The sequence below is a fragment of the Pseudomonas marginalis genome, from assembly GCF_024169655.1.
In the GTDB taxonomy this organism is placed as follows: domain Bacteria; phylum Pseudomonadota; class Gammaproteobacteria; order Pseudomonadales; family Pseudomonadaceae; genus Aquipseudomonas; species Aquipseudomonas paraveronii.
On the sequence record NZ_JALJWV010000001.1, the window covers coordinates 4882462 to 5113147 of the forward strand.

208 protein-coding genes, 3 tRNA genes and 3 pseudogenes (2 of these 214 running past the window's edge) are annotated in these 230686 nt (G+C 61.1%); 99 read left to right on the top strand and 115 right to left on the bottom strand.

What is annotated here, in order from left to right:
• The 4 genes from J2Y83_RS22425 to J2Y83_RS22440 form a co-directional block, all read right to left on the bottom strand.
• Positions 1–1181, bottom strand: the 5' portion of a protein-coding gene (locus J2Y83_RS22425) for a D-mannose isomerase (RefSeq protein ID WP_253398391.1). The gene continues 79 nt to the left of window position 1, outside the view; only the first 1181 of its 1260 coding nucleotides appear in the window; it begins with the start codon at positions 1179–1181; the stop codon falls past the left edge of the window.
• A 113-nt stretch (positions 1182–1294) separates the two neighbouring features.
• On the bottom strand, positions 1295–2140 hold the full coding sequence (locus J2Y83_RS22430; RefSeq protein ID WP_253398393.1) for an ATPase: 846 nt from the start codon (positions 2138–2140) through the stop codon (positions 1295–1297).
• Between the two features lie 126 nt (positions 2141–2266).
• Positions 2267–3265 (bottom strand): NAD-dependent epimerase/dehydratase family protein, encoded by a 999-nt coding sequence (locus tag J2Y83_RS22435; protein ID WP_253398395.1) that lies wholly within the window; start codon positions 3263–3265, stop codon positions 2267–2269.
• A gap of 52 nt (positions 3266–3317) precedes the next feature.
• On the bottom strand, positions 3318–4211 hold the full coding sequence (locus tag J2Y83_RS22440; protein WP_253398396.1) for a LysR family transcriptional regulator ArgP: 894 nt from the start codon (positions 4209–4211) through the stop codon (positions 3318–3320).
• A gap of 100 nt (positions 4212–4311) precedes the next feature.
• Here J2Y83_RS22440 and J2Y83_RS22445 point away from each other — a divergent pair, with 100 nt between their 5' ends.
• From J2Y83_RS22445 to J2Y83_RS22465, 5 genes are all read left to right on the top strand, one after another.
• On the top strand, positions 4312–4914 hold the full coding sequence (locus tag J2Y83_RS22445; protein WP_253398398.1) for a LysE/ArgO family amino acid transporter: 603 nt from the start codon (positions 4312–4314) through the stop codon (positions 4912–4914).
• A 175-nt stretch (positions 4915–5089) separates the two neighbouring features.
• Complete coding sequence (locus tag J2Y83_RS22450) at positions 5090–5686, top strand: superoxide dismutase (RefSeq protein ID WP_017847176.1); 597 nt, start codon at positions 5090–5092, stop codon at positions 5684–5686.
• Between the two features lie 127 nt (positions 5687–5813).
• Positions 5814–6026, top strand: a complete 213-nt coding sequence (locus J2Y83_RS22455) for a hypothetical protein (RefSeq protein WP_253398400.1) — start codon at positions 5814–5816, stop codon at positions 6024–6026.
• Between the two features lie 187 nt (positions 6027–6213).
• The gene (locus J2Y83_RS22460; RefSeq protein WP_253398407.1) at positions 6214–8265 is read left to right on the top strand and encodes a putative bifunctional diguanylate cyclase/phosphodiesterase; all 2052 of its coding nucleotides are present in this window, start codon (positions 6214–6216) and stop codon (positions 8263–8265) included.
• 127 nt (positions 8266–8392) lie between these two features.
• Complete coding sequence (locus tag J2Y83_RS22465) at positions 8393–9736, top strand: imelysin family protein (RefSeq protein WP_253398409.1); 1344 nt, start codon at positions 8393–8395, stop codon at positions 9734–9736.
• Positions 9737–9812: 76 nt separating this feature from the next.
• Here J2Y83_RS22465 and J2Y83_RS22470 read toward each other — a convergent pair whose 3' ends face one another.
• A complete protein-coding gene (locus J2Y83_RS22470) occupies positions 9813–14027 on the bottom strand; it encodes a dermonecrotic toxin domain-containing protein (RefSeq protein ID WP_253398411.1) in 4215 nt (1404 codons plus the stop codon).
• Between the two features lie 157 nt (positions 14028–14184).
• Between J2Y83_RS22470 and J2Y83_RS22475 the strand changes: the two genes are divergently transcribed.
• Positions 14185–15639, top strand: a complete 1455-nt coding sequence (locus tag J2Y83_RS22475) for a TrkH family potassium uptake protein (protein ID WP_253400434.1) — start codon at positions 14185–14187, stop codon at positions 15637–15639.
• Here the strand turns inward: J2Y83_RS22475 and J2Y83_RS22480 are convergent.
• A complete protein-coding gene (locus J2Y83_RS22480; RefSeq protein WP_253398413.1) occupies positions 15596–16654 on the bottom strand; it encodes an AraC family transcriptional regulator in 1059 nt (352 codons plus the stop codon). The two genes, J2Y83_RS22475 and J2Y83_RS22480, sit on opposite strands and share 44 nt — an antisense overlap.
• 160 nt (positions 16655–16814) lie before the next feature.
• Here J2Y83_RS22480 and J2Y83_RS22485 point away from each other — a divergent pair, with 160 nt between their 5' ends.
• The 4 genes from J2Y83_RS22485 (at position 16815) to J2Y83_RS22495 (ending at position 18973) form a co-directional block, all read left to right on the top strand.
• Positions 16815–17126, top strand: a complete 312-nt coding sequence (locus J2Y83_RS22485) for an Mpo1-like protein (protein ID WP_247403333.1) — start codon at positions 16815–16817, stop codon at positions 17124–17126.
• A gap of 161 nt (positions 17127–17287) precedes the next feature.
• A complete protein-coding gene (locus tag J2Y83_RS29640; RefSeq protein WP_301295040.1) occupies positions 17288–17416 on the top strand; it encodes a hypothetical protein in 129 nt (42 codons plus the stop codon).
• A 74-nt stretch (positions 17417–17490) separates the two neighbouring features.
• Entirely contained in the window at positions 17491–17673 is a 183-nt protein-coding gene (locus J2Y83_RS22490; protein WP_247403331.1) for a hypothetical protein, read from the top strand.
• 103 nt (positions 17674–17776) lie between these two features.
• Complete coding sequence (locus J2Y83_RS22495; protein WP_253398415.1) at positions 17777–18973, top strand: MFS transporter; 1197 nt, start codon at positions 17777–17779, stop codon at positions 18971–18973.
• Here J2Y83_RS22495 and arfB read toward each other — a convergent pair.
• Together arfB and J2Y83_RS22505 are read right to left on the bottom strand one after the other, a co-directional pair.
• Positions 18970–19383: an alternative ribosome rescue aminoacyl-tRNA hydrolase ArfB gene (gene arfB / locus J2Y83_RS22500; protein WP_010566190.1), complete on the bottom strand. Its 414-nt coding sequence runs from the start codon at positions 19381–19383 to the stop codon at positions 18970–18972. The two genes, J2Y83_RS22495 and arfB, sit on opposite strands and share 4 nt — an antisense overlap.
• Before the next feature lie 110 nt (positions 19384–19493).
• Complete coding sequence (locus J2Y83_RS22505; protein WP_253398417.1) at positions 19494–20915, bottom strand: amino acid permease; 1422 nt, start codon at positions 20913–20915, stop codon at positions 19494–19496.
• A gap of 646 nt (positions 20916–21561) precedes the next feature.
• On the opposite strand from J2Y83_RS22505, the gene J2Y83_RS22510 reads away from it, so the two are divergent.
• Together J2Y83_RS22510 and J2Y83_RS22515 are read left to right on the top strand one after the other, a co-directional pair.
• Entirely contained in the window at positions 21562–21699 is a 138-nt protein-coding gene (locus tag J2Y83_RS22510) for a hypothetical protein (RefSeq protein WP_003175756.1), read from the top strand.
• A gap of 73 nt (positions 21700–21772) precedes the next feature.
• Entirely contained in the window at positions 21773–22732 is a 960-nt protein-coding gene (locus tag J2Y83_RS22515; protein WP_253398419.1) for a leucyl aminopeptidase, read from the top strand.
• 57 nt (positions 22733–22789) lie between these two features.
• Here J2Y83_RS22515 and rluB read toward each other — a convergent pair whose 3' ends face one another.
• From rluB to J2Y83_RS22540, 5 genes are all read right to left on the bottom strand, one after another.
• Positions 22790–24034, bottom strand: coding sequence for a 23S rRNA pseudouridine(2605) synthase RluB (gene rluB / locus J2Y83_RS22520; protein WP_253398421.1), 1245 nt, complete (start codon positions 24032–24034; stop codon positions 22790–22792).
• A gap of 290 nt (positions 24035–24324) precedes the next feature.
• Positions 24325–25251, bottom strand: a complete 927-nt coding sequence (gene scpB, locus J2Y83_RS22525; protein ID WP_253398423.1) for an SMC-Scp complex subunit ScpB — start codon at positions 25249–25251, stop codon at positions 24325–24327.
• A gap of 12 nt (positions 25252–25263) precedes the next feature.
• Positions 25264–25962 carry a segregation and condensation protein A gene (locus J2Y83_RS22530; protein WP_173390412.1) on the bottom strand — a complete coding sequence of 233 codons (699 nt, stop codon included), beginning with the start codon at positions 25960–25962 and terminating at the stop codon, positions 25264–25266.
• Between the two features lie 120 nt (positions 25963–26082).
• Positions 26083–26712, bottom strand: a complete 630-nt coding sequence (locus tag J2Y83_RS22535) for an L-threonylcarbamoyladenylate synthase (RefSeq protein ID WP_017847159.1) — start codon at positions 26710–26712, stop codon at positions 26083–26085.
• 13 nt (positions 26713–26725) lie between these two features.
• Positions 26726–27589: a PHP domain-containing protein gene (locus J2Y83_RS22540; RefSeq protein WP_247406132.1), complete on the bottom strand. Its 864-nt coding sequence runs from the start codon at positions 27587–27589 to the stop codon at positions 26726–26728.
• 87 nt (positions 27590–27676) lie between these two features.
• Here J2Y83_RS22540 and J2Y83_RS22545 point away from each other — a divergent pair, with 87 nt between their 5' ends.
• The 7 genes from J2Y83_RS22545 to J2Y83_RS22575 all read left to right on the top strand — a co-directional run bounded on the left by J2Y83_RS22545 (position 27677) and on the right by J2Y83_RS22575 (position 33208).
• Positions 27677–28273 carry a septation protein A gene (locus J2Y83_RS22545; protein WP_253398425.1) on the top strand — a complete coding sequence of 199 codons (597 nt, stop codon included), beginning with the start codon at positions 27677–27679 and terminating at the stop codon, positions 28271–28273.
• Position 28274: 1 nt separating this feature from the next.
• Positions 28275–28574 (top strand): YciI family protein, encoded by a 300-nt coding sequence (locus tag J2Y83_RS22550; protein WP_247406136.1) that lies wholly within the window; start codon positions 28275–28277, stop codon positions 28572–28574.
• 106 nt (positions 28575–28680) lie between these two features.
• Positions 28681–29088, top strand: coding sequence for a translation initiation factor 2 (locus J2Y83_RS22555; RefSeq protein WP_247406139.1), 408 nt, complete (start codon positions 28681–28683; stop codon positions 29086–29088).
• A 7-nt stretch (positions 29089–29095) separates the two neighbouring features.
• A complete protein-coding gene (locus J2Y83_RS22560) occupies positions 29096–29773 on the top strand; it encodes a response regulator transcription factor (protein WP_169883602.1) in 678 nt (225 codons plus the stop codon).
• 169 nt (positions 29774–29942) lie between these two features.
• A complete protein-coding gene (locus J2Y83_RS22565; RefSeq protein WP_253398427.1) occupies positions 29943–30407 on the top strand; it encodes a Spy/CpxP family protein refolding chaperone in 465 nt (154 codons plus the stop codon).
• A 67-nt stretch (positions 30408–30474) separates the two neighbouring features.
• Entirely contained in the window at positions 30475–31818 is a 1344-nt protein-coding gene (locus J2Y83_RS22570; RefSeq protein ID WP_253398429.1) for a sensor histidine kinase, read from the top strand.
• 40 nt (positions 31819–31858) lie between these two features.
• On the top strand, positions 31859–33208 hold the full coding sequence (locus J2Y83_RS22575) for a CoA transferase (protein WP_253398431.1): 1350 nt from the start codon (positions 31859–31861) through the stop codon (positions 33206–33208).
• Positions 33209–33267: 59 nt separating this feature from the next.
• On the opposite strand, the gene arcD (J2Y83_RS22580) is transcribed toward J2Y83_RS22575, so the two are convergent.
• Positions 33268–34695 carry an arginine-ornithine antiporter gene (gene arcD, locus J2Y83_RS22580; RefSeq protein WP_253398433.1) on the bottom strand — a complete coding sequence of 476 codons (1428 nt, stop codon included), beginning with the start codon at positions 34693–34695 and terminating at the stop codon, positions 33268–33270.
• Between the two features lie 448 nt (positions 34696–35143).
• Between arcD (J2Y83_RS22580) and arcD (J2Y83_RS22585) the strand changes: the two genes are divergently transcribed.
• The 12 genes from arcD (J2Y83_RS22585) (at position 35144) to J2Y83_RS22640 (ending at position 49466) form a co-directional block, all read left to right on the top strand.
• On the top strand, positions 35144–36571 hold the full coding sequence (arcD, locus tag J2Y83_RS22585; protein WP_253398435.1) for an arginine-ornithine antiporter: 1428 nt from the start codon (positions 35144–35146) through the stop codon (positions 36569–36571).
• 24 nt (positions 36572–36595) lie between these two features.
• The gene (gene arcA, locus J2Y83_RS22590) at positions 36596–37852 is read left to right on the top strand and encodes an arginine deiminase (RefSeq protein ID WP_253398437.1); all 1257 of its coding nucleotides are present in this window, start codon (positions 36596–36598) and stop codon (positions 37850–37852) included.
• Positions 37853–37921: 69 nt separating this feature from the next.
• Positions 37922–38932, top strand: a complete 1011-nt coding sequence (locus tag J2Y83_RS22595) for an ornithine carbamoyltransferase (protein ID WP_253398439.1) — start codon at positions 37922–37924, stop codon at positions 38930–38932.
• A gap of 175 nt (positions 38933–39107) precedes the next feature.
• The gene (arcC, locus tag J2Y83_RS22600) at positions 39108–40037 is read left to right on the top strand and encodes a carbamate kinase (RefSeq protein WP_253398441.1); all 930 of its coding nucleotides are present in this window, start codon (positions 39108–39110) and stop codon (positions 40035–40037) included.
• Positions 40038–40055: 18 nt separating this feature from the next.
• Entirely contained in the window at positions 40056–40418 is a 363-nt protein-coding gene (locus tag J2Y83_RS22605; RefSeq protein WP_253398443.1) for a DUF5064 family protein, read from the top strand.
• A 104-nt stretch (positions 40419–40522) separates the two neighbouring features.
• Positions 40523–42031 (top strand): sigma-54-dependent transcriptional regulator, encoded by a 1509-nt coding sequence (locus J2Y83_RS22610; protein WP_253398446.1) that lies wholly within the window; start codon positions 40523–40525, stop codon positions 42029–42031.
• Between the two features lie 311 nt (positions 42032–42342).
• Positions 42343–42726: a glycine cleavage system protein GcvH gene (gene gcvH, locus J2Y83_RS22615; protein WP_253398448.1), complete on the top strand. Its 384-nt coding sequence runs from the start codon at positions 42343–42345 to the stop codon at positions 42724–42726.
• A gap of 10 nt (positions 42727–42736) precedes the next feature.
• Entirely contained in the window at positions 42737–45577 is a 2841-nt protein-coding gene (gene gcvP / locus J2Y83_RS22620; protein ID WP_253398450.1) for an aminomethyl-transferring glycine dehydrogenase, read from the top strand.
• 150 nt (positions 45578–45727) lie between these two features.
• Positions 45728–47104 (top strand): L-serine ammonia-lyase, encoded by a 1377-nt coding sequence (locus tag J2Y83_RS22625; RefSeq protein WP_253398452.1) that lies wholly within the window; start codon positions 45728–45730, stop codon positions 47102–47104.
• Positions 47105–47143: 39 nt separating this feature from the next.
• Entirely contained in the window at positions 47144–48268 is a 1125-nt protein-coding gene (gcvT, locus tag J2Y83_RS22630) for a glycine cleavage system aminomethyltransferase GcvT (RefSeq protein WP_253398454.1), read from the top strand.
• A gap of 388 nt (positions 48269–48656) precedes the next feature.
• Positions 48657–48872 carry a cold-shock protein gene (locus J2Y83_RS22635; protein ID WP_017847139.1) on the top strand — a complete coding sequence of 72 codons (216 nt, stop codon included), beginning with the start codon at positions 48657–48659 and terminating at the stop codon, positions 48870–48872.
• Positions 48873–48977: 105 nt separating this feature from the next.
• Positions 48978–49466, top strand: coding sequence for an RDD family protein (locus J2Y83_RS22640; RefSeq protein WP_253398456.1), 489 nt, complete (start codon positions 48978–48980; stop codon positions 49464–49466).
• A gap of 125 nt (positions 49467–49591) precedes the next feature.
• On the opposite strand, the gene nadA is transcribed toward J2Y83_RS22640, so the two are convergent.
• Together nadA and J2Y83_RS22650 are read right to left on the bottom strand one after the other, a co-directional pair.
• Entirely contained in the window at positions 49592–50650 is a 1059-nt protein-coding gene (nadA, locus tag J2Y83_RS22645; protein ID WP_247400491.1) for a quinolinate synthase NadA, read from the bottom strand.
• Positions 50651–50840: 190 nt separating this feature from the next.
• Positions 50841–50984 (bottom strand): annotated as a pseudogene (locus tag J2Y83_RS22650) (lactate dehydrogenase); the annotation flags it as partial.
• 451 nt (positions 50985–51435) lie between these two features.
• Between J2Y83_RS22650 and J2Y83_RS22655 the strand changes: the two are divergent.
• A complete protein-coding gene (locus J2Y83_RS22655; protein ID WP_253398458.1) occupies positions 51436–51624 on the top strand; it encodes a hypothetical protein in 189 nt (62 codons plus the stop codon).
• Between the two features lie 177 nt (positions 51625–51801).
• Here the strand turns inward: J2Y83_RS22655 and J2Y83_RS22660 are convergent.
• The 18 genes from J2Y83_RS22660 to J2Y83_RS22745 all read right to left on the bottom strand — a co-directional run bounded on the left by J2Y83_RS22660 (position 51802) and on the right by J2Y83_RS22745 (position 65554).
• Positions 51802–51877: transfer RNA gene (locus tag J2Y83_RS22660), tRNA-Lys, on the bottom strand.
• Positions 51878–51940: 63 nt separating this feature from the next.
• A complete protein-coding gene (gene queC, locus J2Y83_RS22665) occupies positions 51941–52615 on the bottom strand; it encodes a 7-cyano-7-deazaguanine synthase QueC (RefSeq protein ID WP_253400435.1) in 675 nt (224 codons plus the stop codon).
• A gap of 16 nt (positions 52616–52631) precedes the next feature.
• Positions 52632–53279, bottom strand: a complete 648-nt coding sequence (queE, locus tag J2Y83_RS22670) for a 7-carboxy-7-deazaguanine synthase QueE (RefSeq protein ID WP_017847133.1) — start codon at positions 53277–53279, stop codon at positions 52632–52634.
• Between the two features lie 164 nt (positions 53280–53443).
• A complete protein-coding gene (gene ybgF, locus J2Y83_RS22675; protein ID WP_046490075.1) occupies positions 53444–54268 on the bottom strand; it encodes a tol-pal system protein YbgF in 825 nt (274 codons plus the stop codon).
• Positions 54269–54274: 6 nt separating this feature from the next.
• Complete coding sequence (pal, locus tag J2Y83_RS22680; protein ID WP_003209827.1) at positions 54275–54775, bottom strand: peptidoglycan-associated lipoprotein Pal; 501 nt, start codon at positions 54773–54775, stop codon at positions 54275–54277.
• Between the two features lie 52 nt (positions 54776–54827).
• Complete coding sequence (tolB, locus tag J2Y83_RS22685) at positions 54828–56108, bottom strand: Tol-Pal system beta propeller repeat protein TolB (protein ID WP_174555573.1); 1281 nt, start codon at positions 56106–56108, stop codon at positions 54828–54830.
• A gap of 17 nt (positions 56109–56125) precedes the next feature.
• Positions 56126–57199, bottom strand: coding sequence for a cell envelope integrity protein TolA (gene tolA / locus J2Y83_RS22690; protein WP_017847130.1), 1074 nt, complete (start codon positions 57197–57199; stop codon positions 56126–56128).
• Complete coding sequence (gene tolR, locus J2Y83_RS22695) at positions 57199–57651, bottom strand: protein TolR (protein ID WP_161630238.1); 453 nt, start codon at positions 57649–57651, stop codon at positions 57199–57201. Before tolR ends, tolA begins: the two co-directional genes overlap by 1 nt.
• Positions 57652–57674: 23 nt before the next feature.
• Positions 57675–58370, bottom strand: coding sequence for a protein TolQ (tolQ, locus tag J2Y83_RS22700; RefSeq protein ID WP_017847129.1), 696 nt, complete (start codon positions 58368–58370; stop codon positions 57675–57677).
• A 1-nt stretch (position 58371) separates the two neighbouring features.
• Entirely contained in the window at positions 58372–58827 is a 456-nt protein-coding gene (gene ybgC / locus J2Y83_RS22705) for a tol-pal system-associated acyl-CoA thioesterase (protein ID WP_247400512.1), read from the bottom strand.
• 139 nt (positions 58828–58966) lie between these two features.
• Positions 58967–60025 (bottom strand): Holliday junction branch migration DNA helicase RuvB, encoded by a 1059-nt coding sequence (ruvB, locus tag J2Y83_RS22710; RefSeq protein WP_024077146.1) that lies wholly within the window; start codon positions 60023–60025, stop codon positions 58967–58969.
• Positions 60026–60637 (bottom strand): Holliday junction branch migration protein RuvA, encoded by a 612-nt coding sequence (ruvA, locus tag J2Y83_RS22715; protein WP_253398460.1) that lies wholly within the window; start codon positions 60635–60637, stop codon positions 60026–60028.
• 67 nt (positions 60638–60704) lie between these two features.
• Entirely contained in the window at positions 60705–61229 is a 525-nt protein-coding gene (gene ruvC / locus J2Y83_RS22720) for a crossover junction endodeoxyribonuclease RuvC (protein WP_247400516.1), read from the bottom strand.
• 157 nt (positions 61230–61386) lie between these two features.
• The gene (locus J2Y83_RS22725) at positions 61387–62133 is read right to left on the bottom strand and encodes a YebC/PmpR family DNA-binding transcriptional regulator (protein WP_253398462.1); all 747 of its coding nucleotides are present in this window, start codon (positions 62131–62133) and stop codon (positions 61387–61389) included.
• 135 nt (positions 62134–62268) lie between these two features.
• A complete protein-coding gene (gene aspS, locus J2Y83_RS22730; RefSeq protein WP_253398463.1) occupies positions 62269–64044 on the bottom strand; it encodes an aspartate--tRNA ligase in 1776 nt (591 codons plus the stop codon).
• 109 nt (positions 64045–64153) lie between these two features.
• On the bottom strand, positions 64154–64375 hold the full coding sequence (locus tag J2Y83_RS22735) for an FmdB family zinc ribbon protein (RefSeq protein WP_100938824.1): 222 nt from the start codon (positions 64373–64375) through the stop codon (positions 64154–64156).
• Positions 64376–64557: 182 nt separating this feature from the next.
• Positions 64558–64899: a ribbon-helix-helix domain-containing protein gene (locus J2Y83_RS22740; protein WP_247401619.1), complete on the bottom strand. Its 342-nt coding sequence runs from the start codon at positions 64897–64899 to the stop codon at positions 64558–64560.
• 181 nt (positions 64900–65080) lie between these two features.
• On the bottom strand, positions 65081–65554 hold the full coding sequence (locus J2Y83_RS22745; protein ID WP_104902566.1) for a Dps family protein: 474 nt from the start codon (positions 65552–65554) through the stop codon (positions 65081–65083).
• A 427-nt stretch (positions 65555–65981) separates the two neighbouring features.
• Here J2Y83_RS22745 and J2Y83_RS29645 point away from each other — a divergent pair, with 427 nt between their 5' ends.
• Entirely contained in the window at positions 65982–66584 is a 603-nt protein-coding gene (locus J2Y83_RS29645; protein ID WP_276194623.1) for a cold-shock protein, read from the top strand.
• 70 nt (positions 66585–66654) lie between these two features.
• Here the strand turns inward: J2Y83_RS29645 and J2Y83_RS22755 are convergent, their stop codons facing one another.
• Complete coding sequence (locus tag J2Y83_RS22755) at positions 66655–66861, bottom strand: SlyX family protein (protein WP_017847119.1); 207 nt, start codon at positions 66859–66861, stop codon at positions 66655–66657.
• A gap of 3 nt (positions 66862–66864) precedes the next feature.
• On the bottom strand, positions 66865–67290 hold the full coding sequence (locus J2Y83_RS22760; protein WP_253398465.1) for an HIT domain-containing protein: 426 nt from the start codon (positions 67288–67290) through the stop codon (positions 66865–66867).
• Between the two features lie 743 nt (positions 67291–68033).
• On the opposite strand from J2Y83_RS22760, the gene J2Y83_RS22765 reads away from it, so the two are divergent.
• A complete protein-coding gene (locus J2Y83_RS22765) occupies positions 68034–69332 on the top strand; it encodes an OprD family porin (RefSeq protein WP_253398467.1) in 1299 nt (432 codons plus the stop codon).
• 191 nt (positions 69333–69523) lie between these two features.
• Here J2Y83_RS22765 and J2Y83_RS22770 read toward each other — a convergent pair whose 3' ends face one another.
• A complete protein-coding gene (locus J2Y83_RS22770) occupies positions 69524–70366 on the bottom strand; it encodes a mechanosensitive ion channel family protein (protein ID WP_253398469.1) in 843 nt (280 codons plus the stop codon).
• A gap of 135 nt (positions 70367–70501) precedes the next feature.
• On the bottom strand, positions 70502–70987 hold the full coding sequence (locus J2Y83_RS22775; RefSeq protein ID WP_247401629.1) for a YajQ family cyclic di-GMP-binding protein: 486 nt from the start codon (positions 70985–70987) through the stop codon (positions 70502–70504).
• Between the two features lie 123 nt (positions 70988–71110).
• On the opposite strand from J2Y83_RS22775, the gene J2Y83_RS22780 reads away from it, so the two are divergent.
• The 3 genes from J2Y83_RS22780 to J2Y83_RS22790 are packed head-to-tail and all read left to right on the top strand — an operon-like array spanning position 71111 to position 74692.
• Positions 71111–72028 carry a putative 2-dehydropantoate 2-reductase gene (locus tag J2Y83_RS22780; RefSeq protein WP_253398471.1) on the top strand — a complete coding sequence of 306 codons (918 nt, stop codon included), beginning with the start codon at positions 71111–71113 and terminating at the stop codon, positions 72026–72028.
• A 46-nt stretch (positions 72029–72074) separates the two neighbouring features.
• The gene (locus tag J2Y83_RS22785; RefSeq protein WP_253398473.1) at positions 72075–74111 is read left to right on the top strand and encodes a sensor histidine kinase; all 2037 of its coding nucleotides are present in this window, start codon (positions 72075–72077) and stop codon (positions 74109–74111) included.
• A 2-nt stretch (positions 74112–74113) separates the two neighbouring features.
• Positions 74114–74692 carry a cob(I)yrinic acid a,c-diamide adenosyltransferase gene (locus J2Y83_RS22790; RefSeq protein ID WP_253398475.1) on the top strand — a complete coding sequence of 193 codons (579 nt, stop codon included), beginning with the start codon at positions 74114–74116 and terminating at the stop codon, positions 74690–74692.
• A gap of 115 nt (positions 74693–74807) precedes the next feature.
• On the opposite strand, the gene J2Y83_RS22795 is transcribed toward J2Y83_RS22790, so the two are convergent.
• The 3 genes from J2Y83_RS22795 to secA all read right to left on the bottom strand — a co-directional run bounded on the left by J2Y83_RS22795 (position 74808) and on the right by secA (position 79849).
• Positions 74808–75752 (bottom strand): Nudix family hydrolase, encoded by a 945-nt coding sequence (locus J2Y83_RS22795; RefSeq protein ID WP_253398477.1) that lies wholly within the window; start codon positions 75750–75752, stop codon positions 74808–74810.
• A gap of 19 nt (positions 75753–75771) precedes the next feature.
• Positions 75772–76989: a bifunctional glutamate N-acetyltransferase/amino-acid acetyltransferase ArgJ gene (gene argJ / locus J2Y83_RS22800; protein WP_253398479.1), complete on the bottom strand. Its 1218-nt coding sequence runs from the start codon at positions 76987–76989 to the stop codon at positions 75772–75774.
• A 124-nt stretch (positions 76990–77113) separates the two neighbouring features.
• Complete coding sequence (gene secA, locus J2Y83_RS22805; RefSeq protein ID WP_253398481.1) at positions 77114–79849, bottom strand: preprotein translocase subunit SecA; 2736 nt, start codon at positions 79847–79849, stop codon at positions 77114–77116.
• Positions 79850–80143: 294 nt separating this feature from the next.
• Between secA and J2Y83_RS22810 the strand changes: the two genes are divergently transcribed.
• Positions 80144–80599: a DUF721 domain-containing protein gene (locus J2Y83_RS22810; RefSeq protein WP_017847108.1), complete on the top strand. Its 456-nt coding sequence runs from the start codon at positions 80144–80146 to the stop codon at positions 80597–80599.
• A 4-nt stretch (positions 80600–80603) separates the two neighbouring features.
• Here J2Y83_RS22810 and J2Y83_RS22815 read toward each other — a convergent pair whose 3' ends face one another.
• Positions 80604–82082 carry a helicase HerA-like domain-containing protein gene (locus J2Y83_RS22815; RefSeq protein ID WP_247399675.1) on the bottom strand — a complete coding sequence of 493 codons (1479 nt, stop codon included), beginning with the start codon at positions 82080–82082 and terminating at the stop codon, positions 80604–80606.
• 264 nt (positions 82083–82346) lie between these two features.
• On the opposite strand from J2Y83_RS22815, the pseudogene J2Y83_RS29925 reads away from it, so the two are divergent.
• Together J2Y83_RS29925 and J2Y83_RS29705 are read left to right on the top strand one after the other, a co-directional pair.
• Positions 82347–82820, top strand: a pseudogene (locus J2Y83_RS29925) (HAMP domain-containing protein); the annotation flags it as partial.
• Positions 82813–82933, top strand: a pseudogene (locus tag J2Y83_RS29705) (TIGR00374 family protein); the annotation flags it as partial. The pseudogenes J2Y83_RS29925 and J2Y83_RS29705, both read left to right, overlap by 8 nt.
• A gap of 234 nt (positions 82934–83167) precedes the next feature.
• On the opposite strand, the gene purU reads toward J2Y83_RS29705, so the two are convergent.
• On the bottom strand, positions 83168–84016 hold the full coding sequence (gene purU / locus J2Y83_RS22825) for a formyltetrahydrofolate deformylase (RefSeq protein WP_247399654.1): 849 nt from the start codon (positions 84014–84016) through the stop codon (positions 83168–83170).
• A 345-nt stretch (positions 84017–84361) separates the two neighbouring features.
• Here purU and mvaT point away from each other — a divergent pair, with 345 nt between their 5' ends.
• Positions 84362–84736: a histone-like nucleoid-structuring protein MvaT gene (mvaT, locus tag J2Y83_RS22830; protein WP_005790963.1), complete on the top strand. Its 375-nt coding sequence runs from the start codon at positions 84362–84364 to the stop codon at positions 84734–84736.
• Positions 84737–84825: 89 nt separating this feature from the next.
• Here the strand turns inward: mvaT and sbcB are convergent, their stop codons facing one another.
• Complete coding sequence (gene sbcB / locus J2Y83_RS22835) at positions 84826–86253, bottom strand: exodeoxyribonuclease I (RefSeq protein ID WP_253398489.1); 1428 nt, start codon at positions 86251–86253, stop codon at positions 84826–84828.
• Between the two features lie 167 nt (positions 86254–86420).
• Here sbcB and J2Y83_RS22840 point away from each other — a divergent pair, with 167 nt between their 5' ends.
• From J2Y83_RS22840 to J2Y83_RS22865, 6 genes are read left to right on the top strand one after another with little or no spacing between them, the layout of a single operon-like run.
• Positions 86421–87113, top strand: a complete 693-nt coding sequence (locus tag J2Y83_RS22840; RefSeq protein WP_253398491.1) for an RDD family protein — start codon at positions 86421–86423, stop codon at positions 87111–87113.
• Positions 87110–88090, top strand: a complete 981-nt coding sequence (locus tag J2Y83_RS22845; protein WP_253398493.1) for a stage II sporulation protein M — start codon at positions 87110–87112, stop codon at positions 88088–88090. The genes J2Y83_RS22840 and J2Y83_RS22845 overlap by 4 nt, the downstream gene beginning before the upstream one ends.
• Positions 88077–89606, top strand: a complete 1530-nt coding sequence (locus J2Y83_RS22850; RefSeq protein WP_253398494.1) for a DUF4129 domain-containing protein — start codon at positions 88077–88079, stop codon at positions 89604–89606. Before J2Y83_RS22845 ends, J2Y83_RS22850 begins: the two co-directional genes overlap by 14 nt.
• Complete coding sequence (locus J2Y83_RS22855; protein ID WP_253398496.1) at positions 89603–90760, top strand: DUF4350 domain-containing protein; 1158 nt, start codon at positions 89603–89605, stop codon at positions 90758–90760. Before J2Y83_RS22850 ends, J2Y83_RS22855 begins: the two co-directional genes overlap by 4 nt.
• Complete coding sequence (locus J2Y83_RS22860; RefSeq protein WP_247399667.1) at positions 90757–91752, top strand: AAA family ATPase; 996 nt, start codon at positions 90757–90759, stop codon at positions 91750–91752. The genes J2Y83_RS22855 and J2Y83_RS22860 overlap by 4 nt, the downstream gene beginning before the upstream one ends.
• Positions 91753–91759: 7 nt before the next feature.
• Complete coding sequence (locus J2Y83_RS22865) at positions 91760–93091, top strand: DUF58 domain-containing protein (RefSeq protein ID WP_253398499.1); 1332 nt, start codon at positions 91760–91762, stop codon at positions 93089–93091.
• Between the two features lie 58 nt (positions 93092–93149).
• Here J2Y83_RS22865 and J2Y83_RS22870 read toward each other — a convergent pair whose 3' ends face one another.
• Positions 93150–93509: a PilZ domain-containing protein gene (locus tag J2Y83_RS22870; RefSeq protein ID WP_253400436.1), complete on the bottom strand. Its 360-nt coding sequence runs from the start codon at positions 93507–93509 to the stop codon at positions 93150–93152.
• 227 nt (positions 93510–93736) lie between these two features.
• Positions 93737–94111, bottom strand: a complete 375-nt coding sequence (locus J2Y83_RS22875; RefSeq protein ID WP_247399671.1) for a tetratricopeptide repeat protein — start codon at positions 94109–94111, stop codon at positions 93737–93739.
• A 172-nt stretch (positions 94112–94283) separates the two neighbouring features.
• Here J2Y83_RS22875 and pyk point away from each other — a divergent pair, with 172 nt between their 5' ends.
• Positions 94284–95735, top strand: a complete 1452-nt coding sequence (gene pyk / locus J2Y83_RS22880; RefSeq protein WP_253398501.1) for a pyruvate kinase — start codon at positions 94284–94286, stop codon at positions 95733–95735.
• 92 nt (positions 95736–95827) lie between these two features.
• Here pyk and J2Y83_RS22885 read toward each other — a convergent pair whose 3' ends face one another.
• Positions 95828–96772: an iron-sulfur-binding ferredoxin reductase gene (locus J2Y83_RS22885; RefSeq protein ID WP_253398503.1), complete on the bottom strand. Its 945-nt coding sequence runs from the start codon at positions 96770–96772 to the stop codon at positions 95828–95830.
• A gap of 218 nt (positions 96773–96990) precedes the next feature.
• Between J2Y83_RS22885 and J2Y83_RS22890 the strand changes: the two genes are divergently transcribed.
• From J2Y83_RS22890 to J2Y83_RS22905, 4 genes are all read left to right on the top strand, one after another.
• Complete coding sequence (locus J2Y83_RS22890; protein WP_253398505.1) at positions 96991–98514, top strand: fumarate hydratase; 1524 nt, start codon at positions 96991–96993, stop codon at positions 98512–98514.
• 105 nt (positions 98515–98619) lie between these two features.
• On the top strand, positions 98620–100386 hold the full coding sequence (locus J2Y83_RS22895) for an ATP-binding protein (RefSeq protein WP_253398507.1): 1767 nt from the start codon (positions 98620–98622) through the stop codon (positions 100384–100386).
• Positions 100380–101705 carry a sigma-54-dependent transcriptional regulator gene (locus J2Y83_RS22900; RefSeq protein ID WP_253398515.1) on the top strand — a complete coding sequence of 442 codons (1326 nt, stop codon included), beginning with the start codon at positions 100380–100382 and terminating at the stop codon, positions 101703–101705. Before J2Y83_RS22895 ends, J2Y83_RS22900 begins: the two co-directional genes overlap by 7 nt.
• A 216-nt stretch (positions 101706–101921) precedes the next feature.
• Positions 101922–103241, top strand: coding sequence for an MFS transporter (locus J2Y83_RS22905; protein WP_253398517.1), 1320 nt, complete (start codon positions 101922–101924; stop codon positions 103239–103241).
• Positions 103242–103296: 55 nt separating this feature from the next.
• Here the strand turns inward: J2Y83_RS22905 and J2Y83_RS22910 are convergent, their stop codons facing one another.
• Positions 103297–104052 carry a COG4705 family protein gene (locus J2Y83_RS22910; protein WP_253398519.1) on the bottom strand — a complete coding sequence of 252 codons (756 nt, stop codon included), beginning with the start codon at positions 104050–104052 and terminating at the stop codon, positions 103297–103299.
• A 193-nt stretch (positions 104053–104245) separates the two neighbouring features.
• Here J2Y83_RS22910 and J2Y83_RS22915 point away from each other — a divergent pair, with 193 nt between their 5' ends.
• The gene (locus J2Y83_RS22915) at positions 104246–104878 is read left to right on the top strand and encodes a flavin reductase family protein (RefSeq protein ID WP_253398521.1); all 633 of its coding nucleotides are present in this window, start codon (positions 104246–104248) and stop codon (positions 104876–104878) included.
• 107 nt (positions 104879–104985) lie between these two features.
• Here the strand turns inward: J2Y83_RS22915 and J2Y83_RS22920 are convergent, their stop codons facing one another.
• Positions 104986–105264 carry a hypothetical protein gene (locus tag J2Y83_RS22920; RefSeq protein WP_253398523.1) on the bottom strand — a complete coding sequence of 93 codons (279 nt, stop codon included), beginning with the start codon at positions 105262–105264 and terminating at the stop codon, positions 104986–104988.
• An 8-nt stretch (positions 105265–105272) separates the two neighbouring features.
• A complete protein-coding gene (locus J2Y83_RS22925; RefSeq protein WP_253398525.1) occupies positions 105273–105614 on the bottom strand; it encodes an antibiotic biosynthesis monooxygenase family protein in 342 nt (113 codons plus the stop codon).
• A gap of 327 nt (positions 105615–105941) precedes the next feature.
• Here J2Y83_RS22925 and J2Y83_RS22930 point away from each other — a divergent pair, with 327 nt between their 5' ends.
• Positions 105942–106871 (top strand): AraC family transcriptional regulator, encoded by a 930-nt coding sequence (locus J2Y83_RS22930; protein WP_253398527.1) that lies wholly within the window; start codon positions 105942–105944, stop codon positions 106869–106871.
• 130 nt (positions 106872–107001) lie between these two features.
• Here the strand turns inward: J2Y83_RS22930 and J2Y83_RS22935 are convergent, their stop codons facing one another.
• The 4 genes from J2Y83_RS22935 to edd form a co-directional block, all read right to left on the bottom strand.
• Positions 107002–108429, bottom strand: coding sequence for an ATP-binding protein (locus J2Y83_RS22935; RefSeq protein WP_162231530.1), 1428 nt, complete (start codon positions 108427–108429; stop codon positions 107002–107004).
• A gap of 31 nt (positions 108430–108460) precedes the next feature.
• Entirely contained in the window at positions 108461–109195 is a 735-nt protein-coding gene (locus J2Y83_RS22940; RefSeq protein WP_253398529.1) for a response regulator, read from the bottom strand.
• 123 nt (positions 109196–109318) lie between these two features.
• Entirely contained in the window at positions 109319–110278 is a 960-nt protein-coding gene (locus J2Y83_RS22945) for a glucokinase (RefSeq protein WP_253398531.1), read from the bottom strand.
• Positions 110275–112101: a phosphogluconate dehydratase gene (edd, locus tag J2Y83_RS22950; RefSeq protein ID WP_247406374.1), complete on the bottom strand. Its 1827-nt coding sequence runs from the start codon at positions 112099–112101 to the stop codon at positions 110275–110277. The genes J2Y83_RS22945 and edd overlap by 4 nt, the downstream gene beginning before the upstream one ends.
• Before the next feature lie 221 nt (positions 112102–112322).
• On the opposite strand from edd, the gene gap reads away from it, so the two are divergent.
• The 7 genes from gap (at position 112323) to J2Y83_RS22985 (ending at position 121288) form a co-directional block, all read left to right on the top strand.
• A complete protein-coding gene (gap, locus tag J2Y83_RS22955; protein ID WP_253398534.1) occupies positions 112323–113324 on the top strand; it encodes a type I glyceraldehyde-3-phosphate dehydrogenase in 1002 nt (333 codons plus the stop codon).
• Between the two features lie 199 nt (positions 113325–113523).
• Positions 113524–114042, top strand: coding sequence for an RNA polymerase sigma factor (locus tag J2Y83_RS22960; protein ID WP_253398536.1), 519 nt, complete (start codon positions 113524–113526; stop codon positions 114040–114042).
• A 74-nt stretch (positions 114043–114116) separates the two neighbouring features.
• On the top strand, positions 114117–115085 hold the full coding sequence (locus J2Y83_RS22965) for a FecR family protein (RefSeq protein WP_253398539.1): 969 nt from the start codon (positions 114117–114119) through the stop codon (positions 115083–115085).
• A gap of 116 nt (positions 115086–115201) precedes the next feature.
• The gene (locus tag J2Y83_RS22970; protein ID WP_253398541.1) at positions 115202–117763 is read left to right on the top strand and encodes a TonB-dependent receptor; all 2562 of its coding nucleotides are present in this window, start codon (positions 115202–115204) and stop codon (positions 117761–117763) included.
• Between the two features lie 141 nt (positions 117764–117904).
• Positions 117905–118513 (top strand): biliverdin-producing heme oxygenase, encoded by a 609-nt coding sequence (locus tag J2Y83_RS22975; protein WP_253398543.1) that lies wholly within the window; start codon positions 117905–117907, stop codon positions 118511–118513.
• A 99-nt stretch (positions 118514–118612) separates the two neighbouring features.
• Positions 118613–119014 carry a YbaN family protein gene (locus J2Y83_RS22980; protein ID WP_253398545.1) on the top strand — a complete coding sequence of 134 codons (402 nt, stop codon included), beginning with the start codon at positions 118613–118615 and terminating at the stop codon, positions 119012–119014.
• Positions 119015–119149: 135 nt separating this feature from the next.
• Positions 119150–121288 (top strand): methyl-accepting chemotaxis protein, encoded by a 2139-nt coding sequence (locus J2Y83_RS22985; protein WP_253398547.1) that lies wholly within the window; start codon positions 119150–119152, stop codon positions 121286–121288.
• Positions 121289–121379: 91 nt separating this feature from the next.
• On the opposite strand, the gene J2Y83_RS22990 is transcribed toward J2Y83_RS22985, so the two are convergent.
• Positions 121380–121943 (bottom strand): NAD(P)H nitroreductase, encoded by a 564-nt coding sequence (locus J2Y83_RS22990; RefSeq protein ID WP_253398549.1) that lies wholly within the window; start codon positions 121941–121943, stop codon positions 121380–121382.
• A 140-nt stretch (positions 121944–122083) separates the two neighbouring features.
• On the opposite strand from J2Y83_RS22990, the gene J2Y83_RS22995 reads away from it, so the two are divergent.
• From J2Y83_RS22995 to J2Y83_RS23005, 3 genes are read left to right on the top strand one after another with little or no spacing between them, the layout of a single operon-like run.
• Positions 122084–123511, top strand: coding sequence for a di-heme oxidoreductase family protein (locus J2Y83_RS22995; protein WP_253398551.1), 1428 nt, complete (start codon positions 122084–122086; stop codon positions 123509–123511).
• 31 nt (positions 123512–123542) lie between these two features.
• Positions 123543–124607 (top strand): imelysin family protein, encoded by a 1065-nt coding sequence (locus J2Y83_RS23000; protein ID WP_253398553.1) that lies wholly within the window; start codon positions 123543–123545, stop codon positions 124605–124607.
• A gap of 2 nt (positions 124608–124609) precedes the next feature.
• Entirely contained in the window at positions 124610–125707 is a 1098-nt protein-coding gene (locus tag J2Y83_RS23005) for a DUF1513 domain-containing protein (protein WP_253400437.1), read from the top strand.
• A gap of 105 nt (positions 125708–125812) precedes the next feature.
• Here the strand turns inward: J2Y83_RS23005 and J2Y83_RS23010 are convergent, their stop codons facing one another.
• The 5 genes from J2Y83_RS23010 to colR form a co-directional block, all read right to left on the bottom strand.
• Complete coding sequence (locus tag J2Y83_RS23010) at positions 125813–126040, bottom strand: hypothetical protein (protein ID WP_247399746.1); 228 nt, start codon at positions 126038–126040, stop codon at positions 125813–125815.
• Positions 126037–126756, bottom strand: coding sequence for a lipopolysaccharide kinase InaA family protein (locus tag J2Y83_RS23015; RefSeq protein WP_253398555.1), 720 nt, complete (start codon positions 126754–126756; stop codon positions 126037–126039). The genes J2Y83_RS23010 and J2Y83_RS23015 overlap by 4 nt, the downstream gene beginning before the upstream one ends.
• A 4-nt stretch (positions 126757–126760) precedes the next feature.
• Positions 126761–127441: a class I SAM-dependent methyltransferase gene (locus tag J2Y83_RS23020; RefSeq protein WP_247399742.1), complete on the bottom strand. Its 681-nt coding sequence runs from the start codon at positions 127439–127441 to the stop codon at positions 126761–126763.
• Positions 127442–127628: 187 nt separating this feature from the next.
• Positions 127629–128909 carry a sensor histidine kinase gene (locus tag J2Y83_RS23025; RefSeq protein WP_253398557.1) on the bottom strand — a complete coding sequence of 427 codons (1281 nt, stop codon included), beginning with the start codon at positions 128907–128909 and terminating at the stop codon, positions 127629–127631.
• Positions 128899–129582, bottom strand: a complete 684-nt coding sequence (colR, locus tag J2Y83_RS23030) for a two-component system response regulator ColR (RefSeq protein ID WP_016975511.1) — start codon at positions 129580–129582, stop codon at positions 128899–128901. The genes J2Y83_RS23025 and colR overlap by 11 nt, the downstream gene beginning before the upstream one ends.
• Before the next feature lie 204 nt (positions 129583–129786).
• Between colR and J2Y83_RS23035 the strand changes: the two genes are divergently transcribed.
• Complete coding sequence (locus J2Y83_RS23035; protein ID WP_253398559.1) at positions 129787–131736, top strand: LTA synthase family protein; 1950 nt, start codon at positions 129787–129789, stop codon at positions 131734–131736.
• 50 nt (positions 131737–131786) lie between these two features.
• A complete protein-coding gene (locus J2Y83_RS23040; protein ID WP_253398562.1) occupies positions 131787–132524 on the top strand; it encodes a phosphatase PAP2 family protein in 738 nt (245 codons plus the stop codon).
• A gap of 105 nt (positions 132525–132629) precedes the next feature.
• Here J2Y83_RS23040 and groL read toward each other — a convergent pair whose 3' ends face one another.
• The 5 genes from groL to J2Y83_RS23065 all read right to left on the bottom strand — a co-directional run bounded on the left by groL (position 132630) and on the right by J2Y83_RS23065 (position 137254).
• The gene (groL, locus tag J2Y83_RS23045; RefSeq protein WP_253398564.1) at positions 132630–134276 is read right to left on the bottom strand and encodes a chaperonin GroEL; all 1647 of its coding nucleotides are present in this window, start codon (positions 134274–134276) and stop codon (positions 132630–132632) included.
• Positions 134277–134326: 50 nt separating this feature from the next.
• Complete coding sequence (locus J2Y83_RS23050) at positions 134327–134623, bottom strand: co-chaperone GroES (protein WP_017846112.1); 297 nt, start codon at positions 134621–134623, stop codon at positions 134327–134329.
• A gap of 246 nt (positions 134624–134869) precedes the next feature.
• Positions 134870–135346 carry an FxsA family protein gene (locus tag J2Y83_RS23055; protein WP_017846113.1) on the bottom strand — a complete coding sequence of 159 codons (477 nt, stop codon included), beginning with the start codon at positions 135344–135346 and terminating at the stop codon, positions 134870–134872.
• A gap of 67 nt (positions 135347–135413) precedes the next feature.
• A complete protein-coding gene (locus tag J2Y83_RS23060; RefSeq protein WP_253398566.1) occupies positions 135414–136145 on the bottom strand; it encodes a HugZ family protein in 732 nt (243 codons plus the stop codon).
• A 101-nt stretch (positions 136146–136246) separates the two neighbouring features.
• Positions 136247–137254, bottom strand: coding sequence for a DUF481 domain-containing protein (locus J2Y83_RS23065; protein WP_247399708.1), 1008 nt, complete (start codon positions 137252–137254; stop codon positions 136247–136249).
• Positions 137255–137446: 192 nt separating this feature from the next.
• Between J2Y83_RS23065 and J2Y83_RS23070 the strand changes: the two genes are divergently transcribed.
• The 4 genes from J2Y83_RS23070 to J2Y83_RS23085 all read left to right on the top strand — a co-directional run bounded on the left by J2Y83_RS23070 (position 137447) and on the right by J2Y83_RS23085 (position 142235).
• Positions 137447–137761: an MGMT family protein gene (locus J2Y83_RS23070; RefSeq protein WP_253400438.1), complete on the top strand. Its 315-nt coding sequence runs from the start codon at positions 137447–137449 to the stop codon at positions 137759–137761.
• A 43-nt stretch (positions 137762–137804) separates the two neighbouring features.
• Positions 137805–139337, top strand: coding sequence for an AmpG family muropeptide MFS transporter (locus J2Y83_RS23075; protein WP_247396826.1), 1533 nt, complete (start codon positions 137805–137807; stop codon positions 139335–139337).
• Between the two features lie 208 nt (positions 139338–139545).
• The gene (locus J2Y83_RS23080; RefSeq protein WP_253398568.1) at positions 139546–141261 is read left to right on the top strand and encodes a proline--tRNA ligase; all 1716 of its coding nucleotides are present in this window, start codon (positions 139546–139548) and stop codon (positions 141259–141261) included.
• Between the two features lie 20 nt (positions 141262–141281).
• The gene (locus J2Y83_RS23085; protein ID WP_253398570.1) at positions 141282–142235 is read left to right on the top strand and encodes a hypothetical protein; all 954 of its coding nucleotides are present in this window, start codon (positions 141282–141284) and stop codon (positions 142233–142235) included.
• A gap of 70 nt (positions 142236–142305) precedes the next feature.
• Here J2Y83_RS23085 and dinB read toward each other — a convergent pair whose 3' ends face one another.
• Positions 142306–143364 (bottom strand): DNA polymerase IV, encoded by a 1059-nt coding sequence (dinB, locus tag J2Y83_RS23090; RefSeq protein ID WP_253398577.1) that lies wholly within the window; start codon positions 143362–143364, stop codon positions 142306–142308.
• Between the two features lie 283 nt (positions 143365–143647).
• Between dinB and J2Y83_RS23095 the strand changes: the two genes are divergently transcribed.
• The 7 genes from J2Y83_RS23095 to J2Y83_RS23125 all read left to right on the top strand — a co-directional run bounded on the left by J2Y83_RS23095 (position 143648) and on the right by J2Y83_RS23125 (position 153368).
• Positions 143648–143724: transfer RNA gene (locus J2Y83_RS23095), tRNA-Met, on the top strand.
• 287 nt (positions 143725–144011) lie between these two features.
• The gene (locus tag J2Y83_RS23100; RefSeq protein ID WP_253398579.1) at positions 144012–145055 is read left to right on the top strand and encodes an HlyD family secretion protein; all 1044 of its coding nucleotides are present in this window, start codon (positions 144012–144014) and stop codon (positions 145053–145055) included.
• A 2-nt stretch (positions 145056–145057) separates the two neighbouring features.
• The gene (gene rbbA / locus J2Y83_RS23105) at positions 145058–147799 is read left to right on the top strand and encodes a ribosome-associated ATPase/putative transporter RbbA (RefSeq protein ID WP_253398581.1); all 2742 of its coding nucleotides are present in this window, start codon (positions 145058–145060) and stop codon (positions 147797–147799) included.
• A gap of 1 nt (position 147800) precedes the next feature.
• Positions 147801–148925 (top strand): ABC transporter permease, encoded by a 1125-nt coding sequence (locus tag J2Y83_RS23110; RefSeq protein ID WP_253398583.1) that lies wholly within the window; start codon positions 147801–147803, stop codon positions 148923–148925.
• Positions 148926–149100: 175 nt separating this feature from the next.
• Positions 149101–149177: transfer RNA gene (locus J2Y83_RS23115), tRNA-Met, on the top strand.
• A 268-nt stretch (positions 149178–149445) separates the two neighbouring features.
• Complete coding sequence (gene mprF / locus J2Y83_RS23120) at positions 149446–152088, top strand: bifunctional lysylphosphatidylglycerol flippase/synthetase MprF (protein ID WP_253398584.1); 2643 nt, start codon at positions 149446–149448, stop codon at positions 152086–152088.
• A complete protein-coding gene (locus J2Y83_RS23125; protein ID WP_253398586.1) occupies positions 152088–153368 on the top strand; it encodes a virulence factor family protein in 1281 nt (426 codons plus the stop codon). The genes mprF and J2Y83_RS23125 overlap by 1 nt, the downstream gene beginning before the upstream one ends.
• A gap of 118 nt (positions 153369–153486) precedes the next feature.
• On the opposite strand, the gene recJ is transcribed toward J2Y83_RS23125, so the two are convergent.
• Both recJ and J2Y83_RS23135 read right to left on the bottom strand, forming a co-directional pair.
• The gene (gene recJ / locus J2Y83_RS23130) at positions 153487–155196 is read right to left on the bottom strand and encodes a single-stranded-DNA-specific exonuclease RecJ (protein WP_253398588.1); all 1710 of its coding nucleotides are present in this window, start codon (positions 155194–155196) and stop codon (positions 153487–153489) included.
• A 57-nt stretch (positions 155197–155253) separates the two neighbouring features.
• Positions 155254–155796 (bottom strand): YaeQ family protein, encoded by a 543-nt coding sequence (locus tag J2Y83_RS23135; protein WP_247396803.1) that lies wholly within the window; start codon positions 155794–155796, stop codon positions 155254–155256.
• A 148-nt stretch (positions 155797–155944) separates the two neighbouring features.
• On the opposite strand from J2Y83_RS23135, the gene J2Y83_RS23140 reads away from it, so the two are divergent.
• Positions 155945–157144, top strand: coding sequence for a CaiB/BaiF CoA transferase family protein (locus tag J2Y83_RS23140; protein ID WP_253398596.1), 1200 nt, complete (start codon positions 155945–155947; stop codon positions 157142–157144).
• Between the two features lie 16 nt (positions 157145–157160).
• Entirely contained in the window at positions 157161–158030 is an 870-nt protein-coding gene (locus J2Y83_RS23145) for a TIGR02285 family protein (protein ID WP_253398598.1), read from the top strand.
• Positions 158031–158200: 170 nt separating this feature from the next.
• Here the strand turns inward: J2Y83_RS23145 and J2Y83_RS23150 are convergent, their stop codons facing one another.
• Positions 158201–158485 carry a DUF3509 domain-containing protein gene (locus J2Y83_RS23150; protein ID WP_247396797.1) on the bottom strand — a complete coding sequence of 95 codons (285 nt, stop codon included), beginning with the start codon at positions 158483–158485 and terminating at the stop codon, positions 158201–158203.
• A gap of 313 nt (positions 158486–158798) precedes the next feature.
• Between J2Y83_RS23150 and J2Y83_RS23155 the strand changes: the two genes are divergently transcribed.
• Positions 158799–159020 (top strand): hypothetical protein, encoded by a 222-nt coding sequence (locus J2Y83_RS23155; RefSeq protein WP_253400439.1) that lies wholly within the window; start codon positions 158799–158801, stop codon positions 159018–159020.
• Between the two features lie 95 nt (positions 159021–159115).
• Here the strand turns inward: J2Y83_RS23155 and thrC are convergent, their stop codons facing one another.
• The 9 genes from thrC to ffh form a co-directional block, all read right to left on the bottom strand.
• Positions 159116–160525, bottom strand: a complete 1410-nt coding sequence (gene thrC, locus J2Y83_RS23160) for a threonine synthase (RefSeq protein WP_253398599.1) — start codon at positions 160523–160525, stop codon at positions 159116–159118.
• A 67-nt stretch (positions 160526–160592) separates the two neighbouring features.
• Complete coding sequence (locus J2Y83_RS23165) at positions 160593–161897, bottom strand: homoserine dehydrogenase (RefSeq protein WP_247396790.1); 1305 nt, start codon at positions 161895–161897, stop codon at positions 160593–160595.
• 129 nt (positions 161898–162026) lie between these two features.
• Entirely contained in the window at positions 162027–162758 is a 732-nt protein-coding gene (locus J2Y83_RS23170; RefSeq protein ID WP_010207987.1) for a thioredoxin fold domain-containing protein, read from the bottom strand.
• 156 nt (positions 162759–162914) lie between these two features.
• Positions 162915–163811 (bottom strand): site-specific tyrosine recombinase XerD, encoded by an 897-nt coding sequence (gene xerD, locus J2Y83_RS23175; protein WP_253398601.1) that lies wholly within the window; start codon positions 163809–163811, stop codon positions 162915–162917.
• Between the two features lie 223 nt (positions 163812–164034).
• The gene (gene rplS / locus J2Y83_RS23180) at positions 164035–164385 is read right to left on the bottom strand and encodes a 50S ribosomal protein L19 (protein WP_054593850.1); all 351 of its coding nucleotides are present in this window, start codon (positions 164383–164385) and stop codon (positions 164035–164037) included.
• A 45-nt stretch (positions 164386–164430) separates the two neighbouring features.
• Positions 164431–165204 carry a tRNA (guanosine(37)-N1)-methyltransferase TrmD gene (gene trmD, locus J2Y83_RS23185; protein ID WP_024077235.1) on the bottom strand — a complete coding sequence of 258 codons (774 nt, stop codon included), beginning with the start codon at positions 165202–165204 and terminating at the stop codon, positions 164431–164433.
• On the bottom strand, positions 165186–165722 hold the full coding sequence (rimM, locus tag J2Y83_RS23190; protein ID WP_253398603.1) for a ribosome maturation factor RimM: 537 nt from the start codon (positions 165720–165722) through the stop codon (positions 165186–165188). The genes trmD and rimM overlap by 19 nt, the downstream gene beginning before the upstream one ends.
• A gap of 5 nt (positions 165723–165727) precedes the next feature.
• Positions 165728–165979 carry a 30S ribosomal protein S16 gene (gene rpsP, locus J2Y83_RS23195; protein WP_003175899.1) on the bottom strand — a complete coding sequence of 84 codons (252 nt, stop codon included), beginning with the start codon at positions 165977–165979 and terminating at the stop codon, positions 165728–165730.
• A gap of 251 nt (positions 165980–166230) precedes the next feature.
• Positions 166231–167607 carry a signal recognition particle protein gene (ffh, locus tag J2Y83_RS23200; RefSeq protein ID WP_253398610.1) on the bottom strand — a complete coding sequence of 459 codons (1377 nt, stop codon included), beginning with the start codon at positions 167605–167607 and terminating at the stop codon, positions 166231–166233.
• Positions 167608–167826: 219 nt separating this feature from the next.
• Here ffh and J2Y83_RS23205 point away from each other — a divergent pair, with 219 nt between their 5' ends.
• The 3 genes from J2Y83_RS23205 to J2Y83_RS23215 all read left to right on the top strand — a co-directional run bounded on the left by J2Y83_RS23205 (position 167827) and on the right by J2Y83_RS23215 (position 171471).
• Positions 167827–168639 (top strand): cytochrome C assembly family protein, encoded by an 813-nt coding sequence (locus tag J2Y83_RS23205; RefSeq protein WP_253398618.1) that lies wholly within the window; start codon positions 167827–167829, stop codon positions 168637–168639.
• Positions 168640–168651: 12 nt separating this feature from the next.
• Positions 168652–169890 (top strand): transporter associated domain-containing protein, encoded by a 1239-nt coding sequence (locus tag J2Y83_RS23210; protein WP_253398625.1) that lies wholly within the window; start codon positions 168652–168654, stop codon positions 169888–169890.
• A gap of 270 nt (positions 169891–170160) precedes the next feature.
• A complete protein-coding gene (locus J2Y83_RS23215; RefSeq protein ID WP_253398627.1) occupies positions 170161–171471 on the top strand; it encodes an MFS transporter in 1311 nt (436 codons plus the stop codon).
• Between the two features lie 96 nt (positions 171472–171567).
• Here J2Y83_RS23215 and purT read toward each other — a convergent pair whose 3' ends face one another.
• The 5 genes from purT to J2Y83_RS23240 form a co-directional block, all read right to left on the bottom strand.
• Positions 171568–172749: a formate-dependent phosphoribosylglycinamide formyltransferase gene (gene purT / locus J2Y83_RS23220; protein ID WP_253398629.1), complete on the bottom strand. Its 1182-nt coding sequence runs from the start codon at positions 172747–172749 to the stop codon at positions 171568–171570.
• Between the two features lie 69 nt (positions 172750–172818).
• Entirely contained in the window at positions 172819–173286 is a 468-nt protein-coding gene (locus J2Y83_RS23225) for a VUT family protein (RefSeq protein WP_253398631.1), read from the bottom strand.
• A 309-nt stretch (positions 173287–173595) separates the two neighbouring features.
• The gene (locus J2Y83_RS23230; RefSeq protein ID WP_253398633.1) at positions 173596–173811 is read right to left on the bottom strand and encodes a DUF1289 domain-containing protein; all 216 of its coding nucleotides are present in this window, start codon (positions 173809–173811) and stop codon (positions 173596–173598) included.
• A complete protein-coding gene (locus tag J2Y83_RS23235; RefSeq protein WP_253398635.1) occupies positions 173808–174332 on the bottom strand; it encodes a gamma carbonic anhydrase family protein in 525 nt (174 codons plus the stop codon). The genes J2Y83_RS23230 and J2Y83_RS23235 overlap by 4 nt, the downstream gene beginning before the upstream one ends.
• A 35-nt stretch (positions 174333–174367) precedes the next feature.
• Positions 174368–174970 carry a CoA pyrophosphatase gene (locus tag J2Y83_RS23240; protein WP_253398643.1) on the bottom strand — a complete coding sequence of 201 codons (603 nt, stop codon included), beginning with the start codon at positions 174968–174970 and terminating at the stop codon, positions 174368–174370.
• Between the two features lie 146 nt (positions 174971–175116).
• On the opposite strand from J2Y83_RS23240, the gene J2Y83_RS23245 reads away from it, so the two are divergent.
• From J2Y83_RS23245 to nagE, 7 genes are all read left to right on the top strand, one after another.
• A complete protein-coding gene (locus J2Y83_RS23245; RefSeq protein WP_253398645.1) occupies positions 175117–175665 on the top strand; it encodes an NUDIX hydrolase in 549 nt (182 codons plus the stop codon).
• A 37-nt stretch (positions 175666–175702) separates the two neighbouring features.
• Positions 175703–176206: a L,D-transpeptidase family protein gene (locus tag J2Y83_RS23250; RefSeq protein WP_253398647.1), complete on the top strand. Its 504-nt coding sequence runs from the start codon at positions 175703–175705 to the stop codon at positions 176204–176206.
• A 262-nt stretch (positions 176207–176468) separates the two neighbouring features.
• Entirely contained in the window at positions 176469–177200 is a 732-nt protein-coding gene (locus J2Y83_RS23255; protein WP_247405475.1) for a GntR family transcriptional regulator, read from the top strand.
• A 36-nt stretch (positions 177201–177236) separates the two neighbouring features.
• Positions 177237–178343, top strand: coding sequence for an N-acetylglucosamine-6-phosphate deacetylase (nagA, locus tag J2Y83_RS23260; RefSeq protein ID WP_253398656.1), 1107 nt, complete (start codon positions 177237–177239; stop codon positions 178341–178343).
• Positions 178336–179346, top strand: a complete 1011-nt coding sequence (locus J2Y83_RS23265) for an SIS domain-containing protein (RefSeq protein ID WP_253400440.1) — start codon at positions 178336–178338, stop codon at positions 179344–179346. Before nagA ends, J2Y83_RS23265 begins: the two co-directional genes overlap by 8 nt.
• 36 nt (positions 179347–179382) lie before the next feature.
• Positions 179383–181893 (top strand): phosphoenolpyruvate--protein phosphotransferase, encoded by a 2511-nt coding sequence (gene ptsP / locus J2Y83_RS23270; protein WP_253398658.1) that lies wholly within the window; start codon positions 179383–179385, stop codon positions 181891–181893.
• Positions 181894–181919: 26 nt separating this feature from the next.
• Positions 181920–183626 carry an N-acetylglucosamine-specific PTS transporter subunit IIBC gene (gene nagE, locus J2Y83_RS23275; protein WP_253398660.1) on the top strand — a complete coding sequence of 569 codons (1707 nt, stop codon included), beginning with the start codon at positions 181920–181922 and terminating at the stop codon, positions 183624–183626.
• Between the two features lie 182 nt (positions 183627–183808).
• Here nagE and J2Y83_RS23280 read toward each other — a convergent pair whose 3' ends face one another.
• Positions 183809–184120 (bottom strand): NGG1p interacting factor NIF3, encoded by a 312-nt coding sequence (locus J2Y83_RS23280; protein ID WP_253398662.1) that lies wholly within the window; start codon positions 184118–184120, stop codon positions 183809–183811.
• Between the two features lie 4 nt (positions 184121–184124).
• Positions 184125–188021 (bottom strand): phosphoribosylformylglycinamidine synthase, encoded by a 3897-nt coding sequence (gene purL, locus J2Y83_RS23285; RefSeq protein ID WP_253398664.1) that lies wholly within the window; start codon positions 188019–188021, stop codon positions 184125–184127.
• 286 nt (positions 188022–188307) lie between these two features.
• On the opposite strand from purL, the gene mltF reads away from it, so the two are divergent.
• Positions 188308–189768: a membrane-bound lytic murein transglycosylase MltF gene (mltF, locus tag J2Y83_RS23290; RefSeq protein ID WP_253398671.1), complete on the top strand. Its 1461-nt coding sequence runs from the start codon at positions 188308–188310 to the stop codon at positions 189766–189768.
• A 225-nt stretch (positions 189769–189993) separates the two neighbouring features.
• Here the strand turns inward: mltF and J2Y83_RS23295 are convergent, their stop codons facing one another.
• The 5 genes from J2Y83_RS23295 to treP form a co-directional block, all read right to left on the bottom strand.
• A complete protein-coding gene (locus tag J2Y83_RS23295; RefSeq protein ID WP_253398673.1) occupies positions 189994–190290 on the bottom strand; it encodes a PTS transporter subunit EIIB in 297 nt (98 codons plus the stop codon).
• 2 nt (positions 190291–190292) lie between these two features.
• Positions 190293–192824 (bottom strand): phosphoenolpyruvate--protein phosphotransferase, encoded by a 2532-nt coding sequence (ptsP, locus tag J2Y83_RS23300; protein ID WP_253398675.1) that lies wholly within the window; start codon positions 192822–192824, stop codon positions 190293–190295.
• A 122-nt stretch (positions 192825–192946) separates the two neighbouring features.
• Positions 192947–194167, bottom strand: a complete 1221-nt coding sequence (locus J2Y83_RS23305; protein WP_253398677.1) for a maltoporin — start codon at positions 194165–194167, stop codon at positions 192947–192949.
• Between the two features lie 110 nt (positions 194168–194277).
• Positions 194278–195924, bottom strand: coding sequence for an alpha,alpha-phosphotrehalase (treC, locus tag J2Y83_RS23310; protein WP_253398679.1), 1647 nt, complete (start codon positions 195922–195924; stop codon positions 194278–194280).
• Between the two features lie 118 nt (positions 195925–196042).
• The gene (treP, locus tag J2Y83_RS23315; protein ID WP_253398687.1) at positions 196043–197485 is read right to left on the bottom strand and encodes a PTS system trehalose-specific EIIBC component; all 1443 of its coding nucleotides are present in this window, start codon (positions 197483–197485) and stop codon (positions 196043–196045) included.
• A gap of 238 nt (positions 197486–197723) precedes the next feature.
• On the opposite strand from treP, the gene treR reads away from it, so the two are divergent.
• The 3 genes from treR (at position 197724) to J2Y83_RS23330 (ending at position 200500) form a co-directional block, all read left to right on the top strand.
• Positions 197724–198428: a trehalose operon repressor gene (treR, locus tag J2Y83_RS23320; RefSeq protein WP_253398689.1), complete on the top strand. Its 705-nt coding sequence runs from the start codon at positions 197724–197726 to the stop codon at positions 198426–198428.
• Between the two features lie 282 nt (positions 198429–198710).
• The gene (locus J2Y83_RS23325; RefSeq protein WP_253398691.1) at positions 198711–199742 is read left to right on the top strand and encodes a hypothetical protein; all 1032 of its coding nucleotides are present in this window, start codon (positions 198711–198713) and stop codon (positions 199740–199742) included.
• Positions 199721–200500: a hypothetical protein gene (locus tag J2Y83_RS23330; protein ID WP_253398693.1), complete on the top strand. Its 780-nt coding sequence runs from the start codon at positions 199721–199723 to the stop codon at positions 200498–200500. The genes J2Y83_RS23325 and J2Y83_RS23330 overlap by 22 nt, the downstream gene beginning before the upstream one ends.
• A 149-nt stretch (positions 200501–200649) precedes the next feature.
• Here the strand turns inward: J2Y83_RS23330 and guaA are convergent, their stop codons facing one another.
• From guaA to J2Y83_RS23350, 4 genes are all read right to left on the bottom strand, one after another.
• On the bottom strand, positions 200650–202227 hold the full coding sequence (guaA, locus tag J2Y83_RS23335; RefSeq protein ID WP_253398695.1) for a glutamine-hydrolyzing GMP synthase: 1578 nt from the start codon (positions 202225–202227) through the stop codon (positions 200650–200652).
• A gap of 82 nt (positions 202228–202309) precedes the next feature.
• Positions 202310–203779 carry an IMP dehydrogenase gene (gene guaB / locus J2Y83_RS23340; protein WP_247402674.1) on the bottom strand — a complete coding sequence of 490 codons (1470 nt, stop codon included), beginning with the start codon at positions 203777–203779 and terminating at the stop codon, positions 202310–202312.
• Positions 203780–204019: 240 nt separating this feature from the next.
• Entirely contained in the window at positions 204020–204568 is a 549-nt protein-coding gene (locus J2Y83_RS23345; RefSeq protein WP_253398697.1) for a sugar ABC transporter ATPase, read from the bottom strand.
• A gap of 136 nt (positions 204569–204704) precedes the next feature.
• A complete protein-coding gene (locus J2Y83_RS23350; protein WP_253398699.1) occupies positions 204705–205472 on the bottom strand; it encodes a sulfite exporter TauE/SafE family protein in 768 nt (255 codons plus the stop codon).
• Positions 205473–205571: 99 nt separating this feature from the next.
• On the opposite strand from J2Y83_RS23350, the gene J2Y83_RS23355 reads away from it, so the two are divergent.
• From J2Y83_RS23355 to leuA, 4 genes are all read left to right on the top strand, one after another.
• Positions 205572–206462 (top strand): LysR family transcriptional regulator, encoded by an 891-nt coding sequence (locus J2Y83_RS23355; protein WP_253398701.1) that lies wholly within the window; start codon positions 205572–205574, stop codon positions 206460–206462.
• Positions 206463–206492: 30 nt separating this feature from the next.
• A complete protein-coding gene (xseA, locus tag J2Y83_RS23360) occupies positions 206493–207872 on the top strand; it encodes an exodeoxyribonuclease VII large subunit (protein WP_253398703.1) in 1380 nt (459 codons plus the stop codon).
• Positions 207873–207875: 3 nt separating this feature from the next.
• On the top strand, positions 207876–208697 hold the full coding sequence (locus J2Y83_RS23365) for a M23 family metallopeptidase (RefSeq protein WP_253398705.1): 822 nt from the start codon (positions 207876–207878) through the stop codon (positions 208695–208697).
• Positions 208698–209020: 323 nt separating this feature from the next.
• Complete coding sequence (gene leuA, locus J2Y83_RS23370) at positions 209021–210700, top strand: 2-isopropylmalate synthase (protein ID WP_253398707.1); 1680 nt, start codon at positions 209021–209023, stop codon at positions 210698–210700.
• 180 nt (positions 210701–210880) lie between these two features.
• Here leuA and J2Y83_RS23375 read toward each other — a convergent pair whose 3' ends face one another.
• From J2Y83_RS23375 to trmJ, 21 genes are all read right to left on the bottom strand, one after another.
• Positions 210881–211672 carry an amidohydrolase gene (locus J2Y83_RS23375; RefSeq protein WP_253398709.1) on the bottom strand — a complete coding sequence of 264 codons (792 nt, stop codon included), beginning with the start codon at positions 211670–211672 and terminating at the stop codon, positions 210881–210883.
• The gene (locus J2Y83_RS23380; RefSeq protein WP_253398716.1) at positions 211660–212808 is read right to left on the bottom strand and encodes a pyridoxal phosphate-dependent aminotransferase; all 1149 of its coding nucleotides are present in this window, start codon (positions 212806–212808) and stop codon (positions 211660–211662) included. Before J2Y83_RS23380 ends, J2Y83_RS23375 begins: the two co-directional genes overlap by 13 nt.
• 114 nt (positions 212809–212922) lie before the next feature.
• On the bottom strand, positions 212923–214392 hold the full coding sequence (gene der, locus J2Y83_RS23385; protein ID WP_017846171.1) for a ribosome biogenesis GTPase Der: 1470 nt from the start codon (positions 214390–214392) through the stop codon (positions 212923–212925).
• Positions 214393–214651: 259 nt separating this feature from the next.
• Positions 214652–215803, bottom strand: coding sequence for an outer membrane protein assembly factor BamB (gene bamB, locus J2Y83_RS23390; RefSeq protein WP_017846172.1), 1152 nt, complete (start codon positions 215801–215803; stop codon positions 214652–214654).
• The gene (locus tag J2Y83_RS23395; RefSeq protein WP_253398718.1) at positions 215796–216437 is read right to left on the bottom strand and encodes a YfgM family protein; all 642 of its coding nucleotides are present in this window, start codon (positions 216435–216437) and stop codon (positions 215796–215798) included. The genes bamB and J2Y83_RS23395 overlap by 8 nt, the downstream gene beginning before the upstream one ends.
• Positions 216438–216478: 41 nt before the next feature.
• Positions 216479–217768, bottom strand: a complete 1290-nt coding sequence (gene hisS / locus J2Y83_RS23400) for a histidine--tRNA ligase (RefSeq protein WP_253398720.1) — start codon at positions 217766–217768, stop codon at positions 216479–216481.
• A 23-nt stretch (positions 217769–217791) separates the two neighbouring features.
• Positions 217792–218901: a flavodoxin-dependent (E)-4-hydroxy-3-methylbut-2-enyl-diphosphate synthase gene (gene ispG / locus J2Y83_RS23405; RefSeq protein WP_253398722.1), complete on the bottom strand. Its 1110-nt coding sequence runs from the start codon at positions 218899–218901 to the stop codon at positions 217792–217794.
• Between the two features lie 2 nt (positions 218902–218903).
• Complete coding sequence (locus J2Y83_RS23410) at positions 218904–219911, bottom strand: RodZ domain-containing protein (RefSeq protein WP_253398724.1); 1008 nt, start codon at positions 219909–219911, stop codon at positions 218904–218906.
• Positions 219911–220669 carry a type IV pilus biogenesis/stability protein PilW gene (gene pilW, locus J2Y83_RS23415; RefSeq protein ID WP_253398726.1) on the bottom strand — a complete coding sequence of 253 codons (759 nt, stop codon included), beginning with the start codon at positions 220667–220669 and terminating at the stop codon, positions 219911–219913. The genes J2Y83_RS23410 and pilW overlap by 1 nt, the downstream gene beginning before the upstream one ends.
• Before the next feature lie 12 nt (positions 220670–220681).
• Entirely contained in the window at positions 220682–221830 is a 1149-nt protein-coding gene (rlmN, locus tag J2Y83_RS23420; protein WP_253398728.1) for a 23S rRNA (adenine(2503)-C(2))-methyltransferase RlmN, read from the bottom strand.
• A 28-nt stretch (positions 221831–221858) separates the two neighbouring features.
• On the bottom strand, positions 221859–222284 hold the full coding sequence (ndk, locus tag J2Y83_RS23425; RefSeq protein ID WP_017846179.1) for a nucleoside-diphosphate kinase: 426 nt from the start codon (positions 222282–222284) through the stop codon (positions 221859–221861).
• A 91-nt stretch (positions 222285–222375) separates the two neighbouring features.
• A complete protein-coding gene (iscX, locus tag J2Y83_RS23430) occupies positions 222376–222576 on the bottom strand; it encodes a Fe-S cluster assembly protein IscX (protein ID WP_017846180.1) in 201 nt (66 codons plus the stop codon).
• Between the two features lie 14 nt (positions 222577–222590).
• Complete coding sequence (gene fdx, locus J2Y83_RS23435; RefSeq protein ID WP_104904502.1) at positions 222591–222932, bottom strand: ISC system 2Fe-2S type ferredoxin; 342 nt, start codon at positions 222930–222932, stop codon at positions 222591–222593.
• 3 nt (positions 222933–222935) lie between these two features.
• Positions 222936–224798, bottom strand: a complete 1863-nt coding sequence (gene hscA, locus J2Y83_RS23440) for a Fe-S protein assembly chaperone HscA (RefSeq protein WP_253398730.1) — start codon at positions 224796–224798, stop codon at positions 222936–222938.
• Positions 224799–224849: 51 nt separating this feature from the next.
• Positions 224850–225371, bottom strand: a complete 522-nt coding sequence (hscB, locus tag J2Y83_RS23445; RefSeq protein ID WP_247399830.1) for a co-chaperone HscB — start codon at positions 225369–225371, stop codon at positions 224850–224852.
• 8 nt (positions 225372–225379) lie between these two features.
• Positions 225380–225703, bottom strand: coding sequence for an iron-sulfur cluster assembly protein IscA (gene iscA, locus J2Y83_RS23450; RefSeq protein WP_010565230.1), 324 nt, complete (start codon positions 225701–225703; stop codon positions 225380–225382).
• A gap of 28 nt (positions 225704–225731) precedes the next feature.
• Complete coding sequence (gene iscU / locus J2Y83_RS23455; RefSeq protein WP_010565229.1) at positions 225732–226118, bottom strand: Fe-S cluster assembly scaffold IscU; 387 nt, start codon at positions 226116–226118, stop codon at positions 225732–225734.
• A 99-nt stretch (positions 226119–226217) separates the two neighbouring features.
• A complete protein-coding gene (locus tag J2Y83_RS23460) occupies positions 226218–227432 on the bottom strand; it encodes an IscS subfamily cysteine desulfurase (RefSeq protein WP_253398732.1) in 1215 nt (404 codons plus the stop codon).
• A gap of 50 nt (positions 227433–227482) precedes the next feature.
• Complete coding sequence (gene iscR, locus J2Y83_RS23465; RefSeq protein WP_003194020.1) at positions 227483–227974, bottom strand: Fe-S cluster assembly transcriptional regulator IscR; 492 nt, start codon at positions 227972–227974, stop codon at positions 227483–227485.
• Positions 227975–228276: 302 nt separating this feature from the next.
• Entirely contained in the window at positions 228277–229059 is a 783-nt protein-coding gene (cysE, locus tag J2Y83_RS23470) for a serine O-acetyltransferase (protein WP_247399826.1), read from the bottom strand.
• Positions 229060–229061: 2 nt separating this feature from the next.
• Positions 229062–229832, bottom strand: coding sequence for a tRNA (cytosine(32)/uridine(32)-2'-O)-methyltransferase TrmJ (gene trmJ, locus J2Y83_RS23475; RefSeq protein ID WP_003210307.1), 771 nt, complete (start codon positions 229830–229832; stop codon positions 229062–229064).
• 145 nt (positions 229833–229977) lie between these two features.
• On the opposite strand from trmJ, the gene suhB reads away from it, so the two are divergent.
• Positions 229978–230686 carry the 5' portion of a type III secretion system regulator SuhB gene (gene suhB, locus J2Y83_RS23480; protein WP_010565225.1) on the top strand. Its footprint extends 107 nt past the window's final position, so only the first 709 of its 816 coding nucleotides appear in the window; it begins with the start codon at positions 229978–229980; its stop codon lies off the right edge, out of view.

A 230686-nucleotide genomic window follows, 5' to 3' on the forward strand; every position in this document is an offset into this window, starting at 1 on the left:
GCTTGCCAGGCGTGGTACAGGTCCGGTTTGCCGCCCCAGATCTTGCTGCTGGGTTGGTTCTGCGGGCTGAGTTCGTGGTGCCAACTGCCGTGGATGCGGTCGATGAAATGGGCGTCGCAAAACTCCCAAAAACGCCGATACCAGGTTTCGTAATGTGGATCGAAGGTGCGTTTCAACAGGGCCTGCGCGGCGGCGCTGGCTTCGGCGTGGGTCCAGTGCAGGCGTTCACGCACCACTGGGCGCTGGTTCCAGTCCAGGGTGTAAACGATGCCGGGCGCGCCATCCACGGCCCAGGCGTAGTCACAGGCGCTGGCGAACAGGCCCTTGGCGTCGGTCACCAGCCAGTCTGGCGTGGCCAGCCCGGCTTGCAGGCGTGCAGCCTCCAGGTGCAACACCAACCGCGCCCACTCGAAACCGTGGCCTGGGGTCACGCCATAGGGGCGGAAGCCGTCGGCGGGGTTGTCTTCGTTGTAACCGCGCAAGGGTGTCCACTGGGCGTCGAAGTGCTCGATCACCATGAACCGGTTGCTGGCGGCGTGGGTGTGGATCACACGCTCGACGATGCGCAGCGCGCGGTCCAGCCAGCGCGTGTCGGCGGTGACGTCAGCCAGGGCAAGGAACGCTTCCGTCGCGTGCATGTTGCTGTTGGCGCCGCGATAGGCTTCGACGCCGCTCCAGTCTTGGGCAAAGGATTCGAGCATGACGCCCTCCTCCTCGCTCCAGAAAAACTGCTCGATGATCTGGATCGCGTCGTTCAACAGGGCTTGTGCGCCGGGGGCGCCAGCGACCACCGCAGAACTGGCGGCCAGGGCGACAAAGGCGTGCAGGTAGGCAGCCTTGCCGGTATTGCCATCCACAGCGTGGGGCGCGGCGAACCAGCCACCGTGCGTGTTATCGCGTAGCGGGCCGCTGAGGGCGGCAACCCCGTGCTCGACCCGCTCGGCATACCCCGGCAGCCCCATCGCGTGGGCCATGGCGAAGCTATGGGTCATGCGCGCGGTGTTCATGGTTTCGGCAATGGCATTGGCCGGCAACTGGCCGTTATCGTCCAGATTGCCGAAACCGTCGGCCAGGCGCGAGGCCTTGGCGAATGACAGCAGGCGCTGGCCTTCGCTGGCGAGCCAGGCATGGTGGGCAGGTGCGTTCAGCCAACTGCCGGCAGGCAGTGGTTGGGTGGTCATGGCAGGCCCTTATTATTGTTGGGGGGATGACCGGAGTCTAAACAAGGGCGGCGCGAGGGCATGTAACGAAGGACAAGGGAAATGTCACCAGATGGTGACATTTCCCAAGACCTTTACTGACCGATCGGCGTGGCTGCGGCCGGCGAATTGAGGCGCTGGTTCAGGTTCTGCACCTGACTCTGCAAGGTGGTGATATTGCGGGTGGTCTGAATGCGGAACACGTCGAACTCTTTATTGGTCGGTGCGTCGCTATTGGCCGGCTGGTTGTCCTGCGCGCTCTTTAGCACCACCATGTCTTGTTCAAGACGGGCGATGGCGGCGCTCGGGCTGCCCTGTTTCTTCAGGGCAGCCACGTCAGCGACCAGATCCCTGATCTCGCTATCGCGCTTGGCGGCCTCCCCTTGCGCCGCCTTGAGGCCGGCCACAGCGTCGGTCAACGCTTGCACCTGGCCTTGCAACTTGGCGTTGGCGTTGGACAGGTCAGTGGTGCCGGCGGTCATTTGGGCCAGGCGCTTGTCCAGCTCGGTGGCCTGGCCGGCCACACCGACTTGCTGCTTGCCCTGCTCCAGCAACTGGGTTTCCAACTGCCTGATCTGCAGTTTCAGCGCTTCGCTGCCGTTGTTCACGCTGGCTTCACTGGCGACGAACTTGCCGGAAATATCCTGCAGGCGCCCTGCCGCTTCTTCGCTGATGCGCGCAAAACTTTCCTGGGTGGCAACCAGTTGCTGGCCCATCAGCGAAATCTGCTGGAAGCTCCACCAGGCCAGGCCGGCAAAGGCGATCAGCAGCGCGCCGACCAAGGCCCACAACGGGCCGGTACTGGCGCTTTTGACCTTGACCACGGGAGTGTTGCGCGAGCGCACGGAGGTGGCGGCGGTCGGCACGAAATCATCATCGTCCAAGGTGTCGGCCCGCAGGCTGGGAACATTGTCGAAATCGTCGTTGGCATCGTTGCGCATGAATCAACCCTGAATCGTGAAATGGCTACCTGGAAAGCCGGGCGACGGGAGTATAAACCGCTGTCCCGCCGCACTGATCGACCCGGAACGCTGAATTCGGTTCCCGATGTGTTGCCGCTTGTGAGCTTACTTCAGCCCCGGTTCCTGAGCTTTCCACCAGTGGCAGAACTCGTCGAGCGCGGTCCACAGGCTGACCTTGGGCTCATAGTCGAGATAATGCCTCGCGCGACTGATGTCGAGGGTGAAATCTTTGTTCATCACCTGCATGCCCAGACGCGACAACGCCGGTTCCGGGCGCCCGGGCCACAGCGCGCAGAATGCCTCGTTCAACGCCGCGACGCTGTAGGACAAACCGTAGGACCGATACCGCGTGACCTGAGGCAAATCCATCTGGCGCATCACGTAGTTCACCACATCCCACACCGGCACCGGGGTGCCGTTACTGATGTTGTAGGCTTTGCCCAACGCCGAGCCGGTGGCGAGCAAACTGCTGAGCAGCGCTTCATTAAGGTTGTGTACGCTGGTGAAATCGACCTTGTTCAGGCCGTCGCCGACGATGGCCAAGCGGTTCTTGCGCTGCATTTTCAGCAGGCGCGGGAAGATGCTCATGTCACCGGCGCCGGTGACAAAACGCGGACGCAGGGCCAGGACTTCGAGGCCGAATTCCTGGGCACCGAAGACCTTTTGCTCGGCCAGGTACTTGGTGGCGGCATAGGGATGCTTGAAGCGCTTGGGCACTTGGTCCTCGGTCAGCCCCAGGTGGTCGCGCCCGTCGAAGTAGATCGACGGCGAGGACAAGTGAACCAGGCGCCCAACCCGTTGCTTGAGGCAGGCTTCGACGACGTTTTCGGTCACCAGCACATTGCCTTGATGGAAATCCTGATAGCGCCCCCACAGCCCGACGGCGCCGGCGCAATGCACCACGGCTTCGACGTCGCGGCACAGTTCGCGCACCAGGTCGGCATCATTCAAATCACCCTGGATAAACTCGGCACCGCGCCGTACCAGGTGTTCCACACCCTCGGCGCGCCGCCCGTTGACCCGCACGTCCAGGCCCTGCTCCAGGGCGAAACGCGCAAAGCGCCCGCCGATGAAGCCGCTTGCGCCGGTGACCAGAATCTTCATGTGTTACTCCGTGTTCTTTCGTTTTTCATCGCTGTTGCCTTGACGCCCGCCATCAGTCCAACGGCACCAACCATTGACCACAGGCCTGAGCCAGATGGTCAGTCAACAAACCCAACAGTTGCCCGCCACTGCGCCAATGATGCCAGTACAGCGGCACATCGATGGGCTTATCTGGCAATAACTCGACCAATATGCCCCTTTGCAATTGGTCGCCGACCTGCAGTTCAGGCACCAGGCCCCAACCGAGTCCGGCTTCCGCCAAGCGGATAAACCCTTCGGACGAGGGGCACAAATGGTGCTCGAAACCGCCGTCCACCCCGAGCGCGGCCAGGTAGCGGTGTTGCAGGAAATCGTCCGGGCCAAATACCAAGGCCGGCGTGCGCGCCAGTTGATCGGCGCGCACACCGCTGGGGAAGTGCCGGGCGATAAACGCCGGGCTCGCCAGCGCCCGATAGCGCATCGCGCCCAGCAACAGGCTGCGCGCACCGGCCACCGGGCGTTCACTGGCGCAGATACAGGCCGCCACTTCACCGGCACGCATGCGCTTGAGGCCGACCGTCTGGTCTTCCACCACCAGGTCCAGCAGCAAATGCTGCTCGGCGCAAAAGTCGCTGACGGCCTCGGCCCACCATGTGGCGAGGCTGTCGGCATTCAACGCGATGCGCAGGCGTTCGGGCATGCCTTCTTCATCCAGCGCCGGCACCTGGCTTTGCAAGTCGCGCTCCAGCAGCCGTACCTGTTGCACATGGTTGAGCAGCCGCCGGCCGATATCGGTGGGCGTCGGCGGTGTGGCCCGCACCAGCACCGGCTGGCCGATCCGAGCCTCCAGCAGCTTGATACGCTGGGAGATCGCCGATTGCGACAACCCCAGCACCTGGGCGCCGCGCTCGAAGCCGGCTTGTTCCACCACCGCCGCCAGGGCGGAGAGCAATTTATAGTCGAACATCAGTTTCTCTAATGGGCGATCAGCAATATTTGTTTTTCTTATACAGCCATGCCAGGGAAGATAGCCAGCATCGTTTCGGCCTGAGCAAGGATCTTCAACTATGTGGCAAAGCTATCTGAACGGCCTACTGGTCGCCTTGGGGCTGATCATGGCCATCGGCTCGCAGAATGCCTTTGTGCTGGCGCAAAGCCTGCGTCGTGAACACCACCTGCCGGTGGCGGCCCTGTGTGTCGTCTGCGATGCGCTGCTGGTGGCCGCCGGGGTATTCGGACTGGCGACGGTACTGGCGCAAAGCCCGATTCTGCTGGGGATTGCCCGCTGGGGCGGCGCCGCGTTCCTGCTGTGGTACGGCGCCTGCGCGCTGCGGCGGGCCTGTTCGAAACAGAGCCTGGACCAGGGCGACACCCTCAAGGTGCGCTCATTGCGCGCCGTGTTGCTCAGCGCGTTGGCGGTCACGCTGCTCAACCCCCACGTTTACTTGGACACGGTGCTGCTGATTGGCTCGCTGGGCGCCCAACAGACCGAACCCGGCGCCTACGTGGCCGGCGCGGCCAGCGCTTCGTTCCTGTGGTTCGCCACGCTGGCGCTGGGCGCCGCCTGGCTGGCCCCGTGGCTGGCACGTCCGGCGACATGGCGTCTACTCGACCTTTTGGTGGCGGCAATGATGTTCAGCGTGGCTTATCAATTGATCAGCGCCCGATAGATATTCCAAAACGCTCTGGAACCTCTATCCCACACAGTTGTTGCGTGGTTTTGCCACACCCCGGGTGCTATGATCCGGACCCTGCGCCGCAAAGAGTACAAACTCCCCGGCGCTGGTTTGGCCGCCCGTGATCGGCCTTGCGCTCACCGCAACTGACCTGATTAGGAGAATCATCATGGCTTTCGAATTGCCGCCGCTGCCCTACGCACACGATGCCCTGCAGCCGCACATTTCCAAGGAAACCTTGGAATACCACCACGACAAGCATCACAACACCTACGTCGTGAACCTGAACAACCTGGTGCCTGGCACCGAGTTCGAAGGCAAGACCCTGGAAGAAATCGTCAAATCTTCTTCGGGCGGTATCTTCAACAACGCCGCTCAGGTCTGGAACCACACCTTCTACTGGAACTGCCTGGCGCCAAACGCCGGCGGTCAACCAACCGGCGCGCTGGCTGAAGCCATCAACGCTGCGTTCGGTTCGTTCGACAAGTTCAAAGAAGAATTCACCAAGACGTCCGTCGGCACCTTCGGTTCCGGTTGGGGCTGGCTGGTGAAAAAGGCTGACGGTTCCCTGGCCCTGGCCAGCACCATCGGCGCCGGCAACCCGCTGACCAGCGGCGACACCCCGCTGCTGACCTGCGACGTCTGGGAACACGCTTACTACATCGACTACCGCAACGCCCGTCCAAAGTATGTGGAAGCGTTCTGGAACCTGGTCAACTGGAAGTTCGTGGCTGAGCAGTTCGAAGGCAAGGCCTTCACTGCCTAAGCACCCCTTGCAGTAAAAAGAGCCCGGCGATTGCCGGGCTTTTTTGTGCGCGATGGAACCGAGCGGCCGGCACCCGCCACCCAGGCGGGGGAGGAATTCGCCTCTCACACCTGTCAGAGAAATAATCATGTCGATTGGAGCACTCGCAGCACTGCCTGTAGTCGGTGAAGTGGCCAAGGCCGCTGGAGACATCACCAAAGCGGTCGCACCGCTCGTTCAACCCTTCGCCGATGTGCTGGCCAAAGCCCTGGGGGACACCCTGGAATCTCAAAACAAACCCGTGGACTTTTCGAGCGCACAGGAGACTGCTAAACGCAAAGTGAACCTCGCAAGCGCCTAGTCATGGCACCACTGAACCGAGCAGGCGGACACAAATCCGCCTCGTCTCGCCTTGCTCCCGCGCCCATGTAACCCTTCCTCCCATATTCAAACCCGTGTTTGCCCTAATGTTCCTTTGACTGCCATCACCAGATTGCCAATACTCATGGCATATTGAAGGCCACCCGCATGAGACAAGGAATGCCCCTTTGAAGCTGGAACTCAAAAACAGCTTGTCGGTGAAGTTGCTACGGGTTGTGCTGCTGTCGGCATTGATCGTGGGCGTGGCGCTGAGCGTGGCGCAGATCGTTTTCGATGCCTACAAGACGCGCCAGGCCGTGGCCGATGATGCCCAGCGCATCCTCGACATGTTCCGCGACCCCTCGACCCAGGCCGTCTACAGCCTGGACCGCGAGATGGGCATGCAAGTGATCGAAGGTCTGTTTCAGGACAGCGCAGTGCGCATGGCCTCCATCGGCCATCCCAACGAAACCATGCTCGCGGAAAGAAGCCGCGCCTTGCAACAATCCTCCAGCCGCTGGTTGACCGACCTGATTCTCGGCCAGGAACGCACGTTCACCACCGCCCTGGTCGGCAAAGGCCCCTATAGCGAATATTACGGCGACCTGAGCATCACCCTTGATACGGCCACCTACGGCAAGAGTTTTATTGTCAGCTCGGTGATCATCTTTATTTCCGGCGTGCTGCGCGCGTTGGCCATGGGCCTGGTGCTGTACCTGGTGTATCACTGGCTGCTGACCAAGCCGCTGTCGCGGATTATCGAGCACCTGACGTCGATCAACCCCGACCGCCCCAGCGAACACAAGATCCCCCAGATCAAGGGCCACGAGCGCAATGAACTGGGGCTGTGGATCAATACGGCCAACCAGTTGCTCGAGTCCATCGAACGCAACACCCACCTGCGCCACGAGGCGGAATCCAGCCTGCTGCGCATGGCCCAGTACGATTTTCTCACCGGCCTGCCGAACCGCCAGAAACTGCAGGAGCAACTGGACAAGATCCTGATCGACGCCGGCCGCCGGCAACGTCGCGTGGCGGTGTTGTGCGTGGGCCTGGATGACTTCAAAAGCGTCAACGAGCAGTTCACCTACCAGGCCGGTGACAAACTGCTGCTGGCCCTGGCCGATCGTCTGCGCGCCCACAGCGGCCGCCTCGGCGCCCTCGCCCGCCTCGGCGGCGACCAGTTCGCCCTGGTGCAGGCCGACATCGACCAACCCTACGAAGCCGCCGAGCTGGCGCAAAGCATCCTCGATGATCTGGAAGCGGAGTTTGCCCTCGACAGTGAGCAGATCCGCCTGCGCGCCACCATCGGCATTACCTTGTTCCCGGAAGATGGCGACAGCACCGAAAAACTGCTGCAAAAAGCCGAACAGACCATGACGCTGGCCAAGAGCCGCTCGCGCAACCGTTACCAGTTCTATATCGCCAGCGTCGACAGCGAAATGCGCCGACGCCGCGAACTGGAAAAAGACCTGCGCGACGCCTTGAGCCGCAACCAGTTTTACCTGGTGTACCAGCCGCAGATCAGCTACCGCGACCACCGTGTGGTCGGCGTCGAGGCGCTGATCCGTTGGCAGCACCCGGAACACGGCCTGGTACCGCCAGACTTGTTTATCCCCCTGGCGGAGCAGAACGGCACCATCATTGCGATTGGTGAATGGGTGCTCGACCAGGCCTGCCGCCAATTGCGCGAATGGCATGACCAGGGCTTCACCGACTTGCGCATGGCCGTCAACCTGTCCACCGTGCAACTGCACCACACCGAATTGCCGCGGGTGGTGAATAACCTGATGCAGATCTATCGCTTGCCGCCGCGCAGCCTGGAACTGGAAGTGACCGAGACCGGCCTGATGGAAGACATCAGCACCGCCGCCCAGCACCTGCTGAGCCTGCGCCGCTCCGGGGCACTGATCGCCATCGATGACTTCGGCACCGGCTATTCATCGCTGAGCTATCTGAAAAGCCTGCCGCTGGACAAGATCAAGATCGACAAGAGCTTCGTACAAGATCTGCTCGACGATGACGACGACGCCACCATCGTGCGCGCGATTATCCAATTGGGTAAAAGCCTGGGCATGCAGGTGATCGCCGAAGGCGTGGAAACCGCGGAACAGGAGGCTTACATCATCTCCGAAGGCTGCCATGAAGGTCAGGGCTACCACTACAGCAAACCGTTGCCGGCACGGGAGTTGGCGGCGTATTTGAAGCAGGCCGAGCGCAATAACGCGGCGATTATCTGAAACGATAAAACGAGACTTCATATTTACCGCGCATTACCCCTTTACACAGAATGCAAATCCTTCGCATTATGTTGCAGTTTTGCGCGCGCCCACGCGCCCCATCAACAACCGAAGCAGGATGTTCACCATGATTCGTATGCCCCTGGCCACCGCCAGTCTGTTGGCCATTGCCATTTCTCTCGCCGGTTGCGGCGAAGGTAAAGACAAGGCCGCCGCGCCCCAGGCGCCGACCCCGGCCACCAGCACTGCCGCTCCAGCGGCTGCCACTTCCGCCGGTCAGGTCGACGAAGCCGCCGCGAAAGCCGTGGTCGCGCATTACGCTGACATGGTGTTCGCGGTGTACAGCGATGCCGAATCCACAGCGAAAACCCTGCAAACTGCGGTCGACACCTTCCTCGCCAATCCGAACGACGAGACCCTCAAAGCCGCCCGTACCGCCTGGGTCGCCGCCCGCGTGCCGTACCTGCAGAGCGAAGTGTTCCGCTTCGGCAACACCATCATCGACGACTGGGAAGGCCAAGTGAACGCCTGGCCCCTGGACGAAGGCCTGATCGACTACACCGACAAATCCTACGAACACGCCCTGGGTAACCCAGGCGCCACGGCCAACATCATCGCCAACACCGAGATCCAGGTCGGCGAAGACAAGGTCGACGTCAAGGACATCACCCCGGAAAAACTCGCCAGCCTCAATGAGCTGGGCGGTTCCGAAGCCAACGTCGCCACCGGCTACCACGCCATCGAGTTCCTGCTGTGGGGCCAGGACCTGAACGGCACCGGCCCGGGCGCCGGCAACCGTCCTGCGTCGGACTACCTGACCGGCGACGGTGCCACCGGTGGCCACAACGAGCGCCGCCGCACTTATCTGCGCGCCGTGACTCAATTGCTGGTCAGCGACCTGGAAGAAATGGTCGGCAACTGGAAACCCAACGTCGAAGACAACTACCGCGCCACCCTGGAGGCCGAACCGGCCACCGACGGCCTGCGCAAAATGCTGTTCGGCATGGGCAGCCTGTCCCTCGGCGAACTGGCCGGTGAGCGCATGAAGGTTTCCCTGGAAGCCAACTCGCCGGAAGACGAGCAGGATTGCTTCAGCGACAACACCCATAACTCGCACTTCTACGACGCCAAGGGCATCCGCAACGTCTACCTGGGCGAATACACCCGCGTTGACGGCAACAAAATGACCGGTGCAAGCCTGTCGTCCCTGGTGGCCAAGGCCGACCCGGCTGCCGACGCCGCGTTGAAAGCGGACCTGGCGGCGACCGAAGCGAAGATCCAGGTCATGGTTGACCACGCCAACAAGGGTGAGCACTACGACCAACTGATCGCCGCGGGTAACGACGCGGGCAACCAGATCGTGCGCGATGCCATCGCCGCACTGGTCAAGCAGACCGGCTCGATCGAAACGGCTGCCGGCAAGCTGGGGATCAGCGACCTGAACCCGGATAACGCCGATCACGAGTTCTGATCACGGCCGAGATCCTAAGCGTCATCCAGAATGCCCCGACCTGCTCGGGGCATTTTTACATCGGCAGTCGAAGGCATCACACCCGAATGATAAAAATCTGCGGCGACGCGGCGGGCGTCGTCAATTGAATGCCGCCCATCAACGGCACAAGGTTATGACTGGCCTCAGCCTGCGTGACCAGTCTGCGCGTCGGCTCATCCATCAAGCTCTGGTAGGGCGTAACCTGGGCGTCTGCGGCGATTCGATCCCCCACCACACGGCGCAATCGCAGCCAGTACAGCCTGACATCTCCAGGGCGCCTGAACAGCAACTCTCCGGGAAAGTCATAACCGCTCAGGACACCGTAGCGACAGCGGGTTACCACCTCACTCATCAAGGTTCTCAAGCGGCCGCCGGCGCCAGGCGGGAGCGCATTGAACAGCGACACCACGACGGGCTCCTGACGAAAGTCCAGACGGCGATAATGCCCCGGCGCATTCGGTAGCTGCCAACTGCCGTCGCTGAGTGTGCGGGTGGGTGGAAGTAACGAAAACGGATCGGCCAGTCCTGCGTATGTCATGGTCCGCCAAAACTGCCAGTCGTGCAGGGTGCGTATCAGCGAATGCTGGCCCACTTGGGTCAGGCCTCTCGGGTTGGCCCGATTGAACAGGGCCTGGGCGAGCTCCGCCTGACTGCGGGTGGTCAGCAGCGCGTAGGCCTCGCGCACATACATCGAGAGCGGTTTTTTCAAGGCAACCTCACTGGCGATCACCCACAGCCCGTCCCCGGTGGCGAACTTCACCTGTCGGGGCTGATTGTAGATGCCCGAACGCAGCAGGTTTTCCAGGTCCATGAAGTACGTGGCCGGTCGTGCAGGGTCGCGAATGAATACGTCATTGGGAGCCGCTGTATCCCGGGGCAAAATCGCGAAATAGCGCTGGTCCATCTTGATGTACTCTTGCCCCAGCCACTGCGGATCGCCTGCAATCCGCCGATAGATGCCGCGTGTCGCATCCACCACCTCAAGCTCGGCCTCGTCGAGGGTTCTGCCCCATTCAATGAATCGTTCGTTTGCAGGCCGCACGACGGGCGCCTCGGGGGCCGGGGTGCGGGGCGGCGCCAGTGGCGGTTCGACGGGCGCTGGCGGCCGGGTGATCACTGCGGGCACGTCCGGCAGATCGATGCCGTCCAGACGCAACTGAAACCGCAGGAGCGGCACGTTCAGATAGGGCTCAAAGGCCGCCGTGGAGAGCCTCAACCGCATGTTTTCGACCAGCGCCAGCCGGTATTCGATTTCGCGCCCCGCCGGGAAGTTGAACGACTCAAACACCCGCCTGGCCTGCACGTCATCCAGGCGCGGGTAGAGGTCCCTGAGGACGCGCTCCGGCGAGTTGCCCCCCTTGAGTCCGCCGACCGGATGAGAACCTATTTCCCACTGCCCCGCCGCACTTTGCCGGATCGGCGCGTAGTGGTATTGCGTCAGCTTGCGTGCGTCCCTGAGCCGCCAGGCGGCTTTGTCGCCGTCATCGAGGAGCGAATACCAACGCCCGCCGTCATTGAGGAAGTAGTGCTCGGCGCCCGCCGCGTTCGAGGCCGAGTGATACACGCCCTTGCCTTCCCATCCGGCCAACGGCAGCACGCCGTCGGGCTTTTTCCCCAGCGCCATCTCCGCCGGCAACGCCCTTGGCCTGGCGCCCGCCACGGGCGCACCGGCCCCGACCGCGCCGTCCACCAGCGCCCCGACCAGCTCGCCCAGCGACCGCACGAAATACTGCGCAGCGCCGGCACGGTCGCCAAGGTCCAACGCCTCGACGGCGTTGAACACCGAAAACAGGCTGCGCGCCAGGCCGATCGGCAACATGATCCTGACCGGCAGCACCATGGACAGAACGTCGAAGACCAGAGTCGCCACGCTCAGGCCGGTTTCGACGTTGACTTGCTGGGTACTCCTCGATTGCGCGGCGGCGTCGTTGATCACGAAGTTCGCTTCAACCTCGTAGGCCTCCTCGAAAAGGTCGTCGGCAATCCGGCTCATGCTCACCATCGACACGTCGCCGCGCCCCCTGAGCACGGCGCGGACCTGGGCTTCGAAGGCCCGCTCCACGCGCCCCAGCAGGTAGGCGCGCCAACTGCTGTTCATGACGAAGTCGGTCATCAGGCGGTCTTTGGCGTACTCGTGGAACACGCGACCGTCGGGCGCCTGGGGGGTGTACACCACGATCGAGCCGACCCCGGCGGAGGCCGAGGCGAACAGCAGTACCCCACGCACGCGCTGACCGCGCAGTTTCAAGTGCTGCACCAGAATCCGGTGGCCTTCGACACGCGCGCGCCGATCACTGTCGACGGGGGCGTCAAGCACCGCCTGCACCCAATTGAAGCCTCGGTTCAGACGGTCCGGGAGAAAGTCGCCGTTGATCTTGGCCTCGATGGCGTCGAGTCGCAGTTGCAGACGCATGACCTGAGCGTAGGTCTGCTTCAGTGCGAGCGCGCCGGGCGAGGTGATGAGGCGGTCTTTCAGAAAGGTGTCGTAGCTTTGTCCGACATTGACCGCGCGCACCAGGTCCTTGACCTGTTGCAGGGTCAGCCCGTCATAGGCCGGGGCCGGCGTCAGATCTTCCGGCAGCAAGGCTTCATCAGGCTGTTTGCGCGTGTTTTCACTCAGCCTGGAAAAGTGCGTGAAGTTAAAATCCAGCCCGCCGACATTCTCCAGCGCCAGTTCGCTCAGCGTGCGGCTTCGATGCCGGAACAACGGCGTGCCGGGCTCGCGCGGCGCCGGAGCAGGCGCGCCCGGAACCACGACAGTCGCAGGAACGAACGGCTCTTTGGTATGCACGCGGACCGTGTCGGGGTCGATGTCCAGTGCATAGTCAGCCTTGAGGCGGATGCGCAGCTGTTCGTTGGCGTATGCCAGCAGCGCCGGTTTATCGCTGAATTGCGCCAACGACGGCAACCCCTCGGCGTCCGGCAGGCTCGCCAGCAGGTCGCAGTAGTCCGTCATCGCGACCCGCCACGCGTCTTTATCGGCAAGGGAGGCATCATGCAGAAAGGTCCTGATCTGCGCCTGCCCGCGCTTGATCTCGCGCCCCCATAACACCCCGCTGGCACTGAAGAGCCGACCGGGGTCCGTCACCCGGTCCAGCACCTGCGGCAACTCGGCCATCTCGATGGGGTCGACCGGTGACGAGTAGTGGGAAAGGGTTGAGGTGAAGTTGTCGAGCATCAACCGGCATTGCGCCTCGACGCTAGCCTCGAACGGCGAACCGAGCTGTTCATGGTAGACCACCTGCCCCGTGGCCTTGAGCTGACGATGCAGGGCCAAGCCTTGCGCCTGGTCGGCCACGGCCAGGCCATCGAGCACCGCGGCGAATTCGACGGGGTGGTTCAAACGCCGGTGCAACTCCTGATCCAGGCTGGCCAGGGAGTCAAACGCTTCAAGGCCGGAGTCCGGCAGAAACAGCAATACCGTGCCGACGTTCATGCTCGGGTCCACGGGCCGCACCCGGGCCGGCGTGATCTCCTCCTGCGCCCTCACCACGGCTTGTTCCGGGTCTCTGGCGGTCAGCACAAAGGCGCCGCGCAAGGTCAGATCCGCCGCGCCGGTCGCGCCCTTGAGGGCTACCTCGTAGACACATGGCCGGTCGGCGCGCAGTGCTTGTCGTGCCTGGGCTTGCGGGTGACGCAGCACCAGGGCGAACAGGTCCTGGTCGGCGGGGCTGAGCAGGCGATCGGCAGCGAGTAGCGCCACTTCGGCTTTCAGCAGTTCGATACGGGTGTACACCAACCATTGTTTCTGCGTGCGCGCATCCGTCAGGCTGCGCGCACGCGTCCAGAAGGCTTGCACAAAAGCGCTGTAATAAGCGGTCAGCCCAGCGGCCAGGCGGTCGAGGAATTTATCCAGCCCGGCCGGGGTGATACCGCTCAAGGGCAGCAACGCTTCGCCAGTCGCCGGCAGCCGCAGCAGAGTCGCCATGCGCTTCGCATAACTCGCAGGCTGGCCAGCGACGATACGTTGCACCACCGCCTCGAACAACGTGGGCAGCAACTCGGTCTCGGTGGACGGTAGCGCTGCCGAGGTCGCTGGCGGGATGGTCGTCGCGGGCAGTCGGATGAAGGCCTGACGCACATCGAGGCTGGGCGTCACGGTCGGGAATGCTTGCTCGAACTCATGCTGCACGAACGAATGGAACGTCGGTGGTGACTGAAACTGCTCGGCGATCTGGCGATCGAGCGCCATTAACTGTTCGCGCAACGCGACCTGTTGCGGTGCGTCCTTGACACTTGGCGGTGCAGATAACAATGAATCAGACGGCATGGTGGCCTCTCGAATAGGAAACAGACCGGCCCATCGTGCCGTAGCGCCCCCTGAACCATGCGCTACATAGCTACGCGCCGCAGATCGGCGCCCAAGGTTTACATGCCCGGCACCCCAGGTAGAATGGCGCCTTTCCCCTGTGACCCGAGCAGACTTCATGGCGTTGCCGACCCTTCGCATCATTGGTTTCATCATCGGCATCTTCCTGATCACCCTCGCGATCGCCATGGTCGTGCCCATGGCCATCCTGGTGCTCTTCGAACGCACCAGCGACCTGCCGTCGTTCCTGTGGGCCAGCCTGATGACCTTTATCGCCGGCCTGGCCCTGGTGATTCCGGGTCGCCCGGAACATATCCACCTGCGCCCCCGGGACATGTACCTGCTGACGGTGAGCAGTTGGGTGGTGGTGTGCATCTTCGCCGCGCTGCCGTTTTTCCTGACCCAGAACATCAGCTACACCGACTCGTTTTTTGAAAGCATGTCTGGCATCACCGCCACCGGTTCCACGGTGTTGAGCGGGCTGGACACCCTGTCGCCCGGCATTTTGATGTGGCGTTCGCTGCTGCACTGGCTCGGCGGTATCGGTTTTATCGGCATGGCGGTGGCGATCCTGCCGCTGCTGCGCATTGGTGGCATGCGCCTGTTCCAGACCGAGTCCTCGGACCGTTCGGAAAAGGTCATGCCGCGCTCGCACATGGTGGCGCGGCTGATCGTGGCGGCGTATGTGGGCATCACCATCCTCGGCAGCCTGGCGTTCTGGTGGGCCGGGATGGGCTTGTTCGATGCGATCAACCATGCGATGTCGGCGATTTCCACCGGTGGGTTTTCCACCTCCGATGAGTCCCTGGCGCACTGGAAACAACCGGCGGTGCATTGGGTGGCGGTGGTGGTGATGATCCTCGGCAGCCTGCCGTTCACCCTGTATGTCGCCACCTTGCGCGGCAACCGTCGGGCGTTGATCAAGGATCAGCAGGTGCAGGGTTTGCTCGCATTACTGCTGGTGACCTGGCTGGTACTCGGCACCTGGTATTGGTGGACCACCAACCTGCATTGGCTGGATGCGCTGCGCCATGTGGCGCTGAACGTGACGTCGGTGGTGACGACGACCGGTTTTGCACTTGGGGACTACAGCCTGTGGGGCAACTTCTCACTGATGCTGTTTTTCTACCTGGGCTTTATCGGCGGTTGCTCGGGTTCAACGGCCGGCGGGATCAAGATCTTCCGCTTCCAGGTCGCCTATATCCTGCTCAAGGCCAACTTGAACCAACTGATTCACCCGCGCGCGGTGATCAAGCAGAAGTACAACGGCCACCGCCTCGACGAAGAGATCGTGCGTTCGATCCTGACGTTCTCGTTTTTCTTCGCCATCACCATCAGCATGATCGCGCTGGCCTTGTCGCTGCTCGGCCTGGACTGGATGACCGCGCTGACCGGCGCCGCCAGCACGGTGTCCGGTGTCGGCCCGGGCCTGGGCGAAACCATCGGCCCGGCCGGCAACTTCGCCAGCCTGCCGGATGCGGCCAAGTGGATTCTGTCGCTGGGCATGCTGCTGGGCCGGCTGGAAATCATTACAGTCTTTGTTCTGTGCATCCCGGCGTTCTGGCGTCACTGACCGTCGACACCTCCAGCAACCGCGCGCGGTACTCGCCGGGCGTGGCATCGAACCAGCGGCGGAAGGCGCGGAAGAAGTTGCTCGGGTCGGCAAAGCCCAACAGGTAGGCGATCTCCAGCAGGCTCATGCCCGGCTGCGCCAGGTATTGCTCGGCCAGTTCGCGACGGGTGTCGTCCAGCAGCGTCTGGAAACTGGTGCCCTCTTCCTGCAGACGCCGCTGCAAGGTGCGCTGAGACAGGTGCAGGGTCTGGGCCACCACTTCACGCTTGGGTTCGCCTTGGGGCAACAGGCGGCACAGCACCTGCCGCGCCTTGTGGGTCACGCGGTTTTCGGAGAAGCGCGCCAGGTATTCACCGGCAAACCGATCGTGCAACAGCGCCATCGCCTCGTTGGCCGTGGGCAGCGGCGCATCCATATCGGCGCGCTCGAAAATCAGTGCGTCATACACCGCGTTGAATTCCAACGGCGCATGAAACGCATGTTTGTAGGGCGCGAGGTCGACGGGTTGCTCACCTTGCAGCAGCACCTTACGCGGATGCAGGGTACGCCCGGTCAACCAACCACACAGCGCCAGCGCGCAGGCCAGCGAGGCTTCGGCGCTCTGCCGGGTGGGCGGCAGGTGATCGCCATGCACCGTCAGAATCAGCGCATAGCCTTCGGGTAATAGTCGGAAACTCAGGTCAGCGCTTTCGGCGATGATCCGCTGGTAGCGCACCAGCCGCATAAAACCTTCCGCCAATGTGTTGCTGGACATCAGCGCATAACCGGCCACATGAAACGATGCCGGGCGCACCACTTTGCCCATGTTCAGGCCAATCGCGGGGTTGCCCGACAGTTCCACGGCGCGTTGCCAGAGCCGAGTCATGGAGTCTTGCGGAAAACGGGCATCGGGATCGTCGAGGGCGGCATAGTCCAGACCCAGTTGTTTGAACAACACCTGGCAATCCAGACCGTCCATTTCCAGTGACTTGACTATCCCCATCACCCAGCTTGCAGAAGTTGTTCGTTCGCTCATGGCGTCTTCTTAATAAAGCAGGCTGAAACAGCAGCCAGAAAGCCAAGGATACTAAAGTGGCATCTAATGTCACTGGCTGTTACCACTGATCACTCTAGACTCAAATAAGCTCCCCGCCGAACAACTGTTCGACGGCATAACAATCAAAGGGCCAGCTGCCGTGGAAAACATCAAGCGATTCAATAGCTTCGCCGAGTTTTACCCGTACTACCTGAAGGAACATGGCAACAGCACCTGCCGGCGCCTGCACTTTATCGGCACCACGCTGGTGATTGGGCTTTTGGCGTATGCCCTGGGCAAAGGCGCTCTCGGCCTGCTGCTCGCGGTGCCCATCGCCGGCTACGGCTTTGCCTGGGTGGGTCACTTCTTCTTCGAAAAGAACCGCCCGGCGACCTTTCAGCATCCGTTCTACAGCCTGCTGGGGGATTTCGTGATGTACCGCGACATGATCCTGGGGAAGGTGCCGTTCTAGCGGTGTGACGTCTTGTCACTTGCGCTTGAACGCTGAAGGTTTGTCCATTCGTCGATATAAAAGTCTTTTTGTCATTTACAGTGCTGTATCCTGCCAAGGCTTTTTGAGAGCGCGGAATCACCTGCGATTGAAAAAAACAGACTTTGCAAGGAGCGACGACGATGCACGAGATACCTAATCTCCCCTTCCCAAGCCTGCACCCAACAGAGCAGCACGCACCGCAGCAGGCCAGCGCCAAGCAGCCTGAGGCCAAAGAAGCAAAACCAGTCGACCGCAAAAGCCAGGACTGACGCCGTAGCAGACCGTGTGGAAAGCGCAGCTTTGAGCGCTTTCCACACTGCCTGAATTTGCCGAGATACCCGCCATGACCGATAACCACCCCGATCGCCCCGACACCGCCGTACTCGACACTGCCCTGCAGATGGTCGACGTTTGGAACCGCCTCAGCGCGGACAAACAAGCCATCCTGCTCAAGCGCTTCGGCACCCAGGAAAACGCCTTGGCCGCCCTGGTCACCACGCAATTGCTCGCCCCTGCCCGGTCCTGACGCCGTTTAGATTGGCGCGTTGGTTTTTTACTGCCCTGCGCGGGCCAAAGCATCGGTATGATTAGCAGCCTATCTTTACCTGCTGCGACAGTGGACCCTTCCCATGCCAGATACACAGCGCCCCATGGCGGTCACGCTGCAAGTTGTTTCCATCGTGCTGTTCACCTTTATCGGCTACCTGAATATCGGCATTCCCCTGGCCGTGTTGCCGGGCTATGTCCACAGTGAACTGGGCTTTGGCGCGGTGATCGCCGGGCTGGTGATCAGTGTGCAATACCTGGCCACCCTGCTGAGCCGCCCGTATGCCGGGCGCATCATCGATAACCTGGGCAGCAAGCGCGCCGTGCTGATCGGCCTGGCGGGCTGCGGCCTGAGCGGGGTGTTCATGTTGCTCGCGGCGTGGTTTTCCAGCCTGCCGGCGCTGAGCCTGGGCAGCCTGCTCATCGGTCGCCTGGTGCTCGGCAGTGCTGAAAGCCTGGTGGGGTCCGGCGCCATCGGCTGGGGCATTGGCCGGGTGGGTGCGGCGAATACGGCGAAGGTCATTTCGTGGAACGGCATCGCCAGCTACGGCGCCCTGGCAGTCGGCGCGCCGTTGGGGGTGCTGCTGGTCAGTCACCTCGGTTTGTGGAGCATGGGCGTGAGTATCCTGCTGCTGGCGGCGGTGGGCCTGCTGCTGGCGTGGCGTAAAGAGCCGGCACCGATTGTTGCCGGGGTGCGCCTGCCCTTCATGAACGTGCTGGGCCGGGTACTGCCCCATGGTTGCGCACTGGCGCTGGGCTCCATCGGTTTTGGCACCATCGCCACCTTCATCACTCTGTACTACACCACCCAGCATTGGGATAACGCGGTGTGGGCACTGAGCCTGTTCGGCGCCAGTTTTATCGGCGCGCGCCTGCTGTTTGGCAATTTGATCAACCGTATCGGCGGCTTTCGCGTGGCCATTGCCTGCCTGTCGGTGGAGGTGCTTGGCCTGCTGTTGCTGTGGCTGGCGCCGGATGCCCAGTTGGCACTGGCGGGCGCGGCGTTGAGCGGCTTTGGCTTTTCCCTGGTGTTTCCGGCGCTGGGGGTAGAGGCGGTCAATCTGGTGCCTGCATCCAGCCGGGGTTCGGCGGTGGGGGCGTACTCGCTGTTTATCGACTTGTCGCTGGGGATCACCGGCCCGCTGGCCGGGGCCGTGGCGGCCGGCTTTGGCTTTGCGTCGATTTTCCTGTTCGCCGCCCTCGCCGCCTTGGGCGGGTTGCTGCTGAGTGTCTACCTGTACCGGCAAGCGCCCAAGGCCCGCAAGGCGCGCGACGCCTAGAAGTCGACCTTGCCGCGCCCGGCCTTGATGCTGCCGCGCTTGGTCTTGGATTCCAGGCGGCGTTTCTTCGAGCCCAGGGTCGGTTTGGTCGGACGGCGTTTCTTCTCCACCTTGGTGGCGCTGAGGATCAGCTCGACCAAGCGTTCCAGCGCATCGGCGCGGTTCTGTTCCTGGGTGCGGTATTGCTGGGCCTTGAGCACCAGCACGCCTTCGCTGGTGATCCGACTGTCGCGCAGCGCCAGCAAACGCTCCTTGTAGAATTCCGGCAACGACGAGGCCGGAATATCAAAGCGCAGATGCACCGCGCTCGACACCTTGTTGACGTTCTGCCCGCCGGCGCCCTGGGCGCGAATGGCGGTCAGCTCGATCTCGGTGTCGGGCAGGTGCACGTTGTTGGAAATCACCAGCATGAGCAACGGGTTCCTCTAAGGGGAGCCCAAGGATACGCGAATGCGCCCCGCCCATCCCTTCAAACAACAAACCCGGCACAGGGCCGGGTTTGCTCGACAGCATCGAACGGTTACTCCACCGCCGGCACTACCGTCGCCGGGCGCTGATCCGCATTGCGCTTGTTCTTGATCCAGTAACACAACCCCATGAACGCCACCCACACCGGGATCGCATACACCGAGACCTGAATCCCCGGGATCATCAACATGATCACCAGGATAAACGCCACGAACGCCAGGCACAGGTAATTGCCATACGGATACCACAGCGCCTTGAACAACGGCACCTGGCCGGTGCGGTTCATGTGCTGGCGGAACTTGAAGTGGGAGAAGCTGATCATCGCCCAGTTGATCACCAGCGTAGCCACCACGAGCGACATCAACAGTTCCAGTGCATGTTGCGGGATCAGGTAATTCATCAGCACCGCCACCAGGGTGATCGCCGCCGAGGCGAGGATCGAACGCACCGGCACGCCGCGTTTGTCGATCTTCGCCAACGCCCGCGGCGCGTCGCCCTGCTCGGCCATGCCCAGCAGCATGCGGCTGTTGCAGTAGGTGCCGCTGTTGTACACCGACAGCGCGGCGGTCAGTACCACAAAGTTGAGGATATGCGCGGCGGTGTTGCTGCCGAGCATCGAGAACACCTGCACGAACGGGCTACCGCTGTAGGCATCGCCGGATGCGTTGAGGGAGACCAACAGGCTGTCCCACGGCGTCAGCGACAACAGCACCACCAGGGCGCCGATGTAGAAGATCAGGATGCGGTAGATCACCTGGTTGATCGCCTTGGGGATCACGGTGCGTGGCTGGTCGGCTTCGGCCGCGGTAAAGCCGAGCATTTCCAGGCCGCCGAAGGAGAACATGATGAGCGCCATGGCCATCACCAACCCGCCCACGCCGTGGGGGAAGAAGCCGCCGTGTGCCCACAGGTTGCTCACCGAGGCTTGTGGGCCGCCGCTGCCGCTGACCAGCAGGTAGCTGCCCAGGGCGATCATGCCGACGATGGCCACCACCTTGATGATGGCAAACCAGAATTCGGCCTCGCCGAAGACTTTGACGTTGGCCAGGTTGATCAGGTTGATCAACACGAAAAACGCCGCCGCCGACACCCAGGTCGGGATCTCCGGCCACCAGTAATGCACGTATTTGCCGACAGCCGTCAGCTCCGACATACCCACCAGGATGTACAGAATCCAGCAGTTCCAGCCCGACAGGAAGCCAGCGAAACCGCCCCAGTATTTGTGGGCAAAGTGACTGAAGGAACCGGCCACCGGCTCTTCGACGATCATTTCGCCGAGCTGGCGCATGATCATGAAGGCGATAAAGCCGCAGATGGCATAGCCCAGGATCATCGACGGGCCGGCGGATTTGAGCACCCCGGCCGAGCCCAGGAACAGGCCGGTGCCGATGGCGCCACCGAGGGCGATCAACTGGATATGACGGTTTTTCAGGCCACGTTTCAGTTCGCCTGAAGAGGAATCGGGTCCACTCATGAAAAGGCTCTCACGCAAGGTTTGATGATGTTGAATGCAGGTTGCTGCCTTGATGTGCGACTCAAGCAGCGCCGCTCAAACCCCAGCGCAGGCACCAGGAATACAGCGTCGTTCTAACGGTCATGCGTCACCTGTTTGTTTTTATCTGTGACGAAATCGAACCCGTCTGGCTCGTGGCCAGGCGGAGTGATCAGGGTGGATAAACCCTGAGGTCTTGGCCTTTTGCGTGGTTACGCAAGGGGGTCACAGTAAAACGCGGCGCATTGTACACCGCTCGACCGCTTGCGGACGGCCCTGACAAGCATCCGCGACAATCTGTCAGGTATTCCTTACAGCGCGGTGCCGGCCCGATACCGCAGGCCTTTTGCGTAAATCAATCGTTACAGCGCGGAAAATCGGCGTTACACCCAGCCAGTATCTGTCAGCTCACAAAAATTGGCGGTAGGACATATCCGAACACTCGCCTGCCCCAGTGCGCTGTTTTGCATGGGGAAAAAATCGCGCACCAAAACAGAACAAAAAATCCAAATGAGACCGTGTCAATAAATTTTTTGCATTCCGAAACACTCTCACCTAGGTTCTTTCACTTGCCCAGCGAAGCCCGCGGGCAAGCCGTTCTCAAACAACGTCCTCTAGGAGATACACCATGCAAGCACTGGAAAACGACCTGGAAACCGAACTGCAACTCGACGATTGGTTTGAAGCGCCGACCCATGAGGCCGCCGTTGAAATGATGCAAGCCGATGCCGTCGTGCCCTTTGGCACGGCGATGTGGCCTTTCTAATCCCCGGCAGGCATCCGGCAGGTGCAGTGCGCTGCACCTGCCCCCTTACCCAAGGCACAGAAGGACACTCGTCATGGACAAGGCCCGCGCCGTCGAACACTTTCTCTACTACCTCGCCCACCACCCGGCCCTCAGCGGCTTGAGCTGTCCGACCGTGCTGTTGGGCCATACCGAACGCTACGAGGCCATTGCCCAGGCGATCACCCACAGCAGTGCCGCGCGCTTCAACCTCCAGGTGCAGCGCCTGGACCTGGCCCCCAGCGCCGCCCTGGCCGAGGCCATCGACAGCTGCGACCTGTACCTGTTTTTCTACGACGCCTCGACCCTGCCCAACCCCCGCGCCGAAGGCCCGGACTTTATCCACGCCTTGCACGGCGTAATGGCCGAGCACTGGAAGAAATCCCTGCTGTTCAAGGACTACGGCGACTATTTCTACGACACCTTCAGCGTCGAGCCACAACGCATCGCCGACCTCAACGCCACGCTGATCCGGCGCATGTCCCAGGCCACGCTGCTGAGCTTCACCGACCGGCACGGCTCACGCCTGCAAGCGCCGCTGAGCAGCATCAGGAAGTGGACCAATATCAACGGCATCGGCAACCACGACCTGGCCCCCGGCGAGATCGCCACCCACAGCGAGGCCATCAGTGGCCAGGTGCGGTTTGTCGGCACCTTCCTCAGCACCATCCCCTTCGCGCGCAAATATGGCGTGCTGCAATCACCGCTGGAGCTGTGGATCGAAAACTCGACCATCTGCAGCGTCGCCAGTGAAATCCCCGGGCTGGCGGACGACTTCAACAAGTACCTGAACGCCAACCCATCGAACCGCCGCGTGGAGGAACTGGGGATCGGTACCAATGAAGGGGTCAAGGCTCTGTATGCGCGCAACGCCGGGTTCGAAGAACGCCACTGCGGCTTGCACCTTGGGTTGGGTGGCGGGCAGAAAGGCAGCCATCATCTGGATTTGATCTTCGCCAGCGGGGTGTTGGCGCTGGATGACAAGCCGGTGTTCGATGGCACCTTTGCGTTCTGATCAAATCCAAAAAAAAAACGCCAACCCGAGGGTTGGCGTTTTTATGCAGCGCTTACATCACTGCGGCTTCTTGCGACCAAAACCCGGGCGCTGACCGGAACCGGCCGGTGCGCCACGGCGCTTGCCCGACGGCTCGTCCGCCACCAGTTTCAGGCCTGGGCGCTTTTTCGGCGCAGGCTTGGCTGGGCGCTTGGTGCTGGCGTTGTCGGCCGGGCGATCAGAGGGAGCACCACGACCGGCTTCACCACGATTACCACGACCGCCGCTTGGCGCTTCACCACGGCCGGCAGGGCGCGGCGTGCGGGGCGCACGTTCGCCTTCCTGACGCGATGGCGCGGTTGGACGACGCTCACCTTCAATGTGCGGCTCACGGGAAATACGCCCGCCGGTAGCCGGTGCATTCAGGGCCGGGCGCAGGGTGCGAGCCACGCGTTCGGTGCGCGCAACCGGGCGCGACGATTTACGCTGCATACGGTCGAGCTTGTCTTTGCTCTTGGCGTTCATCTGCGGCATCGCGACTGGCGTCAGGCCGACTTCGGCACTGAGGATATCGACTTCGTACTGGCTCATTTCACGCCAGCGGCCCATCGGCAGGTCGGAGTTCAAGAACACCGGGCCGAAACGCACGCGCTTCAGGCGGCTGACCACCAGGCCCTGGGATTCCCACAGGCGACGTACTTCACGGTTACGGCCTTCCATCACCACGCAGTGATACCAGTGGTTGAAACCTTCACCGCCTGGAGCCTGCTTGATGTCGGTGAACTTGGCCGGGCCATCTTCCAGCACGACGCCGGCCTTGAGGCGCGCGATCATCTCGTCATCGACTTCGCCACGCACACGCACGGCGTATTCGCGGTCCATCTCGTAGGAGGGGTGCATCAGGCGGTTGGCCAGCTCACCGTCGGTGGTGAACATCAGCAAGCCGGTGGTGTTGATGTCGAGACGACCGATGTTGATCCAGCGGCCTTCTTTTGGCTTAGGCATCTTGTCGAACACGGTCGGACGGCCTTCCGGGTCGTCACGGGTGCAGATTTCGCCATCGGGCTTGTTGTACATGATCACGCGGCGCACCGATTCGGCGGCCTCTTCACGCTTGATGACCTTGCCATCAATGGTGATTGCATCGTGCAGGTCGACGCGCTGGCCGAGGGTGGCCTCGACGCCGTTGACCTTGATGCGCTTCTGGGTGATCCAGGCTTCGACGTCGCGGCGCGAGCCCACGCCGATACGCGCCAGCACCTTTTGCAGTTTTTCGCCTGCAGGGCCGATTTCCTGGCTGTCGTTCTGGTCTTTGTCGTTCATCTTAAGCACCTCCCGGTGGGTCGATTCAGGCGTGGCCTGAAGAGTGTTGAAAGCGGGGCTTTGGGCGAATACATCGCCAAAGGGTCGCGAATCATACGCGCATGGCGCGCGCTGCGCATCAGAGACTAGTCGATAAGTGCCGAGTCAGCGGCTTTTCCGCCGACCGGTGGCGCCCACCGGCTGTAGGAGCGAGCTTGCTCGCGAAAATCGTCAACGATAACGCGGGGAATCTGGTTGTCTGCGGTGTTCTTGGGTTTTTCGCGAGCAAGCTCGCTCCTACAAGGTGGGCGTCAGTCGTCGAACTGGCGGCGCTCGGCCTCGATGGCTTCGGCCAGGGCGCGGGCTTCGTCTTCTTCGTCGCTCAGCGGTGGTTGTTCGAGGGCGGCGACGGCAGCCAGGAGTTTTTCGCGGGCTTGGGCGACGCCGAGAATGTCTTCCTCAGGTTCCGCTTCGGGCTCTGGCTCGACTTCAACATTCACCTGGCTTTCGGGCTCGGCCGCGCCATCACGCAGCAAGTCATCGAAGTCGGTCTTGATGCCCTGCTCCATGTCGTCCAATTCCAGCAGCAAGGTGTGGAAACTGGTTTCGTCCTTCGGCTCTTCCGGCTCGGCGGTGGCGTCGGCCAGTTCCTGCAGGCTCGCCGGGACCGGGGCGTCGTCGAAGTCGAGTACCGGCTCGGTTTCCATCTCGCGCAATTCGGCCAGCGGTGGCAGGTCGTCGAGGTTTTTCAGGTTGAAGTGGTCGAGGAACACCTTGGTGGTAGCGAACATCGCCGGTTTGCCGGGCACGTCGCGGTAACCGACGATACGAATCCACTCGCGCTCCAGCAACGTCTTGACGATATGGCTGTTGACGGCCACGCCGCGCACGTCCTCGATTTCGCCGCGGGTGATCGGCTGGCGATAGGCGATCAGCGCCATGGTTTCCAGCATCGCCCGTGAGTAACGCTGCGGGCGTTCTTCCCACAAGCGGCCGACCCACGGGGAAAATTTCTCACGGATCTGCAGGCGATAACCCGACGCCACTTCGCGCAGCTCAAAGGCGCGGCCGTCGCAGGACTTGCGCAGGATCTCCAGGGCTTTCTTGAAGACCGGCGGTTCAGGGCGTTCGGCCTCTTCAAAGAGTTCGAACAGGCGCTCCAAAGATTGCGGCTTACCCGAGGCCAGAAGAAAGGCCTCCAGCAGCGGGGCCAGTTCGCGGGGTTCAGTCAGATTCATCGATTCAGCTCGTTATTCGGCTCGCGCCCGCACGTGGATAGCCGCAAAAGGCTCATTCTGGACCAGCTCGACCAAGGACTCCTTGACCAGCTCGAGGATCGCCATAAAGGTCACCACCACCCCCAGGCGCCCTTCTTCGGCGGTGAACAGCTCGACAAACGGCACAAAACCGCCGCCCTTGAGGCGTTCGAGCACATCGCTCATGCGCTCGCGGGTGGACAATGCCTCGCGGCTGACCTGGTGGTGTTCAAACATGTCGCCACGGCGCAGCACCTCGGCCATGGACATCAGCAACTCTTCCAGACTCACGTCCGGCAACAGCTTGCGCGCCCGGGCTTCCGGCGCATCGAGCTTGGGCACCACCACATCGCGGCCCACGCGGCTGAGGCCGTCGATGCCTTCGGCGGCGGCCTTGAAGCGTTCGTACTCCTGCAGGCGTCGGATCAGTTCGGCGCGCGGGTCGTCCTCTTCGGCCTCGACCGTCTCCGAGCGCGGCAACAGCATGCGCGACTTGATCTCGGCGAGCATCGCGGCCATCACCAGGTACTCGGCGGCCAGTTCCAGGCGCACCGACTGCATCAGCTCGACATAGCCCATGTACTGGCGGGTGATTTCCGCCACCGGGATGTCGAGGATGTTGATGTTCTGCTTGCGGATCAAATACAGCAGCAAATCCAGCGGGCCTTCGAAGGCATCGAGGAACACTTCCAGGGCATCCGGCGGGATGTACAGGTCCAGCGGCATTTCCATGACCGCCTGGCCATACACCATGGCAAACGGCAGTTCCTGCTGGGCGCCGGCCTGGCTGTCGACGGTTTCCACGGCCGACATTCAGGCCTCGGCCATAAACGGCGCGGGGTCGCCGCAGCCGACACGGATCACTTCGGGGTCGCCGTCGGCCAGGTTGATCACGGTGGACGCCTTGCCGCCGCCGAAACCGCCGTCGATGATCAGGTCGACGTGTTTTTCCAGCAGTTGGCGCATTTCGTAGGGGTCTTCCAGCGGTTCGGTGGCGCCGGGCATGATCAACGACACGCTCATCAGCGGCTCGCCCAACTCGGCCAGCAGCGCCAGGGCGATCGGGTGTTCCGGCACGCGCAGGCCGATGGTGCGCTTCTTCGGATGCAGCAGCAGGCGCGGCACTTCGCGGGTGGCGTTGAGAATAAAGGTGTACGGCCCCGGCGTGTGGGCCTTGAGCAGGCGGAAGGTGCCGGTGTCGACCTTGGCGAACAGGCCCAATTGGGACAGGTCGCTGCAGATCAGCGCGAAGTTGTGCTTGTCGTCCAACTGACGCAGGCGTCTGACACGCTCAACCGCGTTTTTGTCGCCGATCTGACAACCGATGGCGTAGGACGAATCAGTTGGATAGATCACCACGCCACCGGCGCGAATGATCTCCACGGCCTGTTTGATCAGCCGTGGCTGAGGGTTTTCCGGATGAATCTGGAAGAATTGACTCACGTGCTCTACCTGTTCAGACGGTGGCAATAATGGGGTCATGCTTGAATCGCCCCCACAAGAGCGGCAAGTCTTCCGGGACCGGGCGATATTCGCCGATCTCGGACCAGCCGCCTGGGCCATGAAAGTCACTGCCGGCGCTGACCAGCAGACCAAATTCGCGGGCAAGAATCGCCAGGCTGCCAACCTGTTCGGCGGGTTGATGCCCGTTGACCACTTCAATTGCGTGGCCGCCCGCACCAATATAGTCGCCAATCAGCTTGCGACGCTTGCTGCGGGTGAAATCGTAATGCCAGGGATGTGCCAGGCTGACCCAGGCCCCGGAGGCCCGCAGGGTCTCGACGGTGTCGTCCAAGGTCGGCCAATGCTGCTTGACGTCGCCCAGTTTGCCGGCGCCCAGCCATTTGCGAAAGGCTTCGGCGCGGTCCCGGACAAACCCTTCACGCACCATCCAATCGGCGAAATGCGGCCGGGCCGGTGCGTTGCCGCTGTCGCCCAGTTCCTGCTGGATGGCCCGGGCGCCATCGAGGGCGTTGGGCATACCTTTAAGGCCGAGCTTGCGGCTTATTTCTTCGGAACGCAGCCAGCGGCCAGCGTGCAATTGAGCGATGGCCTCCACCAGCGCGGGGGCTTTTTGGTCAAAACCGTAGCCGAGCACATGAATGGTGGCGCCGCCCCAGGTGCAGGACAATTCCACGCCGTTGACCAGTTGCATGCCCAGCGCCTGGGCGGCTTCGCGGGCCTCGTCGAGGCCTTCGAGGGTATCGTGGTCGGTCAACGACAGGACTCGCACGCCTTTTTCAAACGCACGCGCAACCAATACCGCAGGCGCCAGGGCGCCATCGGAGGCCGTGCTGTGGCAGTGCAAATCAACATTCACGGAAGTGTGTAACCTCAAGTCAGGTGGCGCTTTCGCTACCAAGGATGTTTGTTATTATGCCGCCACATCCAGCTTCTGGCTCTTACTGTGAAACAATTCATCGACTTCATCCCGCTGTTGCTGTTTTTCATCGTTTACAAACTCGACCCCAGGGTCATCGATCTCGCCGGCCATGAACTGACCTTCGGAGGCATCTACAGCGCCACCGCCGTGCTGATCATCAGCTCCATCGTGGTCTACGGCGCCATCTTCATCTCCCAGCGCAAACTCGAAAAAAGCCAATGGCTGACCCTGGTCGCCTGCCTGGTCTTCGGCAGCCTGACCCTGGCCTTCCACAGCGAAACCTTCCTTAAATGGAAAGCCCCGGTGGTGAACTGGCTGTTCGCCCTGGCGTTTATCGGTAGCCACTTCGTTGGCGATCGCCTGTTGATCAAGCGCATCATGGGCCATGCCCTGACCCTGCCGGAACCGGTGTGGACACGCCTGAACGTGGCCTGGATCGTGTTTTTCCTGTTCTGCGGCGGCGCCAACCTGTTCGTGGCCTTCACCTTCCAGGACTACTGGGTCGACTTCAAGGTGTTCGGCAGCCTGGGCATGACCGTATTGTTCCTGGTCGGCCAGGGCATCTACCTGTCGCGCCACCTGCATGAAACCGACTCCACTACGCCGAAAACCGAGGACTGACATGCTCTACGCCATCATTGCCACCGACGTTGCCAACTCGCTGGAAAAACGCCTGTCCGTGCGCCCGGCCCACGTCGAGCGCCTGAAAGTGCTGCAGGCCGAAGGCCGCATCGTGTTGGCCGGCCCGCACCCGGCGATCGACAGCAACGACCCGGGCGCCGCCGGTTTCACCGGTAGCCTGATCGTTGCCGAGTTCGCGTCCCTGGCCGATGCCCAAGCCTGGGCCAAGGCTGACCCGTATGTGGCGGCCGGCGTCTACGCGGATGTAGTGATCAAACCGTTCAAGCAAGTCCTGCCTTGACCCCGGTCGCGCCGAACCAATTCGGTTCGGCGCACTCCTAATTGCTCATTATTCTGGGTAACCTGCCGACAACGTTCTGAATATTCGTGTGGAATCAGGAGTTCCGATGCGCTTACGTCAGTTGTGTCTGTTGGCAGTGTTAATGATCGGGGCTACGGCCCACGCTGAAGAAACCTCGAACACCGGCAGTTCTACGCCCCTGTCCTTGAGTGCCGGCAGCCAGATCACCGAATTGCAGCAACGCTTGAAAGAAAGCGAACGGCTGCGTGAAGAACTGAGCAAGCAACTGCAAACCACGGATGCTGCCCGGGAAAGCGCCCAACTGAGTCGCTTGCGCCAAGAGAATCAACGCCTGGCCCAGCAACTCAAAGAGACACAGGGCGGCGGCTTGACCCGATGGCTGACCGAGCAACAGCAGTGGTTTGTCACCGGCGCAGCCGTCGCACTGATCGCGTTGCTGTGCGGGATCTTCGCCAGTGGTGGGCACCGTCGCCGTCGACAATGGCTAAATTGAGTGAGTCATGAGCGAGCTGTTACTGATAGATGATGACCAGGAGCTCTGCGAGCTGCTGACCAGTTGGTTGAGCCAGGAAGGCTTCCAGGTGCGCGCCTGCCACGACGGTTTGAGCGCCCGCAAAGCCTTGGCCGACAGCGCCCCGGCGGCCGTGGTGCTCGACGTGATGCTGCCCGACGGCAGTGGTCTGGAGCTGCTCAAGCAATTGCGCAACGACCATCCGGAGCTGCCGGTGCTGATGCTGTCGGCCCGGGGCGAGCCGCTGGACCGTATCCTCGGCCTGGAACTGGGCGCCGACGACTACCTGGCCAAGCCCTGTGACCCACGGGAGCTGACTGCCCGCCTGCGCGCAGTGTTGCGCCGCAGCCACCCGGCCGCCGTGTCGACCCAACTGGAACTGGGCGACCTGTGCTTCAGCCCGGTGCGCGGCGTGGTCAGCATCGACAATCAGGAATTCACCCTCACCGTTTCCGAAAGCCGCCTGCTCGAAGCCTTGCTGCGTCAGCCCGGCGAACCGCTGGATAAACAGGAACTGGCGCAGATTGCCCTCGGCCGCAAGCTGACCCTCTATGATCGCAGCCTCGACATGCACGTCAGCAACCTGCGCAAAAAGATCGGCCCGCACCCGGATGGCCGGCCACGGATCGTGGCGTTGCGCAGCCGCGGCTACTACTACAGCCTATGAGCCCAGCAACACTCTGATCCCACATTTGATCTGCTCGGCCCCCAGGGTTTTGTCAGCTTCCAGCAAAACCCTCTTTACCCAAGCTTTACCCACACCTGACCGCCGCTGACCTTGATCTCCGTAATCTACTCACATCCGGACTCACCGGAATAGAGACAGGAGAATCACCATGCGCAAGACCCTAATCGCCCTGATGTTCGCCGCAGCCCTGCCCACCGTGGCCATGGCAGCAATGCCTGAAGGCCCAGGCCCGATGGGCGGCCCTGAAGGCCACATGATGGGTGGCCCAGGCTTTGACGGTGAACACGGTCCGCGTGGCAAAGGTGGCCCGTTCAGCCAGCTGGATTTGAGCAAGGAACAACGCCAGCAGATCGGCAAGCTGATGGGCGACCAATGGCACGCTCGCAAAGACCTGGTCAAAAAGTACCTGGACAAACTCCCGGCCGCTGACCAGAAAGCCATGCAGGATGAAATCGCCGCCGGCAGGCAGAAAACCCAGGCCGACGTCCGTGCCGTGCTCAAGCCCGACCAGCAGAAGAAATTCGACGAGATCATCAAGAAGCAAGAACAACGCCGCGCCGAGTGGAAGGAATTCCAGGCATGGAAAGCGCAGCAGCCGCAAAAAGCGCAATAATGTTCTAGCTTCACTGCCCCAGCCCAGCGGTTCGCGCCGCTGGGCTTTTCCTGTTTGAGGGTTTCCTGTGCGTTCATTGTTCTGGCGTATCCTGGCCAGTTTCTGGCTGGCCATCGCCTTGGTTGCCGGGCTGTCGATCCTGCTTGGGCATATGCTCAACCAGGACGCCTGGATTCTCAGCCGCCATCCCGGCCTCAATAACCTGGCCCAAGAGTGGACCCAACTCTACGAAGCCCAGGGCGAAGACGCCGCGCAGGACTTGCTGCAACAGCGCAAGCGCCAGTACCACATTGACGTGCAAGTACTCAACGAAAGCGGCGAGCCCGTGGTACGCGGCACCTTTCCGCGCCGCGCCGCCGCCTTCGAAGCCCGGCAGAACGACAGCAAGGACGGCCACCTGCCCTGGCGGCGCCTGACCGCCGAGTACACCAGCGAGAAAACCGGCGACACCTACCTGCTGATCTACCGCATCCCCCATCCGGAACTGGACGCCTGGCACCGCAGCAGCCTGGCGTGGCCGTTGAGCGCATTGGCGATTGCCCTGGTGGTGCTGACCCTGTTCAGCCTGCTGGTGACGCTGTCCATCACCCGCCCTTTGAGCCGTCTGCGCGGCGCGGTGCATGACCTCGGGCAGGCCACCTACCAGCAGAACAGCCTGGCGCAACTGGCCAACCGCCGCGATGAGTTCGGCGTCCTCGCCAACGACTTCAACCGCATGGGCGCGCGCCTGCAGAGCCTGATCGGCAGCCAGCGCCAGTTGCTGCGGGACGTGTCCCACGAACTGCGCTCGCCCCTGGCCCGCCTGCGTATCGCCCTGGCCCTGGCCGAACGTGCCGGCCCCGAGGAGCGCGAAAAACTCTGGCCACGCCTGACCCGCGAGTGTGACCGCCTGGAAGCGCTGATCAGCGAAATCCTGGTGCTGGCCCGGGTCGATGCCGACAACGCCAGCGCCGAAGAGGTGGACCTCATCGCGCTGCTCAAGACCCTGCAAAAGGACGCCCAACTCAGCGCGCCGGACCAGGTGGTACAACTGAACACCGATCCCGACCTGCGCCTCAAAGGCTGGCCGACCATGATCGAACGCGCCGTGGATAACCTGCTGCGCAATGCCCAGCGCTTCAACCCGCCAGGCCAACCGATCGAATTGCAGGCGCGCCGCCTGGGCGAACGCATTCTGATCAGCGTGCGCGATCACGGCCCCGGCGTCGAGGCCGAGCACCTGAGCCAGTTGGGCGAGCCGTTCTACCGCGCGCCCGGCCAAACGGCGCAGGGCCACGGCCTGGGCCTGGCGATTGCACGGCGCGCAGCGGAACGCCATGGCGGCAACCTGATCCTGACCAATCATCCCGACGGTGGTTTCAGCGCCAGCATCGACCTGCCATTGACGCCGGGGGTTGTCACACCGGTGTGATGATCTTCTATAGTGGCCCTTCTCTTATGGAGGGCCTTCGATGACTGACCTGCTGACGCCGATCCAAGCCGCACTCGATCTACCGCGCACCCCGCTGACCTCGACCGGGGCCGGCGCCCTGCCGTCGATCTTCGCCGTGAGCGACCTGGCCTGCGCCAGCATCGGCGCCGCCGGCCAGGCGGTTGCCCAACTCATCCTGCAACAGACCGGGCGCTTGCCCAGCGTGAGCGTGGACCGACGCCTCGCCTCGTTCTGGTTCTCTTCTTCGATCCGCCCCACAGGCTGGCAAGTACCGCCACTGTGGGACCCGGTGGCCGGCGACTATGCCAGCGCCGACGGCTGGATTCGCTTGCACACCAACGCGCCCCATCACCGTGCGGCTGCCGAGCGGGTGCTGGGCCACGTCGCTGACCGTGCCGAGATGGCGAGCAAGGTCGCCGCGTGGAACGCTGCCGAGCTGGAGCAGGCGATTGTCGATGCCGGCGGTTGTGCCGCGCAGATGCGGTCGTGGCAGGCCTGGCAGCAACATCCCCAAGGCTTGGCGGTGAATGCCGAGCACCTGGTTCAGCGCCAAACTTTTGAACCCGCTGCCAACAGGCCCTGGCGCGGCGCGGCGGCCCGCCCGCTGGCCGGCCTCAAAGTGCTGGACCTGACCCGCGTGCTGGCCGGCCCCGTGGCCAGTCGTTTTCTCGCCGGGCTAGGCGCGGACGTGTTGCGCATCGACTCGCCGACCTGGAACGAGCCGGGCGTGGTGCCGGAAATGACCCTGGGCAAACGCTGTGCGCGCCTGGACCTGAAAACCGCCACAGACCGCCAGGTTTTCGAAGGGTTGCTCAAAGACACCGACATCCTGTTCCACGGTTACCGCGCCGATGCCCTCGAGCAATTGGGCTACACCGCCAGCGCATTGCAACAGCTCGCCCCCGGCCTGATCGACGTGAGCCTCAACGCCTATGGCTGGAGTGGCCCGTGGCGCAACCGCCGGGGCTTCGACAGCCTGGTGCAGATGAGCTGCGGCATCGCCGACGCGGGCATGGCATGGAAACACACGGATAAACCTGTGCCGCTGCCATTGCAGGCGCTGGATCACGCCACCGGCTACTTGATGGCGGCCAGCGCGATCCAGGCCCTGCGCGAGCGCTTGGCGTCCGACCGTGGCGGCTCGGCGCGATTATCGTTGGCGCGCACGGCAAAATGCTTGATGGAGGCCGGGCCGGTTCCGGAGCAACCGCCATTGCGGGCCGAAGCCCTCGAAGATCAGGGGCTGGTGGTGGAGCAAACCGCCTGGGGACCGGCGCACCGATTGCTCGCGCCGCTGACCATCAGCGGCACACCGTTGCAGTGGGATTTGCCGGCAGGGGAATTGGGGTCGCACCGGCCTCGCTGGTGACCTGAGACCGCCATCGCGGGCGTGCCCGCGATGAGGCCCACACGATCAAGCCACCCTGCTCATAACGACAACACTCCGCTATACAGCCCATACGCCGCCAACCCCGCGCCCGCCATCACACAGGCGAAAATGCCTTTTTCCACATGGGTAAACAACGGCTGGCCCTGCTCGCGCTTGGCCAGGGCAAACAACACCACGCCCGGCGCATACAGCAACGCCGACAGCAGCAGGTACTTCAGCCCACCGGCGTAGAGCAGCCACACCGCGTAGCTCAGTGCAATCAGGCCCACCAGCAGATCTTTCAGGCGCTGGCGCTGGGCGCCTTCGTAGGTTTCTCCGCGCCCGCTCAACAACACCGCGTAGGCCGCCGACCACAGGTAAGGCACCAGGATCATGGACGAGGCCAGGTAAATCAGGGTGGTGTAGGTGCTTTCGGAAAACAGCGTGATGACCAGGAATATCTGGATCATCACATTCGTCAGCCACAGGGCGTTGATCGGCACCTGGTTGGCGTTTTCCTTTTTCAGGAAGGCCGGCATGGTCTTGTCATGGGCCGTGGCGTAGAGAATTTCCGCGCAGAGCAGCGCCCATGACAGCAACGCGCCCAGCAGCGATACCGCCAAACCGATGCTGATCAACAGCGCGCCCCACGGCCCGACGATGTGCTCCAGCACGCCGGCCAGGGACGGATTCTGCAATTTCGCCAGTTCCGGCTGGCTCATGATGCCCAGGGAGAGCAGGTTCACCAGCACCAGCAGCGCCAGCACGCCGAGAAACCCGATCACCGTGGCCCGGCCCACATCCGAACGTTTCTCCGCCCGTGCCGAATACACGCTGGCGCCCTCGATGCCAATAAACACGAACACCGTGACCAGCATCATATTGCGCACCTGGTCCACCACACTGCCGAATTGCGGCTTGCCCAAGCCCCATATGTCAGCCGTGAAGATATCCGCCTTGAATGCCACGCCGGCGATGACCACGAACATCAGCAACGGTACGAGCTTGGCCACGGTGGTGATCTGGTTGATGAACGCCGCCTCCTTGATCCCGCGCATCACCAGGAAATGCACGGCCCACAGCAACAACGAGGCGCAGCCGATGGCCACTGGCGTATTGCCCTCGCCGAACACCGGAAAAAAGTAGCCAAGGGTGCTGAACAGCAACACGAAGTAGCCGACATTGCCCATCCACGCACTGATCCAGTAACCCCAGGCGGACGAGAAGCCCATGTAGTCGCCGAAACCGGCCTTGGCGTAGGCATACACCCCGGAATCCAGCTCGGGCTTGCGGTTGGCCAGGGTCTGGAACACAAACGCCAGGGTCAGCATACCCACGGCTGTAATCGCCCAGCCGATCAATACCGCGCCGACTTCGGCGCGCGCGGCCATATTTTGTGGCAAGGAAAAAATCCCCCCGCCGATCATGGAGCCCACCACCAGGGCGATCAAGGCGCTGAGTCGAAGCTTTTCAGACGATTGCGACATGAACTCTCCAGAGTCAAAAACAAATGAGCGAACGACTGTGTACTCAACTAATTTGCACGAGAGCTCCCGCGTTTATCAGGTATCGCGAACAAAACGCGGGTTCTAATAACCCAAAGGCATGTCAATAACTAGAGTTTAGGCAAATTTATAAATTAAATAAGTATTGAATTTTACGAACATCAGCGGTTTGCCGAGTCACCCCGGAAAAAGTTTGCACATTCACAGAAAGGGGCTAGCTTAAATCGTCTCTGCAATCAGCAAACCTTAACAATAAAAGCGCATAAAGGCTCTGCCACGAGGGTCTGCGCCAGGCTATTGCGCCCGCACTGTTTTCGGCCTAAGTCATTAATTCACAATGGAATGTGCCAATGATGTGATCTAAGTCAGTTGCTTGAATAGCACGCAGAATTATTCTGTGCTCTCTCTTCTCCTGCATTGGAGTTATGCAATGTCTGAATCTCCCGGAAAACTTCGACTTGGTGCACTGGTTGCACTTGTCGTGGGCTCAATGATTGGCGGCGGGATCTTCTCTCTGCCGCAAAACATGGCAGCCAGCGCCGATGTCGGTGCCGTTCTGATCGGTTGGGTGATTACCGCTGTAGGTATGTTGACCCTGGCGTTTGTGTTCCAGACCCTGGCCAACCGCAAACCCGACCTCGACGGCGGCGTATACGCCTATGCCAAGGCCGGTTTCGGCGACTACATGGGCTTCTCCTCTGCCTGGGGTTACTGGATCAGCGCCTGGCTGGGCAACGTCGGTTACTTCGTACTCTTGTTCAGCACCCTCGGCTACTTCTTCCCGATCTTTGGCGAGGGCAACACCCCGGCCGCAGTGATTGGCGCCTCGGTGCTGCTGTGGGCCGTGCATTTCCTGGTACTGCGCGGGATCAAGGAAGCGGCGTTCATCAACCTCGTGACCACCGTCGCCAAGGTCGTGCCGCTGGTGCTGTTCGTGCTGATTGCGGTGTTTGCATTCAAGCTGGACATCTTCACCGCTGACATCTGGGGCCTGAAAAACCCCGACCTGGGCAGCGTGATGAACCAGGTGCGCAACATGATGCTGGTCACCGTATGGGTGTTCATCGGCATCGAAGGCGCGAGCATCTTCTCGGCGCGGGCCGAAAAACGCAGCGACGTGGGCAAGGCCACCGTGATCGGTTTTATCACCGTGCTGCTGTTCCTGATGCTGGTCAACGTGCTGTCCCTGGGCATCATGACCCAACCGGAACTGGCCAAGCTGCAGAACCCGTCGATGGCGGCCGTGCTGGAGCACGTCGTGGGCCACTGGGGCGCCGTGTTGATCAGCGTCGGCCTGGTCATCTCGCTGCTCGGCGCGCTGCTGTCGTGGGTGTTGCTGTGCGCGGAGATCATGTTCGCCGCCGCCAAGGACCACACCATGCCGGAGTTCCTGCGCCGCGAAAACGCCAACCACGTGCCGGCCAATGCCCTGTGGCTGACCAACGCACTGGTCCAGGTGTTCCTGGTGATTACCCTGTTTTCCGCCAGCACGTACCTGTCGCTGATCTACCTCGCCACCTCGATGATCCTGGTGCCTTACCTGTGGTCGGCAGCTTATGCGCTGCTGCTGGCGGTACGTGGCGAGACCTACGAAAACGCCCCGGCCGAGCGCAGAAAGGACCTGATCATCGGCGCGATCGCGCTGATCTACGCGGTCTGGCTGCTCTACGCCGGCGGCACCAAATACCTGCTGCTCTCCGCCCTGCTCTATGCCCCTGGCGCGATCCTGTTCGCCAAGGCCAAGCATGAACTGGGCAAACCGATTTTCACCAACGTCGAGAAGCTGATTTTCGCCGCAGTGGTTGTTGGCGCCCTGGTGGCTGCCTATGGCCTCTACGCCGGCTTCCTGACTATGTAATTATTGTTCACTGGAGGATCTGTAATGACCACGGAAAAAGTGAAGTACGGCGTACATTCCGAAGCCGGCAAACTGCGCAAAGTCATGGTGTGCTCCCCAGGTTTGGCCCACCAGCGGCTGACCCCCAACAACTGCGATGAACTGCTGTTCGATGACGTGCTGTGGGTGGCCCAGGCCAAGCGCGACCATTTCGACTTTGTCACCAAGATGCGCGAGCGGGACATTGATGTGCTGGAAATGCACAACCTGCTGACCGATATCGTCGCCATGCCCGAAGCCCTGGACTGGATTCTGGAACGCAAGATCACCGCCAATACAGTGGGTCTGGGCCTGGTCGATGAAGTCAGCTCCTGGCTGCGCAGTCTGGAGCCGCGCAAAACCGCCGAGTTCCTGATTGGTGGCGTATCGGCCGATGACCTGCCGAGCAGCTTCGGCGGCAAGACCATCGAGATGTTCCGCGATTTCCTCGGCCACTCCAGCTTCATTCTGCCGCCGCTGCCCAACACCCAGTTCACCCGCGACACCACTTGCTGGATCTACGGTGGCGTGACGCTGAACCCGATGTACTGGCCGGCGCGACGTCAGGAAACCCTGCTGGCCAGCGCCATCTACAAATTCCACCCCGAGTTTACCAACGCGGACTTCCAGATCTGGTACGGCGACCCTGACCTGGAACACGGTGCCGCCACGCTGGAAGGCGGTGACGTCATGCCAATTGGCAATGGCGTCGTGTTGATCGGCATGGGCGAGCGCTCGTCCCACCAGGCCATCGGCCAGTTGGCGCGCAACCTGTTCAAAAACAAAGCAGTGGAACGGGTGATCGTTGCCGGCCTGCCAAAATCCCGCGCGGCGATGCACCTGGACACCGTGTTCAGCTTCTGTGACCGCGATCTGGTCACCATCTTCCCTGAAGTGGTCAACCAGATCGTCGCCTTCACCCTGCGCCCCGACGAAAGCAAGCCGCACGGCATCGATATCCAACGGGAGAAAACCAACTTCCTCGATACCGTGGCCGCAGCGCTCAACCTCAAGGCCTTGCGCGTCGTCGAAACCGGCGGCAACAGCTTCGCCGCCGAGCGCGAGCAGTGGGATGACGGCAACAACGTGGTGGCCCTGGAGCCTGGCGTGGTGATCGGCTACGACCGCAACACTTCCACCAACACCCTGCTGCGCAAGGCCGGCGTGGAAGTCATCACCATCAGCGCCGGTGAACTCGGCCGTGGCCGTGGCGGCGGCCACTGCATGACCTGCCCGATCATCCGCGACCCTATCGATTATTAATTTTCCAGCCTTGGCCGCCGCTCACAAGGCGTCGGCCAAGGGGATAACCTAAACAGAAGGAGATCCACCATGGCTTTCAACATGCGCAACCGCAGCCTGCTCTCGCTGATGCACCACACCACTCGCGAGCTCAACTACCTGCTGGACCTGTCCCGCGACCTCAAACGCGCCAAATACACCGGCACCGAGCGTCCGCACTTGCAGGGCAAGAACATTGCGCTGATCTTCGAAAAAACCTCGACCCGCACCCGTTGCGCATTCGAAGTAGCGGCCCACGACCAGGGCGCCCACGTCACCTATATCGACCCGGTGTCGTCGCAGATCGGCCACAAAGAAAGCATGAAAGACACCGCCCGCGTCCTCGGCCGGATGTTCGATGCCATTGAATACCGTGGCTTCGCGCAGGAAATCGTCGAAGAGCTGGCCAAGTTCGCCGGTGTGCCGGTGTTCAACGGCCTGACCGCCGAATTCCACCCGACCCAAATGATCGCCGACACCCTGACCATGCGCGAACACTGCGACAAGCCGCTGCATGACATCAGCTACGCCTACCTGGGCGACGCCCGCTACAACATGGGCAACTCGCTGCTGATGATCGGCGCCAAGCTGGGCATGGACGTGCGCATCGGCGCGCCGAAAGCCCTGTGGCCACACGAAGATTTCATCAAGCAGTGCCAGGCCTTTGCCGAGGAAAGCGGCGCGCGCATCACCATCACCGAAGACCCTGTCGCGGCGGTGAAAGGCGTGGACTTCATCCACACCGATATCTGGGTGTCCATGGGCGAGCCGGTGGAAGCGTGGGACGAGCGTATCGAGCAACTGCTGCCGTACCAGGTCAACGCCAAGATGATGAAAGCCTCGGGCAACCCTCGGGTGAAGTTCATGCACTGCCTGCCGGCCTTCCATAACAGCGAAACCAAGGTTGGCAAGGACATCGCCGCGCGTTATCCGAACCTGGCCAATGGCGTGGAAGTGACCGAAGAGGTGTTTGAATCCCCGGCCAACATCGCCTTTGAGCAAGCGGAAAACCGCATGCACACCATCAAGGCGATCCTGGTATCGACGTTGGCGGATATCTAAACGATCCACTGTCGAAACACGGTCAAATGTGGGAGGGGCGGTGCGACGATTCGACTTGCCCCCGATAGCGGTGTATCAGTCGACACAAGTATTGAATGTTAGCCCGCCATCGGGAGCACGCTCCCTCCCACACTTAGTCCTGTGTTCACACGCTGAACTCTAGAAGGATTGCATTATGCGTATCGTCGTTGCTCTGGGCGGTAACGCCCTACTCCGCCGTGGTGAACCCATGACAGCGGACAACCAACGCGCCAATATCCGAATCGCCACCGAACAGATTGCCAAGATCCATTCCGGCAACGAGCTGGTGATCGCCCACGGTAACGGCCCGCAAGTCGGCCTGCTGTCGTTGCAGGCGGCGGCCTACACCAGCGTCTCGCCGTACCCGCTGGACGTGCTCGGCGCGGAAACCGAAGGCATGATCGGTTACATCATCGAACAGGAACTGGGCAACCTGCTGGACTTCGAAGTCCCGTTTGCCACCCTGCTCACCCAGGTTGAAGTGGACGCCAACGACCCGGCCTTCAAGAAACCCAGCAAACCGATCGGCCCGGTGTACTCCCAGGCCGAAGCCGAGAAACTCGCGGCTGAAAAAGGCTGGACCATCGCCCCGGATGGCGATAAATACCGTCGCGTCGTCGCCAGCCCGCGGCCGAAACGCATCTTCGAAATTCGCCCGATCCAATGGCTGCTGGAAAAAGGCAGCATCGTGATCTGCGCCGGCGGTGGCGGTATCCCGACGATGTATGGCGAAGACGGCAAGCTCAAGGGCATCGAGGCCGTGATCGACAAGGACCTGTGCTCATCGCTGCTGGCTTCGCAACTGGAAGCTGATTTGCTGGTGATTGCCACCGACGTCAATGCCGCCTTTATCGACTTCGGCAAGCCGACCCAGAAGGCCATCGGCCAGGCCCACCCGGATGAAATGGAAAGGCTTGGTTTCGCCGCCGGTTCCATGGGGCCGAAAGTGCAAGCAGCCTGCGAGTTCGCGCGTCAGACTGGCAAAACCGCAGTGATCGGTTCACTCTCCGACATCGAAGCCATCGTCCAGGGCCTGGCAGGCACCCGTATCAGCACGGCGACCCCAGGCATCCGTTATCTGTGAAGTAGAGGAAAAACGCCTATGGCTACCTTTGAACCCGGGCATTTGCACATCGAACGCCACGCGCTGAACGACGCCGACTACAGCTACAACCTGCACATCGACTATGAAGTCAGCCAGCACCCCAATGAAGGCCAGGGGATGCTGTTCACGCTGCATGGCTCGGTGCAGGACAAGGACCTCAAGGAAGAGTTCTTCCTGCCCAAGGACCAGGCATTCGACTTTGCCCGGCATGCGATGAATATCGCGCAGAAGTATGGGATGCCGAAGATCGCGACGCTCAACGGCGACATGCACAAGCAGTACGACTTGATGTTCGAGGACGTGCGGCATCAGTTGAATGTGAAACCGGGCGATCCGGTCAAACCCGAACACCTCGCATAACACGATCCAAATGAGGGAGGGGCTTGCTCCCTCCCCCATTTTTGATCTCCCCCCCTGTCTGGCATACTTGCCGCCTCTCGCTCCCCAGAATTGTCAGCCGCCCCATGCGTATCCACGTCAGCTTCATCGACCGCGTCGGCATTACCCAGGAAGTCCTGGCCTTGCTCGGTGGGCGCAATCTCAACCTGGACGCGGTAGAAATGGTGCCGCCGAATGTCTACATCGACGCGCCGACCCTGAGCGCCGAAGTCCTCGAAGAGCTGCGGGACGCGCTGTTCAGCGTCAACGGCGTGCAGACGGTGACGGTGGTGGACATCCTCCCCGGCCAACGCCGCCACCTGCAACTCGACGCCCTGCTCGCGGCCATGACCGACCCGGTGCTGGCCCTGGACAGCGCGGGTAAGATCCTGCTGGCCAACCCGGCGTTGATCGCCCTGTACGGTCGCGAGCCGGCCGGGGAAAGCATCAGCGAACTGTTCAACGATCCGGCCTTGCTCGACACCTTGCTGGAGCAAGGCTTTCGCTTGCCGCTGCGCGAGATCAGCGTCAACGGCCAGACCTTGCTGCTGGAGGCCACGCCGATCACCGATGCCGGTGCCCTGCTCAGCCTCTACCAGCCCAACCGCATCGGCGAACAGTTGTCGGCCCTGCACCATGACCATGCCGAAGGCTTCGATGCGCTGCTCGGCGATTCGCCGGCTATTCGCACCCTCAAGGCGCGTGCGCAGCGTGTCGCTGTGCTCGACGCACCGCTGTTGATCCAGGGCGAGACCGGCACCGGCAAAGAACTGGTGGCGCGAGCCTGCCACGCCATCAGCGCGCGCTGCAGTGCGCCGTTCCTGGCGTTGAACTGTGCGGCGCTACCGGAAAACCTCGCCGAAAGCGAACTGTTCGGCTACGCCCCCGGCGCCTTCACCGGGGCCCAGCGCGGCGGCAAGCCGGGGCTGATGGAACTGGCCAACCAGGGCACGGTGTTTCTCGATGAGATCGGCGAAATGTCGCCGTACCTGCAGGCCAAGCTGCTGCGTTTTCTCAATGACGGTAGTTTTCGCCGGGTAGGCGGCGACCGTGAAGTGAAGGTGAACGTGCGTATCCTCAGCGCCACCCACCGCGACCTGGAAAAGATGGTCGCCGAGGGCACCTTTCGCGAAGACCTGTTCTATCGCCTCAACGTCCTCAATGTCGAAGTGCCGCCCCTGCGCGAGCGAGGCCAGGACATTCTGCTGCTGGCGCGCTACTTCATGCAGCAGGCCTGCGCGCAGATCCAGCGCCCGATCTGCCGCCTGGCGCCGGGCACTTACCCGGCATTGCTGGGCAACCGCTGGCCGGGCAATGTGCGACAGTTGCAGAACGTGATCTTCCGCGCCGCCGCCATCTGCGAAAGCAGCCTGGTGGACATCGGCGACCTGGACATCGCCGGCACCTCGGTCGCACGCCAGAGCGACAGCGAAATCGACAGCCTGGAGCAGGCCGTGGAAGACTTCGAACGCAGCCTGCTGGAGAAGCTCTACACCAGCTACCCCTCGACCCGCCAGTTGGCGAGCCGCCTGCACACCTCCCACACCGCTATCGCCCATCGCCTGCGCAAATACGGCATCCCCAACAAACCCTGATCTGGGCGCCTACAGGGCTCGCATTCCAAATCGGGTCTGAGAACGACATCAACTGTACTGAAAGCGCTACAGCGTAACGATATCGCTACAACCCTGTTTTTTGCGCGCCATGCAAGGCTTTGATCCACATAGGCTTTTTTTCTTGCGGCGAAGTGTAGCGAAATCGCTACAGCCTCAGCCGGCAACGCATTCGTCATTTTTATCAAGTCATTGATTTATAAGTAATTAATGACATTGGCCGCGATATTGCTAAGTAACTCCCCATTATTCCAATCCCGTCCACCAGACGAATCTGGCCCCGAGGAGTTTCCATGAGCGAGTTGCGTTTCACTGAAGATCACGAATGGCTGCGCGCCGAAGCTGACGGCAGCGTCACCGTGGGTATCACCGCGTTCGCGCAAAACGCGCTGGGTGATGTGGTTTTCGTGCAACTGCCGGAGTTGCAGGCCTACGACAAGGGCGCCGAAGCGTCCACCGTGGAATCAGTCAAAGCCGCCAGTGGCGTGTACATGCCGTTGGACGGTGAAGTCCTCGAAGTGAACGCCGAGCTGGAGGGCCGCCCGGAACTGGTCAACGAAGACCCGATGGGCGAAGGCTGGTTCTTCCGCTTTAAACCCGCCGATGCCGATGCAGTGGCTACGCTGTTGGATCAGGATGCGTATGACCGCCTGATCAAAGCCAACGCACAAGCCTGAGGAGCGCGCCATGACGATCAACTTGAGCACCGCCAACGAATTCATCGCCCGCCACATCGGCCCGCGCCAGGAAGATGAGCTGCAGATGCTCGCCAGCCTGGGCTTTGATTCCCTGGAAGGCCTGAGCGCCAGTGTGATCCCGGAAAGCATCAAGGGCACCAGCGTGCTCGGCCTGGAAGATGGCTTGAGCGAAGCCGAGGCCCTGGCCAGGATCAAGGCCATCGCCAGCCAGAACCAACTGTTCAAGACCTACATCGGCCAGGGCTACTACAACTGCCATACGCCGTCGCCGATCCTGCGCAACCTCTTGGAAAACCCGGCCTGGTACACCGCCTACACCCCGTACCAACCGGAGATTTCCCAGGGTCGCCTGGAAGCGCTGTTGAACTTCCAGACCCTGATCAGCGACCTCACCGGCCTGCCGATTGCCAACGCTTCACTGCTTGACGAAGCCACCGCCGCCGCCGAAGCCATGACCTTCTGCAAACGCCTGAGCAAGAACAAAAGCAGCAATGCCTTCTTCGCTTCGATCCACAGCCACCCGCAAACCCTCGACGTGCTACGCACCCGTGCCGAGCCGCTGGGCATCGACGTGGTGGTGGGCGATGAACGCGAACTGAGCGATGTCAGCCCGTTCTTCGGCGCCCTGTTGCAATACCCGGCCAGCAATGGCGACGTGTTTGATTATCGCGAACTGACCGAACGCTTCCACGCCGCCAATGCTCTGGTGGCCGTGGCCGCCGACCTGCTGGCCCTGACCTTGCTGACCCCACCGGGTGAGTTCGGCGCCGACGTGGCCATCGGCAGCGCCCAACGCTTCGGCGTCCCGCTGGGCTTTGGCGGCCCGCACGCGGCGTATTTCTCCACCAAGGATGCGTTCAAGCGCGACATGCCGGGCCGTCTGGTCGGGGTTTCGGTCGACCGCTTCGGCAAGCCGGCCCTGCGCCTGGCCATGCAGACCCGCGAGCAACATATCCGCCGCGAGAAAGCCACCAGCAACATCTGCACCGCCCAGGTCCTGCTCGCCAACATCGCCAGCATGTACGCCGTGTACCACGGCCCGAAAGGCCTGACCCAGATCGCCCAGCGCATTCACCAGTTGACCGCGATCCTGGCCAACGGCTTGCGCGCCCTGGGCCTGAAGGTCGAGCAAGAACACTTCTTCGACACCCTGACCCTCAACACCGGCGCGCGCACCGCCGCCCTGCACGACCAGGCCCGCGCCCAGCGCATCAACCTGCGTGTGGTGGACGGTGAGCGTCTCGGCCTGTCGGTCGACGAAACCACCACCCAGGCCGATATCGAAACCTTGTGGGCACTCTTCGCCGACGGTAAAGCCCTGCCGGACTTCGCCGCCAAGGTCGAAGGCAGCCTGCCGGCCGCGCTGCTGCGTCAGTCGCCGATCCTCAGCCACCCGGTGTTCAACCGTTATCACTCCGAAACCGAGCTGATGCGCTACCTGCGCAAGCTGGCCGACAAGGACCTGGCGCTGGACCGCACCATGATCCCGCTGGGCTCCTGCACCATGAAGCTCAACGCCGCCAGCGAAATGATCCCGGTGACCTGGGCCGAGTTCGGCGCCCTGCACCCGTTCGCCCCAGCCGAACAAAGCGCCGGCTACCTGCAACTGACCACCGAGCTGGAAGCCATGCTCTGCGCGGCCACCGGCTACGATGCCATCTCGCTGCAACCGAACGCCGGTTCCCAGGGCGAATACGCGGGCCTCTTGGCGATTCGTGCCTATCACCAGAGCCGTGGCGATGAGCGCCGCGACATCTGCCTGATCCCGTCATCGGCCCACGGCACCAACCCGGCCACCGCCCACATGGCCGGCATGCGCGTGGTCGTGACCGCCTGCGACAGCCGCGGCAACGTCGACATCGAAGACCTGCGCGCCAAAGCCATCGAGCACCGCGACCACCTCGCCGCGCTGATGATCACCTACCCGTCGACCCACGGCGTGTTCGAAGAAGGTATCCGCGAGATCTGCGGGATCATTCACGACAACGGCGGCCAGGTGTACATCGACGGCGCCAACATGAACGCCATGGTCGGCCTGTGCGCGCCGGGCAAGTTCGGCGGCGACGTGTCCCACCTGAACCTGCACAAGACCTTCTGCATCCCCCACGGCGGTGGCGGCCCGGGCGTTGGCCCGATCGGCGTCAAATCGCACCTGAGCCCATTCCTGCCCGGCCACGCGGCCATGGCACGCAAGGAAGGCGCGGTGTGCGCGGCGCCGTTCGGCAGCGCAAGCATCCTGCCGATCACCTGGATGTACATCAGCATGATGGGCGGCGCAGGCCTCAAGCGCGCTTCGCAGTTGGCGATCCTGAATGCCAACTACATTTCCCGTCGCCTGGAAGAGCACTACCCGGTGCTCTACACCGGCAGCAACGGCCTGGTGGCGCATGAATGCATCCTCGACCTGCGCCCGTTGAAAGACAGCAGCGGCATCAGCGTAGATGACGTGGCCAAGCGCCTGATCGACTTCGGTTTCCACGCGCCGACCATGTCGTTCCCGGTGGCCGGCACCTTGATGATCGAGCCGACCGAAAGCGAATCCAAGGAAGAACTGGACCGCTTCTGCGACGCGATGATCGCCATCCGCGAAGAAATCCGCGCAGTCGAAAACGGCACCTTGGACAAGGACGACAACCCCCTGAAAAACGCCCCGCACACAGCCGCGGAACTGGTGGGCGAATGGAGCCACCCTTACAGCCGTGAACAAGCGGTGTACCCGGTGGCGTCGTTGATCGACGGCAAGTACTGGCCGCCGGTTGGCCGGGTCGACAACGTGTTCGGCGATCGCAACCTCGTGTGCGCCTGCCCTTCGATCGAGAGCTACGCATAACCCGATCAAAAATGTGGGAGGGGGCTTGCCCCCGATAGCGGTGGATCAGTTATCTATTGATCGACTGACACACCGCCATCGGGGGCAAGCCCCCCTCCCACACTTTGATCGGGTACACCCGACACCTAATAAGAAACCGGAGAACAACTCATGTCGTTAAGCGTGTTCGACCTGTTCAAGATTGGCATCGGCCCCTCCAGCTCCCACACCGTCGGCCCGATGCGCGCCGCCGCCCGCTTTGTCGAGGGGTTGCGCCGTGACGACCTGCTGAGCGCCACCACCTGCGTCAAGGTGGAACTCTATGGCTCACTCGGCGCCACCGGCAAAGGCCACGGCAGCGACAAGGCCGTGCTGCTCGGCCTGGAAGGCGAACACCCGGACACCGTGAACACAGAAACCATCGCCGCACGCCTGGCACAGATGCGCAGCGACGGCCGCTTGAACCTGCTCGGCGAACACAGCATTGCGTTCAACGAGAAAGAACACCTGGCGATGATTCGCAAACCCCTCGCCTATCACCCCAACGGCATGATCTTTCGCGCCTTTGACGCCGCCGGTATCCAGATCCGCAGCCGCGAGTACTACTCGGTGGGCGGCGGTTTTGTGGTGGATGAAGACGCCGCCGGCGCCGACCGGATCGTCGAAGACGCCACCCCCCTGACCTTCCCGTTCAAGAGCGCCAAGGACTTGCTCGGTCATTGCGCCACCTACGGGCTGTCCATCAGCCAGGTGATGCTGACCAATGAAAGTGCCTGGCGCCCCGAAGCCGAAACCCGCAACGGCCTGCTGAAGATCTGGCAGGTGATGCAGGACTGTGTGGACGCCGGCTGTCGCAATGAAGGGATCTTGCCGGGCGGCTTGAAGGTCAAGCGTCGTGCCGCCGCCCTGCATCGCCAGCTATGCAAGAACCCGGAGTCAGCCCTGCGCGACCCGTTGTCGGTACTCGATTGGGTCAACCTGTACGCGCTGGCGGTCAACGAAGAAAACGCCAATGGCGGGCGCGTGGTTACGGCGCCCACCAACGGTGCCGCCGGGATTGTGCCGGCGGTGCTGCATTACTACATGCGCTTCATCCCCGGCGCGAATGAAGACGGCGTGGTGCGCTTTCTGCTCACCGCCGCCGCCATCGGGATTCTGTACAAGGAAAACGCATCAATCTCCGGCGCCGAAGTCGGCTGCCAGGGTGAAGTCGGCGTGGCCTGCTCGATGGCCGCCGGTGCGCTGTGCGAAGTGTTGGGCGGCAGCGTGTCCCAGGTGGAAAACGCCGCCGAGATCGGCATGGAACACAACCTCGGCCTGACGTGCGACCCGATTGGCGGCCTGGTGCAAGTGCCGTGCATTGAGCGCAATGCCATGGGCTCGGTCAAAGCCATCAATGCAGTGCGCATGGCCTTGCGCGGTGATGGGCAGCATTTTGTGTCGCTCGACAAGGTCATCCGCACCATGCGCCAGACCGGCGCCGATATGAAAAGCAAATACAAGGAAACCGCCCGTGGCGGTTTGGCGGTCAACATTATCGAGTGCTGACGCTTAGACACGCGTCCGCACGTTTTTCAGGAGCTGAATATGTCCACCGAAACCCTGTTGAAAACCCCATTGCACGCGCTGCACATCGAACTCGGCGCGCGCATGGTGCCCTTCGCCGGCTACGACATGCCGGTGCAATACCCGCTGGGCGTGATGAAAGAACACCTGCACACCCGTGATCAGGCCGGGCTGTTCGACGTGTCCCACATGGGCCAGATCCGCCTGACCGGCGCCAATGCCGCCAAGGCCCTGGAAACCCTGGTGCCGGTGGATATCATCGACCTGCCGGTCGGCATGCAGCGCTACGCCATGTTCACCAATGACCAGGGCGGCATTCTCGACGACCTGATGGTGGCCAACCTGGGTAACGACGAACTGTTCCTGGTGGTCAACGCGGCCTGCAAGGACCAGGACCTGGCGCACCTGCGCGCCAAAATTGGCGACCAGTGCACCATCGAGCCGTTGTTCGAAGAACGCGCCCTGCTCGCCCTGCAAGGCCCTGCAGCCGTGAAAGTACTGGCGCGCCTGGCCCCTGAAGTGACCAAGATGACCTTCATGCAATTCGCGTCCCTGCGCCTGCTGGGTGTGGACTGCTACGTCAGCCGCTCCGGCTACACCGGTGAAGACGGCTTTGAAATCTCGGTGCCCGCCGCCCACGCCGAAAGCCTGGCCCGCAGCCTGCTGGCCGAGACCGAAGTCCAGGCCATTGGCCTGGGCGCCCGCGACTCGCTGCGCCTGGAAGCCGGCCTGTGCCTGTACGGCCACGATATGAACACCGACACCACCCCGATCGAAGCCAGCCTGCTGTGGGCGATCTCCAAGGCCCGTCGCGCTGACGGCGCACGTGCCGGCGGCTTTCCCGGCGCAGACCGGATCTTTACCCAGCAGCAAGCCGGTGTAAGCCGCAAACGTGTCGGCCTGCTGCCTCAAGAGCGCACGCCAGTGCGTGAAGGTGCGGAAATCGTCGACGAACACGGCACCGTGATCGGCAGCGTCTGCAGCGGCGGCTTTGGCCCAAGCCTCGGCGGCCCATTGGCGATGGCCTACCTGAACAGCGCGTTCACCGCGCTGGATACCGAAGTGTCTGCACTGGTGCGTGGGAAAAAGGTGCCTCTACGTGTAAGTAAAATGCCATTTGTGCCGCAACGTTACTACCGCGGCTGATTGACTGTTCCTATAAGTAACGCGGTCGCAATAACGCGCACTAAACTGTAACGCGACCGCCATAAAACAGTGCATTTCCGATAGTCATTGTTATAGGTATCAACCTATAACAAGTGACTAATTCTATCGAATAAGTCGGTACATGAGTATTCAACGAAATGTCATGAGGCCTAGCAAAAGCTGGGCTTTTTGCAGGGCTTGTTTTTTCTGCATTAGTTGTCGTAGAGTTTGTCCACTGTGTTTGCATGGGTCGCTTGAAACCTGACCTGGGCAGTAGCCAAAGTTTGCTACAACCCGTTCGACGTCTCTTACTTTCCTGCAACCCAGCCCAGTACTCTTTCATGCGAAAGGGACTGTCATTCATTTTTAGCGTCAAGGAAATAAGAAAATGTCGGATAAACGTCAGAGCGGTACCGTCAAGTGGTTCAACGACGAAAAAGGGTTTGGTTTTATCACTCCAGAAAGCGGTCCGGATCTGTTCGTGCATTTCCGCGCTATTCAGGGCAACGGCTTCAAGAGCCTGAAAGAAGGCCAGAAAGTGTCTTTCGTCGCCGTGCAAGGCCAGAAAGGCATGCAGGCTGACGAAGTGATCGCCGAAGGCTGATCCCTCCTGCGACAAAAAGCCCCTGATGGTGACATCAGGGGCTTTTTTATGGGCGCGGTAAGGGCATTGCGCCGTAAAATGCTTTTTTTCTTCAGAGAGCCGGCCATGTCCAAACCCCTGCTGAGCCCCCAAGGCGAATTTCCCGCCGTTGGCCTGGGCCGTCGTCTGGCAGCGATGTTCTATGACTTCCTCCTCTGCACTGCGCTGCTGATTGTCACGGCCTTTATCTACAAGCTGGTGTGGATCGCGTTCGTGGGCGAAGCCAAAATGCGTACCCTCACCGAATCCGGCACGCTGGACGGCGACCCGTTGCTGTCGACGATTCTGTTCTTCGTGCTGTTTGGCTTCTTCGCCAAGTTCTGGACCCATTCCGGGCAGACCCTGGGCATGCAGGTGTGGGGCGTGCGCGTACAGAACGCCGACGGCTCGCGGATCAGCCTGTGGCAGGCGCTGTTGCGCTTTGTGGTGTCGATCGCATCGTGGTTGTGCGTGGGGCTGGGGTTTATCTGGTCGCTGTTCGACAAGCAGAAACGCAGCTGGCATGACATCTACTCGGACACGCAGTTGGTACGGATTCCGAAGCAAAAAAAATAACGCCCTGCTGGTGCGGATCAAAATGTGGGAGGGGGCTTGCTCCCGATAGTGGAGTGTCAGTCACCAGATACATCGACTGATTTACCGCTATCGGGGGCAAGCCCCCTCCCACATGTTCGACCGGGTCAGGCGTTGCCGGCCAGCTTCAGGCGCGCCGCTTGGGTGAAGTCGAGCATGCGCTTGAGCGGGCGCACAGCCTGCGGGATCACCGAAGGCTCGACGAAGATCTCGTTACTGCCCTCACGCAGGCACTGCAGCGTGCGCTCCAACGTATTCATCGCCATCCACGGGCAGTGCGCGCAACTGCGGCACGCCGCGCCGTTGCCGGCGGTAGGCGCTTCGATGAAGACCTTGTCCGGGCACAGCTGCTGCATCTTGTAGAAAATGCCGCGATCGGTGGCGACGATGAACGTTTTGTTCGGTAAACGCTGAGCAGCGGCAATCAGTTGGCTGGTGGACCCCACCGCATCCGCCAGCTCGATCACCGACGTCGGGGATTCCGGGTGGACCAGGATCGCCGCATCCGGGTACAGCGCCTTCATGTCTTCCAACTGCTTGGATTTGAACTCTTCGTGGACGATGCAGGCACCGTCCCACAGCAGCATGTCGGCACCGGTCTGGCGCTGAATGTAAGTGCCCAGGTGTTTGTCCGGCCCCCAGATAATGGTCTCGCCGTTGTCCATCAGGCTTTCGACGATTTCCAGTGCGCAACTGGAGGTCACCACCCAATCCGCCCGCGCCTTGACCGCCGCCGAGGTGTTGGCATACACCACCACGGTGCGCTCAGGGTGCTGATCGCAGAACGCCGAAAACTCATCCACCGGGCAGCCAAGGTCGAGGGAGCACGTAGCTTCCAGGGTCGGCATCAGGATGCGTTTTTCGGGGGTGAGAATTTTGGCGGTCTCGCCCATGAAACGCACGCCGGCGACCAGTACGGTCTTGGCCGGGTGGGCGGCGCCGAAGCGCGCCATTTCGAGGGAATCGGAGACACAGCCGCCGGTTTCTTCGGCCAGGGCCTGAATCACCGGGTCGCAATAGAAGTGGGCGACCAGCACCGCGTCCTGAGCCTTCAGCTCGGCGGCGATGGCAGTACGCAGGCTGGCCTCTTCCTCGGCGCTGAGGGCCTTGGGCTGCTTGGCGTCGAGGTGGGCTTGAACCAGAAGGCGTTCGGAAATTTGCGTCATGTTCGCAAGACCTGCAGGCGCCGTTGCGCGAAAGTCGAGTGTACCACCGGCTCTGGAGCCCTTCGGGCGCCGCCGGACGAAGTGATGTGTCATCAAGCACGGGTTAAGGTGAAGCTGCGCAAGGCTACAGAATATCGAATGGATTCAAAAGCCTAATCTGGCATGGCGCGACGCATCTGGCCATCACCTACTTCTGCGTGTGGGTATTCTGGGAAGCCGACTGTGTGACCGAAGCACGGGTCAATTGGCCGTCTTTATAGGCAAAGCTCGCGGTGCTGCTGGCCCTGTCCTGTACTTGCACATACAGGTAATTCTGCAATTCGCGACTGCCATCAGTTGATGATCTTGCTGACGGCGTCCTGGCTGCTATTTTCCCAGGCCCGCACACTTTCCCGACCCGGCATCTGCCCGTCTCGAGAGTAGATATCAACGACATCGGCAGCCGGATTACCGAGGCTGACCACCGACGCAGGTCGAACCGGCGAGACATTGACAGTGTTCGCCGAAATGGCGAGCGGTGTGGCTGCAGCGCGAACAATGAGGGGATTGCTAGGGATGATCGGAGTTAGCGTAGTCGTGACTGTCCGTGTCTTAAAAGCTTAGCAGCCTCCAATCTAGCCAAGATACGCGCGATTGACAGCATTAAAGCCGAAATAAGTGGCAAAGAGCCATATCAAAAAACTGCCTCTTTGCCGCATCGCGCAGACTCAGGAGCTGTAAGTCAACGCAACACATACCGCGCGATCGCTCGTAGGAATATGTACAGAACGTGCCGGCATTATCGAATGCCCTACCACAGCAAAAGCAGTGCGGTGCGTAAGGAAATCGCTGGTGGGGGGAGGTACGCGTGCATCGCCCAGGAAGAAACCAAGCGCTTTGTGCTGCTGCAAAAGCCCTACGCCACTGAGACGTTGGCCTTACTCCTGCAAAAGGTCGTCAAAGGCCGGCTGGGCCGCTCGCTGGGAGAGGAATAGGTCGAAGCGACCTCAGCGCCAGCACGCACGCAGGCGGAAGCTGAGCCGCGTTTGAGCATCGGAAGGCGGATAGCGTGCGGTGGAACATGCCACGTTGCGCGATCTTTTCACAAGGCAAAAAAAAACCCGGAAATCCTCACTTGCGTGGGCCTTCCGGATTTTCTAAACCGCCAAAAATGGTGGGTCGTGTGGGATTCGAACCTACGACCAATTGGTTAAAAGCCAACTGCTCTACCAACTGAGCTAACGACCCGCTGTGTTGTGGCGCGTATAATACTGATTTCTAAGGATTATTCAACACCTTATTTGAAATAAATCAGAAATAACGCGTTGGGTCCGTAATTCCGGCCGCTTGGAAGCCTTCTGCGCGCAGTCGGCAGCTGTCGCATTTCCCACAAGCGCGGCCGTCATCGTCTGCTTGATAGCAGGAAACAGTCAGCGAGTAATCGACGCCAAGTCCTACGCCAGCCTTCACGATATCGGCCTTGCTGAGGTTCTGCAGCGGCGCCAGGATACGGAAGCCCTGCCCCTCTACGCCGGCCTTGGTCGCCAGGTTGGCCATACGCTCGAACGACTCGACGAACTCTGGGCGGCAGTCCGGGTAGCCGGAATAATCCACCGCGTTAACGCCGATAAAGATATCGCGGGCATTCAGCACTTCTGCCCAGCCGAGGGCCAGGGACAGGAACACGGTGTTGCGCGCCGGTACATAGGTGATCGGGATGCCTTCGCTGGGCGCTTCCGGCACGTCGATGCTGCTGTCGGTGAGGGCCGAGCCGCCGATGCCGTTGAGGTTCAGACCAATGACCTTGTGCTCGGCCACCCCCATTTCGCGGGCGATGCGGGCAGCGGCGTTCAGCTCGGCGCGATGGCGCTGGCCGTAGTCAAAGCTCATGGTGTAGCAGGTATAGCCTTCAGCCTGCGCCATGGCCACCACCGTGGCGGAGTCGAGGCCACCGGACAGCAGGATTACTGCGCGTTTTTGATCAATCGGTTGGTCGGTCATTTCAGCGTCCTGGCTCGTCGTTCCAAAGGTATTTATGCAGCTGCAGTTGCAGACGGACCGGCAGGTTATCAGCCACCACCCAGTCGGCCAGGTCGCGTGCGTTCAGGTCGTGATGGCTTGGCGAGAACAGCACCTCGCCCGCGCGGCGGTCCAAACCATACTGAATCAGCTTGGAGCTCGCCCAGTCGTAATCGTCGCGCGAACAGATCACGAACTTGACCTGATCGTTGGCTGTCAGCAGGTCCAGGTTCTCGTAGAGGTTGCGATGCGCCTCTTTGGAGCCCGGGGTCTTGAGGTCGACCACTCGGCTCACACGTGGGTCCACAGCGGAAATATCCAGGGCGCCGCTGGTTTCCAGGGACACCTCGTAACCAGCGTCACACAGCTGCTTGAGCAAGGGAATGGCGTTGGGTTGCGCCAACGGCTCGCCGCCTGTCACGCAGACGTAGCGCGGCCGGTAACCGGCAACCTGCTCCAGGATGTCTTCAAGGGTGCGCACGGTGCCGCCACTGAAGGCGTAGGCGCTGTCACAGTACTGGCAACGCAGAGGGCAACCGGTCAGGCGCACAAACACTGTGGGCAGGCCGGCCGTTCGCGTTTCACCCTGTAACGAGTAAAAAACTTCGGTAATGCGTAATGTGTCTTGCATAGTCGCCACGGGCGTAACAGCTAAACAGGCTGTCCGCCTCCGTCAGGCACTTCAAGGAATTGCGCCAACGCGTCAACCCCAGGAAGCGTGTTTCATAAAAGGGCGTGGATTCTAACGAAAAAACCCGCGCCAGGCGCGGGTTTCTTCTAAACGGACTGTATCGCTTACAGGCGCTGCAGGTCGCGTTGAGCCAACTGCGCAGCGGAAGTCCCCGGATACTGGGCAACGACCTGCTGCAGAATGCCTTTGACCTTGTCGGTGTGACCCAGGCGGCGTTCTACGTCAGCGAGTTTGTACAGTGAATCCGGCACCTTAGCGTGCTTGGGGTACAGCTGGCTGACCTTGGCAAATGCCTGGCCTGCCCCCTGCAAATCACCCTTTGCCAGGTTTACCTCACCCAGCCAGTACTGGGCGTTGCCCGCATACTGACTGTTTGGGTAACGACCGAGGAATGCGGTAAAAGCCTTGCTGGCCTTATCGAAATCCTTGGCTTTGATCAGGTCAAAGGCTGCGTCGTAATACAGTTTTTCCTTCGCCGGATCACCCGGTTCACTGCTGGCAGCAGGGGCTGCGGCCCCTGCTGCTGCTCCACCGGCGGCGGCACTTGGCGCGCCACCGGCAGAAGAATTATCAGGAGTAGCGGCAGGTGTAACGCCGGCTCCTATACGTCGATCAAGATCCTGGTATCGCTCCAGGCCTTCTTGCTTCAGCTGGTTCACTTGATTCTGCAGAACTTCAATGGCGCCTTGTTGCTGCGACAATTGATCCTGCATGCGTTGCAGCTGGTTGAACAGTTCGCCCTGTGCCGAGGGAGCGGACGTAGCCGCCCCCCCAGCATAGGCGCCGTTCGTGCCATAACCCGCTGGCGGATAACTGCTCCCGCTATTGTTATAGCCTGAGTTGCTATCTTCCACAGGAACCGCAGCCCACACCGCAAGCGGCGCGAGGCTGAGAGCCAATACAGTTAGAGCACGACGGCACGTTCGCATGACGAATTACTTACGCAGTTCGACGCGACGGTTTTGAGCCCAGGACTGCTCGTCGTGGCCAGTAGCAACTGGACGCTCTTTACCGTAGGAAACCAGTTCCAGTTGGCCTGGAGCAACACCTTGCAGTACCAGGTAGCGCTGAACGGCTTTCGCACGACGCTCGCCCAGTGCCATGTTGTACTCGCGAGTACCACGTTCGTCAGTGTTACCTTCCAGAACAACGCGAGCGCCGTTAGCTTTCAGGTCTTTCGCGTGAACGTCCAGAGCGCGCATGGCTTCTGGTTTCAGGTCCGAACTGTCGTATTCGAAGTAGAAAGTGGTGATTGCGCGCAGAGCAGCTTCTTCGCTCAGGGAGCCGTCAACTGCACCAGTGTTAGCGCCGTAACCAGCGTTTGGATCAACAGCTGCGCCTTCACCGGCATTGTCGCCGCCTTTAGACGAGCAACCAACGGCTACGGACAGAGCCAGAGCCAGAGCAGCAAACTTACCAAACTTCAGCATTTCCATCGTGAAACTCCTAATGAACCCCAGTGTGTTAAGCAAATCATGTAGCGCCGCGTCAGTTCAGGTAAGGGGACCAGGATGGTTCTCTGACTTCGCCTTGTGCGGTAGGAAGCGGGAGCCTTACGCGTCCATTAATGGACACGAGCATCAAGACTCCCCGGCCCTGCTGGCGGGTGGCGTAGATTACCATGGTGCCGTTGGGCGCAACAGTGGCTGACTCATCAAGGTTGGTATCTGTAAGGATTTTTACGGTTCCGCGCTGCAAATCCTGGGCCGCAACCCGGAAATTAGTGAAACCATCCTGACGGTGAATCATCACCAACGTCTTTTCATCAGCCGAAAGCTTAGGGTTGGCGTTGTAGTTACCAATAAAGGTCACGCGTTCCGCGCCACCGCCACCCACGCTCGTTTTATAAATTTGAGGCTTGCCGCCACGGTCGGAAGTGAAATAGATGGTCGAACCATCTTTACCCCAGAACGGTTCGGTGTTGATACCAGGACCGCTGGTCACGCGGCTGATCTGGCGCGAAGCCATGTTCATCACGTAGATATCCGGGTTGCCGTCTTTGGACAGCACGAATGCCAGGCGCGAACCATCCGGCGACCAGGCTGGCGCACCGTTGAGGCCTTCGAAGTTGGTGATCTGCTCACGACGGCCAGTATCGATGTGCTGGACGAAGATGCGCGGACGTCTCTGTTCAAAGGACACGTAGGCAATGCGCTTGCCGTCCGGCGCGAAGCGCGGCGACAGGATTGGCTCACGCGATTGCAGCAAGGTCACCGCCCGCGCGCCATCATAGTCGGAACGCTGCAGCGTGTAGCGCGTGTTATCTACGGAGAAACGCTCAGCCGTTACATAAAGCAGACGCGTCGAGAAAGCACCCTTGATACCGGTGAGTTTTTCAAACGACTGATCCGAGATGTAGTGGGCCATGTCTCGCAATTGCTCGGCGGTGCCCGATACGCTGCCGGTCAAGACCTGCTGCTCGGTCGCCACGTTGAACAAGGTGTACTGGATCTGCAGGCGACCGCCGGCCGGCACGATGCTGCCGACCATCAGGTACTGGGCGCCTACGGCTTTCCAGTCACGGAAGATGACTTCGCTGGCCTGGGTCGGCTGGCTGATCATGTTGCCTTTCGGAATCGGCGCGTAATAACCGGAGTTGCGCAGGTCGTCGCTGACGATCTGGGCCATGTCGTCCGGCAGCACGCTGCCGCCCTGCCAGCCGAACGGTACAACAGCGATCGGGGTGGCCCGATCGCTACCGCTGGTGACCAGGATGTTCTTTTCATCCGCCGCCGCTATCCCTGCCATACAGCAAATAACGACAAGCATTCCTCGAAGAAGGTTTCTCACAAGGCTAAATCCTCAGGTGTGAATGTCATCTTGAATGAACGATAGGGAGCGAAGTCGCTTGGTTTCATTCCCTGCATCTCGGTCAACCGGCCAATATTCTTGACCGCCGCGACCGCCGAACTGTCGAACGAACCGTCACCACTGGACTTGGCCACGCTGACCGAGGTCACCGTACCGTCCGGCAACATGCCGATCTGCAGCACTACTGTCATGCCTTTGCGTGCCGAAGGTGGACGCGTCCAACCTTCTGCTGCCCGCGCCCGAATCAGGTCGTCGAAACTGCCCGCGACTTCATCGCCACGCTCATCGGCCAAGGCTTGCTGACGCTGCGGCGTGTCGGAGAGCAAATCTGCCAAGGCCTGGGCCTTTTTCTCTTCGGCGGATTTACGCGCTGCTTCCTGGGCCTTTTTCTTGGTGGCATCGGCGGCAGCTTTCTTCTTCGCGTCGTCGGCGATTTTCTTTTTCGCCTCGTCTGCTTCAGCTTTTTTCTTGGCGTCTTCGGCGGCTTTCTTCTTCGCGTCTTCGACTATCTTTTTCTTGGCGTCTTCAGCGGCCTTTTTCTTGGCCTCTTCTTCGGCAGCTTTTTTGGCTTCTTCTTCAGATTTCTTCTTGGCTATATCAGCCAATTGTTTCTCTTCGGCTTTTTTAGCTTCGGCAGCTTTCTCGGCTTTCTTGGCTTCATCAGCCTTTTTCGCCTCGTCAGCCTTCTTCGCTTCGTCAGCCTTTTTCGATTCCTCGGCCTTTTGAGCCGCCTCTTCTTTCTTTTGTTCCGCAGCAGCCTTCACCGCTTCCTGCTCGACCTTCTTCTGTTCCATCTGCTCGACTTCAGTCTGGCGCGCAGCCGACTTCTGGGCCTCACCCGCAATCTTCTGATTGGTCTGGGTGGTGGCCTGACTTTTCGATTTCAGCTGATACAGGGTCGCCTGCACGATCGGCTTGGCTGGCGGCAGGTCCGGGGTCATGGCAAAGCTGACGAACAGCATGCCAAACACCAGGACGTGCAGGGCAATTGCCCAGACGCTAGGCCAGAAGTAGCTTTCCGAGGCGGACGGCTCTCGCTGTTGGTGCATCAGGGCGCCTCGGTAATCAAGCCAACGTTACCGACGCCGGCCTTCTGCAGCCCGCCCATGGCGCCCATGACGGAGCCATAGTCGACGACTTTATCGCCGCGAATGAACACCTGGGTGTGCTTGCCGCCCTCGTTGCCGGACCGGATGATCTTGGTCACGGCGTCGGTCATCTGCGGCAAGGTCATGGCCTTGTCCTGCTGTTTCTGGGTGTCGACTTCGCTGCCAAGGTTCCAGTAATAGGTCTTGTCAGCCTTGATCGAAATGGTCAGGACCTGAGTGTTGTTGTCTTGCGGCAAGGCTTCGCTGGAAACCTTGGGCAGATCAACCTTCACGCCCTGATTGAGCATCGGCGCGGTCACCATGAAGATCACCAGCAGCACCAGCATCACGTCGATGTAAGGCACTACGTTCATCTCGGCGACCGGCTTGCGCTTTTTGCGAGCTCGAGCGATTAAAGCCATTGGGAATTACCTGCTTATTCTTCGCTGGTGTGCACTTTACGGTGCAGGATCGCCTGGAATTCGTCGGCGAAGGTGTAGTAACGGCTGATCAAGGTTTCACCGCGCGCGGCGAAGCGGTTGTAGGCGATTACCGCCGGGATCGCAGCGAACAGGCCGATCGCGGTGGCGACCAGGGCTTCGGCGATACCCGGGGCCACGGTGGCCAGGGTCGCTTGTTGGGCCTGGGCCAGGCCGCGGAAGGAGTTCATGATCCCCCACACGGTACCGAACAGGCCGATGTACGGGCTGACAGAACCCACGGTGGCGAGGAACGGCAGGCTCTGCTCCAGCTTCTCTTCTTCGCGGGAGATGGCCACACGCATGGCACGGGCCACGCCTTCCATGACCGCTTCCGGGTCGACGCCCGGCTGCTGGCGCAGGCGGGAAAATTCCTTGAAGCCGGCACGGAAGATCTGCTCGACGCCCGAATCCGGGTCAGGGTTGCTGCCAGCCTGGCGATACAGTTTGGACAGGTCGATACCCGACCAGAAGCGCTCTTCGAAGCTCTCCAGGGCTCGTCGACCGGCACGCAGCAGGTTGCTGCGCTGAAAAATCATGACCCAGGATGTAACCGATGCGGCTAACAGGATCAGCATCACCAGTTGAACCACGACACTGGCATTACTGACCAGGCTCCACATGGAGGAATGGTCGACGACGGTAGGTTCCACGCTAAATCTCCTGCTTTGATTGTTTACCCGCGCCGCTCACGGCAGCAAAGGCCGCACGTAGAGTTTCGGGAATGGCCCGAGGTTTCAAACTATTGGTGCGCACACACGCCACCAGGAACTGCCCCTCACAGAGCAGCGTTGCATCCGTAGCCCGCCTGACCTGCTGTTTAAAGCGCAGGCTGACCCGGTTCAATTCGATTACTTCAGCGCTGACCAGCAGCTCATCGTCCAATCGCGCGGGTGCGTAATAACGCGCCTCGCTGGAATGCACGACAAACAACAGGTCCTCTCCTGCCAGCTGGGATTGGGCAAAGCCCAACTCCCGTAGCCGCTCGGTTCGAGCCCGCTCCATGAACTTGAGGTAGTTGACGTAATACACGATGCCGCCAGCATCGGTGTCCTCGTAATAAACGCGACAGCGATGTGCGAACGACTGATCCCCATTTTGCGCGCGCATACTCTAGTGCTTACTCCTCAGGTTGCCAATCCGCTCAGGCAACTGTTTTTTCATTCGCTGAAACATTTTCACTGACTGAATGACGACGCCAGCCACTAGGACAGCACAAACCTCGAATAAATCGACGAACAAAGCGCTTTTAATCGTCCACTGCATCGAGGAATTCGTCTACTACAGGCATCTCGCCCAATCGTGACGGAATGTTTAGCCCAAAGTGCAAATAGGCATGCCGGGTAACCACCCTGCCCCGCGGCGTGCGCATGATGTAGCCCTGCTGGATCAGGTACGGTTCCAGCACATCCTCAATGGTATGGCGCTCTTCACTGATGGCGGCCGCCAGGCTGTCCACGCCCACCGGGCCACCGTCGAACTTCTCGATCATGGTCAGGAGTAGCCGTCGATCCTGGTGATCGAAGCCGTGCTCATCCACGTCCAGCAGGTTCAACGCCAGGTCGGCCACAGGCTTGGTGATATGCCCCTTGGCCCGCACTTCGGCAAAATCGCGCACGCGTCGCAGCAAACGGTTGGCGATCCGTGGCGTGCCCCGCGCCCGACGGGCGATTTCAAACGCGCCTTCGGGGTCCAGGGGCAGGCCGAGAATGCCGGCCGAACGGCTGACGATGGTCGCCAGGTCTGCGGTGCTATAGAACTCTAGACGTTGGACGATGCCGAAACGGTCTCGCAACGGGTTGGTCAGCATGCCCGCGCGCGTGGTCGCGCCCACCAGGGTGAACGGCGGCAGGTCGAGCTTGATCGAGCGGGCCGCGGGGCCTTCACCGATCATGATGTCGAGCTGGAAGTCTTCCATCGCCGGGTACAGCACTTCCTCGACGATGGGCGACAGCCGGTGGATTTCGTCGATGAACAGCACGTCGTGCGGTTCGAGGTTGGTCAGCAGCGCCGCCAGGTCGCCCGGACGCTCCAGCACCGGGCCGGAGGTGGACTTGATCGACACCCCCATTTCCTGGGCGATGATGTTGGCCAGGGTGGTTTTACCCAACCCCGGCGGGCCGAAGATCAAGGTGTGATCCAGGGATTCACTGCGCCCACGCGCAGCCTGGATGAACAACTCCATCTGCTCGCGCACCGTGGGCTGGCCGATGTAGTCGGCCAGGCTCAGGGGGCGGATGGCGCGATCCTGGATTTCTTCACGGTCACGGGGGCCGGTGGCCGCGATCAGACGATCAGCTTCAATCACTTAAATCATTCCCTTCAGGGCTCGGCGGATCATGTCTTCGCTGCTCAGGTTCTTGTCCTTGATGGCCGACACCGCTTTGCTGGCTTCCTGCGGCTTGTAGCCCAGGGAGATCAGCGCGCTGACCGCATCGCTTTCGGCACTGGCCACCTGGCCCGCCGGCTGGTTCGGCTGGTTCGGCACCAGGGCGAACATGCTCGGGGCGACTTCCCAGGCCTTGAAACGGTCCTTGAGCTCCACCAGCAGGCGTTCGGCGGTTTTCTTGCCGACCCCCGGCACCTTGGTCAGCGCCGAGGTGTCCTGGGCCGAAACAGCGCGCACCAGTTCGTCCACTTCCAGGCTCGACATCAGCGCCAGGGCCAGTTTCGGCCCTACGCCATTGAGGCGAATCAATTCGCGGAAGAAGTCGCGGTCACGCTTGCCAATGAAGCCATAGAGCAGTTGCGCATCTTCGCGCACCACAAGGTGAGTATGCAGGGTCAATGGCTCGCCAACCGACGGAAGGCGATACAGGGTGGTCATGGGCACTTCCAGCTCATACCCCAGCCCGTTGACATCCAGAATCAGGTGCGGCGGCTGTTTCTCAGCCAGGGTGCCGCGCAAGCGTCCAATCACGGTTCAAATCCTTAAGGCTTGGGGTCAGATCGAGGCCTGACCGGAAATAACGATTGCGCCGATGCTATCAGAGACGTAGCCGCCCGCCACGACTGCGTGCCGCCCCCAGGCCGTGAGGCAGCAGGCTGGAACGGGTGTGCGCGTGGCAAATGGCGATGGCCAGGGCGTCGGAGGCGTCGATCTGCGGCTTGGCGGTGAGCTTGAGCATGTGCATGACCATCATCTGCACCTGTTCTTTATTGGCCGCACCGGTGCCGACCACAGCCTGCTTGACCTGGGTGGCGGTGTACTCGGCGATTTCCATGGCCTCTTCGGCACCGGCCACGATGGCGGCGCCACGGGCCTGACCGAGCTTGAGGGCCGAGTCGGCGTTTTTCGCCATGAACACCTTTTCGATCCCCATGGTCACCGGCTTGTAGGTCTGGATCACTTCACGCACACCGCGATAGACGATCTGCAGGCGCTCGGCCAACTCGCCCGAGCCAGTGCGGATGCAGCCCGAGGCAACATACACGCAGCCGCGCGGGGTGTGTTGCACCACGCCAAAGCCGGTGATGCGCGAACCGGGGTCGATACCTAGGATTAAAGTCATAACGCCTGCAGGTCGGGTAAACACAATTTTTGATACAGGGAAGATCCAATGTGGGAGGGGGCTTGCTCCCGATGGCAGTGGTTCAGTCGATTTATAAATGACTGACACACCACCATCGGCAGCAAGCCCCCTCTCACATGTTGATCCACATCGCCCTTCAGCCCAGTTGCTCGGCTACCGACTCTGGAATGTCAGCATTAGAGTAGACGTTCTGCACGTCATCCAGGTCCTCAAGCATATCCAGCATCTTCAGCACTTTCTGCGCGCCGTCCAGGTCCAGTTCGGCGCTGGTGGTCGGCAGCATCACGATTTCCGCGTCGGTGCCTTTGAAACCGGCGGTTTCCAGCGCGTTACGCACCGCATAGAACCCGGCGAACGAGGTGAACACGTCGATGGAGCCATCTTCATTGGTCACCACGTCGTCAGCATCCGCTTCCATCGCGGCTTCCATCAACGCGTCTTCATCCACATCCGGCGCAAAGGAAATCTGGCCCTTGCGCTCGAACAGGTAGGCCACCGAGCCATCCGTGCCAAGGTTGCCACCGCACTTGCTGAACGCGTGGCGCACGGCCGCGGCGGTACGGTTGCGGTTATCGGTCATGCACTCGACCATCACCGCCACGCCGCCCGGGCCGTAGCCTTCGTAGGTCAGCTCGACCATGTCGTCGGTATCGGCCGCACCGGCGCCACGGGCCACGGCGCGGTCGATGATGTCGCGACTCATGTTGGCGCCGAGGGCCTTGTCCAGCGCCAGGCGCAGACGCGGGTTGGAGCCCGGATCACCGCCACCCTGGCGGGCGGCGACGGTCAGTTCGCGAATCCACTTGGTGAAAATCTTGCCTTTCTTGGCATCCTGACGCTCTTTGCGGTGCTTGATGTTCGCCCACTTGGAATGGCCAGCCATAACACAACTCCGAAATTCTCTAGAAACCTTATCAACCCCGCCCCAGGCGGGATACAACCCTTGTAACGCAAAGGCGCATCCGAAGATGCGCCTTTTTGACTGCGTAAAACCTTATCGCGCTTTCACGCAGCGGCCTTACTCAGCCTTCGGCGCCTCGCGCAGGCGGATATGCAGCTCGCGCAGTGCCTTGGCATCCACGACACCCGGGGCCTGGGTCATGACGTCCGCAGCGCTCTGGGTTTTCGGGAAGGCAATCACTTCACGGATCGACTGGGCGCCGGTCATCAGCATCACCAGACGGTCCAGGCCGAAGGCCAGGCCGCCGTGGGGCGGTGCGCCGTATTTCAGGGCGTCGAGCAGGAAGCCGAATTTCTCTTCCTGTTCGGCTTCGTTGATGCCCAGCAGACGGAATACCGCTTGCTGCATTTCCTTGCGGTGGATACGGATCGAACCGCCACCCAGCTCAGTGCCGTTCAAGACCATGTCGTAGGCGCGGGACAGCGCGCCCGCCGGGTTGGCTTCGAGCTCTTCTGGCGAGCACTTCGGCGCGGTGAACGGGTGGTGCAAGGCGCTGAAGCTGCCGTCGTCGTTCTCTTCGAACATCGGGAAGTCGACGACCCACATCGGTGCCCACTTGCAGGTCAGCAGTTCCAGGTCGTGGCCCAGCTTGATCCGCAGCGCGCCCAGGGCTTCGCTGACGATCTTGGCCTTGTCGGCGCCGAAGAACACGATGTCACCGTCGACCGCGCCCACGCGATCGAGGATCACATTGAGGTTGGCTTCCGGGATGTTTTTCACGATCGGCGACTGCAGGCCTTCAACGCCCTTGGCGCGCTCGTTGACCTTGATGTACGCCAGGCCCTTGGCACCGTAGATGCCGACGAACTTGGTGTAATCGTCGATCTGCTTGCGCGGCATACTCGCGCCGCCAGGCACGCGCAGGGCTGCGATGCGGCATTTCGGGTCGTTGGCCGGGCCGCTGAACACCTTGAAGTCGACATCCTTGAGCTGGTCGGCCACGTCCACCAGTTCCAGCGGGTTACGCAGGTCTGGCTTGTCGGAACCGTAGCGGCGCATGGCTTCTTCAAAGGTCATGTGCGGGAATTCGCCGAATTCCAGGTCCAGCACTTCCTTGAACAGGTTGCGGATCATTTGTTCGGTGATGCCCATGATCTCTTTTTCATCGAGGAAGCTGGTCTCGATGTCGATCTGGGTGAATTCAGGCTGGCGATCAGCACGCAGGTCTTCATCACGGAAGCACTTGGCGATCTGGTAGTAACGGTCGAAGCCGGCCACCATCAGCAGTTGCTTGAACAGCTGCGGCGATTGCGGCAGGGCGAAGAAACTGCCGGCGTGGGTACGGCTCGGCACCAGATAGTCACGCGCGCCTTCCGGAGTGGCACGGGTGAGGATCGGGGTTTCGACGTCGAGGAAGCCGTTTTCATCGAGGAAGCGGCGGATGCTGGTGGTCATGCGCGAACGCAGACGCAGCTTCTCGGCCATTTCCGGGCGACGCAGGTCCAGGAAGCGATAGCGCAGGCGGGTTTCTTCGCCAACATCGGAGTATTCGTTCAGTGGGAACGGCGGGGTTTCCGACTCGTTCAGCACTTCAAGCTCGTAGCCCAGCACTTCGATCGCGCCAGAAGCCATGTTCGGGTTCACCGCACCGGCCGGACGCAGGCGTACCTTGCCGGTGATCTTCACCACGTATTCGCTGCGCACGCGGTCGGCGGCGGCGAAGCTCTCGGCGCGGTCCGGGTCGAACACCACCTGGGCCAGACCATCACGATCACGGATATCGAGGAAGATCACCCCGCCGTGGTCGCGGCGACGGTGAACCCATCCGCAAAGGGTGATTTCCTGACCTTCCAGGGTCTCGTTCAGTTGGCCGCAATAATGGCTGCGCATCATGGTAGTGGTTTCACTTCTCGTAATTCGAAATTCGGTGGCAGGCTTGGCCTCAGTCACCGCACATAAGTCAGGGGACGGATAATGCAGGAGCCTGCGCGTAGAGTTCAACTCAGTCTGCTTTGTCGCCGCCCGCCAGATTCTTCTTCGAGCCGGTCTTGAAGTCGGTCTCGTACCAGCCGCTGCCGCTCAGGCGGAAGCCCGGCATGGACAACATCTTTTTAAGCTGCGGCGCCTGGCAGGCTGGGCAATCGACCAGCGGCGCGTCGCTGATCTTCTGGATGGCTTCCAACTGATGACCACAGGAAGCGCATTGATAGTCGTACATGGGCATGGAGATGTCTCGGCGATCAGATCGTTACTGTGCCGCGCCTGCCTCCGGACAGAGGGCACTGCGCAGAAAGCGCTGGCAGCAGCAAAGCGCGGGATTATATCTGGTAAATCGAGGCAGCGCAGCCGGCTTTCTGCCCGAGGCCCGGCCCGCGTGCACGTTGGGCCGGCCCCGGAACCTCCGGATTACTCAGGGTTTGACAGGCAAGCACGGCCTTTCAATACGTGAACCACGCACACCACTCGGACCAGCCCGCTGAAGTTCTTCACGCCGCCATAGCGCAAATGCACTTCCCGATCGACATAAGACAACAACGCACTGACTGAACAGGCATTGAGCCTGGCTATTTCCGTGAGGATATTCCAGTAGATCTGTTCCAGCCGCAGGCAAGTGGAAAACCCATTGAGCCTTACCGATCGGGACAGCGGCCGCGCCAGCCCCATATCGAACCCTTTGACAAAGGGATCGACGTTTATCTTTTGAAAACCACAGGTCTCCATCACTCTACTACCCACTCCACGTGACATACAACCGACACTCCATTGCCAAACAGCGGTCCATGGGTTTCTCCCATTGGACGGTGGGCCTATCAAACAGCAGGAGGACGGGGGCAGCCAGAAGACGGGGAGTTGATAGTCGTAGGACAACGCCAGGAAACACGGAGAAACAAGCGAGCGGCGCCAGGACGGCGCCACCCGGGGTCGACGTCTACTTGCTTTCGAGCAGGGAACGCAGCATCCACGCGGTTTTTTCGTGAACTTGCATACGCTGGGTCAACAGGTCGGCCGTCGGTTCATCGCTGACCTTATCGAGCAGTGGAAAAATGCCGCGCGCGGTGCGCGTAACCGCCTCCTGGCCCGCCACCAACTGTTTGATCATCTCTTCAGCGCTGGGCACGCCCTCTTCTTCCTTGATCGAAGACAGACGCGCATAGATCGAATAGGCACCCGGCGCCGGGAAGCCCAGGGCACGAATTCGCTCGGCTATCAGGTCCACCGCCAGCGCCAGTTCGTTGTACTGCTCTTCGAACATCAAGTGCAGCGTGCGAAACATGGGGCCCGTGACGTTCCAGTGGAAATTGTGGGTCTTCAGGTACAGCACATAGGTATCGGAAAGCAGACGCGAAAGCCCGTCGACGATGGATTTGCGATCTTCTTCACTGATACCGATATCGATTGCCATGTTTATCCCCTTCAATTGAACAGCATTCATTGATCAGGTGCCGGACCACTCTAGCAAGAGTACTCACCGTGTGCAGCCCGACGCACCGAGGCGACGTGCGGCAAATCGCCCTGCTTGGCCTTGCTGGCCCGCGACGGTGAAGGCTTTGGGCGCTATAGGAAGTTTCCCGACAGCAGGCAAAACGCCTGCAACTGTCTAGGACAAGCGTTTGACGCAGAAATGCCCTGCCCCCTTGCAACGCCCGGAAATGCTTGATTTGAGTAGGCACAGCCTTTGCTGTTAAATAGGCAGCGTGTCGCTGTCGTTATTTTCTTCGGCCAGCGCATAGGCTGATACCCGCGCACGTGCTCAACGCCTCCCATTGTTCAGAAGCGAACCGTGCCAGTCAGCTCTTCCTTGTGATCCGTCTTAACGTGAGTTAATCAAAATGTTGAAAATCGTCCACCTGCTAACGGGCGTTGCAGCTTTGCTGCTGTCCTTTATCCCGAGCCTGCAGCCTGAAAGCCTGCCTTACCTGCAACAACATGACGCTCTGTACCTGGCCTTGTTCGGCCTTCTCAACCTGACGCTGGCGCCAGTGATTCCTTACTGGAACAAAGGCACGCGTCATCAACTGCAAAACCTGGTCAGTGCGCTGCTGGTGCTGACTGTTGTCGTACAAACCCTCACCCTCCTGGCGCCCATGCCTGAAGTCGGCGGCCACCCGGCCATCCTGCTCAGCCTGGTGATTGCGCTGGTCGCCATCGTTCTTCACCTGGCCATCAGCTTCTACCGTTCGTCCCCTACGGCCGCGTCGCAAAACTACGACATGACCAATCGGGATACCGGGACCGTCAAGTGGTTCAACACGTCCAAAGGCTTCGGCTTTATTTCCCGCGATTCGGGCGACGATATCTTCGTCCACTTCCGGGCCATCCGTGGCGAAGGCCATCGCGTTCTGGTCGAAGGCCAGCGTGTGGAATTCTCCGTCATGAACCGCGACAAAGGCCTGCAAGCCGAAGACGTGATCGCCGCCTTGCCGCGTCGCTGATTCCAGGCTAAGCAGTAAAAAAAACCGCGATCCGGCGCAGGCTGGATCGCGGTTTTTTATGGCGCGGCTATTAATAGTGAGGCGGCGGCGCTTCTTCTTCGGACGACTCGAACTGGCCGCCCATTTCTTCCTGACGCTTGAGCAGCGCAGTCATCTGCAGTTGCAGGCGTTCGACCGCCCGCTGCTGGGTGACCAGGATATCGTTGAGGGTTTCGATGGTGTCGTCCTGAAAGGCCAGGCGGCTTTCCAGGTCGGTCACGCGGTCTTGCAGATCCATGGTTCAGTCCTGGGTAAAGATGAAGTCGGCAGGCAACAGCTCGCGCAACCGCGCACGAATGGCAGCCACTTGTTCTTCCGTATACGACCGCGCCGGGTGCTTGCCCCAAACTGGCGCAGGCCAGGCAATGTCGTCGCGTTTGCGCACGATCACATGCACATGCAACTGGCTGACAACATTCCCCAGCGCGCCGATGTTCATCTTGTCGGCCACTAAGCCTTCGCTCAGCAATTGCGCCAAGGCCGTGGTTTCTTCCCACAGCTTCTGTTGATCTGCGACACCCAGTTGAAACACTTCGCTGATACCGTTGATACGCGGCACCAGAATGTACCAGGGGTAATTCGAGTCATTGGACAGCAGCAGGCGGCACAACGGGAAGTCCCCGATGGCCAGTGTGTCTTGTTGCAGGCGTTGATCTAAGGCGAACACCGCGGGCACTCCGTTCGGCAGGTCAGATTCTGGAGCCCAGCATACCTTCGAACGCTTGCGGCTTCACTTCGAATGCAGAAGCCAACGCACATCCCGATAAAAAACCTGCCCCCTTTCGAGGCAGGCGGATAATTGAGCTACGCTAACTCGGGCCTCACCGGGATGCACCAAAATGACCCACCCGTGCATCAAAGAGATCCGCCAAGTACCCACCCATGAGGGTGAATCGGTAACGTTTCTCTCTGGCACGGGATTCATGCACCACCGGAGCAAGAGAATGCATGGCCGTCAAGAGCAAACAAAACGGCGTAAAAAGCCCGTGCTTATAGGTTTTTTACAGCGCAGCAAGGCTTTTCACGAAAAAATGACATTCAGTTACCGGTTTGGGCGCGCTTGTTGCATTCACACCCACATCGTCGGCAACGGCACCCTTCAGGAAGCGGGTGTTTCGCGATAAGAACAGCAGCGAGTCAATGCGGAACAAGGACGCATTCAAACTATGAAAGGGGTTTGAAAAGAGCATTGAAGTTGTCAGTCCGGTTGCATTCGGACTGTGGATTTGCGACACGGATCTAGCAATTTACGACAGCCTCGTAAAGAAGCTGAAAGGAAAGATGGGTAAGTATCGTCATTAGAGTCAGCGTGATATAACTTTACGCGGACACAAAAAAAGAAAGAGCCGCCCAGATAAAAATACAGGTGGGACGGCAGTACTCTTCCTAAAACCAAAGGAGCAAATCACGATGCGCGTGATGAAGTGGAGCATGATCGCCCTGGCTGTTTCAGCAGGCACCTCGCAGTTCGCAATGGCGTCTGCCCAAGACGATGCCAAGGGCTTCGTTGAAGACAGCACTTTCAGTATCAATACCCGTGCGCTGTATTTCAGCCGCGACAAACGCAACAATGACTCCGGCCAAAGCCGCAGCGAAGAAACCGGTCTTGGTTTCAACGGTCTGTACCAATCGGGCTTTACCCAAGGCACCATCGGTGTCGGCGTCGACGCCATCGGCCTGCTGGGCCTCAAGCTCGATAGCGGCAAGGGCCGTGCTGGCACTGGTCTGTTCCCAACAGGTTCGGATGGTCGTTCGCAAGACGACTACTCCAAAGGCGGCGCCGCAGTTAAATTCCGCGTCTCCAATACCGTGCTGAAAGCCGGCGATCAATACACCACAGCGCCTGTATTCGCCTCTGATGACAGCCGCTTGCTGCCTGAGTTGCCGCAAGGTATCTCGATCACCAGCAACGAGATCAAAGACCTGAAGCTTGAAGCCGGTCACTTCACCTCGATCGTCGCTCAAGACCATACCTACAAGGACAGTATCTCCAGCTCCGAGCCGATTACCGGCCGTGGCCTGCGTGATGCCAACTTCCTGGGCGGTGTTTACGCCTGGACGCCAGAGTTCACTACCAGCCTCTACTACTCGAAAGTAGAAGACTACTGGAAGAAACTTTACGCCAACGTGAACTGGACCCACGCGCTGAGCGCTGATCAGTCCCTGGCCGTAGACTTCAACATCTACAGCACCAAAAGCGACGGTGCCGGTCTGCAACGCGCAGAAAAAGACAACACCACCAAGCTGGATAACCGTGCCTACAGCCTGCAAGGCGCTTACACCTACCAGGCTCACACCTTTACCCTCGCTTACCAGAAAGTTAGCGGTGACGGTGACTACGGTTACGGCGTAGACGGCGGCGGCACGATTTTCCTGGCCAACTCCATCGCCCGTTCCGACTTCAACGCTGAAGACGAGAAATCCTGGCAAGCTCGCTACGACCTGAACATGGCCACCTTCGGCGTGCCAGGCCTGAGCTTCATGACTCGTTACGTCAACGGTAGCGGCGCCAACACTGGCACCACGTCGAACGGCAAAGAGTGGGAACGCGACATCGAAGCCAAATACGTGATCCAGAGCGGCCCAGCAAAAGACCTGAGCCTGCGCGTCCGTCAAGCCACCTATCGTTCGTCTGACGGCGTGTACTACGGTTCGTCGTCTATCGACGAACTGCGTCTGATCGCGCAATACCCGCTGAACATCTTGTAATTGCCCGTTCGATTACAACGATGACTTAAGGCTTCGGCCTTAAATGAAAAGCCGCTCCCTTGCATGCAAGGGAGCGGCTTTTTTATTGCAGTATTATTTCAGCAGCAAAATATCTAGCAAGCTAACTAACGAGATTAACGCTCGCGCACTTAACCTGACCTGTCAGCCAAGTTAAGTGCAAATGCCTTTCATTACTTCGCCGCTGTTTCCTGCATCACGCGAATAACCCGCTGCGGAAATGGAATATCGATCCCCGCCGCTTTCAAACGATCACGTGCCAGTTCATTGAACATGAACATCACGTCCCAATAATCCGCCGTCTGGGTCCAGCACCGCAAAGACACCGTGATCGAACTATCGCCCAAGGTCGAAACCACGGCCACTGCCGCCGGATCAGCCAATACACGCGGGTCTTTCGCCAGTTCCAGCAACACTTCGCGGGCTTTCTGCAGGTCGGCCTCGTAGTCCACCCCCACATCGAACACCACCTTGCGGGTCGGCTGACGGTTGGTGTTGGTGATGAGCCCGTTAGACAGGCTGCCATTAGGGATGATCACGGTCTTGTTGTCACCGGTGCGCAGCACGGTGTGGAAGATCTGGATGCTGTCGACGGTGCCGGACGTGCCCTGGGCTTCGATCCAGTCACCAATACGGAACGGGCGGAACAACAGAATCAGCACGCCGCCGGCGAAGTTCGCCAGGCTGCCTTGCAGTGCCAGGCCGATGGCCAGGGTGGCGGCACCGATCGCGGCCACGAACGAGGTGGTGGCTACACCGATCATGGAGGCCACGTTGACCACCAGCATGACCTTGAGCGCAATGTTCGCCAGGCTGGTAATGAAGTGTTGCAGCGCCAGGTCGGCGTTACGCAGGGCCAGCAAACGTCCCACACGGTGGGTCAATACGTTGATCAGCCACCAACCGATGGCCAGGGTGACCACTGCCAGCAAAAACCGGCTGCCGTATTCCATGATCATCGGCAACCACGATTCTGAGGTCTTGATCAGGTGATCCACTTCAGCGTTCAAATCCATCTACATGCTCCTGTTTACCGGGTGTGCGGCGTTATTGAGTGCCCATTACGCAATTGAGCCCGGAAGGGCTCAATGTGAGGCGCGGTTTCTGGGGCGTGGGACGTCAAAAACGTCCTCAGGTTCCCCAAAATGCCATCAGTCGCGGAAGTTATTGAACTGCAGCGGCATGTCGAAGGTCTTGGCGCGCAGGGACGCGATGGCCTCTTGCAGGTCATCACGCTTCTTGCCGGTGACGCGCACCTGTTCACCCTGGATGGCGGCCTGGACTTTCAGCTTGGCATCCTTGATATGGGCCACGATCTTCTTCGCCAGCTCCTTGTCGATGCCTTCCTTGAGGACGGCCTCCTGCTTCATCAACTTGCCGGAAGCGTAGGCGTCCTTGACTTCAAGGCACTGTGCGTCGATCTTGCGCTTGACCAGGGCCAGCTTGAGGATCTCGATCATCGCTTCCAGTTGGAAATCGGCTTCAGCGGTCAGGTTGACGGTCAGTTCCTTTTCCTTGAATTCGAAACTGCCCTTGCCTTTCAAGTCATAGCGACGGTCCAGCTCCTTGACGGCGTTCTCGACGGCGTTGGTGACTTCGTGTTTGTCCAGTTCGGATACCACGTCGAACGAAGGCATGTCATTTCTCCAATATAAGGGGCGGGCTCAGTAGAGATGGAGCGCGCCCAAGCTAAAATGCCGGAGCATTATAGCGGTTCTTTCGCCCTATTCGCTGTGAGCGACCCTACGGAGCACAAACTGATGTCGACCACCTGGCATATTCTCGGCGCCGGCAGCCTTGGCACGCTGTGGGCCACCCGCCTGGCCCGTGCCGGCGTGCCGGTGAAGCTGATCCTGCGTGATGCGGCACGCCTGGCCAGCTATCAGACGGCCAGCGGGCTGACCCTGGTGGAGCACGGCGTAGCGCACACTTATCCGATACTCGGCGAAACACCCGACAGCCCCGAGCCGATTCATCGCTTACTGGTGGCGTGCAAAGCCTACGACGCTCAAAGCGCAGTCGCACAACTGCAACCGCGTCTCGCACCGGGCGCCGAATTGATCCTGCTGCAAAACGGCCTGGGCAGCCAGGACGCCGTCGCCGCGCAGTTACCTCAGGCCCGCTGCATTTTTGCCTCCAGCACCGAAGGCGCATTTCGCGACGGCGATTGGCGCGTGGTGTTTGCCGGCCACGGCTACACCTGGCTGGGGGACGCCAGTCACCCCACTGCCCCGCTGTGGCTGGACGATTTGTGCGCCGCGGGCATTCCTCACGAATGGAGCAGCGACATTCTTACGCGCCTATGGCGCAAGCTCGCACTCAATTGCGCCATCAACCCGCTGACCGTGCTGTACCAATGCTGCAATGGCGGCCTGCAAGCCCATCAGTGTGAAGTCGCGACCTTATGCGCCGAACTGGCCGAGTTGCTGGAATGCTGCGGCCAGCCAGCAGCAGCGCAGGACCTGCACACGGAAGTGGAACGGGTGATCCAGGCCACGGCGGCCAATTACTCCTCGATGTTCCAGGACGTGGCCAGTGCGCGGCGCACCGAAATCAGCTACCTGCTGGGCTATGCCTGCAAAGCCGCCGCTCGGCACCGGTTGACGCTGCCGCATCTGCAACAGGTGCAGACGCGCCTCGTCGACCAACTGATTGCACGCGGATTGCCCAGCGACTGAGGCACGCGCTACCCTGCCTACTCGTCTATTACCTGTGAAACCCCTGATGCCACTGCGCCAGCGTCTTGAAAACCTACCGGTAGGGCAGAAACTGCTGGCCGCCCTGTTGGTGCTGCTGACCACCGTATTGCTGGTGGCCAACCTGACTTTTATCAGTGCCGCCTACTGGATCTCCCAGGAGAGCATGGCGCCCCAGGCGCTGCAGGCGATCGGTCGACTGGTGTCCAACCCGGCGCTCGCCGCCGAAGCCCTTGAGTCGCCTGACAAGGCCGACGCCCTGCTCAATGAGCTGACCAGCTATTCGCCGCTGCGCGCCGCCGCGTTGTACGACGCGGAGGGCAATCGCCTGGCGCAGATGCAACACGGCGACCGCCTGCATCTGCCGGACAACTACCGGCATATCGAGGCCTGGCGCGTCACCGAGTTTCGCAGCAACCAGGTCATCACCCTGCCCCGCCCCGGCCAGCCTTCCGGGCATTTATTGCTGGTCGCCAGCAGTGAATTGCCGGTGGCGTTCTACACCGGCACGTTGACAGCCAGCCTGGGCATCCTGATTTTCAGCGTGCTGCTGTGGCTGGTCATCGCCCGGCAGATCAAACGCCTGATCACCCGGCCGATCCATGAGCTGGAAGAGCTCTCGCGCCAGGTCACCCGCGAAGAGAACTACGCCCTGCGCGCCGGCCGTGGAAACCGTGACGAAATTGGCAGCCTGGCAGAGGCCTTCAACACCATGTTGTCGCGTATCGAGGCCCGCGAGCAGCAGCTCAAGCGGGCGCGCGATGAGGCTCAAGCGGCTTACGACCAGGCACAGGGTCTGGCCGAAGAGACCCGCCATACCAACCGCAAGCTGGAGCTGGAAGTCCAGGTTCGTAGCAAGATCGAGAAAAAACTCACCGGTTTCCAGAACTATCTGAACAGCATTATCGACTCGATGCCCTCGGCACTGATCGCCCTGGATGAGCAGCTCTATGTCACCCAGTGGAACCAGGAAGCCACTGCGCTTTCCGGCACGCGGCTGGATGAAGCGCTGAACCAGCCGATCTTCCTCGCCTTCCAACCGCTCAAGCCCTACCTGCCGCAGATCAAGGCCACGGTCGAGCAACACACGGTGGAGCGCATCGAGCGCGTCACCTGGGTCAAGGACGATGAGCCCAAGCATTACGCCCTGACGTTCTATCCGCTGATGGGCGGTGCCGGGCGCGGTGTGGTGATCCGGATCGATGACATCACCCAGCGCCTGTCCCTGGAAGAAATGATGGTGCAGTCGGAGAAAATGCTCTCCGTCGGCGGCCTTGCCGCAGGCATGGCCCATGAAATCAACAACCCACTGGGGGCGATCCTGCATAACGTGCAGAACATCCGCCGCCGCCTGTCCCCCGACCTGCCCAAGAACCAGGAACACGCCGAACAGGTGGGCATCGAACTGCAGACGGTCAACCGCTACCTGCAAAGCCGCGAAGTCCCGCAATTGCTCGACGGTATCCAGCAGGCCGGCGCACGGGCGGCGAAAATCGTCACCCACATGCTCAGTTTCAGTCGCCTCAGCAACCGGCAGATGGCCCCTTGTGATTTGCCGGCGTTGATCGACCAGGCGGTGGAAATCGCCGGCAACGACTTTGACCTGGCCATCGGCTTCGACTTCAAAGGCCAGGCGATCATCCGCCAGTTTGACCCACAACTCGGCCCGGTGCCGGGCACCGCCAACGAGTTGGAACAAGTGCTGCTCAACCTGCTGAAAAACGCGGCGCAGGCCATTCACCAGCGCGAAGACGACCGTGAGCCGGGGCGCATCATCCTGCGCACCCGCCTCAACCCGCCCTGGGCGGAGATCCAGGTCGAAGACAACGGCATCGGCATGAGCGAGAACGTGCGTAAACGTACCTTCGAGCCGTTCTTCACCACCAAGGAAATCGGCCAGGGCACCGGGCTGGGGCTGTCGGTGTCGTACTTCATCATCACCAACAACCACAAAGGGCAGATGGAAGTGCATTCCACCCTGGGCCAAGGCACCTGCTTTACCTTGCGCCTGCCCCTGGCCGGCAGCCAATTGCCCCCCGCTGAACTTACCCAACTGGAGCACTGACCATGGGCTTTCGCCTGTCGAAGATTTACACCCGTACCGGCGACCAGGGCGAAACCGGCCTCGGCGACGGCCGCCGCGTGCCCAAGGACCACCCACGGGTGGAGGCCATCGGCGAAGTCGATACGCTGAATAGCCAGTTGGGGTTACTGCTGGCTTATCTCGAAGCACTCGGCGGGCAGCATCCAGGCTTACAAGACGTCATCGAGGTGCTTACACCTTGCCAGCATCGATTGTTCGATCTGGGCGGCGAGTTGGCGATGCCAGAGTACAAGGCACTGAACGCGGCAGAAGTTGATCGGTTGGAAGCAGCGATTGATCGCTGGAACGAAGAGGTCGGGTCGCTGGAGAACTTCATCTTGCCCGGTGGCTCAGCACTGATCGCCCAGGCCCATGTATGCCGTAGCGCGGCGCGCAGTGCGGAGCGACGCTGTCAGCACCTGAATGCGCTTGAACCGTTGGAAGGGGTGAGTTTGGCGTATATCAACCGGCTGTCGGATTTGCTGTTTGTGGCGGCGCGGGTGATAGCCAAGCGCCAGGGTGTTGCGGAGATTTTGTGGCAGGCGGCGTCGAAGCCCCACTGATTATTCGGCGCCTGGTCTGGCGCCATCGGGGGCAAGCCCCCTCCCACATTTGGATTTGTGAACACCTTCCAATGTGGGAGTGGGCTTGCCCGCGATGAGGCCAGCAAACGCTACATCAATCTTGCGGCCAGAACGCCCGAATCCCTGCAACACCTTGGGCGCCGGCATCCCACGCCTGCTCGCGCTCAGCCGGCCCAACGCCACCCAACAGATACACTGGCTTGCTGAACCCGCGGATCAGCTCTGCCGCCTGCTCCCAACCCAACGGCTGGGCATCGGGATGGGTCTGGGTCGGCTGCACCGGCGACAGCGTGACAAAATCCACGTCCATCATTTCCGCCAGCGCCAGTTCCTCAGCGTTATGGCAGGACGCTGCCAACCAGCGATCCTTCGGCAGCGGTCGGCCCTTGCTTGCGTATTTGCGCAGTTGCGCCGACGTCATGTGCCAACCGGCTGCAGGAAAATCCCCCAGCCATTCGAACGGCCCCTTGAGCATCAACTGCGCCTTGCCAGCACACAGGCCCACGGCGTCTACCGCCAGGTCACGGTACTTGGGGTCGTAACCGTTGGGTGCGCGCAGTTGAACCAGTTTGATACCGCCCGCGATGGCTTTCCGGATACCGCACAACAGCGGCGCGGTTTCCAGCTCACCCGGCGTGATCAGGTAGTCACCGGGCAACCGTGCGGCGGCAACGATCGGCGCATTGGCTGCAGGGAACTCATAGTTGAGCAAGTCCCGAGGGGCCACCCACTCCAGCGGCTGCCCTTCGGCACCATGGGGCTCGCCGGTAAAGGCCGAGACTTCCCAGACATCCAGCAACACCTGCTTGTCCGGATAGTCATGCTGCACCTTGATCAGCGGCCGCGCCGTTGTGACCTGGATGCCCAGCTCTTCCTGCAACTCGCGGGACAGCGCCGTGGCGACCGACTCTTCGGCCTCCACCTTGCCACCGGGAAATTCCCAGAGGCCGCCCTGATGCTGGGTATCGGCACGGCGCGCCAGCAGGATTCTGCCGTCGACGCCGCGGATCACCGCTGCTGCTACATGCACTCGTTTCACCGCGCTTATCCTCCGGGCTTCAGGTACGGTATTCCGCATTGATCTTCACGTACTCGTGGGACAAGTCCGTGGTCCAGATGGTTTCGCTGCACTCGCCGCGACCCAACTCGATGCGGATGGTGATTTCTTCCTGCTGCATCACCGCCGAACCCTGGGCTTCGGTATAGCTCTCGGCGCGGGCGCCACGGCTGGCGATGCACACGTCACCGAGGAACACGTCGATCTTGCTCACGTCCAGGTCCGGCACGCCGGCACGGCCGACGGCGGCGAGGATACGGCCCCAGTTCGGGTCGGAGGCGAACAGCGCGGTCTTGATCAGCGGCGAGTGAGCCACGGTGTAACCGACATCCAGGCATTCCTGGTGGTTGCCGCCGCCGTTGACTTCAACCGTGACGAACTTGGTGGCGCCCTCGCCGTCACGCACGATGGCCTGGGCCACGTCCATGCACACTTCGAACACCGCTTGCTTCAACGCGGCGAACAGCGGGCCGCTGGCCTCGGTGATTTCGGGCAGGTTGGCCTGGCCGGTGGCGATCAGCATGCAGCAGTCGTTGGTCGAGGTGTCGCCGTCGATGGTGATGCGGTTGAACGACTTGTTCGCACCGTCCAGGATCAGGCTGTGCAGCACATCGCGGGAGACTTTGGCGTCGGTAGCGATATAGCCAAGCATGGTGGCCATGTTCGGACGGATCATGCCCGCGCCTTTGCTGATACCGGTCACGGTGACGGTGACGCCGTCGTGCACGAACTGGCGGCTCGCGCCTTTTGGCAGGGTGTCGGTGGTCATGATGCCAGTGGCGGCGGCCGCCCAGTTATCCACAGACAGGTCATCCAGTGCGGCTTGCAGGGCGCCTTCGATTTTTTCCACAGGCAGCGGCTCACCGATCACACCGGTGGAGTACGGCAGCACCTGGCTGGCATCCACGCCAGCCAGTTGCGCCAGTTTGGCGCAGGTACGCGCAGCCGCGACCAGGCCCGGCTCGCCGGTGCCAGCGTTGGCATTGCCGGTGTTGGTCAGCAGGTAACGAATCGGGCCGGCCACGCGCTGCTTGGCCAGGATCACCGGCGCTGCGCAGAAGGCGTTGAGGGTGAACACACCGGCGACGGTCGAGCCTTCAGCACAGCGCATCACCACGACATCCTTGCGCCCCGGGCGTTTGATGCCGGCCGAAGCGATACCGAGCTCAAAACCGGCAACCGGGTGCAATGTGGGCAAAGGACCAAGACCAACAGCCATGAATGCGCTCCTTAAAAATAGATGATGTCTGTGCCGTCGCGTTCGACGGTGGGAATTAATGGCAAAACGCCGCGACGGCTGATGCCGGTCGCGGCGCGGGGTGTTACAGCGTCAGGCGAAAATCTTAGTTGATTTCGCCGTGGCAGTGTTTGAACTTCTTGCCCGAGCCGCACCAGCACAGCTCGTTACGACCCAACTTCTGTTCGTTGCGCACCGGGGTCTGAGCCAGGGCCACATCGACCTCTTCGCCCAATTCCTCAGGTGCATCAAGACCTGGCGCTTCGTCATGCTGGAACTGCATGCGCGCCGCCAGTGCCTCGGCTTCCTCACGCAGGCGCGCTTCTTCCTCGACCGGGTCTTCGCGACGCACCTGAACATGGGACAGCACGCGAATCGAATCGCGCTTGATCGAATCCAGCAGTTCGGAGAACAGCGTGAACGACTCGCGCTTGTACTCCTGCTTCGGGTTCTTCTGGGCGTAGCCACGCAGGTGAATACCGTGACGCAGGTGGTCCATGGTCGACAGGTGGTCTTTCCACAGGTCGTCCAGCACGCGCAGCACGATTTGTTTCTCGAAGGTGCGCAGCGCTTCGGCACTCGCCTGCTCTTCTTTCTCGTTGTACGCGGCCAGCAATTCGGCCATCAACTTCTCACGCAGCGTCTCTTCGTAGAGGTGATCGTCTTCGTCCAACCACTGCTGAACCGGCAAGTCGACACCGAAGTCGCTCTTCAACGCAGCTTCCAGGCCGGCAACATCCCACTGTTCTGGCAGGGACTGCGGCGGAATGTGCGCGCTGACTGTCGCGTTGAGCACGTCCTGACGGAAATCGGCGATGGTCTCGCCAATGTTGTCGGCGGCCAGCAACGTGTTACGCATGTGATAGATCACTTTACGCTGTTCGTTGTTGACGTCATCGAACTCGAGCAGTTGCTTACGAATGTCGAAGTTACGGCCTTCGACCTTGCGCTGGGCCTTCTCGATGGCGTTGGTCACCATGCGGTGCTCGATCGCTTCACCGGACTGCATGCCCAGCGCCTTCATGAAGTTCTTCACCCGATCCGAGGCGAAGATGCGCATCAGGCTGTCTTCCAGGGACAGGTAGAAACGACTGGAACCGGCGTCACCCTGACGACCGGCACGACCACGCAGTTGGTTGTCGATACGGCGCGATTCGTGACGCTCGGATGCGATCACCTGCAAGCCGCCGGATTCCAGCACGGCCTGGTGGCGTTTCTGCCAGTCGGCCTTGATCTGGGCGATCTGCTCAGGTGTCGGATTGTCCAGAGAAGCCACTTCCACTTCCCAGTTGCCGCCCAACAGGATGTCGGTACCACGACCGGCCATGTTGGTGGCGATGGTCAGCGCGCCGGGGCGACCGGCCTGGGCGATGATCTCGGCTTCTTTTTCGTGGAACTTGGCGTTGAGAACCTTGTGCTCGATGCCTTCCTTGTTCAGCAAGCTGGACATGTGCTCGGACGTTTCGATGGTGGCAGTACCCACCAACACCGGACGGCCCTGGGTCATGCATTCCTTGATGTCGGCGACGATGGCAGCGTATTTCTCGTCGGCGGTCAGGAACACCAGGTCGTTGAAGTCTTTTCGCGCCAGCGGCTTGTTCGGCGGGATAACCATCACCGACAGACCGTAGATCTGGTGGAATTCGAACGCTTCGGTGTCGGCCGTACCGGTCATGCCGGACAGCTTGTTATACAGACGGAAGTAGTTCTGGAAGGTGGTGGACGCCAACGTCTGGCTTTCGGCCTGGATGTTGAGCACTTCCTTGGCTTCGATGGCCTGGTGCAGGCCCTCGGACAGACGACGCCCCGGCATGGTACGACCGGTGTGTTCGTCAACCAGGACGACCTGGCCGTCCTGGACGATGTATTCGACGTTGCGGTGGAACAGCTTGTGTGCGCGCAGGCCGGCATACACGTGGGTCAACAGGCCCAGGTTGTGTGCCGAGTACAGGCTTTCGCCCTCGGCCAGCAGGCCGATCTGGCTCAACATGTCTTCGACGAACTGGTGACCGGCTTCGTTGAGTTCGACCTGGCGGGTCTTCTCGTCGATGGTGAAGTGACCTTCTTTGGTCACCACGCCTTCCACTTCCTCGATGTGCTGCTCAAGGCGCGGGATCAACTTGTTGATCTCGGTGTACAGGCGCGAGCTGTCTTCGGCCTGGCCGGAGATGATCAGCGGGGTACGGGCTTCGTCGATGAGGATGGAGTCGACTTCGTCGATCACGGCAAAGTTGAGTTCGCGCTGGAATTTTTCTTCCATGCTGAACGCCATGTTGTCGCGCAGGTAGTCGAAACCGAATTCGTTGTTGGTGCCGTAGGTGATGTCGGCAGCATAAGCCGCACGCTTCTCTTCCGGTGGCTGGAACGGCGTCACGACGCCGACAGTCAGGCCGAGGAATTCATACAGCGGGCGCATCCAGTTGGCGTCCCGGCGGGCCAGGTAGTCGTTCACCGTCACCACATGCACGCCTTTGCCGGACAGTGCATTGAGGTAAACACCCAGGGTTGCGACCAAAGTCTTGCCTTCACCGGTGCGCATTTCGGCGATCATGCCTTCATGCAAGGTCATGCCGCCGATCAATTGCACGTCGAAGTGGCGCATGCCCATTACGCGCTTACCGGCTTCGCGGGCGACCGCAAAGGCTTCGGGAAGCAGCTTGTCGAGGGTTTCACCTTTGGCTATGCGGGCCTTGAACTCTTCGGTCTTGGCGCGCAATTGCTCGTCCGAAAGGGCAACCATCTGCTCTTCGAAGGCATTGACCAGCTGCACCGTCTTGAGCATGCGTTTAACTTCGCGCTCATTCTTGCTTCCAAAAAGTTTCTTTAACAAAGGCGCAAACATATCGGCAGGTTCTTCCACACATAGGGATGGAGGGCGCACCGTGAGTGGCCCGAGCAGCCCTCACGGCCGCATGCGAACGCGCATTCTACCCGGAATCGTGGGTGAGGAAAGTGGCGTTGTTCCCCAATGCAGGCATGAGCCCGTGAGAGGGCTTATTTAAAATAAGGGCTTTTACCGGAACTTCAACCCATGGAGGGCATTGATTTTGCGGGCAAAGCCCCACAAATGCATTGCCTGGGGGTCCACAGGCGGTTTCTGCTAAGATGGCGGCTCTGTTACCTAAGGTGTCTGATCATGGCGTTTCGCCCTCTTACAGCCCGCGCCCCCAGCGTGTTGCTTCGCGAAGCCAAGCCGTTGAAAGCCATCTTCAGCCATGCGCAACGCTTGGGCCATCTGCAACGCCTGGTTGAAAGCCAATTGCAACCGGCGGCACGGGAACACTGCCATGTCGCTTCGTGGCGCGAGGGCAACCTGCTGCTTATTGTCACAGACGGCCATTGGGCGACACGCTTGCGCTATCAGCAAAAACGCCTGCAGCGGCAGTTGATGGCATTTGACGAGTTCGCCAGCCTGACGCGCATCCAGTTCAAGGTGCAGCCGCCGACCGTTCCGCAAGGCGCTGCGGGGCACACCATGGATTTATCGGCGAACGCGGCCGAAACCATTCAGGCAACAGCCGACGGTATCAGCGATCCGGGTTTGCGTGCGGCTCTGGAGCGGTTGGCCGCCCATGCCAAGCCCAAAGCCTGACCCCCTATTTGCGCTTGCTGCCGCCCAGCAACGACCCCAGCAAGCCCCGCACTAATTGGCGCCCCATCTGATTGGCGGCTTGTTGCATGGCTGACTTGAGCGCCTTGCCGGCCGCCGTCCCGAGAAACGCCCCGGCCCTGTCGGTAAAACTCGGTTCATCGCTCACAGGCTGGGCTTCTTCGGCCGGGCCCAACGCCTTGCGCGCCATCAGCACTTCATAGGCCGACTCCCGGTCAACCGGCTTGTCATAGCGACCCTGCAACGGCGAACTGGCGACCAGCGCGACCCGTTCGGCGTCGCTGAGCGGCCCGATCCGCGATTGCGGAGGTGCGACCAGCACGCGCTGGACGACTTCCGGCGTGCCCTTTTCCTGCAAAGTGCCCACCAGTGCTTCACCGGTGCCCAGTTCTGTCAGGACCGACAAGGCATCAAATGTCGGGTTGGGCCGAAAACCGTCCGCCACCGCGCGCAGTGATTTCTGCTCTTTGGTGGTGAATGCGCGCAGACCATGCTGGACACGCAAGCCAAGTTGCGCCAGTACGCTGTCAGGTAAGTCCCCCGGAGATTGCGTGACGAAATACACGCCCACGCCTTTCGAGCGAATCAATCGCACCACCTGTTCCAGGCGGTCCTGCAAGGCCTTGGGCGTATCGGCAAACAACAAATGCGCTTCGTCGAAAAACAGCGCCAGCAGCGGTTTGTCTGCATCGCCGCGCTCGGGCAACTGCTCGAACAGTTCTGCCAGCAGCCATAAAAGGAAGGTTGCGTACACCTTGGGCGCTTCGTGTACCAGGCGGCTGGCGTCAAGCAAGTGGATACGCCCACGACCATCACTGGCAGGTTGCAAAATATCCTCAAGCTGCAGCGCCGGCTCGCCGAACAACGCTTCGGCGCCCTGCTGCTCCAGCACCGCCAGGCGCCGCAACAGCGCCTGGCTGGAGCCGGTGGTCATCAGCGCCGCATCTTCACCCAGCAGCTCCGGGTTATAGCGCAAGTGGTTGAGCAGCGCCTTGAGATCCTTGAGATCCAGCAGTAACAGGCCTTCGCGGTCCGCAACCTTAAACGCGGCATAGAGCGCTGATTGCTGGCTGTCGGTGAGCTCCAACAGGCTACCGAGCAACAACGGGCCCATTTCACTGATCGTGGTGCGCAATGGATGACCGGACTGACCGTGGATATCCCACAGCGTCACCGGATACGCCTTGGCTGTGTAATTCAAGAAGGGCATGCCGGCGATGCGCTCGGCCACCTTGCCCTGGGGGTTGGCTGCAGCGCCGAGACCACAAAGGTCGCCCTTGATATCCGCGGCGAATACCGCCACGCCCGCGTCGCTGAAGGCTTCCGCCAAACGTTGCAAGGTGACGGTCTTGCCGGTGCCCGTGGCACCGGCAATCAACCCGTGACGATTGGCCAGGCGCATGGCCTGGGCGATGGGCTGGCCGTCGAGGCCGGCGCCGATAAGCAGTTGCGTGGAGTCAGGCATTTCGTCACCCATGGTTAATTTTTCATGCCGCCAGGTCGATAGAGATAAATGTGAGACCCACAAAGTCTAAAAATAGGTCAGATAGTTCTTACAGGGCTCTATCAGAGCTATCACCAGAAGTAGCACACCTTTTTTGACGCTGCCATGAATGGTTCAGCCCTGACCTAGCCCTATATCAATGCCGCGACGGGGCAATTGATCACTTCCATCGCCCCCCAGCGCCAAGAGCAGCCAGAGCATCGCCGTGGTGATCATCATCGCGCTCTGATCCGAGTGCTGATGCAACCGCTGCACATGATGACCCGCGCCATGCAGGACATCGCCGATGGCGAGGGTGACCTGACTCGCCGCCTGACCCTCCAGAATCACGACGAATTCGGCATCCTGGGTAATGCGTTCAACCGTTTCGTAGAGCGAATTCATACGTCGATCCGCGAAGTATCCTCGGCCACCGGGCAAGTCAATGAAGTAGCCCTGCGGGTGGTCAGCGCTTCCAACTCATCGATGATCAACTCCGACGAGCAGGCCAACCGCACCAACAGCGCCGCCGCCATCAACCAATTGGGGGCCGCCGCCCAGGAGTCGGCACAACAGGTGCAAAAGATGATTGAGGAACTGCAAGTCGGCGCCCGGGACTCGGTCAGCACCATGAGCGAAAGCCAGCGCCATAGCCTCGACAACGTCGAAATCGCCAACCTGGCCGACGAACGTTTGAGCAGCGTGACCCAACGCAGCGGCAGCGATTTTGATCTGGCGGGCGGTGACGCTTCTATCTACTGGCCGGCGAGCCGATGTTTCTGCTGATGCTCGGCGAGCCGCAGCTCAAGCGTCTGCTTCAGGGGAAGCAGGCCGTTTCTGCAACTCATCCCACAATTGGGCAGCCCCAGGAAAGTCAGTACCGTCCTCGGCATCCAGCGCATCCGGATCATAGCGACTCAGACACCCCTCGCCCAACGTAGCGGGCGCCCTGGATGTAGCTTTATCGAGTGGGTCGGTCATGGGCTTGTCCTGATGGCAGATCAATGAAAAAAGGCCTGGAACGATTTAACGCCCAGGCCCTTCATTCTTCAATCAAAACGCGTTGATCAGAACACCACAGTCTTATTGCCGTGTACCAGCACGCGGTCTTCCAAGTGATAGCGCAGGCCACGGGCCAGAACCATCTTCTCGACATCACGGCCGAAACGCACCATGTCTTCAATGCTGTCGCTGTGGCTGACACGCACCACGTCCTGCTCGATGATCGGGCCGGCGTCCAGTTCTTCGGTGACGTAATGGCACGTTGCGCCAATCAACTTCACGCCACGCAGGGAAGCCTGGTGGTACGGTTTGGCACCGACAAACGACGGCAGGAAGCTGTGGTGAATATTGATCACCTTGCCGGCGTATTCACGGCACAGTTCCGGCGGCAGGATTTGCATGTAGCGCGCCAGCACCACGACGTCGGTTTCGTGCTGCTTGACCAGGCGAGACACCTCGGCGAACGCCGGTTCCTTGTCCTGCGGGTTGACCGGCACATGGTAGTACGGGATGCCATGCCACTCGACCATACTGCGCAGGTCGTCGTGGTTGGAGATCACGCAGGCGATCTCACAGTCCAGTTCGTCGCTGTGCCAACGGTGCAGCAAGTCGGCCAGGCAGTGGGATTCACGGCTGGCCATCAACACCACACGTTTTTTCTGCTCGGTATCGCTGATGTGCCAGATCATCGAAAACTCTTCGGCGATCGGCGCAAACGCCTCGCGAAAGGCCTCAAGACCAAAGGGCAGCGTATCGGCACGGATCTCGTGGCGCATGAAGAACCAACCGCTGAGATTGTCCGAGTGATGGCTCGCCTCGGTGATCCAGCCGTTGTGGGAGGCCAGAAAGTTACTGACTTTGGCAACGATGCCAACCCGGTCCGGGCAAGCAATCACCAGCCGAAAAGTGCGCATTAGGGGAAAACTCCAGAACTTCGCAAAGGTCGCCATTCTAGCGATTACGCAGAAAAACTGCAGTATCCGTTGACGCTTATTCTGCCCTCGCCTTGGCCACACCGCTTAATGGCGTAAGGTTTTACCACCGCTATATGCATGCGCATCGGCAAGCTCAGGCAGTTAGTGGAAATTAAGCAGGTTATCTTTAGCCATCCCCCTGCCAATTAACTCGTTTGCTTAGATTTGCCACAAACATTCAAAGTAATTCACATAAATATCCCCTTAAATGTTTACTTGGGGAAATAGCCTGACTATTATTGGCCACTGTCCCTGCCAATCAGCGCTCTACATAAGGTAGTCCACATGTCCCTGATCAACGAATACCGTGCCACCGAAGAAGCTATCAAAGAGCTGCAAGCCCGTTTGAAGAATCTGTCCCAAGACGACAAACTGCAAACCGAGCTGGAATTCGAAGGCAAACTGCGTACCCTGATGGGCGAATACTCCAAATCCCTGCGTGACATCATCGCGCTGCTGGACCCAGAGTCGAAAGTTAAAGCACCGCGCGGCGCCGTAAAAACTACCGGCACCAAGCGTGCGCGCAAGGTCAAGCAATACAAAAACCCGCACAACGGCGAAGTGATTGAAACCAAAGGTGGCAACCACAAGACTCTGAAAGAGTGGAAAGCCAAGTGGGGCGGTGACGTGGTTGAAGGTTGGGCTACCCTGCTGGGCTAAGCCTCGCCAGGCTCTCGCCTGATACGCGATATACAAAAACGCCAGCTTGCTGGCGTTTTTTATTGTCTGAATAGTCTGCAATTACCCGGCTACAGATTCAGCCGAGCGGCTAAAGAGTCGGCATACTCCTGCCATTGATCCAGCACCTGGCACTGAAACGGTGTGGCACTAACAGCCAACTCATTACGCGCCCGTTTAAATGCTTCCAAGGTATTGGGGGCGCCCCATTCACCCTCTGACAAGCGTTGTTGACAGAAAATTTTCCAGCGTTGTTGCTCCTCGCTATTCAAGGTTTCAGGAAAGTTGCGCGCACGGTAGCGAAATAATAATTCGGGCAAACGCTGATCATCAAAGGGCCACTGCTGCCGCGCCAATTGCGTCGGCTCTGCCGCGCGGACTTGTTCGCATAAACGACGGTCGCGATCACCGATAAAACCATCGTAGAGCTGCTGCTCCGGGTCCGAACTCGGCGCAAAATCCTCCTCGGCATAAATCGCCGCTAACTTGTCGCGCCAAACTTCCTGTGCGTCAGTTAGCCGCAGCGCCCGTGCCTGATAAGCGTCCATATCCAATTGTAGCCGTTCACGGTCTTGCGCTCGCAGCACATTCAATGGGGCCACCACCGGGCAGCGGTTGATATGCAACAACTTGAGCGGTACCGGCAACTCGCCTTCGGCCAGATCATCACGACGGGTGTAGAGGCGCTGACGCAAGGTATCGGCGTCGAGATCCAGCAGCCCCTGCGGATCAAGGCCCAGGTCACAGACGATCAATGCGTTGCGATTGCGCGGGTGCCAGGCCAGGGGCAGTACGACACCCAGGTAATGGCGCTCGGCAGAAAAACGCCCGGAGATATGCACCATCGGTTGCAACAGCCGCACCTGATCCATCACCCGTTGCTTGCTGCGCAACTGGAATAGCCAGTCGTACAGCTTGGGCTGTTTTTCACGGACCAATCGGGCCAAGGCAATGGTCGCGCGCACATCGGACAACGCATCGTGGGCCTGGCCATGGGCGATACCGTTGGCGTCGGTCAAACGCTCCAGCTTGAGCGTCACGCGCCCATCCTGCTCGGGCCAGACGATCCCCTCCGGACGCAGCGCGTAGGCGGTACGCACCACATCGATCAAGTCCCAGCGGCTGTTACCGCCCTGCCATTCACGCGCATAAGGGTCGAAGAAATTGCGATAAAGACTGTAACGGGTCATTTCATCGTCAAACCGCAGGGTGTTGTAACCCACCCCACAGGTACCGGGAGCCGCCAGTTCGGCATGTACCCGCGTCATGAAATCGGCTTCGGCCAAGCCCTTTTCCGCCAGTATGCGCGGGGTGATGCCGGTGATCGCACAGGCTGCCGGATGGGGCAGGATATCGTCGCTGGGATGGCAATACAGATTGACCGGCGGGCCAACCTCGTTGAGGTCGACGTCGGTGCGAATACCGGCGACCTGGAGGGGGCGATCGCTGCGCGGGTTGATACCGGTGGTTTCATAGTCGTACCAAAAAAGAGTGGTCACGGTCTATTCCTGTGCTGAAGATCGACGAAGTCTAGGCGCTGGAAGGTGCCTGAGGCCAGAGCCATACGCACTGTATAAACATCCAGCAAAACCTTGAGTGGTTGCTTCCCTCACCGACACTGCTAGCATCCGTATCTTCCAACCGCCCTGCGCTGCCAAGGATCGCGATGCCATCAGCTCCATTGGATACCCGTTACCAGATCGAGACCCCGGAGGGCATCGACCTACCCTTGCGCCCGGCCGGCCTGCTACCACGTGTACTGGCCTTCGCCTTCGACCTGGGCGCGCGCGGGTTGCTCATGGGCATCCTGCTGGTTCCGTTGGCCCTGCTCGGCAATATCGGCATAGGGCTGGGCTCATTGCTGCTGTTCCTGGTCAGTTGGTGGTACATGGTGCTGTTTGAAGTACTCAATCAGGGCTGCTCGCCAGGCAAGCAAGTCATGGGCTTGCGCGTGGTACAGGATGACGGCACGCCGGTCGGCTGGTCAGCCTCACTCATCCGCAACCTGCTGCGCTTTGTCGACATGCTGCCTTTCGGCTACTTTCTCGGCGCCATCAGTTGCCTGCAGCATCCTAACTTCAAACGGCTCGGCGATCTGGCGGCCGGCACGCTGGTGGTCTACCGCGAACTACCATTGGCACGCCCCAGGGTGCCGCAGGCCCCTGCCCTGCGCCTGCCATTTGCCCTGGACCTGAGCGAACAGCGCGCCATTCTCAATTTCGCCGAGCGCCAGGGCGAACTGTCCGCCGAGCGAGTGCAGGAACTGGCCTCGATCCTCGCCACGCCCCTGCAGGTGTCCCCGGCTCGCGCCGTCGAGCAGCTCAACGGCGTGGCCCGTGGTTTGCTGGGGCCGACATGAAACAGAGCCTGTTCGAAAGTCGTCACCAGCCCCAATGGCAAGCATTCGCCGAACAACTGACGCAGTTGGAACAAGGCAAGGCCAAGGCCGAAGAGCTGGCTGACTTCCCTCACCACTATCGGCGCCTGTGCCAGCACCTGGCCCTGGCTCAGGAGCGCGGCTATAGCAGTTACCTGGTCGACCCGCTGCAACAACTGGCCCTGCGCGGCCACCAACAGCTGTACCGCCACCGCAGCCAACTGGCGGCGAACGTATTGAGTTTCCTGCTGGCCGATTTCCCCCGGCTGGTACGTGAACAGTGGCGCTTCGTGTTGATCGCCAGCCTGCTGTTCTTCGGCAGCCTGGTGGGTATTGCGCTGCTGGTGTACCTGTTTCCCGAACTGATCTACAGCATCGTCAGCCCCCAGCAGGTGGCCGAGATGCAGAGCATGTATGACCCCGACGCCAGTCGCCTGGGCCGCGTCGCCGAACGTGCATCCAGTGAAGACTGGATGATGTTCGGCTACTACGTGATGCACAACATTGGCATCGCCTTCCAGACCTTTGCCGCCGGCTTGCTGTTTGGCCTGGGCAGCGTGTTCTTTCTGATTTTCAACGGTCTGATCATCGGCGCGATTTCCGGGCATCTCACTGAAATCGGCTACGGCCAGACCTTCTGGTCGTTTGTCATCGGCCATGGCGCCTTCGAACTCAGCGCGATTGCGCTGGCTGGCGCGGCAGGCTTGCAGTTGGGCTGGGCGTTGATCGCTCCGGGGCACCTGACACGAGGGGAGTCGCTGCGGCTGGCGGCGCGTAAAAGCGTGCAGATGCTCTGCGGTGTCATGCTGTTCCTGCTGATCGCAGCTTTTATCGAAGCCTATTGGTCCTCCACTACCGCGATCGCGCCTTGGGTCAAATACCTGGTGGGTGCCGGACTCTGGCTACTGGTGGCCACCTACCTGACCTTTGCCGGACGGACTCGCCATGCGCCTGAGTGATTCCAGCGTGGTGATTCGCCCTCGAACATCATGGGAAGCCATGGACTTGGGCGTGTTAATGGCCCAGGAACATCGACTGCTGCTGATGACCAGTTGGGCGTTGGTGAGCCTGCCGATATTCATCGTGCTTAGCGTCCTGTTATGGCAATACCCGTCCACGGCCATGTTCGTATTCTGGTGGTTGAAGCCGGCCTTCGACCGTTTGCCCCTGTATATCCTGTCCAAGGCTCTGTTTGGCGAAACGCCTAGCCTCAAGCAGGCCGTGCGTCACTGGCCGCGCCTGCTCAAAGGCCAACTCCTGGCCAGCCTGACCTGGCGGCGACTGAGCCTGAGCCGCAGCTTTTTGATGCCGGTCAGTCAACTCGAAGGCCTGGATGGCAAGGCGCGCCAAAAACGCCTGGGTGTGTTGCAACAACACAACGCCGGCGCGGCGCGCTGGTTGACCACCCTCGGGGTACACCTGGAGATCGGCCTGTGGTTCGGCTGCATGGCACTGTTCTATCTATTCATCCCCCAGCAGGTTGAACTGGATTGGGACTGGCAGCGGCTGGCGCTGGCGACAGGCCCGGAGGGGCTGTGGTTGGAACACCTGAGCAACGCCTTCTACGCGCTGGTCCTGGTGTTCTGGGAACCGATCTACGTCGCCTGCGGTTTCAGCCTGTACCTCAACCGCCGCACCGTGCTGGAAGCGTGGGACCTGGAACTGGCCTTTCGCCGCCTGCGTCAGCGACTGAGCAGCGTGGCGCCACTGGTACTGCTGGTGATCGGGCTGATGCTGCTGCCGCTGGGCCGGCCCGCCATGGCCGATGACTCGACCCCCATCCGGCAAGTCACCCCCCAATCCGCCAACCAATCGATCAAGGCGCTGCTGGACAAGCCGCCGTTCAAAAATCCGGAAACCGTGACCCGCTATCGCTTCGGTGACGAAAAAACCAACGTCAAGCCCAAGGCACACGGTGACGGCAAGCTACCGGTCTGGCTGCAAGCACTGCTGGACAACTTCAACAGCAACACCTTCAAGCACCTCGCCCAAGGCCTGGAGTTGCTGCTGTGGAGCCTGCTGGCGGGCGGCGTGGCCCTGCTGATCTGGCGTTATCGCGAGTGGCTGCACACCTTTGTCAGCCGGCGCGGGCCACGCAAACCCAAGCTCGCCAAACCGGTACCCACGCAATTGTTCGGCCTGGAACTGGGCGCCGAAACCCTGCCCGCTGACATTGCCAGCACCGCCGAGCAACTATGGCCCACGCACCCCAGGGAAGCCTTGGGCCTGTTGTATCGTGGGCTGCTCAGCCGGTTACTGCACGACTTCAACCTGCCACTGAAAAACGCCGACACCGAAGGCCAGGTACTGGAGCGCGTTCAGCGCTTGCAACAACCGCAACTGCAGGCATACAGCGATGAACTGACCCGGCACTGGCAAAACCTTGCCTACGGGCACCGCCTTCCTCCCGCAGTGGTGCAGCAGCAACTGTGCAGCGATTGGCGCGCCCTGTTCAACCCGGGAGCAGCCCGATGAACCGGCCATTGTTGTGGGTGGGGTTGTTGCTCGCATGCCTGCTGGGGGCAGGCGGCCTGTATGTGTGGCACAAGGCAATTCCTTATGACGAAGTCGTGGATCGCGGCCCTTCACCGGAGGCATTGGGCAATCCCTACCTGGCAGCCGAACACTTTCTGCGCGAGCAAGGCCTGGTGGTGGACCACGCCAACGGCCTTGAACGACTGTCCGATCTGCCCCCAAAAGATCGCAGCCTGTTGCTGCTGGCCGAACGCGGCAACATGACCCCGCGCCAGGTGGATCAACTGCTGGACTGGACAAAGTCTGGTGGTCACCTATTGGTGGTGGCCGAAGCGCTGTGGGATGAAGAAACAGATAAAAGCGGCGACCTGCTGCTCGATCGCCTGTACATCCACCAGACCTTGAGCGACGAACCCGACCAACTCGCTCCGGCACGCAAAAAGAAAGAGCCAGACCTGACCAAACTCTATGTCGACAATGAAACGGCCCCGGCGTATTTCAGCTTCGATACCGACTTCAACCTGACCGATCCCAAGCATCTGGCCCAGTTTTCGGCCAACAGCGCCAAGTCCAGCCACCTGATGCAACTCAATCTCGGGCAAGGCAGTGTGACAGTAGTCACCGACAGCGACTTATGGAAAACCCCGGGAATCGGCAAACACGATAACGCCTGGCTGCTGTGGTACCTGAACCAAGGCACGCACGTGACCCTGCTGTTCAACAGCGACGTGGACGATCTGTTCACCTTGTTGATGCGCTATTTCCCCCAGGCGCTGGCGGCACTCGCCGCGCTGATCGCCCTGGCGCTCTGGCAGGCCGGCATACGCCAAGGCCCGATCCAGGCGCCAGCGCCCAAGGCACGCCGGCAACTGCAGGAACACTTGGAGGCCAGCGCCGACTTCCTGCTGCGCCGCAGCGGCCAGGGTCCCCTGTTACACGCCTTGCAGCGCGATATCCTGCGCGCCGCCCGGCGGCGCCACCCAGGCTTTGAACACCTCGACACCGCAGAACAGTGGCAGGTGCTTGAACACCTGACGCGCCAACCCTCTCACGTGATCAGCCAGGCCCTCGGCCCACTTGCGGCAAAACGGCTTTCCAGCGCCGATTTCAGCCGCCAGGTGGCGTGCCTGCAAACTCTCAGGAATGCCCTATGAGCGAACTTCCAACGGCCACTGCCCTGACCACCGACACCCTGCAACACGCCAGCCGCCAAGCCCAGGCTCTGCGCGTTGAACTGCGCAAGGCGGTGATTGGCCAGGACCAGGTGATCGATGACGTACTCACCGCCTTGATCGCCGGCGGCCACGTGCTGCTTGAAGGCGTACCCGGCCTGGGCAAGACCTTGCTGGTGCGGGCCCTGGCCCGTTGCTTTGGCGGCGACTTTGCGCGCATCCAGTTCACGCCGGACCTGATGCCCAGCGATGTCACCGGCCACGCGGTGTACGACCTGCACACCGAACAGTTCAAGCTGCGCAAGGGGCCGTTGTTTACCCACCTGTTGCTGGCGGACGAGATCAACCGAGCGCCGGCCAAGACCCAGGCCGCCTTGCTCGAAGCCATGCAGGAGCGCCAAGTCACCCTTGAGGGTGAAGCGCTGCCCATCGGCCAACCGTTCATGGTGCTGGCCACCCAGAACCCTATTGAGCAGGAAGGCACCTACCCGCTACCCGAGGCCGAGCTGGACCGTTTCATGCTCAAGGTGCGCATGGACTACCCTGATTCCCAGCAAGAGCTGGAGATGGTGCGCGAAGTCACGCGCTCATCTCGGGCCGACATGCTCGACGTACAGCCGCTGCGCACCGTGCTGCAAGCCGAGGACGTGCTGCAACTGCAACAGATCGCCAGCGAACTGGCGCTGGATGAGCAAGTGCTCGATTACGCCGTGCGCCTGGCACGAGCCACCCGCAGTTGGCCGGGGCTGACCATCGGTGCCGGCCCACGCGCCTCCATCGCCCTGGTGCGCGGCGCCCGAGCCCGCGCCTTGCTGCGCGGGGGCGAGTTCGTCACCCCGGACGACATCAAGGGCTGCGCCCTGGCGGTGCTGCGTCATCGGGTTCGCATCGCCCCCGAACTGGATATCGACGGGCTGGAAGTGGACCAGGTTCTCCAGCAACTGCTGGACCAGATTCCGGCACCTCGGCAATGACCCCCCCATGAAGCCGACCCGTCTGCTGTTGATCTGGCTTGGCGTGCTGCTGGGCCTGAATATTCTGCTGGGCACTGCACAGGCGTTGCAGTTGCGGGTGCCTGACAGCCTGCATTCGGTGGCCTGGGGCCTGCTGCTGGCCCTGTTGCTGCTGGCGCTATTGGACGCCATGCGTCTTCGCCGCCGTCCGTCCCCACGGGTCCAACGGCAGATGCCCGGCAGCCTGGCACTGGCTCGCTGGGGCGAAGCACGCCTGACGCTTGAACACGATTACCCACAGCCGCTGACTGTACGGGTGTTCGATCACGTCCCCGACGGCCTGAGCATGGAAAACATGCCGCAGTCCATCGAACTGCGCCCCGGTGAGCGCAGCGAACTGGGCTATCGGCTGCGCCCCTTGCGGCGTGGCCACTTCTGTTTCAGTCGTTGCGAACTTCACCTGCCCAGCCCCTTCGGGTTGTGGTCCGCGCGGCGCTTTGTCGAGGTCAGCGATGCAACCCGGGTCTATCCGGATTTCGCCCGTCTGTATGGCGCACAGCTATTGGGTGTGGATAACTGGTTGAGCCAGTTGGGCGTGCGTCAGCGCCAACGACGAGGGTTGGGACTGGAGTTTCATCAACTGCGCGAGTTTCGGGAGGGCGACAGCCTGCGGCAGATCGACTGGAAAGCCACCGCGCGCCAACGCACGCCGATCGCTCGGGAATACCAGGACGAACGCGACCAGCAGATCGTGTTCATGCTCGATTGTGGTCGGCGCATGCGCAGCCAGGATGCCGAACTTTCCCACTTCGATCACGCCCTCAACGCCTGCCTGCTGCTCAGTTACGTCGCCTTGCGCCAGGGCGATGCGGTCGGGCTATGCACCTTCGCCTGTGACCAGCCGCGCTACCTGGCTCCCGTCAAGGGCACCGGGCAATTGAACCTGTTGCTCAACACCGTCTACGACCTGGACACCACCCGACGCGCGGCCGACTACGAGGCCGCGGCCAACCAACTGCTGGCTCGGCAGAAACGCCGGGCGCTGGTGATCGTGGTGAGCAACCTGCGGGATGAGGACGATGAAGCGTTACTGACGGCGGTCAAACGCATCAGCCGGCAACACCGGGTACTGGTCGCCAGCCTGCGTGAAGAAGTACTCGACCAACTGCGCCTGTCGCCCGTGCAAACCCTGCCCGAAGCGCTGGCCTATAGCGGCGCCGTCGACTACCTCAATCAACGCGACGAACTGCATGACCGCCTGAGCGCTCACGGGTTGTCGGTACTGGATACGCCACCCTCGGAATTGGGCGCCGCCCTGGTGACACGCTACCTGGGCTGGAAAAAAGCTGGCGTACTGTGAAAGCAACACACCCCGGCGTGGGTCGCCACACCCAAGTCGGGGTGACTGCGCGCAATGTCTAAGCGGACGCCTGTAAGGGGTCAAAACTGAAGTACCGCAGCAAGGCTTTGATCAGTTGACCGTATTCTGCAGGCGCCTCAACCACACTGAAGCCTGAGTCGTAATGCTGGGGATTGATGTCCTCATAGCTCCATAAACAGGTCGCCGTGAAATCAACTGCCTGGAAATCGCCGCCAGCCGTGGGAATCTTCAAGCGCAGCTCGAACTCCGCGTCGACCATCATCGGCAATTGACTGATCAACATCAGCCCTTCTGCAGAGACGTTACCCAAGTAACCAATGGGCTTGTCCGTAAGCCGGTTGAACACTTGCAGGAAACAAGACAATTGATGCCGCTCAATTCGTCGGTTGGTAAACATGCTGATATCGCCATCCATTGGCCATAACTCTGGCCGCGCCAGTGATTCGGAACGGGCCTAACACCCCCGCTCTCCCTGGAGATCGGTGCGACAACAGCTAGCGCTTTGCCACTCTACCGCCTGCCAATCCCAAGTATTCCATCCGCTCGAACACAAACTTGTACAAACGAACATTCAAAGAATAGCCCAAGACTGGTGACGAGCCAGCTATAGAATGACAAATATCATCACAACGACGCAGGACGTGGCTGCGCAACGCTCGCACCGGGGTAATGCCCCAGTTGCTGCAGGGTATCGAGGCGCGCGCGGGCCCGGTAGGCGTACTCGCTGGACGGATACTGGTTGATGATGAACTGATAGGTTTGCACCGCGTCGACGAACAGCTTCTGCCGCTCCAGACACTGCCCGCGCAACATCGAGACCTCCGGCTGCACATAGCGCCGAGTGCGACTTTCACGGTCGACCTGGGACAATTCCAGGGTGACGCGCTCGCAGTCACCGACCCCATACGCACGGTAGGCGTTGTTCAAATGGTGGTCCATCGACCAACGGGTACAGCCGACAACACTGACGGCCAGGGCAGCAATGAGCAAAATTCGCATGAGGGTTCTCCTGTCTCGTGCAGTGTATCGACCCCTCGTCAAAAATCTTCAAGGATGTTCATCTAATCAATCATAGCGAAAAGCGAATCGCCGATAAGTAGTGCAAACGAACAATGACTACAACCAAAGAGCATAGTAGCCTTCCCCAGCGCTTGAACTCAGGAGTCTGTGCATGTCCGTCCGTCGCACCAAAATCGTCGCCACCCTTGGCCCGGCCAGTAACTCGCCGGAAGTCCTCGAACAGCTGATTCTGGCTGGTTTGGACGTTGCCCGTCTGAACTTCTCCCACGGCACCCCGGACGAGCACAAGGCTCGCGCCAAGCTGGTGCGTGACCTGGCCGCCAAGCATGGTCGCTTCGTCGCACTGCTGGGTGACCTGCAAGGCCCGAAAATTCGTATCGCCAAATTCACCGACAAGCGGATCGAGCTGAAGATCGGTGACACGTTCACCTTCTCCACCAGCCACCCGCTGACCGAAGGCAACCAGCAAATCGTGGGTATCGACTACCCGGACCTGGTCAAGGATTGCGGCGTCGGCGACGAACTGCTGCTGGACGACGGCCGCGTGGTCATGCGAGTCGACACCGCCAGCGTCACCGAACTGAACTGCACCGTGATCATCGGCGGCCCGCTGTCGGATCACAAAGGCATCAACCGTCGCGGTGGTGGCCTGACGGCGCCGGCCCTGACTGAAAAAGACAAGGCCGACATCAAGCTCGCCGCCGAAATGGAAGTGGACTACCTCGCGGTGTCCTTCCCACGCGACGCCGCCGACATGGAATACGCCCGCAAGCTACGCGACGAAGCTGGCGGCACTGCCTGGCTGGTGGCGAAGATCGAACGCGCCGAAGCCGTGGCCGATGACGAAACCCTCGACGGCCTGATCATGGCGTCCGACGCCGTGATGGTTGCCCGTGGCGACCTTGGCGTGGAAATCGGTGATGCTGAACTGATCGGTATCCAGAAGAAAATCATCCTGCACGCACGCCGCCACAATAAAGCGGTGATCGTGGCGACCCAGATGATGGAGTCGATGATCCAGAACCCGATGCCGACCCGCGCCGAAGTGTCCGACGTGGCCAACGCCGTGCTCGACTACACCGACGCCGTGATGCTCTCGGCTGAAAGTGCCGCTGGCCCATACCCGCTGGAAGCCGTCCAGGCCATGGCGCGTATCTGCATCGGTGCCGAAAAGCACCCGACCAGCAAGACCTCCAGCCACCGCATCGGCAAAGTGTTCGAAAGCTGTGACCAGAGCATCGCCCTGGCCGCCATGTACACCGCCAACCACTTCCCTGGCGTCAAAGCGATCATCGCCCTGACCGAAAGTGGCTACACGCCGTTGATCATGTCCCGCATCCGTTCCTCGGTGCCGATCTACGCGTTCTCCCCGCACCGCGAAACCCAGGCCCGCGCGGCGCTGTTCCGTGGCGTCTACACCGTACCGTTCGACCCGGCGTCGTTGCCGCCTGAGCAAGTCAGCCAGGCTGCCATCGACGAACTGCTCAAGCGTGGCGTAGTGGAGAAAGGCGACTGGGTCATCCTGACCAAGGGCGACAGCTACCACACCATCGGCGGCACCAACGGCATGAAAATCCTGCACGTTGGCGACCCAATGGTCTGAGTGATCCGCTGAAAAACCAAAGCCCCGCCCTGTGAATGGCGGGGCTTTTTGCTTTGCAGCACACGGTAATGGGCTTGCCTGCGATGGCGTCATCAGCGCCCGGCAATCGACCGGGACAGGAACACATCGGCCAGCAGTTGATTGCGCGGCAGCCCCGCCAGGAACAGGCGCTTGGAAAACGCCTCGACGCTGGCCGGATGCCCGCAGAGCAAGGCCAGCGTTTGCCGGGAAACCAGCCGCAGTTGCGCCAATGCCGGGGTCAAGTCCGCCGCCGTCCACAGCTCCACCGTCAGGTTCGGATGGCGGGCGGCCAGCGCTGCCAGGGGCTCGGCCAAGTAGTGACCGCTGGCATCGTGGGCCAGGTGAATCACGCGGATCGCGCCTTGATGATCCTGGCGCAATGCCTCCCGTAACACCCCCCACAACGGGCCAAGGCCGGTGCCGGAAGCCAATAGCCACAGCGGCCGGGATTGCCAGTCGGGGTCGTATTGCAGCGCGCCGCCGCGCAGTTCGCCCAGGCGCAGGCGGTCACCGACGCGCAACTGTCGAGCGGCATCGCTGAATGCGCCGGGCTGACGGCAATCGAGATGAAACTCCAGGAACGGATCTTCCTGAGGCAGGCTGGCCAGGGAATACGGGCGCGCCACCGGCCCCGCCCACAGCACCAGATGCTGCCCGGCCCGGTAGCGCAGGCCGCGCTCCGGTTGCAGGCGCAAGCGCAACACCTGCGCGCTCAACCAATCCACGCCCACCACCTCGGCCGACACGCCGTCACGGCTCGGATCAAACGCTTCGACCTGCAGGTCCGCCGTCACCCGGCACTGGCAGGCCAGGCGCCAGCCATCCTGGCGTTGCGCCGGGCTGAGGGCGTCGGGCTGCAGGTCCTCGACCTCGCCCCGGCAACGTACCAGGCATGCATGGCAACTGCCGGCGCGGCAACTGTAGGGCACGGCGACGCCGGCCTGGTTCAGGGCATCCAACAGGTTGCTGCCGGTGGAGACCGACCAGTGGCGTTCGCCGACGTGCAGTTCAGGCATACAAGGTCTCGGATCAAAAAATGCGTACACAGGGAATCACGCCCGGCAGAGTTTGACCATAGTCGGGTGTATCGGCCACCGTGCCGGGTTATACTGCCGCGCCTTTTTAGCGTCGCGCCAGCATCACTCGGCGTGCCTTGGAAAGGTGGTTTCAGCCGACCGATACACCCTACTGAAGCCGCCTTTATTGAATGTTCCCTTATAGAGGAGCGCGACTCATGACCGTGATCAAGCAAGACGACCTGATTCAGAGCGTTGCCGACGCCCTGCAATTCATTTCCTACTACCATCCCGTTGACTTCATCCAGGCAATGCACGAAGCCTACCTGCGCGAAGAATCGCCAGCAGCCCGTGACTCCATCGCCCAGATCCTGATCAACTCGCGCATGTGTGCCACCGGCCACCGCCCGATCTGCCAGGACACCGGTATCGTCACCGTGTTCGTGCGCGTGGGCATGGACGTGCGTTGGGACGGCGCCACCATGGGCCTGGACGACATGATCAACGAAGGCGTGCGTCGCGCCTACAACCTGCCGGAAAACGTCCTGCGTGCTTCGATCCTCGCCGATCCGGCAGGCGCGCGTAAAAACACCAAGGACAACACCCCGGCGGTGATCCACTACTCCATCGTCCCGGGTAACACCGTGGAAGTGGATGTGGCCGCCAAGGGCGGTGGTTCCGAGAACAAGTCGAAAATGGCCATGCTCAACCCGTCCGACTCGATCGTCGACTGGGTGCTCAAGACCGTTCCGACCATGGGCGCCGGCTGGTGCCCACCGGGCATGCTCGGCATCGGCATCGGCGGCACCGCCGAGAAAGCCGCCGTCATGGCCAAGGAAGTGTTGATGGAATCCATCGACATCCACGAGCTGAAAAAGCGCGGCCCCTCCAACCGTATCGAAGAGATGCGCCTGGAGCTGTTCGAGAAGGTCAACCAACTGGGTATCGGCGCCCAGGGCCTGGGTGGCCTGACCACCGTGCTCGACGTGAAGATCATGGACTACCCGACCCACGCCGCCTCCCTGCCGGTGTGCATGATCCCCAACTGCGCCGCCACCCGTCACGCGCACTTCGTGCTCGACGGTTCGGGCCCGGCATCGCTGGAAGCACCCTCGCTGGACGCCTACCCGGAAATCGTCTGGGAAGCTGGCCCGTCGGCCCGTCGCGTCAACCTCGACACCCTGACCCCGGAAGACGTGCAGAGCTGGAAGCCGGGCGAAACCGTATTGCTCAACGGCAAGATGCTCACCGGTCGCGACGCCGCGCACAAGCGCATGGTCGAGATGCTGAACAGGGGCGAAACCCTGCCAGTGGACCTCAAAGGTCGCTTCATCTACTACGTTGGCCCGGTTGATCCGGTGCGCGATGAAGTGGTTGGCCCGGCTGGCCCGACCACTGCGACGCGGATGGACAAGTTCACCCGTCAGATCCTCGAGCAAACCGGCCTTTTGGGCATGATCGGCAAATCCGAGCGCGGCCCGACCGCCATCGAAGCGATCAAGGATTACAAGGCCGTGTACCTGATGGCCGTGGGTGGTGCTGCTTACCTGGTGGCGCAAGCCATCAAGAAGTCGCGCGTTGTCGCCTTCGCCGAACTGGGCATGGAAGCGATCTACGAGTTCGAAGTGAAAGACATGCCGGTCACCGTTGCGGTGGACAGCAAAGGCGAATCCGTCCACATCACCGGTCCTGCCATCTGGCAGAAAAAGATCAGTGAAAGCCTGGCGGTAGAAGTGCAGTAAGCGCTTCTTCGCACCGATAAAGGCGACTGCGGCTACACAGCCCAGTCGCCTTTTTTATGGCGCATGCTATGGTGCTCCCCCCTAATTGCAGCTGTTCATACCCGTATGATCGCAATCCCCCGTCCACTGCGCCTGACCGCCTACTCCCTATTGATCATCGCCGGTGCGGTGCTGGCCGCCGCCTTGGCCACGCGCCACGCCGAACGCCAGGCCCTGGTCGACGATGCCGCACGCGCCAATCAGCAGCTCATGCTATACGGCAACTCGTTGCACACCCTGATCGAACGCTACCGCGCGCTGCCCGCCGTGCTGGCGCTGGATTCGGAAATGATCAGCGCGCTGAAAGGCCCGCTGGATGCCGCGACCCAGGACGTGCTCAACCGTAAACTGGAACGTATCAACGGCGCCGCACAGTCCTCCACATTGGAACTGATGGACCGCACCGGCCTGGCCGTGGCCGCGAGCAACTGGAACCTGCCGAGCAGCTACGTCGGGCACAATTACGCGTTCCGGCCATATTTCAGCCAGACCCGGAGCCAGGGCACCGGGCGCTTTTATGCGGTCGGGGTGACCACCGGCGTGCCGGGGTATTTCCTTTCCAGCGCAGTGCTCGATGAACACGAGCAGTTCCTCGGTGCCATGGTAGTCAAGCTGGAATTCCCCGAACTCGAGCGTGAATGGGCCCAGGGTAACGACCTGCTGCTGGTCAGCGACGCCCGCGGTATCGTGTTTATCGCCAACCAGCCGGGCTGGCGTTATCGCAACCTGCGCCCGTTGTCGGCTAGCGACCTGGCCGAACTACAGGCCACCCGCCAATACGACAAGAAACAATTGCAACCGCTGAAGACCCAGGCCCTGCAACGTTTCGACGAAAACAGCCACCTGATGCGCGTCAACGGCCCCGATGGCAACGCCAATTACATCTGGGAATCCCTGCCGCTGAAGGCCGAAGGCTGGACCTTGCACCTGCTGCGCAAACCTCAGTTCCCCTTCGAAGACCAACGCAACGCCGGCCTCGCTGCCGCCGGTTCGTGGCTGGCATTGGTGTTTCTGGTGCTGTTTCTGACCCAGCGCTGGCGTCTGGCCCGCATGCGCCAGCGCAGCCGCGAAGAGCTCGAACAGCTGGTCGAGGAGCGCACCCAGGCGCTGCGCACGGCCCAGGATGGCTTGGTGCAATCGGCCAAGCTGGCGGCGCTGGGGCAGATGTCTGCGGCCCTCGCCCATGAAATCAACCAGCCACTCACCGCGCAGCGCATGCAATTGGCGACCCTGCGCCTGCTGCTGGACCATGGCCGCGTGGGCGATGCCTACAAGGCGCTCACGCCACTGGACGACATGCTCACGCGCATGGCCGCGCTAACTGGCCATCTCAAGACATTCGCCCGCAAGAGCCCCAGCGGCCTGCGCGAACGCCTGGACCTGGCCAAGGTGGTCGACCAATCCCTGGAGTTGCTCGACGCACGCCTGCGCGATGAAGGCATCGGCACCGTGCTGGACCTGACCCGTCCCGCCTGGGTCCGTGGCGACGCGATCCGCCTGGAACAGGTACTGATCAACCTGCTGCGCAATGCCCTCGACGCCATGGCCAACAAACCGCGCAAACGCCTGGAAATCCGCCTGCATGCCGATGAGCAACTGTGGCAGTTGACCGTCAGCGACAGCGGCGGAGGCATCGCCGAAGAACACCTGAACAGCGTGTTCGACCCCTTCTTCACCACCAAACCCGTGGGCGATGGGCTCGGCCTGGGGCTGGCGGTGTCCTACGCTATCGTGCACGAACTGGGTGGGCGCCTGTGCGTCGCTAACCGTGGCGACGGCGCGGTGTTTACCCTGACCCTGCCTATCGCGCTGGAGACACCGGAGCTATGTTGAATGCGGTGATTGTGATCGATGACGAAGCCAGCATTCGCACAGCCGTCGAGCAATGGTTGAGCCTGTCGGGATTTGAAGTGCAGTTGTTCAGTCGCGCCGAGGCCTGTCTGGCGCAACTGCCCAAGGACTTTCCCGGGGTGATTTTGAGCGACGTGCGCATGCCCGGCCTCAGCGGCCTGGAACTGCTGGCCGAAGTGCGGCGGCGCGATGCCGACTTGCCGGTGATCCTGCTGACCGGCCATGGCGATGTGCCGATGGCCGTCGAAGCCATGCGCGACGGAGCCTACGACTTCCTGGAAAAACCCTTCAGCCCCGAAGCCCTGCTCAACAGCCTACGCCGCGCCCTCGATAAACGCAGGCTGATCCTGGAAAACCGCCGCCTGCATCAACAGGCCGATCATCGGACACAATTGGAAAACAGCCTGCTGGGCGTGTCCCGCAGCTTGCAGAACCTGCGCCGCCAGGTGCTGGACCTGGCGACACTCCCAGTCAATGTACTGATCCGCGGCGAGACCGGCAGTGGCAAGGAACTGGTCGCCCGCTGCCTGCACGACTTCGGCCCACGGGCGAAGAAAGCCTTTGTCGCGCTCAATTGCGCGGCGATCCCCGAGCAGTTGTTTGAAGCCGAGCTGTTTGGCCACGAGAGCGGCGCGTTTACGGGGGCCCAGGGCAAGCGTATCGGCAAGCTGGAATACGCCCACGGTGGCACGCTGTTTCTGGATGAAATCGAAAGCATGCCCCTGGCCCAGCAAGTCAAATTGCTGCGCGTGTTGCAGGAGCAGAAGTTGGAGCGGCTGGGCTCCAACCAAAGTATCCACGTCGACCTGCGCATCATTGCCGCGACCAAGCCGGACCTGTTGGACGAGGCCCGCGCCGGACGTTTTCGCGAAGACCTGGCCTATCGGCTGAACGTCGCGCAACTGCGCCTGCCGCCCCTGCGCGAGCGTCGTGAAGATATACCGCTGCTGTTCGATCACTTTGCGCAAAGCGCCGCCGAACGCCTGGGCCGCACCGTTGAACCGCTGAGTGGCGCGCAACTGGGGCGCCTGCTCAGCCATGACTGGCCGGGCAACGTGCGCGAACTGGCCAACGTCGCCGAACGCCAGGTGTTGGGGCTTGGCGAGCCAGAGCCCGAAGGCATCGAGGCCGGGCAATCATTGGCGGCGCAACAGGAAGCCTTCGAGGCCCACTGCCTGAAAGCCGCACTGACCCGGCACAAAGGCGATATCAAGGCGGTGCTGGCCGAGCTGCAACTGCCCCGGCGCACCTTCAATGAGAAGATGCAGCGGCATGGGTTAGTGCGGGAGATGTTTCTCTAGGCCATGCTCTGGGTTGCTTTCAAAGACCCCATCGCCGGCAAAGCATAAGCGGATTTCCGCTCAACCAGCCCAAAACCATCAGCGGCTTTCCGCTCAAAAAAACCTGCAAACCCTTCTAGACCGGGCCTTCCCCCACCTGGCACAGCTCCTGCTATAGCCCCAATCAGGCTGTGCTCAGGCACGCTCCATAAAAACAACTATCTGAAGGATCCTTCAATGGATAACTCCAATACCTTGCCTCTGGGGTCGGCGGCTGCGCCGGCGAAAGAACGCACCACCACCAGCCGCATCAAATCGATCTTCAGCGGATCGGTCGGCAACATGGTCGAGTGGTACGACTGGTACGTCTACGCGGCGTTCTCGCTGTACTTCGCCAAAGCCTTCTTCCCCAAAGGCGACACCACCGCCCAACTGCTCAACACCGCTGCGATCTTCGCCGTGGGCTTCCTGATGCGCCCGATCGGCGGCTGGTTGATGGGCCTGTATGCCGACCGCGCCGGGCGTAAAGCCGCGTTGATGGCCTCGGTACTGTTGATGTGCTTCGGCTCGCTGATCATCGCCCTGAGCCCGGGCTATGAAACCATCGGCGTCGGTGCGCCGATCCTGCTGGTGTTCGCCCGCCTGCTGCAAGGCTTGTCGGTCGGTGGCGAATACGGCACCTCGGCCACTTACCTGAGTGAAATGGCGACCAAGGAACGTCGCGGTTTCTTCTCCAGCTTCCAGTACGTGACCCTGATCTCCGGCCAGCTCATTGCCCTGGCGGTGCTGATCGTGCTGCAACAGACCCTCACCACCGAGCAACTGTACGATTGGGGCTGGCGTATCCCGTTCGCCATCGGCGCCCTGTGCGCAGTGGTCGCGCTGTACCTGCGGCGCGGCATGGAAGAAACCGAGTCGTTCACCAAAAAGGAAAAAGCCAAGGAAAGCGCGATGCGCACCTTGATGCGCCACCCCAAGGAACTGATGACCGTGGTCGGCCTGACCATGGGCGGCACCCTGGCCTTCTACACCTACACCACCTACATGCAGAAGTACCTGGTGAACACCGTCGGCATGAGCATTTCCGACTCCACCACCATCTCGGCGGCGACGCTGTTTCTGTTCATGTGCCTGCAACCCCTGGTCGGCGCGCTGTCGGACAAGGTCGGCCGGCGTCCGATCCTGATCGCCTTCGGCATCCTCGGCACACTGTTCACCGTGCCGATCCTCACCACCCTGCACACCATCCAGAGCTGGTGGGGCGCGTTCTTCCTGATCATGGCGGCGCTGATCATCGTCAGCGGCTACACCTCGATCAACGCCGTGGTGAAGGCGGAACTGTTCCCCACCGAAATCCGCGCGCTGGGCGTGGGCCTGCCGTATGCATTGACCGTATCGATCTTCGGCGGCACCGCTGAATACATCGCACTGTGGTTCAAGAGCATCGGCCTGGAAACCGGCTACTACTGGTATGTGACTGCGTGTATCGCGGTGTCGTTGGTGGTCTACGTGACCATGAAGGACACCCGCAAGCATTCGCGGATCACCACTGACTAACGGCTGGATGCGGTAACGAATGTGGGAGGGGGCTTGCTCCCTCCCACACGTGCAATCAGGACAACTCTGCCACTTCGCGCCGCACATAGCGCCGCTGCGCATACGAAGCCCCAACAATCATCACCACCAGCACCGCCGCCAACACCGCCGACGAGCCGATAGTGCCGAAGTCCAGCCCGCCCTTGGCATGGGGTTTGGTCAGGAAGTCGCCCAGGGTCGCACCAAACGGCCGGGTCAATACGAACGCCACCCAGAACAGCAATACCGACGAAATCCGCGTGAAGTACTTGAGCGCCACCACCACCGCGATGGTCGAGCCGATCAACAAGGCACCACCGGCGAAGCCGAGCCCCGAATCGTCGGCAAGGAAGTCGCCCAGAGCAGTGCCCAAGGTGTTGGAGAACAGGATCGCCATCCAGTAGAACAACTCGCCGCGAAAGGTTTGCACCTTGTTCACGTTCAGCGAATCACCGCTGAGGTGCCACAACGCGAAGATGATCATCAGGATCACGATCAGGATCATCGACCCCGCGGCGTAGCCCAGGCCGAGGCTGCGGTCCATGAAGTCGGACATGGTGGTGCCGGCGGTGCTGGTGGACAGGATCACAATCCAGTACAGCACCGGGTTGTAGGATTTCGACCAGAGTTGCGTCACCAGGGTGACCAGGAACACGCCGATCAGGATCATCGAGCTGATGGCATAACCGACGTTCAGGGTCATCGACAGCAAGTCCCCGGCGGTTTCGCCCAGGGTCGTCGCGCAGATTTTCATGACCCAGAACGCCAGGGTGATCTGAGGAAGTTTGTTCATGCAGTGCAAGGCTCCGAAGCTCAATCTATCAATGGGCCGACTTATAGGGGGGTGTCGACCTGGCGCGCAGACTGAACGGGGCGCTGTGAAAAATAGGTGGGCGCTGAATGAAAATTCCATAGCGCCAATGGAAATTCGCCGCCATGGCTTGCACTATGACGGCCCCCAGAAAAGCGCAGCAGGAACCTCGGCGATGTCTGACGATAGCTATTACTACGAACCCGCCAACGGCCACGGCCTGCCCCATGACCCGTTCAATGCCATTGTTGGCCCACGGCCGATCGGTTGGATTTCGTCCCACGACAGCCAAGGTCGCCTGAACCTGGCGCCCTACAGTTTCTTCAATGCGTTCAACTACATTCCGCCGATCATTGGGTTTTCCAGCGTCGGGCGCAAAGACAGCCTGAACAATATCGAACAGACCGGCGAGTTTGTGTGGAACCTGGCCACCCGCCCGTTGGCCGAGCAGATGAACCAGAGCTGTGCCGCCGTACCGCCAGAGGTGAATGAGTTCGAGTTGTCCGGCCTGACGCCGGTGGCCTCGAAGATCGTCGGCGTGCCGCGGGTGGGCGAGAGCCCGGTGTCGTTCGAGTGCAAGGTCACGCAGATCATCCAACTGCAGCGCGCCGACCAGGTATTGGTACCCAGTTGGCTGGTGCTGGGCGAGGTGGTCGCGGTGCATATTGCCAAGTGGCTGCTCAAGGATGGGATCTACGACACCGCCGCCGCCGAACCGATCCTGCGTGGCGGCGGCCCGGCGGATTACTTCCAAGTGGGCCCTGAGGCGCTGTTCAAAATGTATCGCCCAGGCGCCACCCAAGCCTGACTGCAGTGCAATAAAAAATGTGGGAGGGGGCTTGCCCCCGATAGCGGAGTTTCAGCTACAGATAGGCTGACTGACACACCGCCATCGGGGGCAAGCCCCCTCCCACATTAGTTGGCGCCGGTTGCCCAGGCCAGTTGGCCGTCTTGATCCACATCGACCAGACACTCAAGTTGCAGCGTCGCCGCATCGTCGGCATCGGACGCCGTCTTGAACCTCTGTCCATCCAGGATCTTGTGAAACTGCGGTGCGCCCATACCATCCAGCGCCTTGACGGCGACGGCGGCGCTGTAGCCCCCTTCGCCCGGTACTACGGCGGAAACGGCTTCGTGGTGAGCAAATTGTTTACGTGCCATGTTGCAGGTCCTGGCCAATGGAAAGTCGGCCATTCTAAACCCTAACCGGCGAGTTGCAGGTACTCGCCGTAGGCATTGGCGGCGGATGCATCGGTGAAGGTCTGGAAGTCCATGCTGCGCACGACCATGTCGTTCAACAGCTCGGAGAAGATCATCAGGGCCGGCGAATTGAAGTAGGCACTCATCGCCTGTTCGCTGCTCCAGAAGCCCGAGACCAGCCAGACATCAGGGTCGACCTGGGAATGCTGCAACGAAAATTGCAGGCAACCCTGAGCCTGACGGCCCGGTTCGATCAAACTGCTCAAGCGAGCACCGAGTTCGGTGCTGCAACCGCTGCGGGCGCGGATAAAGGCCATATGGCTCGCGGGAATGGGGGTGGACATGTTCGACTCTCCCGTTGAGAAGTGATGCTCGGCAAGCACGGTGAGGGCGTGTTGCCACAGGATCAAAGATAACGGCGCAGGTCGAGGCGCGGTTAGTCGATTCCTGCCGGCTTATTGCACAATCCTGCGAAAAGCGTAGACAGAACGATTGCCCGCCGGTTTTATTCCACAGGCAGACGCCATATTTCAGGGCGATGACCGTTCTCCTGCTTGCCTGATTCACGATGTGTCGCAGGATCAGGCAAGGATTGTGCAGAATCGACATACCACGGTTTGAACAGCCGCCGCTAAGCTGAGCCCATCAAAAAAGCCTGCAGAGGACGTCCCATGTCGTCGCCCGAACCCAAGTCCATGCCCCTCGATGCCGAGATGGAAAAACAGCGCGCCGAACTGGCCAGCATCGTGCATCGACATACCTGGGAAGACGGCTCCTACGGTACGGCGATCACGTCACTGTTCCTGAACCGCCACAACACGCCGCGCGACTTCAGCCCGGTGCTGGTGGAACCCGCCCTGTGCATCCTGGCCAATGGCCGCAAGGAAGTGCGCCTGGCCGACGAAATCTTTGCCTATGATCCGCTCAATTACCTGGTGTTTTCGGTGTCGATGCCGGTGGCCGGGCGGATCATCGATGCCACTCCGCAAGACCCTAACCTGTCGATCCGCATCAACATCGACCCGGCGCAGCTCACCGCCCTGATCGCAGAAGCCGGGCCGATGGGGGTGCCGTCGCGCCCGACCCCGCGTGGGATGTACGTCGACCGCATCGACAACCAACTGCTCGACGCCGTACTGCGCTTGACGCGCTTGCTCGATTCGCCCAAAGACATTGCGATGCTGGCGCCGTTAATCAGCCGCGAAATTCTCTACCGCTTGTTACGTGGGCCGCAGGGTTACCGGCTGTATGAAATCGCCGTGGCCAACAGTCAGAGTCATCGGGTCAGCCAGGCGATCAAATGGCTCAATGGCAACTACGAACAGCCGCTGCGCATTGATGACCTGGCCAAGGAAGTGAACCTGAGCGTCTCGACCTTGCACCACCGTTTCAAAGCCATCACCGCTATGAGCCCGCTGCAATACCAGAAGCAGTTGCGCTTGCAGGAAGCGCGGCGGCTGATGCTTGCCGAAGGGCTGGAAGCCTCCGCGGCGGGGTATCGGGTGGGGTATGAAAGCCCGTCGCAGTTCAGCCGCGAATACAGCCGGCTGTTTGGTGCGCCGCCGCTGCGGGATTTGGCGAGGTTGCGTCAGAGCGTGTGATTCACTGCCGATCAGATGTGGGAGGGGTGGTGCGACTTGCTCCCGATGGCGGTGAGTCAGCTAAAGATAAGCTGACTGTTGCACCGCTATCGGGAGCAAGCTCCCTCCCACATTTGCCCGATGGTGTTCTTTAGTCGAGGGTTCGGGGCAGTTGCAAGGTGACCCGCAAACCACCCTCGCGCAAATTCTGCAAACTCACTTCGCCGCCATGGCTGTGCGCTATGTTGCGCGCGATGCCCAGGCCCAGGCCGTAGCCCTGCTGCTGGCCGGCGAGGCGGAAGTGCGGTTCGAAGACCTGCTCCAGGCGCTGTTCCGGTACGCCCGGGCCTTCGTCGTCGACGTGCAGGATGAACTCCGCGCCATCGTCCTCGATATGCAAATGGGCGTTCTGCCCGTACTTCAATGCGTTGTCGATCAGGTTGCCGATGCAGCGCTTGAGCGCCAGCGGCTTGCCCGGATACGGCGCCAACGCGCGCCCATGCTGGGTCACGCGGCCGTTGCCGTTGGGCGCCAGGTACGGCTCCACCAGGCAGTCGAGCACATGGTTGAGGTCGACCGGTTCGATATTTTCGTGAATGTCAGTGTCTTTCACGCACTGCAGCGCGCCTTTGACCAGCAACTCCAACTCGTCCAGGTCGCGGCCGAATTTGGTTTGCAGGTTTTCATCTTCGAGCAATTCGACCCGCAGGCGCAGGCGTGTGATCGGTGTGCGCAAGTCGTGGGAAATTGCACTGAACAACTGGCTGCGTTCGGTGAGGTAACGGCTGATGCGTTCGCGCATGGCATTGAAGGCGCGCCCCACTTCCACCACTTCACTGCCGCCGCCTTCGGCCACCGGCTCCACGTCGGCGCCCAGCGACATGTCCCGCGCTGCCCGCGCCAGGCGCTTGAGCGGCCGGCTCTGCCAGTGGACCAACAGGCCGATGAACAGCAGCAAAAAGCCGCTGGTCAGCACGATAAACCACACTTGCTGCGACGGCAGACCTTGCTCTTCGAGACTGGTGTACGGCTCGGGCAACAGCGAGGCGATGTACAGCCATTCGCCGGGAGCGAGTTGGATCTGGGTGACCAGCACCGGCGGGTTCACCGGCTCCAGGGTCAACGCGTAATGCGCCCAGGAGCGTGGCAGCTCATCGAGTTTCAATCCGGCATTGAAGATGCGCAGGTCTTCGGCGCTGACGAACTCCACCGAGATATGCACATCGGCGCCCAAGGTCTGGCGCAGCACTTCATCGACCGCTTTGAGCACCGCTTGCTTGCGCGGGGTCTGCGGCAAGATCGCCATGTCCAGCGGGCGGTCATTGAGCGTCACCACAAAACGTGTGCCGCCCATGCTGCGCAATTGGTCGAGGACCAACGGGCGATAAGCCACCGGCAGCGAACGGAAATAGCTCACGCTGGCCGTCATCGAATGCGCCAGGCTACGGGCGCTGGTGACCAGGCCTTCGAGCTGGGTGGCGCGCAATTGCGAAACCCAGATCACGCTGGACAGCGCCTGGGCGAACAGCACCGCGAGCAAGGTCAGCAGCAGCATGCGCCCGAGCAGCGAGCGCGGCACCGGGAAGCGGCGGCGCCGTTCGCTCAGGTGTTCAATGGGCATTGCCGGCAACCACGCTGGCTGCCAGTTGATAGCCGCTGCCGCGCACGGTGCGGATCAGCCTCGGCGGTTTTTCCGTGTCGCGCAGGCGTTGGCGCAGGCGGCTGACGGCCATGTCGACGATCCGATCGAGCGGCATCAGGTCGCGGCCACGGGTGGCGTTGCCGATGGTGTCGCGGTCGAGGATTTGTTGCGGGTGGTCGAGAAACAGCTTGAGCAGGGCAAAGTCGGCCCCGGAGAGGATCACCTCTTCACCGTCGACGTGAAACAGTCGGTGGCTGATCGTATCCAGGCGCCATTCATCGAACGCCAACACGTCGCCATTGCCGCTGCGCTCCTGGCCGAACTGGCAGCGGCGTAACAGGGCCTTGATCCGCGCCTGCAACTCGCGGGGGCTGAAAGGCTTGCCGATATAGTCGTCGGCGCCCAGCTCCAGGCCGATCACGCGGTCGGCTTCGTCGGAACTGGCGGTGAGCATGATGATCGGCACCTGCGCCTGGCGCGGGTGCTGGCGAATCCAGCGACACAGGCTGAAGCCGTCTTCGTCCGGCAACATCACATCGAGGATGACCAGGTCGCACGGCGCCTCGTCCATCGCCTGACGGAACCCCGCACCGTCCGGCACGCCACGTACCTGGAAACCGGCGCGACTGAGGTAGGTTTGCAGCAATTCGCGGATTTCCTGGTCGTCGTCGACGAGGAGAATCGATTTACTGAATACGCTCACGGGGCCCTCCTTGTTGTTATGGCCATGCTGTAGGCGCGAGCTTGCTCGCGAAAATCCTGAGGCTGCCGCGTATCACCTGATGCGCTTCGTTATCGTCAACATTCTTCGCGAGCAAGCTCGCTCCTACATGGCGAATGCCTGTTCAAGCGCCACACCCGCCCCGGTCAACCCGGAATACGGCGCCGTCACCAGCCACACCGGAATGCCCTTGAAGTAGTCACTCATGCAGCCTTTGTCACTGAAGCTCTTGGCAAAATCGCTGTGGATAAAGAAGTCGGCAAACCGCGGGATCACCCCGCCGACGATATACACACCGCCCCGTGCGCCGGTGGTCAGCACGTTGTTACCGGCTACGCGGCCCAGCCAGATACTGAACTGGTTCAACACTTCCATCGCGACAGGGTCGCCGGCCAGGCCTGCCGCCGTGATCGCTTCCGGCGTATCCAGCACCGGCGTGTGACCATCCACCGCACAGATCGCCCGATACACCCGTGGCAAACCTGCTCCACTCAAGGCGCTTTCGGCGCTGACATGACCGATCTCAGTGTAAATGTGCTGCCACAGCTGGGCTTCCCGCGGGCTGCTCAGGGGCAGGTCGACATGCCCGCCCTCCCCCGGCAACGCGGCCCAACGGCCGCCGCCCAGGTCGAGCAAGGTGCCGACGCCCAGGCCGGTGCCCGGACCGATCACCACCGCCGGGCGCAACGGTTCCGGCGTGCCAGGGCAGACCACGCGGAATTCGTCGGGCTTCAAGCGGGTCATGCCCAGGGCCATGGCCGAGAAGTCATTGACCAGCAGCAGTTCATCCACCTGCAAGGTCTTGCAAAACGCAGTCTTACTCAAGCGCCAGTGGTTGTTGGTGAATTTAAATTCATCACCGCTCACCGGCCCGGCCACCGACAGGCACACCGCACCGATGTCGCCGATCGCCAGGCCTTCTTCCTTGAGGTAGACCTTGATCGCGTCCTCCGGGCATTTATGATCCGCGGTGGCATGCACCCGGATCGAATGCAGTGCCTGATCCCGCCACAACGCAAAACGGGCGTTGGTACCGCCGATGTCACCGACCAGCGCAAGTTTCACTTAAGCGTCTCCAAGGCACAGGTAAAGGCGCTGGCGCCCTGCTCTGCGGAGCTTGCGGCCAAGCGCATAAAGGCAAACAGCTCGCGACCGGCCCCCACGTTATTGCCCAACAGGCCCGTGGCAGGTGTGCGCGCTGCAAATTCTGCGGCGTCCACCTTAAGCTCCAAGGTGCCTTTGACGCCATCCACGCGAATGATATCGCCATCGCGCACGCGTGCCAGCGGCCCGCCGCTCTGGGCTTCGGGGTTGACATGGATCGCGGCGGGGATCTTACCCGAGGCGCCGGACATGCGCCCGTCCGTCACCAGCGCCACGTTGAAACCACGGTCCTGCAACACGCCAAGGAACGGGGTCATCTTGTGCAATTCGGGCATGCCGTTGGAGCGCGGCCCCTGGAAGCGCATCACCGCGACAAAGTCTTTTTCCAACTGGCCGGCCTTGAACGCATCGGCCAGATCCTGCTGGTCCTGGAACACCACCGCCGGGGCTTCGACGATCTGGTGCTCGGGGGCCACGGCGGAGACTTTCATCACGCCACGGCCGAGGTTACCTTCCATCACGCGCAAACCACCTTCCGGCGAGAACGCACGGGCCACGGGGCGCAGGATGGCTTCGTCGAGGCTTTCGATCGGGCCGTCGCGCCAGATCAGCTCGCCGTCGACCAGGAACGGTTCCTGCGTGTACCGGCTCAGGCCCTTGCCGGCCACGGTGTTGACGTCTTCGTGCAGCAGGCCGGCTTCGAGCAGTTCGCGGATCAGGAACGACATGCCGCCCGCCGCCTGGAAGTGGTTGATGTCGGCCTTGCCGTTTGGATACACGTGCGACAGGGTCGGCACCACTGCGGAGAGGTCGGCCATGTCCTGCCATGTCAGGATGATACCCGCCGACATGGCGATGGCTGGCATGTGCAGGGTGTGGTTGGTAGAACCGCCGGTGGCGTTGAGCGCGACGATGGCGTTGACGATGGATTTTTCGTCGACGATCTCGCCGATCGGCGTGAAGTTGCCGTTGGCCTTGGTCAGACGCGTGACCTGATGCGCGGCTTCGCGGGTCAGCGCGTCACGCAGCGGCGTGTACGGGTTGACGAACGAGGCGCCGGGCAAATGCAGGCCCATCACTTCCATCAGCAACTGGTTGGTATTGGCGGTGCCATAGAAGGTGCAGGTGCCGGGGCTGTGGTAGGACTTCATCTCCGATTCCAGCAGCTCTTCGCGGCTGGCCTTGCCTTCGGCGTAGCGCTGGCGCACGTCGGCCTTCTGCTTGTTGGAGATGCCCGAGGGCATTGGCCCGCCGGGGACGAAGATCATCGGCAGATGGCCGTAGCGCAGGGCGCCCATCATCAGGCCGGGGACGATCTTGTCGCAGATGCCCAGCATCAGCGCCGCATCGAACATGTTGTGGGACAGCGCTACCGCCGTGGACATGGCAATGACTTCGCGGCTGAGCAGGCTCAGCTCCATGCCCGGTTCGCCCTGGGTCACGCCGTCGCACATGGCCGGCGTGCCGCCGGCGAACTGGCCGACCGAACCGACTTCGCGCAGGGCCTTTTTGATCTGTTCAGGGAAATGTTCATACGGCTGGTGCGCCGAGAGCATGTCGTTATATGACGAAACAATTGCCACGTTGGCGGCGTTCATCATGCGCAGGCTATTTTTATCTTCGGTGCCGCAACCGGCCACGCCGTGGGCAAAGTTGGCGCATTGCAGCTTGCCGCGCATCGGGCCGTCGCTGGCGGCGCCGCGAATGAGCGCAAGGTAAGCCTCGCGGGTAGCACGACTGCGGGCGATAAGCCGTTCGGTGACCTCAAGAACGCGGGGATGCATGTGTAGAACTCCAGGCTAGCGGATGTGGCGACCTGAGCGTCTATGCTGATCAAACGCCCGCAGCACATGGGATGGCAGGGAGTCGTTTGGATCATCGGACCAGTTGATTCAGGTCACTCGTTGTAGATTGAACAAAATATTGCCATTAAAAAGGCTTGTTTTCTATTTTTATGCGAATAATCTTGTAATTCTTACAACAAATCGACGACAGGCAGCTTCCAATGACTCTTCGAATCGCAATCAATGGTTTTGGCCGTATCGGCCGCAATGTCTTGCGCGCACTGTATACCCAAGGCTATCGCCAGGATTTGCAGATCGTCGCCATCAATGACCTGGGCGACAGTTCGATCAATGCCCACCTGCTCAAATATGACACCGTCCACGGTACTTTCGATGCAGAGGTCGCCCACGATCAGGAAAGCCTGACCGTCAATGGTGACCGGATCGCCGTCAGTGCCATTCGCAACCCGGCCGACCTGCCCTGGGCTGCGCACAATATCGACGTGGTGTTCGAATGCACCGGCCTGTTCACCGACCGTGCCAAGGCTGCCGCCCATATTAGCGCCGGCGCGCGCAAGGTGATCATCTCCGCCCCGGCCAAAGGCGCGGATGCCACCGTGGTCTACGGGGTAAACCATGACATTTTGCGTCAATCCCACCAGATCATCTCCAACGCCTCCTGCACCACCAACTGCCTGGCGCCGGTGGCCCAAGTGCTGCACCGCGAGCTGGGCATCGAAAGCGGCCTGATGACCACCATCCATGCCTACACCAACGACCAGAACCTGACCGACGTCTACCACACCGACCCCTACCGCGCGCGCTCGGCCACCCAGAACATGATCCCGAGCAAGACCGGCGCCGCCGAAGCGGTCGGCCTGGTGCTGCCGGAACTGGCGGGCAAGCTGACCGGCATGGCCGTGCGGGTGCCGGTGATCAACGTATCGCTGGTGGACCTCACCGTGCAGTTGAAAAAAGACGCCACGGCCGAGGAAGTCAACGCGCTGCTCAAGGAAGCCAGCCAGCACTCGAAAATCCTCGGCTACAACACCCTGCCGCTGGTTTCCAGTGACTTCAACCACAACCCGCTGTCGTCGATCTTCGACGCCAACCACACCAAGTCCAGCGGCAAACTGCTGAAAGTACTGGCCTGGTACGACAATGAGTGGGGCTTCTCCAACCGCATGCTGGATAACTGCCTGGCGCTCTGCAGCGCCGAGTAATCTTTTGCGGGAGGGGCGGTCCGACGATTCGACTTGCTCCCGATGGCGGTGTATCAGTCATGCATGTGTTGACTGACATTCCGTAATCGGGAGCAAGCTCCCTCCCACATTTGATCGGTCGAGGCCCAGAGAAACAGTCACTTGCCATTTTTGTTGATGATACGCATTATCATTAACTGCAAATCGGTCCGGTATCACTGTGAGCCAATCTCGCTTCAACCAAGTCTTTCTCACCCAACGGGTGATTCTGCTACGCACCTTGCAGCGGATGGTGAACAACCACAGCACCGCCGAGGACCTGTTGCAGGAAACCTACCTGCGCGTGACCCGGGCCCTGGGCGAGCGGCCGATCGATCACCTCGAACCCTTCGTCTACCAGACCGCGCGCAACCTCGCGCTGGATCACTTGCGTTCGCGCAGGATACAGGCGCGCACACTGCAGGAAGATGTCCCGCTGGACGTCCTGCAAAGCGTCGCCGCCCCCATCAGCACGCCCGAAGACGCGACCCAGGCCGAGCAACTGCTTGAGCACCTGAGCATCAGCCTCGGCCAGTTGAGCGCACGCCAGCAGCAGATCTTCATCCTCAGCCGCCTGCACGGTTGCAGCTACCAGGAGATTGCCGATCAGTTGGAAGTGTCCTTGAGCACGGTGCAAAAGGAACTGAAATTGATCATGGCCATCTGTGTAGGTGTGGCCGAACGGCTGGATCAGCCTTAAGCTTCATCCGACAGAAATGTCGATCCAGGCTGTAGGAAAGATAAATAGAACGCGGCGAAGACCCGAGGCACACCGTGACGGACCCGAATAAACTGCGCCCCCATGCGCTGGCTCATGAGGTGTTGCAAGACCCGGCGATGGACCAGGCCCTCGACTGGCTGATCGCCTTGCAGTGCCCGCAACCCGGGCAGCAGGCCGCGTTCGAAGCCTGGCTGGCCGGCGATCCGGCGCGCGCCCAGGCCTTCGGCAAAGCCCAGGCGGCCTGGGCTGGCGCGCCCGTCCACAGCGCCGCCGTCGCCCTGGCGGCACCGCGCAAGCCCAACGCCTGGCGCCGCATCAAGCCGCATTGGAAACCACTGGCCACCGCCGCCGTATTGATGCTCGGGCTGTTCAGCTTCAGCAACCTACCGGTACGCCTGCAAGCCGACCACCTCACCGTGGTGGGTGAACGCCAGCGCCTGCAATTGGACGAGGGCTCGAACGTCTTGCTGAACACCGATTCGGCGTTCTCCAGCAGCATCAAAGACCACCAGCGCATCGCCCGCCTCTACCAAGGCGAAGCGTTTTTCGAGGTGACGCCCAACCGCGGCCTGCCCCTTGAAGTCGACGCCGGCCCCGTGCGCGCCAGCGTGCGCGACACCGCGTTCGCCGTGCGTTACCTCAATGGCGAAGCCCAGGTGCAGGTGCAGCGCGGCGATGTCGACCTGAGCAACACCTTCGACGATGCCCGCGTGCGCCTGAGCGCCGGGCAAAGCATCCGCATCGGCCCCAAGGGTTTCGGCCAACCCGCCAGACTCGATGCCAACAAAGACCTGGCCTGGGTCCAGGGCCGGCTGATTTTCGAAAACTGCCCGATGAGCGAAGTGCTCGCCGAATTGCGCCGCTATTACCCAGGCTGGATCGTCAACACCAACGAGCAACTCGCCAGCGTCGCCGTCACCGGCAACTACCGCCTCGACCAGCCGTTGGACGTGGTGCGCTCCCTGGCCCACATCACCTCGGCCAAGCTCTCTGAATACCCGGCACTGGTGATCCTGAACTAAATGAGAATTATTTTTACTCGATAACGCTCGGCGGTACGTCTCGTCTTAGCCAATGCAACTGATTCCCATTTGAATCGGTTCGCAACTATAAGATTCGTATCTCCGGAGCGCTTTCGATGTCCTCTCGTTTCAATCGCCGGTCTTCTTCGCCCGTGCTGTCCTTGCTGACCGCCGCCATCCTGCTGGCCGGTGCGCCGGTGATGGTCGCCGCCGCCGAACCCACCGCCCGCAGCCAGGGCAACTACAGTTTCAGCATCGAACAGCAGCCGCTGGTTGCGGCACTCAATGCCTTCACCGCCGTGACCGGCTGGCAAGTCGGCCTGCCGGCGGAGCTGGGCCAGGGTGTGTCGTCGCCTGGCGTGCGCGGTGCGCTGTCGCCGGAAAAAGCCCTGGAGCGCCTGTTGATGGGGACCAACCTGAGCTACCGCAAACTCGGCAACAGCAGCATCGCCCTGGAAAAGCGCGCTGCCGGCAGCGTCCTCAACCTGCAACAGTTGACCATCAGCGCCACCCGTAACGAGCAGGACGTCAACAGCGTACCGAACACCGTCAGCGTGCATGAGCGTGAAGCGCTGGACCGCCAGAACGTCAACAACATCCGCGAGTTGGTGCGCTACGAACCCGGCGTCTCGGTCGGTGGCGCCGGCACCCGCGCCGGCAACGCGGGCTACAACATTCGCGGTATCGACGGCGACCGCATCCTCACCCAGGTCGATGGCGTGGAAGTGCCGGACAACTTCTTCAACGGTCCCTATGCCAAGACCCGTCGCAACTACGTCGACCCGGAAATCGTCAAGCGTGTGGAAATCCTGCGCGGCCCGGCGTCAGCCCTGTACGGCAGCAGCGCCATCGGCGGCGCGGTGAGCTATTTCACCCTCGACCCGGACGACATCATCAAGCCCGGCCAGGACGTCGGCGCCCGCCTCAAGACCGGCTACAGCTCCGCCGACGAGAGCTGGCTGACCTCCGCCACCGTCGCCGGCCGCGTGCAGGACGTCGACGGTTTGCTGCACCTGAGCCAACGCAATGGCCATGAAACCGAAGCCTACGACGGCAACAACGCCACCGGCCTGGCCCGCACTGGCGCCAACCCCGAGGAGGCGCGCACCACCAACGTGCTGGCCAAGCTGGGCTGGAATTATGGCGATGACAACCGTCTGGGCCTGACTTACGAGAAGTACAAGGACGATCGCGACGTCAACCTGAAGAATGCGGTGGGAGGCCCGTTCGTCGGCGGCCAAGGCTTCAATCTCTACCGTGACCGACGGGGCAACGACACCATCACCCGCGAACGTTTCGGCCTGGAAAATACCTTCGCCCTCGACTCGCCCATGGCTGATCGCATCAAGACCAGCCTCAATTACCAGATCGCCAAGACCGACCAGACCACCGCAGAAATCTACCAGGCGGGCCGTCGGGTATTGCGCACCCGCGACACACTTTACGAAGAAAAGCAGTGGATATTCGATGCCCAGTTGGACAAGGCTTTCAGCCTCGGCGACACCGATCACCAAGTGACCTACGGCACCACGCTCAAGCAGCAGAAAGTCACTGGCTCCCGCGAGGGCGCGGCCACTTGCCTCGCCGTCGGTGCCGGTTGCACAGCCATTGGCGCGCCCAGCCCAACGGCCAGCGACAGCGTGACGAAGACCAGCGACTTCCCGGACCCAACCATCAACACCTATTCGCTGTTTGCCCAGGATCAGATCGCGTGGGACAAATGGACCTTCCTGCCCGGCGTGCGTTATGACTACACCCGGCTCAAACCCAAGCTGACCCAGGAATTCCTCAGCAACGTCAACCCGACCGGCCAATACCCGGTGAGCGACAAGGAAAAAACCTGGCACCGTGTCACCCCCAAGTTCGGCCTGACTTACGCCCTGACCGATCACTACACCGTGTTTGGCCAATACGCCGAAGGCTTCCGCACGCCCTCGGCCAAGGCGCTGTACGGACGCTTTGAAAACCTGAACCTGGGCTACACCGTCGAGCCCAATCCCGACCTCAAGCCGGAAACCAGCAAAGGCATTGAAACCGGGATTCGCGGCAAGTTCGACGCGGGCTCCTTCGACATCGCGGTGTTTTACACCAAGTACCGCGACTTTATCGACGAAGACAACGCGGTCGTCGGCGGCACCGTCGAACAGTTCCAGGCCGTCAATATCAAGCGCGCAACCATCAAGGGCGCGGAAGCCAAGGGCCGCTTGAACCTCGACGCCTTCGGGGCGCCTCAGGGCCTGTATACCCAGGGGTCGATTGCCTACGCCTACGGGCGCAACGACGACAGCGGCGAGCCACTGAACAGCGTCAACCCACTCAAAGGCGTATTCGGCCTGGGTTACGAACAGGACAACTACGGTGGCCTGTTGAGCTGGACGCTGGTGAAAAAACAGGATCGCGTCGACAGCAGCAGCTTCCACGCTCCCGACGGCAGCACCGACGGCCCGTTCAAGACCCCTGGCTTCGGTGTGATCGACCTGACCGCCTTCTACAAAGTCACCCAGGACGTGACGCTCAACGGCGGGCTCTACAACCTCACCGACAAGAAGTACTGGAACTGGGATGACGTGCGCAGCTACGACAGCGTCGGCGAAGCCGGTGTCACTGGCCCGGCCAACCTTGACCGCCTGACCCAGCCCGGTCGCAACTTCGCGATCAATGTGGTCTGGGACATCTGATCAACCCGCCTCGCCTCGTCGGAATTAATCATCGGTGAGGTGAGGATTTTTTACTGTGCCGCGTCTTCTTGTTCGTCTAGTTACTAACCGCCCAGCCACGCCCCAGGGCATCACGGCGCTCCCCTTCTCAAGGACTTTTTCATGACCGCTTCTCCTTCCGCAGAACGCCCAAGCCTGCGCTCCCAGCGCCTGAACCAGATCACCACCGCGCCGCACACCCGGCTCGACGCGCTGGTCAAGGCGCACGCGCCGTTTGAAACCCAGCCCAACTTCGCGCGTTTCGTGGTGGCGCAGTACCTGTTCCAGTCGGAACTGGTGGCGCTGTACAACGATGCCGACCTGATCAAGATCGTTCCCGACCTGGCCGAACGCTGCCGCGCCGACGCCGCCAGGCTGGACCTGGCCGACCTGGACACCGACGTCCCGGCCCCCGTCCCCGGCGCCGTGCAGAACCCAAGCAAAGCCGAAGCCCTGGGCTGGTTGTTCGTCTCCGAAGGCTCCAAGCTGGGCGCCGCGTTCCTGATCAAGCGTGCCGTGGGCCTGGGCCTGAGCGAAACCTTCGGCGCCCGCCACCTCGGCGAGCCGGCCGGCGGTCGTGCCGAAGGCTGGAAGCGCTTCACCCGCACCCTTGACAGCCTGGAATTGAGCGCCGAAGAAGAGGCCGATGTGGAAAAAGGCGCGATCAATGCGTTTATGCGCTTCACGGTGTTGCTCGAACAGGCTTACGCTACAGCCCCTGAACTGGCCTGATACTCGATTGAAATGCGATCGGTGGGAGGGGCTTTCTCCCTCCCACAATTAGATCTCATTCCAAGCCGATTTTTTGTTATCCCTACGTTGCACGCACCCATGACCGGCAAACCCCAATCCACCTCGAAAATCGCCCAGCTCCTTTTCGGCCTGCTGGCCTATGTCAGCCTGGGCATCGGGTTGGTGGCGATTGTCGTGCCGGGTTTGCCCACCACCGAATTCATCCTGCTGGCCGCCTGGGCTGCCACTAAAAGCTCGCCGCGCCTCAGCGCCTGGCTGGAAAACCACCGCCTGTTCGGGCCGATCCTGTTCAACTGGCGCAACGGCAAGATCATCGCGCGCCGCGCCAAAATCAGCGCCACCGCCAGCATGCTGCTCTGCGCCGGCCTGATGCTGGTGATGCTCGATCACGGCTGGCCGATCTACCTGGCCATCGCCGGAATGAGCCTGGGCAACCTGTGGATCTGGTCCCGTCCGGAACGGCTCGCACGCCCCGTATAACGCGGAATGTAGGCGTTTTCCTACCGTTCATCGCCTCCCTCTCATGAAACCCCTGGCTGCGCCGATGTTCCGGATAAGGCGCCGAATGGACTTGGCCCGGCTCGCATACCAACAAGCCCATTCGTGAGTGAAGCTATGTTCGATACCCTCTCCATCCGCTTGAAAATCGTGCTGCTGTCTGGCCTCTGCCTGCTGGGAGTGATTGGGCTGGTGGTCGGCATCAATATTTACAACACCGCGCAGAACGACGCGTTGGTCAGCGACTCAAGCTCACGAATGCTCACCGCCAGTGTCGAACAACTGCTGCAAGCCAAGGCCGCCGAACAGGCGGTGCAACTGCAGAGAACCTTCGGCGACAGCCTGGTGGCGCTGACTGCTCTCGCCGATCAGGTCAAAGACCTGCGCAACCTGGGCGCCAAGCGCTCCCTCGAACCCGGCGCGCTGCGCGAAGAACTCAACCAGAGCCTGAAAACCGCGTTCGAACGCAACAGCAAGGTGCTGGGGATCTGGCTGGCGTTCGAGCCCAACGGGCTGGAGGGCAAGGACAGCGAGTTTATCGACGACAAGGCGCATGCCTCCAACGACAAAGGCCGTTTCTCCAGCTACTGGAGCCGCGCCGGCGGCGAAGGTTTGAACACGATGCTGGTCGAAGAGGACCTGAACAAGACCACCCCTAACCTCAACGGCACGCCCTACAACATCTGGTACACCTGCCCACGCGACACCCGCCGCACTTGCCTGCTGGACCCGTATGAAGACACGGTGGCCGGCAAGCTTGTGCTGATGACCACCATCGCCCTGCCGCTGCTGGTGGACGGTAAAGTCATCGGCGTCATCGGCGTCGACATTGCCCTCGGTGCCTTGCAAGCGACCACCGATGCCGCGCAGAAAGACCTGTTCAACGGTACGGCGCAGCTGGGAATTATCTCCAGCACCGGCTTGATCGCCGCCTACAGTGGCGAACCGGCCAAGGTCGGCAAGAACCTGATCGACACCCTGGGTGCCGAAGGCAAAGACATCGTGCAACTGCTGGCCAGCGACAACCGCACGATTCACGAACAGGACGACACCATCCGCGCGGTGTACCCGGTCAAACCGCTTGCCGACGCCAAGTCCTGGGGCGTGGTGATCAAGTTGTCCAAGGCCGTTTTGCTGGCCGATAACGTCAAGCTGCAAGCCGTACTCGACAAGGCCCACGCCAACGGCACGCTAAAGGCCTTGCTGGTGGCGGCCGTCGCCGCATTGCTCGGCCTGCTGCTGATCTGGCTGACCGCCACCGGCGTGACCCGGCCGATCAACAGCGTGGCCGCCATGCTCAAGGACATCGCCAGCGGCGACGGCGACCTCACCCAGCGCCTGGCCTATGCCAAGAAAGATGAGCTGGGCGAGCTGGTGATCTGGTTCAACCGTTTCCTCGACAAGTTGCAACCGACCATCGCGCAGATCAAGCAAAGCATCACCGAGGCCCGTGGCACGGCCGATCAGTCTTCGGCCATTGCGCGCCAGACCAGCGAAGGCATGCAGGTGCAGTTTCGCGAGATCGACCAGGTAGCCACGGCGTCCAACGAAATGAGCGCCACCGCCCATGACGTCGCCAACAGCGCCTCCAACGCCGCCAGCGCGGCGCGCGGGGCCGATCAGTCGGCACGTGAAGGCATGTCGATCATCGAGCAGAGCACTCGAGATATCACCACGCTCGCCAATGAAGTCAGCAAGGCCGTGGGCGAAGTCGAAGCGCTGGCCGTCAACAGCGAACAGATCGGCTCAGTGCTGGAAGTGATCCGCAGCATTGCCGAGCAGACCAACCTGCTGGCGCTCAACGCCGCCATCGAAGCGGCACGCGCCGGGGAAAGCGGCCGCGGGTTTGCGGTGGTGGCCGACGAAGTGCGCAACCTGGCCAAACGCACCCAGGATTCGGTGGAGGAAATTCGCCAGGTGATCGAACGCATCCAGAGCGGCACCCGTGGCGTGGTGGCGACCATGCATTCCAGCCAGCAGCAGGCCCAGAGCAACGCCGGGCAGATCCATCAGGCCGTTCAGGCGCTGGGCAAGATCAGCGACGCGGTGACGGTGATCAGCGACATGAACCTGCAGATCGCCAGCGCCGCCGAACAACAGAGTGCCGTGGCCGAAGAGGTCAACCGCAACGTGTCGGCGATCCGCACCGTGACCGAGACCCTCACCGGCCAGGCCACGGAGTCAGCGGCCATCAGCAGCCAACTCAATGCACTGGCCAGCCAGCAGATGAAACTGATGGATCAGTTCAGGGTGTAAACAACACTGTAGGAGCGAGCTTGCTCGCGAAGAACGTCAACGATCACGCGTGCATCCTGGATGAACGCGGTGTCCGCGAGCAAGCTCGCTCCTACAGGCCGGTCCAGGCCGTGACAAATGCCGCCACATCCTCTTTCGGCGCAGTACGCGGCGGGTTCTGCGGCGTGCCCAGGTACAAGAAGCCAATGACTTCCTCGCCCTCTTTCAGTCCCAGCCCCTTGGCCACATGGGCCGAGTAGGACAAATCCCCGGTGCGCCACACCGCACCAATCCCCTGGGCATAGGCCGCCAGCAGGATGCCATGGGCCGCACACGCCGCCGCCAGCAACTGCTCGGATTTCGGCACCTTGAAATGTTCCTGCAGGCGAGCAATCACCACCACCACCAACGGCGCGCGCATCGGGCCGTTCTGGGCCTTGTCGAGGGCGGCCTGCGGGGCGTCGGGGTCTTGCACACGGGCGGCTTCGACCAGCAACGTGCCCAACTGCTCACGGGCCGCGCCTTCCACGGTGAGGAACCGCCAAGGACGCAACTGGCCGTGATCGGGCGCACGCATGGCCGCGGCGAACAGCACATCACGCTGCTCCTGGGTCGGTGCCGGTTCCAGCAGGCGCGGCACGGAAACACGGTTGAGCAAAGCGTCGAGAGCCTGCATTGGCCACCTCCAGAGAAAAATGTGCGGTCATTCTAGCGGGAATGAATCGGCATGCCATCAAACGATAATTGCTCTTATTCAAACCGCCCCGCCCTGTTAGACTTTGCGGCCTTGTTTTTCGCCTTTTTTCAGGAAACTCGATGTTCCGTTCGCTTCTTCGCCTGTCTGCAGGACTGATGGCCATGAGCCTGGTTGCCTGCGATGACGCCCCCCGGTTTACCCAGGCTGATCCGGGAGAAGCGCGGGCCGGCGGTGCAACGACGGTGAACAAGCGCGACCAGAATGCCTTTTCCCTGCCCTCGGCCAACCTGTCGCCGACCCGCCGCCTGGATTTCAGCGTCGGAAATAGTTTCTTCCGCAGCCCCTGGGTGATCGCGCCGTCCACCACCACCGCACGCGATGGGCTGGGGCCGCTGTTCAACACCAATGCCTGCCAGAACTGCCATATCAAGGACGGCCGTGGCCACCCGCCGCTGGCCGACGCGCAGAACGCGGTGTCGATGCTGGTGCGCCTGTCGATCCCGGATGCGCCGCCGTATGCCAAGCTCATCGAGCACCTCGGCGTGGTGCCCGAGCCGGTCTACGGTGGGCAATTGCAGGACATGGCCATACCCGGCGTAACGCCAGAGGGCAAGGTGCGGGTCGACTACACGCCGGTCAACGTCACGTTCAAGGACGGCAGCGTCGTCGAACTGCGCAAGCCCAACCTGCAGATCACCCAACTCGGCTACGGCCCGATGCATCCGGACACACGTTTCTCCGCGCGCATCGCCCCGCCGATGATCGGCCTGGGCCTGCTTGAAGCGATTGCCGACGCGGACATCCTGCGCAACACCGACCCGAAGACCGCCGACAAGGAAGCCATTGTCGGCCGCGCGAATTGGGTCTGGGATGATGCCCGGCAGAAAACCGTGCTCGGGCGTTTCGGCTGGAAAGCCGGGCAACCCAACCTCAATCAACAAAACGTTCACGCCTTTTCCGGTGATATGGGCCTCACCACGTCGCTGAGGCCCGTCGATGACTGCACCGACGTCCAGGTCGCCTGCAAGCAGGCGCCCAACGGCAACGGCCCCGATGGCGAGCCGGAAGTCAGCGATAACATCCTGCGCCTGGTGCTGTTCTATACCCGCAACCTGGCGGTGCCCGTGCGTCGCGACGTCAACGCGCCCCAGGTGCTGGCCGGGAAAAACCTGTTCTACCAGGCCGGTTGCCAGGGCTGTCACACGCCGTCGTTCACCACGGCTGCCAACGCCGCCGAACCTGAACTGGCCAACCAGGTGATCCGCCCCTACAGCGATCTGCTGCTGCATGACATGGGCGACGGCCTGGCCGATCACCGCAGCGAATTCAAGGCCAGTGGCCGCGACTGGCGCACGCCGCCGTTGTGGGGCATCGGCCTGACGCAAACCGTCAGTGGCCACACCCAGTTCTTGCATGACGGCCGCGCCCGCAACCTGCTGGAAGCCGTGCTGTGGCATGGCGGTGAAGCACACGCGGCGCAGCAGCATGTGTTGTCCTTCAATGCCGAACAGCGCGCTGCGCTGCTGGCGTTCCTGAATTCTCTATAAGCTTCGACCCACTTACCGAAGGGAGCTCGACATGTTCCGTCCCAAGTTGTTGTTCACCAGCCTGGCCGCCCTCGCCCTCGGCGCCTGCTCACCGCAAGACCCACAAGCGGTGACCTCGGCAGCCATCGCCAAGCAAGTGATCTTGCCGACCTACAGCCGCTGGGTGGAAGCCGACCGCCAATTGGCCGTCAGCGCCCTGGCGTACTGCCAAGGCAAGGAAAGCCTGGACACCGCACGTGCCGACTTCCTTCACGCCCAAAAAGCCTGGGCCGAACTGCAACCGCTGCTGATCGGCCCGTTGGCCGAAGGCAACCGTTCGTGGCAGGTGCAGTTCTGGCCCGACAAGAAAAACCTCGTGGGTCGCCAGGTCGAGCAACTGGTCACCGCCCAGCCGCAGATCGATGCGGCTGCCGTGGCCAAGTCCAGCGTGGTGGTGCAGGGCCTGTCGGCCTATGAATACATCCTCTACGACGCCAAGACCGACATCGCCGACGCCGCGCAGAAAGCCCGGTACTGCCCGCTGCTGATGGCCATCGGCGAGCGCCAGAAAGCCCTGGCCGAAGAGATCCTCGCCAGTTGGAACAGCACCGACGGCATGCTCGCGCAGATGAGCAAGTTTCCCAACCAGCGTTACGCTGATTCCCACGAAGCCATCGCCGACCTGCTGCGCGTGCAAGTGACCGCACTGGACACCCTGAAGAAAAAGCTCGGCACGCCGATGGGTCGCCAGACCAAGGGCGTCCCGCAGCCGTTCCAGGCCGATGCGTGGCGCAGCCAGTCGTCCCTGCAAAGCCTGGAAGCCAGCCTCGCTGCGGCCCAGACGGTATGGGTCGGCGTCGACAACAAAGGCCTGCGGGGTTTGTTGCCGTCCGATCAAAAGGCGCTGACCGAGAAGATCGACGCCGCCTACGCCGCGTCCCTGAAACTGTTCGCCAGCAACCAGCGCACCCTCAACGAACTGTTGGGTGACGACGCCGGGCGCCAACAGCTCAACGATCTCTACGACAGCCTCAACGTCGTCCACCGCCTGCACGAAGGCGAGTTGGCCAAGGCGCTGGGCATCCAACTGGGCTTTAACGCCAACGACGGTGACTGATGATGCTCAGGCGACAGGCTTTGGCCATTGGCAGCGCGCTGCTCGGCGCACTCACGTTGGGCGGCTGGACGTTGTTCAAGCACAACGACAAGGGCCCGCTGCTGCTGTCGGCGCGCGATGATGCAGACGGCAAGCACTATGCCGTCGGCTATCGCCTGGACGGCCAGCGGGTGTTCGCCACCCAGGTCGGTCAGCGCTGCCACGACATCATCAACCACCCGACGCTGCCGATCGCGCTGTTTGTCGCCCGTCGCCCGGGCACCGAGAGTTACCTGATCGACCTGCGTGATGGCGCGCTGCTGCAAACCATCACCTCGAATGCTGGCCGCCACTTCTATGGCCACGCGGTGATTCACAACAGTGGCGACTGGCTGTACGCCACCGAAAACGACACCTCCGACCCGGGCCGTGGCCTGCTCGGGGTGTACCGCTTCGAAGGCGAGCGGCTGGTGCACAGCGGCGAGATTTCCACCCATGGCATTGGCCCGCATCAGGTGTCGTGGATGCCCGACGGCGAAACCCTGGTGGTGGCCAACGGCGGCATCCGCACCGAAGCCGAAAGCCGCGTGGAAATGAACCTCAACGCCATGGAGCCGAGCCTGGTGCTGATGCAACGCGACGGCAGCCTGATCAGCAAGGAAACCCTCGGCCAGCCGATGAACAGCGTGCGCCATATGGGCATCGCCAGCGATGGCACCATCCTCACCGGGCAGCAGTTCATGGGGCCGTCCCAGGAGCGTTCCGAGTTGCTCGCAATCAAGCGCCCAGGGCAGCCATTCGTGGCATTTCCGGTGGCCGATGAGCAACTGCAGGCCATGGGGCATTACACCGCCAGCGTCGCGGTACACAGTGAATTGCGCCTGGTGGCGTTGACCGCGCCGCGCGGCAACCGCTTCTTTATCTGGGACATGGACAGCGGCAAATTGCGCCTGGACGGGCCTTTGCCGGACTGCGCGGGTGTGGGTGCGGTAGCAGACGGGTTTGTCGTGACATCCGGCCAAGGGCGGTGCCGATTCTATGACTGTCGCCAGGAACAACTGATCGCAAAACCGTTGGAATTGCCGGCAGGGCTTTGGGATAACCATCTGCACCTGATCTGACGGTCAGCCGCTCGGGCTAATCCCGCGCTGCGCCTGACAGCCAGATCGCAGGCGAAAAAAAAGGGCCTCGTTTCACAAGGCCCTTTTCGGGTGGTTTCGATCGTTTCAACTTTGTGGCCCCACCCCTCGTGACATCCCGAACATGAACAACAGCAGGTCATGATCGGGCTTGACCGTCGCACTCGCCTTGGCAATGCGCGGCAGCAGGCATTGCCCGCCGCTTTGCACCGCACTGAGGACCTGTGTCCGAGGTTGTTCCCATGCAACCAGGGCCAGGGCAGCAACGCCCAACGCCCCAGACAGAAACAGACCTCGAGCTATTTCTAGCTTCATTTGGTTAAACCCTTGATAGCGCTGCCAAACGCCGTCTCGTAAAAGTAGCTGAGTTTTGCCCAGTCGCCATCGCTCCACGACGAGTGGCGGCGCAGTTGCAGCATGTCGTGGGAGGCCGCCCGATAAGCGGTGAGACGTTGGCGGCACTTCTCAAAGTCCAGCAGCGCGACTTCCACGCTGGCCGAGTCGGGCTCACCCGTGACTCGCACAAAGATATGCTTGATGTACAGGCAACCATGTTGCCAGCGACCCTTGTGCATGCGCGCCAACGTCGCCGCGAGTTCCTTGAGCAGGCGCTCATGGACCGCCTCACCGTACTGTTCACGGCCACCGGCGGCGTACCAATTTTCGATTTCGTCGAAACCGTCCAGCGAAGCCGTCACCAACAATGCCTTCCATTGGTGTTGCGGATCACGACGCGCCTCGCAGAACACCATCTCCGGCACCCGCACATTCAGCGAGCGCAGGCCCTTGATGGCATCCCGTTCGCGCAACACGGTCGGGCGCCCAAACGGATGGAGCCAACTGCGGTAGATATGCCCGGTCTGACGCTTGCTGTAGAGCAGGCGCCCGTTGGGACCTATCACACGCTGCACACCACTCTCTCCGCCGCGTCGACGATTGGGCTCTTCGACCCACTCGCCCTGCTGGCGCCAGAAATAATCAAATCGCTCTTCGGGAGCTACGTGACTGCCTGCTACGCACTCAACTGCCATCCTGTTACCTCTTGCGCAATACATACACCCGCCACATGGCGTAGAGCGGGATGAAATCCAGGGATTCCTGAACACGGAAACCCGCTTGCTCAAACTCTGCCTCGACGGTAGCCGCCGGTAGTACAAACCGGTTTTGGTAACCTTCCTGCTCGCCTTCCTTACGACGTTTTACTTCGGCACGCTTGCGTTTCCAGGCCTTGAAGTTGCCATCCACCCACAACGAGATAATCACGCTGTCGCGGGTAACGCGATGAAACTCCCGCAGTATCGCCAGCCGGTGCTCAGGATCACCAATGTGGTGCATCAGGCGCATGCAGAAGATGCTGTCGACCGAGTTATCTGGCAGGTCGATATCAAAGGCCGATGTCCGCAAGGGCCGTACCCGCTTCACCACATCCGCCGGTTGGGAGAACGTCGCGACCTTCAACATCGACTCCGAATTGTCGGCGCCGATAATCACCCGATTGGGCTTTTCAGCCAGCAGCGGCCAAAAACGCCCAGCCCCACAAGGCAAGTCCAAGACCAGGCCGGGTTCACCGGCCATGGCCAACGCGCCGCGTGCCAATTGCTCGTCACGTTTGTGGGACAGCCGGCGAGCCAAATTATCCTGATGCTTGAGCAAATAATTCTGCGCATGCTGATCGTCGTACTTATCGGAAAATTCGAGCTTGATCGGGGTAGGCATCTTACGTCTCCGTTTACTGATGCCTACAACCTTAGGTTGCGAACTGTGATCAACAGGTCAACTCGTTGTGAAAAACTTGTCCTGTCCACTCCCATACATTTCAAGACTTTACAGATACAAGTAGTGGCAACGGGCCACTCCCGACAAATTATACTGATCTACGCCAGCATAGCGGTAGCACGCAAGGTCAGGGTTTGACCTGACTCAACTGGACGTGAAAGCGGCAACCATTGGGCTCCATGGTGCTCAAGCTGACGCTCCAGCCCTGGTTCTCGCAGATGCGTTGCACCAGCGACAACCCCAGGCCAAGGCCTTCACCGCGCTTTTCGCTGCCGCGCACGAAGGGTTCGAACATGGCTTCGCGCTTGTCTTCGGGGATGCCGACGCCGGAGTCTTCCACGACAAAACCACTCGGTTCCAGGGTGAGCCGGATAAAGCCCTGCTCGGTGTAATGCAGTGCATTACGCAGCAAGTTGCCCATCACCGCATGCAGGAAGGTGGTGTTGTAGCGTGTATCCAGAGGGTTGCCCGGCTGATAGATCAGTTGCAGGCCTTTATGCTCGATCGGCTCGCGCCAGAGGCCAAGCAAATCGTCCGCCACCTGCGTGAGGGTTACCCGAGGCGACATGGTGGCGTCGTTGTGCTGGGCGCGCGCCAGCATCAGGAAGGTCTGCACCAGTTCGCGCATTTCTTCGCAGGCCCTGGCGATGCGCAGCACCTGGTTGCGCCCGCGCTCGTCGATGGCCGGGTTTTCCAGCAGCAGCTCGCAGGAACTGGCCAGTACCATCAACGGCGTGCGTAATTCGTGGCTCACGTCACTGGTAAACAACTGCTCGCGGGACAGCGCCTGGCGCAAACGGCCCAGTGTGGCGTCGAAGGCCACGGCCAGCTCGCCCACTTCATCAGCAGCGTAATCCGGCGCCAGGGGCGGCGCCAGGCCGAGCAACTGGTCGCGATGACGCACCTGGCGCGCCAGGCGCACCACCGGTGCCATCACCTTGCGGGCCAGCACCCAACCGAGGAAGACCGCCAGCGCCAGGCTGAGCACGAAGCCCACCAGCACCACCGCGAACAGCACGCGCTCACGCTCTTCGAAATCGCTCTGGTCTTGCAGCAGCACATAGCGCCGACCGGCGACCACTTCGACCATGGCGTGGTACGACAACGCCTCGCGGAACACTTCATGGAAACCGGGTTCCAGGTGCCGCAGGTCCTTGGGCAGCTCGAAATCCCCGCGCCCGCCGCTGAAATAGAACAACTGATCCGGCTCGGGTCGGTGGCTCCAGTCTTCGACGCTGTCCATCAGCAGCAGGCGCTGCAAGTCGCCGCCCAAACCGGCCGAAATCAGCTTCTCTTCCACCAGATGCACCGTCGCGATGATCCCCATGGCGAAGGCGCCCGCCACCAACGCGCTCATCAAGGCAAAGGCGATGATGATCCGCTGGGCAAGGCTTTGCTTAAACTCCATCACGACCCTCGGCCAGGCGGTAACCCACACCGTGTACCGTTTGCAGCAATGGCTTGGCGAAAGGTTTATCGATCACTTGGCGCAACTGATGGACGTGACTGCGCAGACTGTCACTGTCGGGACAATCATCCCCCCATAGCGCTTCTTCGAGAATTTCCCGACGCAGTACATGGGGACTTTTCTGCATCAACACCGCCAGCAGCTTCAGGCCCACCGGGTTGAGCTTGAGCAGGCGCCCTTCGCGGGTGACTTCCAGGGTATCGAGGTCGTAATGCAGGTCGGCCACCTGCAGGGCACGGCGTCCGCCACCCTGGGCGCGGCGCAGCACGGCTTCGATGCGCGCGGCCAGTTCCGACAGGGCAAACGGCTTGAGCAAGTAGTCATCGGCACCGGACTTGAAGCCCTGCAGCCGGTCATCCAACTGATCGCGGGCGGTGAGCATGATCACCGGCGTGTCGCGGCGCGCGTCTTCACGTAGGCGCTTGCACAAGGTGTAGCCATCGATGCCCGGCAGCATGATGTCGAGCACGATCAGGTCGTAGTGCTCGGTGGCGGCCAGGTGCAGGCCCGACAAACCGTCCTGCGCGCAGTCCACGGTGTAGCCTTTGAGCCCCAGATAATCGGCCAGGTTGGCCAGAATATCGCGGTTGTCTTCAACCAATAAAATTCGCATGGGCAGTGTCTCCGTACTTTCGTGCCAGCCGTGTGTTGGCTCGCGCAGCTTAAGGCCTAGTGGGGCTCAGGGATAGAGCTGAACGCTGCGCAGATAAACGATTTCAACCGATTAGAGCACTGAACGAGTTTTTCACTATAGCTTCACAAACTGACTACAGTGCCAGGCCGAAGATCGCCCCCCATCGATCTAAGGAAGTTGGACATGGGGTTTCTCAAAACAGCGCCTATGCGCTATCTGCTGTTGGTAACCGGTGCCTGGTTGGTTGTTTTCCTGCTCACCCGCGGCGTACTGCTCATTACGCACCTGGATGAAGTCGGCGGCAATCTGCTGCCGGTGTTTGGCGTGGGATTGCTTTATGACCTCGGGTTCCTGGCCTATGCCGCGCTTCCTCTGGGACTGTACCTGTTGCTATGTCCGCCCGCACTGTGGCGCCGCCGTGGCCATCGCTGGTTCCTGCAGGCGGTACTCACTGTCAGCCTGTTCGCGATGTTGTTCACTTCGGTGGCCGAATGGCTGTTCTGGGATGAGTTCGGCGTGCGCTTCAACTTTATCGCCGTCGACTACCTGGTGTACTCCAATGAAGTACTGAACAACTTGCTGGAATCCTACCCCATCGGCAAGTTGCTCAGTTTGCTGGCGATGCTGGCCATCGTGTTGAGCCTGGCGCTGCGCAAGCCATTCAATGCCGCCATGAATGCCCCCCTGCCGCCCACGCGCGACCGCCTGTTGAATGCCTTGGCACTGTTGGTCGTCGCGGGCCTGAGCCTGCAGCTGATCAGCCAGGACAGCCCGCGCGCCCAAGGTGGCAACGCCTACAAGAACGAACTGGCGAGCAATGGCCCGTATCAGTTTTTCGCCGCTTTCCGTAACAATGAGCTGGATTACTCACAGTTCTACAAGAGCCTGCCGACCGAGGTCGTGGCCAAGCAGTTGCGCGCCGAACTCAGCGAGCCCAATGCGCGCTTTATCGGCCAGGACCCGTTGGATATCCGCCGCGCCATCACCCACCCGGGCACGCTGCGCAAACCCAATATCGTGTTGGTGACCATCGAAAGTTTCAGCGCCAAATACATGGGCAGCAATGGCGACGGGCGCAACCTCACGCCGAATCTCGACGCCTTGCGTCAACAAAGCCTGTACTTCAATAACTTCTACGCCACCGGCACCCGCACCGACCGCGGCCTGGAGGCAATCACCCTGGCAATCCCACCGACGCCGGGACGCTCTATCGTCAAACGTATTGGCCGGGAAAGCGGCTTCGCCAGCCTCGGGCAACAACTCACGGCCATCGGTTACGACAGCGTGTTTGTGTATGGCGGGCGTGGCTATTTCGACAATATGAACGCGTTCTTCAGCGGCAACGGTTATCGCGTCGTGGACCAGAGCAGCGTGCCCGAGGCGGAAATCTCGTTCAAGAACGCCTGGGGTATGGCTGACGAGGATCTGTACAAACAGACCCTGAAGCTGGCCGATGCCGACTACGCCAAACAGCAGCCGTTTTTACTGCAACTGATGACCACGTCCAACCATCGCCCCTACACCTATCCGGAAGGGCGCATCGATATCAAATCCGGCAATGGCCGCGACGGCGCGGTGAAGTACACCGACCATGCCATCGGCCAATTCCTGGAAGCGGCACGTCAGAAGCCCTGGTTCGATAACACCATCTTCGTCTTCGTCGCCGACCACACCGCCGGCAGTGCGGGCAAGGAAGACCTGCCTATTACCAACTATCAGATTCCACTGTTCATCTATGCGCCGAAGCTGATCGACGCACGGGAATCGGCACAACTGGCCAGCCAGATCGACCTGGCGCCAACCCTGCTGGGCCTGATCAACCTGAGCTATGAATCGACCTTCTTTGGCCGCGACCTGTTGCAGGACAACCCATTGCCCCCTCGGGTCGTGGTGGGTAATTACCAGCACCTGGGGCTGTTCGACGGCAAAGACCTGGCGATTCTCAGCCCGCGCCTGGGCCTGCGCCGCCACAACGAGGCGCTGGGTGAGAGCCAGGAACTGCGGGTCGGCAACGATGACCCGCTGATCCAGCGGGCGATCACCTACTACCAGGCCGCCAGTTATGATTTCAAACAACAACTGCTGAGCTGGAGGGCCCCTAAGGAAGAGGCCCCGGCATTGAGCACGCGCTAACTAAAACGTCCCGTACAGCCAAGTACGGGACTTTTTTATCAGGGTTCACCATGCAATCCACCCCTGTTGTACCGGTTTCCAAACCTCTCAATTTCTGGCTGTGCCTGGGCATACCCGCCGGCGCTGCGCTCCTGATGCTCTTGCTGGAGCTGACATCGCTGGACATGGACCTCGCCAAGCAGTTCTACAATGCAGCGGATGGCGGCTTCATCGGGCGTTACAGTTTTTTCCTCGAAGACATCCTGCATGACCGCGCCAAACAGTTGGTCATCCTGTTCTCGGTGCTGGCCATCCTGGGGTTTGCCGGCACCTTTATCCTCCAGCGGCTCAAGCCTTACCGCCGCGAACTGGGCTGCCTGGTGTTGTCCCTGGGGCTGGCCACGGCGTTCGTCTCGCCGTTGAAAACCGTCACCGCCGTGCAATGCCCGTGGAGCCTCAAGGAGTTCGGTGGCCAGGAAACCTACAGCGAACTGCTGAGCCCCCGCCCGCCCACCGATAAACCTGGGCGCTGCTGGCCCGGCGGTCATGCGGCAACCGGGTTCGCGCTGTTCGCCTGGTTCTTTGCGCTACGGGATCGGCGGCCGCGGATAGCGCGCAAAGCGTTCATCTTCGCCGTGGCGCTGGGCGGCGTCTTTTCCGTGAGCCGCATGCTGCAGGGCGCACACTTCTTTTCCCACAATGTGTGGACGGCGATTTTCTGTTGGCTGATCTGCCTGGGGCTGTACTGCCTGATACTTTATCGACCCTCGAAGGTCAGGGTGTCTGAAGTGCGCGCATTGAGTACGTAGACCGGCCAGCCGCTTCAGTTACCGCCCGCCCTTTACACGCCCGCATAAAAAAACCCCGCCTGCATCGCTGCAGGCGGGGTTTTTCAGGCGCCGGGTAAGGCTGGCTTACATCATGCCGCCCATGCCACCCATGCCGCCCATGTCTGGCATACCGCCGCCAGCCGAGCCGTCTTTCTTCGGTGCATCAGCGATCGCCGCTTCGGTGGTCAGGATCAGACCGCCGATGGAGGAAGCTGCTTGCAGCGCGGAACGAGTCACCTTGGTAGGGTCCAGGATGCCCATTTCGATCATGTCGCCGTACTCGCCGGTCGCAGCGTTGTAACCGTAGTTACCTTTGCCGTTCTTGACTTCGTTGACCACAACGCTTGGCTCGTCGCCGGAGTTGGCAGCGATCTGACGCAGCGGTGCTTCAACAGCACGACGCAGTACAGCGATACCCACGTTCTGGTCAGCATTGTCGCCGGTCAGGTTGGTCAGGGCTTCCAGAGCACGGATCAGCGCAACGCCACCGCCAGGTACCACGCCTTCTTCAACGGCTGCACGGGTTGCGTGCAGGGCGTCTTCAACGCGGGCTTTCTTCTCTTTCATTTCAACTTCGGAACCAGCGCCAACCTTGATCACTGCAACGCCGCCGGACAGCTTGGCCAGACGCTCTTGCAGTTTTTCACGGTCGTAGTCCGAGGAAGTTTCGGCAACCTGGGCACGGATCTGAGTGATGCGCGCCTGAATGTCGACCTCTACGCCAGCACCGTCGACGACGATGGTGTTTTCCTTGGAGATGGTCACACGCTTGGCGCTACCCAGGTTTTCCAGGGTGGCGCTTTCCAGGCTCAGGCCGATCTCTTCGGAGATAACGGTACCGCCGGTCAGAACGGCGATGTCCTGCAGCATGGCCTTGCGACGGTCGCCGAAACCTGGAGCCTTGACGGCTGCAACTTTGACGATGCCACGCATGTTGTTCACAACCAGAGTCGCCAGGGCTTCGCCTTCAACGTCTTCGGAAACGATCAGCAGTGGGCGACCGGCTTTGGCAACAGCTTCCAGAACCGGCAGCATTTCGCGGATGTTGGAGATCTTTTTGTCGACCAGCAGGATCAGCGGGTTTTCCAGCTCGGCAACCATGGTTTCCGGCTTGTTGACGAAGTACGGGGACAGGTAGCCACGGTCGAACTGCATGCCTTCTACAACCGACAGTTCGTTTTCCAGGCCAGTGCCTTCTTCAACGGTAATCACGCCTTCTTTACCGACTTTTTCCATGGCTTCGGCAATGATGTCGCCGATGGAGTTGTCGGAGTTGGCGGAGATGGTGCCTACCTGAGCGATAGCCTTGGTGTCAGCGCATGGCTTGGACAGGTTTTTCAGCTCAGCGACGATGGCGATGGTCGCCTTGTCGATGCCGCGCTTGAGGTCCATCGGGTTCATGCCGGCAGCGACGGCTTTGTAGCCTTCGTTGACGATTGCCTGAGCCAGAACGGTAGCGGTGGTGGTGCCGTCGCCTGCGTCATCGTTGGCACGGGAGGCAACGTCTTTGACCAGCTGCGCGCCCATGTTTTCGAAACGGTCTTCCAGTTCGATTTCTTTGGCTACGGAAACGCCGTCCTTGGTGATGGTCGGAGCGCCGAAGCTCTTCTCGATGATCACGTTACGGCCTTTCGGGCCCAGGGTCGCTTTTACTGCGTCAGCCAGGATGTTGACACCGGTGAGCATTTTCTTGCGGGCGGAATCGCCGAATTTAACTTCTTTAGCAGCCATGATCGATATTCCTTAAATACTTTGTAGTAACGGGAAAATGGGCGGGGAAATCAGCCTTCCAGTACAGCGAGAATCTCGTTCTCAGCCATGACCAGCAGGTCTTCGCCGTCGACTTTCACAGTGTTGCTGCCGGAGTAAGGACCGAATACAACCTTGTCACCGACTTTAACGGCCAGCGCACGTACTTCACCGTTTTCCAGAGTCTTGCCTGGGCCTGCAGCGACGATCACACCGTGGTTGGCTTTTTCAGCAGCCGAACCTGGCAGAACGATACCGCCAGCGGTTTTCTTTTCTTCTTCGCTGCGACGGATAACGACGCGGTCGTGCAGAGGACGAAGCTTGCTCATTGTCGATCTCTCCTAATTGTGTTTTTCATCGGCCGGTGTCAGTACCGGCAGGTTTAATCCGGCGGTGCCGGTCGCGGTTCGCAGGGCGAAACGCGGAAGTCTGTCTGGTGTTGCCACCAGAAACCTTGCGGTGACCGTTACATAAGGGCGCATAAGCATATTACAAGGGGCCGGGGATGAATTTTTTTGCGTCTGCCAGCCCATAAAAACAACACGGCACCCGAAGGTGCCGTGCCAGTGAAGCAGTTATTTACTGTCGCGATGCTCGAACTCACCTTCGATCACATCACCTTCGCGTCCCAACGGCTGGCGCGGAGCCGGGCCGCCACGGGGTTGCAGGTCGTCGGCGAACGCGCGCTGGCGAATCGCAGCCTCTTCGGCACGCTGGCGCATTTTGCCCGCCAGCAGCTTGCGGGTGAAGGGCAGCAACATGACCAGGCCGAGCACATCGCTGATAAAGCCTGGCAGGATCAACAGGCCTCCGGCCAGGGCCATCATCAGGCCTTCGAGCATGGTTTGTGCCGGCAATTCACCGCGATTCAGGCTTTCACGGGCACGCAACGCCGTGGCCAGACCGGCGACGCGCAGCACCAGAACGCCGAGCATCGAGCCGAGAATGATCAGCAGCAGCGCCGGGAAAAACCCGATCGCACCACTGACTTTTACGAATACGAACAGCTCCAACACCGGGAACAGCAGAAAGAGCAATAAAAAAGGGCGCATCAAATGGTTTCCTCAACGCAAGATTGCCTTGCCAGTCCACCTTAGATGACGTCGCCATTTCGTGAATTCAAGCTTCAGCGGCGCTTTTTTTCGGCCAGACCGCAGCATGAGCCAATGAAACCAGGGCCTCGCGCACTTGTGTCGGCGTGTTGCAAGATTCAGCGAACGGCAACCAGTGCAGCGCATGGCCGATGCGCAGGTGCATGCCTTCGCTGTCGATCCCGGCCAATTGCGCCGGTTCGTGGGTGGGCAAGCCGGCCAACTCGACGTAATGGGCGATGGCCTTGGAGTGGTCGGCGTTCATGTGCTCGACCATGCTGCGCTCGGCCGGGCCGGCGAACGGGTTGCCCAGGGTCAACCGGTCAAGCCAGTGAATCGCGCCAAAGCCGCCGATATAGCGGTGACGTACCGGCTTGAGCACCCAGAAGTCGAAATCGTGGGCCTTGTGATAGTTGGCCGATTCAGGGAAGTAGCGGTAATAGCGCTCGGCAGCCGCGTCAATCGCAGCAGCGTCCTGCAATTGCTCGGCTTCGGCCAGGTAAGTCAAGCGCCCGACCGCCTGCACGTCATCCGCTTCACGCTCGCCGACCAGCAACGAACACTTGGGGTCTTTCTGCAGGTTATGGGTGTGTTGGGCAATCCGGCTGATCAGGATCAGCGGCCGGCCCTGCTCGTCCAGACAGTACGGCACGACCGAACCAAAGGGAAAGCCGGGCATGGCTTTGGACAATGTGGAGAGAGCCCCACGGTATTCCTTGAGCAACAGCTCTCGGGCGTTTTTGGCAACGTGCGCGCTCAACGTATGACTCCTCGGGAATTCAGTCGCCCATGGCGTATGGGAATGGATCTCAAGCCAAGGTAATCAATAACCGCGCAGGTTGCCAGCGGGCTTGAGGCCGATTACCAGGCCACGCCAAACCCTGCGGTGTAGCGGGTCTTGCTCAAGCTGCTTTCCGAGTCGCCACTGATCACGTCACGCTCGGCCTTGAGATTGAGCGACGCCCACTCGGTGACCTTGTAGCGCAGGCCCATTTCCGCATCCAGGGCGTATTCGGCCGGCCCGCCGATAGGTTTGCCCAATTCGCCGGAGGTGAAGAACTCAACCGTCTTGCCGATCAGGTAGCGGTTGTAGTCCCACTTCATGGCCAAGGAATAGAAGTTGTCCTTGCCGCCGTCGGAATATTCGTAATCGGTGCGGTTGACCAGCGAGCCCAGGGAGAATGCGCCGAGTTCATCGTCCCAGAACTGGTAGCCCGGGCCGGTGCCGACCGTGCGCTGGCGCGACAGGTCTTCCACCTTGTCGCGCTTGTAGGTCAGGCGACCCTGCCAGAACCAGTGCTCGGTGATGAAACGGTCGAGGTCATATTCCAGGGCCCAGTTGTCGGTGGTGGTGACGTCGTCCTGGAATTCGCGGTTGTACTCGCCCTGCCCGGTGTGGCGCCATTGGCCATGGCGGGCGGAGGTCTTGAAGTCGATGTCGTAGTCGTTGGTGTCTTTCTCGGCGCGTTTGTAGTCCAGCGCCATGTCGACGTTGCCTTTCCACACCAGGTCTTCGATCACCGGTTTGGGCTTGATGATCTGCTGGATGCTGGCCAATTCCACCGTCTTGGGCGCCTCGCCATTGGCCAGCACCACTTTGCCATCGTCCGCCGCCTGCAAGGATTTGGCTTTCTCTCCGGTGTAGGCATCCTGCTTGACCAGTAATTCCTGATCACTCTCCAGGGTTTTCACCTGTTTCCAGTCCACCGGGATAGCCCCAGCGTAGTCGGTCTGGATCAGCAGCTTGCCACCGTCGAAGACCTTGATCTTGCCGGTCAGACGGTCGCCGTTCTTTAACCAGACCGTATCGGCAAGCAAGGGGGTGGAGGCGCTGAAAACAGCAAGGCACAGCAAGGTTCTGGACAACATAAGCAGATAGGGGGCTCAGGGTTGGCGAAAAAGAGGCGTTATCGTGTTAGATAGCTAGGACTGACTCAAGGAATTGTGTTGAGTTCAGTTCTCATCTGCATATTTACAGACGTTTCTTACAAACAACCGACGCTCTGAACGGATATCCCCACCGTGAAACAACCCGCCGAAGCCCCGCAAAGCCCTGCCGAGATGCGCCGCACCGCGCTGTACCTGACGCTGGCGCAAGTCCCCAAAGGCTGCGTAGTGAGTTACGGCGAACTGGCGCACCTCGCGGGGCTTGGGCGCGCGGCGCGCTGGGTCGGGCGCACGCTGAGCCAACTGCCCGAAGACACGCGCTTGCCCTGGCACCGCGTGCTGGGTGCCGGTGGTCGGATAAGCCTGCCGGTGGGCAGCGCCTCAGGCGACGAACAACGTGCGCGTTTACGCAGCGAAGGTGTCGTTATCCTGAACAACCGCGTGGATATTCAGCGCCATGGCTGGCGCCCGGTAGAGCACAGCGGTTAGAGTGCGCGCTTTGTTTCCGTGAATCTGAGGCAGACTCCAGCCCATGCCCCGTAAAACCTGGCGCGCCGCGCTCGCCGCCTATGCCAGCCCCTCGACGTTAGTGCTGTTGTTGCTCGGTTTTGCCGCCGGCTTGCCTTACATGTTGGTGTTCTCGACGCTTTCGGTCTGGTTGCGTGAGGCCGGTGTGGCCCGCGAGACCATCGGCTATGCGAGCCTGATCGGTTTGGCGTATGCCTTCAAATGGGTGTGGTCGCCACTGCTCGACCAGTGGCGCTTGCCGCTGCTCGGCAAACTCGGACGTCGTCGCTCCTGGCTGGTACTGGCCCAATCGCTGGTGATCCTCGGATTGATCGGCATGGGGTTCTGCGACCCGCAAAAACACTTGTCCTGGCTGATCGCTATCGCGGTGATCGTCGCCTTCGCTTCGGCTACCCAGGATATTGCGGTTGATGCCTATCGCCTGGAAATCGCCGATGACAGCCGCCAGGCTGCCCTGGCCGCCAGCTACATGTCCGGCTATCGCATCGCCGCCCTGCTGGCCACGGCCGGCGCGCTGTTTTTTGCCGAAGGTTTTGGCTCTACCGGTTTCAACTATAAACACTCGGCGTGGACCGGCACCTATGTGCTGTTCGGCGCACTGATGATTCCGGCGTTGCTGACCACCCTGTTTATGCGCGAGCCCAATGTGCCACTGCGGACCCAGTTGCAGGCGGGGCGCTACAGCTTCATGCACCAATTGATGTCGGTGTTTGTACTGATTGTGCTGTTGGTGTCGGTGCCGGCGATGTTCACCCAGTTGTACAACACCGATTTCGCCAGCGTGCTGTTCCACGGCGTAAGCCTGTGGGAACTGTTGATGGAAGACCGCGCCTTCCTGCGTGCCATCCTCTATATCACCCTGACGGCATTGTGCCTGTCGGCCATGGGCCGCCGAGGCTTGGCGCCGGTGCTGACGCCGGTCAACGACTTCATTCTGCGCTACCGCTGGCAGGCGCTGCTGCTGCTCGGGCTGATCGCCACCTATCGCATGTCCGATACGGTGATGGGCGTGATGGCCAACGTGTTCTATATCGACCAGGGCTTTACCAAGGACCAGATCGCCGGGGTCAGCAAGATATTCGGCCTGATCATGACGCTGCTCGGCGCCGGCATGGGTGGCCTGTTGATTGTGCGCTTCGGCATCCTCCCGATCCTGCTCATCGGCGGCATCGCCTCGGCCGGCACCAACCTGCTGTTCGTGGTGCTCGCCGACATGGGCCCGGACCTGCAGATGCTGATCTTCACCATCTCCATGGATAACTTCAGCTCAGGCCTCGCCACCTCGGCGTTTGTCGCCTACCTGTCGAGCCTGACCAACCTCAAGTTCTCCGCCACCCAATACGCCTTGCTCAGCTCGATCATGCTGTTGCTGCCGCGCCTGATCGGCGGGTATTCGGGGGTGATGGTGGAGAAGTTCGGCTATCACAACTTCTTCCTGATCACCTGCATGCTGGGCGTGCCGACGTTGCTGCTGATTGCACTGCATTGGTTCCAGGAAAACCGGCGGATTCGCTTGAACCCGCCGGCAGAAGACTGACAGAGCCTGCCCTTGTAGCTGTAGCGAGCTTGCCCGCGAAGAAGTCACAGACACCGCGTTTATCCCGGTTTCCCGCGTCATCGTTGACGATCTTCGCGAGCAAGCTCGCTCCTACAAACAGCTCTGCGTCCTGATGCCTGTACGGCGGCAGTTTGCGCCCGTACAATCCCAAGTCACTTCAAGTCCAAGCAACCGACAACGGCCTACCATGCGTACCAGTCAATATTTGCTCGCCACACTGAAAGAAACGCCTTCCGACGCGGTTGTGATCAGCCATCAGCTGATGCTGCGCGCCGGTATGATCCGCAAGCTGGCTTCTGGCCTGTACACCTGGCTGCCCATGGGCCTGAAGGTGATGCGCAAGGTCGAAGCCATCGTTCGCGAAGAAATGAACGCTGCCGGTTCTCTGGAAGTGTTGATGCCGAGCACCCAACCGGCTGAGCTGTGGCAGGAATCCGGGCGCTGGGAAGAGTACGGCCCGGAATTGCTGCGCTTCAAGGACCGTCATGGCCGCGACTTCTGCGCTGGCCCGACCCACGAAGAAGTGATCACCGACCTGATGCGCAACGAGTTGAGCAGCTATAAACAGCTGCCCCTCAACCTGTATCAGATCCAGACCAAGTTCCGTGATGAAATCCGCCCACGCTTCGGCTTGATGCGCGGCCGCGAGTTCATCATGAAGGATGCGTATTCGTTCCACGCCGACCAGGCGTCCTTGCAGGTCACCTACGACCGCATGCACACCGCCTACTGCAACGTGTTCACGCGCCTGGGCCTGAAATTCCGCCCGGTTGAAGCGGACAACGGTTCCATCGGCGGCGCCGGCTCCCACGAGTTCCACGTACTGGCCGAGTCCGGCGAAGACGATATCGTGTTCAGCAACGGTTCCGACTACGCGGCGAACATCGAGAAAGCCGAAGCCGTGCCACGGGAAACCTCCCGTCCAGCGCCGGCTGAAGAGCTGCGCCTGGTGGACACCCCGGACACCAAGACCATCGCGGCCCTGGTGGAAAAATTCAATCTGCCGATTGAAAAGACCATCAAGACCCTGATCGTTCACGCCGAGGAAGCCGGTAAGCTGATCGCCCTGGTGATCCGTGGCGACCACGAACTCAACGAGATCAAGGCGGCCCAGCAACCTGGCGTGGCCAGCCCGCTGGTCATGGCCTCCGATGCCGAACTGCGCGACGCCATTGGCGCCGGTGCCGGTTCCCTGGGCCCGCTGAACCTGCCGCTGCCGATCATCATCGACCGTTCGGTCGAGCTGATGAGCGACTTCGGTATCGGCGCGAACATCGACGACAAGCACTACTTCGGCGTGAACTGGGAACGCGACTTGCCGGTGCCGACCGTGGCCGACCTGCGTAACGTGGTCGCCGGTGACCCAAGCCCGGATGGCAAGGGCACCCTGGAAATCAAGCGCGGCATTGAAGTCGGGCACATCTTCCAGCTGGGCAACAAGTACAGCAAGGCGATGAAGTGCGAAGTGCTGGGCGAAAACGGCAAGCCGATCACCCTGGAAATGGGTTGCTACGGCATTGGCGTATCGCGCGTGGTTGCCGCTGCCATCGAGCAGAACAACGACGAGAAAGGCATTATCTGGAGTGACGCCCTGGCGCCGTTCCAGGTCGCCCTGGTGCCGCTGCGCTATGAAACCGAGCAGGTCCGTGAAGCCACCGACAAACTGTATGCCGAACTGACGGCCGCCGGCTTTGAAGTGTTGCTGGATGACCGCGACAAGAAAACCAGCCCAGGCATCAAGTTCGCCGACATGGAACTGATTGGCATCCCGCACCGGATCGTGGTCAGCGACCGTGGCCTGGCTGATGGCAATCTGGAATACAAGAGCCGGACCGAAGCCGAAGCCCAACCGTTGCCGGTGGCTGACGTGCTGTCTTTCCTTCAGGCGCGTATTCGTCGCTGAAAACCAGATCAAGAGAAGTCATGTTCAAGCGAAACACCAGAGCCCTGGGGGGCGCCGCCTTGTGCGGCGCCCTGCTGGTCAGCGGCTGCGCCAACCAGATGTCGCAACGCAGTGAGCACGAGGAGCGGGTCGAGCGTAAATTGCTCGACCACAGCCTGCAGATCGATGTAGGCGAACCCAAAGTGCTGGAGCTGCCGCAACGCCGGGTTCGCATTCACGAGCAAAAGACCTTTGAGGTCACCGAATTCGAAGTCACCCGTCGTTACGACCGCTACACCCCCTACCAGCCCTGGCGCAAACTCTATGAGCTGCCGCTGGGCGCGGTCGCGTTGGTGGCAGGCGCGGGCGCCAACGTGGCGAATATCTTCGCCCTCGGCAACCTGCCGACCAGCATGACGCACGATTGGCTGAGCTACGGCATCGACGGCCTCAACCCGTTCATGAACGTGCAATCCCATGGGCGCGCGCAACAGAACCTGGCGGGGATCGATGAAGTCCAGCGCGACAAGCGCGTGGAGTATTCGAGCCTGCCCTGGAGCGAGCGCCCGGTACAGGTCACCGCGGGCAAGCAAGTGTATGAACTGACCACCGACCGCAACGGCGTACTGCGCCTGAACCTGTTGGACAGCCCGTTCGCCGAGCAGGATCTGAACCGCATCAGCACCTTGAAGATCAGCGTGGAAGATAGCCAGGACGACGTGCATTCGGACTCGACCCTGGCGGTGAGCCACACATTGCGCGGCAAGTTGCTGGAAGCCCACGGGCTGATCTACGACGACCTGGAAGACGACGAAGTCAGCCAGTGGGTCCACCGCGTCAAGCGCCTGTCGGAGCTGGGCCTGGAGGAAGAAGCCAGCGAACTGGAACAGAGCCTGATCGAACTGACCCGCAATGATCCGGAGTTGCAGCAGGAATTCCTGCAAGCGCTGACCAAGGATGCGGGGCGACTCGTCGCAGATCCTGGCGCGCGCTGAGCCCTCGAAAACGCTGTAGATCTAAATGTGGGAGGGGGCTTGCCCCCTCCCACATTTTTGTTTCCGGGTTCTACCACAACAGCTCGAGCTGTTCGTTACCGCTGCTCAAGTCGAGCAACCGCACCCCAATCCCCAGCAACCGCACCGGCTTGCCACCGCGATTGAACGCCTGGGTCATCAGCTGTTGATAACTCTCCAGGTCCCGCCCTGCCCCCGCCTGCTCCAGGGTCGTCTGGGTAAAGTCATGAAACTTCACCTTCACGAACGGCTTCCCCGCGCGGTAACTGCTGTCGATGCGCGCGATGCGTCCAGCCAGGGTTTCCATCAGTTCAGGCAGTTTCGCCAGGCAACTTGAAAGATCTGGCAGGTCCACATCGTAGGTATTTTCCACACTGATCGATTGCCGACGACTGTCGTTCTGCACCTCGCGCTCATCTATCCCACGGGCCAGACTCCACAGCCGCTCGCCAAAACTGCCGAATTCGCGCACCAGCGCCAGCTTGTTCCATTCGCGCAATTGCAGGCAGTCTTCGATCCCCATGCGCGCCAGCTTCTCTGCGGTCACCTTGCCCACGCCGTGCAGTTTTTTTACCGGCAGTATCGACACAAAGTCTTCGACCTGGTCCGGCGTGATCACAAACAAGCCGTTGGGTTTCTTCCAGTCACTGGCGATCTTGGCCAGAAACTTGTTGGGCGCCACACCGGCGGACACGGTGATGTGCAATTGATTGGAGACCCGGCGCCGGATGTCCTGGGCGATACGCGTGGCGCTGCCGCCAAAATGCGGGCTGTCGGAAACATCCAGGTAGGCCTCATCCAGGGAGAGCGGCTCGATCAGGTCGGTGTAATCGCGAAAGATGCTCTGGATTTCTTTCGACGCTTCCTTATAGGCATCCATGCGCGGCTTGACGATGGTCAGGTCCGGGCAGAGCTTCAAGGCATGACGCGACGACATGGCCGAGCGCACCCCGTAGGCCCGCGCTTCGTAGTTACAGGTGGCAATCACGCCGCGCCGATCCGCCGAACCGCCCACCGCCAGGGGCTTTTGTGCCAGGCTCGGGTTATCGCGCATCTCGATGGCGGCGTAGAAGCAATCACAGTCGACATGGATGATTTTGCGCTGCGTCATATATATAGAAGGGAGTGCAATCCAACGGGCGGTCAGTATCGCACTCACACCTGTATATAGCACCAGTAGTTTGAATCTTCCGCGCAAGCGGTAGGAAATAGCCCAGGTAGATTTATTTTCTCAATCGAAATCAGCCTACCAATAGAGCTGAAAGCCTCGGCCCGACTGGCCCGTAGCCCTTTCCCAAACCGTGATGGAGAGGTAAGCGATTGAACCACAAGCGCTTTTCTTCGATTCATAGGTTGACACCCCTGCGTTCCGCTGTAGAATGCCGACACACAGACGCGGGATGGAGCAGTCTGGTAGCTCGTCGGGCTCATAACCCGAAGGTCGTCGGTTCAAATCCGGCTCCCGCAACCAGTTTTAAGTACACGTCAAACACCGCCACGACCTCACCGTCGCGGCGGTGTTTTCGTTTGTGTCGACTTTAACGACTGAAGACTGAGGGCGATGGCCGCGCCCGGTTTCAGCTCGATTGTTTGATAAAGATCAACGTTATGTGCAGCCCTCGATTGGTAACGTCTACCACGATGGGCAAACGCCGGTATTCACCAGCAACAACGTGATCACGTTTGCGTCTCGCCGCCCGACAGGTGCATGTGTGCGCCTCAATCGACCCTCACGCCCCCACGTTTAAGGATCGGATCATGACGGCCAGCCCGAGTAACGATGCAAAGTGGTCTTGGCGGCGTGTCACAAGGATTGTTCTGATCCTTGTCATCGTCTTGGCAGCCGGCGCCGGTGGCGCCTGGTACTGGTGGCAAAGCCAGCAAGGCAAGTTGCCCGAGGGCATTGTCTCCGGGAACGGCCGCATCGAATCCGACCAAATCGACATCGCCGCGAAGTTGGCCGGACGCGTGCGCGAGGTGCTGGCCCGGGAAGGTGACCTCGTCACCGAAGGCCAGGTGCTCGCCCGCCTCGATACCACGGAGTTGCAAGCGCAACGCGCCAAATATGCCGCCGACGTGGCATCCGAGGAGGCCTCGATGCTCGAGGCAAAGGCGACGGTCGTGCAACGGCAGGCAGAACTGACCCTCAAGGAAGCAAAGCTGCGCCGCGCCCTCAAGCTGATCGTCACCGGGGCGATCAGTGAGGACAACCGCGATGAGGCGCAGGGCGAACGCGATTCTGCGCGCGCCGTTCTCGACGCCGCGCAGCGGACCGTGACCGCGCGCGAGCGTTCGGTGGTGGCCGCACAAGCCCTGGTTAATCAGACCGACGCCCAGATCGCCGACACCATTCTGGTGGCGCCCGTGCAGGGGCGCGTTCTGTATCGTCTCGTCAACCCCGGGGAAGTCGTTTCGGCGGGCGGAAAGGTGCTGACGATCATCGACCTGTCCGAAATCTACATGGAGATTTATCTCCCCTCCGAACAGGCCATGCGCGTAACGATCGGGTCGGCCGCGCGAATTGTGTTCGACGGCGCCGACTTCGCCGTCCCGGCCAAAGTAAGTTTCGTGTCGCCGGACGCGCAGTTCACCCCCAAGCAGGTCGAGACGCGCAGCGAGCGCGACAAGCTGATGTTCCGGGTCAAGCTGCGCATCCCGCCAAGCCTCATCGCGCGCCACCTCAACCAAGTGAAAACGGGGACCCGCGGCATCGGCTATGTGCGCCTCGATCCGAACCCGCCCAATTGGCCGGACACCCTGCAAAAGCGCATTCAGGCCGATCCTGTTGATGCCGAGGATTGACAATGGAGGCTCGCGCAGCGCTGATCGCCGAGGTTTCCAACGCGACTCATGCCTATGGCAAGGTTCTAGCGCTCGACAATGTCTCGCTCGCACTGCCAAGCGGCCAGATGACGGGCATCATCGGCCCTGACGCCGCCGGCAAGTCCACGCTGCTCGGCCTGATCGCCGGCGCGCGGAAGATGCAGACCGGATCAGTCGAGGTCCTCGGCGGCAGCATGAGCAATGCCCGGCATCGCCGCTCCGTCTGCACACGCATTGCCTATATGCCGCAAGGGCTCGGTAAAAACCTCTATCAGGAAATCAGCGTCCGCGAGAACCTGGCCTTCTTCGCCACCCTCTTCGGCCTGTCCGCGTCGGAACGTGAAGCACGCACACGGCGTCTGGCGGCCGCGATCGGCTTGCTGCCGTTTCTCGATCGACCTGCCGGAAAGCTGTCGGGCGGCATGAAGCAAAAGCTCGGCCTGTGCTGCGCGCTCATTCACGACCCCGACCTGCTCATTCTCGATGAGCCGACGACCGGCGTCGATCCGTTGTCGCGCCGACAGTTCTGGGACCTGATCAGCGAACTGCGGCGCGAGCGTCCGACGATGAGTGTCGTCATTTCCACCGCTTATATGGACGAGGCGAGCCAATGCGATTGGCTCATCGCGATGGATCACGCACGCGTGCTTGCCTGCGGCACTACGGACGAGCTGCGCACGAAGACCGGCCAGCAAGACATGGAAGCGGTGTTTGCCGCCCTGCAGCCGGGGCAAAAATCGACGGCGCAGCGCTTCGTCATTCCGCCGCGCCAACCAGGCAGCGAGGCGCCGGTCATTGTCGCGAAGAATCTGACGCGCCGCTTCGGCAGCTTCACCGCGGTCGATAACGTCAGCTTCGCCATCGAGCGCGGAGAAATCTTCGGCTTCCTCGGTTCGAACGGCAGCGGCAAGACCACGACCATGAAGATGCTGACCGGACTACTGGCACCGAGCGAGGGGGAGGCCGAGGTGTGCGGAAAACCTGTCGATGCCAACGACCTGTCGGTCCGCCAGCGCGTCGGCTTCATGTCGCAATCGTTCTCGCTCTATGGCGAACTCACCGTGCGGCAAAACCTGCGTCTGCATGCACGCCTTTTTCATCTGGCCGCGGACCAGGCTAACGCGCGTATCGCCCAGCTCATGGTCGATGTCGGCCTTGTCGACTATGCCGACACCGAAGCGAACTCGCTGCCGCTCGGTGTGCGCCAGCGCCTCTCACTGGCCGTGGGGATCGTGCACGACCCCGAGTTGCTGATCCTTGACGAGCCCACTTCGGGCGTCGATCCGTTGGCACGCGATGAGTTCTGGCGCTTGCTCGGCGACCTCTCGCGAACCCGCAATGTCACGATCTTCGTCTCCACGCATTTCATGAGCGAGGCCATGCGCTGCGACCGCATCTCATTGATGCATGCGGGTCGTGTCCTCGTCTGCGACACGCCGCAAAACGTCATTACCTCCAAGGGCAGCGCGAACCTCGAAGAGGCGTTCATCGCCTATATCGAGGCTGCCGAGCCGTCTACGCCCGCGCCCCCCGTGGCCGATGCCGAAGCGCAGACCCAGCAGGATGCGGCGGCGTTGTCGCCCAGCCGCTCGACCTTCATGCCGCTGCGCCGCCTGCTCGCCTTTGCCAAGTGCGAGACGTTGTCGCTTGTACGCGATCCGGTGCGGCTTGCCTTCGCTTTCCTTGGCTCCCTCATCATGCTGTTGATCTTCGGTTTCGGCGTCTCCAGCGATGTGACCAATCTCACCTATGCGGCCTTCGACCACGACGACACGCCGGAGAGCAGAGCCTATCTCGCCAATTACTCGAGCTCTCGATACTTCATCGAAAAGACGCCGATCCACAGCGTCGACGAAATGCAAAGGCGCCTGAAGTCGAACGACATCACACTGGCCCTCGAAATTCCACCTGGCTTCGGGCGCTTGGTAAAGCGCGACTCGGATTGGCAGGTGTCGGCCTGGATCGACGGCGCCAACACCTCGCGCGCCGCGACCATCGAGGGTTACGTGGAATCGGCGCACAATCTCTTCGCCGAAGAGAGAAAACGGCAGTCCAGCGACGTAGCGAGCACGAAACCGACGACCAGCATCGTGATCCGCAACCGTTACAACCCGACGGCCGAGAGCATCTATGCGATCGGACCGGCCGTGCCGGCGATGTTGCTCATGATGTTTCTCGCCATTCTCACAGCGGTCAGCGTTGCCCGCGAAAAGGAGATCGGCACGATCACGAACTTCTATGCCACACCCACGACGCGCCTGGAGTTCCTGGTCGGCAAGCAACTGCCCTATATTGGCGTCGGCATGATCAATTTCTTCATCATGACCGCGACCGTGCTATTCATCTTCGATGTTCCGCTGAAGGGCGACGGTCTCGCACTGACCCTGGGCGCGCTGTTCTATGTGGCGGCGGCCACCGGTTACGGGCTGTTCATCTCGACCTTCACCTCGAGCCAGGTCGCAGCGGTGTTCGCCGGAGCGGTGCTGTCGATGCTGCCGACCATGCAGTTCTCCGGCATGATGCAACCCGTCTCGACGCTTGAGGGCGGCGCTCGCCTCATGGGGTACCTCTGGCCGACGAGCTATTACATGCACATGAGTGTCGGTGCGTTCACCAAGGGACTTGGCTTCACCGACATGGTTAACGATCTGCTCGCGCTGACCCTGTTTTGCCCGGCCTTCTTATTGCTGTCCGCGCTGCTCCTGCGCAAACAGGAGAAATAAGATGCAGAGTCTCTCCAACATTTTCTGGCTCGGCGTCAAAGATCTGCGCACCCTCTCGAAGGACCTGATGATGATCCTCTTCATCATCTATTCCTTCGGCCTCAGCATTTATATGCAGTCGACCGGAGCCGGCGAGACCGTCAACAATGCCTCCGTGGCGATCGTCGACGAGGACCACTCCAGCCTGTCGCGATCGATTGCCGGGCTGTTCTATCCCCCGTACTTCCAGGCGGCCAAAATGATCAGCGCCGCCGACATCGATCGCGGCATGGACAACGGTCTTTACACCCTCGTCGTCGTCATTCCTCCGCGCTTTGAAGCGGATGTGCGCAAGGGGCGCGATATTGAAGTCCAGGTCAACGCGGACGCCACCGCAGTCCAGCAAGCGTCATTGGGGTCGGGCTATATCCAGAACATGGTGAGCGAAGAGGTCACGCGCTACCGACAGGAGATGGCGCAAACCACCGGGCTCTCCTCGGATCTCGTCATCCGCCGCGCGTTCAATGCCAACGGCACGCAATCCTGGTTCCGCGCGATCGTCGGCCTTGCCGATCAGTTGTCGATGCTGATCATTATCCTGACCGGCGCGGCGCTCTTGCGCGAGCGGGAGCACGGCACGATCGAGCACCTGCTGGTGATGCCGTTGACGGCCTTCGAGATAGCACTCGCCAAAGTATGGTCGAGCGGGTTGGTGATCTTCGTCGGCTTCATCTGCTCGCTGTTATTCGTGGTCGAGGGTCTCCTCGACGTTCCGATTGCCGGCTCGCGCGGCGTCCTGCTGCTCGGCACCCTCATCTATATCTTCGCCACGGCAGCGATCGGCATCTTCCTCGGCACCCTCGCCCGCACCATGGCGCAATTTGCCCTGCTGATGATGATGGCCGTCATGCCGATGATGATGCTGTCGGGCGGCATGTCGCCGATCGAGAGCCAGCCGCAATGGGTCCAGTACGTGACGTGGTTTTTCCCGTCGCGGCACTATGTGAGCTTCATGCAGGCGATCGTGTATCGAGGCGCGGGACTCGACATCGTCTGGAAAGAGTTCGTGACGGTCCTGGTGATGGGCGTGACGTTTCTCGCGGCGAGTTTGCTGCTGTTCCGTCAGTCCGTTGCGACCTTGCGGTAAGCCTTTTCTTGTACCGGCCTGTTTTAGGTCGAGACGATTGTCCGACAAAAAGCCTTTCCCTTACGCGCACTTACTCCACATAGTCGAGATTCAACGGTCAATTCACACTTATTTGACCCATCGGCCCATTAACGGTTGACACCCCGCCGCTTGGCTGTAGAATGCCGCCCACAGACGCGGGATGGAGCAGTCTGGTAGCTCGTCGGGCTCATAACCCGAAGGTCGTCGGTTCAAATCCGGCTCCCGCAACCAAACATCAAAAAAGGCTACTCGAAAGAGTGGCCTTTTTTGTATCCGGCAAAAAAAGTTCTTCTGAAACAATGGTATGGCATCTTTCATGAAACCGTAGACGGTTCGTGGAGTCCATTTCATCGCACGCTAGGCTTAATCCTTCTACGACCAATGGCCGCAGTCGCCGCATCCGGTGATCCGCGTTAATATTTGTAATTATTTTGTCCATAGGGATTGGTAACTTGGCTGGATACCCCCATCCTGTCGCGCACAATCCACGAGGTGATTGATGCGCGCCAACTCGTCTGAACCACAAGACTCCGTCACAGCGACACAACCGATCACTCCCACCCGTTTGCGCTGGCTGGATCTGTTAAGCAAGTATCGGCAACCCATCGGGCTGGCCGTGACGCTGCTGCTGTTCGCAATCGCCCTGATCGCCTGCCGACACCTGCTGCTGGAACTGGATCTCTACGCCCTCCACGACTCGATCCTGGAAGTGCCCAAACCGGCCTTGCTGGGCGCGCTAGCTGCCGCCATCGGCGGTTTCATCATTCTATTGGGCTATGAGTTTTCCGGCGCGCGCTATGCCGGGGTGAAACTGCCCGCCAAGACCCTCGCCCTCGGCGGTTTTACCGCCTTTGCCATCGGCAACGCCATTGGCCTGTCGATGCTCTCGGGCGGTTCGGTGCGTTACCGTTTATATGCGCGCCATGGCATCGGGGCTTCGGAAGTCGCCCACATGACCGTGTTCGCCAGCCTCGCACTGGGCTGCGCCCTGCCGCCGCTGGCTGCATTGGCCACCTTGAGCAACTTGCCCGCCGCTTCCGCTGCCCTGCATGTGTCGCAAGGCTTGCTCGGCGCTATCTCCGGTGCCGTGTTGCTGCTGTCGGCCGCGCTGTGCATCGGTATTTATCGCCGGCGCCTGCCAGAACAACCCTACCCGGACAACCTGCTGGTCAAGATTGGCCGTCGCACCCTGCGCCTGCCCGGTCGGCGCCTGACGCTCCTGCAACTGATCATCACCGCCCTGGACGTCGCCGCTGCCGCCACCGTCCTTTATATGCTGCTACCGGAAGCGCCACCCTTCGGCCCGTTCCTGCTGGTGTACCTGCTGGCGCTGGCCGCCGGCGTACTCAGCCATGTGCCGGGTGGCGTCGGGGTGTTCGAGGCGATCCTGCTCGCGGCCTTTGCCGACAAACTCGGTGCCGCGCCATTGGCCGCCGCCCTGCTGCTGTATCGCATGATCTACGTGGTGCTGCCGCTGCTGATCGCCTGTGTGTTCCTGTTGATCAACGAGGCCCAGCGCCTGTTCCAGACCCAGCAGAGTCTGCGCGTGGCTTCGGGCCTGGCAGCGCCGGTGCTGGCCGTACTGGTTTTTTTGTCCGGCGTGGTCCTGCTGTTTTCCGGCGCTACGCCGGAGATCGACTCACGCCTGGAAAACATCGGCTTCCTGATTCCCCACCGCCTGATTGACGCCTCGCACTTTGGCGCGAGCCTGATCGGCGTGTTGTGCCTGCTGTTGGCCCAGGGTCTGCGTCGACGCTTGTCGGCGGCCTGGATGTTGACCATGGTGCTGCTGCTGACCGGCGCCCTGCTCTCACTGCTCAAGGGCTTCGACTGGGAAGAAGCCAGCCTGATGACCATGACTGCGGTGTTGCTGGCGATCTTCCGCCGCTCCTTCTACCGCGCCAGCCGCTTGACTGAATTGCCGTTCTCGCCGCTGTACCTGGTGGCCAGTGTGTGCGTGCTGGGAGCGTCTATCTGGCTGCTGCTGTTTGCCTATCAAGATGTACCGTATAGCCACCAATTGTGGTGGCAGTTCACCCTCGACGCCAACGCCCCGCGCGGCCTGCGCTCGCTGCTGGGGGCTGCGGTGCTGCTGGTGATCGTGTCGCTGACCTGGCTACTGCGTACCGCGCGCCCGGTGATCCACCTGCCGACGCCGGAAGAAATGGAACGCGCCACCAAGATCCTGATGGCCTCATCGCAACCCGACGGCGGCCTGGCGCTGACCGGCGACAAGGCGCTGCTGTTCCACCCCAACGACGAAGCCTTCCTGATGTACGCCCGTCGCGGGCGCAGCCTGGTGGCCCTGTACGACCCGATCGGCCCGACCCAACCCCGTGCCGAGATGATCTGGCAGTTCCGCGACCTGTGCGACATCCACCATGCGCGCCCGGTGTTCTACCAGGTACGCGCGGAAAACCTGCCGTACTACATGGACATCGGCCTGACCGCGATCAAGCTGGGCGAAGAAGCCCGCGTCGACCTGAAACGCTTTGACCTGGAAGCCAAGGGCAAAGAGATGAAGGATTTGCGCTACACCTGGAACCGTGGAACCCGGGACGGCTTGTCTCTGGAAATCCACGAACCGGGCACGGCGCCGATGGACGAACTCAAGGTCATTTCCGACGCCTGGCTGACCGGCAAGAACGTGCGGGAAAAGGGCTTTTCCCTGGGACGTTTCAGCGACGACTACCTCAAGCACTTTCGCATCGCGATCATTCGCTTCGAAGGGCACCCGGTTGCCTTCGCCAACCTGCTCGAGACCTACAACCACGACCTGGCCAGCCTCGACCTGATGCGCGCCCACCCCGACGCGCCTAAGTTGACCATGGAATTCATGATGGTCGGCCTGATTCAACACTATAAGAATCATGGTTATGCTCGCTTCAGCCTCGGCATGGTGCCATTGTCGGGCCTGCAACCTCGCCGTGGCGCGCCGCTCACCCAACGCCTGGGCTCGATGGTGTTCCGTCGTGGCGAGCAACTGTATAACTTCCAAGGTTTGCGCCGCTTCAAAGACAAGTTCCAGCCTGACTGGGAACCCCGTTACATGGCCGTGCCCGCAGGACTTGATCCGCTGGTGGCACTGGCCGATACCGCCGCCCTGATCGCGGGCGGCTTGACTGGATTGGTGAAACGCTGATGATTCGACGCTCCTGGCGGTATGTATTGGCTTCTGTGGTGGTGCTCGCCGTAGCCCTGGGCGGCGGCTATTGGTACTGGAACCGCCCTGCCCCGCAGCCGACCCTGGAGCAGTTGCCCCAGGCCGATGGCTCGGTGATGACCCGCGTGACCCCCGCCGGCACCCCCAAAGCCCGCGTGGCCGTGGCGGTAATGGCCGACGAGACCCTGACCGACAGCCAACTGATTGCCCTGAGCCAGGGCGGCAAAGCGCAAATCGTCCAGGTGATCCTGCCCAAGGATGACTGCACGCTGCAGCAACAGGCACTGCAAGGCGCCCTGAGTCAGCTCAAGGGCCCCGCGACGCTGGTCAGCGGCATCGGCCCTGGCGCCGCCCTCGCCTGGCGCTGGCTGGCCACACAGAACAACGACAAGGCCAATGCCATCTCCGTCGGCTTCGCCCTGGTACAGGAAGGCTGTAAAGACCCACTGCCAAAGACCGCCGCCCACGGCAACTGGCTGGTGGCATGGAACGACAACCCTGACGATGAAAGCGCCAGTTTCGTGCGCGACACACCCCGCGCCACCACCAGCATCAGCGACTACGACATTCACTACCCGCAAGTGCTGAATAACGAACTGCGCAAGCAACTGGTGGGGTCGGACAACGGCGGCCTGGCGATTCCGGTCGTGGAAGTCCCCGCCGGCCAGGCCAAGGACACCGTGACCCTGTTCCTCTCCGGTGACGGCGGTTGGCGTGACCTCGACCGCGACGTCGCCGGTGAAATGGCCAAGATCGGCTACCCGGTCGTAGGCATCGACACCCTGCGCTACTACTGGCAGCACAAGACCCCGGAGCAAAGCGCCAAGGACCTCAGCGAGCTGATGCAGCACTATCGGCAGAAATGGGGCACCAAGCGCTTTGTGCTGACGGGTTATTCGTTCGGCGCCGACGTATTGCCGGCCATCTACAACCGCATGCCGGAAAACGAGCAGCAGCGCGTCGACGCAATCATCCTGCTGGCGTTCGCACGCACCGGCAGCTTTGAAATCGAAGTGGAAGGCTGGCTGGGCAACGCCGGCAAAGAAGCCGCGACCGGCCCTGAAATGGCCAAGCTGCCGGCGGACAAGGTGGTGTGCATCTACGGTGCCGAAGAAGTCGACGAGAGCGGCTGCACCGACAAGACCGCCGTGGGCGAAGCGATAAAACTACCAGGCGGGCACCACTTCGACGAGAACTACCCGGCGCTGGCCAAGCGCCTGGTGGATATCATCGTCAAGCACCAGGCCAAGACTGAGTAATCCTACGCTGTACGCAAAACCCAATGTGGGAGGGGGCTTGCTCCCGATAGCGATAGGTCAGTCATACCGCTATCGGGGGCAAGCCCCCTCCCATATTGGTTTGTGGTGTGGGTTGGAACTAGCGCGGTTCGATATGCGCAATCATCAACTGCACGGTTTCCTGGCCACGGAACTCGTTCACGTCGAGCTTGTAGGCCAACTCCACCCAACGCACGGTCGGGTTCGGCCAGACCTCACGGTCCACCCCAAACGCAATACCGTCGAGTTTCACGGAGCCGCATTCGCTCTTGAGCACCACTTTCAGGTGCCGCTCCCCCACCACACGCTGCTCTACCAACTGAAACACCCCATGAAACAACGGCTCGGGGAAGTGCTGCCCCCATGGGCCGGCATGCCGCAGCGCGCGCGCCAACTCCAGGTGAAACTCTTCCACCGCCAGGGTGCCGTCGGACAACAGCCGCCCGGTCAAGTCTTCTTCGCGCAGTTGCCGACGCACTTCGGCATCAAAGGCTTCGGCAAACAAGGGGAAGTTCGCCTCGGGCAATGTCAGGCCGGCCGCCATGGCGTGGCCGCCGTATTTGCTGATCAGGTTGGGATGCTGGCTCGCCACCACCGCCAGCGCATCGCGGATGTGAAAGCCCTGTACAGAGCGGCCTGAGCCCTTGAGCAGGCCATCACCGGCGTCGGCAAAGGCGATGGTCGGACGGAAATAGCGCTCTTTCATGCGCGACGCCAGAATCCCGATCACGCCTTGGTGCCACTCCGGGTCGAACAGGCACAAGCCATACGGCATCGACTCCAGCGGCAAGTCCTTGAGCTGGGCCAGGGCTTCGCGCTGCATGCCTTGTTCGATGGATTTGCGGTCCTGGTTCATGCCGTCCAGTTGCGCGGCCATTTCCCGTGCGGCGGCGAAATCCGTGGTGAGCAGGCATTCGATGCCCAGGCTCATATCGTCCAGGCGACCGGCGGCATTGAGCCGTGGCCCGAGGATAAAACCGAGGTCGGTGGACGTGATGCGAGCATGGTCACGCTTGGCCACTTCGAGGATCGCCTTGATCCCCGGCCGCGCGCGACCGGCGCGGATGCGCTCCAGGCCCTGGTGGACCAGGATGCGGTTGTTGGCGTCCAACGGCACCACGTCGGCGACGCTGCCGAGGGCGACGAGGTCGAGCAACTCGCCAAGGTTCGGCTGCGGTTTGTTCTCGTACCACCCCAAACTGCGCAAACGGGCACGCAGGGCCATCAAGACATAAAAGATCACCCCAACCCCGGCCAGCGCCTTGCTGGGAAACTCACAGCCCGGCTGGTTGGGGTTGACGATGGCATCCGCCGCCGGCAATTCATCCCCCGGCAAGTGGTGGTCGGTCACCAGCACTTTGAGCCCCGCCGCCTTCGCTGCCGCCACGCCTTCGACGCTGGAGATGCCGTTATCCACGGTGATCAGCAACTGCGGCTGGCGCTGCAGGGCCACGGCGACGATTTCCGGCGTCAGGCCGTAGCCGTATTCGAAGCGGTTGGGCACCAGGTAATCGACATGGGCCGCACCGAGCAAGCGCAGGCCCAGGGTGCCCACCGTACTGGCGGTGGCGCCATCGGCGTCGAAGTCGCCGACGATAAGGATGCGCTGGCGTTGCTCCAAAGCCGTCACCAGCAGGTCTACCGCCGCGTCGATGCCCTTGAGTTGTTGATAAGGGATCAACCGCGCCAGGCTCTTGTCCAGTTCGGCCTCTGTCTCTACCCCGCGCGCGGCGTAGAGGCGGGTCAACAGCGGTGGCAGTTCACCGAGAAACGGCAGGACAGCAGGTAACGGGCGAGGATCGATACGCATGGGACGCTGGGGAATTCTCTGTAGGGGAAATATTAGCGGCAGGCTTCAAGCGCTAGCTCAACCGCGCTCGCCGACCAGCCATTGCAGTTGCACTTCGTGCTGGCCGCGGTCGTCGGTGACGAAGATCGTGCCTTCGCTGATCATCACATCCCACTTGATCACGCGGGGCATGTCCTTGGCCAAGGTCTCGAGGACTTCTTGCGGTACGGCAGCGATGTGTACGTTTTTCAGGTTTTTCGCCACCGGAACCACTTTGCCTTCCCACACGCGCAGGCTGCCGTAAGCCAGCAGACTGGTGCGTTCGGTGCGACGCGAGCACCAGGTCAGGCGGTCGGCATCGGGCTGGCCGACTTCGATCCAGTGCAAAACCCGATCATCCAGACTTTTTTCCCACAGGGCTGGCTCGTCTACATCTGACAGACCACGGCCGAACGACAGTTGCTCGTTGTACCAAAGGGCGTAGGCCAGCAGGCGCACGGTCATGCGCTCTTCGGTTTCCGAAGGGTGGCGGGCGATGGTCTGTTTGACGCTCTCGTACACCGAGCGATCGAGGTCGGTGAGGTTGAGTTCGAATTTGTAGGTCGTGGACGGCTGGGCCATGAACGGACTTCTAGAGACAGGAAAAGGCTGGCAGTCTAACCGATGGCGAGGCTATTCAACGAATGCTGCGCTGCATCATCCTTATCCCTGCGCCCCTCGGCTATGTTAAAAGGCATTACACCACTGTGCTGCGTATGAAAGGTTCCTCATGTCGTTTAACGCCAAACCGCTTGCCGGCCTGAAGGTCATCGAACTCGGCACCCTGATCGCCGGCCCGTTCGCCTCACGCATTTGCGCCGAGTTCGGCGCCGAAGTGATCAAGGTCGAATCCCCGGACGGCGGCGACCCGCTGCGCAAATGGCGCAAGTTGTACGAAGGCACCTCGCTGTGGTGGTTCGTGCAGGCGCGCAACAAAAAATCACTGACGCTGAACCTCAAACACCCGGACGGCCTGGCGATCCTCAAGCAGTTGCTGGCGGACGCCGACATCCTGATCGAAAACTTCCGCCCCGGCGTCCTGGAAAAGCTCGGCCTGAGCTGGGACATCCTGCACGCACTGAACCCGAAGCTGGTGATGGTGCGCCTCTCGGGCTTTGGCCAGACCGGGCCGATGAAAGATCAGCCGGGGTTTGGCGCGGTCGGCGAATCGATGGGCGGGCTGCGTTACATCACCGGTTTTGAAGACCGCCCGCCGGTGCGCACCGGTATTTCCATCGGCGACTCCATTGCCGCCCTGTGGGCGGTGATCGGCGCGCTGATGGCGTTGCGACACCGCGAGGTCAACGGCGGGCTGGGCCAGGTGGTTGATGTGGCACTGTATGAAGCCATCTTCGCCATGATGGAAAGCATGATTCCGGAGTTCGATGTGTTCGGGTTCATTCGCGAGCGCACCGGTAACATCATGCCCGGCATCACACCGTCCTCGATCCACACCAGCGCGGACGGCAAGCATGTGCAGATCGGCGCAAATGGCGATGCGATCTTCAAACGCTTCATGTCCGCCATCGGCCGCGAGGATTTGGCCAACGACCCGCAATTGGCCAGTAATGACGGGCGTGACGAGCGCCGCGACGAGCTGTATGGCGTGATTGATCGCTGGGTCAATTCGCTATCGCTGGAACACGTGATCGAGCAGCTCAACAAGGCTGAGGTGCCGGCCAGTCGCATCTACAGCGCCGAAGACATGCTCGGGGACCCGCAATTTCTGGCGCGGGAAATGTTCCTCAACGCGCAACTGCCCGACGGCAAGGCCTTCAAGATGCCAGGTATCGTGCCCAAGCTCTCCGACACGCCGGGCAGTTGTGAGTGGGTGGGGCCGCAACTGGGCGAACACAACAGCGTGGTACTGGGAGAGTTGGGCTATGACGCGGCTGCCATCATCCGCTTGCGTGAGCAAGGAGCGATCTGATGGTGCGCTCAAGATAGTGGCTCGCCGTTGGCTGTTGCGCCTGTGCGCCCCTTTGCTGGGACTTTTGCCGCTGCCGACCCAGGCGGCGCAAACCTTGATCTGGCTGGTGCGAGACCTGCCACCACTGACGATCTTCGACGGTCCGCAAAAAGGCCAGGGCGCCATCGACGAATTGTTGCCGATGCTGATGGAGCACCTGCCGGAGTATCAGCACCAGGTCCAGCACGTCAACCGTGCCCGGAGCATGCAGATGCTCCAGGCGCCCTCCCTCACCTGCGACCCTACCCTGATGTGGACGCCGGAGCGGACCCAATGGATTGTATATTCCGACCAGGCGTTTTCCGTGGTGAGCAATGGCGTGGTCGTCCGCCAGCAAAACCGGGACGTGTTGGCGCCCTTTGTTGCGCAAGGCAAGGTCGACCTGGAAGCGATGCTACGGGACAAGAGCACACGCCTGGGCATCATCGCCGAGCGCAGTTACGGGCCATTCATCGACGGCATGTTGCGGCATGGCGACACGCACAATCGGGTGATGCACTACGGCAACGACGCCTTGGGCAGCCTGCTGCAAATGCAGCGCCTGGGACGCCTGGAAGGGGTACTGGGTTACTGGACCGAAATTCGCTATCACGCATTGCAGCAAGGTATTGATCCCGAGGCGCTGGCGTTTTATCCGATTGCCGGCACCACGCCCTATCAGCACATCCATATCGGCTGTTCGGATACGCCCGAGGGGCGCCAGGTCATGGCGCGTATCAACCAGTTGCTGGGCGACCTGCCGCAGGCGCAGTTGCTACGTTCCTACGCGTCATGGCTCGACCCGGCCCTGCGTGAGCAATACCTGCTGGACCATCAGCGATTCTATGAAGAAGCGCCCACCCCGTGATAAATCGCGGGCAAAAAGAAACCCCGAAGAGTGGGGAGACACTTCGGGGTTAAACGTGGCCTACAAAGACCAGTACAGCAAGTCACAAACACCGGAGCACAATGTCTGCTCTTGCTGTTACTAAATCAGACCAGCCACGCAGTAGGAAGTTTCCGCGGATAAACAATTCTTCATGCGAGGGCGCTGCTGCGGGTCTGGGCAGCATTGCGCAAGGCGGCGATCACCGAGGGTTCCAGGCGCCCTTCGGCAATTTTCAGGTCGCGCAGCAGGCAATCCACGACATCCACCAGCACGCGCTTGTCGGTCAGTTGCGCCCGGTCGACATCACGCTCGACCACGATAGCACCGGCAGGATTCTTTACGGTCACCAGGCACTCGCCCTGCACACCGGCGGTGGTCAGCGTAACCTGATAAGGGCTCAGCGCTTCTTCGAGCAATAGGCGGATACTTTCCATTTCGATCACCACTCAATAGTTCGGGAACAATCGCTTCAACGGGGGCTGCCTCTCTCCTAAGTGACTGGTTGTGACGTAGGAAAGTTCGCTTTTTCGTCTTTATGGAGCCGTCAGGGAGTGACTTGATCCAGCATGCGCTTGCAACATGACAACGAAAAAACGGCCGCACATAACTGCTTACCCAATGGGTTGCCGTTTCAGGGTTCGCCCTGCAGCGCGGCTGAGGGTGAACCCTATACTCAGTAAGCGCTGATCACGCTGTCACACAGCTAGAAGTGCATGTCAAAGGCCCTTATTGCTAAGGATGAACATGATGGTGGAACACAACGAACAACAAGCGTCGATGGAGAAGATGCATGCTGATGTATCTCGCATCTATGCCGAAATTTCACGCATGCATGCCGAGCAAGGCAAGCTCAACGCGGAGTCCTTGAAGATAACCTGTGAGACGTTTTGGTACCCCATGGGTGTAGCGATGGCCGTTGTCGCAACAATTGCTTCAATTACCGGAATGGCCATTAAATTACTGTTGTAACCAGCACACTGTCGGGCCTGCCAGAAAAAAAACGCCGCTGACCCAAGGAAGGGAAAGCGGCGTTTTTGTCTGCGCCGAAGCGCCAGCAGTTTGCCTTACAGCGGCTTACCACGATTGCCATGCTGGCTGACAAACGCCTGCATCGCCTTCAAGTCATTCGGCAGCACGGTGCAACGTTCTTCGCGCTCGAACAAGTCGGCCAGATGCTCCGGCAACTCCAGCGCCTTGCCAACACCCGCTTTCTCCACCGCTTCCGGGAATTTGACCGGGTGCGCGGTGCCGAGGATTACCATCGGAATGTCCAGGCTGCGACGGCATTCGCGCGCGGCCTTCACGCCGATAGCGGTGTGCGGGTCCAGCAGCTCGCCGGTCTGGGCATAGACTTCAGCGATGGTTTCGCACGTTTGTGCATCGTCCACGGCCAGGGAGTCGAACAGCTTGCGGGTTTCGGTCCAGCGCTCTTGATCGACGCTGAAACCACCACCGCTCTTGAAGCTGTTCATCAGCTCGGCGATGGCAGCGCCGTTGCGACCGTGCATGTCGAACAGCAGGCGTTCGAAGTTCGACGACACCATGATGTCCATCGACGGCGACAGTGTGGCGTGCAGGGTTTCCTTGACGTACTGGTTGCCGCTCATGAAGCGGTGCAGGATGTCGTTGCGGTTGGTAGCGACGATCAACTGGTTGATCGGCAGGCCCATGTTGCGCGCCAGGTAGCCGGCGAAGATATCGCCGAAGTTGCCGGTCGGCACCGAGAACGACACCGAACGTGCCGGGCCACCCAACTGCAGCGCGGCGTGGAAGTAGTAGACGATCTGGGCCATGATCCGCGCCCAGTTGATCGAGTTCACCGCGACCAGGCGCGTACCCTTGAGGAAGCTCTGGTCAGCGAAGCTGTTCTTGACCATTTCCTGGCAGTCGTCGAAGTTGCCTTCGATGGCGATGTTGTGGATGTTCTCACCAAAAATGGTGGTCATCTGCCGACGCTGTACTTCCGACACACGCTTGTGCGGGTGCAGGATGAAGATGTCGACGTTTTCGCAATGCTTGCAGCCTTCGATGGCCGCCGAGCCAGTATCACCGGAGGTGGCGCCGACGATCACCACGCGCTCGCCGCGCTTCTCCAGCACGTAATCGAGCAGGCGGCCCAGCAGTTGCAGGGCGAAGTCCTTGAACGCCAGGGTCGGACCGTGAAACAGCTCAAGGACCCACTCGTTGCCATTCAGTTGGCGCAGAGGCGCGATGGCGCTGTGGGAAAACACGCCGTATGTCTCTTCCAGGATCTTTTTGAAATCCGCATCCGGAATGCTGCCGGTGACGAACGGGCGCATCACCCGGAACGCCAGTTCGTGATACGGCAGGCCGGCCCAGGAAGCGATTTCTTCCTGGGTGAAGCGTGGCAGGTTTTCCGGCACGTACAGGCCGCCGTCGGTGGCAAGGCCTGCCAACAGGACGTCTTCGAAATTCAGGGCCGGTGCCTGGCCGCGGGTGCTGATGTAACGCATGACTGGCTCCTCAAAAACATTCTCGAACAGAGGCCGCCGATCACACGGGGCCCCTGGAACAAATCGGTTAGTTCAGGTGTTCGACGCGAATCCGTACCACCGGCCCCACTACGCCTTGCAAGGCTTCCAGGGCGGTGATGGCATCGTTGATGTGCTGCTCAAGCACGCGGTGAGTCAGCAGGATCATCGGCACCTGGCCGTTCTGCTCCTCGACTTCCTTCTGCATGATCGACTCGATGTTGATGCCGCGCTCCGACAAGATGCTGGCAACCTGGGCCAATACGCCCGGGTGATCCTTGGCCTGTATCCGCAGGTAGTAGGCGCTTTCGCACGCTTCGATCGGCAGGATCGGGTGGGCCGACAGCGAATCCGGCTGGAAGGCCAGGTGCGGCACGCGGTTTTCCGGGTCGCAGGTCATGGCGCGAACCACGTCCACCAGGTCGGCGATCACCGACGAAGCGGTCGGCTCCATGCCGGCGCCGGCGCCGTAGAACAGGGTCGAACCGGCGGCGTCACCGTTGACCATCACGGCGTTCATCACGCCATTGACGTTGGCGATCAGGCGGTCGGCCGGGATCAGTGTCGGGTGTACACGCAACTCGATACCGGCCGGTGTGCTGCGCGCCACGCCCAGGTGCTTGATGCGGTAACCCAGGGCTTCGGCGTAGTTCACGTCGGCAGTGGTCAGCTTGGTGATGCCTTCGGTGTAGGCCTTCTCGAACTGCAACGGGATACCAAAGGCAATGGACGCGAGGATGGTCAGCTTGTGCGCCGCGTCGATACCTTCAACGTCGAAGGTCGGGTCGGCTTCGGCGTAACCCAGGGCCTGGGCTTCGGCCAGCACGTCTTCGAAGGTACGACCCTTCTCGCGCATTTCAGTGAGGATGAAGTTACCGGTGCCGTTGATGATGCCAGCCACCCAGTTGATGCGGTTGGCGGACAGGCCTTCACGGATCGCCTTGATCACCGGGATACCGCCAGCCACCGCGGCTTCGAACGCCACGATAACGCCCTTCTCACGCGCCTTGGCGAAGATCTCGTTGCCATGCACGGCGATCAGCGCCTTGTTGGCAGTGACCACATGCTTGCCGTTTTCAATCGCCTTGAGCACCAGCTCGCGGGCCACGGTATAGCCGCCTACCAGCTCGATGACGATATCGATGTCAGGGTTGGTCGCCACGGCGAAGACATCGTTGGTAATCGCAATACCGGTCGTTTCGAACTGAGGCTTTGGCGAACGCGTGGCAATCTGCGCCACTTCAATCCCGCGCCCTGCACGGCGGGAAATTTCTTCAGCATTACGCTGAAGTACGTTTAAGGTGCCGCCACCGACGGTCCCTAACCCACAGATGCCTACTTTGACCGGTTTCACTGAAGAACTCCCCATGAAACGGCCGACGCGAGGTCGGCCGTGGAAAACAGCCGCACAACCGCGGCTTTCAATTAATGGCCCATCGACTTATCGAAGGGCCATGATCGTCAAAGGTTCGACGATGCTGGTTTATTTGGCACTCAGTGCCAGTTTGGCAACTTGCGGTGCCGGCTGATAGCCCGGAATCACCTGGCCGTCAGCCAAAACGATGGCCGGTGTACCGTTCACACCAATGGACTGGCCCAGGGCAAACTGCTTGGAAACCGGATTGGCGCACTTGGCCGCCTTGATTTCCTTGCCGTCGACCATCTTGTCCATGGCCGCTTTCTTGTCGGCCGAGCACCAGACTGCCTGCAACTGCTCGTCACCCGGCGAGCCCAGGCCCTGGCGCGGGAACGCGACATAGCGCACTTCCACACCGAGCTTGTTCAGCGCCGGCACTTCGGCGTGCAGCTTATGGCAGTACGGGCAGGTGGTGTCGGTGAACACGGTAATGTGCGTCTTGGTCTCGCCGATGGCCGGGTAGACCACGGTTTCAGCTACCGGAATGCCGTTGATCAGCTTGGACACGCCCAGCCGCTCGGCTTTCTCGGTCAGGTTGACCGGTTTACCGTCCTTCAACTGGAACAGGTAGCCCTGGACAATGTACTGGCCGTCGGCACTGGCATACAGCACGCGGCTGCCCTTGAGCTTGACTTCGTACAGGCCGGCCATCGGGCTGGCACTGATGCTTTCGATCGGTGTATCGAGTTGCAGGTTGGCCAGGCTCTTGCGAATGGTCTGCTCGGCAGCGTCATCGGCGAAGGCAAAGGTGGAAACCAACGCAATGGCTGCGGCGGCAATAATCTGGGTCAAGCGCATGGGAACTCCTGAAGGCAGATGCAGGGACAGGCGTGCGGAACACCGATCTGAAAACACGGGGCTGTAATCACAAGTCACGCCGTACCCTTTGCTAACCGGCAAAGCCTACCACAGTTGGGCCGCAGGGCAGCCCGTGGCGGGATAATTTGGCGGTTTTCAGCCACGCGGATGGTGCTTGGCATGCATATCCTGCAAGCGCGCTCGTGCCACATGGGTGTAGATCTGGGTTGTGGATAAGTCGCTGTGGCCAAGGAGCATTTGCACCACGCGCAAATCCGCGCCGTGGTTGAGCAAATGCGTGGCAAATGCATGGCGCAAAGTATGCGGCGACAGGCTCTTGCCGATCCCCGCCACCTTGGCCTGGTGCTTGATGCGGTGCCAGAAGGTCTGGCGGGTCATCTGCTCACCGCGCAGACTGGGGAACAGCACATCACTGGGGCGCCCACCGAGCAGCTCACCGCGCGCATCGCGCATGTAGCGCTCGACCCACACAATCGCTTCTTCCCCCATCGGCACCAACCGCTCCTTGCTGCCCTTGCCCATCACCCGCAGCACGCCCTGGCGCAGGTTGACTTGCTCAAGGGTCAGGCTGATCAGCTCGGTCACCCGTAGGCCGCAGGCGTACAGCACTTCGAGCATGGCACGGTCGCGCTGGCCAATGGCTTCGCTCAAGTCCGGGGCGGCGAGCAAGGCGTCGACATCGGCTTCCGACAGGGATTTGGGCAATGGCCGACCCAATTGCGGCATATCGACCTGTAACGTCGGGTCGAGGGCGATGAGTTTTTCCCGCAGCAGGTAGCGATAAAAGCCACGCACACCAGAAAGGAATCGGGCTGTGGAACGCGGCTTGTAGTTCTGCTCCAGACGCCAGGCCAGGTGATCGAGGATCAACTCACGTCCGGCATTGATCAGCTCCAGGTTTTTTTCCTGCAACCAGCCGTTGAACAGGGCCAGATCGCTGCGGTAGGCCTGGCGGGTGTTGTCCGACAGGCCTTTTTCCAGCCATAGGGCGTCGAGGAAGCGGTCGATCAGAGGGTGGTCGATGGCGGGCATGTGGGCTCAGGTTGACGACTGGATTGTCTGGTAGATCCTATCGCAGGCGAGCCAGCTCCCACATGGGATTTGTGTCGCGCATCGATTTTATGACCACTGATAATCAAATGGGGGAACTGGCTTGCCCGCGATAGCCGCGACTCGGCCTCGGATCAGCCAACAAATTCCAGGCACAAAAAAAGCAGCCCGTAGGCTGCTTTTTTTCTGCATCGGGAAGCTGGACTTAAACCAGTTTTTCCTTGATGCGAGCTGCTTTACCGGACAGGTCACGCAGGTAGTACAGCTTGGCTTTACGCACGTCACCGCGACGCTTAACGGCCATGCTGTCGATTTGCGGGCTGTAGGTCTGGAAAGTACGCTCTACGCCAACACCGTTGGAGATTTTACGAACAGTGAAAGCACTGTTCACACCACGGTTACGCTTGGCGATTACCACGCCTTCGAACGCTTGCAGACGCGAACGGTCGCCTTCCTTCACTTTCACCTGAACGACAATGGTGTCGCCCGGGGCAAAGGTAGGGATCTCTTTGGTCATCTGCTCTGCTTCGAGTGCAAGGATGATTTTGTTAGTCATGCTGTGCTCCTAAGGTAAGTCAATGGACCTACCATCGATACGTTGTTAACTATCGTCCCGCGCGAGGATGTATTCCTCGAGCAGCTTCTTCTCTTCTCCAGAAAGCGAGCGGCTTTCCAGAAGATCGGCGCGTCGTTCATAGGTCCGACCAAGGGACTGCTGTAAACGCCAACGCCGGATGTGTGCGTGATTGCCACTTAGCAATACGTCGGGAACACGCTGATCCGCATACACCTCCGGTCGGGTGTAGTGCGGGCAATCCAGCAAACCATCCGTGAAGGAATCTTCCTCCGCGGAGTCCGCATGCCCTAAAGCTCCAGGCAGCAGTCGTGTAACCGCATCTATCAGGACCATCGCCGGCAGCTCACCGCCAGACAGGACATAGTCCCCAATCGACCACTCTTCATCGACATGAGCTTCAATAAAACGCTCGTCAATGCCTTCATAGCGACCGGCAATCAGGATCAGTGCTTCCTCATTCGCCAGTTCGCGTACCGCCGCCTGTTTCAGCTGACGGCCTTGAGGGGACAGGTAAATTACCTTCGCCTTCTCCCCGGCGGCAGCCTTGGCCTGAACCAACGCGTCTTCCAGGGGCTTGATCTTCATCACCATGCCCGGGCCACCGCCAAATGGGCGATCGTCCACAGTGTGATGTCGATCCGTCGTGTAGTCTCGCGGGTTCCAACAGGTGAGCTGCAAGAGCCCCTGTTTCACCGCCCGACTGGTGATGCCGTACTCGCTGATGGCGGAGAACATCTCGGGAAACAAACTGATCACTTCAATGCGCAAATTAGCCACGCTTAGAAGTCCGCGTCCCATTCCACCTTCATCTCGCCCGCGGCCAGGTCGATGGCCAACACGCATTGCTCGGTATAGGGCAATAGGCGCTCGCGATCATCCAGGCTGCCAGCGCAAGGCTTGACCACCATTACATCATTGGCGCCGGTTTCCAGAAGATGATCGATTTTCCCGAACAGTTGCCCGAGTTGATCAATAACCTTCAGACCTTCCAGCTGGTACCAGTAGTACTCGCCGTCGGTCAATTCAGGGAACAGGTTGCGCGGCACGCAGATCTCATAACCGGCCAGAAGACGAGCTTCTTCACGATCATCAAGACCCTTGAGCTTTGCGACCAGGAACTTATCGCTCCCGCGTCCACTGACCAGCTCGACCTGTTTCACATTCCCCTCGCGCTTGAGCGTCCAGGTTTTGTACTGCAACAGGTTTTCTGTCGGATCAGTAAAGGAATACACCTTCACTTCGCCGCGAACGCCATGAACAGAATAAATCTTGCCGATAACGATCAAATCATCAGCAACAGCTGGCGTCGCGTTCATATTGCTCAGGCTGCGGCCTTAGCCGAGTCCTTCAACAACTTGGCAACACGCTCGGAAGGCTGTGCACCAACGCTCAGCCAGTAGGCTACGCGCTCTTGGTTCACGGACAGACGAACTTCTTGACCACGAGCAACAGGGTTGAAGAAACCAACCTGTTCCTTGTGCGAACCGTCACGCGGGTTGCGGCTGTCGGTTACGGTCAAGTGGTAAAACGGGCGCTTTTTGGAGCCGCCAAGGGCAAGACGGATTGTTAGCATGTGAACATCGTTCCTGTAGTCGGTGCTGCAAATCTAAATGCACAGCGGGCATAGGTGCCCGAAAGGCCGCATATTCTAAGGAATATCCGGACTTTTGCAAATGTCTTTTTCTGGCGCCTATCAGCGTGCCATTCAGATCTGCTATAGAGCCGTCGGTTAAAACGGCAAGTCAGCTCCCGCCAGACGGCGGGTTTGCTGGAGATCCCACATCCCTGTGGGTCGGAGCAGGAGCACGCTCCCGCTCGAATTCTTTACATCTTGGGCATGCCGCCGCCGGGCAACATACCGCCCATGCCGCGCATCATCTTGGCCATTCCGCCTTTGGCGGAGAACTTCTTCATCATCTTCTGCATCTGCTTGTGTTGCTTGATCAAGCGACCGATGTCCTGCACCTGGGTGCCGGAGCCCATGGCGATCCGACGCTTGCGCGAACCGCTGATCAGCTCAGGGTCGCGGCGCTCGGCCGGGGTCATGGAGTTGATGATGGCTTCCATCTGCTTGAACTGTTTCTCTGCTGCGCCCTGGGCATTGCCCATTTGCGCCAGGTTCACACCGCCCATATTCGGCAGCTTGTCCATCAGGCCGCCAAGGCCGCCCATGTTCTTCATTTGTTGCAACTGATCGCGGAAGTCTTCGAGGTCGAAGCCCTTGCCCTTCTTCAGCTTCTTGGCCAGTTTATCGGCCTTGTCCTTGTCGAGCGTCGCTTCGGCCTGCTCGATCAGGCTGAGTACGTCACCCATGCCGAGGATACGCGAAGCGATACGCTCAGGGTGGAACGGTTCGAGCGCGTCGCTCTTCTCGCCCATACCGATGAACTTGATCGGCTTGCCGGTGATGGCGCGCACCGACAGCGCGGCACCACCACGGGCGTCGCCGTCGACCTTGGTCAGGATCACGCCGGTCAGCGGCAGTGCGTCACCAAAGGCCTTGGCGGTGTTGGCCGCATCCTGGCCGGTCATCGCGTCGACCACGAACAGCGTCTCGACCGGGTTGATCGCAGCATGCAGCGCCTTGATCTCGCCCATCATCTCTTCGTCGATGTGCAGGCGACCGGCGGTATCGACGATGACCACGTCGATGAATTTCAGCCTGGCTTCTTTGATCGCCGCGTTGGCGATATCGACCGGCTTCTGGCTCAGGTCCGACGGGAAGAAGGTCACGCCCACTTCGCCGGCAAGCATTTCCAGTTGCTTGATGGCCGCCGGACGGTACACGTCGGCCGATACCACCATCACGGTTTTTTTCTTGCGTTCTTTAAGGAAGCGCGCCAGCTTGCCGGCGGTGGTGGTCTTGCCCGCACCTTGCAGACCGGCCATCAGCACGACGGCCGGCGGCACGGCGCTGAGGTTCAGGTCTTCGTTGGCCGCGCCCATCAGGCTTTCGAGTTCGGCCTGGACGATTTTCACAAAGGCCTGGCCCGGCGTCAGGCTGCGGGACACTTCGGTGCCGACCGCGCGCTCTTTGACCGAGTTGACGAAGTCCTTGACCACAGGCAAGGCCACGTCGGCTTCCAGCAACGCCATGCGCACTTCACGCAGGGTGTCTTTAATATTGTCCTCGGTCAGCTTGGCCTTGCCGGTTACGTGGCGCAGCGTCTGCGAGAGACGGTCAGTCAAGTTTTCAAACATGCGCGATCCTTTCAGGCCCTATGGTAGACCGAGGTAATGGCGGCCCAGGCTGTGGTAAATCGCTATTAAAAACAGCGCTCGGCGAGCCTGCGGCGTGGGCAGGTCGCGGATTATAGCGAAGACTGCGCACATGCACACCCGCTGTCTGGCCCTGGAGTCTTTCGTGGAACGCAGGTGTATGCCAAACTCAGCGCCTTTCGGGCTTGCCTAACAGGATTTATGCTCCCTTTGTCACCCAGTTTACTACCCAGCCTCGCCGCCGCCTTTTTGTACGCCGCTGCGACCCTCTACCAAGGCACTCGCCTGGCGCAAGGCGCCAAGGCCGACACGCGCCTGCTGGCAGGCCTTGGCGTCCTCGCCCTGCTGGCCCATGCCGCGAGCCTGTTCACCCACTTGATGACGCCGGTCGGCCTGGGCCTGGATTTTTTCAGCGCCGCCAGCCTGATCGCCGCCGCCGTGATCGCCCTCACGCTGATCGCCTGCGCACGCATCCCGGTGGAAAACCTGCTGGTGCTGCTGTTTCCCCTGGGGATGCTGACGGTGCTGCTGGCGCAATTCGCGCCCACCGGCACGGTGCAGGTGATCGATGAAGCACCGGGCATTCTTGCGCACATCCTGCTGTCGATCCTGGCCTACGGCATGTTCACCATCGCGGTGTTCCAGGCGTTGCTCCTGCTCGTGCAGGACCACCAGCTCAAGCACAAGCACCCGTCCGGCCTGATCAAGAACTTCCCGCCGCTGCAAACCATGGAAAGCCTGCTGTTCAGCTTCTTGTGGGCCGGCTGGACGCTGTTGTCGCTGTCGCTGATCTCCGGCTGGCTGTTCGTCGAAAACCTGTTCGCCCAGCACCTGGTGCATAAAACCCTGCTGGCGTGCCTGGCGTGGGTGGTGTTCAGCGTGCTGCTGTGGGGCCGCAACCGCCTTGGCTGGCGCGGGCACAAGGCAATCCGCTGGACCCTGGCCGGTTTCTGCCTGCTGATGCTGGCCTATTTCGGCAGCAAGCTGGTTCGCGAATACATCCTGCATATCTGACGGGCAGCGATCATGGATAACTTGCCCTTAGGGCCGATGCTCGCGGTAATCGCCTTGCTGGTTTTGTGGGCGGCGCTGTTTACCGCCATCGAAGCCGCGCAACAGCACCTGCTGGCCCTGCGCCCTGGTACACGCCAGGGCGACAAGGCCGCCGCCCGCCTGAACTTCCCACGCCACAGCATGATCCTCTGCAACACCCTGTGCCGTGCCGGCGTGGTGATCCTCTGTACCCTGCTGGCGATCTACGCCTGGGCGCAAAACGGCGCATGGCTTGGCTGGCTGGTCTCCTGCAGCATCCTGCTGGTGCTGGCCGATTACCTACCCCGCGCCCTGGCCACCCGCCATCCGGAAGCGGTGCTGGGCTTCGGCAATGCCCTGCTGGGCGTGCCGCTGAAAATCCTCTATCCCCTCGCCTGGCTGCTCAATGGCATCAGCCTGCTGTTGCTGCGCCCCTTCGCACGCACGCCCGGCGTGGTGAAAAAAAGCGACGAACCGCAGCCCGAGCATGATGACGAACCCGAACCCGAGGCCGATGAAAGTCGCACGCCCGGCATGCCCGGCATCCACGCGCTGGACAACATCACCGTCAACGACATCCTGGTGCCACGCAGCGAAGTGGATGGCATTAACCTGGACGACTCGCTCGACGCGATCATCGAGCAACTGCGCAGCTCCCAGCGCACCCGCCTGCCGGTGTTCCACAGCGACATCAACCAGGTCGAAGCCGTGCTCAACACCCGGCTGATCCAGCACCTGTTGCTGGATGCCAGCCTGACCAAGGAGAGCTTGCTCGCCGCCTGCTACGAACCCTACTTCGTCCCGGAAAGCACGCCCCTGCAACTGCAGCTGCTGAACTTCCACAAGCAGCAGCGGCGCCTGGGCATGGTGGTGGACGAGTACGGCGAAGTGCTAGGCATCGTCACCCTGGAAGACATTCTTGAAGAAATCGTCGGCGAATTCGAAAGCGAACAGAGTGCTGACAACCCGCATATCGAAGCGCAACCGGACGGCCGCTATATCATCGACGGCGCCGCCTCGATCCGCGAATTGAACAAGAGCCTGGGCTGGCACCTGCCCTGCGACGGCCCCAAGACCCTCAATGGCCTGGTGACCGAAGCGCTGGAAACCATTCCCGATTGCGCGGTGTGCCTGAAAATCGGCCGCTACCGCCTGGAAATCCTCGAGACCGAGGACAACCGGGTGAGCAAGGTACTGATCTGGCACACCAGCCGCGTGCCGGTCGCCGCGTAACTCCTCTGACGCAACACACTTCAAACTGTGTGCAGTAGATCGGATTCACCCCCTTGTTGGATGCGCAACCCCCTTCCTATAATCGGGTCGGCTTACCCAAGCCCCGCCCGACCGCGTGCTACCCGCACCGAGCGCGTCCAGGCACCGCCTTGCCATGTCTGACCGGCGTTCGCTCCCATCCCGAGCCGCTCCGCTCACAACCCTGATCCTGGGGTGTTCGACCAATAATAATCCGCGTCCAAACGCGCACTGACCGTCAGGGATACCTCCATGAGCACCACCTATAACGAGGCTGCGACCGCCGCCCCGACCAACTCGACCGCCCGCGTCGCCACCGCAAGCATCGTCGGCACCGCCATTGAGTTCTACGATTTCTATATCTATGCCACTGCGGCCGCGCTGGTGATCGGCCCCGTGTTCTTCCCGCAGACCTCCGGCACCGCGCAGATGCTCGCGTCGTTCCTGACCTTTGGCATCGCGTTCATCGCCCGCCCGCTGGGTTCGGCGCTGTTCGGCCACTTTGGCGACCGCATCGGCCGCAAGTCGACGCTGGTGGCTTCGCTGCTGCTGATGGGGGTGTGTACCACGCTGATCGGCTTGCTTCCGGGGTATGACAGCATCGGCGCCTGGGCCCCGATTCTGTTGTGCGTGCTGCGTTTTGGCCAGGGCCTGGGGCTGGGCGGGGAATGGGGCGGTGCGGCGTTGCTCGCCACCGAGAACGCGCCGAAGGGCAAACGCGCGTGGTTCGGCATGTTCCCGCAACTCGGTCCTTCGATTGGCTTCCTGGCGGCCAACGGCCTGTTCCTGATCCTGGCCATGAACCTGAACGACGAGCAGTTCCGCAGTTGGGGCTGGCGCATCCCGTTCATCCTCAGCGCCGCACTGGTGATGGTCGGCCTGTATGCGCGGCTGAAGCTGCATGAAACCCCGGTGTTCGCCAATGCCGTGGCGAAAGAAGCGCCGGTAAAAGTGCCGTTGGTCGAGCTGTTCAGCCAGCATTGGATGCCAGTGCTGCTGGGCGCCGCGTCGATGGTGGTGTGCTATGCGCTGTTCTATATCACCACGGCATTTTCCTTGAGCTACGGCGTGTCGACCTTGGGCTACAGCCGCGAGACATTCCTCGGGTTGCTGTGTTTTGCCGTGTTGTTCATGGGCCTGGCGACGCCGCTGGCAGCCTTGGCCAGCGATCGATTCGGGCGCAAGCCGGTGCTGATAGTCGGTGCAGTGCTGGCCATTCTGTCGGGTTTCACCATGGAGCCGTTGCTGACCCACGGTTCGACCTGGGCGGTGGCGCTATTCCTGGCCCTGGAGCTGTTCCTGATGGGCGTGACCTTCGCCCCGATGGGCGCGTTGCTGCCGGAACTGTTCCCGACCCGCGTGCGTTATACCGGCGCTTCGGCGGCGTATAACCTGGGCGGGATCGTCGGCGCGTCGGCGGCACCGTTCTTCGCGACCAAGCTGGTGGCGATGGGTGGGCTGAGTTATGTCGGCGGGTATGTGTCGGCGGCAGCGTTGCTGAGCTTGATTGCGGTGCTGTGCCTGAAAGAGACGCGGGATAACGATTTGAACAAGGTTGCCTGATAGATCGCTATCGGGGGCAAGCCCCCTCCCACACTCGACCACGTTCCTACAGCTTGAACGCGGTCACATGTGGGAGGGGGCTTGCCCCCGATGCTTTTAGAGCTCTACAACAACCGCCTGAGCCGCACGGGTCGCCTTGGCGCGAGCCGCTTCAATCGACTCATCCCGCGCCAATGCCACGCCCATACGGCGCTGGCCATTCACTTCTGGCTTGCCGAACAGACGCAACGCCGTGTCCGGCTCGCTCAAGGCCGCGCCGAGGTTGGCGAAAGCGGTCTGGGTCGATTGCCCTTCCACCAGGATCACCGCCGACGCCGACGGCCCGAACTGCCGGATCAACGGGATCGGCAGGCCCAGGATGGCGCGCGCGTGCAGGGCGAACTGCGACAGGTCCTGGGAAATCAAGGTGACCAAACCGGTGTCATGCGGGCGTGGCGACACTTCGCTGAACCACACCTGATCGCCCTTGATGAACAACTCCACGCCAAACAGGCCACGGCCACCCAAGGATTCAGTCACGGCCTTGGCCACCCGCTCGGATTCTGCCAAGGCAATCGGGCTCATGGCCTGAGGCTGCCAGGATTCCTGGTAATCGCCCTTCTCCTGACGATGGCCGACCGGCGCGCAGAAGGTCGTGCCGCCGATGTGGCGCACGGTCAGCAGGGTGATTTCGTAGTCGAAGTCGATAAAGCCTTCGATGATCACCCGGCCCTTCCCGGCACGCCCGCCTTCCTGGGCGTAATCCCAGGCTTTCTGCACGTCTTCGGTACTGCGCAACAGGCTCTGCCCCTTGCCCGACGAGCTCATCACCGGCTTGACCACGCACGGGAAGCCCAGGTCTTGCACGGCCTTGCTGTAGTCTTCGAAGGTATCGGCGAAATGATACGGCGAGGTCGGCAGGTCCAGCTCTTCAGCGGCCAGGCGACGGATGCCTTCGCGGTTCATGGTCAGCGATGCGGCGCGCGCGGTCGGGATCACGGTGAAGCCTTCGGCCTCCAGCTCCACCAGGGTGGCGGTGGCGATGGCTTCGATTTCCGGCACGATGAAGTGCGGTTTTTCCGCTTCGATCACCGCACGCAGGGCGGCGCCGTCGAGCATGTTGATCACATGGCTGCGATGGGCAACCTGCATGGCCGGCGCGTTGGCATAGCGATCCACGGCAATCACTTCAACGCCCAGGCGTTGCAGCTCGATTACCACTTCCTTGCCCAGCTCACCGCAGCCACACAGCAAAACGCGGGTCGCGGTTGGCGACAATGGAGTTCCGATTCGGGTCATCTCAGGTCCTCAGGGGAGCGGATCATGGGGAGAAAGGCCGGCATTTTACATGAACTGTGCAGATTGGCTTCAGTTGGCGACGGCCCGTTTGCGGATACGCCAGGCCATGATCAGCCAGACCGCCGTGACCCCGGCGAATTTCGACGCCAGGGCGGTGCCCACCACGGCGGGCGTGAGGGCGCCGATCAAGCCGAAAAAGATAAAAGTATCGAGGGGAATGCTCAGCGCCGAACTTATCCACAGGCGATCGTGGAGCGGGCGCTTGGTAATGCTGAACACCAGCCAGTCGATGCACTCGGACACCGCGAACGCAGTGGCGCTGGCCAGGGCGATGGACGGGTCGGAGGTGATATACGACAGCACCAGCGCCGCCAGCATGGCGAGGATCGCGCCGTGGCCGAAGCGGGTTTGCACCATATCGCGCAGGATGAATACCAGACCGCCCCAGGCGGACCAGATGACGTCCAGGTGCGGCGCGGTGGAAAAGGCGAAGTTGATCAGCACGACGCTGCTGATGTAGGCGATCAGGAAGAGCATGAGGGGATGGACCTGTGGGTAATGCCGCACAGGGTACACAATTACAGGGATGTCGTCTGGGAGGACCCATCGGGGGCAAGCCCCCTCCCACATTTTGATCGCATTCCTACAAATTAAATGCGGTTAAGTGTGGGAGGGACCCATCGGGGGCAAGCCCCCTCCCACATTTTGATCGCATTCCTACAGATTAAATGCGGTTAAGTGTGGGAGGGACCCATCGGGGGCAAGCCCCCTCCCACATTTTGATCGCATTCCTACAGATTAAATGCGGTTAAGTGTGGGAGGGGGCTTGCCCCCGATGGCAGTCGATCAGGCACCGGAACTCTTAGGCATCACCCACACCAACCCACCCGCCACCGCCCGCTCATGACACACCCCCAGCACCACCCGGCGCTCGGCGTTGTCCATGCGGCTCCAGCGCGTGATTTCTGCCACGCTACGCTGGCAGCCGATGCAAATATCGTCGTCATCCAGCGCGCAAATGTTCACGCACGGCGAGGCGACAGGGCGTTCTGACGGGTTCATTCTTCCTGCTCAGCCAGATCCCGCGCATAACGCTGGGCGTTATGCACATAGTGCGCAGCGCTGGCCTCGAGCATCTTCTTCTGCGCCTCGGTCAATTCGCGCACCACTTTACCCGGCGAGCCCATGACCAGGGAGCCATCGGGAATCTCCTTGCCTTCGCCGATCAGCGAATTGGCGCCGATGATGCAGTACTTGCCGATCTTCGCGCCGTTGAGGATCACCGCATTGATGCCGATCAGGCTGTAATCGCCGACGGTGCAGCCATGCAGCATGGCGTTATGGCCGATGGTCACACCGGTGCCCAGGGTCAGCGGGTAACCCATGTCGGTGTGCATCACGCTGCCGTCCTGCACATTGCTGTTCTTGCCGATCAGGATCAGTTCGTTGTCGCCACGCAACACCGCGTTGAACCAGACATTGGCGCCCTCCTCCAGCTTGACCTTGCCCACCAACGTGGCATTCGGCGCCACCCAGCTGTGTGGATGCGTCTCGACGCGGGCGTCGCCCAGGCGGTATTTCATGATGTGTCCTCACGGCTGGCCATTTAAACGATGGCTTATAGATGGATGAAGCTCTTGGGCGGCTGGTGCAGGCTGATGTCGGCATCGTCATAAAGCAGATTGATCAACTCGACGATCATGATTGCCGTCAAACCCCAGATTTTGTATTCGCCGAACCGATAGCTCGGCACATACCAACTGCGGCCCTGGTAATCGATGCGGTGCGTATGCTCGCGCGGATCCTGGCGAAAAAACTCCAGGGGCACGCTGAAGACGGCGGCGATTTCGGCGTCGTTGGCCAGGTATTCGACGTAGTCCGGGATGACACCAACGTAGGGCGTGACCCGAATGCCATGCAGGGAAATCAACGGGCTCAACGGGCCGATCACCTCAACCAGGCCCGGCGGCAGGCCGATTTCTTCTTCGGCTTCGCGCAGGGCGGTGAAGATCAGGTCCGGGTCTTCGGGGTCGCGGCGCCCGCCGGGAAAGGCCACTTCGCCACCGTGGGTGGACAGGCCGCTGGCGCGCAGCGTCAGGATCAGCTCGGGTTCGTCACTGCGGGTAATCGGCACCAGCACGGCGGCCTCGGGGAAACGCCCGTCGGTCTCAAGCTGTTGCGGTGTGTGATTGCTTACCCGGCGAAGTAGCTCGTCCAGCATGAGTCATCTCGATCTGTTGGCTACCTTGCATCATGCACCAAAGCGCGCGGGTGCCCAACCCCAAAACCTGAGGGCTGTCGCGAAACGACAACTTGCAGGGCCTTGCCGCCCACGCCAAGATAGGCAGACTTTCCAGGAACCCCAGCATGAATTTCTGCAGCCAGTGCGGTAAACCGGTCACCCAACGCATTCCCGAAGGCGACGCACGTCTGCGTTTTGTCTGCGATAATTGTCAGACCATTCACTACCAGAATCCCAATATCGTCGCCGGCACGGTGCCGGTGTGGGGCGATCAAGTACTGCTGTGCCGCCGCGCCATCGAGCCCCGCCGGGGTTACTGGACCCTGCCCGCCGGCTTCATGGAGAACGGCGAGACCATGGAACAGGCCGCCATGCGCGAGACCATGGAAGAAGCCTGCGCCCATGTACGCAACCTGAACCTCTACACCCTGATCGACGTGCCGCATATCAGCCAGGTGCATGTCTTCTACCGCGCCGAGCTGATTGACCTGGACTTCGCCGCAGGCCCCGAAAGCCTGGAAGTGCGACTGTTCGATGAGGCCGACATCCCTTGGTCCGAGCTGGCTTTCCGCACGGTCGGGCGTACCTTAGAATACTTCTTCGCCGACCGTCGCCTACGGTCGTTCCCGGTGCGCAACGAAGCTGTGCCGCCGCTGTCCCAGCCCGCCCAATAACAAACCGGCAGATCGTCGTCCAAGGGAAATCGTTTTAATGCGTTGGTTGCTTGCTTTGCTCTGCCTGTCGTTCGCCACGTTGTCCTCAGCCACCACCCTGGAAACCCTGGGCGGCAAAACGGTCGAAAAAATTCTGGTGCTCAAGTCCGCCCATCAGTTGCAACTGATCAACGACGGCAAACCCCTCAAGACCTACCGTATCTCCCTGGGCAAAAACCCCAAGGGCACCAAGCTGTTCGAAGGCGACCGCCGCACGCCGGAAGGCTTGTACTGGATCGACTGGCGCAAAACCAGCGACCGCTACAACCTGTCCATGCATATCTCCTACCCCAATATCAGCGATTCCGCCCGTGCCCGCCGCCAGGGCGTGAACCCCGGCAGCATGATCATGATCCACGGCACGCCCGACAGCGCGGAGTACCCGGAGCAGTGGTTCCACACCCTGGACTGGACCGACGGCTGCATCGGCATGCGTAACGTCGACATGCGCGAAGTCTGGAACCTGGTCAAAGACGGCACCCTGATCGAGATCCGCCCGTAACCCTCGCCCCTCGGTCAATTAACTAAAAAAAGTTTCCCGCCCTCGGCAGCGCCTGCCGGTGAATACCAATTCACCCCGCAGGCCGCGCAGCTCTGCGCGCCTTAAAGACCTCTCTAATACCACTTGATGCCAAGCACCGTTAAGACGCCCTGAAACCTGGACTTACAGCGTTTTGGCAGCATTGACATGGTATTTAAGTGGTATTAGTTTCCGACCAATACCGGGCGACAACACTCTAATAACCGCATCGGAAACCTGACAGATGAACCCCATCCTGACGCTGCGTCCCGACGACAAGCAATCCACGCCGCTGTACCTGCAACTGGCCCGCAACCTGGAAGCGGCGATCCACGCCGGCCAGTGGAAATCCGAACAGGCCCTGCCGTCGGAACGCGCCCTCAGCGAGCAGTTGAGCCTTTCGCGCGTCACCGCCCGCAAAGCCCTGGAAGTCTTGCTTGCCCAAGGCCTGATCCGTCGCAGCCAAGGCTCCGGCACCTTTATCACCCCTCGGCTGGAACAGCCGCTGTCGCGCCTGTCAGGGTTCAGCGAGATGCTGCGACTCAAGGGGTTTGTGCCCAGCTCCCAGTGGCTGGAACGCGACATCAGCGCGCCGACCCATGAAGAACTGATCCGCCTGGGCCTGTCGCCGACCGACAAGGTGACGCGCCTCAAACGCCTGCGCAAAGCCGACGACACGGTGATGGCAATCGAAATGACCGCCATGCCCGCCTCGGTGCTGCCGCAACCGCAGGCCATCGGCCACTCCCTCTACGAGTACCTGGAGGGCATCGGCAAACCCATCGTGCGCGCCCTGCAGCATATCCAGGCGATCAACGCCTCGGACGAGTTCGCCGCACTGGTCGGCATCGCCCCCGGCACCGCCATGCTGCTGATGACCCGCGTCGGCTACACCGCCGACAACACCCCGATCGAAATCACCGACACCTACTGTCGCAACGACTACTACGACTTTGTCGCAGAACTGCGGCGATAGGCCTTTGCCGCGCACCGCGGCCTCAGAGAACTGCCCATGTCCGAAGACAATATCCTCACGCCCCATGGCTGGATTCGCGGCCACCTCGCGCACGAGCACGGCAAAGTGATCGCCATCGAAGGCGCGCCTTGCAACCCGGCCGACAACGACTTGCCCTACCTGCTGCCGGGGTTTATCGACCTGCACGTCCACGGCGGCGGCGGCAAAGACATCATGGAAGGGGCCGACGCCTTCGAAACCATCACCCGCACCCACGTGCGCTTCGGCACCACCTCGCTGCTGGCCACCACCATGACCGCGCCGGTGGATGAGATCACCAGCGTGCTCGGCCAGCTCGGCAGTTTCTGCGAGCAGCGCCTGAGCGGCAGCGCCCGGGTCCTCGGCGTACACCTGGAAGGGCCCTACATCAATCCCGGCAAACTCGGCGCACAACCCAACTTCGCCCACACCGCATTGATGGAAGAAGTGGAAACCTACCTGCGCCTGGCGCCGATCCGGGTGATCACCATCGCCCCGGAAATCGCCGGGCATGACGCCCTGATCCGCGCCCTCAGTACACGCGGCGTGCGCATGCAGATCGGCCACACCCTGGGCAGCTATGAAGAAGGCGTCGCCGCCCTCGCCGCCGGCGCCACCAGCTTCACCCATTTGTACAACGCCATGAGCCCGCTGCATCACCGCGAGCCCGGCATCGTCGGCGCGGCGCTGGCCCACGCGCAGTACGCGGAATTGATCCCGGATCTGCTCCACGTACACCCCGGCGCCATGCGCGTGGCCCTGCGCGCGATCCCGTGCCTGTACTGCGTCACCGACTCCACCGCCGCCGCCGGCATGCCCGACGGCGAATACAAGCTGGGCAGCCACACCGTGACCAAATGCCTGGGCGGCGTGCGCCTGGCCGACGGCACCCTGGCCGGCAGCACCCTGACCATGGATCAGGCGCTGCGCAACCTGGTGAAGATTGGCCTGCCCATCAGCGAAGCCTCACAACGCCTGTCGCAATTTCCGGCGGACTACCTGGGCCTGGAAGAACGCGGCCGCCTGCAACCCGGCAGCTTTGCCGACTGCGTGCGCCTGGACCGCTCCCTGCACCTCACCGACGTCATGGTCGAAGGAGAAACCATTGTCCTCAAAAATGCTTGAAGAGGCCCTCGCCTCCTGCGACGCCGTAGCCGCGCAGTTGCAACGCCTGGACCCGCGCCTGCAAGACATCGCCAACCGCCTGCGCCGCCAGCCGCCGCAAGTGGCGATGACCATCGCCCGTGGCAGTTCCGACCACGCCGCGAGCTACTTCGCCTACCTGGCCATGCAGCACGTGGGCGTTCCGGTGGCGTCGTTGCCGATGTCGGTGGTGACCCTGCTGCAAGCGCCGTTGCAGGTCAGCGGCCAGGTCGCGTTCGGCTTCTCTCAGTCGGGCCAGAGCCCGGACCTGGTCGACAGCCTGCGCCAACTGCGCAAACGCGGCGCCTTGAGTATCTCGCTGGTGAATGCCGAAGATTCGCCCCTGGAAGCCGCCTGCGAATTCCACGTGCCGCTGTGCGCCGGCCCGGAACTCAGTGTGGCCGCGACCAAGAGCTTTATCGCGACCCTCAGCGCCAGCGCGCTGTTGATCGGCCACTGGAACCAGGAAGCCGACCTGCTGCACGCCTGCCGCGCACTGCCCGAGGGCCTGCGCGAAGCAGCCAAGCAGGACTGGACGCAAGCCATCGACGCCCTGCGCGACTGCCAGCAGTTGATGGTGATCGGCCGTGGCGCGGGGTTTGCCATCGCCCAGGAAGCCGCGCTCAAGCTCAAGGAAACCTCGGCGATCCAGGCCGAAGCCTTCAGCAGCGCCGAGGTGCGTCACGGTCCGATGGCCTTGATCGACGCCAACTACCCGCTGCTGATCTTCGCCCCACGCGGCGCCGAGCAAGCCGGGCTGTTGAGCCTGGCCGCCGATATGCGCCAACGCGGCGCCCGCGTGTTGCTCGCCGCGCCGGACGATATCACCGAACGCGACCTGACCCTGAGCTGCGCCGAACACCCGAGCCTGGACCCGATCCTGGCCATCCAGAGTTTCTATGTCATGGCCGCCGGCCTGGCGCTCGCCCGCGGCATGAACCCTGACCAGCCGCGCCACCTGAGCAAAGTGACCCGCACCCACTGAGTGGCGTACCGCGATTTCCTGATGAGTACCGTGCCCATGTCCAACAACAATAATGAATTGACCCTCTGCGCGCCCTTAAGCGGCCCGGTGCTGGCCCTGGGTAACGTCCCCGACGAGGTGTTCGCCAGCGGCGCCATGGGTGACGGCCTGGCCATCGATCCGCTGAACGATAGCCTGTACGCACCGTGCGACGGCGAGATCATCCATGTCGCGCGCACCGGGCATGCGCTGACGCTTCGCGCGCAGAACGGCGCCGAGCTGTTGATGCATGTGGGCATCGACACCGTGGAGTTGAACGGCGAAGGGTTCGCCCTGCTGGTGAAGAACGGCGCACGGGTGAGCAAGGGCCAGGCGCTGATACAGTTCGATCTGGACCGGATTGCGCGCCAGTGCAAAAGCCTGGTCAGCCTGATCATTCTCACCAACAGCGAGCGCTTCGAACTGACACCGCTGGCGCTCCATTCGGTCAAGCGCGGTGAACCGCTGGCGCGCGTGGCGCTGCGTTCCTGCGTAGCGCCGCAAACAGCTGTGGATAACTCCGTCGCGCAAGTCAGCGCCAGCGTGCGCATCACCCACCGCGGCGGCTTGCATGCGCGTCCGGCAGCATTGATCCGCAAGACCGCCCAGGCGTTCAGCAGCCAGACGCAGTTGCATTTCGCCGGCAAGTCGGCAGCGTGCGACAGCCTGATTGGCCTGATGGGGCTGGGCATCGGCGAAGGCGACGAGGTCCGCGTCACCAGCCGTGGCAAGGATTGTGCGGCGGCGGTGCAGGCACTGGTCGCCGCGCTGTCGGTAGCGATCAGCGACGAACCTCCCGCGCCGGCGGCCGTCGCACCCCGTCGCACGCCGACCGAAGCCGGTGTATTGCAAGGCGTCTGCGCGGCGCCGGGCTTGGTCTGCGGGCCGCTGTTCCGCCTGAGCGGCATTGAGTTACCGGCCGATCCCGGCAATCACTGCGCCGACGAACAACTGCAACGGCTGGATGCGGCCCTTGAACACGTGCGCGGCGAAATCCGCAGCACCCTGGACCTCGCCCGCCAACGCAAAAATGTCGAAGAAGAAGACATCTTTGCCGCCCACCTCGCCTTGCTGGAAGACCCGGCCCTGCTGGACGCCGCCACCCACGCCATCGAACACGGCAGCGCCGCCACCCACGCCTGGCGCGATGCGATCCAGGCGCAATGCGCGGTGTTGCTGGGCCTGGGCAAGCCGCTGTTGGCCGAACGCTCCAACGACCTGCGCGACCTGCAACAACGCGTACTGCGGGCGCTGCTGGGTGAAGCGTGGCACCTCGAGTTGCCCGCCGGGGCGATTGTCAGCGCCCATGAACTGACGCCCTCGGACCTGCTGCAACTGAGCGCGCAACAGGCCGCCGGCATCTGCATGGCCGAGGGCGGCGCCACCTCCCATGTCGCGATCCTGGCCCGGGGTAAAGGTTTGCCGTGCGTGGTGGCGCTGGGCGCCGAAGTGCTCGATGTGCCCCAAGGCCAACGCGTGGTACTCGACGCGGCCAACGGTCGCCTGGAACTGGCACCCAGCGACGCGCGCCACGCCGAAGTCCACCGGATTCGCGACACGCAGAACCTGCGCCGCCAAGCGCAACAGACCCAGGCCCGACTGCCGGCGAACACCCGCGACGGCATGACCATTGAAGTCGCCGCCAATGTCGCCTCCAGCGCCGAGGCCCAAGTGGCGTTTGAAAACGGCGCCGATGGCATCGGCCTGCTGCGCACCGAATTCCTCTTCGTCGACCGCCGCACCGCACCGGATGAACAGGAACAGCGCCAGGCCTATCAAGCCGTGCTGGACGCGATGGGCGACAAGTCGGTGATCATCCGCACCATCGACGTGGGCGGCGACAAACAGCTCGACTACCTGCCGCTGCCGGTCGAGGCCAACCCGGTGCTGGGCCTGCGCGGCATTCGCCTGGCCCAGGTGCGCCCCGAGGTGCTCGACCAGCAACTGCGCGCACTGCTGCAAGTCAGCCCGCTGGCGCGCTGCCGCATCCTGCTGCCGATGGTCAGTGAAGTCGACGAACTGCTGCAGATCCGCCAGCGCCTCGATGAACTGTGCGTCGAGCTGGAACTGACCCAGCGTCCGGAACTGGGGGTGATGATCGAAGTGCCCGCCGCTGCGCTGATGGCCGAACAACTGGCCGAGCATGCGGACTTCTTGTCCATCGGCACCAATGACCTGTCCCAGTACACCCTGGCCATGGACCGCGACCACGCCGGCCTCGCCGCACGGGTCGATGCCCTGCACCCGGCACTGCTGCGGTTGATCGCCCAGACCTGCACGGGCGCGGCCAAACACGGGCGTTGGGTCGGCGTGTGCGGCGCCCTGGCGTCCGACCCGCTGGCGACGCCGGTGTTGGTCGGGCTGGGGGTCAGCGAGCTGTCGGTCAGCCCGCCGCAGATCGGCGAAATCAAGGACCGCGTCCGCCACCTGGACGCGGCGCAATGCCGGCAACTGAGCCTGGGCCTGCTCGACCTGAGCAGCGCCAAGGCGGTACGCCAAGCCTGTCAACACCACTGGCCGCTGAGCTGACAACAACAAGAAAAGGGAGACACGCCATGTATCAACACTTTATCGAAGGCCTGCAACGCCTGGGCCGTGCGCTGATGCTGCCGATCGCGATCCTGCCGATCGCCGGCCTCCTGCTGCGCCTGGGCGACACCGACCTGCTCAACATCGCGGTGATGCACGACGCCGGGCAGGCGATCTTCGCCAACCTCGCGCTGATCTTCGCCATCGGCATCGCCGTGGGCTTTGCCCGCGACAATAACGGCACGGCCGGTTTGGCCGGGGCCATCGGTTATCTGGTGATGATCTCGACGCTCAAGGTGATGGACTCGACCATCAACATGGGCATGCTCGCCGGGATCGCCAGCGGTTTGATGGCGGGCGGGCTGTACAACCGCTTCAAGGACATCAAGCTGCCGGAGTACCTGGCGTTCTTTGGCGGGCGGCGATTCGTGCCGATTGTCACCGGCTTCAGCGCGGTTGGCCTGGGCGTGATCTTTGGCCTGATCTGGCCGCCGATCCAGCACGGCATCAACAGCTTCGGCGTATTGCTGATGGAAAGCGGCAGCCTGGGTGCCTTCGTGTTTGGCGTGTTCAACCGCCTGCTGATCGTCACCGGCCTGCACCATATCCTCAACAACATGGCGTGGTTCGTGTTCGGCAGCTTTACCGACCCGCTGACCGGCGCGGTGGTGACCGGCGACCTGACCCGCTACTTCGCCGGCGACCCGAAAGGCGGCCAGTTCATGACCGGCATGTTCCCGGTGATGCTGTTCGGCCTGCCCGCCGCGTGCCTGGCGATGTACCGCAACGCCCTGCCGGAACGACGCAAAGTGATGGGCGGGATTTTCCTGTCGATGGCGCTGACCTCATTTCTGACCGGCGTGACCGAGCCGATCGAATTCGCCTTCATGTTCCTCGCGCCGTTCCTGTACCTGCTGCATGCGTTGCTGACCGGGCTGTCGATGGCGGTCACTAACCTGCTGGATATCCACCTGGGCTTTACCTTCTCCGGTGGGTTTATCGACATGGTGCTGGGCTGGGGCAAGTCCACCAATGGCTGGCTGGTCCTCCCGGTCGGCTTGGCTTACGCAGTGATCTACTACAGCGTGTTCAACTACTGCATCCGCCGCTTCCAACTGAAGACACCGGGCCGCGAAGATATCCCGGTGGCGCAGGCCGAAGTGATGAGCGATAACCAGCGCGCCACGGCTTACATCCAGGCGTTGGGGGGTGCAGACAACCTGCTCAGCGTGGGGGCCTGCACCACGCGGTTGCGGCTGGACATGGTCGACCGCAACAAAGCAGTGGATGCACAGTTGAGAGCCCTCGGCGCGATGGCCGTGGTTCGGCCGGGTAACGGTGGGAGCTTGCAGGTAGTGGTCGGGCCGATGGCGGACAGCATTGCCGATGAGATCCGGTTGGCGATGCCGTCGTTTGTAGCCAATGCGCCCGTGACGGTTGCGCCTGTGGATAAGTTGGTTGCGGTGAATGTGCGGGAAGCCGAGAAATGGCTGAATGCATTGGGTGGCCGGGAAAATGTGCGCCAGTTGGAAGCGGTGGCGATGACCCGGTTGCGGGTGGAATTGGGGGATAACTCGGTGGTCTCCGAAGACCAGCTCACTGCACTCGGTTGCCAGGGTGTAAGCCAGCTCGATAGCGGTGTTTGGCATTTGCTGATTGGTGACAAGGCCTCGGGCTTGAGTGAAGCGTTGGAGCGCCTGGTCAGCGGCCATGAGATCGGCGTCAAGGTTTAAGAGATGTAGTGGCTGTTCTGGCCGCAATCGCGGGCAAGCCCCCTCCCACATTTGACCGAGTTCCAACGCTGGAATGCGGGTAAATGTGGGAGGGGGCTTGCCCGCGATTGCGGCCTCCCAGACAACAAAAAACCCACTGACCCAACAGGCCCAGCGGGTTTCTTGCTCATGCAATCAACGAATCAAAAATCCGCCAACTGCCATACCTCATACGCCGGTGTCTCATAGGGATGGCTCAGCTTCAACGCAGCCACAACAGCCACAATCAACGCATCCGCCACCACCAGCTCCACCTTCCACTCTTCAACCACTTCAACCTGGCCGACTTGCCCGAGAAACGGCTGGCTGCCGTCCAACGCGCGGAATTGGCCCTGGCCCAGCACCTGCCAGGCGCAGCTGTCGTAGTCGCCGATGCGCCCGCCGCCGGCTGCGAAGACGGCGGCTTTCACCGTCTCCACGTGGCTCGCGGGCACAAAGAAAGCGAGCTTGTACACCGCCTTAGTTCACCCACACGCGAGCGTTGCGGAACATGCGCATCCACGCGCCGTCTTCGTTCCACTCTTCCGGGCGCCACGAGTTCTGCACGGCACGGAATACACGCTCCGGGTGCGGCATCATGATAGTCACGCGACCGTCGCGGCTAGTGAGGCCGGTGATCCCGCGCGGCGAGCCGTTCGGGTTGGCCGGGTAGCTTTCGGTGACCTTGCCGTGGTTGTCGACGAAACGCATGGCCACGCAGCCGGACACGTCGGCTTCGAGCAAGGCTTCTTCGCTGGCGAACTCGGCATGGCCCTCACCGTGGGCGATAGCGATTGGCATACGCGAACCGGCCATGCCGTGCAGGAAGATCGAGTTGGACTCCTGCACCTGCACCATGGCGACACGGGCTTCGAACTGCTCGGAACGGTTACGCACGAAGTGCGGCCAGAACTCGCTGCCCGGGATCAGTTCGTGGAGGTTGGACATCATCTGGCAACCGTTGCACACACCCAGGGTGAAGCTGTCGTTGCGCTCGAAGAAGCCCTGGAACGCGTCGCGGGCACGGCTGTTGAACAGGGCCGACTTGGCCCAGCCTTCACCGGCACCCAGCACGTCGCCGTAGGAGAAACCGCCGCAGGCCACCAGACCTTTGAACTCGTTGAGGTCGACGCGACCGGCGAGGATATCGCTCATGTGCACGTCGATCGCATTGAAGCCGGCACGGTCGAATGCGGCCGCCATTTCCACCTGGCCGTTGACGCCCTGCTCACGCAGTACGGCAACCTGTGGACGAATGCCTTTCTTGATGTACGGCGCGGCGATGTCCTGGTTGACGTCGAAGCTGAGCTTGGTGCTCAGACCCGGGTTGTCTTCTTCCAGGATCACGTCGAATTCCTGCTCGGCGCAGTCGGCGTTATCACGCAGGCGCTGGATCTGGTAGCTGGTCTCGGCCCACTGGCGTTGCAGCAGACGGCGCTGGCCTTCGAACACGGTGTCGCCGTTGAAGACGATGTCGATCTGACCGTTGTTGATCGGCTGGCCGATCACCGCCACGCAATCGCCCAGGCCGGCGGCGCTGAACTGTGCCAATACGTTTGGCGTCGCGTCCTGGCGCACCTGGATCACCGCACCCAGTTCTTCGTTGAACAGGATGCCGTTGAGTTCAGAGGCGTCCTCGGCAACGCTGTCGAGCACCAGGTTCAAGCCGCAGTGACCGGCGAAGGCCATCTCGACCACGCTGGTCAACAGACCACCGTCGGAACGGTCGTGGTAAGCCAGCAGGTGGCCGTCGGCGTTGAGGCCCTGGATCACCGCGAAGAAGGCTTTCAGGTCTTCGGCGTCGTCGACGTCCGGCGCGTGTTTGCCGAGCTTGCCATGGGTTTGCGCGAGGATCGAGGCGCCCATGCGGTTCTGGCCACGGCCCAGGTCGATCAGGATCAGATCGGTGGTGCCCTTGTCCATGCGCAGTTGCGGGGTCAGGGTCTGGCGGATGTCGGTGACCGGCGCGAAACCGGTGACGATCAACGACAGCGGCGAGGTGACACTCTTGTCCACGCCGTCATCGTTCCAACGGGTGGCCATGGACATGGAGTCCTTGCCCACCGGAATGGTGATCCCCAGTTCCGGGCACAGCTCCATGCCGACAGCCTTGACGGTGTCGTACAAGCGCGCGTCTTCGCCGGGGTGACCGGCAGCGGACATCCAGTTGGCCGACAACTTGATGTCGGACAGCTTGCCGATACGGGACGCGGCGATGTTGGTGAGGGTTTCACCAATGGCCATGCGGCCCGACGCCGGAGCGTCCAGCAGGGCCAGCGGCGTGCGCTCGCCCATGGCCATGGCTTCACCGGTGTAGACGTCGAAGCTGGTGGCGGTGACGGCAACGTCGGCCACCGGCACTTGCCACGGGCCGACCATTTGGTCACGGGCAACCAGGCCGGTGATGGTGCGGTCGCCGATGGTGATCAGGAAACTTTTGCTCGCGACCGCCGGGTGGTGCAGCACGCGTTCGATGCTGTCGGCCAATTCCAGTGTGCTTGGGTCGAAGTCATCGCCCAGCTCCGCTTCACGTACCGCCGAACGGTGCATGCGCGGGGCCTTGCCCAGCAGCACTTCGAGCGGCATGTCCACCGGGCTGTTGCCGAAGTGGCTGTCGGTGACGGTCAGATGCGGCTCGGCTGTGGCTTCGCCGACCACGGCAAACGGGCAACGCTCACGTTCGCAGATGGCCTGGAAGCGCGCGAAGTCTGCAGGGCCGACGGCCAGGACGTAGCGCTCCTGGGATTCGTTGCTCCAGATTTCGTGCGGGGCCATGCCCGGCTCGTCGTTTGGAATGTTGCGCAACTCGAAACGGCCGCCACGCTCGCCATCGTTGACCAGTTCCGGGAAGGCGTTGGACAAACCGCCGGCGCCGACGTCGTGGATGAAGCTGATCGGGTTCTTGTCACCCAACTGCCAGCAACGGTCGATGACTTCCTGGCAGCGGCGCTCCATTTCTGGGTTTTCGCGCTGTACGGAAGCGAAGTCCAGGTCTGCCGAACTGGTGCCGGTGGCCATGGAGGAAGCCGCGCCGCCGCCCAGGCCGATCAACATCGCCGGGCCGCCGAGCACGATCAGCTTGGAGCCGACCAGGATCTCGCCTTTCTTGACGTGTTCTTCACGGATGTTGCCCATGCCGCCGGCCAACATGATCGGCTTGTGGTAACCGCGCACTTCGTCGCCATGCGGGGTGGTGATCGACTGCTCGAAGGTACGGAAATAGCCGGTCAGCGCCGGACGGCCGAATTCGTTGTTGAACGCGGCGCCGCCCAGCGGGCCTTCGATCATGATGTCCAGCGCGGTGACGATGCGCTCCGGCTTGCCGTATGGCACTTCCCACGGCTGTACGAAGCCCGGGATCTGCAGGTTGGACACGGTGAAACCGGTCAACCCGGCCTTGGGCTTGGCGCCACGGCCGGTAGCACCTTCGTCGCGAATCTCACCGCCGGAACCGGTGGCTGCGCCCGGGAACGGGGCAATCGCGGTCGGGTGGTTGTGGGTCTCGACTTTCATCAGGATGTGTACCGGTTCCTGCACCGCGCCGTACTGGCGGGTTTCAGGGTCCGGGAAGAAACGACCGGCGACGCTGCCGACGATGACCGAGGCGTTGTCCTTATAAGCCGACAGAACGCCTTCGCTGTGCATCACGTAGGTGTTCTTGATCATGCCGAACAGGCTTTTTTCCTGGCTTTCGCCGTCGATGTCCCAACTGGCGTTGAAGATCTTGTGACGGCAGTGCTCGGAGTTGGCCTGGGCGAACATCATCAGTTCGATGTCGTGCGGATTGCGCTTCAAGCCGTTGAAGGCGTTGACCAGATAATCGATCTCGTCTTCGGCCAGGGCCAGGCCCAGTTCGGTGTTGGCCTTCGCGAGGGCGGCGCGGCCACCGCCGAGCACGTCAACCGCGGTCAGCGGCTTGGCCTCGGCGTGACTGAACAGAGCGCCGGCCTGTTCCAACTGGCTGACGATGATCTGGGTCATGCGGTCGTGCAGGCTGCTGGCGATCAGCTCGGCCTCGGCATCGCTGAACTGGCCCGCGACATAGAAGGCAATACCGCGTTCCAGGCGCTGGATTTTTTCCAGGCCGCAGTTGCGGGCGATATCGCTGGCCTTGCTCGACCAGGGCGAGATGGTGCCGAACCGCGGCAGAACCAGGAACAAGCGGCCGGTCGGCTCTTGAACGGGAACGCTTGGGCCGTACTTCAGAAGGCGTGCCAGCACTTGCTGTTCGTCGGCGGTCAAGACGCCGGTCACGTCGGCGAAGTGAGCAAATTCAGCATACAGGCCTGTAACAGCTGGAACCTTCTGGCTCAGTTGCTCAAGGAGTTTGCTGTGGCGAAAGGCAGAAAGGGCAGGAGCGCCGCGCAGGATCAACATCTTCGGGACAGCCTCGGGAAGGGGTGTGCTTTGAGGCCGTGCATTCTAGCGTAAACCGTCGTCAACGGCACCCGAAACGCTACCGCTGGCCGCTGCCGAACGTCAGTTGGCAGGGTTTGCACGGTATCGGGGCGTTATCCACGGCATTGGGCGCAGTTATTTTAACCGTCATAATCGCTCGCCAGGCCACGTTTCTGCGGGCTGCAGCACAGTTTCAGGGCGGCTAGCAGACAAGTCCCCTGCTGTCGAGATATGGCGCCGTGGGCCGTTTGCGTATACTGCGCAGATGTTCTCCCCAACTGCTTTACGCCCGCGATGCGCCAAATGGCTCATCGCCACCGGACTCTTCCTGATGCTCAGCGCCTGTGTTGATAAACCCAGCACGCTCGAGCGAATCAAGGAGGATGGCGTATTGCGGGTGATTACCCGGAACAGCCCGGCCACGTATTTCCAGGACCGCAACGGTGAAACCGGTTTCGAATACGAACTGGTCAAGCGCTTTGCCGACGACCTGGGGGTGAAACTGGAAATCGAGACCGCCGACAACCTCGACGACCTGTTCGGCCAGCTCGGCAAACCCAACGGCCCGGTGCTCGCCGCCGCCGGTTTGGTCAGCAGCGAGCGACGCAAGCAGCAGGTACGCTTCTCCCACTCGTACCTGGAAGTCACCCCGCAGATCATCTACCGCAACGGCCAGTCGCGCCCCACCAACGCGGCGGACCTGGCGGGCAAGAAGATCATGGTGCTCAAGGGCAGCACCCACGCCGAACAACTGGCGGAGCTTAAAAAGCAGAATCCTGCGATCGAATACGAAGAATCCGACGCCGTTGAGGTGGTCGACCTGCTGCGCATGGTCGACGAGGGCCAGATCGACCTGACCCTGGTGGACTCCAACGAAGTGGCAATGAACCAGGTGTACTTCCCCAACGTGCGCGTGGCGTTCGACCTCGGCAATGCCAGCAACCAGAGTTGGGCCGTGGCCGCCGGTGAAGACAACAGCCTGCTCAACGAGGTCAACAGCTACCTGGACAAGGTCGGCAAGAACGGCACCTTGCAGCGCCTGAAAGATCGCTACTACGGGCACGTCGACGTGCTCGGCTACATGGGCGCCTACACCTTCGCCCAGCACTTGCAGCAACGCCTGCCCAAGTACGAGAGACACTTCAAGGCCTATGCCAAGGAAGAAAAGGTCGACTGGCGCCTGTTGGCCGCCATTGGCTATCAGGAATCACTCTGGCAACCCACGGTCACCTCCAAGACCGGCGTGCGCGGCCTGATGATGCTGACCCAGAACACCGCCCAGGCGATGGGCGTATCCAACCGTCTGGACGCCAAGCAAAGCATCATGGGCGGCGCCAAGTACCTGGCCAAGATCAAGGATGAGTTGGACGACGATATCGCCGAGCCGGACCGCACCTGGTTTGCCCTGGCGGCTTATAACGTGGGCACCGGGCATCTGGACGACGCACGCAAGCTGGCGCAGAAGGACGGCCTGAACCCGAACAAGTGGCTGGACGTGAAAAAGATGCTGCCACGCCTGTCGCAGAAGCAGTGGTACAGCAAGACCCGCTACGGCTATGCCCGGGGCGGCGAGCCGGTGCATTTTGTGGCGAACATCCGGCGCTACTACGACATCCTGACCTGGGTGACCCAGCCACAGCTGGAAGGCAACCAAGTGGTCGAAGGCAACCTGCATGTGCCTGGGGTGAACAAGACCAAGCCGCCGGAAGAGAACCCGCAGCTGTAACACCACCGCCCAATGTGGGAGGGTGCTTGCCCCCGATAGCAGTGTGTCAGTCAGCTTGTCTATAACTGACCCACCGCCATCGGGAGCAAGCCCCCTCCCACATTTGAATCGCTACTGGCCTTGGAGGCCGCTGATCAGATGCACGATCCCACCCGCCAACACCATCACCCCCGGTACCGCAGCTGTAGACCCGATCATCCAGACACCCCTCCCACATTTGAATCGCTACTGGCCTTGGAGGCCGCTGATCAGATGCACGATCCCACCCGCCAACACCATCACTCCCGACACTCCCGCCGCTTTTAACGCCGCCGCATCCACCCGCGCCGCATCCAGCAGTTGCACGCGCACTCGCGTCAGCGCCACGCGTTGTTGCGACTTGAGGTTATCGGCGCCACCGAGGGCATTCAGCACATCGGCGGACAACAGGTTCTCCCCCGCTGGCACAGGCGCCGCGACGGTCTCGGCGATCAAATCCGGGGTCAGGGCTTTCCAGAACGCCCGCTGCAATTTCTCGAACATGCTCAGTGCTCCACGACAGGTGAGGTTTCAACGGTGGCCGCGTGGTACAGGCGCAAGGCCTCGCGTACTTGCGCGGCTTCTTCCAGGCCCAGCACCTGACGGGCGATGATCTGGCAGTCCGCCAGGTCCAGCTCGCGCACGGTGGCCTTGATGGACGGGATCAGCGGCACGCTGACCGACAGTTCGTCCACCCCCAGCCCGATCAACACCGGCACCGCCAACGTTTCAGACGCCAGCGCCCCACACACGCCGACCCACTTGCCGTGGGCATGGGCGGCCTTGACGGTGGTAGCGATCAGGCGCAGCACCGCCGGGTGAAAGCTGTCGGCCTGGCTGGCCAGGCGTGGGTGGTCGCGGTCCATCGCCAGGGTGTATTGGGTCAGGTCGTTGGTGCCGATGGAGAAGAAGTCCACATGGGGCGCGAATACATCCGCCATCAACGCCGCAGACGGCACCTCGATCATGATGCCCAACTTCGGTAGCGCCGTAAGCCCAAGGGCCGATGCTTCCTCTTCAAGAATCTTGCGCGCCAGGTGCAGCTCCGAGAGCAGGCTGATCATCGGCAGCATGATATGCAGCCGCGTCAGTCCGGCACTGGCGAGGATTGCGCGGAACTGTTCGCGCAGCAATTCGGGGCGCTCCAGGCACAGGCGAATACCGCGCAGGCCCAGGAACGGGTTGATCTCGGCGTCCATCGGCACATAAGCCAACGGCTTGTCACCGCCGACGTCCAACGTGCGCACCACCAGGTTGCGCTCCGGGCCCAGCGCGCGGGCGATGGCGCTGTAGGTGCCGGCCTGCTCCTCTGGGCTCGGCGCGCGATGGCGGTCCAGGTAGAGGAACTCCGAACGCAGCAGGCCCACGCCTTCGCCGCCCAGGCTCAGGGATTGCTCGACCTCCTGAAGCGACGCGACGTTGGCCGTGACTTCGACGTGATGACCATCGCGAGTGATGGCCGCCAGGCACGCCTGCGCGACGTCGCGTTGGCGCCGCAGCACTTGCTCCCGGCGAGCGGCCTGCAATTGCTCGATCTCGGCCAGATCCGGGTTCAGGTGCAGTTCGCCCTTGTCGGCATCCAGCAGCACCTGTTGACCGTTGGCCAGCGCCAACACCTGCGGCGGCACCCCGCAAATCGCCGGCAGCCCCAGCGCCCGGGCAAGGATCGCGACGTGGCTGGTCGCACCGCCGCCGACGGTGACAAACCCGAGCACCTTGTGCGTATCGAGGCTGGCGGTTTGCGACGGCGTCAGTTGCTCCGCGATCAGGATCGCGCGCTCAGGCAGTTCCCTGGCGCAATCCTGAATGCCGAGGAGCAGTTTCAGCACGCGCTGGCCGACGTCGGCCAAGTCCGCCGCGCGCTCGGCGAGCAGGGCATTGCCCAGGCCCTGGAACAGTTTGGCGGTGGCGAGCGTGGCGTTGTTCCAGGCAAAGGCGGCGCTTTTGCCGTCGGCCAGCAGGCCGTGCGCATGTTCCAGCAGGGTCGGGTCTTCGAGCAGTTCCTGATGGGCGCGGAAGATCTGCGCCTGGGCACTGCCGACCGCCTTGGCTTGCAGCGCTTGCAAGGCCTCGGTTGCAGCCAGCAGGCCACGCTCCAACGCCGCGCGTTCGAGTGCTGCGCCGCCCCCCGTTTCGGGAATGCTCAGCGTCGGCTCCGCCACCTGGACCACCTGACCAAACGCCGAGCCCGGCGACGCACACACGCCCCGCAGCACGCTCGCGGACGACAGCGGCACACGCGGCTCGACGTCCTCGACCGGAGCCGCGACGGTCTCGCCGCAACCCTCGGCCAACAGCGCCACCAACGCCTTGATCGCCGCGGCGGCATCCTCTCCCGCCGCGCTCACCTGCAAGGTGTCGCCCTGCACGGTTTGCAGCGCCATGATCGCCACCAGCGACTTGGCGTTGGCGCTCTGGGTTTGCTTGTGCAAGTAGATGCTGGCGTTGAACCCCTTCGCCGCCTGGGCAAACACCGCCGCCGGGCGCGCGTGCAAACCGTTGGTATTGGGCAACGTCAGCGGCTTGGAGAACAGTGCATCGCCCTCCTCCTCGTCCACTGTTTCTGCCGCCTCACCTGGAGACAGGCGCAACAGCGGCTGGCCCACCGCGACCAGGCCGCTGGCCGGCGCCAGTAGCGCAAACGGCTCGCCGCTGACCACCAGCATCAAGGTCAGCAGGCTGCGAGCGTTGAGCGCTACGTAGTCGGCATCGAACTCGATCAGCGGCTGCCCGGCCACCACCCGCTGGCCTTCCTCGACCAATCGGCTGAAGCCCTTGCCCGCCAGGTTCACGGTGTCCAGGCCGATATGCAGCAGCACCTGGACGCCGTTGTCGTCGGTAATGCTCACCGCATGGCCACTCTCCTGGATATTGCTGATCACCCCGGTCAATGGCGCGCAGAGGGTCGGCGAGGTGGGATCGATGCACAGGCCATCGCCGATCAGGCGGCTGGAGAACACCGGGTCGGGGACCTTGTCCAGTGCCAGCAGCACACCCGACAAGGGCGCAAGCAATTCCAGGGGTTGAGTTGCGGTCATGACGTCACCTGCTGTTTTGTTCTGTAAAAATCATTGGGTGGATACAAATCCCGAGGTGACAAAGATCAAATGTGGGAGGGGCTTGCCCCCTCCCACATTTAAGCCTGTCTACATCCGAAGATTCACTTCCACCAGTACTCGACTTGCACACCGACGTTCGAGCCATGCCGCGCAGTGCCGTAGGCGCCGGTGTCGGACAACGCCGATCCCGCCGCCAGCTCATTCGCCGCACGCTTGGCCGCTTCGTTCCAGGTCGCATAGGTGTAGTACAGACGCACTTCCGGGCGCGCCCAGAACTCCGGGCCCTTGGGCGACCAGGTCGGGGCGAAGGTGAATTTGCTCAGTTTGCGTGTACCGCCGGTAGCATCGACCTGATCATGGCCAAGCTCGGTGACCAATTTGAACTGTTCACTGATCGCATATGCCGGGCGCACACCGATGGACATCCAGGTCTGGTCCTGGCGGCCGGGGCGAATATCCTTCTGGTACACCGCCTCGATCTGCCCACCGAAACGCGGGGTGAGCTGCCAGTCGAAGAACTCCACGGCGCGGTAGCTTTTGCTGCTGCTATCCAGGGCGGTATTGCCGGTGTAGCCGAGGCCGGTGCCGGGACCTTCACCGTACTGCAGAGCGAACTTGTTCTTGCCGCCGAGGAACGGTGTTTGCACATGTTGCGCGGTCAGCGCCCAACCGCTGTTGGCGTCACGCCCTCCGGCTTTTTCGATGTAGCTCAAGCCCAGTTCCAGCTCGCCGCCGGGGTTGGTCTTGAAGCCGGCCACGTTGAAGTCGTGACGGGTCGCGTATTCCTTCTGGTACAGGTTGTCCTTGCGCGAAAGCGCGTAGCTGTATTTCAGGTCGCCAATCAGCACGTCCTCGATGCCACCGCCGGTGGCGCTCTGGTTCCAGTAGTAGAAGTCGGAGATATGGATGTCGTTACGCTTGTAGTAACGCCGCCCCGCCCACAGCGAGCCGCCGTTGAGGCTGGGCAGGTTGGACCACTGTGCATACATCTGCGGCATGCGCGCCGAGCCGTTGTCTTCGCCCTGGAATTTAAGGGCGCGGTCGTATTTGTTGTAGAGGGAGGCCATGGCGTCGACGCTGAGCACGGAGCCGTCGTCGAGGGTCAGCAGGTCCTGGCGCAGCTCCAGTTCGCCGTACTGTTCGCATTCGTTGCCCAAACGGTATTTGGTTTGCGCGCCCGGCAGTTGGAAACACTGCTGCTTGCCACTGCCGGTTGAAGTCCCCGCGCCGCTGCGCAAGTAACCGGAAAACTCCAGGGCCTGAGCGCCGAACGGCAAGCTCAGACACGACGCCACGAGGCCCAGCTTTATTGTTTTTTTCATGCAGTACTCCGATATTTTTATTATGTTTTTTGAAGCGCCCAGTGCTCCCACACGGGGAATTAATCTCCTGCTTCGCGTCGCGCTCGGCCGTTGCTACAACGCTTCAGGCGTCAGTCCTTGAGATGCAGCACAAAGGATTCGTAAGGCCGTAACACCAGCGTGCCCGTGCTTGCCTGGCAATCGGGGTAATTGCTGATCAGCAGGCGCTGCCGCGTCGTTGCGTTGAGGACGTTGTCGGGCAGCTGGATTTCGCAGGGGTTGCCGTAGAAGTTGTTCAGCACCAGCAGGCGCTCGCCATGGCCTTCGCGCAGGTAGGCCCAGACCTGGAGATGGTCCTGCAACAATTCGCGATAAACGCCGTCTTGAATCAGCGGCTCCTGGCGACGCAAGGCGATCAGGCTGCGGTAGTGATGCAGCACCGAATCCGGGTCATCCCGTTGGCTGTCGACGTTGATCTGCGCCGCATTGGCCGGGATCCCAATCCACGGTTCAGCGCTACTGAAACCGGCATGCTTGCAGGCATTCCACTGCATTGGCGTGCGCCCGTTGTCCCGCGACTTCTGCATGATCGCCGCCATGCTCGACGCCTCGGACTCACCGGCATCGCGCTTGAGGCGGTAAATGTTGAGGGTTTCGACATCGCGGTACTGTTCGATCTTGTCGAAGCCCGGATTGGTCATACCCAACTCTTCGCCCTGATACACATACGGCGTGCCCTGCAGGAAGTGCAGCGCCGTGGCGAGCATCTTGGCCGAGACCACACGATGCTCACCGTCATCCCCAAAGCGCGAGACCACCCGTGGCTGGTCGTGGTTACACCAGAACAGCGCATTCCAACCGCCGCCGGCCTGCATGCCCAGTTGCCAGTCGGAAAAGATCTGCTTGAGCTGCAGGAAATCGAAGTCGGCCTTCACCCACTTCTGCAGGTTCGGGTAGTCGACTTTCAGGTGGTGGAAGTTGAAGGTCATCGACAGCTCTTTCGACTCCGGCCGCGAGTAGCGGATGCAGTGCTCCAGGCTGGTGGACGACATCTCGCCGACGTTGATCAGGGCATGGCCTGCGAAGACTTCGCGGTGCATTTCCTGCAGGTATTCGTGCACGTTCGGACCGTCGGTGTAGAAGCGGCGGCCGTCGCTGGCGTCTTCGGGGAAGTCGGCGGGCTTGGAGATCAGGTTGATCACGTCCAGGCGGAAACCGCCCACGCCTTTGTCACGCCAGAAGCGCATCAGCTTGAACACCTCGGCGCGCACCTTGGGGTTGTCCCAATTCAGGTCGGCCTGGGTGTGGTCGAACAGGTGCAGAAAGTACTGCCCGGTTTGCGCTTCGTATTCCCAGGCCGAGCCGCCGAACTTGGACTCCCAGTTGTTCGGCTGGTCGCGCCAGATATAGAAGTCGCGGTACGGGTTGTCGAGGCTGCTGCGCGCCTGCTGGAACCACTCGTGCTCGATGGAGGTGTGGTTGACTACGATGTCGAGCATCAGCTTGATGCCACGCTTGGCCGCTTCGCTGATCAGCAGGTCGCAATCGGCCATGGTCCCGTAGCTCGGGTCGATGGCGTAGTAGTCGCTGATGTCGTAGCCATTGTCGCGCTGCGGCGAGCGCAGGAACGGGGTGATCCATAGGCAGTCGACGCCCAGCCATTGCAGGTAGTCGAGTTTGTCCACGATACCCAGCAGGTCACCGGTGGCGTTACCCGCGTGGCTGTAAAAGCTTTTGGGGTAGATCTGGTAGATCACCGAGTGTTGCCAATTTTGCATGGGGGTCCCTTCAGTAAAATTTTGTACCAGCCGCTCGGGCCTCATCGGGAGCAAGCCCCCTCCCACAGGGGGAACGCATTTCAACTGTGGGAGCGGGCTTGCTCGCGAAGGCGGTAATTCAGGCAACGCGATACCCAGGCCGGACGATCTTCATGCTCAACGCACAGGTCAAAACAAACGGCACGACCATCGCGATGACCATCCCGATCACAAACATCGGGATCGCATGCGGCACGATCGAGATAAACCCAGGCAAGCCACCGACCCCGATGGCCGAGGCCTGCACCTTGTTCAGCGAGAGGAAAATGCTGCCCAGTGCCGAGCCCAGCAACGCGGCATAAAACGGAAACTTGAAGCGCAGGTTCACGCCGAACATCGCCGGTTCAGTGATGCCGAAATACGCGGAGACGGCGGAAGTCGAGGCCATGCTTTTGTCCCGCGCATTGCGGGCCATGTAGAACACCGCCAGCGCGGCGCTGCCCTGGGCCAGGTTGGACATGACGATCATCGGCCAGATAAACGTGCCGCCCTGGGTGGAGATCAGTTGCAGGTCCACCGCCAGGAACATGTGGTGCATGCCGGTGATCACCAGCGGCGCATACAGCAGGCCGAAAATCGCCCCACCGAGCATCGGCGCCAGGTCAAACAGGGTGACCACGCCTTCGGTGATCAGGATGCCGAGGTGACGGGTCACCGGGCCGATGATCGCCAGCGCGAGCACGCCGGTGACGACGATGGTGGTGATCGGCACGACCAGCAGTTGGATGGCATTCGGTACCCGCGCACGCAGCCATTTCTCGATGACGCTCATCACATACGCCGCCATCAGGATCGGCAGGATCTGCCCCTGGTAGCCGACTTTCTCGATCTTGAACCAGCCGAAAATGTCGAAGTACGGCAGGCTCTGGCCATCGAGACCGGCCACCGCCTTGCCGTAGTTCCAGGCGTTGAGCAGGTCTGGATGGACCAGCATCAGGCCGAGCACGATGCCGAGGATTTCACTGCCGCCAAAACGCTTGGCTGCCGACCAGCCCACCAGCGCTGGCAGGAACACGAACGAGGTGTTCGCCATCAGGTTGATCAGGCTCCACAGGCCATCCAGGTTCGGGTAGGCCTCCAGCAGCGTCTTGCCTTCGATGAACATGCCCTTGGCGCCCATCAGGTTGTTCACGCCCATCAACAGGCCGGCGATGATCAGCGCGGGCAGGATCGGCATGAACACATCGGAGAACACCCGCACCAGGCGCTGCATGGCGTTGGTCTTGTCGGCGCCCTTCTTCTTGACGTCGGCGATGGTGGCGGCGGCGAGGCCGGTTTGCTCGCGCAGGGCGGCGTAGACCTTTTCCACTTCGCCGGGGCCGATCACCACTTGGAACAGACCGCCGGTAAAGAACGAACCCTTGACCAGGTCGACCTGGTTCAACGCGCTGCCATTGACCAGGCTCGGGTCCTTGAGCGCCAGGCGTAGGCGGGTCACGCAATGGGCAGCTTGCTCAAGGTTGTCGCGGCCCCCGAGGTTCTCGAGAATCTCGCGGGCGATGTTTGAATAGTCGTGGCTCATGCTTGGTTTCCACTTTGATTTTTTTATTTGGGGGGCAGTCATTGGCAGCACGCCGAAGGCAAAAGTACTCGTACAGACGAGTTAAAGCAACAACTCGTCTGTACGAGTTACATGTTGTTTATTTTTTGTAGGCCTGACCGCCCCGCAGGCCACAGATATCCACGGGCCCAATGGACAAACCCCAGCCGTGCCACTAAGGTTCCTGCCTTGAACGCAAACGCGGCACAGAGCCATCCCCATGAGCAAATACAACCAGATCTATACCGATCTGCTTGCCAACATCACCACTGAACGCCTGCAACGCGGCACCCGTCTTCCCTCTGAAACCGAACTGATGGATGCCTACCAGGCCAGTCGTGGCACCGTGCGACGGGCCATCGAGCAGTTGCAGGAACGTGGGTTTGCGCAAAAAATCCACGGCAAGGGCACGTTTGTGTTGTCGCCCAACCCCATCGAGTTCCAACTGGGCGGCATCGTCAGCTTCCACGAAACCCACGCCGACCTGGGCGATGACGTACGCACCGACGTCGTCGAATTCACCCAGTTCCCGCTGGAAGGTTCGCTGCTGCTGCACATCGAGGCCGAACCCGGCAGCCTGATCACCCGCATCAAACGGGTGCGGCGCATCGGCGGCAAACGGGTGATCCTCGACATCAACCACTTCGTCGCCGACCTGATCCCCGGCCTGGACCGCGACATCGCCGAGCAATCGATCTACGCCTTCATCGAGCAGACGTTGCAGCTGCACATCAGCTACGCCCAACGCACCATCGAAGCCCTGCCCCGCGGCAAAGACGACCAGACGCACCTCGACCTCGAAGGTCAAAGCCATGTGATCGTGGTGAGCAACCAGACGTTTTTGCAGGACGGGCGGCAGTTCGAGTACACCGAGTCGCGGCATACGTTGGATAAGTTTTACTTTTCGGATATCGCGCGGCGGTGAGGGCGAGCGAAGATCAAATGTGGCAGCGGGCTTGAACTTGCGATGGCGGTGGTTCAGTTAGTACATGAGCTGAACGATCGACCGCTTGACACTTGCGCCTGACGGCCGGTGAAAAACGCTCCATGGCGGTAACGCAAACCCTCTATCAGACGCGGGTCCAGAACGAAAAAACCGGCAGGTGTGGGTCTGGGCCGGTAACTCGCCCACAACGTTAACCACTTTTTTGACTTGTTAACCCCCGTGGTTTACAGTGAAAAAAAGTGATTAACAAGGCGCCGCGAAATGCCGGTTTTGCTGGATGACATTAAAGATTATCTCGAATCCACAGTCGGCTTGGAGGCGCACCTTCAAGCAGCCTCAGGCCTGAAAGTTCCCTTTCACATCAAGGATGCCTACAAGCTCGTCTATCTGGCCCTTATGGTAGGGCCGAAGGCGAAACAGAAACTAGCGATGCTCCTACTGCTTCCAGTGGAAAATAAGTACCCGGGCGCCGTAACGCTAGGGAAGCACATCGCCCAGGTACAAAAAGCCACGGACAAGGTGGTTGTGTACGTATGCCAGTCACTGTCGGTACCGGAGCGGCGTAGCCTGATCGCCAACAACATCAACTTCATCCAGCCCGGCTATCAGATGTTCATCCCAGAGTTGGCGATGGACCTGCGCGAGAGCGTTCGGACACGCCGAAACGAGGAAGACGTGTCCACCCTTCTTCCCGCAGCACAAGCGATGGTCTTGGCTCGCCTGTATGAGGGATGGGACAGCGACACGATCTTCAACTCCAACGGCATCATGAACGGTTTCAAATACAGCCGCGTCACACTTGCCAAAGTGATCGATCAGATGCTGAAACTTGGCATCGTCCATCCTGCACAAAGTCAGGGATTCAAAAATTGCTATTCGTTCGGGGCACCTCCGGCCGAGGTCTTCAAAAATGTTCGTCGTTTTATGCGCTCTCCCGTTAAACGGAAGGTTGCGATCGACCGAGTGCTTCATACAGGCAACGGCGTATTTCTTGCCGGCGAGACCGCTCTGGCCAAATGCACGATGCTGGCTGGCCCCGTCCAACCGATTTTTGGCATGACCAAAAAGCAGTTCGACACCCTGGTCGAGGAGCAGGCATTCAAGGTCACCGACTCGGTTGATGAGATTCGGGCATGGGTGGAAATATGGGCTTATCGAAGCCTAAAGGAAGGAAAAAACATCGCCGACGAAGCGTCATTGCTTCTGAGCTTGGAAAACATCCCGGACGAACGTGTCCAGCTGGCTTTAGACGAACTTAAGGAGGCAGTGGCTTGGCTAAAATCAGAGGACTAGACGTATTCGGGCAACACTTCAGCGATTTTCGTGATCAGTATGTGCTGATTGGCGGTGTTGCCTCCTGGCTCACGATGGATGAAGCAGGCCAATCGTTCCGCGCAACCAAAGATCTTGACATCGTGCTGGTTATTGAAGCGCTCAACGCCGATTTTGCTGGGGCGTTCTGGGCCTTTATACGTGCCGGACGTTACGCCATCCGGCAGGTTGGTGGGATTGACGGTCAGCGGCCTGTTTTCTACCGGTTCCAGAACCCTGAGGATGAGGCCTTCCCCGTCCAGATCGAATTGTTCTCGCGCGCACCCGAGGGTATCGAGCTCCCGGCGGACGCGACGCTGACCCCTATTCCCACAGACGAATCGGTATCAAGCCTGTCCGCAATCTTGCTCAATGCCCCCTACTACCACTTCCTCCTTGAGGGTCGGCAGAGCAATGAGGTACTGACCTTCATCGGCGCCGACCGGCTGATCCCACTCAAGGCGCATGCATGGCTCGATTTGTCAGCACGAAAGGAGGCAGGCGAGCAGGTCGACAGCAAGAACATCAAAAAACATCGAAACGACGTACTGAATCTGAGCGGCCAATTGACCGATGACCCCATCGCGCTACCAGAAAGCATTCAGACCGACATGAGAGCGTTTCTGGAGCTCTTGGCATTGGAAAAGATCGATCTCAAGGCCATCGGATTGAAAGGGACCCTGGGGGACTATATCGAGCGCCTGACATTGAGTTTCGGCTTACAACAGCCAATCCAATAGGAACACACTCTGAAAACCACCGGTTCCGCTTGCTAGCGGGATGCACAAAGCTGCCAGAATTTGCCACACCCAAAAAGCCAAAAGCCCGCAATTAAGCGGGCTCCAGGGCATTTTTTGCTAGATCGTGCCCGGCAATGCCGGACGCGGGATCATTCCCACTCAATCGTCGCCGGCGGCTTGCTCGACACGTCATACGTCACGCGCGAAATACCTTCGATTTCATTGATGATACGGCCGCTGACAGTTTCCAGCAGTTCGTAGGGCAGGTGTGCCCAACGGGCGGTCATGAAGTCGATGGTTTCCACCGCACGCAGGGCCACGACCCACGCGTAACGACGACCGTCGCCGACCACGCCTACCGATTTCACCGGCTGGAACACCACGAACGCCTGGCTGACTTTGTGATACCAGTCGGCCTTGCGCAGTTCTTCGATGAAGATGTGGTCGGCGCGACGCAGCAGGTCGGCGTATTCCTTCTTCACTTCACCGAGGATCCGCACGCCCAGGCCCGGGCCTGGGAATGGGTGGCGGTAGACCATGTCGTAGGGCAGGCCCAGTTCCAGGCCCAGACGGCGGACTTCGTCCTTGAACAGTTCGCGCAGTGGTTCGACCAGCTTGAGGTTCATTTCCTCGGGCAGGCCACCTACGTTGTGGTGGGACTTGATCACATGGGCCTTGCCGCTCTTGGCGCCGGCCGACTCGATCACGTCGGGGTAGATGGTGCCCTGGGCGAGGTACTTGATGTTGTCCAGTTTGTTGGACTGGGCATCGAATACGTCGATGAAAGTGCGGCCGATGATCTTGCGCTTCTTCTCCGGGTCGGACTCGCCGGCCAGGTTGTTGAGGAACTGATCTTCAGCGTTGGCGCGGATCACCTTGACGCCCATGTTCTCGGCGAACATGGCCATCACTTGCTCGCCTTCGTGCAGGCGCAGCAAGCCGTTGTCGACGAATACGCAGGTCAGCTGATCACCGATCGCCTTGTGCAGCAGCGCGGCAACCACGGAGGAATCAACGCCGCCGGACAGGCCGAGCAGGACGTTGTCGGTGCCAACCTGGGCACGCACGTTGGCGATGGCGTCTTCAGCGATTTTCGACGGGGTCCACAGGGCTTCACACTCGCAGATATCGAGGATGAAGCGCGACAGGATGCGCCCGCCTTGCTTGGTGTGAGTCACTTCCGGGTGGAACTGCACGCCGTAGTAACCACGCTCGTCGTTGAACATACCGGCGATCGGGCAGCTCGGGGTGCTGGCCAGGATGTGGAAGTCTTGCGGCATCTTGGTGACTTTGTCACCGTGGCTCATCCACACATCGAGGCCGAACAGGCCGTCGGCGTCGATGTGGTCTTCGATGCCGTCCAACAGGCGGCTCTTGCCGACCACGTCGACACGCGCATAACCGAATTCACGCAGCTCGGAACCTTCAACCTTGCCGCCCAACTGCTCGGCCATGGTCTGCATGCCATAGCAGATACCGAACACGGGCACGCCCAGGTCGAATACGGCTTGCGGGCAGCGCGGGCTGTTGGCTTCGTGTACAGACTCGGGGCCGCCGGCAAGGATGACGCCTTTCGGTGCGAATTCGCGGATCGCTGCGTCGTCCATGTCGAACGGATGCAGTTCGCAGTACACGCCGATTTCACGCACGCGACGGGCGATCAGTTGGGTGTACTGGGAACCGAAATCGAGGATCAGGATACGGTGGGCGTGAATGTCGAGGGCCATGAGATCAGTCTCGTCTAATGAATCAGAAACAACTCGGGGCTGAATAAGACAGCCCCGGTTACTTAACTTTATGCTGGAAGCCTCAACCTACGCGGTAGTTTGGCGCTTCCTTGGTGATCTGCACGTCATGGACGTGGGATTCGGCCATACCGGCGCCGGTGATCCGCACGAACTCTGGCTTGGTGCGCATTTCTTCGATGTCGGCGCTACCGGTGTAGCCCATCGAGGAACGCAGGCCGCCCATCAGTTGATGGATGATCGCGCTCAGGGTGCCTTTGTACGGCACACGGCCTTCGATGCCTTCTGGAACGAGTTTCTCGGCGCCTGCCGAGGAGTCCTGGAAGTAACGGTCGGAAGAGCCTTGCGCCTGGGACATGGCGCCCAGCGAACCCATGCCGCGGTAAGCCTTGTACGAACGGCCCTGGAACAGTTCGATCTCGCCCGGGGCTTCTTCAGTACCGGCGAACATCGAGCCCATCATCACGCAGGAAGCACCGGCGACGATGGCTTTGGACAGGTCACCGGAGAAACGGATACCGCCGTCGGCAATCAACGGAACGCCCGTGCCTTCGAGGGCCTCGGCGACGTTGGCGATGGCGCTGATTTGTGGCACGCCCACACCCGCGACGATACGCGTGGTGCAGATCGAGCCAGGGCCGATACCGACCTTGACCGCATCCGCGCCCGCGTCGGCCAGGGCCTTGGCGGCAGCGCCGGTAGCGATGTTGCCGCCGATCACCTGGACTTCAGGGAAATTCTGTTTGACCCAACGAACGCGGTCGATCACGCCCTTGGAGTGACCGTGAGCGGTGTCGACCACCACCACGTCCACGCCGGCAGCGACCAGGGCCGCCACGCGATCACCGGTGTCTTTACCGGTACCGACTGCCGCGCCGACGCGCAGACGACCTTGGTCATCCTTGCTGGCCAGCGGGTAAGCCTTGGCTTTTTCGATATCGTTGACGGTCATCATGCCCTTGAGGGCAAATTTGTCGTCGACGATCAGCACGCGCTCGATGCGGTGCTTGTGCAACAGTTCGCGCACGTCGTTCTTGTCCGCGCCTTCCTTGACCGTGACCAGACGCTCTTTAGGCGTCATCACTTCGCGGACGGTGACTTCAAGACGGTTCTCGAAACGCACGTCACGGGAGGTGACGATGCCGACCAGGTCGCCATTGTGCAGCACCGGAACGCCGGAGATATTGTGCAGGCGGGTCAGTTCGAACAGTTCACGCACGGTGGCGTCAGCTTCGATGGTGATCGGGTCCTTGACCACACCGGCTTCGTAACGCTTGACCTTGCGCACTTCGGCAGCTTGCTGCTCGATGGTCATGTTCTTGTGGATGATGCCAATGCCGCCTTCCTGAGCCATGGCGATAGCCAGACGGGCTTCAGTGACGGTATCCATGGCAGCGGAAACCAGGGGAATATTCAGCTCGATGCCACGGGTTAGGCGGGTCTTGAGACTGACTTCGTTAGGAAGCACCTCGGAATAACCGGGCACTAGGAGAATGTCGTCGAATGTCAGAGCTTCTTGGCTGATACGCAGCATCGCGGGGGCTCCCGAGCGGGAAAATGGAAGCGCGCCATTATACTCAGACACCCCTCAGGTCTCAACGTAAAACTCTGACAAACTTGGTAATACTGATAGATGGAGAAAAGATGCTGCTTTTCTGTAGGAGCGAGCTTGCTCGCGAAGAACACCAAGACACCGCGTTTAACCAGACTACCCCGATTAGCGTTGACGACTTTCGCGAGCAAGCTCTCTCCTACAGAGGGTTGAGCTTGCAGCCTACAACTCGACTTTGACCCAACTGATCTTCTGGTCCAACCAATCGGCAAATTCGTCGATAAAGCTCTGCTTGAAACCCGCCTCCGCCCAGTTGTTGAAGATGAATCCGAGGTTGGAAAACCCACATTCCTGCAGGAACAGAAAACCGTTGATGTCATCCTCATGCCCACACAGCGGGCAGGTGAAGTTGTCGGTGTGGCCGGGCATCCACTCTTCCAGGCTGTCGAACAGCGCCTCGCCGATTTCCTTGAGGCATTCCGGGCAGCCGGCTTCTTCGAGAAAGCCCTTGGCCGGCGTATAGATGCAACGCTTGTAGATGATTTCCAGGCCATTGACCGGTTCGTTGAACGGCAGCGCCTCCGGATGCAGTACCACGGCGCGGGCGCCGTCGGCCAGGGCGTAGGCCATGCGGTTGCCGGTGCGCCCGCACGTGGTCAGCTCTTCCTTGATGATGTTCTTGCGCACCAGCCAACGCACGACCGCCCGGGCGCGGGGTTCGTGGACGGGCAAGGTGGAGATTTTCGGGACAAGGATGCTTTGGGAGTTCATGGGAGCCCTGCGGTATGACGTCTGGCGCCGTCGCGGGCAAGCCCGGCTCCCACCTTGCAATGCGATCGACTGTGGGAGCGGGCTTGCTCGCGAAGAAGCCCTGAAGGCAGGCAGCTTAATCCCTGCCCGACACAGGTCAAGTACTCAGGTACCGCCCAATCAAGGCAATGCCGCTGGCCAGCACCAGCCACGTGACCAATCGCACAAACGCCTCACGGGACATGCGCAACGTCAGCCGCCGCCCACACCACAACCCCAGGGCCATCGCCGGCAACAGGCAAACCGCCAGCAGCAACAGCGGCATGTCGGCATACACCCCGGCGATCAGGAACAGGCTCAGGCGCACCACGGTGCTGCAACTGATCAACGCACTTTGCGTGGCGCGCGCCGCGTCCTTGGGCAAACGACTGCTCAGGTAGATCGCATATAAAAAGCCGCCACTGCCGAACAACGCACCAAACAAGCCGCCGACGGTGCCCATGGGAATCGCCCAGCCCGCCGCCAGTTGCGCCGGCCGGGCCTTCACCGCCAAGGTGTAAATCGCGTAGGCGCTGATAAACAGCCCCATCAACAACAGCAACAGATCCGAATGCAGGTTGAGCAAAAACACCACGCCCAGGGTGCAACCTATCGCCATGCACGGCAGCAGTCGCAACAGCTCCGGCTTGTTCACATCCCGTCGCGATTGCAGCAGATTGCCGAAGGCCGCGATGAAATCCAGCAACACCAGCAGCGGGATGATCTTCGACAGCGGCATGAACATAAGCAGGATCGGCCCCGCCACCAGCGCCGTACCGAACCCGGCGATGCCAAACACGATATAGGCCACGGCAACGCCCAGGCCGATCACCAGCCAATCTGTACCGCCAAACGACCACTGACTCATCAGCTCAACCGGGCTCATGGGTAATTCCTTGAAAGAGATGTCCATCACTTTAGCCATCGCTGAGACTTGCGACTAATATCTTCAAAGTCCTCTACCCATCTCGAAAAGGCATGAGTCTTGATTTCCACCCGCCAACTGCGCTACTTCGTCGAAATCGCCGACAGCGGCAGCTTCAGCGCCGCCGCCGAGCGCCTGTTTGTCGCGCAATCGGCCCTGAGCCGGCAGATCAAAGAACTGGAAAACCAACTGCACACCCCGTTGTTCGAACGCACCGCGCGCCAGCCTCGGCTGACCGCCGCCGGTGAAGCCTTTTATCCCAGGGCACGCAACCTGCTCAGCGAACTGCACAAGGCCAGCGAGATGGCGACGCAAGTGGGTAACGGCCAAGTCGGCACCCTGCGCTTGAGCCATTCGAGCACCGTGCCGATGAGCGGCCCGTTGTTGCGCGGCATCAGCACCTGGCTGGAGCGCTGCCCCGGCGTGTCGATGGATATCGCCAAGCTGTCCTCCGAAGCCCAACTGGAAGAAATCGCCGACGGTCGCCTGGACGTCGGTCTGCTGCGCCTGCCCGTACTGCGCCAGCGCGAAGGCGTGCGTGTGGTGCCTTTATACAGTGAGCAGTTACTGCTGGCCGTACCGCCGACCCACCCGTTAGCGCGCAGCCAGGCGCCGATCGAATGGGCGCAGCTCAGGGACGAAGCGTTTATCTCGGTCCCCCATCCCCAGCGCGGCGGGCTGAGCTATCTGTCGGCCGAGTTGTGCATGCGTGCCGGATTTTTCCCCAAGGCTGCGCGGGTCATGTCGCGCAAGACCACGCAGTTGCAGTTGATCCAGGCCGGCTTCGGTATTGCCTTGTTACCAAAATCGATGCAGGACATTGCCCCGGCCGCCGTGCATTTTCTGCCCCTGGCCGATCCGGACTGCTTGAGTACCGTGGCCCTGGCCTGCCCGCACACACCGGGCGCGTTGGTGGAGCAATTCTGTCAAACCTTGCGCGAATGCCTATAAACTGCCGCCCATGACTAAAGATCTCTTTCCATGATTAAAGACCCGTTCGCCCGCCTGGGCCTGGACCGCGAGGTCCTGACTGTCAGCCAACTCAACGGCCGTGCGCGGGTGTTGCTGGAAGACGTGTTCACCAATATCTGGGTCGAAGGCGAGATCTCCAACCTCGCCCGCCCGGCTTCCGGCCATGTGTACTTCACCCTCAAGGACAGCGGCGCCCAAGTGCGTTGCGCACTGTTCCGGCAGAACGCCGCACGGGTGCGCCAGGCCTTGAAAGATGGCCTGGCGGTGAAGGTGCGCGGTAAGGTCTCGCTGTTCGAGGGCCGTGGCGACTACCAACTGATCCTCGATACCGTCGAGCCCGCCGGCGATGGCGCGCTGCGCCTGGCCTTCGAGGCGCTGAAGGAAAAGCTCAGCGCCGAAGGCCTGTTCAGTGCCGAACGCAAGGTGGCACTGCCGGCCCATCCGCAGCGCATCGGCATTATCAGCTCGCCGACGGGCGCGGTGATCCGCGACATCATCAGCGTGTTCCGTCGCCGTGCGCCGCAGGTGCAACTCACCCTGATCCCCACGGCCGTACAAGGCCGCGAAGCGGTGGCGCAGATTGTGCGCGCGCTGAAGCTGGCCGACGCGCGAGGCTTTGACGCGTTGATCCTGGCCCGTGGCGGCGGCTCGCTGGAAGACCTCTGGTGCTTCAACGAAGAAGCCGTGGCCCGCGCGGTGGACGCTTGCGTGACGCCGATCGTCAGCGCCGTCGGCCATGAAACCGATGTATCGATCAGCGACTTTGTCGCCGACGTGCGCGCGCCGACGCCGTCTGCCGCTGCAGAACTGCTGGCCCCGGACGCCAGCAGCCTGGTGCGCCAGGTCGACAGCCTGCACCGCCGCCTGGTGATGCTGATGCGCAACCGGTTGACTCACGACCGCCTGCGCCTCGAAGGCATGGCTCGCCGCCTGCGCCACCCCGGCGAACGTCTGCGCCAGCAGGCCCAGCGCCTGGATGACCTGGACATGCGCCTGCGCCGCGCGTTCGAACGCAGCCTCAATACCCGCCGCGAACGCTTGATCCGCCTGGAAACCCGCCTCGCCGGCCAACACCCCGGCCGCCAATTGGCCTTGCTGCGCCAACGCCTGGACAGCCTCGCCGAGCGCCTGCCCCGCGCCATGCGCGAGGGCCTCAAGGCGCGCCGCCTGCTACTGCAAAGCCAGGTGCAGACGCTGCAAGTGGTCAGCCCGCTGGCGACCCTCGGCCGTGGCTACAGCATCCTGCTCGACGAACGCGGCCAGGCGATTCGCAATGCCGCGCAGACCCACACCGGCCAGCGCCTGACCGCGCGCCTCGGCGAAGGCCAATTGCAAGTGCGGGTGGAAGACAACCACCTGACACCCGTCACCCTTTCGTTATTGGATTGATCGATGCTACGTTTTTTTAGCCTGTTGATGCTGCTGTGCCTGACCGTCAACGCCCACGCCGACAGCTACATCTCCCGGACCTTGAACAAGCCGGTGCCGGGCGGTGTTGCCGTCGTCGACCTGGGCTCCTCGGCCGCCGCACCAAAAGCCACCTACCAGGGCAAGCCGGTTCTGGTGGTGAAGGAGCAGGCCAACTGGCTGGCGATTGTCGGCATTCCGCTGACGGTCAAACCGGGCAATGAACGCATCAGCAGCGGCGGGCGCAACCTGCCGTTTATCGTCGGTTACAAGCAGTACCCGGAACAGCGCATCACCCTGAAAAACAAAAGCCAAGTCAACCCCGCCCCGGCGCAGCTCAAACGCATCGAGGCCGAGCTGGCGGTGCAGATCAAGGCTTACCGCAGTTTCAGCCCTAACCAGCCAAGCAACCTGGTGCTGGACAAGCCGGTCAACGGCCCGCTGTCGAGCAAGTTCGGCGTGCGTCGTTTTTTCAACGGCGAAGAACGCAACCCGCATTCAGGCCTGGATTTCGCCGTCCCCGCCGGCACGCCGATCAAGACCCCGGCGGCGGGCAAGGTGATCCTGGTCGGCAACTACTTCTTCAACGGCAACACGGTGTTCGTCGACCACGGCCAGGGCTTTATCAGCATGTTCTGCCATATGTCGAAGATCGACGTCAGCGTGGGCCAGCCACTGGCACGCGGCGCAGTGGTGGGCAAGGTCGGCGCGACGGGCCGCGCAACCGGGCCGCATATGCACTGGAATGTCAGCCTGAACGATGCACGGGTAGATCCGGCGATCTTTATCGGCGCGTTCCAACCTTGAATGGCCCGATTGCGCGGCCAACAAAGGCTGCGCAATTAAAGCAAGCAAATGCTCAATCTCCAACCATAAAATCTCGTTTCCTACGCCAATAGAAGAACTTCTCTCAATTTTTCCGGACTACTTGCCATCTTTCACCTCTGGGGTTAGGGTTGAGCTTATGAAAACTTCTCACACCCTCATTCTGCTCCGTCAGCACCGCAGCCTGTGCCTTGTCAGCGCACGACTGCCAGGCTGAATCGATCTGCCTCGTCTCCCGCTTTATCCCCAATAACAGTTCCACGGCAGGCCGCCTTTTTTCGGCCCCTACTACAAAGGATTTCCCGATGAGCATGCTCAAAGACCCGTCTTCGAAGTACCGCGCGTTTCCGACCATCAATATCCCGGACCGCACCTGGCCGTCGAAAACCATCACCAGCGCGCCGATCTGGTGCAGCTCCGACCTGCGTGATGGCAACCAGTCGCTGATCGAACCCATGGATGCAGTCAAAAAGCTGCGCTTCTGGAAGACCCTGGTCGCCGTCGGCGTGAAGGAAATCGAAGCCTCGTTCCCGGCCGCTTCGCAAACCGACTTCGACTTCGTGCGCACCCTGATCGAAGGCAACCACATCCCCGAGGACACCACCATCCAGGTGCTGACCCAGGGCCGTGAAGACTTGATCGAGCGCACCTTCGAATCCCTGCGCGGCGCGAAAAAAGCCATCGTCCACCTGTACAACGCCACCTCGCCGTCCTTCCGCCGCATCGTGTTCAACCAGGACAAGGACGGGGTCAAGGCCATCGCGGTCAACGCAGCCAAGCTGTTCGTCAAATACGCCGCCCAGCAGCCGGACACCCAGTGGACGTTCGAATACTCGCCAGAGACCTTCAGCGCCACTGAGTTGGAGTTCGCCAAGGAAGTGTGTGACGCAGTGATTGAGGTGTGGAACCCGACGCCCGAGCACAAGATGATCCTCAACCTGCCGGCCACCGTTGAATGCGCCACGCCGAACATCTATGCCGACCAGATCGAGTGGTTCGGTCGTCATATCAACCGTCGTGACAGCGTGATCATCAGCCTGCACACCCACAACGACCGTGGCACCGGCGTAGCCGCCACCGAGCTGGGCCTGATGGCAGGCGCCGACCGTGTCGAAGGCTGCCTGTTCGGCAACGGCGAGCGTACCGGTAACGTCGACCTGGTCACCGTGGCGTTGAACCTCTACACCCAGGGCGTGAACCCTGAGCTGGACTTCTCCGACATCGACGGCGTGCGTAAAGTGGTCGAGGAGTGCAACCAGATCCAGGTGCATCCGCGCCACCCGTATGTCGGCGATCTGGTACACACCGCATTCTCCGGCTCCCACCAGGACGCGATTCGCAAGGGCTTCGCCCAGCAAAAAACCGACGCCCTGTGGGAAGTGCCGTACTTGCCGATCGACCCGGCCGACATCGGCCGCAGCTACGAGGCCGTGATTCGGGTGAACAGCCAGTCGGGCAAAGGCGGCATCGCCTACCTGCTGGAGCAGGAATACGGCATCAGCTTGCCGCGTCGCATGCAGATCGAGTTCAGCCAAGTGGTACAGGCCGAAACCGACCGTGTGGGCCTGGAGATGAGCGCTTCGCAGATTCACGCGCTGTTGCAGCGTGAATACCTGCAAGCCAACACGCCGTATGCGCTGGTCAGCCATCGCCTGCAGGAAGAAAACGGCAACAGCACGGTGGAAGTGGAAGTCTCGGGCAAAGGCCAAGGCGAAACCAACCTGCGCTGGCACGGCAAGGGCAACGGTGCGCTGGAAGCACTGGTCGCCGGCCTGCCGATTGGCGTGGAGATCATGGACTACAACGAACACGCGATCGGTTCCGGCACCAACGCCAAGGCCGCGGCCTACATCGAGCTGCGAGTGAACGGCGAGCGTCCGGTGCATGGCGTGGGCATTGATGAAAACATCACCACGGCCAGCTTCAAGGCGGTGTTCAGCGCCCTGAACCGCTCGCTGAGCCAGGTGGAAGCGAAAGCGGCGTAAGCCTCGCTGTAATGCTGAAGGCCCCTGGGTGAGAACCCAGGGGCCTTTTTGTTGGGCTTTGGATGTGTGTTGTGTGTCGGGGCCTCATCGCGGGCAAGCCCACTCCCACATTTCGACCGTGTTTCTATAGGAAAAACGCGGTCAAAATGTGGGAGTGGGCTTGCCCGCGATAGCGGTCTGTCAGACAAATTGAAAGTTATCAGCATCCAGATTCGCCGGAAATTTGCTGCGATACGTCGCCAGTTCAGCCGCGTCCAGGCACACCTGGAACACCCCATCCGCCTCCCCCGCACTCAGCAGGTTCTCACCCTGGAAATCCAGCACCTGGCTATCTCCGGTATAGACAAAGCCCTTGCCGTCCGTGCCCACCCGATTCACCGCCGCCACATAACACAGGTTCTCGATCGCACGCGCCGGCAGCAACCGGTTCCAATGCTGGCGTCGCGCCCCTGGCCAGTTGGCGGTGTACAGCAGCAGATCGGTGTCCTGGGCATCACGACTCCACACCGGAAAGCGCAGGTCGTAGCAAATCAATGGGCGAATACGCCAGCCCTTTATCTCGAACTGCACCTGGCGCTCGCCGGGCGTGTAGTGATTGTGCTCGCCGGCCATGCGGAACAGATGGCGTTTGTCGTAATGCAGCACCTCGCCATCCGGCCGCGCCCATAACAGGCGGTTGCGATGGCTACCGTCGGCGGCCTGGATAATCACACTGCCGGTGATCACCGCGTTGTACTTCGCCGCCTGGGCCTGGAGCCAGCGATGGGTCGGGCCATTTTCCGGTTCGGCCAGGGTGGCCGAGTCCATGGAAAAACCGGTGGTGAACATCTCCGGCAGGATGATCAGATCAGCGCCCCGGGCCTGCTCCAGCAACAATTCGAAGTGATCGAGGTTGGCCTGGCGGTCGTGCCAGGCCAGGCTGGTCTGGACCAGGGCGATGTTCAGGTCGGGCAGTGTATTCAGATCACGCATAGTTTTTCGGCTGCTTGTTGCAGCGTCTCCTCGCGTTTGGCAAAGCACAGGCGCACCAGGCGCTGGCCTTGGGGTGGGTGCTGGTAGAACACCGAAACCGGGATTGTTGCCACCCCGTGCTCGCGGGTCATCCACAAGGACATGGCGACGTCATCCAGGTCCGGGCGAATCGCTGAGTAATCCACCAGTTGGAAGTAAGTGCCGGTGACCCGATTAAAGCTGAAACGCGACGGCGTCAACAGGTCGCAGAACAGGTCGCGCTTGGCCTGGTAAAAGGCCGGCAATTCTTCGACGTGTTCCGGGTGCTCAGCCATGAAATCGGCCAACGCGTACTGCAACGGGGTCACGCCGCAGAAGTTGACATATTGATGCACCTTACGCAATTCGGCGGTCAAGGCCGGGGGCGCGACCACGTAGCCGGTTTTCCAGCCGGTGACGTGGTAGGTCTTGCCGAAGGAGCTGACCACGAACGCACGTTGATACAGCTCTTCGTGGGCCAGCACGCTGACGTGGGGCACACCATCAAACACCAGGTGTTCGTAGACCTCGTCGCTGACCAGGTAGATATCGCGATCGCGGATCAAGGCCGCCAACAGGTCCAGCTCGGCGCGGCTGATCAGTGCGCCGGTGGGGTTATGCGGCGTGTTCAGGATGATCATGCGCGTGCGCGCAGATAACGCAGCCTGAATCTTTTCAAAGTCGAGGGTGAAGTTTTTCAGGTTCAGTTGCACGTGCACGCAACGACCGCCGGCCAACTCGACCGAGGGCTCATAGCTGTCGTAGCACGGGTCGAATACGATGACTTCGTCGCCGCTGCGAATCACCGCCTGAATCGCGCAGAAAATTGCCGCAGTGGCGCCTGGGGTGATGGTCACTTCGCTGTCGGGGCTGACCGTGGCGCCATAGCTGCGAGCGATCTTGGCCGCCACTTGCTGGCGCAGGGCCGGCAGGCCGGTCATCGGCGCGTATTGGTTATGGCCGCTGGCAACATGCTTGCCCACGGCATCGAGCAAGCCCTGTGGGCCATTAAAATCGGGGAAACCCTGGGACAGGTTAAGCGCGCCGGTCTCGGCAGCGAGTTGCGACATGGTGGTGAAAATGGTCGTGCCGACATTTGGCAGCTTGCTGTTGATCATCGGTGGCCCCTGCAGGTGAGCCCCAAGTTTTAAGCTGCCAATTGCATCGGGTCAAGGCGCAAACCACCGCGCACAAAAAAGGGCTCGTAAAGAGCCCTTTTTGCGAGGTCGGAATCAGCGCTTGTCGCGGCGCTTCTTGTCGGCCTTCTTGTGGTGAGTCATCAAACGACGCTTCTTGTTCACCTGACGGTCAGTCAGTGTGTTCTTGTTGCCTTCGTATGGGTTCTCGCCACCCTTGAACTCGATACGGATCGGCGTACCGACCAGCTTCAAGACACGGCGGTAGGTGTTTTCCAGGTAACGCACGTAGGACTTGGGTACCTTCTCGATCTGATTACCGTGGATCACGATAATCGGCGGGTTGGCACCACCCAAGTGGGCGTAACGCAGTTTGATCCGGCGGTTGTTGACCATCGGCGGTGCGTGCTCGCCGACCGCGTCTTCCAGGATCTGGGTCAGACGGTTGGTCGGCCAGCGGGTCACTGCGGACTTGAACGAGTTCTGTACGGACGCGTAGAGGTTGCCCACACCGGTGCCGTGCAGTGCCGAGATAAAGTGGATATCGGCAAACTCGACGAAGAACAGGCGACGCTGCAGTTCGATCTTGACGAAATCGCGCTCGCTCGGCGTCATGCCGTCCCACTTGTTGATCGCGATCACCAGGGCCCGACCGGCTTCCAGGGCGAAGCCCAGCAGGTTGAGGTCGTGGTCCACCACGCCTTCGCGGGCGTCCATCACGAAGATCACCACGTTGGCGTCTTTGATCGCCTGCAGGGTTTTCACCACGGAGAACTTTTCAACTTCCTCGTGGATCTTGCCGCGCTTGCGCACACCGGCGGTGTCGATCAGCGTGTACTTCTCGTCGTTACGCTCGAACGGGATGTAGATACTGTCGCGGGTGGTGCCGGGCTGGTCGTACACGATGACACGGTCTTCACCGAGCATGCGGTTGACCAGGGTCGACTTGCCGACGTTGGGGCGGCCGATGATGGCGATCTTGATACCATCTTTTTCGCTCGGGCCAGGAATGCGCTTGGCTTCCTCACCTTCGGCGACGACCTCTTCTTCGCCCTCTTCTTCCTCGGCGTCATCCTTAGGGAAGTCGCGCAGGGCGATCTCCAACATCTGGGTGATGCCACGACCGTGGGCGCCGGCGATCGGAATCGCATCGCCCAGGCCCATCGGGCTGAATTCGGCACGGGCCATTTCAGGATCGATGTTGTCGATCTTGTTGGCCACCACGTAGGAACGCTTGTTGCGCTTGCGCAGGTGCTCGCCGATCATCTGGTCGGCAGCGGTGTAGCCCGCGCGGGCGTCCACCAGGAACAACACGACATCGGCTTCTTCAATGGCCAGCAGCGACTGCTCGGCCATCTTTTCGTCCATGCCATGCTCATCACCGGAGATACCACCGGTGTCGACAATAATGTAGGAGCGCCCTTGCCACTTTGCCTCACCGTATTGGCGATCACGGGTCAAACCGGACAAGTCGCCGACAATGGCGTCGCGAGTCCTGGTCAGGCGGTTGAACAAGGTGGACTTGCCGACGTTAGGTCGGCCCACCAGGGCGATTACGGGAACCATGCGGCTCTCCACTTCGTTATTTCAGAAAATACAAAAGCCGCTGCAAGGCAGCGGCTGGTGCTCGGGGCGGCATTTGAAATGCCACATACCCTGCCCGACACTGGTTCCTGTAGGAGCGAGCTTGCTCGCGAAAAACCTGAGGACGCCGCGTTTATCCAGAAACCCGCGTGAGCGTTGACGTCCTTCGCGAGCAAGCTCGCTCCTACATTAAGCAATGAAGCAGGGCCGCCTGGGGGTAACCCCAAGCATAGTCAAACCTTTACTTGATGGTCAGGGCTTCCAGCTTGCCGCTGTTGCCAAACACATAAAGCATGTTACCCACGACCAGCGGACGCGCACGCAGGCCGTCACTGTCGATGCGCTCGCGACCCACAAAACGACCGTCAACCTGACTCAGCAGGTGCAGGTAACCTTCGAAGTCGCCTACCGCTACGTAGCTGGAGAACACTTCCGGTGCCGACAGTTGACGGCGGGCCAGAGAGTCGTTGCTCCACAGCGCAGTGGTGGAACGTTCGTCGACACTTTCAACGGTGCCAGACGACAGACTTACGTAGACGCTGCCAAACCCTTGGGCGACACCGGCGTAGCTGGAAGCATCACGCTGCCAGTTGACGCGGCCGCTTTGCAGGTCCAGTGCCGCGACACGGCCCTGGTAGGTAGCGACGTAGAGGGTTTCGCCGGACAGCAGCAAGCCACCGTCGATGTCGACGACGCGATCCAGTTCCGAACGACCTTGCGGGATGGCCACACGCGTTTCCCAGATCGGCACGCCGTTCTGGGTATTCAGGGCGACCACTTTACCGGTCGACAGGCCTGCAACGGCCAGATTATTGGTCACAACCGGACCACTGGTACCGCGCAGGGTCAGCACCGCAGGGGTGCTGTCGTACAGCCAGCGCTGTGCGCCGGTGCTGGCGTCGAGGCCGATCACACGGTCGTCCTGGGTTTGCACCACGACGATGTCGCCGTTGGTGGCAGGCGGTGCGAGGACTTCACTGGTCACGCGAGCGCGCCATTTCTCTTCACCGGTGCTGGAGTCCAGCGCCACGACTTCGCCTTTGAGCGTGCCGAGCATGACCATGCCGTAACCCACGCCGACGGCGCCGGATACAGGCAGTTCGAGGTCTTTCTTCCACTTCACGTCGCCGTTCATGCGATCCATGGAGATCACCACGCCGGTCACGTCAGCGGCCACAATGTTGTCACCGTCGATTGCCGGTACCAACATGTTGTAGGTTTCGCCCTGACCGTCACCGATGGAGCGGCTCCATTGCTTTTGCAGGACCACTTCTTCCTTGAAGCTGGTCAGCTCGGCCGGAGGCAGTTCTTTTTTACTGTTGCTGCTGCAACCCGCGGCCAGAACGGCCAGAGCCAGCAATGCTGCATGTTTCCAACGGATCACGTCACGCATCCCCTTTGGCCAAGTCGTCGAGCTTGATTTGTAAGCCACCGACCGCTGCTTCATCAGACAGCGCCGCCTTGGCTTTTTGGTACGCAGCATTGGCTTCGTCGGTACGACCCAATTGGACCAACAGGTCGCCCTTGAGCTCTTCGCGAGTGGCTACAAATGCCTTGTCAGCATCGCCGTCGAGCAGTTTGAGTGCTTCGTCGGCCTTGTTCTGTGCCGCCAATACCTGAGCCAGGCGCTGACGTGCGATTTCACCCAGGGTCGGGTTGGTCGGCTTGTCGGCGATGGCCTTCAGTTCGGTGACTGCATCATCCAGCTTGCCGGTGTCGACCGCGACTTTCGCGACGAACAGGCTGCCGTATTGGGCGTAGGTGCTACCGCCAAATTCGCTCTTGAGCTTACCAGCCAGGTCTGCCACTTGCGCAGGATCGGGCTTGCCGCTCGGCGTCAGCGTGGTTTCCAGCAATTGCTGATAGAGGATCGAGGCGCCTTGGGACTGGTTGGCCTGATACTTGTGCCAGGCTTGCCAGCCGAACACTACCACTAAAGCCAGCAGGCCACCGGTAACCAGGGGCTTGCCGTTACGCTGCCACCAGTCCTTGAACTCGGCCAACTGCTCATCTTCAGTACTCGACACCCCAACACTCCTTAATCGCTAAATTCGGCTGTTCGACAGCTTCAACCCTGCACGACGCAGGTGGCCAAGTGCGCGGCGAGCGCATCAAAGGCAATGTTCTGTTGCTCGCCCTGACCACGCAGGGGTTTGAAACCTATCACTTGCTGGGCCAATTCGTCATCGCCGAGGATCAGTGCGTACAGCGCACCGCTCTTGTCGGCCTTCTTGAACTGGCTCTTGAAGCTGCCGGCGCCAGCATTGATCTGCAGGCGCAGGTTCGGCAGTTGGTCGCGCACTTTTTCGCTCAGGGCCAGGCCAGCCAGTTCGGCGGCCTCGCCAAAGGCGCACAGGTACACGTCCACCTGCCGGGAGATTTCTTCCGGAACCTGCTCAAGGGTTTCCAGCAGCAGGATCAGCCGCTCGATACCCATGGCAAAACCCACGCCAGGCGTAGGCTTGCCGCCCATCTGCTCGACCAGGCCGTCGTAACGGCCACCGGCACACACGGTGCCCTGGGCGCCGAGTTTGTCGGTAACCCACTCGAACACGGTCTTGCTGTAGTAATCGAGGCCGCGCACCAGTTTCGGGTTGATCACGTAAGGAATACCGGCGGCATCCAGACGCGCCTTGAGGCCCTCGAAGTGGATACGGGATTCGTCGTCCAGGTAGTCGGCCATCTTCGGCGCGTTGACCAGTACGGCTTGCGTGTCGGCGTTCTTGGTATCGAGGACGCGCAACGGGTTGGTTTTCAAACGGCGCTGGCTGTCTTCGTCCAACTTGTCCAGGTGGGCGGACAGGTACTCGACCAGGGCGACGCGGTAGCGGCCCCGGGACTCGCTGGTGCCCAGGCTGTTGAGTTCAAGCTTGACCGCATCGCGGATACCCAGCAGGCCCCACAGGCGCCAGGTCAGCACGATCAGCTCGGCGTCGATGTCCGGACCGTCGAGGTTGAACACTTCCAGGCCGATCTGGTGGAACTGGCGATAACGGCCTTTCTGTGGACGCTCGTGGCGGAACATCGGCCCGATGTACCACAGCTTCTGCGGCTGGCCACCGCCGGTGAGGCCATGCTCGAGCACGGCGCGCACGCACGCGGCGGTGCCTTCCGGACGCAGGGTCAGGGAGTCGCCGTTGCGGTCTTCGAAGGTGTACATCTCTTTTTCGACGATGTCGGTCACTTCACCGATGGAGCGCTTGAACAGCTCGGTGAACTCGACGATCGGCATACGGATCTGTTTGTAACCGTAGTTATCCAGCAGACGCGCAACGGTGTTCTCGAAGTAGCGCCACAGCGGCGTCTGCTCCGGAAGGATGTCGTTCATGCCACGAATGGCTTGCAGAGACTTGCTCACATCTATTCCTTAAATTCGCTGGATCAGCCGCGCGCGATAACTGCAGCGTCAGCTTCGACCTTCTCGGCCGCTTTCTCGCGGATCAGTCTTTCGAGCTCATCCACCAGATTGTCATTCGTCAGTTTCTGCGACGGCTTGCCGTCGATGTAAATCAGGTTCGGCGTGCCGCCGGTCAAGCCGATATGGGCTTCCTTGGCTTCACCCGGCCCGTTGACCACGCAACCGATCACCGCAACATCCAGCGGCACCAGCAGGTCTTCGAGGCGTCCTTCCAGTTCGTTCATGGTTTTCACCACGTCGAAGTTCTGCCGCGAGCAGCTCGGGCAGGCAATAAAGTTGATGCCACGGGAACGCAAATGCAGGGATTTGAGAATGTCGTAACCGACCTTCACTTCCTCTACCGGGTCTGCCGCCAGGGAGATGCGGATAGTATCGCCAATCCCTTCGGCGAGCAGCATACCGAGACCCACCGCAGATTTCACTGTGCCTGAGCGCAAACCACCCGCTTCAGTGATACCCAGGTGCAGTGGCTGCACGATTTCCTTGGCCAGCAGGCGGTAGGCCTCTACCGCCATGAACACGTCGGAAGCCTTTACGCTGACCTTGAAGTCCTGGAAATTCAGGCGCTCAAGGTGCTCAACGTGGCGCAGCGCCGATTCAACCAGCGCGGCGGGAGTCGGCTCGCCGTATTTCTTTTGCAGGTCTTTTTCCAGGGAGCCGGCGTTCACGCCGATGCGGATCGGAATCCCGCGATCACGGGCAGCGTCCACCACCGCGCGCACACGGTCTTCGCGCCCGATGTTGCCCGGGTTGATACGCAGGCAATCAACACCCAACTCCGCAACGCGCAAAGCGATCCGGTAGTCGAAGTGAATGTCGGCAACCAGTGGCACCTTGACCAGTTGCTTGATGCGGCCGAAGGCTTCGGCGGCATCCATGTCCGGTACGGAAATCCGCACGATGTCGACGCCAGCGGCTTCCAGACGATTGATCTGGGCGACGGTGGCAGCAACATCATTGGTGTCGCTGTTGGTCATGCTCTGTACCGCGATGGGGGCGTCGCCGCCCACCGGCACCGAGCCGACCCAGATCTTGCGCGATAGGCGACGTTTGATTGGAGATTCGCCGTGCATGACTATTGTCCCAACTTCAGGCGAGCAGTTTCGCCACTGGTGAACGGCGCTACGTCGACAGGCTGGCCGTTGTAGGCCACTTGTGCTCCACGGGCAAAGCCCAGACGCAGCGTCAAAGGAGGCTTGCCGCCCTGGTCGAGCGTATCTCCCTTACGCTTCATACCGCTAAACAGCACTTTGCCATTGCCATCGGTGAGTTGCGTCCAGCAGTCAGCGACGAAGGTAATCTGTACGCGCCCGTCACCGGCGATCAACACAGGCGTGGTCGGCGGCGAAATCGCGGGCGCCGCCGGGGCGGTAGGCGCTGGCGTTTGCACAGGAGCGGCCGGCGCCACAGGTGCAGCCGGGGTGTGCGCCGCTGCAGCCGGTACGGCCGGGGTGTGCGCCGGAACGGCTGGAGCCGGCACCGCAGCGATGGCCGCCGGGGCCGATTCCGCTGCGGGCTGCTCGGCAGTCACTGGTGCTTCAGGCACAGCCTGGCCTTCGGCGACAGCCTGGTCTTCCGGCTCGTCCAATGGGTGAATCTGCGTGGTGCCGTCGGCGCTTTCGACTTCGACGTGCTCCAGGGCGTTGCTGGTCAAGTCCTTGGTGCGCTGGGAGGCTTGGTCCTGCCACCAGACGAAGCCGCCACCAATCACGGCGATCAGCAACAACAGGCTGACGATACGCAGGATCGTATGGGACACCCGCACCGGCTCTTCGATGCGCCCCAGGCCATGGACGTTACTGCCCTGGGAGTCGGTGCCGGTGAACTGGTCGAATTGCTGGACCAATAGGGTCTGGTCGATATCCAGTAATTTGGCGTAGGCGCGGATATAGCCGCGGGCGAAGGTATGCCCAGGCAGCTTGTCGAACGCGCCGGCTTCCAGGTTGCCCAGGGACGTGGTGGTCAAATTGAGCTTGAGGGCCACTTCCGCCAGAGACCAACCATTGCTTTCGCGGGCCTGACGCAAGGTGTCGCCTGGGTTTACGCGATTAGCTGCTACAACTTCCGGGTGCGCGGCTTTCATCATTGCTCCGACAGGTATTGCTGATATTCCGGCGTACCGGGATAGAGTCGTTCGAGTTGCTGGCCATAACGTGCGGCCGTGTCGCGTTCTTCATGAACCGTCGCCAGGCGCACTCCGAGCAATAGACTACGTGCATTTTGCCCGCTGAGCAGGCTAAAACGCTCGTAATAGTCACGTGCCGGCACATAATGCCTGTCTTCGTAAGACAACTCAGCCATTTCGAGCAAGGCACGAGGCTGGCGACTGTTCAGGTGCAGGGCTTTTTCCAGGTGCTGGCGCGCGATATCACGCTGGCCGAGACGCTTGGAGGCCACCCCAAGGTTCTCGAACACCCGCGACCGCTCTGGGTAGAGGGTATCGGCGCAGGCTTGCTGGAAATAACGGGAAGCCTGGTCATAACGTTTCTGTTCGAACAGGAAGCTGCCGTAGTTATTCAGCAGCCGTGGATCGGCAGGACGCGAAGCCAAGGCCTTGTTGAAATACTGCTCGGCCAGCTCAGGCTCGGCCTGGGCCTGGAACACCAGGGCCAGTGCGCCATTGGCATCGGCATCGTCGCTGTCCAGTTCAAGAGCCTTCTTCAACGGCATCTTGGCCTGCTCGCTCATGCCTTGGCGCAGGTAACCCAAGCCCAGTTGCACATAAGCCACTCGCGCCTCTTCACGGCCCTTGCCGGTTTGCAAAGGGCTGTCATGGCCCGAAGAAACACAACCGGCCGAGAGACCGGTAACAAGCAACAGCAGCGCAAGGCGCAAGGGCATAGAGATCCTCTCTCAGGTTCGAGTCGCAGCGCTTTGCGGCATATCGTCGGCAGCGCTCAGTTCGCGCACCGCGATATAACGTTCGCTGCGACGGGTGCGATCCAGCACCTGTCCTACCAATTGGCCACAAGCGGCGTCGATGTCTTCACCACGGGTGGTGCGCACGGTGACGTTGTAGCCGGCCTGGTGCAGTTGATCCTGGAAACGGCGGATGGCGTTGTTGCTCGGCCGCTCGTAGCCAGAATGTGGAAACGGGTTGAAAGGAATCAGGTTGATCTTGCACGGGGTGTTCTTGAGCAGTTCGATCATCTCGACCGCGTGTTCGACCTTGTCGTTGATGTCCTTGAGCATGGTGTACTCAATGGTCAACACGCGCTTCTCGCCCAAGGTCGCCATGTAACGCTGGCAAGACTCGAGCAGCATCTTAAGCGGATACTTCTTGTTGATCGGCACCAATTGGTTACGCAATGCGTCATTGGGTGCGTGCAGCGACAACGCCAGGGAGACGTCGATGTGCTTGGCCAGCTCATCGATCATCGGTACCACACCGGAAGTCGACAGGGTCACACGGCGCTTGGAGATGCCGTAGCCCAGGTCGTCCATCATCAGGTGCATGGCGGCGATGACGTTATCGAAGTTCAGCAGCGGCTCACCCATGCCCATCATCACCACGTTGGTGATGGCACGGTCGACGGTTGCCGGGACGCTGCCAAAGGATTTGTTGGCAATCCACACCTGGCCGATGACTTCGGCGGCGGTGAGGTTGCTATTGAAGCCTTGCTTGCCGGTGGAGCAGAAACTGCAGTCCAGGGCACAGCCTGCCTGGGACGAAACGCACAAAGTGCCACGTTTGCCCTGGGGAATGTAGACGGTCTCGACGCAACTGCCGGACGCCACGCGCACCACCCACTTACGGGTGCCGTCGCTGGAGATGTCCTCGCTGACAACCTCGGGACCACGGACCTCGGCAATAACCTTGAGCTTGTCGCGCAGGGCCTTGCTGACGTTCGTCATGGCGTCGAAATCGTCGACACCAAAGTGGTGAATCCACTTCATTACCTGACCGGCACGGAAACGCTTCTCCCCGATTGAGTCGAAGAATTTTTCCATTTCCTGCTGAGTCAGACCCAGCAGGTTGGTTTTTACAGTCGATGTAGTCATGGATTCACCTTCACTCTTAAGCCAATGCTTAGCGAGTGGTTACTTCAGTAGCTGCGAAGAAGTACGAGATTTCGCGAGCAGCAGCGGCTTCGGAGTCCGAACCGTGTACAGCGTTGGCGTCGATGGAATCAGCGAAATCAGCACGGATGGTGCCGGCAGCTGCTTCTTTAGGGTTGGTAGCGCCCATCAGCTCACGGTTCAGAGCGATAGCGTTTTCGCCTTCCAGAACCTGAACAACAACAGGGCCGGAGATCATGAAGGCTACCAGGTCGCCGAAGAAGCCACGAGCGCTGTGCTCAGCGTAGAAGCCTTCAGCTTCAGCCTTGGACAGTTGCTTGAGTTTCGAAGCTACAACCTTCAGGCCGGCTTTTTCGAAACGAGTGGTGATCTCGCCGATGACGTTTTTTGCAACAGCGTCAGGCTTGATGATGGAGAAAGTACGTTGAACAGCCATGGTGTAACTCCAGAAACGGTAATTTACGAAAAATTAAACCCGCGAATTATACGCGGGTTCTTGGGTATTGCCTAACTGCGTAAGGGAGGCGTCAGTCCTGTTCTTCTTTCCAGGCAGTCTGGATCGCTTCCAAGACCTTTTCGCCGCCGCGGTCGCGCTCATCGTCAAACCCTGGCAAAGCCATGACCATGTCACGCAAAGCTACAAAGTTCAGCGAGTAGGGATCCATATCCGGATTGCCATCGGCCAACAGGATAGCGATCTCTTGCACATCAACCCATTTAAGACTCATGACACTTCCTTGAATCAATGCGGCGCTTCGGCCGCATGGTTGAGCGAATATTTCGGAATTTCGACGGTGATGTCTTCAGTCCCGACCTTGGCCTGACAGCTTAGGCGAGAAGTCGGCTCCAGGCCCCAGGCACGGTCAAGAAAGTCTTCTTCCAACTCGTCAGCTTCTTCCAGAGAGTCGAAACCCTCGCGAATGATGCAGTGGCAAGTGGTGCAAGCGCAGACACCGCCGCAGGCACTTTCGATCTCGATGTGGTTGTCATGGGCAACTTCGAGGATGGACTTGCCGGTCTCAGCCTCCACGACCATACCGTCCGGGCAATGCTCGGCGTGTGGCAGAAAAATGACCTGCGGCATCAATTATTCCTCAATTTCATTCAGGTTGCGGCCCGCCAGGGCGGCTTTTACCGTCTGGTTCATGCGGCGGGCGGCGAAGGCATCGGTCACTTGCGACAGGCGCTTGGTCTGCTGCTCGATGGCATAGCCATCGGAGCCTTTCATCAATTCGGCGAGTTCCTGCATCTGCAGGTCGATGACCATGCGCTCTTCGGCATCCAGCAGGCGTTCGCCGTCGACCTCCAGGGCGCCCTGCACCGCTTCGAGCAGGCGCTGGGCATCGACTTGCTGCTCGCGCAGCACGCGGGCGACCTTGTCGTCACCGGCATACTGGAACGAATCCTTGAGCATCTTGGCGATTTCGCCGTCGGTCAGGCCGTAGGACGGCTTGACCTGGATGCTGGCTTCAACGCCCGAGCCCAATTCTCGCGCGGCCACGCTGAGCAGGCCATCGGCGTCGACCTGGAAGGTCACGCGAATCTTCGCCGCACCCGCGACCATCGCCGGGATACCGCGCAGTTCAAAGCGTGCCAGGGAGCGACAGTCGCTGATCAGCTCGCGCTCGCCTTGCAGCACATGAATCATCATGGCCGTCTGGCCGTCTTTGTAGGTGGTGAAGTCCTGGGCGCGGGCGACGGGGATGGTGGTGTTGCGCGGAATCACCTTCTCCATCAGGCCGCCCATGGTTTCCAGACCCAGGGACAACGGAATTACGTCGAGCAGCAGCAGTTCGCCACCATCGCGCTTGTTGCCGGCCAGGGTATCGGCCTGGATCGCGGCACCAATGGCCACCACTTGATCCGGATCGATTTCAGTCAGCGGCTGACGGCCAAACGCTTCGGCAACAGCTTCGCGGACGCGCGGCACTCGGGTCGAACCACCGACCATCACCACGGCAGCGACATCTTCCAGCTCAACACCGGAATCACGCACGGCGCGGCGGCAAGCCTTGAGGCTGCGGGCGACCATCGGTTCGATCAACGAATCGAAGGCTTCACGGGTCAGCTGGGCCGACCAATTGCCGTAGGAAACGTCAACAGAGGCCGCATCAGTCAGGGCTTCTTTGGCGGCACAGGCAGTTTGCAGCAGATGGCGCTGCTCGCCCGGGTCCAGGTCAGCGGACAAACCGGCACTGCTGATGATCCAACCGGCGATCGCGTGGTCGAAGTCATCGCCGCCCAGGGCGGTATCACCGCCGGTGGCCAACACCTCAAAGACACCGCCAGTCAGGCGCAGGATTGAAATATCAAAGGTGCCGCCGCCCAGGTCGTAAATCGCGACCAAGCCTTCGGCATGCTGATCCAAGCCGTAAGCCACGGCAGCAGCGGTCGGCTCATTGAGCAGACGCAGCACGTTCAGGCCGGCGAGCTTCGCCGCATCCTTGGTGGCTTGGCGCTGAGCGTCATCAAAGTAGGCTGGAACCGTGATTACCGCGCCGACCAGTTCACCGCCCAAGGTGGTTTCCGCGCGCTGGCGCAGCACCTTGAGGATATCGGCCGACACTTCCACCGGACTTTTCAGGCCTTGGACGGTGTCGATGAACGGCATGTGCGACTCACCGCCGACAAAGCGGTACGGTAGCTGGTCGCCCAATTGCTTGACGTCGGACAACCCACGACCCATCAAGCGCTTGACCGACAGCACGGTGTTCAATGGATCGGTAGACGCTGCCAGCTTGGCCGACTCACCAACTTCGGTGCGATCAGCGTGATAGCGCACTGCCGACGGCAGGATCACCTGGCCATCAGCATCGGGCAGCGGCTCGGACAGGCCGCTGCGCAAGGCGGCGACCAGGGAATTGGTGGTGCCCAAGTCAATCCCGACCGCCAGACGACGCTGGTGCGGTTGAGGACTTTGGCCGGGTTCGGCGATCTGCAGTAGGGCCATGGTAATCAGGTCTTATCTGTCTTTCAGGCGTGCAACATGGGCAGCGCTGGGTTAATCGTCGAGGCGCTCTTCTAACTGGCGCACTTCGTAGGTGAGCTTGTCGAGGAACTGCATGCGCCGCATCAGGCGTTCTGCCTGCTCACGTTGCGCTGCATCATCCCAACAGGCTGCGAAGCTTTCGTAGAGCGCATCCTGAGCCACTTTCAGACGCCGCTTGAAGGCCGCGACACCCGCCAGATCGGCTTCGTCCTGCAAGTCTTCGAGCTCTTCGCGCAACTGCATCTGCTGCATCAGAAAGTCCGGATCATGCACCGTGACTTCCAGCGGCAACTCACCACCATTCATCGCGAGCAGGTAACGCGCGCGTTTGGGGGGGCTTTTGAGCGTCTGATAGGCTTCGTTGAGGCTGGCCGATTGCTCCAGCGCCAGGCGTTGCTCACGCTCGGAAGCGTCAGCGAAGCGGTCCGGATGCACGCCACGCGCCAATTCACGGTAGCGCGTGGCAAGCTGCTCGAGGTCCAGCCGAAAGCTCGGCTGCAGCTCGAATAAAGCGAAATGACAAGGATTGCCCACAAGTAGCCTCAGATGTTGAAGCTTTCGCCGCAGCCACATTCACCGCGCACGTTGGGGTTGTTGAACTTGAAGCCTTCGTTCAACCCTTCCTTGACGAAATCGAGTTCGGTGCCGTCCAGGTAGGTCAGGCTTTTCGGGTCGATGATCACTTTCTCGCCGTGACTTTCGAACACCTGATCTTCCGCCACTACCTCGTCGACGAACTCCAGCACATAGGCAAGGCCGGAACAGCCCGTGGTGCGAACACCCAGACGAATCCCCTCACCTTTACCGCGCCCATCCAGGGAGCGTCGCACGTGCCGCGCAGCCGCTTCTGTCATGCTGATAGCCATCGTTGACTCCTTACTCGTCGCCAAATGCTTAGATCAAGCCTTTCTTCTGCTTGTAGTCGCGAACGGCAGCCTTGATGGCGTCTTCTGCGAGCACGGAGCAGTGGATTTTCACTGGCGGCAGAGCCAGTTCTTCGGCCAGTTGGGTGTTGCTGATAGTCACAGCCTCATCCAGGGTCTTGCCTTTCATCCATTCGGTCGCCAGGGAGCTGGAGGCGATAGCCGAACCGCAGCCGTAAGTCTTGAACTTGGCGTCTTCGATAACGCCCGCCTCATTGACTTTGATCTGCAGGCGCATCACATCGCCGCACGCCGGAGCGCCGACCATGCCGGTGCCGACATCAGGGTCTTCCGCGTCCATCTTGCCGACGTTGCGCGGGTTTTCGTAGTGGTCTATGACCTTTTCGCTGTAAGCCATGGTACTGAATCCTCACTCATCAGGGCCGCTCTGGAGCCCTGTAAAAACGCCTGCGTTTTCCGCCACGTTCCTACAGAGCTGGGGTGGCGGCTTCTATAGTTAGTGTGCCGCCCACTCGATCTTGGAAATATCGATGCCGTCTTTGTACATGTCCCACAGCGGCGACAAGGTGCGCAGCTTGGTGACGGCCTCGCAGACTTTCTGCGCGGCGTAGTCGACTTCTTCTTCGGTGGTGAAACGGCCAAACGTAAAGCGGATCGAGCTGTGCGCCAGTTCGTCGTTGCGGCCCAGGGCGCGCAGCACGTAGGACGGCTCAAGGGAGGCCGAGGTGCAGGCCGAACCGGACGAAACCGCCAGGTCCTTGAGCGCCATGATCAGCGACTCGCCTTCGACGTAGTTGAAGCTCAAATTCAGGTTGTGCGGTACACGGGCAGTCATGCTGCCATTGATGTACAGCTCTTCAAGGTTTTCGACCTGCTTGTAGAAGCGATCGCTCAGGCCCTTGATACGCACGTTTTCGGCAGCCATTTCTTCCTTGGCGATACGGAAAGCCTCGCCCATGCCGACGATCTGGTGGGTCGCCAGGGTGCCCGAACGCATGCCGCGCTCGTGACCGCCGCCGTGCATGGTGGCTTCGATGCGCACGCGAGGTTTGCGGCTCACGTACAGGGCACCGATGCCTTTAGGACCGTAGGTTTTGTGCGCCGAGAACGACATCAGGTCGACTTTCAGCTTCGACAGGTCGATGTCGACCTTGCCGGTGGACTGAGCAGCGTCGACGTGCAGCAACACACCTTTGGAGCGGGTCAGCTCGCCGATGGCCGCGATGTCGTTGATGGTGCCGATTTCGTTGTTCACGTGGATCACGGAAACCAGGATGGTGTCTTCACGCATCGCCGCCTCGATCATCGCCGGCGTCACGATACCGTCGGTGGTCGGCTCGAGGTAGGTGACTTCGAACCCTTCACGCTCCAATTGGCGCATGGTGTCGAGGACCGCCTTGTGCTCGATCTTGGTGGTGATCAGGTGCTTGCCTTTGGTCGCGTAGAAATGCGCGGCGCCCTTGATTGCCAGGTTGTCGGATTCGGTAGCACCGGAGGTCCAGACGATTTCGCGTGGGTCGGCACCCACCAGGTCAGCGACTTGGCGACGAGCGTTTTCAACCGCTTCTTCGGCTTTCCAGCCGAATACGTGGGAACGCGACGCCGGGTTGCCGAAGTTTCCGTCAACCAGCAGGCATTCGCTCATCTTTTGCGCGACACGCGGATCAACCGGGGTGGTCGCTGAGTAATCAAGGTAAATCGGCAATTTCATGGACTTTCTCCTAAATCAGGCTGGCTGGCGTGCCGTTAGCTCTTCGGCTGTCACTCGACGGCAGACGCTTCAATCTTGTCCAGACGCGGCGCCTTGGTGTTGCAACGGCGCTGGTCCTGACGCTGGGCTACTTCTTGCACCTCACGGCGAGTCACAAGATCAGCCAAGCTGATACCACTCAAAAACTCATGGATCTGCAGGCTCAAGTCACACCACAAGTGGTGGGTCAGGCAGGTGTCGCCGGCGTGGCAATCACCCAAACCCTGGCATTTGGTGGCATCGACGGATTCGTTGACCGCGTCGATCACCTGGGCCACCTGGATACCCTGCATATCGCGCGACAGTTGATAGCCGCCACCCGGCCCACGCACGCTGGAGACCAGATTGCTGCGGCGCAATTTGGCGAACAACTGTTCGAGGTAGGACAGGGAAATGCCTTGGCGCTCGGAGATATCGGCCAGGGACACCGGCCCAGTTTGCGCGTGCAAAGCCAAGTCAAGCATGGCGGTCACCGCGTATCGGCCTTTTGTAGTCAGTCTCATGGACAAGTACCAAGGTGTTTCAGAATGGGAGCAAGTATGCGATTCCCGAGTATTTAAGTCAACTATAAGACCTAGTACTTTAGTCAGGATTAGCCGCAAAAAGGGCGCGCAAATAATATCAGGATGGGGTGGGGACGAACAGCAGGAACAGGGCCGAGCAGGAATTCAGAGACCAATGGAGATCAACATGTGGGAGGGTGCTTGCTCCCGATAGCGACGGATCAGTCAATGTATTGGGTGACTGACCACCGCTATTGGGGGCAAGCCCCCTCCCACAGGGGACTTTTGGTGATCGCGAGGCTTCAGCCAGCCTTGGTGGCGGCTTCGTCTTTGATCTCGGCGAAGTCCTCTTCGCGCAGCTCAGGCAGGTCTTTCGCACAATAGCTGCTGCCCAACTCCTTCAGCGCGCCGCACATGCCGTCCAGCTTGCCGTCTACCGCTTGCAGGTGGTCAAGCAACTGACCGATGGCACGGGCCACCGGGTCGGGCATGTCTTCGCTGACGCCGTAGGCATCGAAGCCGATCTTCTCGGCCATAGCCTTGCGTTTGGCTTCCTGCTCATCACCGACTTCCGGCTTGACGATGATCCGCCCTGGAATCCCAACCACGGTTGCCCCCGGCGGCACGGCTTTGGTCACCACTGCATTGGAGCCGACCTTGGCCCCAGCCCCCACAGTGAACGGACCCAGCACCTTGGCGCCCGCCCCTACCACCACGCCGTTTTCCAGGGTTGGGTGGCGCTTACCTTTATTCCAACTGGTGCCGCCCAGGGTCACGCCCTGGTACAGGGTCACGTCATCACCAATTTCGGCGGTCTCGCCAATGACGATGCCCATGCCGTGGTCGATGAAGAAGCGGCGGCCGACCTTGGCGCCCGGGTGAATCTCGATGCCGGTCAACCAGCGCCCAAAGTTGGACACCACCCGCGCCAGCCATTTCCAACCCATGCCCCACAAGGCGCCGGACAGGCGATGAATCCAGATCGCATGCATGCCCGGGTAGCAGGTCAGCACTTCAAAGGCATTGCGCGCCGCCGGGTCACGGTGGAAAACACTCTGGATATCTTCTCGCAAACGCTCGAACATTTTTAATCCTTCCGCTTAAGAAGCTCGCCACGGGCCGCTTTCTGGGTTTCCGTGAGGATGCCACGCAATATATTCATTTCCGCTCGGCTGACCGAGCTGCGTCCGTACAGGCGACGCAGGCGCGCCATCAAGTGCCGGGGCTTTTCCGGATCGAGGAATTCGATGGCCACCAGGGTTTGCTCCAGGTGCTCATAGAACCGTTCCAGCTCGTCCATGGTGGCCAACTCGCCACTTTTGGTCGATGCCACTTCATCCTTCTCGACCTTGCTCGGCTGCCCTTCAGCGGCCAGCCAGGCCATGCGCACTTCGTAACTCAACACCTGCACCGCCGCCCCGAGGTTCAGCGAGCTGAACTCAGGGTCTGATGGAATATGCACGTGATAATGACATCGCTGCAGCTCTTCATTGGTCAGGCCGGAGTCTTCACGACCGAACACCAGGGCGATTTCAGCGCCGCCGGCGGCTTCCTCCACCACTTTGGTCCCGCATTCACGCGGATCGAGCAATGGCCAAGGGATTCGACGGTCGCGGGCGCTGGTGCCGAGCACCAGGTTGCAGCCGACCAATGCATCTTCCAAGGTGGCGACGACCTGGGCTTTTTCAAGGATGTCATTGGCGCCGGAGGCCCGGGCATCGGCCTCGTGGTGCGGGAACACGCGCGGCTCGACCAGCACCAGGCGCGTCAGCCCCATGTTTTTCATGGCTCGCGCCACCCCGCCGATATTGCCGGGATGACTGGTATTGACCAAGACGACACGAATGTTTTGCAGCAAGGGAGGCGCTCTCGGACACGGGAAAGGGGAGCAAATCTTACAGAACAGCCTAAGGTTATGCCATGAAAGCTCACGTCGTCCTTCACCTGAAGAAAGTTTCTGCTAGAATGCTCGGCTTTCTTTAACAACCTTAGGTGACACATCCATGCAGCCCATGCTGAATATCGCGCTGCGCGCCGCCCGCAGCGCCAGTGAATTGATCTTCCGCTCCATCGAGCGCCTGGATACCATCAAGGTCGACGAAAAAGACGCCAAGGATTATGTATCCGAGGTGGATCGCGCCGCCGAACAGAAAATCATCGACGCCCTGCGCAAGGCCTACCCTACCCACGGCATTCTCGGCGAAGAAACCGGCATGCATAAAGGCAGCGGCGAAGGCGAAGACTACCTGTGGATCATCGACCCACTGGATGGCACCACCAACTTCCTGCGCGGCATCCCGCACTTTGCCGTGAGCATCGCGTGCAAATACCGTGGCCGCCTGGAACACGCCGTTGTGCTGGACCCGGTTCGCCAGGAAGAATTCACCGCCAGCCGTGGCCGTGGCGCCCAGTTGAACGGTCGTCGCCTGCGCGTCAGCGGCCGTACCAGCCTGGACGGCGCCCTGCTGGGCACCGGCTTCCCATTCCGTGACGACCAGATGGACAACCTGGACAACTACCTGGGCATGTTCCGCGCCCTGGTTGGCCAGACCGCCGGCATCCGCCGCGCCGGTGCAGCCAGCCTGGACCTGGCCTATGTGGCCGCCGGTCGTTTTGATGCGTTCTGGGAGTCGGGCCTGTCCGAGTGGGACATGGCAGCGGGCGCCCTGCTGATCCAAGAGGCCGGCGGCCTGGTGAGCGACTTCACCGGTG

What these genes read in the sequence shown, in the direction of transcription:
- J2Y83_RS22430 (WP_253398393.1), bottom strand. Translation starts at nt 2,140, where the DNA reads ATGCGCAACGATGCCAACGACGATTTCGACAATGTTCCCAGCCTGCGG.
- J2Y83_RS22435 (WP_253398395.1), bottom strand. Translation starts at nt 3,265, where the DNA reads ATGAAGATTCTGGTCACCGGCGCAAGCGGCTTCATCGGCGGGCGCTTT.
- J2Y83_RS22440 (WP_253398396.1), bottom strand. Translation starts at nt 4,211, where the DNA reads ATGTTCGACTATAAATTGCTCTCCGCCCTGGCGGCGGTGGTGGAACAA.
- J2Y83_RS22445 (WP_253398398.1), top strand. Translation starts at nt 4,312, where the DNA reads ATGTGGCAAAGCTATCTGAACGGCCTACTGGTCGCCTTGGGGCTGATC.
- J2Y83_RS22450 (WP_017847176.1), top strand. Translation starts at nt 5,090, where the DNA reads ATGGCTTTCGAATTGCCGCCGCTGCCCTACGCACACGATGCCCTGCAG.
- J2Y83_RS22455 (WP_253398400.1), top strand. Translation starts at nt 5,814, where the DNA reads ATGTCGATTGGAGCACTCGCAGCACTGCCTGTAGTCGGTGAAGTGGCC.
- J2Y83_RS22465 (WP_253398409.1), top strand. Translation starts at nt 8,393, where the DNA reads ATGATTCGTATGCCCCTGGCCACCGCCAGTCTGTTGGCCATTGCCATT.
- J2Y83_RS22470 (WP_253398411.1), bottom strand. Translation starts at nt 14,027, where the DNA reads ATGCCGTCTGATTCATTGTTATCTGCACCGCCAAGTGTCAAGGACGCA.
- J2Y83_RS22475 (WP_253400434.1), top strand. Translation starts at nt 14,185, where the DNA reads ATGGCGTTGCCGACCCTTCGCATCATTGGTTTCATCATCGGCATCTTC.
- J2Y83_RS22480 (WP_253398413.1), bottom strand. Translation starts at nt 16,654, where the DNA reads ATGAGCGAACGAACAACTTCTGCAAGCTGGGTGATGGGGATAGTCAAG.
- J2Y83_RS29640 (WP_301295040.1), top strand. Translation starts at nt 17,288, where the DNA reads ATGCACGAGATACCTAATCTCCCCTTCCCAAGCCTGCACCCAACAGAG.
- J2Y83_RS22490 (WP_247403331.1), top strand. Translation starts at nt 17,491, where the DNA reads ATGACCGATAACCACCCCGATCGCCCCGACACCGCCGTACTCGACACT.
- J2Y83_RS22495 (WP_253398415.1), top strand. Translation starts at nt 17,777, where the DNA reads ATGCCAGATACACAGCGCCCCATGGCGGTCACGCTGCAAGTTGTTTCC.
- arfB (WP_010566190.1), bottom strand. Translation starts at nt 19,383, where the DNA reads ATGCTGGTGATTTCCAACAACGTGCACCTGCCCGACACCGAGATCGAG.
- J2Y83_RS22505 (WP_253398417.1), bottom strand. Translation starts at nt 20,915, where the DNA reads ATGAGTGGACCCGATTCCTCTTCAGGCGAACTGAAACGTGGCCTGAAA.
- J2Y83_RS22510 (WP_003175756.1), top strand. Translation starts at nt 21,562, where the DNA reads ATGCAAGCACTGGAAAACGACCTGGAAACCGAACTGCAACTCGACGAT.
- J2Y83_RS22515 (WP_253398419.1), top strand. Translation starts at nt 21,773, where the DNA reads ATGGACAAGGCCCGCGCCGTCGAACACTTTCTCTACTACCTCGCCCAC.
- rluB (WP_253398421.1), bottom strand. Translation starts at nt 24,034, where the DNA reads ATGAACGACAAAGACCAGAACGACAGCCAGGAAATCGGCCCTGCAGGC.
- scpB (WP_253398423.1), bottom strand. Translation starts at nt 25,251, where the DNA reads ATGAATCTGACTGAACCCCGCGAACTGGCCCCGCTGCTGGAGGCCTTT.
- J2Y83_RS22550 (WP_247406136.1), top strand. Translation starts at nt 28,275, where the DNA reads ATGCTCTACGCCATCATTGCCACCGACGTTGCCAACTCGCTGGAAAAA.
- J2Y83_RS22555 (WP_247406139.1), top strand. Translation starts at nt 28,681, where the DNA reads ATGCGCTTACGTCAGTTGTGTCTGTTGGCAGTGTTAATGATCGGGGCT.
- J2Y83_RS22560 (WP_169883602.1), top strand. Translation starts at nt 29,096, where the DNA reads ATGAGCGAGCTGTTACTGATAGATGATGACCAGGAGCTCTGCGAGCTG.
- J2Y83_RS22565 (WP_253398427.1), top strand. Translation starts at nt 29,943, where the DNA reads ATGCGCAAGACCCTAATCGCCCTGATGTTCGCCGCAGCCCTGCCCACC.
- J2Y83_RS22575 (WP_253398431.1), top strand. Translation starts at nt 31,859, where the DNA reads ATGACTGACCTGCTGACGCCGATCCAAGCCGCACTCGATCTACCGCGC.
- arcD (WP_253398433.1), bottom strand. Translation starts at nt 34,695, where the DNA reads ATGTCGCAATCGTCTGAAAAGCTTCGACTCAGCGCCTTGATCGCCCTG.
- arcD (WP_253398435.1), top strand. Translation starts at nt 35,144, where the DNA reads ATGTCTGAATCTCCCGGAAAACTTCGACTTGGTGCACTGGTTGCACTT.
- arcA (WP_253398437.1), top strand. Translation starts at nt 36,596, where the DNA reads ATGACCACGGAAAAAGTGAAGTACGGCGTACATTCCGAAGCCGGCAAA.
- J2Y83_RS22595 (WP_253398439.1), top strand. Translation starts at nt 37,922, where the DNA reads ATGGCTTTCAACATGCGCAACCGCAGCCTGCTCTCGCTGATGCACCAC.
- arcC (WP_253398441.1), top strand. Translation starts at nt 39,108, where the DNA reads ATGCGTATCGTCGTTGCTCTGGGCGGTAACGCCCTACTCCGCCGTGGT.
- J2Y83_RS22605 (WP_253398443.1), top strand. Translation starts at nt 40,056, where the DNA reads ATGGCTACCTTTGAACCCGGGCATTTGCACATCGAACGCCACGCGCTG.
- J2Y83_RS22610 (WP_253398446.1), top strand. Translation starts at nt 40,523, where the DNA reads ATGCGTATCCACGTCAGCTTCATCGACCGCGTCGGCATTACCCAGGAA.
- gcvH (WP_253398448.1), top strand. Translation starts at nt 42,343, where the DNA reads ATGAGCGAGTTGCGTTTCACTGAAGATCACGAATGGCTGCGCGCCGAA.
- gcvP (WP_253398450.1), top strand. Translation starts at nt 42,737, where the DNA reads ATGACGATCAACTTGAGCACCGCCAACGAATTCATCGCCCGCCACATC.
- J2Y83_RS22625 (WP_253398452.1), top strand. Translation starts at nt 45,728, where the DNA reads ATGTCGTTAAGCGTGTTCGACCTGTTCAAGATTGGCATCGGCCCCTCC.
- gcvT (WP_253398454.1), top strand. Translation starts at nt 47,144, where the DNA reads ATGTCCACCGAAACCCTGTTGAAAACCCCATTGCACGCGCTGCACATC.
- J2Y83_RS22635 (WP_017847139.1), top strand. Translation starts at nt 48,657, where the DNA reads ATGTCGGATAAACGTCAGAGCGGTACCGTCAAGTGGTTCAACGACGAA.
- J2Y83_RS22640 (WP_253398456.1), top strand. Translation starts at nt 48,978, where the DNA reads ATGTCCAAACCCCTGCTGAGCCCCCAAGGCGAATTTCCCGCCGTTGGC.
- nadA (WP_247400491.1), bottom strand. Translation starts at nt 50,650, where the DNA reads ATGACGCAAATTTCCGAACGCCTTCTGGTTCAAGCCCACCTCGACGCC.
- J2Y83_RS22655 (WP_253398458.1), top strand. Translation starts at nt 51,436, where the DNA reads ATGCCCTACCACAGCAAAAGCAGTGCGGTGCGTAAGGAAATCGCTGGT.
- queE (WP_017847133.1), bottom strand. Translation starts at nt 53,279, where the DNA reads ATGCAAGACACATTACGCATTACCGAAGTTTTTTACTCGTTACAGGGT.
- ybgF (WP_046490075.1), bottom strand. Translation starts at nt 54,268, where the DNA reads ATGCGAACGTGCCGTCGTGCTCTAACTGTATTGGCTCTCAGCCTCGCG.
- pal (WP_003209827.1), bottom strand. Translation starts at nt 54,775, where the DNA reads ATGGAAATGCTGAAGTTTGGTAAGTTTGCTGCTCTGGCTCTGGCTCTG.
- tolB (WP_174555573.1), bottom strand. Translation starts at nt 56,108, where the DNA reads ATGCTTGTCGTTATTTGCTGTATGGCAGGGATAGCGGCGGCGGATGAA.
- tolA (WP_017847130.1), bottom strand. Translation starts at nt 57,199, where the DNA reads ATGCACCAACAGCGAGAGCCGTCCGCCTCGGAAAGCTACTTCTGGCCT.
- ybgC (WP_247400512.1), bottom strand. Translation starts at nt 58,827, where the DNA reads ATGCGCGCGCAAAATGGGGATCAGTCGTTCGCACATCGCTGTCGCGTT.
- ruvC (WP_247400516.1), bottom strand. Translation starts at nt 61,229, where the DNA reads ATGACTTTAATCCTAGGTATCGACCCCGGTTCGCGCATCACCGGCTTT.
- J2Y83_RS22725 (WP_253398462.1), bottom strand. Translation starts at nt 62,133, where the DNA reads ATGGCTGGCCATTCCAAGTGGGCGAACATCAAGCACCGCAAAGAGCGT.
- aspS (WP_253398463.1), bottom strand. Translation starts at nt 64,044, where the DNA reads ATGATGCGCAGCCATTATTGCGGCCAACTGAACGAGACCCTGGAAGGT.
- J2Y83_RS22735 (WP_100938824.1), bottom strand. Translation starts at nt 64,375, where the DNA reads ATGCCCATGTACGACTATCAATGCGCTTCCTGTGGTCATCAGTTGGAA.
- J2Y83_RS22740 (WP_247401619.1), bottom strand. Translation starts at nt 64,899, where the DNA reads ATGTCACGTGGAGTGGGTAGTAGAGTGATGGAGACCTGTGGTTTTCAA.
- J2Y83_RS22745 (WP_104902566.1), bottom strand. Translation starts at nt 65,554, where the DNA reads ATGGCAATCGATATCGGTATCAGTGAAGAAGATCGCAAATCCATCGTC.
- J2Y83_RS29645 (WP_276194623.1), top strand. Translation starts at nt 65,982, where the DNA reads ATGTTGAAAATCGTCCACCTGCTAACGGGCGTTGCAGCTTTGCTGCTG.
- J2Y83_RS22755 (WP_017847119.1), bottom strand. Translation starts at nt 66,861, where the DNA reads ATGGATCTGCAAGACCGCGTGACCGACCTGGAAAGCCGCCTGGCCTTT.
- J2Y83_RS22765 (WP_253398467.1), top strand. Translation starts at nt 68,034, where the DNA reads ATGCGCGTGATGAAGTGGAGCATGATCGCCCTGGCTGTTTCAGCAGGC.
- J2Y83_RS22770 (WP_253398469.1), bottom strand. Translation starts at nt 70,366, where the DNA reads ATGGATTTGAACGCTGAAGTGGATCACCTGATCAAGACCTCAGAATCG.
- J2Y83_RS22775 (WP_247401629.1), bottom strand. Translation starts at nt 70,987, where the DNA reads ATGCCTTCGTTCGACGTGGTATCCGAACTGGACAAACACGAAGTCACC.
- J2Y83_RS22780 (WP_253398471.1), top strand. Translation starts at nt 71,111, where the DNA reads ATGTCGACCACCTGGCATATTCTCGGCGCCGGCAGCCTTGGCACGCTG.
- J2Y83_RS22785 (WP_253398473.1), top strand. Translation starts at nt 72,075, where the DNA reads ATGCCACTGCGCCAGCGTCTTGAAAACCTACCGGTAGGGCAGAAACTG.
- J2Y83_RS22790 (WP_253398475.1), top strand. Translation starts at nt 74,114, where the DNA reads ATGGGCTTTCGCCTGTCGAAGATTTACACCCGTACCGGCGACCAGGGC.
- argJ (WP_253398479.1), bottom strand. Translation starts at nt 76,989, where the DNA reads ATGGCTGTTGGTCTTGGTCCTTTGCCCACATTGCACCCGGTTGCCGGT.
- secA (WP_253398481.1), bottom strand. Translation starts at nt 79,849, where the DNA reads ATGTTTGCGCCTTTGTTAAAGAAACTTTTTGGAAGCAAGAATGAGCGC.
- J2Y83_RS22810 (WP_017847108.1), top strand. Translation starts at nt 80,144, where the DNA reads ATGGCGTTTCGCCCTCTTACAGCCCGCGCCCCCAGCGTGTTGCTTCGC.
- J2Y83_RS22815 (WP_247399675.1), bottom strand. Translation starts at nt 82,082, where the DNA reads ATGCCTGACTCCACGCAACTGCTTATCGGCGCCGGCCTCGACGGCCAG.
- purU (WP_247399654.1), bottom strand. Translation starts at nt 84,016, where the DNA reads ATGCGCACTTTTCGGCTGGTGATTGCTTGCCCGGACCGGGTTGGCATC.
- mvaT (WP_005790963.1), top strand. Translation starts at nt 84,362, where the DNA reads ATGTCCCTGATCAACGAATACCGTGCCACCGAAGAAGCTATCAAAGAG.
- J2Y83_RS22840 (WP_253398491.1), top strand. Translation starts at nt 86,421, where the DNA reads ATGCCATCAGCTCCATTGGATACCCGTTACCAGATCGAGACCCCGGAG.
- J2Y83_RS22845 (WP_253398493.1), top strand. Translation starts at nt 87,110, where the DNA reads ATGAAACAGAGCCTGTTCGAAAGTCGTCACCAGCCCCAATGGCAAGCA.
- J2Y83_RS22850 (WP_253398494.1), top strand. Translation starts at nt 88,077, where the DNA reads ATGCGCCTGAGTGATTCCAGCGTGGTGATTCGCCCTCGAACATCATGG.
- J2Y83_RS22855 (WP_253398496.1), top strand. Translation starts at nt 89,603, where the DNA reads ATGAACCGGCCATTGTTGTGGGTGGGGTTGTTGCTCGCATGCCTGCTG.
- J2Y83_RS22860 (WP_247399667.1), top strand. Translation starts at nt 90,757, where the DNA reads ATGAGCGAACTTCCAACGGCCACTGCCCTGACCACCGACACCCTGCAA.
- J2Y83_RS22865 (WP_253398499.1), top strand. Translation starts at nt 91,760, where the DNA reads ATGAAGCCGACCCGTCTGCTGTTGATCTGGCTTGGCGTGCTGCTGGGC.
- J2Y83_RS22870 (WP_253400436.1), bottom strand. Translation starts at nt 93,509, where the DNA reads ATGTTTACCAACCGACGAATTGAGCGGCATCAATTGTCTTGTTTCCTG.
- J2Y83_RS22875 (WP_247399671.1), bottom strand. Translation starts at nt 94,111, where the DNA reads ATGCGAATTTTGCTCATTGCTGCCCTGGCCGTCAGTGTTGTCGGCTGT.
- pyk (WP_253398501.1), top strand. Translation starts at nt 94,284, where the DNA reads ATGTCCGTCCGTCGCACCAAAATCGTCGCCACCCTTGGCCCGGCCAGT.
- J2Y83_RS22885 (WP_253398503.1), bottom strand. Translation starts at nt 96,772, where the DNA reads ATGCCTGAACTGCACGTCGGCGAACGCCACTGGTCGGTCTCCACCGGC.
- J2Y83_RS22890 (WP_253398505.1), top strand. Translation starts at nt 96,991, where the DNA reads ATGACCGTGATCAAGCAAGACGACCTGATTCAGAGCGTTGCCGACGCC.
- J2Y83_RS22895 (WP_253398507.1), top strand. Translation starts at nt 98,620, where the DNA reads ATGATCGCAATCCCCCGTCCACTGCGCCTGACCGCCTACTCCCTATTG.
- J2Y83_RS22900 (WP_253398515.1), top strand. Translation starts at nt 100,380, where the DNA reads ATGTTGAATGCGGTGATTGTGATCGATGACGAAGCCAGCATTCGCACA.
- J2Y83_RS22905 (WP_253398517.1), top strand. Translation starts at nt 101,922, where the DNA reads ATGGATAACTCCAATACCTTGCCTCTGGGGTCGGCGGCTGCGCCGGCG.
- J2Y83_RS22910 (WP_253398519.1), bottom strand. Translation starts at nt 104,052, where the DNA reads ATGAACAAACTTCCTCAGATCACCCTGGCGTTCTGGGTCATGAAAATC.
- J2Y83_RS22915 (WP_253398521.1), top strand. Translation starts at nt 104,246, where the DNA reads ATGTCTGACGATAGCTATTACTACGAACCCGCCAACGGCCACGGCCTG.
- J2Y83_RS22920 (WP_253398523.1), bottom strand. Translation starts at nt 105,264, where the DNA reads ATGGCCGACTTTCCATTGGCCAGGACCTGCAACATGGCACGTAAACAA.
- J2Y83_RS22925 (WP_253398525.1), bottom strand. Translation starts at nt 105,614, where the DNA reads ATGTCCACCCCCATTCCCGCGAGCCATATGGCCTTTATCCGCGCCCGC.
- J2Y83_RS22930 (WP_253398527.1), top strand. Translation starts at nt 105,942, where the DNA reads ATGTCGTCGCCCGAACCCAAGTCCATGCCCCTCGATGCCGAGATGGAA.
- edd (WP_247406374.1), bottom strand. Translation starts at nt 112,101, where the DNA reads ATGCATCCCCGCGTTCTTGAGGTCACCGAACGGCTTATCGCCCGCAGT.
- gap (WP_253398534.1), top strand. Translation starts at nt 112,323, where the DNA reads ATGACTCTTCGAATCGCAATCAATGGTTTTGGCCGTATCGGCCGCAAT.
- J2Y83_RS22970 (WP_253398541.1), top strand. Translation starts at nt 115,202, where the DNA reads ATGTCCTCTCGTTTCAATCGCCGGTCTTCTTCGCCCGTGCTGTCCTTG.
- J2Y83_RS22975 (WP_253398543.1), top strand. Translation starts at nt 117,905, where the DNA reads ATGACCGCTTCTCCTTCCGCAGAACGCCCAAGCCTGCGCTCCCAGCGC.
- J2Y83_RS22980 (WP_253398545.1), top strand. Translation starts at nt 118,613, where the DNA reads ATGACCGGCAAACCCCAATCCACCTCGAAAATCGCCCAGCTCCTTTTC.
- J2Y83_RS22985 (WP_253398547.1), top strand. Translation starts at nt 119,150, where the DNA reads ATGTTCGATACCCTCTCCATCCGCTTGAAAATCGTGCTGCTGTCTGGC.
- J2Y83_RS22990 (WP_253398549.1), bottom strand. Translation starts at nt 121,943, where the DNA reads ATGCAGGCTCTCGACGCTTTGCTCAACCGTGTTTCCGTGCCGCGCCTG.
- J2Y83_RS22995 (WP_253398551.1), top strand. Translation starts at nt 122,084, where the DNA reads ATGTTCCGTTCGCTTCTTCGCCTGTCTGCAGGACTGATGGCCATGAGC.
- J2Y83_RS23000 (WP_253398553.1), top strand. Translation starts at nt 123,543, where the DNA reads ATGTTCCGTCCCAAGTTGTTGTTCACCAGCCTGGCCGCCCTCGCCCTC.
- J2Y83_RS23005 (WP_253400437.1), top strand. Translation starts at nt 124,610, where the DNA reads ATGCTCAGGCGACAGGCTTTGGCCATTGGCAGCGCGCTGCTCGGCGCA.
- J2Y83_RS23010 (WP_247399746.1), bottom strand. Translation starts at nt 126,040, where the DNA reads ATGAAGCTAGAAATAGCTCGAGGTCTGTTTCTGTCTGGGGCGTTGGGC.
- J2Y83_RS23015 (WP_253398555.1), bottom strand. Translation starts at nt 126,756, where the DNA reads ATGGCAGTTGAGTGCGTAGCAGGCAGTCACGTAGCTCCCGAAGAGCGA.
- J2Y83_RS23020 (WP_247399742.1), bottom strand. Translation starts at nt 127,441, where the DNA reads ATGCCTACCCCGATCAAGCTCGAATTTTCCGATAAGTACGACGATCAG.
- J2Y83_RS23025 (WP_253398557.1), bottom strand. Translation starts at nt 128,909, where the DNA reads ATGGAGTTTAAGCAAAGCCTTGCCCAGCGGATCATCATCGCCTTTGCC.
- colR (WP_016975511.1), bottom strand. Translation starts at nt 129,582, where the DNA reads ATGCGAATTTTATTGGTTGAAGACAACCGCGATATTCTGGCCAACCTG.
- J2Y83_RS23035 (WP_253398559.1), top strand. Translation starts at nt 129,787, where the DNA reads ATGGGGTTTCTCAAAACAGCGCCTATGCGCTATCTGCTGTTGGTAACC.
- J2Y83_RS23040 (WP_253398562.1), top strand. Translation starts at nt 131,787, where the DNA reads ATGCAATCCACCCCTGTTGTACCGGTTTCCAAACCTCTCAATTTCTGG.
- groL (WP_253398564.1), bottom strand. Translation starts at nt 134,276, where the DNA reads ATGGCTGCTAAAGAAGTTAAATTCGGCGATTCCGCCCGCAAGAAAATG.
- J2Y83_RS23050 (WP_017846112.1), bottom strand. Translation starts at nt 134,623, where the DNA reads ATGAGCAAGCTTCGTCCTCTGCACGACCGCGTCGTTATCCGTCGCAGC.
- J2Y83_RS23055 (WP_017846113.1), bottom strand. Translation starts at nt 135,346, where the DNA reads ATGCGCCCTTTTTTATTGCTCTTTCTGCTGTTCCCGGTGTTGGAGCTG.
- J2Y83_RS23065 (WP_247399708.1), bottom strand. Translation starts at nt 137,254, where the DNA reads ATGTTGTCCAGAACCTTGCTGTGCCTTGCTGTTTTCAGCGCCTCCACC.
- J2Y83_RS23070 (WP_253400438.1), top strand. Translation starts at nt 137,447, where the DNA reads ATGCGCCGCACCGCGCTGTACCTGACGCTGGCGCAAGTCCCCAAAGGC.
- J2Y83_RS23075 (WP_247396826.1), top strand. Translation starts at nt 137,805, where the DNA reads ATGCCCCGTAAAACCTGGCGCGCCGCGCTCGCCGCCTATGCCAGCCCC.
- J2Y83_RS23080 (WP_253398568.1), top strand. Translation starts at nt 139,546, where the DNA reads ATGCGTACCAGTCAATATTTGCTCGCCACACTGAAAGAAACGCCTTCC.
- J2Y83_RS23085 (WP_253398570.1), top strand. Translation starts at nt 141,282, where the DNA reads ATGTTCAAGCGAAACACCAGAGCCCTGGGGGGCGCCGCCTTGTGCGGC.
- dinB (WP_253398577.1), bottom strand. Translation starts at nt 143,364, where the DNA reads ATGACGCAGCGCAAAATCATCCATGTCGACTGTGATTGCTTCTACGCC.
- J2Y83_RS23100 (WP_253398579.1), top strand. Translation starts at nt 144,012, where the DNA reads ATGACGGCCAGCCCGAGTAACGATGCAAAGTGGTCTTGGCGGCGTGTC.
- rbbA (WP_253398581.1), top strand. Translation starts at nt 145,058, where the DNA reads ATGGAGGCTCGCGCAGCGCTGATCGCCGAGGTTTCCAACGCGACTCAT.
- J2Y83_RS23110 (WP_253398583.1), top strand. Translation starts at nt 147,801, where the DNA reads ATGCAGAGTCTCTCCAACATTTTCTGGCTCGGCGTCAAAGATCTGCGC.
- mprF (WP_253398584.1), top strand. Translation starts at nt 149,446, where the DNA reads ATGCGCGCCAACTCGTCTGAACCACAAGACTCCGTCACAGCGACACAA.
- J2Y83_RS23125 (WP_253398586.1), top strand. Translation starts at nt 152,088, where the DNA reads ATGATTCGACGCTCCTGGCGGTATGTATTGGCTTCTGTGGTGGTGCTC.
- recJ (WP_253398588.1), bottom strand. Translation starts at nt 155,196, where the DNA reads ATGCGTATCGATCCTCGCCCGTTACCTGCTGTCCTGCCGTTTCTCGGT.
- J2Y83_RS23135 (WP_247396803.1), bottom strand. Translation starts at nt 155,796, where the DNA reads ATGGCCCAGCCGTCCACGACCTACAAATTCGAACTCAACCTCACCGAC.
- J2Y83_RS23140 (WP_253398596.1), top strand. Translation starts at nt 155,945, where the DNA reads ATGTCGTTTAACGCCAAACCGCTTGCCGGCCTGAAGGTCATCGAACTC.
- J2Y83_RS23150 (WP_247396797.1), bottom strand. Translation starts at nt 158,485, where the DNA reads ATGGAAAGTATCCGCCTATTGCTCGAAGAAGCGCTGAGCCCTTATCAG.
- J2Y83_RS23155 (WP_253400439.1), top strand. Translation starts at nt 158,799, where the DNA reads ATGGTGGAACACAACGAACAACAAGCGTCGATGGAGAAGATGCATGCT.
- thrC (WP_253398599.1), bottom strand. Translation starts at nt 160,525, where the DNA reads ATGCGTTACATCAGCACCCGCGGCCAGGCACCGGCCCTGAATTTCGAA.
- J2Y83_RS23170 (WP_010207987.1), bottom strand. Translation starts at nt 162,758, where the DNA reads ATGCGCTTGACCCAGATTATTGCCGCCGCAGCCATTGCGTTGGTTTCC.
- xerD (WP_253398601.1), bottom strand. Translation starts at nt 163,811, where the DNA reads ATGCCCGCCATCGACCACCCTCTGATCGACCGCTTCCTCGACGCCCTA.
- rplS (WP_054593850.1), bottom strand. Translation starts at nt 164,385, where the DNA reads ATGACTAACAAAATCATCCTTGCACTCGAAGCAGAGCAGATGACCAAA.
- trmD (WP_024077235.1), bottom strand. Translation starts at nt 165,204, where the DNA reads ATGGGACGCGGACTTCTAAGCGTGGCTAATTTGCGCATTGAAGTGATC.
- rimM (WP_253398603.1), bottom strand. Translation starts at nt 165,722, where the DNA reads ATGAACGCGACGCCAGCTGTTGCTGATGATTTGATCGTTATCGGCAAG.
- rpsP (WP_003175899.1), bottom strand. Translation starts at nt 165,979, where the DNA reads ATGCTAACAATCCGTCTTGCCCTTGGCGGCTCCAAAAAGCGCCCGTTT.
- ffh (WP_253398610.1), bottom strand. Translation starts at nt 167,607, where the DNA reads ATGTTTGAAAACTTGACTGACCGTCTCTCGCAGACGCTGCGCCACGTA.
- J2Y83_RS23205 (WP_253398618.1), top strand. Translation starts at nt 167,827, where the DNA reads ATGCTCCCTTTGTCACCCAGTTTACTACCCAGCCTCGCCGCCGCCTTT.
- J2Y83_RS23210 (WP_253398625.1), top strand. Translation starts at nt 168,652, where the DNA reads ATGGATAACTTGCCCTTAGGGCCGATGCTCGCGGTAATCGCCTTGCTG.
- J2Y83_RS23215 (WP_253398627.1), top strand. Translation starts at nt 170,161, where the DNA reads ATGAGCACCACCTATAACGAGGCTGCGACCGCCGCCCCGACCAACTCG.
- purT (WP_253398629.1), bottom strand. Translation starts at nt 172,749, where the DNA reads ATGACCCGAATCGGAACTCCATTGTCGCCAACCGCGACCCGCGTTTTG.
- J2Y83_RS23225 (WP_253398631.1), bottom strand. Translation starts at nt 173,286, where the DNA reads ATGCTCTTCCTGATCGCCTACATCAGCAGCGTCGTGCTGATCAACTTC.
- J2Y83_RS23230 (WP_253398633.1), bottom strand. Translation starts at nt 173,811, where the DNA reads ATGAACCCGTCAGAACGCCCTGTCGCCTCGCCGTGCGTGAACATTTGC.
- J2Y83_RS23235 (WP_253398635.1), bottom strand. Translation starts at nt 174,332, where the DNA reads ATGAAATACCGCCTGGGCGACGCCCGCGTCGAGACGCATCCACACAGC.
- J2Y83_RS23240 (WP_253398643.1), bottom strand. Translation starts at nt 174,970, where the DNA reads ATGCTGGACGAGCTACTTCGCCGGGTAAGCAATCACACACCGCAACAG.
- J2Y83_RS23245 (WP_253398645.1), top strand. Translation starts at nt 175,117, where the DNA reads ATGAATTTCTGCAGCCAGTGCGGTAAACCGGTCACCCAACGCATTCCC.
- J2Y83_RS23250 (WP_253398647.1), top strand. Translation starts at nt 175,703, where the DNA reads ATGCGTTGGTTGCTTGCTTTGCTCTGCCTGTCGTTCGCCACGTTGTCC.
- J2Y83_RS23255 (WP_247405475.1), top strand. Translation starts at nt 176,469, where the DNA reads ATGAACCCCATCCTGACGCTGCGTCCCGACGACAAGCAATCCACGCCG.
- nagA (WP_253398656.1), top strand. Translation starts at nt 177,237, where the DNA reads ATGTCCGAAGACAATATCCTCACGCCCCATGGCTGGATTCGCGGCCAC.
- J2Y83_RS23265 (WP_253400440.1), top strand. Translation starts at nt 178,336, where the DNA reads ATGCTTGAAGAGGCCCTCGCCTCCTGCGACGCCGTAGCCGCGCAGTTG.
- ptsP (WP_253398658.1), top strand. Translation starts at nt 179,383, where the DNA reads ATGTCCAACAACAATAATGAATTGACCCTCTGCGCGCCCTTAAGCGGC.
- nagE (WP_253398660.1), top strand. Translation starts at nt 181,920, where the DNA reads ATGTATCAACACTTTATCGAAGGCCTGCAACGCCTGGGCCGTGCGCTG.
- purL (WP_253398664.1), bottom strand. Translation starts at nt 188,021, where the DNA reads ATGTTGATCCTGCGCGGCGCTCCTGCCCTTTCTGCCTTTCGCCACAGC.
- mltF (WP_253398671.1), top strand. Translation starts at nt 188,308, where the DNA reads ATGTTCTCCCCAACTGCTTTACGCCCGCGATGCGCCAAATGGCTCATC.
- J2Y83_RS23295 (WP_253398673.1), bottom strand. Translation starts at nt 190,290, where the DNA reads ATGTTCGAGAAATTGCAGCGGGCGTTCTGGAAAGCCCTGACCCCGGAT.
- ptsP (WP_253398675.1), bottom strand. Translation starts at nt 192,824, where the DNA reads ATGACCGCAACTCAACCCCTGGAATTGCTTGCGCCCTTGTCGGGTGTG.
- J2Y83_RS23305 (WP_253398677.1), bottom strand. Translation starts at nt 194,167, where the DNA reads ATGAAAAAAACAATAAAGCTGGGCCTCGTGGCGTCGTGTCTGAGCTTG.
- treC (WP_253398679.1), bottom strand. Translation starts at nt 195,924, where the DNA reads ATGCAAAATTGGCAACACTCGGTGATCTACCAGATCTACCCCAAAAGC.
- treP (WP_253398687.1), bottom strand. Translation starts at nt 197,485, where the DNA reads ATGAGCCACGACTATTCAAACATCGCCCGCGAGATTCTCGAGAACCTC.
- treR (WP_253398689.1), top strand. Translation starts at nt 197,724, where the DNA reads ATGAGCAAATACAACCAGATCTATACCGATCTGCTTGCCAACATCACC.
- J2Y83_RS23325 (WP_253398691.1), top strand. Translation starts at nt 198,711, where the DNA reads ATGCCGGTTTTGCTGGATGACATTAAAGATTATCTCGAATCCACAGTC.
- guaA (WP_253398695.1), bottom strand. Translation starts at nt 202,227, where the DNA reads ATGGCCCTCGACATTCACGCCCACCGTATCCTGATCCTCGATTTCGGT.
- guaB (WP_247402674.1), bottom strand. Translation starts at nt 203,779, where the DNA reads ATGCTGCGTATCAGCCAAGAAGCTCTGACATTCGACGACATTCTCCTA.
- J2Y83_RS23345 (WP_253398697.1), bottom strand. Translation starts at nt 204,568, where the DNA reads ATGAACTCCCAAAGCATCCTTGTCCCGAAAATCTCCACCTTGCCCGTC.
- J2Y83_RS23350 (WP_253398699.1), bottom strand. Translation starts at nt 205,472, where the DNA reads ATGAGCCCGGTTGAGCTGATGAGTCAGTGGTCGTTTGGCGGTACAGAT.
- xseA (WP_253398703.1), top strand. Translation starts at nt 206,493, where the DNA reads ATGATTAAAGACCCGTTCGCCCGCCTGGGCCTGGACCGCGAGGTCCTG.
- J2Y83_RS23365 (WP_253398705.1), top strand. Translation starts at nt 207,876, where the DNA reads ATGCTACGTTTTTTTAGCCTGTTGATGCTGCTGTGCCTGACCGTCAAC.
- leuA (WP_253398707.1), top strand. Translation starts at nt 209,021, where the DNA reads ATGAGCATGCTCAAAGACCCGTCTTCGAAGTACCGCGCGTTTCCGACC.
- J2Y83_RS23375 (WP_253398709.1), bottom strand. Translation starts at nt 211,672, where the DNA reads ATGCGTGATCTGAATACACTGCCCGACCTGAACATCGCCCTGGTCCAG.
- J2Y83_RS23380 (WP_253398716.1), bottom strand. Translation starts at nt 212,808, where the DNA reads ATGATCAACAGCAAGCTGCCAAATGTCGGCACGACCATTTTCACCACC.
- der (WP_017846171.1), bottom strand. Translation starts at nt 214,392, where the DNA reads ATGGTTCCCGTAATCGCCCTGGTGGGCCGACCTAACGTCGGCAAGTCC.
- bamB (WP_017846172.1), bottom strand. Translation starts at nt 215,803, where the DNA reads ATGCGTGACGTGATCCGTTGGAAACATGCAGCATTGCTGGCTCTGGCC.
- ispG (WP_253398722.1), bottom strand. Translation starts at nt 218,901, where the DNA reads ATGCACGGCGAATCTCCAATCAAACGTCGCCTATCGCGCAAGATCTGG.
- J2Y83_RS23410 (WP_253398724.1), bottom strand. Translation starts at nt 219,911, where the DNA reads ATGAAAGCCGCGCACCCGGAAGTTGTAGCAGCTAATCGCGTAAACCCA.
- pilW (WP_253398726.1), bottom strand. Translation starts at nt 220,669, where the DNA reads ATGCCCTTGCGCCTTGCGCTGCTGTTGCTTGTTACCGGTCTCTCGGCC.
- rlmN (WP_253398728.1), bottom strand. Translation starts at nt 221,830, where the DNA reads ATGACTACATCGACTGTAAAAACCAACCTGCTGGGTCTGACTCAGCAG.
- ndk (WP_017846179.1), bottom strand. Translation starts at nt 222,284, where the DNA reads ATGGCTGTTCAACGTACTTTCTCCATCATCAAGCCTGACGCTGTTGCA.
- iscX (WP_017846180.1), bottom strand. Translation starts at nt 222,576, where the DNA reads ATGAGTCTTAAATGGGTTGATGTGCAAGAGATCGCTATCCTGTTGGCC.
- fdx (WP_104904502.1), bottom strand. Translation starts at nt 222,932, where the DNA reads ATGCCGCAGGTCATTTTTCTGCCACACGCCGAGCATTGCCCGGACGGT.
- hscA (WP_253398730.1), bottom strand. Translation starts at nt 224,798, where the DNA reads ATGGCCCTACTGCAGATCGCCGAACCCGGCCAAAGTCCTCAACCGCAC.
- iscA (WP_010565230.1), bottom strand. Translation starts at nt 225,703, where the DNA reads ATGGCTATCAGCATGACAGAAGCGGCTGCGCGGCACGTGCGACGCTCC.
- iscU (WP_010565229.1), bottom strand. Translation starts at nt 226,118, where the DNA reads ATGGCTTACAGCGAAAAGGTCATAGACCACTACGAAAACCCGCGCAAC.
- J2Y83_RS23460 (WP_253398732.1), bottom strand. Translation starts at nt 227,432, where the DNA reads ATGAAATTGCCGATTTACCTTGATTACTCAGCGACCACCCCGGTTGAT.
- iscR (WP_003194020.1), bottom strand. Translation starts at nt 227,974, where the DNA reads ATGAGACTGACTACAAAAGGCCGATACGCGGTGACCGCCATGCTTGAC.
- cysE (WP_247399826.1), bottom strand. Translation starts at nt 229,059, where the DNA reads ATGTTCGAGCGTTTGCGAGAAGATATCCAGAGTGTTTTCCACCGTGAC.